This window comes from Salinicoccus jeotgali (assembly GCF_055379195.1).
On record NZ_AP043830.1, the window covers coordinates 629,745 to 860,430 of the forward strand.

The following is a 230,686-nucleotide window of genomic DNA, read 5'->3' on the forward strand; positions in this document are numbered from 1 at the left end:
ATCTTCGGAATGGATCTTTTTGACGCTGGTCGATAGCGTCTCCACTTGGGTTTGCAGCTTCTTGATCTCTTCCTTCTGCCGCACCTCTTCGGTTACGTCGACTTCCGACACTACAGCCCCTTCCACTTGTCCATTTATGATGAGCGGCACTGATTTGATATCGACGAATATTTCCGGGGTGGCCTGATGGCCCTTCTTTTCTATGATGCGCTTATTGCGCAGCGATTGGAGGATGACGAGTTTGTCTTTATGGAACACATCGGAAATTTTAAGACCTTTGATCTCTTTTGACTGCATATTGAATATTTCTTCTGCGCGCTTGCTGAAATAGATGATTTCCTCATTTTTGTTGATGATGGTAAAGGAATGATGATGGAAGTTGATCAATTCATCAATCAAGTGCTTTTCAAACATTTTATTCATCCTTTATCAGAAATTTTAATAAATTATATGTTTCTTTACAGTTTATATTAAATTACAAAAGAAATACAGTCATTTAAATGTGGCACGCTTTTTTCTTAGTAGTCAGTAGAGGGGAGGCAAGACTATGAATCGACCGCATTATGACGTCCTGATAATAGGCGGCGGCATCATCGGCGCAAGCATCGCCTACCATACTGCTGAAAAGGGATTCAAAGTGGCACTCCTGGAAAGCAGGGGGCTTGCGTCGGGCACATCTTCAAAATGTGATGGCAATGTGCTGCTCATCGATAAGGAACCAGGCTTCGACAGCCGCATGGCGATAAAAAGCCAGGCACTGATCCACGCGCTTCCCGACGCACTGGATATGCCTTTTGAATACAGGCAGCCAGGCAGCATATTCCTGTGCGAGAATGAAGCGGAGCTTGAGCAGGCTTACAGCTGGGTCGACCAGCACAATGGGGTAAACGATAAGGCAGTATTTTTCAGGAAGCTCGACCGTGAAGATCTTAAGAATGATTCCAAACATTTCTCGGATCATCTTGTGGGCGGGATAGAATGCACGAATGATGCGACACTAAACCCCTATATGCTGACATATGCATTTGCCCATCAGTCAAAAAAGAAAGATTGTGACATTTATGAATATACACCAGTGACGTCTGTCGAGAAGGATGGGGATGCCTTTACCGTCCGCTCGCATGAGAAGACATTCACAGCCAAGCGCGTCATCAATGCAGCCGGCATATACGCGCCGCATGTCGGGCGGATGCTTGGAATCGACATCCCGATCACACCAAGGAAAGGCCATATACTTGTATCAAGCCGGGCCGAGCTGATGGGCACGCGGAAAATCCAGGAGTTCGGCTACCTGATGACCAAGTTCGGTAAAGAACGGGTGGCGGATAAAGAAATGAATGATTACGGCATCGCGCTGGTCCATGAGGCCACAGACAGCCAGAACTTCCTGCTCGGCAGCAGCCGTGAATTCATCGGTTACGACCATACGGTGGACCACAATATCATCAAACTGATCGCCAAGCGGGCGATACATTTCTTTCCAAGTATGAAAGACATGTCCATGATCCGCAGTTATTCGGGGTTGAGGCCCTGGACGCCGGACCATCTTCCGATCGTATCGGAAACTGATGTGGATGGATTCTATGTGGCAGCAGGCCATGAAGGAGACGGCATCGGATTGTGTGCCGTGACGGGCCATTGGATGGCTGAGATGCTCGACGGCACTCTAGAGGAAGACTTGTCACCGCTTGACATCAACCGTTTCAAAGGGGGGATACATACATGAAGGGCAGCAAACAATTCGTCACCATCGATACGCATACCGGCGGCAACCCGACGCGGACAGTTGTGGCCGGGATGCCTGAATTGAAAGGACAGACCATCCAGGAAAAGATGCTCGATATGAAAGAAAACCATGACCATATCCGCAAATTCCTGGTCAACCCACCGAGGGGACATGACGTTATGAGCGGGACAATCCTGCTTCCGCCGCTGGATGATGCAGCAGATTTCAGCGTCATCTTCATCGAGACGGGCGGCTACCTGCCGATGTGTGGCCACGACACGATCGGCACATGCACAGCATTGGTCGAACTCGGATATGTAGAGTGGCAGGAACCCATCACCACCATCGTCCTTGATACGCCAGCAGGCACTGTGGAGGCGACGTGCGCCGTCAAGGATGGCAAAGTCGAATCCGTCAGTTTCGTCAGTACCGATTCATTCCACCTCAAAACAGTGCATGTCGATGCCGGCGGCTACACGGATATCCGCTGCGATGTGGCGTATGGCGGCAACTTCTACGGCATCATCAAGGCTTCAGATATCGGTGTGGCGCTTGACGTGGATCGTTCCGAGGAAATCGTGATGAAGGCCATGGCCATAAGAGATATCATCAATGATACGCACGAAGTCAGGCATCCGTCCTTCTCCTTCATCAACAAATTGACCCATATGGAGCTCTACGAGGAGGGTGATCCGGTCAGGAACGCCGTCGTCGTGCCGCCAGGCGGCATCGACCGCTCGCCGTGCGGCACCGGCACCTGCGCCAAGGCGGCGACGCTGCACGAGGCAGGGCGCATGGAGGTCGGGGAGGCGTTCATCCATGAAAGCATAACGGGGTCGAAGTTTTCAGCCCAGATACTGTCTGAGGCAGAGCAGGACGGGGTGGGTTATCTGAAGGTCAGGATAACGGGTTCGGCATGGCTGATGGCTAGGCATGATTTCTATATGGATCCGGATGACCCGCTCAGCCAAGGGTACCTGCTTATTCCGGAAATATAAGGAGGCTTAGATTGATGAATAAAGTGATAGACAGTTATGACGTACATGTCCATGGCCAACTGATGCGCATCGTGCAGACTGATCAGCTCGATTATGGTCCGGAAGGGTTCGATGTCAGGCAGCTGATGGCCCGGGAACCCCGTGGCAGCAAATATGTCAATTTGATGGGCTATCATATGGAAGGTGGGGCGCTCCACACTTACATCGACAGTTTCGCTGGCGTTCATAACCAGCAAGTTTTATTGAAGACGCTGGTCAGCACTCTGGTCGACCGCGGACGGCTGCCTGAGCGGGAAACGTACAGCGTCATCTGCGATGGACGCACATTCAATTTGAAATCCCGGGAACTTGCATCCACCCCTCTTGCCGAGGTCGCTGAAGCGGGCAAATCCTTCCGGTCGGGTGATAAAACAATCGCGCTGCTTGAAACGGATGTCGCATTGGAGATAGACCATCTCGCTGAAATCAAAGAAACACTCGGCAGTGAAGGCCAGCATGACTATACCGTGTACATCAATCGAGGGCGTCATCTGGTCTTTGATGCAGGTGGTGATATCGTGGCGCATCCGGTCCATGAAGTGATCTCCCTGCTCCACAGCGTCCGTCCTGACACGGTAGTCACAGCTTTTAACGGCGCAGTGGTGGAAGTGGATGAAGGCATGTATCATCATCCATACTTTTTCATAGCGAATTCACAATTCTATATTGATGAAACGGATATATACACGCGCGGCTTCATCATCAAATAATTCAAAGGGGTTTTAATATGACAAAGGGGACAAGGGAAAGGAAACTTCCAAGCGGCAAAATATTGGCTTTTATACTTGTGATGTTCGTCATCATCATGTTTTCGTTCATCCTCGTACTGGAACTGCCGATACAGCTTGCCCTGCTCACCATCTGGTTCATGATCATGGGTGTCGGCATCTATCTCGGAAATTCCTACCTGCATATGGAGCGTGGGCTGCTCCAGGGCATACATGAAGGGATGGGGGCCATACTGATCCTTATCGCAGTCGGTGCACTGATCGGCTCATGGATTGCCGGGGGCGTCGTGCCGACATTGATCTACTACGGCCTGAACATCATCAGTCCGAGTATTTTCCTGATGGCGGCGATGATCATCTGTACGATTACAGCCTTATCGACCGGCACGTCTTTTGGTGCCGCGGGCACGGCCGGCATCGCGATGATGGGCATCGGCGAGAGCTTCGGATTGCCCCTCTACCTGGTGGCAGGCGCTGTCATCTCAGGGTGCTACGTCGGCGACAAGATGTCACCACTATCCGACACTACAGTTATGACCGCATCCTTATCGAAGGTTGATCTGTTCCGCCACATCAAATCGATGCTGTACGTGTCGGTGCCGGCATTTATCATCTCAGCATTGCTGTACTGGGTGGTCGGGGCGATATTGTCCCGTGGCAGTGGTGACCTGACGGTCGCCAAAGAGACAATGGCGGGACTGTCACAGACTTTCAATATCTCATGGGTGATGCTGATCCCTGCATTCGTCGTCATCGCGCTATTGATATTGAAGATGCCTTCGGTGCCGGTCATCATGTTCGGCGCACTGCTCGGCAGCTTGTGGGCGACATGGTTCCAGGGGTATGAATTCATCGAGGCTATACAGACGCTCTACAGCGGCAGTTCGCTGGAGACAGGCATCCCGTTCATCGACAACCTGCTTAACCGTGGCGGCGTCACTTTCATGCTGGAAGTGATTCTACTGATCATACTGGCACTCGGGGTCGGTGGACTGTTGCAGTCGATCGGCGCGCTTGAAGTGATCGGCAACATTCTGGCCAATTGGGCGACCAACACGGGTAATGTCACTTTAACGACGATGATGGCCGCGTTCTTCGGCGTCTTCTTCGGCGGTGCGGCATACGTGTCGCTCCTGACCGGCACGAAGATAACGGAGGAGAACTACGACCGGCTCAACCTTGACCGCTCGCTGCTGTCCAGGAATACGGAGGCCGGGGGCACCATAACGACGCCGATGGTCCCATGGTCCGATGGCGGTGTGTTCATGGCGACGACGCTCGGCGTCTCGACTCTCGTATACTTGCCGTTCTTCTGGTACGGATTCCTCGTCATGATCATTACACTGATCTACGGCTATACAGGGAAATTCATATTGAAAAAAGAAGATACTAAAATAATGGAGGAGAATAACAATGAACAAACAACTTAAAGGCGTTTTCCCAGTACTCATCACACCGATGCACGAAGATTATTCAGTGAACTACGAAGGATTGAAGGAGAACGTTTCCTATTATCTGGAACAGAAAGTATCCGGATTGGTCATTGTCGGCAGCACCGGGGAGTTCGTCTCGCTGGATGATGATGAAAAGGCGAAGATTGTTGAATTGGTCAGCGAAATGGTTAAAGATACAGATACCCAGCTGCTTGTAGGCGTCTCCGATGAACGTACGGATAAGATGCTGAAATACGCAGAACATGCAGAGAAGCATGGTGCGGACGGGCTGCTTGTGATCAACTCATACTATGGTGGTCCGACATCAAATGAAATCTACCACCAGTTCAAGGATGTCAACGACCACGTATCGACTCCAGTCATGCTGTACAACAATCCATTCACATCAGGCATAGATATCGATCTTGAAACAATCTATAAGATCGATCAGACACTCGACAACGTGACGCACATCAAGGAATCGAGTGGAGATATAAGAAAGCTTAGAGATATCGCCAGAAATACGAATTTCAATATCTTCTGCGGCTCTGATGATCTGGCATTGGAATCATTCCTGCACGGCGCCACGGGATGGGTGTCTGTGGCCGGGAACATTGCACCAAACAGTGCGGCCAAGATGCTTGAACATGTCGAAGCGGGTGACTATGAGGCGGCGAAAGAGATAAACAAAGATCTGTTGCCGCTGTGCGAGTTCCTCGAGAATTCCGGGAAATTCGTCCAAATCGTCAAAAAAGCGATGGACTTGAAAGGTTTGAATGGTGGGCCTTCCAGGAAGCCACGGCTCGGACTGACTGACGATGAGACGGCGCAATTGAAGGCATATATGGAAAAATTGGATTAAAAAAGAGGCGTCCTACGCCTCTTTCAGACCAGATAGTATCTCATTTTTGTATTTATTGACGGTGCGTCGGGAAATATAGATATTGCGCTGCTCGAGAATTTTGGATATGCGGGCATCCGGCATTCCAGGGAAGCCCTCAATCTGCCGGATCATATTGATCACTTTGCTCCGGGAAGCACCGGACACGGCTTCTTTCGACAGCAGAGCCTTAAGCGGCATGACGCCAAGCGGGGTGGAGATGTACTTATTGACGAGGAGTCGGCTTACTGTAGCTGGACTCAGGCTAGTGTTATCCGAAATGATGGTCTGGTCAAGGGTCTCAAGATAACTGCTCCTGCCCGACAAATACTCTTTTTGCATAAAGACGATTACGCTCAAGACTTCATGCATATATCGGCTTCTGGCATTCATGATCGAGACGAGCTCTTCATATTCCCTCTGGAATCCATCCATCAATTTGTCGAATTCAGGATCCTCAGCAGACAATGTAAGCGGCTCGAATGTGATGCTGCCCACCAGATGATCAGGAATTTCGATATGGATGTCATCATCTGCTCCAAGGATGATGAAGGCATCCGGCTCGATTGCTGCGTCATCACGAGAGGACAACGGTGACAGGCCGAGTGTTTTAATGTGGTCTACGTAATCAAGGAATTTATCCTTTGAGACAGTGCTGTCCGCCAAAAAGCTGAAATCATCATGGGCAATCGATGTCAGATGACTCGAAAACAATTGGAACAGTGCTTCATCATAGCTCCCGTCATTTATAAGCTGAAAGCGTAGATAGTCCATCGCGTCACTGCAACCGACACCAAGCATGTCGTACGTCTTTAATCTTTCGAGATTTACATGCACCTGGCCCAGCGGAACACCTTCCATCTCTGCGATGTTGGGTGGATCCGCTTCCAAAAATCCATTTGAATCCAAGGAGTATATCAGTGTACGGATGATCCCGAAGTCGCCATGCGGGAGGGTGCACTTAAAATCGAGAAGCATCTCAGCGAGAATATCTGGGCCACTTACGTCGTGATGGTACGCCAAGGTCTCGAGCGGCATCTTCTCCTCGTCGATCAGGATAAGGGGATTGGCGGCGCATTTATCTTTTATGTAACGGTTCAATTCCTGCTGGTTGAATTTAAATAGCTGGATGCCATGGAACAGGTAATGGTTCAATGCCAGCGTCTGATCGTTTGAAACATGATTTTCAAGAGTCAGCATATTTATGCCTCCTAGTATGATATGTCTGGTTCAATTATACATCCCTTTAAAAGATATGTATAATCAATAATGTGAGTATTAAGAAATTTCTAATATGCTAAGGAGTGTCATAGATGATGGAATTGAAAGACAATGTCACACGATTCATTGACAATGCAAGCGGACAATACATCAATGGTGAATACAGGAAGTCAAACAGCGGCAATACATTCGATGTGACGAATCCAGCGACAGAAGAGAAGATAGTGTCACTTGACGCGGGGACGAAGGAAGATGTCGATCAGGCGGTTAAAGCGGCGCGTGATGCATTTGATAATGGGGAATGGACGCGCATGGAACCGGCCGATAGGGAGCGCCTGATCCATAAATTCGCAGATCTGCTGGAGGAGAACCGTGAAGAACTTGCCCAATTGGAAGCTTTGGACAACGGCAAGCCCTACAAGGTCGCCCTCGAAGATGATGTAGACGGCACCATCCAGCATTTCAGGTATTACGCGGGATGGGCGACCAAAATATCCGGCAAGACGACGAATGTCTCAACAGAACATATCACCTACACCCTCCACGAACCGGTAGGGGTCGCCGGCCAGATCATCCCGTGGAACTTCCCGCTCGCAATGGCGGGATGGAAGCTTGGTTCAGCTCTTGCGGCAGGTTGTACCGTAGTCATCAAACCCGCTTCCGAGACGCCTCTCTCACTGCTCTATACAGGCAGATTATTCAAGGAAGCCGGCTTCCCGGACGGTGTGGTCAACATCATCACCGGTTCCGGCCGGGAAGTGGGCGGCGCCTTGAACACGCATCCTGGTGTCGACAAGCTTGCCTTTACCGGCAGCACCGCAACGGGCCGGACGATAATGGAGAAGGCGGCGGAGAATATAACCGGCGTCACGCTCGAACTCGGTGGGAAATCGCCGAGCATCGTCCTTGCTGATGCGGACCTTGAGTCGTCACTGGACGGCATATTCGACGGCACGATGTATAACCATGGCCAGAACTGCAGCGCGACGACACGCGTATTCGTCCAAAGGCCGATCTATGAAGAAGTGATCGAAGAGATGAAGAAGCGGGCAGAAGCGGTGAAGCTTGGTGCGGGGCTCGATGCCGACACCGATATGGGCCCGCTTGTGTCCAAGAAGCAGCTCGAGACGGTGATGGGCTACATTGAAAAAGGAAAAGAAGAGGGTGCACGCCTGGTCACCGGCGGCAACAGTCCGGAAGGTAAGGGCTACTTCGTAGAACCGACGGTGTTCGCCGATGTGGAGGATGATATGACGATAGCGCGTGAAGAGATATTCGGCCCTGTCATGTCCATACTGCCTTTTGATACAGTGGACGAAGTGATAAAACGCGCAAACGACAGCGAATACGGTCTGGCCGCGAGCGTCTGGACGGAGAACATAAAAGCTGGCCACTATATTTCAAGTAAACTGGAATCCGGCACCGTGTGGATCAACGACTTCGGCCTGGAACTTGAAACAATGCCATTTGGTGGCTATAAGAAGTCAGGCATTGGGCGTGAAATGGGCGGAGATTACGGCATTTCAAACTATATAGAAGTTAAAAGCGTCTTCGTCAACATGAAGCAGTAGTAATATAAGCACGAAAACCCCACTCAGAATATTATTTTGAGTGGGGTTTCTTCTGTCCATCTTTACTGCGTTTTGGCCTATCGTCCAAAAACTTTGGTCTGCCTTTGGCACCGCGGTAGTGCCCTAAAGTGTGCTCGTACGTTGAGACGGGTGGATTATGGAGCTCGGAAGACAGATAGGGGATGGTCGGAAACTCCTGCAGTCTGGTCGAGTTCTTCATGCTACCACTCCTTTTAGGACGTGATTACGCCTTTAATGTAATTATACACTAAAGGCGCGGATGATGCTCTCTTGAAGTGCTCATTTTATTGTCATATATGAATATGCTGAACTATATCTGAAGCTAGGAATCTGATAGAGTAATGGATATACTACTCAGAAAGTGAGATTTCCATGACAGATCTACTCATCATCCTCTCGTTCATGCTGTTTGGCATCGGGGGCATCGCTTTTTCCGCAGCAACGATCACTACCGTACTCAGAAAGCTTGGCGTGACGGAATATCCAAGCCGTGAATACTGGCGCTTCACCATAATATTCGTCTCAAGCGCGATTGTGGTCTACATCATATCCGTACTGATTCGCAGCATAGGCTAAAAAATCCCCATCGGTGGCTTTTGTCCATCGATGGGGATATTTCTATTGTGCAGGTTGTTTGCTCGATACTTTGCTTGCGACCCACCTTACGGTTAAGGCAGCCCCGAGAAGCAATCCGACATAACCTAAGATTGGATAGAAGAAATTGACGAGGCCGACGAAGCCGACCAGGCTCAGGAAATATCCTAAGATCAGTCCGCCGCCGAGCAGCAGACGGTAGCGTTTCGTATAAGGCTCGGAAAATCTGGACAGGAACGGATAGAACATGCCGACTGCGGTATTATAGATGACCAGCAGCATGACGATCGATAACCCGAATCCAAGTATAGGATGGATTTCACGTGCTAGGACAAGCGATGGAATTTCAGAAGGGTTGGTGATGTCAATCCTTGCGAGCAGTCCGCCATTCATCAGCACGAGCAATAGAATCAGCATGATACCGCCGAATAACCCACCTTTACGGGCTGCTTTGATGCCAGACGCCTGTGCGCCCATGATGGACAACAGACTGAATGCCATCGCAAGGACGATACCGCTGTAGGTCAATGCATCCCACCACCAGGCGGCTGAAGGCGTCTTCGTCACGTCAGTATATTCCTCCACTTGTGCAAATGGCACGCTTGGATTGAAGAAGCTGTAGGCTGCGATGATCATGACGAAAGCGATCAGGAAAGGTGTGACAGCACCGAGCGCTACAAGAATCTTATTGAAGCTCATGTTCAATGTGATGAAAACACCGATGGCCAAGATGAGCGAACCGAGCCATGAAGGCACGCCGAAACTTTCATTGAAGGCCGAACCGGCACCTGCAAGCATTATGACCATGACGCCGTAGAGGAAGAAGACGAGTATGTAGTCGATGACCTTTCCGAGCTTTTCCCCAAACAGTTCGTTGATCGGTTCAAGATGCGAATCCGCATCCAGACGATTGCCGAGCTTTGATGCCTGGCGTCCGATGAACATCGTGACCATCCCTGAAAGCAGGACCGCCCAGTAACTCATCATACCGTAGTTGGTGAAGAACTGCAGGATCTCCTGACCTGTAGAAAACCCCGCACCGAGCACTACCCCTACATAGGCAAACCCGATTTTCAGCGGTTCTTGTTGATTACTCAAACAAATCTCTCCTTCTTGAAGTTGCGGGCCACTCCGGCGCTATACACCGGAATGACAGATTTTAAATTTTTATTATGAAATATATTTCAACAGTACTATATTAAACATAGAGCACACCAAAGTGTCAAACTGTTATGACGTAAGTTATCGTGAAATTTATTTTAATTATAGATGAAATAATATTTCTATAAAACAATTGAAAGCGCTATCACTATATACTTGTAATACTAGACCGTACAAGGGATAGGGTGTGATTTTTTTATCAATGAAACTATGTGGATGAATATGTTGTGAGACCAGAATAATGCAAGTGTAAAAATATATGATTTAATTTAGAAACCTTATGGCCATTTCATTGACTTATCATTGTCACTAAATGTTCAACAAATCACATTGAAAACGCAATCACAGTAGAAAAATGTGTGTTATATTAAACATGTATAAAAAATGAATGTTTAAAACAGGAGGGTTATCATGACAACTGTAAATCACGGAATGTGGGTACGGGACATCGTTAATGAAATTCCAAAAAGCGCAGATATATTCAGGAAAAATAGAATTGACTACTGTTGTGGCGGTAAGATTTCACTATCAGAAGCAGTGGCGGCCCGCGGCCTCGACTTAGAGGGCTTGATGGGAGAGATAAACGCAATAGAGACGCGCGACGAGTCCGGCATACAGCCAAAATATCTTGATGAAAAAGGCATCATCACCTTCATCCAGAACAGATACCACCAGGAACTGTTGGATGAATTCCAGGCGCTCAGTCCGTATGTCACAAAGCTTGCACGCAAGCATGGTCCGAACGAACCCCATCTTGTCCGTCTGCAGGAACTGTATAAGGAGCTGCGCAGTGAGATGATGACACATACAGAAGAGGAAGACCATGTCGTCTTCCCGATGATCATTCAATACATGGAAAATCCATCATCAGAAATAAGTGATAAACTTCAGCCGCACGTCAGTGAATTGGAAGGCGAACATGAAACGGTAGGCAATATACTAAAAGAACTGCGTCAGATCACTTCCGATTTCACACCGCACAGTGAGGCGTGTGGCACATACCGACTTGTCTATACACGACTTGAAAAAATTGAGAAGGATACATTCGATCACGTCCATCTTGAAAACCATGTCTTGTTTGAACGCGTCAGGAAAGCAATGTAGTTGAATGGAAATAACCCTCGGGACGTATATATGTATCCCGAGGGTTATTTCTGTTTTGGCCATCTATATGAAAATTTACAGCTGTCCGAGCAACCTTCTGTAATTCTCCACAGCGGTCTCCTTATGGAGCCTATCACTTATCTCGACTGATTCCAGGCCATTATCGGATATCTTCATCATCGATTCAGCGAATGCTTCGATGTTCTGGGGCTCGACCAGATAGCCCGTTTTGCCTTCATCAATGATTTCACGGGGGCCGTATCGGACGTCGTAGGATATGACCGGACACCCGGCATCTATACTTTCCATGACCGTCAACCCGAACCCTTCCAATTTGCTTGTGAGCAGAGAAGCTTTGGATTCAGCGAATACCTTTTTAGGGTTGTTGGTGAAGCCATGGATGTCCACATGGTCTGTCAACTCGAGTTCTGCGATAAGTTTCTTGAGTGAGGCGAGTTGATTTCCTTCATCCATGCCGTAAAGGACGAGTCTTTCTTCATATCCTGCATCCTTGAATATTTTGAAAGCCCGGACCAGATGGTCGAGCTGCTTTTGAGCGCTGAAACGGCCTATATAGACAAACTGTTCTTTAACCTTCCCCCTGACCGTTTTACTCGGGGTGAGGAAATGGGGGATGACGCTGAATTTCTCGTCCGATATGTCCATCACTTTCTGAATGTCTTCCTTTTGATGATGTGTCAATACGAGATAGCTTGCAACCTTGTCGCTGTTTCCCAAAGCGTATTTATAGGAGCCGCGTATCCCTTCCCCTGTGTCAGCCAGGTGGGAACTGTGGAAGACCAGAACATTTTTCGTCCCGCTATCATTGGAGAGGAGCGGGCGGTCGAGCAGACGGGCGTCATTGAAGACAATATCACCTTCACTGAATCTTTCTTCGAAATAATATTGGAATAGTTTTTTCTCATCGCAAAGAATTTATAGGGTCTGTCATCTTTCAGCAGTTCTATTAAGGAAAGACGGGGTTCATCGTCTTTGATGGTGTAATGGTTGATGCAGTAGACATCTCCATGGACGTCATAAAATTCTTCTGAAATTTTATGGAAGGTTTTTGGGTCGTACCGCGTGATCTGGTGGAGATCGCCATATTTGTTGTAGCTTCTCCTCTCGACTTTTTTCTTGGATATGGGACTCATGAAATCCTCAAATTTAAGCACGCGGGAATCTTCATGAAACTTGCGGTAGAGGGTATATTCGTCACCTTTGTAGTAGCGCACAGTATCGTCATCGACACGTTCTGCAGTCAACCCTTCAATGTCAACTTCACTTTCGGTTATCTTGGGTTTGTTTATGATCAACGTTTTCTTTATATCGAATAATTTATAGCCTGAGAGCCAATCGTATATGTTTTCAAATTGTGTGTTCTCATGCACAACGTCCCTTTTTCTGAACACCTCATATATATCAGGATAGTTGATATTGTAATTGGTCGTAAGGATCGTCGATTGGACACCGAGTTCATCCTGCAGCAGTTTGATTCTGCTCAACAATGATTTCGTTCTTCCGCCGTGCTGTTCGGGCAGCGTCGAAGTAACTGTATAGATCATCACATTTATCCTCCTGGGTTCTATTACCTGGTGGTGTTCCATTTATGTCTGTGGCATATCACCAGGATACATCAGCTGCGTGCATCCTCACCGGTTTATGGAGCGGGCCATGCGCACATAAGTATGGCGGCGGCCACGGATGGCAATCGAGTAGGCCATAATGTTTTCCGGCACTGCGATTCCGTAGAAGCCCGCATCTCCGATGTGATGAATGTCGGCACCGGCCATCTTGGCGTTCAAGGCAATCTGGCGGATAGTCGCGGCATCAGCACCTTCCTGGCTGGTACCAATCGTTGACATAACAAGTGCACCTTGTGAATGGATATGGGTGGTATATTGCTGGGCGTCTTCTACGGTGATCCCGGGCACCGTGCCGGGTGCCGGCATCAGAATGACATCGGCGCCTGCACGGATGAAAGTGTTGAGGGTTTCATTGGTGATGATTGTACTGCCTGTTTCATTTGCTACACCAGCTCCATGCATTTTGCCGGCGATGATCAATATATCTTCACCGAATATCTCCCGGGCACGCGCTATGGCTAGGGCGATCTCATCATTTGAGACACCCGTTTTTGGATTGCCGGTAAGGCAGATGAAGTCGAAACCAAGGGTCTTTACAGCCGTTAGTGCTTCCTTGGATGCGATGCGTCCGCGGTTGATGGTGTCGAGCGCTTCAATCTCCTCGGCATCGAGATCGACCGGCTCAAGGTTGAGTCCGATCGGCCGTCCTGTAAGCTGTTTAATTTCCTGCATCAACTCCAAGTCGGCAGAAGGCTCCAGTCCTTCTACTTTCGGTTCGAAGACATCCAGCAGGTTGAACAGCAGCATGTCCGCTCCGAATGAAGCGGCCAGTTCTGCATTGGTGATGTCCGGATAGAGTGGGGGCACTGTGGCCATCGTCTCTGCGAGCATCACCCGGCCTTCACTTGCCTGGATGGATTGTTTCAGATCCCGGCCGGACATGCCTTTGAAATCAGATGCATTACAGTCCAGTAATCGTTTCATAATGGATCGTCTCCCTTCTTTGCCCTCATTCTATATAAAAATATCCCCGCTGACCAGTTTGAAGCGGATGGCGGGGAGGGTGCGCTCAGAATATATTTTGCACCATATTCTGTCAGCACCAAATATATATGGTATATTTACAATGTAAAACTACATCTTCTATACTACCTTATCTGAAAAGGGGAATGGCCATGGACAGAATCAATCTGATTACACTTGGCGTCAAAGATATTTCAGCTGCTGTCGCCTTTTACCGGAAACTTGGGTTGGAGTCGATCATAATGGGTGATGAGGATGAGATAGAAATCATCTTCTTCAGGATGAAGGGATCGAAACTGGCATTATATCCGCTCGACACGCTTGCCAGGGAGACCGGGGCGGAGGCAATGGATGTGACACATGGCTTCAACGGCATCACCTTGGCATTTAATGCGAAATCTGAAGCGGAGGTCGATCATATACTGGAGAGGGCCAAAAAATCAGGTGGCATCGTCACCAAGGAAGCGAGTCCAACCTCATGGGGTGGCTACAGCGGATATTTCAAAGATCCGGACGGCTATTACTGGGAAGTCGCCTATGGTTCTGATTGGGATTTTGATGAGGACGATATGCTGATCATATAGAAATACGGCCCGCCTCAAAGAGGCGGGCCGTATTCAATCAGCGGTTGGAAGGACTGTTTGATGAGAGGGTGAAGGTCATGGCGGTATGTCCTGCCGCTTCCTGTACTTTCAAAAACGCCGATTCCAAGGCATTGAAGATATCGTGGACGTCCCCATCCAGTCTTGTGGCACCATGGCTGGCACTCACTTTCACACCTTCTTTCGCTGCTGCATTGATTCGGGATTGGATAATCTCCATATAGTCCTCAGTCCCCAGCGGATAGAGCGCGAATTTGCATCCGGCCTGTTGCGCCACACCTCTACGCGGCGCCGTCGAACCAGTCGGTGTTTCGAGATCATTCTCCTCGTGGGTTTCGGGACATCCAACCGAAAATGTACCGCTCATCGCCACGTGCTTGCCAGTCTGTGCGGCGTTTAAGTAGATCGACTCCACAACAGCAAAAACTTCGGATATAGGGCCATGCACCGACGATGATACGTCATCCGTCACCATCATGACTTCAGCAGTTTCAGTTTCCTCCAAAGCTGATAGGATGACATCCACAAAGTCGTCGCTCATCACACTCAAATTGAATTGACAGCCTACCGGCTGTTTTGAACCGTATTCATTTCCCATAATGCCATACCTCCTGAATATTGATATAAAAAACTGCAGTCCGATAGGAATGCAGCATGAAGGTATATCAGCTGCACTTCCCCACGCTGGTGTTATCCAGATCGGGTCGTAGGGGTCCGGTAATCCGTCTCAGCTTTATATAGCGCCCCCAGTGCATCGGTATGCAGTTTCATCTTTATCATACATGTGATCATCAATCGACTACAAGTGATAGCTTGAGATGATTAAAAATAAATTGCGTTATAAAGTTTGAAAATTGAGATAATTGGGTACCTGTATCGTGAACGGATACGGTCATTAAAAGGAGGATGCACTTTGGATCTTAAGGACAAAGTAGCAATCATTACAGGAGGCGGCTCCGGTATTGGACTCGCCACAGCACAAGCGTTCTTGGAAAAAGGGGTAAAAGTCGTAATTGCAGACTACGATGAGGAAGCGGGCAGGAAAGCAGAAGAAAAGTTGAAAAGCCATGGTGACGTTGTGTTTCAGATGACCGACGTATCAGTGGAAGAGGATATTAAAAAAGTCGTTGCTCTCGCCGTGGAAAAGTTTGGACATCTGGATATCATGTTCAACAACGCCGGAATCGGTGTCCAGGGCGAGACGCACAAGCTTTCCTACGAAGATTACCATAAAGTGATCAGAGTCAATCAAGATAGCGTATTCTACGGTTCGAAGCATGCCATTCCTGAAATGCAGAAGGCTGGAGGCGGCGCAATCATCAATACCGCATCCATTCTCGGCAGTGTAGGCGAACCGACAGCATTTGCATATAACGCTTCCAAGGGCGCAATAAACTTAATGACGAAATCCGTCGCATTACAATATGCCAAGGATAACATCCGCGTCAGTGCAGTAGCTCCGGGCTATGTTGATTCCAACATGGTGAATAAGGACGCATTGGGAGAGTTTTATGATGCTCTCGTCGATAAGCACCCAATCGGTAGGCTCGGCAAGCCTGAAGAGATTGCACATGCAGTGGTATTCCTGGCGGAGAATGACTTTACGACCGGCACAACCCTCCTTGTAGATGGCGGTTACACCGCCCAGTAGGTTTATAGGGGGCAAGGCACCTGTACTGACTGTCGACTTCGATGCTTCCGTGCTTGGAACCCCAGTCATAAATGACTACTCGGAAGTGACCTTGAAGCATGTGCAGGCAGAAACAGCAGCCCCTATCGATAAAAAAGTCCTCCGGGAAGGCTCAAGGACACGTGATGTCATAAAGAAATTGACTGAAGACACATGGGTGCTCGAAGAATATTCAGATGAAGGTCTCCGGACACTTACAAACCTGAATATCACCTACGGCACCGAAAATAGGAACGTCTATACGATAAAAGAAGGCGATCCGCTTTCTGCCAAGGTGGAGTGTGATTGGAAGGTCATCGTCAAGGATGATGATATCGACACTGAATTGACTACCAGAAGCGTCATGACTGCCGACCAGGACTATTATTATCTTTTGAATGAATTAACGGCATGGAATGATAGAAATGAAGTATTTTCAAAAGCTTGGAATAAAAAAATAAAGAGAAATTATACGTAGGATGTCAAAAATGCCATGACCACAAAAGTCATGGCATTTTGTTTTCATACATTAAAAATCAACTATCAGCAGAAAGCAGATATACCCATAGTTATTAATGCTGTACCAACTCTGATAAAATGGGTAGACAGAATACCACGTAAAAGGGGCGAATATTATGACTGAAAGCGGATGGCAATTGGAACACACTTATACAGAACTCCCGGGAGTCTTCTATAGAGAAACACAACCGGAGAGTGCAGAGTTTCCGGAAATGGTCCTCTTCAACTGGAAATTGGCGGGGGAATTGGGTCTGGATGCGGCAAACCTTCAGATGGAAGCAACTGATGTCCTCTCGGGGAATGAGGTGCCAGAAGGCAGTAAACCGATAGCACAGGCTTACGCGGGGCATCAGTTCGGCAGTTTTACGATGCTCGGGGATGGCCGTGCAGTACTGCTCGGTGAGCAGGTGACACCATCAGGCGCACGGATGGACATTCAGCTGAAAGGTTCCGGACGTACGCCGTTTTCCCGCATGGGGGATGGGCGTGCGCCACTCGGGCCGATGCTTCGGGAGTACATGATCAGCGAAGCGATGCATGGGCTTGGAATACCGTCGACCCGTGCCATGGCACTTATTACGACAGGGGAAGCGGTGAGCCGCGGCAAGATGTTCCCGGGTGCAGTATTGACCCGTGTGGCATCGAGTCATATCCGTGTTGGAACTTTCGAATATGCAGCCCGTGCTGAGGGAGACGATAATGTGCGGATGCTTGCAGATTACGCAATCGGCCGCCATTATCCAGAAATTGCATCGAAACCGGACAAGTACCGGGAATTTTTGGATGCCGTCATAGAGCGTCAAGCTGACTTGATCAGCAAATGGCAGCATGTGGGCTTCATCCACGGTGTAATGAACACAGACAACATGGCGATAAGCGGAGAAACAATCGATTACGGTCCGTGTGCCTTTATGGATGTCTATCACCCGGAGACATGCTTCAGTTCAATAGATGCGCAAAAACGCTATAGCTACCAGAACCAGCCGGGGATCGGCCAGTGGAATATTGCGCGGTTTGCTGAGACGCTGCTGCCGCTGCTCCATGAGGATAAGGAAGAAGCGGTGAAGGTCGCCCAACAATCGCTCAGCCGATTCGGCCAACTGTATAATGAAAAATGGCAAAAAGGCATGCGCGATAAACTCGGCCTCGACGGCAGTGGAAGTCAAGATGATGCGCTTGGAATGGAGCTGCTCGATCTCATGAGCCATCACCAGGCTGATTTTACGAAAACGTTCCGCACGCTGTCTCTTGACGGGTGGAATGATGATGCGCTTATGGCTAGTGAACGCTTTAAAGATTGGCGCAGGAGATGGGAAGAGAGGCTTGAGGTGCAGGATTTGACGGTCGAATCGGCATATGAACAGATGAGGCAGGTCAATCCCGCAGTCATCCCGCGCAACCATCTCGTGGAGGAGGCATTGGACCTTGCCGTCGAACAAGGGGACTACAGCAAAGCCACAAAAATGATAGAGGCGTTTGCGACGCCGTTTGACGACGGGCATGACAAGGAATATAAAGAGCCGCCGGAAGATGATGAAAAAATCACGATGACATTCTGCGGCACATGAATTCAAAAGGCATCCCTTCTGTGGGGATGCCTTTTTCTTCTACATATCTTTTTTTCTTCTGGCGTTGAAGAAGTCGCCGCCTTTCTTTTGATCCAAGGGGCCCGATCGCTTCTCCAAATGCGGTATATGCTTGGAACAGTGGATATAAGCTTCATCGACCTGGATGACTACAAATCGTTCGGCACGCCCGTCCTCTTCTTCCATAATGTCGGAGATGGTTTTCGCGTCACAGTAATCGTGAAGCTGATCAACCTCGATTATGTCAGCTCGTCCGTTGACGTGCAGGCCGATGTGGTGGGTGAAGAAGTCGATGAACAGCAAGCTGATATGGGGATTTTCGTAAATATTCCCAAGACTTGCCATAACACCATTCCCACGGTACTCCGGGTATATTAAAGTCGTCTCATCGAGTACCCGGACGAACCCACTATTGCCGGCGCGGAATGAATTGTCGCAGTTGCCGCTTGCATCGGCAGTGGCGATGAACATCATCTCCTGGGAGGCGATGAAGCGTTGCATTTCTCCATTTATACAGTCGAGCATCTGGTTGTCGTAGAAAGCGAGTGCACGTCTGGTGGTGCCATACATATCTTGAAGGGTGTATTCGCTGTGAGACATCTGTATCTTCCTTTCATGCGTACAAAAATAGCGGGCGCGGCTTCAAGCCTGGCCCACTATATGTTATAGCACATTTTCGATATCATCTTTCATTTTGAGTGGAGAGGTCGTCGGTGCGACGCGTGAGACAACATTGCCTTCGCGGTCGACTAGGAATTTTGTGAAATTCCACTTGATCTTATCACCCATCATGCCTTTTGACTCTTCTTTAAGATGTTTGAAGAGGGGATGGGCCGTATCGCCATTGACATCGATGATTTCATGGATGTCGAATGTGACGCCATGGTTGATGCGGCAGGCTTCTTCAGCATCTTCATCGGAACCTGGTTCCTGGTTATTGAACTGGTTGGAAGGAAAACCGAGGACAATCAGGCCCTGATCCTCATATTCCTTGTGTAGAGTCTCCAATTCATCGTACTGGCCGCGCAGTCCACATTTGCTGGCGGTATTTGCGATAAGCATTGGCTTTCCTTTGTAGTCCTCAAGTGAATAGCTTTCGCCATTCGCCTTCTTTACTTCTATATCATATATATTCATATGGATGCTCCTTTTCTGGAAGTTATCTATCATTATATGTAATACGGCACATGAGCGCATTCATTTGGCTCATAACCGTATTTACGTTAGCCCATTTGCTGATCTGTGTTGATCTGTGCGAAAAAAGCGGCGCGGTTCTTGTCGGCATAGCCGCAATTCATACATACATAGCGATGTGCCCGACCGTCTTCATAGCATTTGACGATATCGGAGTGCATGCATTGGGACGGCTGCTGCAACTCGCCGCTTACCTTCTTCTCTTCAATCAAAGATCTGATCTGTTGGCCTGAGAATTTATCCATATCCGGTTATCCTCCATTCCTATGAATCTGCTGTTTCAGAATGACCATCATATTTTGACTGTAGCCATTCGGCTGATACTTGTACATAACCGCATTTAGGGTGTTTTATTCATGATAAATTGAATTATTACAATTAAAGCGTTTTCGGTGTACAATAATTAGACACATTTTTTTAGCTCAGGTTATTCCGTTTAACATTTTATGGCTGTGAAATATGCTATCATATTGCTAATACCATATGGGGAAAGGGGGGAGCTGATGACTGCTGAGATGATCTTTGTTGCTGTGATGCTCATCATCATGCTGCTTGCATTGGTGTTCGAGTTGGCACGGGCGGACCTTGTAGTGTTCTTCTTCCTCGTAGTTTTCCTGCTTACAGGCGTCATCTCGACTGAGCAGGCTTTGGACGGCTTTTCGAACGAAGGGCTGCTGACTGTACTGTTGCTGTTCATAGTGGCAGGTGCCATTCAAAAGCACGGCATCGTCGAAGGGTATGTTGATCGTCTGCTTACCGGCAATAAAACGCCGAAACGGTCGATGCTGAAGCTGCTGGCTCCGGTGTCCATCATTTCCGGATTTTTAAACAATACACCAATCGTCGTGACATTGACACCGGTCTTGAAGGAATGGTGTCTTAAGAATGGGATTGCCCCTTCCAAATTCCTGATACCCTTATCCTACGTAACGATACTCGGCGGCACGATTACACTCATCGGCACCTCGACCAACTTGGTGGTCCATGGCCTCCTGATTGAAGCAGGTTATGGCGGCTTCTCCTTTTTTCAGATGACGATTGTCGGGCTGCCGATCGCTGCAGCAGGATTCGCCTATATCGTGACTATCGGCTACCGGTTGCTGCCTGATACGCTCGGCGCCGGCGAGCAGATCCGTGAAGAAGTGAAGGAATTTTTGGCCGAAGCCGAGATAGGGAAGACCTTCGAATATGTAGATCGCTCCATTGTGGATACGACGGAAGCTGTTTTGAAGGGTGTCTACATCATTGAAGTCATCCGCGGGGACCATCGCATATTTCCAGTGGACGCCAATACAATCATCAGAGAAGGTGACCATCTCGTGTTCTCTGGTACTTTAAATACGATTGCCGCTATCCAAAAGCAAAAAGGTGTCACGTTGAAGACAGGAACCGACAAGACACTCGATAGTCTTAAGGATGATCATTTCCATCTGGTCGAGGGTGTCATCTCCCATGAGTCGTCACTACTCGGCAAAACGATAAAATCAGCGCGCTTCCGCTCCAGATACAACGCGGGCGTCATTGCGGTGCACCGCAATAATGAGCGTATCAAAAGCCGGGTCGGGGACATCGTTTTGAAGCCGGGCGACACTATTCTGATTTTGGCGGACAGAACATTTTTACAGCGTCATGCGCACGCAAGAGACTTCTATGTTATGACCACCCTCACCCCGCCAGAAGTGCTCAAGCAGAGCAAGGCCAAGGGCCTTGGGGGACTCATCTTGCTGCTTGGCATGATCGCTGCAGTGACACTTGGCTTCCTATCGATGTTCGAAGCGATGCTGATCACGGTCGTACTGCTCATGATCTTCAAGCTGATCGAGCCTGACGAGATGCTGTCCTACATCCAGTTCAATGTCATACTGCTGATTGCGAGCGCGTTCGGTGTCGGTGCTGCAATGACTGAATCGGGGTTGGCACAGATGATTGCGGGAAATATGCTTGAGACCGCCCGTCCGTTTGGGGTGCTCGGCATCATCGTGATCCTCTATATCATGACGAACATATTCACGGAACTGATCACCAACACTGGGGCTGCGGTACTGATGTTCCCGATTGCGATGGAGATGGCCGGGCAGATGGCACTTGAGCCCATCGGACTCATGGTGACCATCGCAATTGCAGCTTCGGCGAGCTTCATCACACCGATCGGTTACCAGACCAACCTGATCGTCTACGGCCCTGGGGGCTATAAATTCACGGACTACATCAAAGTCGGGGCACCACTGTCGGCGATGACGATGGTGATTTCGACGCTTATAATCTACACGGTCTGGTTTTAGAGTACTGATAGAGAGGATAGGAATTGATGAAACTAGGAATACTGGAACAGATGGCAAAACCAGTCGGTGTCAGTGCAGAAGAGATGGCCGAGAATACCATTGGCATGGTGCAGCGTGCTGAAGCATTGGGTTATACCCGGTACTGGTTTGCAGAACATCATGGCACGCGTGGCATGGTATCAAGCGCACCCGAAATCATGATGGCCGCTGCCGCTTCACGGACCTCACATATAAAAGTGGGGAGCGGTGGCATCCTATTACCCCAATATAGTCCGTTCAAAGTCGCCTCACAGCTTGCCCAGCTCGAGGCGCTTTATCCGGGGCGCATCGAGGGCGGAATGGGGCGCTCACCAGGTGGGGGAGAGTTCATCCGCAAACGGCTCGCAGACGATAAACCCAACCAGCTCGCGGATTATCCCGATAAGCTGAACGCGCTCATCCATTATCTGGACGGCAGCGCCAAGGTCAAGGCGGCGCCGCGCACCATAAGCCGGCCGTCGCTCTATTCCTTAGGCCTCGGTACAGACAGCGCGGTGCTTGCGGGTGTACTTGGCATTGGCTACGTATTCGGACATTTCCTTAAGCCGGCGGGAGGCACTGCGGCAATCCGGGCCTACCGGGATGCGTTTCAGCCGGGCTTCATGGAACAGGATGATGTGAGGGCATGCGTATTCGTCATCTGTGGGGAAGATGATGCCCATGCAGAAGATCTGGCAAAGACGCAGGATATATGGCTGTTGAATACGGAAAAGGGTTTGGACAGCCAGGTGCCGACTCCAACACAGGCGGCTGAGAAATATAGTGCGCTCAATGAGAAGGAACAACAACAGATCGAGCAGAACAGGCAGCGCATGATCATCGGCGGCCCGCGCACGGTGAAGGATAAGCTTGATCAACTGCGGACAGACTATGAGTGTGAAGATTGGCTCATTTTATGCAATATACATGACTTAGACGAAAAACAGCGTTCATATGAGCGTGTGGCGGCCCTCTATCTATAGCTTATATTCATAAATCATGAAATTTATGATGAACCGCTTCCAATTTCAATTGGATTCATGATATATTACAGAAGCTGATTTTAGAAAGAGGTGTTGAAAAAATGGAATTTTCAGTATGGAATCTTGTGACCGATGTCGGTCTCATCGCCATGCTGCTATTGGTGGGCATGTTCCTCCGCGCACGCATCGGTTTGCTGCAGCGGTCCTTCATGCCGGCAAGCATCATAGCAGGTATCCTGGGATTGATACTCGGTCCCAATATGCTCGGATGGCTACCGTTTTCTGATTTCATCGGAGATTATCCGGGTGTACTGATTACAATCGTCTTTGCTTCAATCCCGTTGACGACGGGCCGCTTCAATATAAAAAAGACCATCAATAAAGTAGGCGGGCTATGGTCATATTCCCAGATTGCGATGCTCCTAATGTGGGGCCTCGGACTAATATTCGCTTTGCTGCTTCTTGGCCCGATGTTCGATCTACATAACGGGTTCGGACTGATACTCGCTGCCGGCTTCGTCGGTGGGCACGGCACTGCTGCAGCAATCGGCGGAGCATTCGAACAGCAGGGATGGGAAGAGGCGACATCACTTGCGATGACCTCTGCAACGCTTGGTGCGATACTCGCAATCAGCGTCGGCCTATTGCTCATAAAGAGAAGTGCCAACGCCGGCTATGCCAACTACATTTCGAAATTCGATGACCTTCCAGAAGAGTTGAGGACAGGTCTCGTCCCTGAAGATAAGCGCGAGTGGATGGGTAAGGACACGGTTTCGGCCATTTCGATCGACCCACTTCTTTTCCATATTGCACTCGTAATGTTCGTGAGCATGATCGGTTACTACTTGAGCAAGTTTGGCGAATCGTTATACGCTGGTTTGTCGATCCCCGCCTTTTCAATCGCCTTTTTGATTGGTCTGATACTGAGCCTGCTGATGCAATCGGCTGATATGGATAAGTATATCGATAAAGGTGTCGTATCCAAGATAAGCGGGAGTGCAACCGATGTCCTGGTGGCGTTCGGTATTGCCTCCATCAATCTGACCGTGGTGGCTCAAAACATCGTGCCGTTCAGTATTTTGATGGCGTTTGGCATACTGTTCACGTACGTATTCTACCGCTTCGTCTCCCAGTACTATTTCCAGGAAAACTGGTTCGAGAAGGGTATATTCACATTCGGTTGGATAACGGGTGCCGTCGCGATGGGTATCGCGTTGCTGCGCATCGTCGATCCTCGCCTTGAAAGTAATACACTCGAGGACTATGGGCTCGCCTATATTCCAATTGCGCCGGTTGAAATAGCCTTGATTACCTTTGCGCCTTTGTTCATTGCGAGCGGTCAGCATTGGTTGTTTGCCCTGATTACAATCGGTGCAAGTGCCGCCATCCTGATCTTCTCCTATACGAGAGGATGGCTGCATATGAAACGCCATGGCTAAGATAGATATATCCCCGCTTCCTTGAAGCGGGGATATATCTATTCCATCAAAAATTGAAGCATATGGATTAAAAGGAATACGACGACGGTATAGATATGGTGAAGAATTATTGGAATGGGGGGATAAGATGGAAGGTGGACATATATTTGCCTGGACACTGCAGTTTGAGACTGAAATTCCTGGGGATGCTGAAGAAATACTCGTTGACGGAGAACGTGCGATAACTGCTTTTAAGACGTTGCGCGACTCGGCCATATTCACTGACCGCAGAATCATCATGAGGGATGCTCAAGGATTGACGGGGAAGAAAGTTGAAATGTATTCCCTCCCGTATAGTGCAATCCATATGTGGTCGACGGAGAATGCCGGCGGCATGTTCGATGCGAACGCCGAGGTGGAACTTTGGACGAAAGTCGGCAACATCAAAATCAATCTGGGCCGTAAAGTCGACATCAGACGGTTCGATCGTCTGATTGCCCAAGCTGTACTATAAATGATAAATGCGCACCCTGATAGGGTGCGCATTTATCATTTATACATATATTCTACTTGCTTGAGCAGCTTCGCATGTTCAAGATATCTCTTTGGTGCCAATAAGGTGACGGTCACCACCCCAGGGTTGCGCCCGATATCGATGCTGCCTGTGATGGTGGCACGATTCATGATCTCAGGGACATCCGTCCGGAAAAGCTTCGCTGCGCGTTCCATGCCGTTCAATGTAGCGGCATTGAGATCGGCGCCTGTGCCGATGAAGGATACGGGATAGCTCTCTTCAAGTTCCGGCACGTGCCAAGCTTCGGCCATCCGGCGCACTTCTTTCTTTTCTTTATCAGTAAACGGTTTGGCCAATGCCGGCAGATCTTCTGTAAGCGGCAGTAGGATCGGGCCTTCAATGGCGAGGTTCTTGATGACGTCGACTTGAAGGTCGACGATACCGGCGACATCCGTCGTATGACCTGCGATTTCCCCATTGCCCTGCATGGCGTGCATATCTCCAAGGTAGACACCGCCTCCTGCCACTTTGACTGGACAGATGACAGTAGACCCTTCGCGGACCCGATTGACGTCCATATGACCGTCGGTCCGGTCGACTAGCTGAGCTTCAGTCAATCCGTAGTCGTGCGGGGCATCGATCAGGAACTGGCCAAAATCCCCTGCATTATGGGAGTCAGGCATCGGGCGGGCTGGGGTGGTGCCGAGCTGGCCAAGGAAAGGGATCACCCGTGCCATGACGCCTGGTATATCATGCGGGGCGAATGTTACAACCGGATGCTGGATGGAATCTTCAGGGGTGGCCATATAGTGTCTGCCTGCGTGGGCCACCTTTTCAGCACCTGACTTATCGAGTGTCAGGCCGACAGAGCGTTTTTCGTCGAATACCATCGTGTAGGCGTTGGTGAAGGTGAATGGCGTGACATCTTCACCGCATTCTGCACACCGGACGGCGCCTTGGCCGATGCCTTCTGTGACGGATTTGGGGTTTTTGGCACCACAGTTCGGACATACTCCTGCAATGAATGGGTCACCGTTGAACCGTCCTTCCATAGGCTTGTCATTGCCTGAAGCGGTCGCCATGGAAGTGACCCGTATCGAATTGATGCGGATGGCGACCGCATCCCCGACTTCAGCCCCTTCCACGAATACCGGCTTCGTCACTTCATGTCCACCCTTCAATTCAGGAGTGATCATCGGGCCCCAGCACCCCGGGGCTGTATTGGCGATGATATGGCCGCCATTTTTGACTTTGTAGTACATATCTTCCGTCGGATCCAGGATGCCATCTGTAAATTTGTCTACATAGACCGTCTGCTTAGCTGATTGCTTCGTCATCTTAGACACACCCTTTCATATTGTCACTTCCATGATACCATCAAAATGCCATGCATACGAACTATTAGTGTGTCAATTCAGAAAATTTAAGGTCATCATGATCTGCCACTAAAAGACATTCCTTCCAGGCGTGCTTTATGGAATAATATGAGTATGAACGATGTGAAAAGAGGGGAACCGATGAAAGACATTCTATTTGCACAGCTCGAATCACTGTATCCCGAGATGGTCGAAATACGTCGTCATCTACATATGCATCCGGAATTATCGTATCAGGAAAAGGATACACCGGAATATATCATTGCACACCTTGAAACGCTCGGCATCGAATATAGGCGTGATGTGGGGCTGAATGGGGTGGTTGGCTATCTGAAGGGGGCACATCCGGGGCCGACGGTGGCGCTGCGGGCTGATTTTGATGCTCTGCCAATCCATGATGAAAAAGATGTCCCGTACCGCTCGAAGTATGATGGCATCAGTCATGCGTGCGGTCATGATGCCCATACGGCCACTCTCATGGCTGTTGAAAAAGTCATGGCAGAGCACCGGAGCCAGTTGCATGGTGATATCGTATTCATCCATCAGTTTGGAGAAGAACTGCTGCCTGGTGGGGCATCATCGATGATCGACGACGGTTGCCTGGAAGGAGTCGATTACATATATGGGGCACATGTATGGACGGATGATCCGATCGGCACGCTCGGCTTCAGGTCAGGAGGGACGATGGCTGGAGATGATAACTTCGCCATCACAATCCAAGGCAAGGGCGGACACGGTGCATTACCGCATCTGGCGATCGATCCATTGGCTACAGCAAGCCAGCTCGTCATGAACCTGCAGCAGATCACCCATCGCCTTAGGGGGCCGAATGACCCGGGCGTCATTTCAATAGGAAGTTTCCATAGCGGTGACGCCCCGAATGTCATCCCGGATACTGCACAGATTACAGGTACGCTACGTGCGTTTGACATCCAGTCGAAATATGAACTTGCCGAAGAAGTGAAGCATGTTGCAGACCTTACTGCCAGGATGAGCGGCGCCTCTGTTAATGTCGACTTTACCTACGGCTGCATCCCGCTGATCAATCCAGCTGAAGAAACGGAAATGCTCAAGTCACTCTGCGTCAGGCATATGAGAGATGTGACAATCATCGAAAAGGGACGCATGATGACTGCAGAAGACTTCGCCTATTACCTTCAGCATGTACCTGGGACATTCTTCTTTGCAGGTGCACAAAATCCGGCAGTGGGTGCAGTCTATCCCCATCATCACCCGAAATTCGATATTGATGAGCGTGCGATGCTCGAAGTCGGCAAGGTCTTCATCTTGGCACTTTTGCATCATATCGGTCCTGAATCGTCACTGTAATTGGACCGGAATCGGATGATTTGACCCCCTCCAGGTTTACAGATGAAATAAAACATCTGTAAACCTGGAGGGGGTTCTTTTATGACTGACAAATATTATTCATTTGAAGAAAAGCTGAAAATGATTCAGGAATTGAGGGTAGGCATCAGTCCAAGCCATATATCCACAAAGCATCAGGTGTCTGTTGAGACACTTAGAAAGTGGCGGATAAAGTATGAGAAGCATGGTGCTGAGGGATTAAAGAAACGGGACAGGCATAGAACATATACCCGCGGCTTTAAAAAAATGGTCGCAAAAGAATATATGAATGGAATGATCTCCACTCACGAACTCGCACACAAATATGACATACCGTCGAAAACAACTGTTCGGAATTGGATTATACGTTACAATAATGGTGAAGAAATAAGAACGACGCGGGAGGGAGCTTCACCATTGACCAAGGGACGGAAAACAACGTACGCAGAACGGGTTGAGATTGCGCAGTATCATGCACAGGGGGATATCAGTTATCGTGAACTTGCCGAAAGATTTGAGGTGAGTTACCAGCAGGCCCGGAATATCATTGTGAAATACAAGGAATATGGTGAAATCGGCCTTGAGGACAGACGCGGAAAAGGAAAATCAGAAGACCAGCTCACTGAGACGGACCGCTTGAACAGAGAAATTTCCATGCTCAAAGCAGATAAACGAAAGCTTGAGGTGGAGAACGCCCTGCTAAAAAAGTTGGAGGAACTCGAGAGGGATTAAAATACAGCCGGGTTCCCAGTCACACGCTCCACACTGCCATCACTACGTTGCATAATGAAGGCTATGCCATCTCTGAATTATGCCATACGGCAGGCATCTCAAGACAAGCGTATTATCAATATCAGAAACGCCCCGTGCCACACGCTGAAGCAGAGAATGACACAGTGGCCAGTGCGATTGCCGAAATCTATGTTGAAACGGACGGCATCTATGGCTATCGTCAGATGTGCCATGCGGTCAACAAAGCCTTGAGGACGGGGTATAACAGGAAACGCATCTATCGGCTGATGACACGGATGGGCTTGAAATCGGTGACCCGGATCAAAAAGAAACAATACGTCCCCCACACACCGCAACAGGTCGCTGAGAACGTATTGAACAGAGATTTCCACGCAGCCCATGTGAATGAGAAATGGCTCACCGATGTGACTGAATTCAAAGCGCTGAACGGAGAGAAAGCCTACTTGAGCGCGATCATCGATCTGTACGACAACAGTATTGTGGCCTACAAATTCGGCCGTTCAAACAATAATCAGCTTGTTTTTGATACATTCACTTCTGCGATTCAAAAGCACCCGCAGGCAACGCCGCTTGTGCACAGTGACCGTGGCTTCCAGTACACCTCCTACGGCTTTAAAAAGATTCTGGATGCCCAGCAGATTCAACAAAGCATGTCCCGCGTCGGAAGATGCATCGATAATGGCCCGATTGAAGCATTCTGGGGAAAAATCAAATCGGAACGGTTCCACATCAGACGCAAGCAGAAGTACTATGCGGATTATCAAACAATTATAGAAGACATTACACGCTATATTGAGTTTTACAACCACCACAGACCGCAACACAAATTCAAGGGATTGAGTCCGCTGGAATTCAGGGCATTGGCGGCATAGAAAAACGCCTGAGAATCTCCATTCTCAGGCGGGAAACATTTATATTATTTCATCTGTCAACTTGGTAGGGTTCAGATCAGGAGATTCCGGTTTTTTTAGTTACAAAATTCATATCGCTATAGCGAGTATTCAGAGAATGTGTTATTTTCAATCAATACGGTTGAAACCGTTTTCCATTTAAAAGGGGAAGTAACGTGTCAAAATTAAAGCGTACATACCGCAATATGTGGCGGGAATCGAGGCGGACAAAGTCCTTGCTGAAGTTTTTCAGTGTCGATGAGGCGAAGAAGAATGCGGATAGGGGTGGCTCGTCGCACGGCTCGGAAGGACCGGAGAAATCCTACGGGGGCATGCAGCTTGTCGGACTCATATTGGGGCCTTTGCTGTTTATCCTGACACTACTGCTGCTCGATACGAAGGGGCTTGAAGAGGGTGGCGTCTTTGTCGTCGCTTCAACATTATGGATTGCTACATGGTGGATTACGGAAGCGATTCCGATTCCTGCAACATCACTCATGCCGCTGTTTCTTTTTCCGATGGGTGGAGTCATGGATAGTGGGGCCGTAACAAGTTCCTACGGCAACGACATCATCTTTCTGTTCCTCGGTGGCTTCCTGATTGCACTCGCAATGGAACGCTGGAATCTACATACTCGCATAGCATTGACGATTATCAATGCGATCGGCACACGCACATCGATGATACTGCTTGGCTTCATGATAGCAACCGCGGCCCTGTCGATGTTCGTCAGCAACACTGCTGCCGTCATGATCATGATACCGATCGGGATGGCCATTATAAATGAAGCCCAGTCCCTTTCTTCATCAGTCCTTGAAGATGATCTGATGCGATTTGAAAAATCTCTGGTACTGGGTATAGGATATGCCGGGACAATCGGCGGTTTGGGTACACTGATCGGCACGCCGCCGCTTATCATAATGGCTGGTCAGTTGAAGGAGATTTTCGGCTATGACATGAGTTTCGCCCAATGGATAATGTTTGGTGTGCCGATCGTCATCATCTTCCTGGCGCTCGCCTGGGCGTTCATGAACTTTTTCGCCTTCCGGCACAACATGATCCAACTGCCGGGTGGACGCAAGATCATTACGGATGAATTGAATAAACTCGGTAAGATCTCCCGGGAAGAAGTACTTGTACTCATCGTCTTCCTCTTTGCCGCATTCATGTGGATCACGCGCGGATTCATATGGAGTAAGATTGAATTCACAAGCATGCTGACTGATGGTTCCATCGCAATGCTTGCATCAGTCATACTATTCCTGCTGCCGACTGCCAAAAAATCGAAGCGCATACTCGACTGGTCAGTTTCACGCGAGCTGCCGTGGGGGGTTCTGCTGCTGTTCGGCGGCGGTCTGGCACTCGCTGCGGCGATTGTCGAGACAGGCGTCGACCAATGGCTCGGTGAGATGCTGAAGGGTGTCGAAGGCATTCACATCATCCTGGTGCTGGTCGTTGTTTCTGTGACGATTTTGTTCCTCACAGAAATCACCTCCAATACGGCGACGGCAACGATGATCCTGCCTGTACTGGCTGGACTGTCGATTGCACTTGAAGTCCATCCATTGACGCTCATGGTGCCAGCTGCCATGGCGGCGAACTGCGCGTTCATGCTGCCTGTAGGCACCCCGCCGAACGCGATTGTATTCGGGACCAATAAAATCAGCATCCAGGAGATGGCGAAGACCGGATTTGCCCTGAACATCATCGGGGTCATCCTGATAGTGGCGTTCGTCTATGTGATGATGCCACTCATATTCGGCATCAATCTGCTCGACTATAAGGGCTGATTTATGGAAATGAAAATGGCGTATCAGAAAAGGCGCAGACCAGCTGGTCTGCGCCTTTTTCATATCCTCTAATTATCGATGTCTTCAAAATCATCCAGCGGCACGACATAGATGTTGCCGTCCTGACTGCCGATAAAGAGCGTATCGTTTACAATGACCGGTCCGGCGGGCGCAAGCACACCTTCAAGCGCCATTCTTTTGACGGGTGTGCCGCGTGTGATGTCCAGGCCGACGACTTCACCTTCAACATTTGAGAAATAGACGATGCCATCTTTGGCGACCGGCGGTGCTTTCGCGGCCTCATCCTCGTACGCCCAGAGCTGTTCGCCGCTATTTAGATCGTAGGCGTAATAGGTTTTGGTTATGGGGCTTGCAACGAAGATCTTGCTTTCATGGATGATCGGGGCGCCTGATTTATTGTTTTTGACGAACTGGCCCGTCCCCCAGTTATCTTGCCAGGCCATTTCACCGGTAGAGATGTCTAATGCATAAATTTCATGCTCCAATTCCCCGTCCTTGTTGGAGACCAATCCCGTGGTGATGACCAGACCGTTGCTGACTGCCGGTGGCACATCATCGAGACCCATGTCGACATCGGGAAATTCAGTCTGCCATTTCATGTCATCTTTCTTCAGATCATATGCCGAGAAAGTATAGGGGAGGGGGCCGCTGCCGCCGACATAGAGCGTAGCCTCATGGATGTTCGGGGAGGACATGCTGACGGTGGATCCGATGTCTTCCTTATGGATGAGCGCCCCTTCATCGAGTGTCAGCTTATACAAAGTGCGGTCGCCGGTCGTAATGTAGAGGTGATCTTTGTATATGGCAGGAGTGGGCATGACCTCGCCCCTTGTCTCATAGCGCCACACCAGCTTCCCGGTATCTGCATCAAGTGCCATGACGCCACTCTCCCCAGTGCCTCGGATCGCCCTGTGCCGAAACAGATTATGGAGCCCGAAATTTTTGAAGAAGCTGTAGGCCCGGTTCTTCTGGAAGAACCTGTTGCCGTAGCCGACGTACACCAAACCTTCGTGATAGATGGCCTCAGAGTGTATCCAGTTTGGCGCCGTATTGTGCCACACCCGCTTACCGGTTTCTAGGTCGAATGCCATGACATCACCTGAGTTATGGTTGCCGATGAACACTTTGCCATCTGCCACCACCGGCGTCACCCGCACTTCGTCTTCCGTCTCCAATGTCATATACTCAAGCGGTTCATGGCCTGAATCTATGACGGCATTCTTGTCCGGTGAGAAGCGGTACTGCGTCCACTCCTGTGCCCCGAAGGCCGCAGCAGAAGCGTTTTCTGCACCAGTGTGAGAAATCACAAACAGCGTGCTGGCAGCGATTAAATATTTCAAGAATTTTTTCATTTTCATCATACCCTTCAATTTGTGTGCCAATTGTAAATTTTACGTTTAGCATGTACTCTGTTAGGATATAAAACATAAAAGGGAAAAGGGAGCTAAAATACATATGGAAATTGAAAATAAAATAACAGATATGGAGAGAACGGAACTCGACAGTACAATGTCAAAACGTTTCGTTTGGGCAGTGGCCTACGGTTCAAGCATCGGTTGGGGGGCATTTATCCTGCCTGGGGATTGGCTATTGTCCTCTGGGACGCTCGGTTCCACACTTGGCATCACCATTGGTGGTATCCTGATGCTCATCATCGCGGTGGCGTATGGAGGACTGACGACACGCTTTCCGGTGTCCGGCGGTGAATTCGCCTTCAGTTACGTCGGTTTCGGTAAGTATGTGAGCTTTATCGCTTCATGGTTCCTGGCACTCGGCTACATATCGGTGGTCGCTTTGAATGCCAGTGCCTTCAGCCTACTGTTTAAATTTATTTTACCCGATTTCCTGGAAATAGGCTATCTCTATACGATTGCCGGCTGGGACGTCTATATCATGGAGGTCATACTGTCATCACTCGTACTGATCCTGTTTGCCTTCATCTCGATCAAGAGTAGCGGATTATCCGGTAATCTCCAATTCATCTTTGCATTATTTATGGCGATCGTCGTTACAATCCTGTTCGCCTGGTCGTTCTTTTCTGGAGAGTTTCAACTGACGAATGCAAAGCCGCTGTTCAACAGTGACAATGGCATCTGGACTTCGATCATTCTGATTGTCGCCATTGCCCCGTGGATGTATGTTGGATTCGACAATATCCCGCAAGCTGCTGAAGAGTTCAACTTCAGTCCGGATAAGACGTTCAAGCTTATCGTCTTCGGTATCGTGGCTTCAATCGTCACGTACGTACTGATGATTCTGGTAACGTCATGGGTCTATCCTGATGAGCAGACGATGGGGGGCGCACTTTGGGTAACTGGCTCGGTCGTCCAGAGTTCAATGGGTGGCATCGGCATGACGATGCTTGCACTCGCCATCTCATTCGGTGTGTTCACTGGGCTTAACGGATTTTATATGTCATCATCACGCCTGCTGTTCGCGCTGGGGCGTGCGAAGTTCATCCCGTCCGTCTTCATGAAGGTCGGCAAGAGCAAGACGCCTTATGTGGCAATCCTTTTTGTAATGGCCGTCTGTCTGTTAGCCCCTTGGCTTGGACGTACTGCCTTGAGTTGGATTGTCGACATGTCATCTACGGGTGTATCGATTGCCTTCCTCATCACCAGCCTGGTCGCTGTGAGATTCTTTAGGGTTAAGGATAACTATAATCTCCTCTACGTCATATTTGGTGTGCTCGGTGCCATCATATCGCTGGCCTTCCTTGTACTTCTGTTGTATCCGGGCTCACCGGCGTCGCTCTCTGCCCCGTCCTACTGGGCTTTGGCGGCCTGGACGGTACTTGGACTGCTGTTCTTCCTGTTCCAATTCAAAAGGTTGAACGCGTTGACGAAAGAAGAATTAGACTATTTGATATTGAACGAAGAAGAATGACTTAAAAGGCTCCCTGATTCATCTGAACTGTACCCCATAATATGGACAGTTTATAAAAAGAGCTCTAGGCAGCTAGAAGATGATCTCGGTATTGTACTGGGGTCATCTTATTTAATTTCCACTGATATCTCTTGTTATTATATTTCTCTATATATTGATTCACTTCATCATTGAGTTGGCTTAAGTTCTCGCATAATTCATGGTCTACCATATCTTTAAAATGACCAAAAAATGATTCCATTGGAGCGTTATCCCAACAGTTTCCTCTTCGCGACATCGATTGAAGAAGGCCAGCTTCTTTCACTCTGGATTGAAATTTAGGGTGAGTGTAATGAAATCCCTGGTCAGAGTGAATCATTGCTTCGGGATGAAAACTTCCAACGGCTCCTTCCAGTTTTTCTAATGTTCGATAAACAATATCCATCTCTAAGGAAGTAGAGATATGATGAGCGACAATTTCCTTGGTCGCACTATCTTTAACACATGATAGGTAAGCCTTTTGGCCTTTCCCATAATAGGTATAAGTGATATCTGTTAAAAAGACTCTTCCAGGTTCCTGTTGATTGAATTCCCGGTTTAGATGGTTGGGGCACGTACGGTGTTCTTGGGTCGCTTTCATCATTTTTTTATAAGGTTTGGCTTGTCTAATCTTTGCCGTAAGTCCGAATTTCTTCATTAATCTTCGAATTTTCTTATGATTCATTAAGAGGCCATAGTCATTTTCAAGCTCCATCTTAATTTGTAGAGCACCTACTTTTTCTTGGTTCTGCGTAAAGATGAATCGAATCATCTCTATATCCTTTTCATCTTTTTGACCTCTCATCTGTCTTTGCGGCTTACTCTTTAACCACGCATAATATCCACTTCGGCTCACTCCCGTAAATGAACATAAGAATGAGACCATATGACTTAAAGAATATTTACGGATGGTCTGTTCAATCAGTTGATAAACTTCAGTTGGAGCTATTTTCACTTCTTTTTCATCGCCTGCCTTTCGAGTTCGTCTAGCTTTTTTAGAAATTCATTTTCAGCCTCTAAATACTTAATACGAGCTTCAGCTTTCTTTAGCTTTTCTTCCGCAGACAGTTCCTTGGAAGAAGGGCGGCCTGTGCCACCTTTCCCTCTACGTTCTCCTTCAAGACCTAGTTCTCCGTACTTTTCAAAAGTGTCTCGCCAACGCTTTAAGCAACGTTTAGGTCGATCCTTCCCAATTATATTTAAATTAAATCCGTGTTCCTCAAAGATCTGACTTGGGAACTTGCCAGTCTGGTATTCCTGAATCGCAACTTTCTTAAAAAATGGGTGATAGGTGATGGACCGTTCTGAAACCTTTACCACATTAGGATTGGCCTCCAATTGTTTCATTTCGACATTTGAATATATTTTTTTACTCATAGTCACTCTCCGTTCAAAAACTTATATTCATTATAAACGGCTTTACTTTCTAGAAACAGAAATAACCCGAATAACGGAACACTTTTTTATAAGTGTCCATTATTCGGGTTATAGTCCAATTCATCAGGGGGTCTTCTTCTTTATTTGAGGCAATGAAAATGCTTTTTGAGATATTACAGTTGTGTTACAATGGGTGGGATATGAAGATAAGTGACTCTTAAGCAGAGGAGACGACCCAAGTGAAACCGATATTAACCATTTTCGCCATACTGCTGTTAAGTGCATGTACATCTAGGGCGGAACAGAATATTGGCTTTGAGGATTTCAAAGCCGAAAGGCCGACACCCAGCATAATTAATCATGAAAACTTGCAGTTGGCCGAATCCTCCATCAATGATGTAGAGGCAGCCGAACTGAATACAGTAGCCGTCATAAATCAGACAGACGGTAAAAATATAGATGACTTTTATACGCAGGAGGAACAGGATAACTTGAGTGCAATGGTTGATCATCTGGAACAGATCCAGCAGGATGTGGTGGGAATCTGGACCGATGATTTCAGTCCACTGAAAAAAAAGTATCAATGGGCAGCTCTCGACCCGAATGAATTGGCCCCTGCTTTGGAATCACTGCATGAATCCTACAATACTCTCGAGATGGAGTTGGATGGCATGCAGATTCCTGAATATCTGAAACCGGTCCATGCCGAGTATTTTGAACAGCTGAAGTCGGATTTGGGATTGGCGATCTCAAACCGTACCTTGGCACTGATCGAGTTCAAGCTTATGAATCAGGAAGAAGAATACGATATGAACGAAACAATGTTCGATGTTCATATGCGCAATAGCAGAAAATACATGTCCAATGCTTCAGACACGATCAATCATTTGGAAAATCTGAAATCTGCCTTCCATGACGAAGATCGGTATATTGTGACGGAGAAATAGAAAAAAGGGTGGTTCCTATAGGAACCACCCTTTTTGTTATGAACGACAATTACTTTTCTTCATCGTTCTTGTTTTCTTCGTCACCGTCGATGCCGTACTTGTCGACGATGCTGTCGCCTTTTTCGCTGACTGTATCCCATTTGTCACCAGCGCCTACCTTATCAGCGTGCTGATCGCCGAATTCTTTGGCGTTGTCCCATTTTTCGGAGACATTCTCACGTGTATCTTTGTCTTTCGCTTTGTCGACCAAGTCTTTTGCTTTGTCGAATAATCCTTTTTTCTCTTCTGCCATGAATAATCCACTCCTTCTATAAGAATCTAAACTGTCTTTCAAGCTACATTAAACAGTACCTATATATACAGGTTATTAAACATAAAAATGAAAATAGGGAAAATCACTGCAATAAGCAGTGATTTTCTATAATTATTTTTTATCGTTATCGAAAGCGTCTGTTGCCTTATCTTTTACATCGTTCGCTGCGTCTTTCACTTTGCCTTCTGTTTCTTGGCGTTTACCTTCTTCTTTAGTCTTTTCATCATTCATAAAATCTCCGGCAGCCTTTTTGGCTTTACCCATCAATTGATCTTTTTTGCTTTCTTCAGCCATATTAACACCCCTTAAAATTTTTCGTTACACCATTACAATGCCCGAATCCATAAGAAAATAAACATTTCCTTGTTATATCCGCTGAAATTGTCTTTGCTATCATGTAGTATATGGTTTCAGAAGGTATAAATGACAGGGGTGGAGAAATGTTTGCGATAAATGGAAGGTTCAATCAGACCTTCAGGGAATTTGATACGTATAAGAAACTGGGGATCGTCAGCTTGACGACTTCACGGCATAAAGAGAGTGTAAAACATCTGAGACGAGGCGATGAATTCGCATTGTATAGCACTAGACAAGGTTTCCTTGGCATCGGTCGGGTGGTGGAACCCGCCGTCCCATTTGAAGCATTTGAAATGTACTCGGGCGGTAAACTGATCGAGTATGATGAATATCCCTTCAAGGAAATCCAGCGCATCAATCCGCATTTTGGAAAAGAGGAATATGTATTGCGTGTGGAGTGGTTGACTGTCGTCGATTCGGATGATGATGGCCTGATGATCGGCGAATATGAAGCGGCTGATCCGGTCACGCAAATGGACGCCGACATGACCCAACGTGTGCGTAGTGCATTTGATCTTAAGTGATAAAAAAACCCTCCAAGATGGAGGGTTTTGTCATGAAGCTCTTTTGGAGAGCAGCATTTCTCCTGCTTCCGTCAATTCTATATTGCTATAGTAGAAATCATAGTCGAATGGTGTCAGTATAAGCAGTCCTTTTTGGGCCATAAGCTGCATATGGAAGTCGACGGTCCTTATATCATATTCGGCCATGCTCGTATTCGGATAGTCAAACAGATCATTTTTGACATTATATAATATTTTATATTCAAGTTCAGTATCGTAAGAAAAATTCATATCATCACTCCTGATATAGTATTATAGGAACGTATGTTCTTAATGTCAAACAAATCATTGCTATATACGTTAAATGCATATTTTATGTTTAAGGCGTGATGACATGTGGAATACTATATAATGTAACGAAAGATATTTAAGGAGTGATTCAGTTTTGACTAAAAAAGTCGCTATACTGATGACGGATATGGTAGAAGATATCGAATATACGAATCCAGTAGAAGCCATCAAAGCAGATGGCCATACAGTGGAGGTCATTGCACCGGAAGCTGGTGAACTGGAAGGTAAACAAGGCGGTAAATTTAAAGCCGATAAAGGTATAAATGACGTACAACCAAGTGATTATGACGCAGTGTTCATTCCAGGTGGCTTCTCGCCGGACCTGTTGCGTTCAGATGAAGAGGGGCGTTTCGGCAAATTTGCCAAACACTTCCTCGAAGAGGATAAGCCGACTTTCGCAATCTGTCACGGTCCGCAAGTGCTGATCGACACGGATATGCTGAAAGACCGCAATATCACATCCTTCATTTCTGTACGGAAGGACTTGGAGAACGCAGGTGCGAAAGTGCACGACAAATCAGTCGTAGTATGTGGCAACCTCGTATCCAGTCGTCAACCGGACGATCTTGAAGACTTCAACCGTGAAGTAAAGGCACAGTTGGATAAATAAAACACCCCATTGAAAAAGGTGGATCCATTTAAGGATCCACCTTTTTTATATTGCATGACGCTGTTGGAAACTGAACCGCAACAAAAAGCAGTGGACGAAAGGAGGTTACTCCACGGTAATTGTCCGTGCTTTCGCATGCGGATCTCCGAAATGGTCGAATGTGGCATAGGCGATTGTATATTCGCCTGGAGTTTCCGTATCGACTTCGCCTGAAATATGGAGGCGGTAGGTGATGTCGCTGCCGTCGACGTCTATCACCTGGACACCTTCTTTCGGATCGAAATCACTCCCTTGTTCAATCGTCTGGTCATCCAGTCCAAAGAAAGTGATTGCGGAACCCGCTTCTGATTCTTCTGCCTCATCCTCATCCTTGCCTGCAAGCTGGGACTCTGTCGGCGGGACCAGTGGGACGCGGTCACCTGCTCCATTCACCACGTCCACCATCCTCGTATAAGTGGACCAGTAGTTGCGGCTGTTCTCTACACGATAGGTGACCGTGTAGCTGCCTGGGCGGCTGGTGTCGACATTATTTTTGGTTACCTCTATATTGCCGGTGATGTTGCCATCGTATTGATCGACGGCATAGACGCCTGCCCTGGGATTAAATCGGCTGCCCACCTGGACGTTGAAGTTGCCTTTGACCCCTTTAATGGCCGGTTGATTGCCATTATGGGCGGCAATTTCTTCTTCCATCATCGGTCCCTCATAATCGGCATATCTGGAATCGGTTTCGCTACTTTCTTCGTTGGAGTCCGCCTGCTGCACCTGGAGTTCCTCGTCGAGGAGTTCTCCGGTGATGGGGGCGACGGGGAGAAGACCTGCTAAAAATTTTACGATTGTACTTGAGTCCATCGTATTCACCTCAATATCGGTTTAGGGATGATATCCCGCAAAGTATGTTTATCAAGTTCTGCAAGATATGCCTTCAATGCATCATTTAAGACAAAGCGTAACCCGCAGATAGGCGTCAGAATGCATTCATTGCCTTCCGAAAAACATTCTGCCATGTGGAAGTTATCTTCTGTCCGTCTGACGACTTCGCCGACATTTATCTCTTCTGGTCTACAGTTTAGCATAATCCCGCCACCTCGGCCACGTACAGTCTTGATGTATTCAAGCTTTGCCAGATGGTGGACCACTTTCGTCAAATGGTTTCTCGAGATGTTATAAAACTCTGCAATATCATCAATCTGCATTTTTTTATCTTCATTCATGCCGAGGTACATGAGCACTCTTAGGGAATAGTCCGTATATAATGTCAATTTCATTGCGATCAACTCCTCGCAATGATTATACACGGATTCGCAGAATCAATAAATAGAAGGGTCTTGCAGTGGGAACTTCTGTGAACAATTTGTGAAAACTTCTACATATACCTTGTAAAGAAAAGGATTACCCTTTATTATAAAGATGCATAAGAAATATATCTTTAAAAATTAAAGGGGTTCTGTTAATGATTACTGAAACTAAAAAAGATATCATCAAAGCGACGATTCCAGTATTGGAAGAGCATGGCACTACAATCACGTCCGTATTCTATGGAAGAATGTTCGAGGCACACCCTGAACTTTTGAATATCTTCAATCAGACAAACCAGAAAATAGGAGATCAGCCTAAAGCACTTGCGATGACGGTTCTCGCTGCTGCTAAACATATTGATAACCTGGATGCGATCGTACCGCATGTAGTTGGCATTGCGCACAAGCACCGTGCTTTGCAGATCTTGCCAGAACACTATCCAATCGTAGGGAAATATCTACTCGAAGGCATCAAGGAAGTGCTTGGCGATCAGGCGACTCCTGAAATCATCGATGCTTGGGGCGAATACTACAACCAGATTGCCCAAGTCTTCATCGATGTCGAAAAAGACATGTATAAGGATGCTGCATGGGATGGCTTCAAGCCTTTCATGGTCAAAAAGAAAGAAGTCATGACACCTGAAATCGTCAGATTCACAGTAGATTCTGATGATGTCGATAAAACATTCACAGCAGGCCAGTACATCACAGTCAAAGTACAGCCTTCAGGATATCCGTATGACGCACTTCGCCACTACTCGATCTGCTCCAATTCAACTGAAGACGGTATCACTTTTGGTGTCAAACGTGAAATGGCAGGCGGCGAAAAAGGTGTCGTTTCGAACTACCTGCATGACGGTATCGAAGAAGGGGATGTCCTCTATCTTTCTGCCCCTGCCGGGGACTTCAAAGTCGAGGAAGACCACGACAAACTGCTCTTCATCGCAGGCGGCGTCGGTGCCACACCAGTGATGGCAATGGCAGAAGATGCGATTGAAAAAGGCAAAGATGTAAAATTCGTCTACAGTGCAATCAACAAGGATTTCCAGCCATTCAAAGACCAGTTTGCTTCACTAGAAGAGAATGGTGCCGACATTACAGTAAAATACAGTGAGCCGGACGGCTATCTGAACCGTTCCGACTTTGGAGAACTCGATGGCCGACAAGTGTACATCTGTGGTTCCATGCGCTTCATGGATACAATGATCGCAGAGTTGGATGCACTGGGTATCGATGAATCCCGCATCCACTTCGAGCCATTCGGCCCGAAAATGAGTCTCCAGACTGTCTAGGTTTCCAACCTGAATCATCCAACACATTTCATATAGACATATACACCCATCCGCCCCTAATCGGATGGGTGTATTTTTGTATGTGTTTTTGTTTATATTATGTTTATATCATTGTGATAAGATATTTACGGAAGGAGTGGGGAGACGTGCAGAAGGTGATGGTAGTGGAAGACGATCCGCATATCAGGCAACTTGTATCCATATATCTTAAGCAGGATGGCTACAAAGCCATATTGGCAGAATCGGCGGACGACGCGCTTGGCCAACTTGAGGATGATGAAGTGGATCTCGCTGTTGTGGATGTCATGATGCCAGGTATGGATGGCTTCAAGCTTACTGAGATACTAAGTGGTGACCTGGATATTCCGGTCATTCTGCTTACGGCCAAGGGTCAGCTGGAAGATAAAGGACGCGGGTTTACAGCAGGAGCTGAGGACTACATCCTCAAACCATTTGAACCGGAAGAGCTTATCTACAGGGTGCGGGCCGTGCTCAAGCGCACACAGCCGGACAGCCATTCAGTGTTGAGCTACAACGGGGTCGTCCTTGACCGCATCCATTACGAGGTCAGGGCCCATGATAAGACGTTCATGCTGCCGGTCAAGGAACTCGAGCTGTTTGCCTGTCTGATGGAGACTCCAGAGCGGGTGGTGACCCGTGATTATCTTGCAGAAGCGGTGTGGGGAGACATTGAATCGGGTGCCTACACGATCAATACACATATCAACCGGCTCAGGCAGAAGCTTGAGAAGCACCGTGTGCCTCTTGAGATCGTCACCGTCCGTGGCATTGGCTATAAATTGGAGGGGGAGGCATGAAACAGTCCCTGAACAGAAAATTCATAATCGGGCTGGTCATCGTCATCGCTTTAAGCGCATTGACTGCATTGCTTGCAGCAAATATCCTCTATATGCTCCACTCGAAGCCAAAGATGGATCAGGCACTTGTCGACACTGCGGAAACTTTCGTCGCAGGTCTGGAAAAGGCTGACATGACTGAAGCAGTGCTCGATGAGCATCTGCAACTCTTTACATCCCTCGGTTATCAAGGAGCTATAGTAAAGCGGGAAGATGTAGAGGGGAAAGATTCTGATGTGGTCGATTTTGACACTGCTGCCGTCACTTTAGCGGGTGAGCCATTCGACCGGACGGAACTCTCTTTGGCAAATGTCCGGGATGTCATGGATGGTGGTGTATACCAGGGCGAAGCGGCAACGCTTGCCAATTGGTTCATGATGGGCCATTTCATGAATGATGTAAGGAATACGGTTGGCGTCCCGCTTGAGGTTGAAGGGGGACAGTATGCCCTCTTCATCAAGCAGGACAGTGCCTTGATGTTCAGCGAATTCCATATCATTGGATTGGTTTTTTTCTTGACCGTCTTCATAGTCGGTCTCATATCGATCATCATAATGTCCCGGCGTATGGCGACGGTGCTCGGGAGGTTGTCTACGGCGGCGGATGAAATCAGAAGGGAGAACTTCGATTACGCTATCGAGCCGGAAAACTATGCACCGGATGAAATCGGTCAACTGGCCGTCAGTCTCGACGCCATGCAGGGACAGTTGAGTGAGAACCGCTATATGCGGCAGAAGTTCATCAGTGATGTCACCCATGATCTGCAGTCGCCGCTGCTCAATATCCAAGGCTATTCCAAGCTGATGATGGATCAGGACTTGCCTAAGGGACTCCGCCAGCCGGCGGAAGTGGTCCACCAGGAAGCGAGGCGCCTGTCTGCACTGGCCAGGCAATTGACGGTACTCAACCGCTTTGACGATCAAACGTATCAGGTGAAGCATGAAGAAATCAGGCTCGACCGACAAGTGCAGGAAGTCATCCGTGCATTTTCATGGCGTCTCGATCAGGAAGAGATAGATTTGTCCTATACCCTTGATGAGGTATCGGTCAAGTCCGATCCGCATCTGCTCTACAACGTCTGGGATAACCTTGTGTCGAACGCCATCAAGTACTCGGGGCCGGGTGATGAAATATTCATCAGGCTCACTGACGCAGGTGACCGGGTGAAAGTGATTTTCAGCGATACGGGAGTGGGTATCAGAAAAGAAGATATGGACCAGCTGTTCGAGCGTTTCTACCGCGTGGACCAGTCGCGTTCGACGAATGGTTCAGGCCTTGGGCTTGCGATCGTCAAGGAGACGCTTGATATGCTTGGAGGCGAAGTGGAAATCGAGAGTGAATTTGGTTCAGGCACGACATTTACAATTACATTGAAGAAATAACAGGAGGATTTATAATGGAAAGAAAATGGGGCATTAATTTTATCAGGGTGGCAGCGGCATTTGGGCTGCTCGGTGTATTCATCGGTTCGCAGATGGCGGGGGAGATGGATTACGCGATCCGGCCGATTCACACGCACGTACTTCTGGTGGGCTGGCTTTCCATGTTTGCATGGGGAATCTTCTACAGCGTCTACACGGTGCGGCATAAAGTGCTTGTGCATATCCATGGTGTAACGGGTATTTTGGGGGCGGTGCTGCTGACTGTCGGCATGTATTTCTATATGCTTGATCCATTCAATATGAATGAAACGTTCACAACAGTCCTGTTCATCGTCGGCGGCAGCGTACTGCTGCTTGCCTTCCTGATGTTCCTTGTCATCACCTTCTTCGTCGAACCGCGTACAGAAAAATAAAATAATCGCTCCCCTTTTAAGGCACAGGGGAGCGTTTTATGTTTTAATGCATATTAAGAATATATCAAATCCATGATACGGAAATGAGGTGGGACGCTTGGCCTACATATTGCTTATAATCGGTTTCGTCCTTCTGATCAAGGGCGCAGATTACTTTGTGCAGGGCGCTTCGAATATTGCAGTCAAACTTAATGTGTCGCCGCTGCTTGTCGGCTTGACAATCGTCGCGCTTGGGACGAGTTCCCCGGAGGCGACCGTCGCCATCCTCGCGGCTTTGGATGGCAGTGCAGGCGTTGTCCTCGGCAACGTCATCGGCAGTAACATCGTAAATATGACTGTTGTGGTCGGCTTGACGGCGGTCATCGCCCCGCTTACGGTACAGAGTGAAACAGTGCGCAAAGAGATTCCCTTCGCCCTGCTCGGGGCGGTTGTGATGATGGTCCTTATGATGGACACATTCCTCCAAGATAGCCCGAGCAATGCGATTACACGTGGAGACGGCATCATCATCCTGCTGTTTTTCCTGATATTTCTGTACTATGTATTTGAAATGGCACGCAAAAACCGGTCCGGTACAGTGGCTGAAGCACCAACCGACTACGGCGAGCCTTGGTGGAAGAATATCCTATTCACTTTAGGCGGCTTGGCCGCCATCATCATCGGAGGTGAAATGGTCGTGTCCAGCGCGACTGAAATCGCCTTGGCACTCGGCATGAGCGAGGCGCTGGTCGGCTTGACGATTGTGGCAGTCGGGACCTCCCTGCCGGAAATCATGACTTCTGTAACCGCCGCATTGAAGGGTAAGGGGGATATGGCAATCGGCAACGTGGTCGGCAGCAATATCTTTAACATATTCTTCGTCACCGGTACTGCTGCGACCGTAAGTTCGATAGCCGCAGAATCGAAACTGTTCCTGGACGGCTTTGTCATGGTTGGTTTGACCGTGCTGCTTCTGATATTTTCGCGGACGCACTTCTCCATCGGCAGAAGGGAAGGGGCGTTCATGCTGGTGGCATACACGGCTTATCTCACTTATATCATCATTCGAAATTGAATAGTGGACGGTGACGGACTAAACCCCGGCTGGATCTGATGACAATCAGATCCAGCCGGGGTTTTTGGCGTCATTTGGATTGGTTCTGCCTTTTGGCGGCGATCAGTGTGTTGTTTAGTACCATGGTGATTGTGAGCGGGCCGACGCCGCCCGGTACTGGGGTGATGTAGCTTGCAGTCTCACTGGCGGAATCGAAGTCGACATCACCGACGAGCTTGCCATCTACGACGCTGTTGCCGACATCTATGACGATGGCGCCTTCCTTCAGATGTTCACCTGTAATGAGGCCCGGCTGTCCGACGGCGCTTACTATGACGTCATAGTCTTTCAGCTTATCGGTCATATTACGGGTGCGGGAGTGCATGAGTGTGACCGTGGCGTTCTGATCGGTCAGCAGTTTTGCGACCGGCTGCCCGACGATATGTGAGCGTCCGATGACGGCGACATCCTTGCCTTCTAGTGGACCTGTATGCTTGAGGAGCTCCATTATGCCAAGTGGTGTACATGGTGCGAATGTCTCTTGTCCGGTGTAGAGGCGTCCAATGTTGATAGGGTGGAAGCCGTCGACATCTTTATCTGGGGCAATCGCCTCCAGCACCTTTTCTTCGCTGACCTGGCTAGGAAGCGGGACCTGGACAAGGATACCATTGACTGTATCATCATCATTCAGCCGTGCGATGATGTCCAGCACTTCCTGCTCAGTCACCGTTCCGTCGAGCTGCACAATTTCTGAAGTCATGCCAATCTTTTCGGCTGCCTTATTCTTTGACCGCACGTAGCTGAGAGATGCGCCATCGTCGCCTGCGATGACGACGGTCAAGTTGGGTGTCGTACCTGCTTCCTTCAACTTTTCGACTTCGGCGGCAAGATCAGCGCGGTAGTCCTTCGCTATTTCTCTGCCGTTCAATAGTTCTGCTGTCATATGAAAGCCCTCCTGGTTTCTATCTATTTCTCCTCCATTATCCAACAACTGAGCATAAATTTCCAGATTGAAGACCATAAAATTCTGAAATCAATAGAGTCCAATCAGAGTGTATTGCCGTATAATAAATCTGTAAGGCAAAAATAATTTAGTCTATATACAAACTATATTAATATAAAATAATTTATTGTTCGTTTTTGAGTTGATTATATAGAACTCTATTGTTAAACTGAATCTGAAGAAATAAACATCCGGATAAAAGAGAGGGTTTCGTTTATGACAGTAGGAGTGATTATGGGAAGTTCTTCAGACTGGTCGACGATGAAACATGCGTGCGACATGCTGGATCAGCTATCCGTCCCTTATGAAAAGAAAGTGGTCAGTGCCCACAGGACACCTGAAATGATGATGGACTACGCCAGGGATGCAAAGGATCGGGGCATCAAAGTGATCATCGCGGGTGCAGGGGGTGCCGCTCATCTGCCCGGCATGGTAGCGTCGATGACGCACATACCGGTCATAGGCGTCCCGATCGAATCGAAGGCGCTGAATGGCCTCGACTCACTGCTGTCCATCGTCCAGATGCCAGGCGGCATCCCTGTCGCGACAACGGCGATAGGTAAGGCGGGAAGCACGAATGCAGGCATACTCGCGGCAAAGATGTTGGCGATTGGCGATGATGCCCTCTACAGCCGACTGGAAGCCTATACGGAGACTTTAGAAGAGAAAGTGGAGGGAATGCAGAATGAGCTCGATTGAACTAGGCGGTACGATAGGCATAATAGGTGGCGGGCAACTCGGAAAGATGCTTGCGCAGAGCGCTTTAAGGATGGGGTATAGGGTCGCGGTGCTCGACCCTTCTGAAGATGCGCCGGCGAGAAGTACTTGTCATACATTCATCCATGCGGAATTCAGTGATTTTGAGTCACTTAAGGAACTATGCAGATTGTCGGACATCGTCACATATGAATTCGAGAATATCGATGCCCACATACTGCGCACCTTAGTGGATGATTACCATATCCCCCAAGGTGCTGAGACGGTTCTGACGCTGCAGAACAGGGATTACGAGAAGACGGCGATAGAAGAGGCGGGTGCGGCCATCGTTCCTTATGCGAAAGTATCGACACGAGACGCACTCGCGTCATTCGCCGACACCAATGGCTACCCTGTCATCGTCAAGACCGCAACGGGCGGCTATGACGGCAAGGGTCAGATGGTGATCGAATCACAGGCGCATATGGAAAGCATCGAGGTTCCATTCGATCAGGCAGAATGGGTTGCCGAAAAATACTTGCAGTTGGAACGCGAAGTATCATTGACTGTCGCCAGAAGTACGACAGGCCAAGTCGAATATTTCCCACTTCAGGAAAATCTGCACAAGGACCAGGTCCTCTACCGCACAATCGCACCGGCAGGTGTTGATGCGCAATATACAGCCAAAGCGCAGGAAGCGGCACGTAAAATCATGGATAAGCTGCATTTCACCGGCGTGTTCACGATAGAATTCTTCATCGGTCAGGACGGCGCGCTGTATGTGAACGAAATCGCCCCGAGGCCCCACAACTCAGCCCACCATACAATCGAATCATGCAACATCAGCCAGTTTGATGCACATATACTGGCGATCCTCGGCCATCCGATGCCTGCCGTTCATCAGCACCAGCATGCAGTCATGATGAATCTGCTCGGTGCCGATCTCGACCGCCTTGAACAGACGCTTTTCACAAATCCGGAGTGGCACGTCCACGTCTACGGCAAGACAGCGCGCAAGCCGGCAAGGAAAATGGGGCACGTGACGGTGCTCACTGACGATGTCTTAGAAACACTTGATCGGCTGGAAGAGAATTTCATCAAGGAGGAGTCATGATGCTCGTTTACGAAGGGAAGGCAAAACGTGTCTACAGGACGGAAGAAGAGGCATACCGGATTGAATATAAAGATGAAGTGACGGCCGGTAATGGGGAAAAGCACGACTACATGACAGGCAAAGGACGTCTCAATAACCTGATCTCTTCAGGCATATTCGCATATATGAAAAAGCATGGCATCGACTCCCACTATATAGAACGCATCAGTGAGACCGAGCAGCTGGTCAAGCCCCTTGATATCATCCCACTCGAAGTGGTCGTACGGAACTATGCCGCGGGCAGCATAGTCAAACGTCTTGGCCTCAAAACACATCAGCCGATGACCCCACCTTTAGTCGAGTTCTTCTATAAAGAAGACGCACTCGGCGATCCGCTTCTCACGGATGACCATATCGCCATGCTCAACCTCGCAAGTGTGGCGGAAGTCGCCCACCTTAAAGCGCAGGCCCTTAAGATCAATGAAGTGTTGACAGCGATGATGAAGGAAATGGGGCTGTCGCTGATCGACTTCAAGATCGAGTTCGGCAAAGATCGTGACGGTGTCATTATGCTCGCAGATGAAATCTCGCCGGATACATGCCGCATCGTGGATATGGAGAGCAAAGAGAATTTCGATAAAGACGTCTACCGCAACAGTACAGGATCACTGATTGACACCTACAGGGCATTTTATAAAAAGATGGAGGCACTCATATAATGAAAAAGATTGAACTGATCGTCACACTGCAGCCGCAAGTATTGGATACACAAGGTGAGGCCCTGAACCGGGCGGTCCACGAACTGGGGCATGAGGAAATCAACGACATCCGTGTCGGCAAGGTGCTCTACTTCGACATCGATGAAACAGACGAGACGAAAATCGATGAAAGCGTCCGTCGGCTGTCCGAGAAACTATTCGCCAATACAGTCATCGAAACATATTCCTATACTATCATCGACGAGGTGGCTGAATGATGAAATTCGCTGTGATACGCTTTCCAGGATCGAACTGTGACAGGGATATGCTGAACGCTATCCTGAAGTCCGGCGGGGAAGCGGACTACGTCGATTACCGGGAGACGTCGCTTGAAGGTTATGATGGTGTCCTGATTCCAGGTGGCTTCAGTTTTGGGGACTATTTGAGGAGCGGTGCGATGGCTGCTGTGGCACCGGTGACGAAAGCAATCGTCGAAGCGGCAGAAGCCGGCAAGCCGGTAGCTGGCATATGCAACGGCTTCCAGATACTGACTGAGATCGGCCTGTTGCCAGGTGCGCTCATATTCAATGACACCCACACATTCATCTCAAGGGATGAAAAGCTGAAAGTGTCCAACAACCGCACTGCATTCACAACGGGTTATCAGCCTGATGAAACGGTAACTTTTCCGATTGCGCATGGGGAAGGGCATTACTACTGTGATGATGAGACTTATGACACGCTCAAGCAGAATAATCAGATTGTCCTGGAATACATGGACAACCCGAACGGCTCGCGCGGCGACATTGCAGGCATCATCAATGAAGCGGGCAATGTCCTCGGCATGATGCCGCACCCGGAACGCGCACTTGAAGCGTTGCTCGGCAGTGATGATGGTAAGAGAATGTTTGAAAATATGGCAAACTGGGAGGCCACTCATAATGAAATTCAATGAACCGACAGAACAGATGATCAAAGACGACAAGCTCTATAAAGAGATGGGCTTGACGGATGCAGAATACAAGCATGTCGTGGAAATACTCGGCAGGGAACCGAACTATACGGAAACCGGCATATTCTCGGTCATGTGGAGTGAGCATTGTTCGTATAAGCATTCGAAACCGTTCCTCGGGCAGTTCCCGACATCAGGGGAACGCGTACTGATGGGACCGGGTGAAGGTGCAGGCGTCGTCGACATCGGCGACGACCAGGCCATCGTCTTCAAAGTCGAATCCCATAACCACCCTTCTGCAGTCGAACCCTACCAAGGGGCAGCGACGGGTGTCGGCGGCATCATCCGCGATATCGTATCGATGGGCGCGCGCCCGATCGGATTATTGAATTCCCTCCGTTTCGGCGAGCTATCTGAACCAAACAACCGTTGGCTGCTCAGAGGCGTCGTATCTGGTATCGGCGGCTACGGCAACTGCATCGGCATCCCGACTGTCTCAGGAGAAGTCGAATTCGATTCTTCATATGACGGCAACCCGCTTGTCAACGCCATGTGTGTCGGGGTCATCGACCACGACCAGATACAAAAAGGGACGGCCAAAGGTGTCGGCAACAAAGTCATCTATGTCGGCCTGAAGACAGGACGGGACGGCATCCACGGCGCAACTTTCGCGTCTGAAGAGTTATCTGAGGAATCAGAGTCGAAGCGTCCATCTGTGCAGATTGGAGACCCATTCACCGGCAAAAAACTGATGGAAGCGACTCTTGACGCCATCAACCAGCCTGAACTCGTCGGCATCCAGGATATGGGGGCGGCAGGTTTGACATCATCAAGTGCCGAAATGGCAGCCAAAGGTGAATCGGGCATGGCGCTCTACCTCGACCAGGTGCCTGTCAGGGAAGACGGCATCTCCCCATACGAAATGATGTTGTCGGAAACACAGGAACGCATGCTGCTTGTCGTACAGGACGGCACAGAGGATAAATTCCTCAAGATGTTCGACGGATATGAACTCGATTCCGCGGTCATCGGTGAAGTGACGGACTCCGACCGTCTGGAACTCTTCTATGAAGGCGAGAAGTACGCGGATATTCCCGTACAGCCACTGTCCGATGAGGCACCTGTCTATGTGCTGGAAGGCAAAAACCCAGGAGTCGACGACAAAACATATGACTACAGTAAAGAAGATCTGAACGCGGCATTCGATGCACTGCTCAGCCATCCGAACCATGGTTCAAAGCGCTATATATATGAACAATACGATAATCAGGTCGGTTCGAACACCATCCAGAAGTCAGGTTTCGGCTCAGGGATCGTCAGAGTGGAAGGGACGGATAAGGCCATCGCGATGACGGTCGACGGCAAGAGCCGCTATGTCTATGCCGATCCGTTCAATGGCGGTAAAGAAGTCGTCGCGCAGGCGTTCAGGGACATCATATCGACTGGTGCACTCCCGCTTGCCATGACTGACTGCCTGAATTACGGCAGTCCTGAAAACCCTGAAATCTACCATCAGCTCGATGCTTCGACGCGCGGTATGGCAGAAGCGTGCCGGACGCTGTCGACACCGGTCGTATCCGGCAACGTCAGCCTATACAATGAATCCAAAGGCACAATACTACCAACGCCGGTCATCGGCATGGTCGGTCTGATAGAAGATGTGCGCTTCATGGAAGACGTCCAGATACAGGCGGGGGATTCAATCTATCTGGTGGGTGAGACACACAAAAGCTTTGCCGGCAGTCAGCTTGAAAAGCTGATTGATGGAGATATTTCGAAGCAGGAACGCCACATCGACCTGGAAATCGAATACAGCCGCGGCATGGATCTCAGGGATCGTCTGAAGAACGGTGGCATCAAAAAGATCGCACCAATTGGCCGTGGCGGCATCGCCATCAAACTGGCGCAGCTCGCAGCCTTCCATCATCTCGGAGTGGATGCATCACTCGATATGGACGGGGAAGATCTCTTTGCAGAAAATGCCTCCCGCTACATCGTCATCGGAGCAGGTGGACAAGACATTGAAGGCGCTGTCGAAATCGGGGTCCTGACAGAAGATGCATTCAAAGTAGCATCGCGTGATATGACGATAGAACGTAGCCTGGACGCCATCTCAAACACATGGGAAGGGGCAATCCCGAAATGTATGACATCCGTGGACTAAATGAAGAGTGTGGCATATTCGGTGTGTACGGCCATCCGGATGCCGCCGAATTGACTTATATCGCACTGCACAGCCTCCAGCATCGGGGGCAGGAAGGGGCCGGCATCGTCTGTTCGAACGAAGAGTACCTTTTCGGCGCACGCGGCATGGGCCTTTTGACCGAAGCGCTCTCCAGGGAACAGCTGGCATCGCTGCATGGCTTTCCGCATGCCATCGGCCATGTAAGGTACGCAACAAGCGGTGGCAGCGAGCTGTCGAACGTCCAGCCATTCCTGTTCAAAAGCCATAAGGGGGACCTTGGCCTTGCGCATAACGGCAATCTTGTCAATGCCATGAGCGTCCGTGAGGCTTTAGAAGACGACGGGGCGATTTTCCAGACTTCATCGGACACCGAAACATTGGCACATCTGATCCGTAAAAATAAAAGCCCGGACAGGAAAACGCGCATCAAGACGGCGCTCAGGCAGATCAAGGGGGCTTTCGCCTTCGTCATCCTGGACGAAGAGGCGTTGACCATCGCCCTGGATGATCATGGTGTGCGTCCGCTCATGCTCGGCATGATAGACGGTGCCTATTGCGTTGCCAGCGAAACGTGTGCCTTCACCGCAATCGGTGCAGAGTACATACGTGATATCGAACCCGGCGAACTGATTACATTGAGTGAAGCAGGCATCGACTTCGACCGTTATACGGACGCGTCGCATCCGAATATGTGCTCGATGGAGTACATCTACTTTGCGCGTGCCGACTCGGAATTCCGCAATACATCCACATACACCATCAGAAAATCGCTCGGTCAGCAGTTGGCTAAGGAAATGGATGTGGATGCGGATATAGTGATCGGCGTGCCGGACTCGAGCCTTGCTGCTGCAAAAGGATTTTCTGAAGAATCCGGAATCCCACAGGAGCAGGGACTGTTGAAAAACCGCTATGTGGGACGGACATTCCTCTCCAAAGGGCAGGAAGCACGCGAGCGGGCAGTGCGCATGAAGCTCTCCCCGGTGCGTGATGTTGTTGAGGGCAAGCGCATCATCGTCATCGATGATTCGATCGTGCGTGGGACGACCAGCCGGTATATCGTCAAGGCATTGAAGAAGGCGGGCGCTAAAGAAGTCCATATGGGCGTCTCATCCCCGCCGCTTAAAAATCCATGCTTCTATGGCATCGATGTCTCAACCCATGCTGAAATCATCGCTTCATCGAAATCGACAGAGGAGATCCGCCGTGAGATCGGTGCTGACTCCTTGAGTTATCTGTCGGTCGACGCGATGCATGATGTGTACCATTCATATGGTTCGAAAGGCCAATGCGATGCCTGCTTTACAGGCAATTATCCAATAGAGATTATCGACCGGCTCCTGCCGCAGGAGAAGGATCAGAAGACGAAAGGGGTATGAGCATGTCAGAACAGTATAAGGATGCCGGAGTCGACATCACGGCCGGATATCAGGCAGTCGATAAGATCCAAGCACATGTAAAACGGACGATGCGTCCGGAGGTCATCGGAGGGATTGGGGGGTTCGGTGCCGCTTTCGACCTGTCACAGCTGAATATGAAAGCCCCTGTCCTTGTTTCCGGCACTGATGGTGTCGGTACGAAATTGAAGCTGGCGATCGATTCAAACCGTCACCGTACAATCGGTGTGGACGCCGTGGCGATGTGCGTCAACGACATCATCACAACCGGTGCAGAGCCACTGTACTTCCTTGATTACATCGCGGTCGATAAGGTCATTCCTGAGCACATCTCCGACATCGTCGAAGGCATTTCAAATGGCTGTACGGACGCAGAATGCGCCCTGATCGGCGGTGAGACCGCGGAGATGGGGGATATGTACGGTGCAGGCGAATATGATATCGCCGGTTTTGCTGTAGGCGCCGTCGAGAAGGATGCCTATATAGATGGGACAGCTGCAAAGCCTGGGGACACGATCATCGGACTGGCTTCAAGCGGCATCCATTCGAACGGCTACAGCCTGGTCAGGAAATGGCTTGCCGACTACTCGGTCGACGTCGAAGGGATGCTGGACGGCAGACCGATCATCGATCATCTGCTTGAGCCGACGCGCATCTATGTCAAGGCGATCAAAAAAGTCAGGGAAGAGATCAGCATCAAGGCGATGAGCCATATCACAGGTGGTGGCTTCATCGAAAACATACCGCGGGCGTTCCCCGGGCATCTGGGTGCAGATATCGATGTGGCGAATGTCGAAGTGCCGAAAATCATAGAATGGCTGATTGAACTCGGCGGCATGGATATGCGGGAGGCATACAATGTGTTCAATATGGGCATCGGCTTCATGATTGCAGTGAACGACAAAGATCAAGCACGCACCTTGGAGATACTGGAAGCCGCCGGAGAGCGTCCGGTAGTGCTTGGCCGCGTGACTGCGGACGGCGGGTTGCGTGTCCATGGCTACTAGAGTTGCAGTATTCGCCTCCGGTGGCGGCACGAATTTCAGCAATCTGGCCCGTCACGCACAAGAGATCGGCATCGAGATCGTCCTTTTGATCAGCGACAATCGTGAAGCCTACGCCTTACGGCGTGCAGAGGCACTCGGCATAGAAAGCCTCGTCTGCACCATCTCCGACTATGGATCGAAGGCGACGCAGGAAGCGGCGATGATAAGGGCGCTTCAACGCCTCGATGTTGAATATATACTGCTTGCAGGCTACATGCGCATACTTGGGGCGGCGTTCATCAGCACATATGAAGATAGGATCATCAATCTGCATCCCTCACTGCTGCCAGCCTTCAAAGGCCGCAATGGCATCGAGGATGCCTATGACTACGGGGTTAAAGTGACAGGAGTGACGATCCATCTTGTGGATGCCGGCATCGATACGGGCCGGATCATCGCCCAGGAGCCTGTACGCATCAATCCTGAAGATTCACTTGAAGATCTGGAGAGGAAGATTCATCAGCTCGAGTATAAGCTGTACCCACAGGCACTCAAAAAATTTTTGGAAGGGGAGAGAAGATGAAGAAAGCACTGATCAGCGTATCCGATAAGAGAGGGCTCGAGCCGTTTGTCCGGGGCCTCTCTCGCAATGGCTATGAACTCTATTCAACAGGCGGCACATTGAAGGCGATAGAATCCTTCGGGGTCCCTGTTGAGAATGTCAGCATGCTGACAGGATTTGAGGAAATATTGGATGGCCGCGTCAAAACGCTGCACCCGGCAGTCCACGCCGGCATACTCGCCAATCGGGATAATGCTGCCCATATGGCGGAACTCGATGAAAAGAATATCGCCCCGATCGATCTGGTGGCGGTCAACCTCTATCCGTTCAAGGAAACGGTCGCAACTGAAGGCGTCACAGAAGCCGAGGCGGTTGAGAACATCGATATCGGCGGACCGACGATGCTGCGGGCGGCAGCCAAGAACTTCAGGCATGTGACGACCATCGTCTCCCCAGAAGACTACGAAGAGGTCATCAGCCGTATCGAATCGGAGACGCTTGACGATACTTACCGGCGTGCACTCATGATAAAAGTGTTCCGCCATACGAATGATTATGACCAGGCGATCGTCAACCACTTCAGCCAGGCTGAGGAATCCCTGCGCTACGGTGAAAACCCGCATCAGACGGCACGTCTGGTCCGGACGACTGAAGCACGCAATACGATATTGAACGCCGATGTCCTAAACGGCAAGGCGCTGTCCTACAACAACTACCGCGATGCGGATGCAGCATTCCAGTTGGCCAAAAAGTTCTTTATGCCGGCAGCAGTCGCGGTAAAACATATGAATCCATGTGGTGTGGGTACGGGAGAAACGATTGCGGAAGCTTTCAAAAATGCCCATGAAGCAGATAGCCAGTCGATTTTCGGCGGTATTGTGGCGCTCAACAAGACGGTGGACCGGGAGACGGCCGAACAGCTGCACTCTATTTTCCTGGAAGTCGTCATCGCGCCGTCCTTCGACGAGGCGGCGCTTGAGGTGTTGACCCAGAAGAAGAACCTCAGATTGCTTGAAGCGGATTTCCATGAGGATGCCCATGCTGAAGAGATGGTCAGTGTCTCGGGTGGATACCTCGTGCAGAGCCAGGACACCGGCGCTCTCGACGAGAGGGACATCAAAGTCGTCACAGAAAAGCAGCCGACGAAAGAACAGTTGACGGCGATGGCGCTTGCATGGGAAGTATCGAAGCATGTCAAAAGCAACGCGATTGTCCTGTCCAATGAACGCCGGACAGTAGGCATCGGGGCCGGACAGATGAACCGAGTTGGAGCGCTTAAGATCGCCATCGATCGCGCTGTGGGGCTCGGGAGCGATGTGGTCATGGCGAGCGATGGTTTCTTCCCGATGCCGGACTCCGTTGAACTGGCCTATGAAAATGGCATACGTGCAGTCATCCAGCCGGGTGGTTCGAAAAGGGATCAGGAATCCATCGACTACTGCAATGCGCATGGCATGACGATGGTATTTACAGGCATGCGGCATTTCAAGCATTAGGACCGGAGCGATTCCGGATTTGATTACATGAACAGAGAGGGGCATTTCCATGAATGTAGCAGTGATCGGCGGAGGCGGACGTGAATATGCACTGGCAAAAAAATTGGCCCAATCGACACGGAGCGATATCGTCTACGCCATCCCCGGAAATGACGGCATGAAAGAATTTGCTGTTACGGTGCCGGAATTGAACGAGACGGATTGCCGGGGCATCGGGGAATTCTGCCTGGATAATGATATCCAGTGGGTGGTCATCGGACCAGAAGCATCTCTTGAAGCTGGGCTTGCGGATCATCTGGAAGAGTTGGGAGTGGATGTATTCGGTCCAAAGAAGAATGAAGCCAAGATTGAGTGCTCCAAAGCTTTCGCCAAAGACATCATGAAGCGGTACGATATTCCGACCGCTTCCCATCGCATGTTCACAGACCAGGACTCGGCACGGGACTATATAAATGAAACTGGTGCACCGGTAGTCTTGAAGAAAGATGGACTGGCGGCAGGCAAAGGCGTGATTGTGGCCATGGACATGGCAGAAGCATTAGCAGGTATAGAGATGTTGAAGCCGGAGCAGGACGCCCCTGTCGTTATCGAGGAATTCCTCGAAGGCGAAGAATTCTCCTTGATGGTGCTGGTCAATGGATCTTATACCCACTCCTTTGAAATAATGGCCCAGGACCACAAACGGGCGTATGACGGGGACACAGGACCCAACACAGGGGGGATGGGAGTCTATGCACCCGTCCATCATATTGATGAATCGCTGAGGCAAGAAGCTGTGGACAAGATTGTGGAGCCCATGGCCCAGGCGATGGTCGATGAGGGACTCGATTATTTCGGGGTACTTTATCTGGGAGCGATCGTCACCCGTGATGGCGTCAAAGTCATTGAATTCAATGCCCGCTTTGGAGACCCTGAAGCCCAAGTCCTTCTGGATCTCATGGAAGATGATTTCATTGATGTGCTGGAGAAGGTTAAGGCCAAGGAACCGTTCAGCCTGACCTTCAGAGACGGCTACAAGGCGGGTGTCATGCTGGCCTCAGGCGGTTATCCGGCTGCCTATGAAAAGGGATGTGAAGTCGATTTCAGCGCCGTCAGGGCAGACTGCGCTGTGAGCGGCCTCAAACAATCCGGCGATGCCTGGCGGACGGATGGTGGCCGGGTATTGCTCGTAACCGGTGAGGGGTGCACCATTGAAGAGGCGGTCGAAGCTGCATATTCAAACGTTGCCCAAGTCACGTTCACTGAAGGCGGCTTGTTCTACAGGCGGGATATCGGTGGGCGGGCACTCAAAGGCTGAGCAGCACCTTTAAAGGTTATATACATGCAAAAAGAGATTGTCGGCATTGTGCCGGCAATCTCTTTTATTCGAAAGCGTCTTGAATGTCATCTTTAGTCTTTTCAGTGCTTTTATCGTCCTCATTTTTTTCTCGGTCTTCGTTGGAGTCTTCTCCTCTATAAGCTTCTTCAGCTTCCTTTTTTGTTTCTTCTTGTCTGTCTTTATCGCTGAAATCCATGATAATCACTCCTGTTTTATAAGTATCGATATCATATATTATTATTTCTTATCTGCTGTTAGTTGGTTTATACCCGTGCATTTCAGAGCCTAAACATGACACTCCACAATTTATTGTGATTTATTTCATTCAGGCATGTGCCATTCGATGCATTTGATGGGCTTTTCCTCTATAATGGGAGAGGATACTGAGGTGAAATTAAAATGAAATGGTTGAAGCAACAGGGAGAAGTGATCATCAGCATCCTTCTCGGTACTTTTTTTGTTATTACAGGATTATTCATTCTTTTTAATGTTGGCAGGATAAGAGGCGAAGGTGATGCCCAGACGCCTCCAATAGATACAATCTTCGACCTGATGAATGCATTTTTCGTAGAAGTGGTCAACGTACTGGCCATGGTGATCGGTAGTTTTCCGATTATAGCCGGCATTCTGGTCATCTTGTTTGGTGGCGTGATGTTTTTGGTGGCGAAACTCATCCGCAGGACCACAGAGTTTGATACAGAGCTGTCGTTTTTCTTCCTGACACTCGCTTTTGTGCTCTTTTTAATGACGACCCTTCTGATGTTCCAGGTCTACGGCTGGCTGTCGCTTCTGTTCATGCTGGCTTTTATCGTCCACATGCTCTACAGCATATTCAACGAGCATCTGGATCCGGAGCATCGCAAGGAGCATTATATGGTCATTCTCTTTTTCTATGGGTTGGCCTACTTCTTCACCCAAAACGCAGTCTATTCGGATATCGACCGGACAAAGGCGCCTGAGGATGTTTTATCGATCAATATGTTTTTTGCCATCATATGGGTGTTGTCCCTGACGGCACTATGGGTTGGAGTGTTCCTCTCCAAATCCAAAAATCTGCTGAAGAAGCCGAAAAAAGGTGATGCAGCGACCCTTTCCCGCAGCACCGGACACAGGCTCAATCCGAACGATTATCTGAGGTTCTCACAGAAACTCTATAACTTGCGCAACGGCATGCTGAACCGGGTGAAGGATTTTATGGAATTCGACTTTCCGAAGTGGCTGCGTCCGAATTATATCGAGCTGTTGCTGGGCGCACTTGTCCTGATTTTTGTCCTGATTGAATTCAACAACAGGAACGGGGTCTTTACAGAAGGCCATTTCAGAGTGTCGGATATGCAATACATCTATGAGTGGGTCAACTTGTTCCTGGCGCTGTCACTAGTTGTCATCTACTTGTTTACAACATTTTTCAACATGACCCAGAACAAGTATTACCATACGCAGATGATCGTCATAATCGCTTTGTGGCTCAAGGTCACGGTAAGTTTGTATATTACGGTATTCCGCGACGTGGAGCTATCGTTGTTCATCTTGCCATTCAATGTGCTGCTTGTCCTACTGACTACGCCACTTGCCCTGATCAGCATATTCAAAGAATTCGACAAGGGGAGATAATATGAAGGAAATCGAAACACACCATTACACGGGACGTGTAGATGACCCGGATATAAAAGAACGTATCCATCAGCATATAAGCGGATGGACGGAGACTGTCAGAGGTGACGCCCCGGTCTTCGTCGGATTTCGTTCCGACGAAGGTGTCAGGCGTAACCAAGGACGGCCTGGTGCACAACTGGGGCCGGTCAAAGTGCGGGAAAAATTGGCTTCACTGCCATGGACAGCACCTATCTACGACTATGGCAGCATCGTTGGAGATACGGATCTTGAAGGCTCCCAAGCCGCGTTGGGACGGGCTGTGTATAAGGTGCTCCATAATAAGCAGTTCCCGCTGATAATCGGTGGCGGGCATGAAACACTCTACGGACACTACCTGGGCGTGCGGGCAGCCTACCCCGGCAAAAGAATTGCAGTGCTTAATTTCGATGCCCACTTCGACCTCAGGGACGAGCGGCCATCTTCTGGTACAATGTTCCATCAGATATTGTCTGCCGATCAGGCGATCGACTACTATGTGGTCGGCATCCAACCATCCGGCAATACAAAAAGCCTGTTTGATGCCGCCGATCGTTTTGGAGTGAAATATGCTGAGATGGAAACAGTCAGGAAAACGACCATTTTTGGCGAGATGCTGGCTGAACTTGCAGAATATGATGCTGTCTTTGCAACTTTATGCATGGACTCCGTGCAGCAGGGAGTGGCGCCAGGCACTAGCGCTCCTTCTGCTGACGGATATACGGCTGTGGAAATCCATGATATGGTTGGGAAAATGGCTGAGCTTAAGAATCTGGTGAGTTTTGATATAAGTGAAGTATCGCCACCGCTCGATGTCGACGACCGCACAAGCAGTCTCGCTGCGAGCCTGTTCCATAGCTTCATGACCAAGAAGGAGTCGTTCCAATGAATACAGTGCAATTGAAAAAAGGACATGAAAAACCGTATCTGAAAGGGCAGTTGAATCTTGACGGGGAGGATCTGAGTGATGACACTTTTCTTGGTGATGGTGAAATCGTCCGTGTCGAAGATACATACGGCCGACTAATCGGCATCGCCATGCTCAGCTTCGAGCAAAAGACAAAGGGCTGGATATTGACAAACGGTGAAGAAACGATTGATGATGCATTCATCGAGTCGCGCATCCTGAGTGCAATCGATAGAAGGGAACCACTCTACAACGAACCTGACACAACAGCATTCAGGCTGTTTAATGAAATCGGTGATGGCATCGGTGGTTTGGCAATCGATAACTATGATGGCCACCTGCTTGTGACCTTCTATTCGCGCGGCATCCATAAAATAAGAGATCTGATCATCAAGACGCTGATGATCAGGCTGAAGCCGGCCTCCATCACCGAACAGACCCGCTTCAGCGAACAGGGACGCATGAACATCGTCAACCGCAGGGTGACGGGCAATGTCGAATTCCCGGTTACAGTCAAGGAAGCAGGTTTGTCCTACAGTATTCATCTTGAAGACGGCCCCATGACCCGCCTGTTCCTCGATCAGAGGGAGACGCGCAAGGCTCTCGCCCAAAATATGGCGGGTGCGAAAACGTTCCTGAACTTGTTTGCGTACAGCGGCACATTCTCCATTGCAGCGGCAGAAAGCGGGATGGCGACGACAAGCGTTGACTTGGCGAAGCGGACCAACGAACTGATCACGGATAACTTCAATGCCAATAACCTTTCCACCGATGGGCATACGATCCACATCATGGAAACGTTCGAATACTTGAATTACGCAGCCCGCAACAACAAACGTTTCGACCAGATCCTGATAGACCCACCGAGCTTTTCCCGCTATAAGAAAAAGGTGTTCAAAGTCGAACGCGACTATCCAAAACTTATCGAACAGGCACTCATGGTACTGAAACCCAAAGGCCGTCTGGTGTTGAGCCAGAACCTTGAAACTTTCACATTGAACCAGTTCAAGCAGCAGATAGACCGCACCATCGAAAAGGCGGGGCGATCCTACTCATTGACAGACGTCAAGGGACTACCGAAGGATTTCCCAACTGTCAAAGGATACAAACGGGGCAAATACCTCAAAGTCGTCACTGTAGATCTCAATGACTAGTCTTGTTTTCATCATCCTTAAATAGGGTATATTTTGAAGTGACTTGCATATGAATAAAAGGAGTTTTGGATATGTCTGAGATGATGACGAACGACGTGGAAGAAAAGCGTAGGAAGGCACGTAAAATGGTCGACAGAAAAGCGATGTACTCTTCCGTTGCAGCCATTCTGCCCATTCCATTCCTTGATATCGGTACAGATGTCAAGTTGATGCGGGACATACGCAGTGGGGTCGAGGAGATTTTCGAGCTCAATCACCGGCAGGTCAATGAGATGTCGGATGATCTCATGAACCGCGCTGCAGTAATGGCGACCAGCATGGGAAGCGAATTCCTTGGAGGTAAGGCGAGAGGCATCCTATTTAAGACGTTCGGCAAGAAATCCGGGAAAACCCGCTTTTCATTCTTGACGATCTTGAGTAAAATCATCGGCGCGGCAATCAGCTATATGCTGATGAAGAAGCTCGGCTATGAATATATCGAACGCTGTGCCAAAGTTTCCTAAATTTGACTGGCGTATTATGATGCTCTTTTGGCAACGATGCCAAAAGGGCGTTTTTCACGGCATCGCGACCGCTCTGTGACCAACTTGTGAAAACTGGAAGATGGACAGGCAAAGTTTATTTTCCAATGCTTGTGGTATATTAGAATATCATTGCTGTACATGGTACAATAACAGCAAACATGTATGACAATCATGTAATTCCATCACGCAAATAAAAGGAGACTAACGCAATGGAACAAAAATCTTATCTCATTACAGACGAAACAGGTATACACGCAAGACCAGCAACAATTCTTGTGCAGACTGCATCCAAGTACGACTCTGACATCCAGCTTGAGTACAACAGCAAAAAAGTGAATCTGAAGTCCATCATGGGTGTCATGTCACTTGGTGTCGGCAAAGATTCCGAAGTGACTGTCTATGCTGAAGGCAACGATGAAACTGAGGCCATTGAAGCAATTACAGAAACACTCTCAAAAGAAGGATTGACTGACTGATGTCCGAGATATTAAAAGGGATTGGTGCAAGCGACGGCGTGGCCATCGCCCCCGTCTATTCATTGGAGGAGCCTGATCTGTCATTCGACGACAAGTCGATAGAAGCAGGGCAGGAAGACGCTGAAGTCGAAAAGTTCAAGGCTGCCTTCAACCAATCGAAAGTCGAAATCACGAAAATCAGGAATCATGCGGAGCAGACGGTGGGACCGGAGCACGCGGCGATATTCGACGCGCACCTGCTCGTACTCGACGACCCGGAATTCCTGGGTCCGATCGAAGCCCACATCCGCAACGACCAGAAGAGTGCGCCTCAGGCACTTCTGGAGACTCGTGATCAATTCGTGGCCATCTTTGATGGCATGGACGATGAGTATATGAAGGAACGTGCAGCAGACATCAAGGATGTGTCAAAGCGGGCACTCGCAAACATGCTTGGCCGGGAGCTGCCGAGTCCAAGCAAGATTGACACTCCTGTCGTGATAGTGGCAGAAGACTTGACGCCTTCTGATACTGCCCAATTGGATAAGAATTTTGTCAAGGGGTTCGTCACGAATGTCGGCGGCCGAACTTCCCACTCCGCAATAATGTCCCGTTCGCTGGAGATTCCTGCAGTGGTTGGCACGAAGAATATTACGGAGCGTGCCCAGGTCGGTGACGATATCATCGTAGATGGCAGTGCAGGAGAAGTCATCCTGAATCCATCCGAAGAAGAAGTCCTTGTTTATAAAGATAAAGAAGCCAGGGTAGCAGAGGAGAAGGTTGAACTTCAAAAACTTGTCGACGAGCCTTCCAAGACGATGGACGGTGTCACGGTTGAACTCGCTGCGAACATTGGTACGCCGGATGACCTTTCCGGTGTCAAGTCGAACGGCGCTGAAGCAATCGGACTGTACCGTACGGAATTCCTCTACATGGGCAGGAATGAACTGCCGACTGAAGAGGAGCAGTACGAAGCATATAGCGAAGTGTTGAAAGAGATGGATGGCAAGCCGGTTGTAGTCAGAACACTTGATATCGGCGGCGACAAAGAATTGCCTTACCTTGATCTGCCGAACGAAATGAATCCGTTCCTTGGTTTCAGGGCGATTCGTATGACACTTGATAATCAGGAGCTATTCAGAACACAGCTCCGCGCATTGCTCCGTGCAAGTCAACATGGTGATCTTAAGATCATGTTCCCTATGATTGCGACCATCGATGAGTTCAACCGTGCCAAGGCATTGCTTATCGAAGAGAAAGATAAGCTTGTCGAAGAAGGCGAGAAGGTCAAGGAAGATATCGAAGTGGGTATCATGATTGAAATACCTTCTGCAGCCATCATCGCCGACCAGTTTGCAGAAGTCGTCGATTTCTTCTCGATTGGTACAAACGATCTCATCCAGTATACAATGGCGGCAGACCGCATGAATGAATCTGTGAGCTATCTGTATCAACCGTATCATCCGGCACTCCTGCGCCTCATTAAAATGGTTATCGATGCTGCCCATAAAGAAGGTAAATGGGCAGGCATGTGCGGTGAAATGGCGGGGGATGCTCACGCCATCCCGCTTCTTCTCGGTCTTGGACTCGATGAATTTTCCATGAGTGCGTCTTCAGTGCTGAAAGCGCGCAAGCAGATATCGGGTCTCAAGAAGACAGATATGGAGCGTTTGGCAGCAAGGGCGGTTGAATGTAAGGATACAGACGAAGTGCTTGCCCTCGTTGAAGAATATGTAGGCAGAGTATAATGAATATGCGCATGGCCGTGGCCATGCGCATATTTTTATGGGTATAATGGCAGTAAATGATGAGAGGTGTGTCTCGATGAACGGACATACGCGCCGCCCGGTCGAACTGTATTTGTCTCTACCTATTTTCGCTTTTGCACTATTCGATTTTGCCAACACGATATTCAGCGCCAACATAGTGACTCTATTCTTTCCCCAATACATCACGGAAACGGTCGGGACCAATCCGAGGCTCGAGCAGATAGCATCGACTGTCATCGCCTATGCCAATGCGGTGGCGGCTTTGATGCTGATTGTCTTCGCCCCGCTCTATGGTGTGGTGATGGATCGGACCGGGAGGCGGAAGCGGTATGTCGTGGCTTTCACATTGATATGCGTCGCCGCTTCGATCGGTATGGGAATCTTCGGCGGGGAAGCGGATGAGCGATGGTTTGGCTTGCCGAATGGCTTCGTTTTGGCAGTAGTGCTCTTTGTCATCGCCAAATTCGCCTTCAATTCAGGGAATGTATTCTACGATGGCATGTTATCGAGTCTTGGCAATAAAAAGGAAATACCGCTCATTTCGGGGTACGGCGTGGCACTTGGATATTTAGGTACATTATTCGGTATATTTTCAGTCCTGCTACTGATTGGCGACCGTCCAGTCCATCATACATTCTGGCTATCCGGGGTGCTGTTCCTGATATTCAGTCTGCCGCTCTTTTTCATCCATAAGGATAAACCACAGGAAAAGAAGCCGAAACAGCATTTCCTGGCAGGCTATAAAGATATATATGCCACTTTCAGGGAAGCACGTTCATCTCCTTCCATATTTTATTTTATGATCGCCTATTTCTTCATCAATGACGCGTTGGCTACTGCAATCGCCATGATGCAGCCCTATGCGGTGACAGTCGTCGGATTTTCGCCGGGGGCTTTCCTGATCATCTTCATGACAGCCACAGTGTTCAGCATCATCGGCGCGATCGTCTTCAGCTTTTTAAGCCAGGGGCTTGGTTCAAAACGGACATTTACAATCATCGCATGCCTACTTCTCTTCGCAGTGGCAGTAGCGGCGATACCTTTACCGATGTGGACATTCTGGATTGCAGCGGCTTTATTCGGCATCGCCATGGGATCGACTTGGGTGGTTTCAAGGACACTGATCATTGAACTGTCACCGGAGGGGAAGGAAGGGCAGTTCTTCGGCCTATTCGCCTTCAGCGCCAAAATGAGTGCGGTTCTCGGCCCATTGGTGTATGGCTCAATCACCTGGCTGATGGCGGACTATGGTGTAATTGCATCGCGCGTCGCCATCTCAAGCCTGATGCTCATGATCATCATCGGCCTGCTGTTCCACAGCCGTATAAAACGTGCGGGTTCCTCGAACTAAATCTTTGAAATCAACGATGTAAAAGCGTACAATTATATCATGAGAATGATAGTTTATTCACAAATTTGTCATTGATCGTTGTCAAATCGATCAGGATAAATTGATTATAAACGTTATAATTAAGCATACGATTACAAAGAGGTGATTGAATGGAAGATGTGGTTTTGGGGCGTGTATTGACAGCGTCTACATTAGGGTTCCATATTATCTTTGCGACAATCGGAGTAGGTATACCGATTGTCTTCATGGTACTTGAGTTCCTGGGGGTGAAGAAGAAAGACGCTGCGTACTTGACGATGGCAAGAAGGATTGCCAAAGGCTACACGGTGACAGTCGCCGTTGGGGTCGTGACCGGTACGATCATCGGTCTGCAGCTTTCCTTGATATGGCCTGATTTCATGCGGCTCGGTGGGCAGATCATTGCGCTACCGCTATTTATGGAAACATTCGCCTTCTTCTTTGAAGCAATATTCCTTGGGATATTCCTATATACTTGGGACCGCTTCAAGAATCCTTGGCACCACTGGCTCTTGAACATTCCGATTGTCATCGGGTCTTCGCTCTCGGCAGTATTCATCACAACGGTGAATTCATTCATGAATACACCTGCTGGTTTCAATATGGTTGATGGAGAGCTCATCAACGTAGATCCGCTTGCGGCGATGTTCAACCCGTCGACTTGGGTCAGGGTATTCCACGTAGTGGTGACGGCGTATACGACGGCAGTATTCATCATCGCCGCCATCGGTGCGTTCAAACTCCTCCGTTCGAAATTCGAGGAAGATAGGGAGTATCACAAGAAAGGCCTTAAAGTCATGATGGTGCTTGGGCTTGTTACAGCATCACTGACCGTTCTGGCCGGAGACCTCTCAGCCAAATTCCTGCATGAGCACCAGCCTGAGAAATTGGCTGCGATGGAATGGCATTTTGAAACGGAGGACAACGCTGATCTGGTCCTTTTCGGTACAATTGATGAAGATACGAATGAGGTGAGCTATGCACTCAAGATTCCAAGTGCACTCAGCTTCCTGGCAGGCAACTCCTTCGATACCGAGGTGACCGGGCTCAATGATATACCGGACGACGAGCAGCCACCGCTCATCATCCACTACTTCTTCGACATCATGGTCTTCTTCGGGATGTACGCACTTATGGTATCGATCATATACTTCATAGCGAAGTTTTCGAAGTTCGACGAACACCATCCTGCACTGCTTTATGCCTATGTATTGACCGGCCCCCTGACCATGGCTTCAATAGAAGCAGGCTGGTTCCTGGCAGAGATGGGTCGCCAGCCATGGATCTTGCGCGGCTACATGCGGGTTTCTGAAGCCGTCACCCAGGCTGATGGACTGGGCATCACGCTGATTGCCTTCGTGTTGCTGTATGCGGTGCTCGGGGTCACCACAATCTATGTGCTGCTCCAGATGTTCAAAAATAAGAGTGCCACAGCAGAACGCATTGAAATCTATGGAGAGGACTATGAAGGAGGTCGGTTGCAATGAATTATGAAATCATCGGGGTAGCAGTCCTATGGACCTTCCTGTACGGCTACATCATAGTATCCGCAATCGATTTCGGTGCCGGCTTCTATAATTTCTATTCGAAGCTGACGGGGGACGACAGCATCATCAGTCCGATCATCAAGCGTTATCTGAACCCGGTTTGGGAAGTGACGAACGTCTTCTTCGTCTTCTTCTTCGTCGGCATCGTCGGATTCTATCCGGATACCGCCTATTACTATGGGACAGCGCTGCTGATTCCAGCGAGCATTGCGCTCATCCTATTGGCGATACGGGGGAGCTACTACGCCTTCAACTCCTACAATAGGGAGCCGAAGTTATCCTGGGCGTTCCTCTACGGTGCCACAGGGTTGCTGATCCCCGCTTCGCTGTCGATGGCGCTCGTCATTTCTGAAGGCGGCTACATCATCGAGAGTGCAGACGGTGTGCGCCTCCAGCTTGAAGAGCTCCTCTTCAGCACTTACGGCTGGTCCGTCGTCTTTTTGGCTGTGGTCATAGTACTCTATGTATCAAGCGGGTTCCTGACGTTCTACGCAGCGCGCGCCAAAGATTCACAGGCGCTCCACCTCGTACGCAGATGGTTCCTGATCTGGACGTTGCCGATGCTCTTCATCTCGCAGTTCGTCTTCTTGGGGCTCCGTGAACATAACAGGGAACACTTCCTGCGTGCGCAGGATTACTGGTATATGTTCGGGCTCAGCCTTGCAGCGATGGGGGTAGCGGTGTACCTGATCTGGAGGAAGCGCCGTTTCGGTCTGGCCTTCATAATGATCATGCTGCAGTTTGCCTTCGCCTTCTACGGCTATGGCATCAGTAAACTGCCGTATATACTGTATCCCTACATCGACATCAATACTTCGGTTGTAAACGAGAATATGGCCTTCAGTTTGACAGTGGCCTTCATATTAGGTTTACTATTATTGATACCGAGTCTCGGTATGCTGCTCAGACTCTTCCTGTTCGATAAGGATTATGTACAGGGGAAGGGCGACAACAAGTATTGATATCCTAAACGAATAGGTGATGAAGATGAAAAAGGACTATGCGGTGATCGGCCTCGGCCGTTTCGGTGCCAGCATTGTACGGGAACTGATTGAACTCGAAATGGATGTACTGGCGGTCGACATAGATGAAAACCGTGTCAATGAATATGCCGATATCGCAACCAAGTCGGCCATCGGCGACACTACTGATGAAAGAGTGCTTAAGAACCTCGGTCTCGGCAACTTCGATAATGTCATCGTCGCAATCGGTGACAATATCCAGTCGAGTATCCTGACGACGCTGCTCCTTAAAGATCTCGGGGTCAAGCATGTGAGCGTCAAGGCACAGAACAATTATCATGCCCGTGTCCTTGATAAGATCGGCGCTGATATGGTGATCCACCCTGAGCGCGATATGGGGAAACGCATCGCCCATAAGCTTGCATCCACTTCCGTACTCGATTACCTTGAACTCTCGGATGAGCATTCGATCGTTGAGATCAGAGCACAGGAGAACCTGGCGGATCAATCCTTGCTGGACTTGGATATCCGTGCAGAATACGGAGTCAGTGTAATAGCGATAAAACGGGATGAGGACATCATTGTCAGTCCAGACCCGACGGTCAACATCCAGAGGGATGATATCCTGATTGTAATAGGCGATGATCAGGATTTGACCCGGTTTGAAAAATTACTCATAGACTAGAAGAGCACCTGTGGAAACTTCCACAGGTGCTCTTATCTATTCATTACTTCTTCTTCTTTTCATTGACCCTCATGATGGTAGGCAGGATCATCGGTTTACGATGGGTCCGCTTGTAGAGGTGGTTGCTGAGTTCTTCTATGATGAGCTGCTTCACGTGGTACCATTCCACATGCTCTTTTGAGTTGAGCAGGTTGATGATATCCGCTTTTATCTTCTTCTCTGCACCACGGATCAAGCCGTAGGATTCCCGCATATAGACGAAACCACGTGAGATGATGTCCGGGCCGCTAAGAAGCGTCTTTGTATTGAAGTCTATCGAAACGACGACGATTGCGAGCCCCTCCTCAGATAGGTCCTTCCTGTCCCGGAGGACAATGTTGCCGATGTCGCCGATACCCGTACCGTCGACGAATACTGTGCCTGCCGGTACGCGGTGGCTATGTCTTGCACTATCCCGTTTCAATGCCAGAACATCACCGATTTCCATCAGGAAGACATCGTCCGGGTCCATACCTGTGTTGACTGCCAGCTGCTTGTGAAGATGCAGCATGCGGTATTCACCATGGATCGGCATGAAATATTTAGGGCGCATCAGACGGAGCATCAACTTCTGCTCTTCCTGTGAACCATGCCCTGAAGTATGGATGTTTGAGAGCTTTCCGTGGATGACATCTGCACCCGCTTTGTAGAGGGCGTTGATTGTCCGGTTGATGCTCAGCGTGTTGCCTGGAATCGGAGATGAGCTGAAGACGACCGTGTCATCAGGGATTATGCTGATTTGACGGTGCGTGCCGTTGGCTATCCTGGATAGGGCAGCCATCGGTTCACCTTGGGAGCCTGTACACAGCATCATCACTTTGTGCTTTTCGATGCTGTTGATCATTTTTGGCTCGATGAATGTTTCAGGCGGCGCTTTGATATAGCCCAGTTCCAGGCCGATTTTGATATTGTTTTCCATACTGCGGCCGAAAATGGCGATTTTACGGTCGAACTTGATCGCCGCGTCTATTGCCTGCTGTACGCGGTAGATGTTGGAGGCGAATGTAGCGAAGATGATTCGTCCTGTACACTTGCGGAAGATATCCTTTACATTCTGGCCGACTTCCTTTTCGCTTGTGGTGAAGTTCGGCACTGTAGCGTTTGTTGAATCGGAAAGGAGGCAAAGGACCCCTTCCTCCCCAAGCTGTGCCATTTTCGCAATGTTTGCAGGTTCGCCTACCGGTGTGAAGTCGAACTTGAAGTCACCTGTGTGGACGATTGTGCCTTCAGGTGTCCGCACGATGACGCCATATGCTTCAGGGATGGAGTGTGTGGTCAAATAGAATTCGACTGTCATGTGCTTGAACTTCAATACAGTGCTCTCTTCGACCGGCTTAAGCTCTGTCGATCGGAGGAGGCGGTGCTCCTCCAGCTTGTTGCGGATGAGTCCAAGGGCCAAAGGCCCGGAATAGATGGGCACATTGAATTCTTTCAGCAGGAAAGGAATGCCGCCGATATGGTCTTCGTGGCCATGGGTGACGATGAGCGCGCTGATTTTCTCCTGGTTCTCTTTAAGATATGTGTAGTCGGGAATGACATAGTCGATTCCCAGCTGTTCGTCGTCCGGAAATTTGATGCCTGCGTCGATCATGATGATTTCGTCTTTATATTCAATGCAATATGTGTTTTTGCCTATTTCCCCGAGTCCCCCGAGGGCAAAAACGCCTACTTCACCTTTTTCCAGTGTCATCAGATATCCTCAACCTTAAAGTCTGCATTGTTATTCTTTTCGTACTCCAGGTGTGCGGGACTTAATTCCTGGACGAATTCGATGTTGAGGCGGCTATCTTTCAGTGCTGTGCGCACTTCGCTCTCTGACTCTGCCTCAAAATACCGTGTTATTGTCTCTTCACGGATGATGCGGCTATCTAGTTGTTCTTGAAAAAAAACTTTAAATACTGCCATTATATGATTTCTCCTTTTGATTTGATTATATGGATGGCCATTAACAAAAAATTTGTGTTGCATAAAGCAACACAATATAACGGACTTAACGCCGTTTGAAATATTCGTTGTTCAGCAACCCTTTCCTACCGAGAATGCGTCCAAGCCTTTGCTTCAGCCTCTTCTTCCACCGTCTGAGCATTATGACCACATCCCTTATCAGCTTAACTTCATTTTACATTATAGACGGGGGACATGCAAAGACTTTATAATGGAAGGGAATGGAGGGGAACCGCATGAAAGAGAAGCGTATATTGGAAGCTGTACTGCTTGAGTGGACGCGTCAGGACCGCAACATGATCATGCTGGAATTCAATACACATCCTGACATGGTGGTGATGAACTACATCTATGACGATCATGAAGAGGCAGATGATGTCCACCGAAAGCGTCATGACCATGATCCTGAAGTCCTGGATCACGAAACATTTACGGCACTGAAGAAGGAGTTGTATGAGCAGAACATCCCATTTAGGGAGAGGCGCGATGACTTCATCTGATTGGATGGAATTCATGTGCAATGAAAAAGCGACCGCTTTGATACGGCCGCTTTTTCAATCTACAGGCTTGGCGCCTGGCTTTGGCTCCATGGGAGCGTCCGGGTCGATGTGATCATAGAACATGATGCCGTCGAGGTGGTCCAGTTCATGCTGCAATACGACGGCAAGCATGCCTTTTGCCTTCACTTCTACAGGCTTGCCTTCGGGATCGAGGGCTGTAACTTTGACCCGCTGGAAGCGATGCACAAGGCCTGGAACGTCTTCATCGACACTCAGACAGCCCTCGCCTCCCGGTAGGTACGTCTCAGTCACCGAGTGACTTTTGATTTTAGGGTTGATCAGCATATGATCATGGAGCACTTCGCCTTCGTCACCTTCTATATAGATGGCGAGCATGCGTTTATCAAGTCCGACTTGCGGCGCAGCAAGACCGACGCCCGGCCTAAGGCCTTGTTTTCCTGCAATATCGGGATTTTGGGAGCGTACGAGATAGTCCCGCATGGCGGCCAGTTCATTTATCGTTTCTTCATCGATTGTGTCGACTTCGGCCACTTTCTTGCGCAGAAACGGATCGGGATCCCGGATGATGTCTTTCATTGTTACCAAAATAAACCCTCCTGTTTATATATGTCGCGATTTATTATACTATAATACTCAGGAGAACCGGAATTCTCAACATATTATTTTTTAATTATACACTATCCAGTCAACAATCGGAGGGAATGGAAATGAAGAAACTATTAGGTGGCGCCATGGTTATGGCGATGGTGCTTGCCGGGTGTTCGTCTGCATCTGATGAACTGCTCGATTTTTATAATGCGTTTCAAGAGACCGTCGAGGTGGAAAAGGAGATAGAGGATGTCAACGCTAAATTCGAAGAGTTGGAGAGCGAGAAGGCGGAACTACAAGGCTCGCTTGAGAACGCCACTAAAGGGGAACTTGGTGAGATAAGCGATTCGCTGGTGGAAAATACGGAAGAACGCATCAAACAGTTGGATCAGGAAGTCTCGATCATGGGGGACAGCAGAAGCCGCATGGAAGCTTCGACCCAATATGTAGAAGAGATTTCCGACGAATCGAACCGTAAGCAGGCACAGTCGCTGATCGATGCGATGGACGAGAGATATATGAGCCATGGTGAAATGATCGGCAGCTACAAGTCTGTATTGAACAGCGAGAAGGATATCTTTGCATACCTTGGCGAAGAAGAAGTGTCACAAGATGAAGTGGATGAACGCCTCAACAGCTTGAGTAAAGAGTATGAGGAAGTACAGGAGAATGCAGAAGCTTTCAGCAAACGGACTGAAAAGGTCAATGCACTGAAAAAAGAGATAGAGACCATAATTGAAGGAGAATGATGTAAGCGCTGTATTATATAACAGATAAAACTGTATTAATACAGAAATCGTTGATTTAAAGCGCTTTGTGAGCAGCTGTTACAATGCTATTCATTTTACTGTTGTAACAGGATATGGTAAGATAATAGACGATAAATGAAAAATTTGAAAGGTATGGTGAACACTTTATGGCACCAAAGAATAAAAGTTTCGATCCAGTCAAGGCGCTTGAAGAGATCGAAAATAAATTTGAAATGTTCCAGATTCTCGATCAGGACGGGAAAGTTACCAATAAAGACGCAATGCCTGATCTATCCGACGATGATCTTGTAGAACTGATGAAGCGCATGGTCTGGACACGTGTGCTCGATCAGCGTTCAGTTTCATTGAACCGCCAAGGTAGACTGGGCTTCTATGCACCTACTGCCGGGCAGGAAGCATCACAGCTCGCCAGCCAGTTCGCCCTTGAAGGAGAGGACTACATCCTTCCTGGCTATCGTGATGTGCCGCAGCTCATCTGGCATGGCCTGCCGCTTACGAAGGCGTTCCTTTTCTCAAGGGGCCACTATGAAGGCAACCAGTTCCCTGAAGGCGTCAACGCACTCAGCCCGCAGATCATCATCGGCGCACAATATGTGCAGACCGCTGGTGTGGCACTCGGCATCAAGATGCGCGGAAAAGACACAGTAGCGATCACCTATACCGGTGATGGTGGTACATCCCAAGGGGACTTCTACGAAGGCATCAACTTTGCAAGTGCGTATAAGGCGCCTGCAATTTTCGTCATCCAGAATAACCACTATGCAATTTCGACGCCAAGAGACTTGCAGACTGCGGCGAAGACGCTCGCCCAAAAAGGTGTAGCTTCAGGTGTGCCAAGCATTCAGGTGGACGGCATGGACCCGCTTGCTGTATATAAAGTGACTAAAGATGCACGTGACCGTGCTGTTGCAGGAGAAGGACCGACCGTCATCGAAACGCTCTGCTACCGTTACGGTCCGCACACAATGGCAGGGGATGACCCGACACGCTACAGGACATCTGATGAAGATTCAGATTGGGAAAAGAAAGACCCGCTCGTCCGTTTCCGCACTTTCCTTGAAGAGAAGGGCCTATGGAGCGAAGATCAGGAAAACGAAGTGATGGAACAGGCTAAAGAAGACATCAAGAAAGCAATCAAAGAAGCAGACGGTGCAGAAAAACAGACTGTCACCAAACTCATGGAGCTCACTTATGATGACATGCCGAGCAACCTGAAGGAACAGTATGAAGTCTACAAAGAAAAGGAGTCGAAATAAGCAATGGCACAGATGACAATGATCCAAGCAATCACTGACGCGATGGCCACAGAACTCAGGAACGACGAGAACGTCCTGGTCTTCGGCGAAGACGTCGGCGTAAACGGCGGGGTGTTCCGCGCTACAGAAGGCCTGCAGAAAGAATTCGGTGAAGATCGCGTATTCGATACACCACTCGCAGAAAGTGGACTCGCTTCGATGGGTCTCGGCCTTACACTGGAAGGTTTCCGCCCTGTAGTGGAAATCCAGTTCTTCGGCTTCCTTTTTGAAGCAATGGACGGTGTAGCCGGCCAAATCGCCCGCAACAGACAGCGTTCAGGCGCTTCCAAGGAAACGCCTGTCGTAATCCGTGCGCCATTTGGCGGCGGTGTCCACACGCCTGAACTTCACGCGGATTCGCTGGAAGGTCTGATGGCACAGACACCAGGCCTTAAAGTGGTCATCCCGTCAAACCCAGTAGATGCAAAAGGGCTTCTGATTGAAGCAATCCGTTCGAATGACCCTGTCATCTTCCTTGAACACATGAAACTCTACCGTTCATTCCGTGAAGATGTACCGGAAGAAGAATATACTGTCGAAATCGGCAAGGCAAGCGTCAAACAAGAGGGCGACGACATTACACTGATCGCTTACGGCGCAATGGTTCAAGAAGCCATCAAAGCAGCTGATGCACTTAAAGAAGAGGGCGTCTCTGCAGAAGTGATCGACTTGAGGACCGTCTCCCCGATAGACTATGACACATTGGTCGAATCTGTCGAGAAGACAAACCGTGCAGTGGTCATCCAGGAAGCACAGCGTCAAGCAGGTGTTGCAGCGAACGTTGCAGCAGAACTGTCCGAACGTGCCATTCTTAGTCTGGAAGCACCAATCATGCGCGTCACAGCGCCTGATACGGTCTATCCATTCACACAAGCGGAAGGTGTATGGCTGCCTACCAAAGATGACATCATCGAACGTGCGAAACAGGTTATGGACTTTTAAACAGAAAGTATAAAGGAGGAAATACTGTGGCTTTTGAATTTAAACTGCCGGATATCGGTGAAGGTATCCACGAAGGTGAAATCGTCAAGTGGTTCATCAATGAAGGCGATGAAATCAAAGAAGATGATGTTCTAGCAGAAGTGCAGAATGATAAAGCAGTTGTTGAAATCCCGTCTCCAGTAGACGGGACGGTCAAACAACTCCATGTCGAAGAAGGAACCGTTACAACTGTTGGTGAAACGATTGTGACCATCGATGATGGTTCTGAAGACTCTGGCGGAGAAGAACCTGCTGAAAAAGAAGAAAAGCAAGAAGAGAAGCAAGAAGAAAAAGAAACGGAAGATTCCAAGAAAGAAGCACAGACTTCTGACGAAGGCGAAGATTCCGGTAAGGAAGACGAGTCAGAAAAAGGCGGCTCTTCCGACAAACGCATCATCGCTATGCCAAGTGTACGTAAATTTGCACGGGATAACGATGTTGACATCACAGAAGTATCGGGCACCGGCAAAAACGGCCGTGTAGTGAAGGCAGATGTGGAAGCATTCATGAATGGCGACCAGAGTTCTGCTGAGGCGACTCAAGAAACTGCCGATACCACTGATGAACAGCCAACATCCAAAGATGCCAAGCCAGCATCTTCTGAAGGCGAGTTCCCGGAAACACGCGAAAAGATGAGCGGCATGAGAAAAGCGATCGCAAAAGCGATGGTCAACTCCAAACAGACTTCCCCACATGTTACACATCTCGACGAAGTAGAAGTAAAAGCACTGTGGGACCACAGGAAGAAATTCAAATCAATCGCAGAAGAACAAGGCATCAAATTGACTTTCTTGCCGTATGTGGTAAAAGCGCTTGTGTCAATGCTCAAGAAATATCCTGAATTCAATGCATCAATCGATTCAGAAACATTTGAAGTCATACAGAAACATTATTATAATGTAGGCATTGCTGCCGATACAGAGCGTGGACTTGTTGTACCTGTAGTGAAACATGCAGACAAGAAATCCATGTTCGAAATATCCGACGAGATTAACCAGCTTGCCGGCAAAGCACGTGACGGCAAACTCTCAGGCGATGAAATGAGGGGCGGATCAATGACCATCTCAAACCTCGGTTCTGCAGGTGGACAATGGTTCACACCAGTCATCAACCAGCCTGAAGTGGCAATCCTCGGTATCGGGCGCATAGAAGAGAAGGCAATCGTCAGAGATGGGGAGATAGTGGCGGCCCCTATGCTTGCACTGTCACTCAGCTATGACCACAGACAGATTGACGGCATGACGGCACAGAACGCCCTGAACCATGTTAAGCGTCTGCTTAACAATCCAGAATTACTATTAATGGAGGGATAATTACACATGGTAGTTGGAGATTTTCCTATTGAAACTGATACTATTGTAGTCGGCGCAGGCCCAGGAGGCTACGTTGCAGCAATCCGCGCAGCACAGCTTGGACAGAAAGTGACAATCGTAGAAAAAGGTGACATCGGTGGCGTCTGCCTGAATGTCGGCTGTATCCCGTCCAAAGCAATGATTTCATCTTCCCACCGTTTCCAACAGGCACAAAGCTCTGAAGACATGGGTGTCATCACTGAAGGCGTAAAACTCGATTTCTCCAAAGTGCAGTCATTCAAAGACAGCGTAGTCAAAAAGCTTACTGGCGGTGTCGAAAGCCTGCTTAAAGGAAACAAAGTCGAGATCGTCAAAGGCGAAGCTTACTTCGTCGATGGCAATACGATGAAAGTCATGGACGAGAAGCAGTCACAGACTTATGAATTCAAAAATGCAATCGTGGCAACTGGCTCCCGTCCAATAGAAATCCCAGGTTTCAAATTCGGTAAACGTATCCTGGATTCCAGCGGTGCGCTTGCGTTGGAAGAGAAACCTGAGAAGATGGTCGTCATCGGAGGCGGCTACATCGGAACTGAGCTTGGCACTGCCTATGCGAATTTCGGTACAGAAGTGACGATTCTTGAAGGTGCCAAAGATATTCTTGGCGGGTTCGAAAAACAGATGACGCAAGTCGTCAAGAAGAACCTCAAGAAAAAAGGTGTAACCATCGAGATGGAAGCAATGGCCAAAGAAGCTGAAGAAACAGATGATGGCGTCAAAGTCACTTATGAAGTTAAAGGCGAGACTAAAGAAATCGAAGCAGACTATGTCCTTGTAACAGTAGGACGTCGTCCGAACACAGATGAGCTCGGTCTGGAAGAAGCCGGCATCAAAATGTCCGATAAAGGCCTCATCGAAGTCGATAAACAGTCCCGCACTTCAGTCGACAGCATCTTCGCCATAGGTGATATCGTGCCTGGACTTCCACTTGCCCACAAAGCAAGCTATGAAGGTAAAGTCGCTGCTGAAGCAATTGCAGGAGAAAAATCCGAAGTTGATTATCTCAGCATGCCAGCAGTCTGCTTCTCAGAACCTGAGTTGGCTACAGTCGGCTATAACGAAGCAGACGCTAAAGAAGCTGGATTTGAAGTGAAGACAGGTAAATTCCCATTCGCAGCAAATGGTCGTGCGCTTGGATTGAATGAGACTGATGGTTTCGTTAAACTTGTTTCACGTAAAGAAGACGGCTTGCTACTCGGCGCTCAAGTTGCAGGATCAGGAGCTTCTGATATAATTGCGGAACTTGGCCTTGCAGTCGAGACAGGAATGACAGCTGAGGATATCGCACTCACTATCCACGCCCACCCGACACTTGGAGAAATTCCAATGGAAGCAGCGGACGTGGTACTGGGTAGACCAATCCACACTATGTAACAGTATATTTTAAGGGCGTCCATAACGGGCGCCTTTTTTTATCTCTACCGAAAAGGAGACCTTTACTATGGAAAATTACAGTTATCCGCTTGATGAAGATTGGACCACAGATGAGATCATCAATGCCGTTCTCTTTTTTGAAGCTGTAGAAAAGGCGTATGATACCGGTGTGCCTAAAGAAGAATTGGAAATGAAGTATGATGCATTTAAATTAATTGTACCGGGGAAATCACAGGAAAAAACCAAATTTCGTGAATTCAAATCAAACAGCGGTCTTGAAGCCTATTCAGCAGTCAAAAAGCTTAAGGATGCAGAACCAGGCAGTCTAATCAAAATATAAATCATATGAAAGATGGGCCTTGCTTCCCAGTAGCCACACCTATAGGTTTGGCTGCACACTTACATAAAAGACGTAGGGAGCAGTAAATATAAATTTTGTCTGGTTAAAAAAGCGATGTGTGGGTAATATGAATTATGAAGACATAAATAACCCAGGAGGCTCTTATGGCTAAAAAAAATTATACCCAAACGGTAAAACCGGTCAGCCGGATCCCTGAAAAGATATTTGGATGGCTGGCTTGGATTGCATTGCTGGCGATTACAGTCCTACTTCTTTTCTTTGCGCTCGTCACAATGAATGATGCTCAGTTTACACAGAACATGACACAGCAACTTGAAACCCAATTCCAGGACCTTGCAGAGCAGGGACAGGATATCGGGGCTGCACCTGGAGATCTTGCTGATATGGTAGTCGGGTGGTTGAACAATGTATGGATGATTGCATTATATCTGATGATCCCACTCATTTTGGGATTGTTTGGACTTTTGACTATGCGCAGAAGAATTTTGGCAGGTTTCCTACTTCTGGTAGCGGCCATCTTCACTGCACCGCTCATTGCACCTGTAGTGACCGGCATCATACCATTATTCTTCATCATTGCGGCCATACTGCTCTTTGTCAGAAAGGATAGGGTCATTCGAAATGATGATGTCCAGCCTATTGATGAAGATCGTCGATATGATAGGGACCATGCCCGTAAATTTGAAGACGATAGAGTGACTGAAAACAGAGCGCCAAGCAGGGAAGCACGCCGTGGAGATGAATTATCAGCAGATCAGTCGTTCGACTACAATAGGCCTACGGCCCATCGTCAAGATGACGCTCCTCTTGATAGGGATGAAGTCAACGAGGATAAAGGCAATAGGGCGCCACGGAACCACCGTGACGATGACATTGAGTCGACACGCACCTTCAGCCTCGATGAATATGATGACGAAAACAGAACATCTTCCCGTGATACTATGAGGCGTTCAGATGAAACACCAGAAGACGACCGGTTTGTAGATCGCAATATCGACTCCAGTGAGCCCGTCACTCCGGTATCAGAAGAAGAGTATACAAGGCGCGGTGGCACTGCAGGTTCCGGTGGATCTGATGACCGCGCGGACGATATGCAATCGAACGATGCATCACAGCGCCGTACCGGCGACGATTACAGCTATGATGCAACGAAGGAACGCCGTGATAATGTAAACAGACGCAACAACGATTCACTATAGGTTTAGGAGACGCTCTCGCCAGAGCGTCTTTTTTTATGGAAAATTTAAATAAGCAGTGTAGATATTAAAGAAAGCGTTTTATTTTAAAGATTCTAAAAATTAAGTCAAAAAGCCTGTCCGGTTCATGTTTTATCTGTTAAGATAGCTTCTATAGTTTCAAGCATAATTGAATGGAAGGAAGGGAATTGGATTAAGAGAATCGTAAGAGTGAGTCAATTTGTAGGTAATACGTTCGGCATCTGGGTGATCCTATTTGCAGTTTTGGCCTTTATAATGCCTGGCGGCTTTACATGGATAACACCATACATAAAATTGCTGCTTGGGATCATCATGTTCGGTATGGGCATGACATTAAGCCTCTCAGATTTCAAAAGAGTATTGAAGGCACCTGGGAAAATTTTCATAATCGTATTGGCACAATACACTATAATGCCCCTTTTAGCTTTGGGGTTGGCTGTCTTGTTCCGTCTGCCTCCTGAAATTGCAGTCGGCGTCATCCTAGTGGGATGCACACCGGGAGGGACATCTTCAAATGTCATGACTTTTCTGGCAAAAGGCAATACAGCATTATCCGTAACTGCAACTGCGGTTTCGACGGTCCTTGCACCGATTCTGACGCCGGCGCTTACACTGCTGCTTGCAAGCGCATGGCTTCCGGTTTCTTTCATGGAACTTTTCATCTCGATCGTCCAGATCGTCCTGGTACCCATTGCCTTGGGGCTTGCGGTGAGGGTGATGTTGGGCGGACGCGTTGAGAGTTATATACCGGTCCTGCCGCTGGTGTCTGTAATCGGCATCGTTGGAGTGGTTGCAGCTGTTGTTGCGAATAATACAGAAGCCATTGTGCAGTCTGGCCTGTTGATATTCGGTGTGGTCATGTTGCACAATGTGCTCGGTTATATCATCGGTTTCGGATTGGCTAAAGCACTGCGTTTTGACCTCGCCGACCAGAAGGCGGCCTCAATCGAAGTGGGGATGCAGAATTCAGGTCTTGCGGCGGCGCTTGCAGCAGCACACTTCTCACTGCTTTCCGCCGTCCCGGCTGCACTCTTCAGTGTATGGCACAATATTTCCGGTTCTGTAGTTGCAACATGGATGAGTAAGTTTAACGAAAAAGATGAACAGACGACCCCAGCCGAAAATAAAACAGTACGAGCATGATCAGTAAAAATCTAAAAGGTGGTAATTGGATGTCAACAGAAGGAAAAAACAAAAAAGATCTACGCATCAAAAGCAATGTCTATACAGAAAGCGATGTCAAAGCACCCAACCGTGCGATGTTGAGAGCCGTCGGCTTCACTGATGAAAGTTTTACAAAACCTCAGATAGGCATCGCGAGCACATGGGCGGAGGTGACGCCATGCAATATTCATCTGAATGATCTGGCGGTGGAAGCCAAATCGGGAGCTGGAGCAGCCGGGGGAGTACCGCTCCAGTTCAATACAATTACAGTTTCAGATGGCATTTCAATGGGAACCCAAGGTATGCGGTATTCGCTCCCTTCACGTGACTTGATCGCTGATTCCATAGAAACCGTAGTCGGTGCTGAAAATCTAGATGCACTCGTTGCCATCGGGGCATGTGACAAAAACATTCCAGGTTGTGCGATTGCCATAGCTAATGCTGATGTACCCGCCATTTTTGTGTACGGCGGAACCATCGCTCCCGGTCAGCACCGCGGCAAGGATATCGATCTCGTCAGTGTCTTTGAAGGGGTGGGTAAGTTGAATGCTGGAGATATTGATGAGGCGGAGCTCAATCAAATCGAATGCAATGCGTGTCCAGGAGCGGGAGCATGCGGAGGGATGTATACTGCGAACACCATGGCGGCCGCAATGGAGGCACTCGGATTAAGTCTCCCGGGAAGCGCATCCAATCCTGCGGAATCGGAAGATAAGTATAAAGATGTAAAAGCTGCAGGGGAAGCCGTCTATAATCTCTTGGAAGCAGGCATCTATCCAAAAGATATCATGACAAAAGAAGCATTCGAGAATGCCATCACTGTTGTAATGGCGCTTGGAGGTTCCACGAATGCAACGATGCATCTGCTTGCCATCGCACATGCAGCAGAAGTCGATCTGACCATCGATGATTTCAACAGAATACAGGAAAAAGTACCGCACCTGGCAGATCTGAAGCCGAGTGGACGTTATGTCATGCAGGACCTTTATAAAGCTGGTGGCGTGCAAGGTGTGATGAAGATGCTGCATGAAGCAGGCTATCTAAACGGAGAATGCATGACAGTCACAGGGAAGACGATAGCTGAGAATCTGGCGCAGGTGGAAGGACTGAAAGCGGGACAGGATGTCATCATGCCGCTTGATGCACCGAAGCGTGCCGACGGACCTCTGATTGTCCTGAAGGGTAATTTGTCGCCATCGGGTGCCGTTGCGAAAGTATCCGGCGTCAAAGTGGCGCGTCACGAAGGACCAGCCCGTGTATTCAACAATGAAAAAGACGCCTCGGATGCTGTCCTGAACAATAAAATCAATGAAGGTGATGTGCTGGTCATCCGCTACGTAGGACCTAAAGGCGGACCGGGGATGCCTGAAATGTTATCCATTTCAAGTCTGCTTGTCGGTAAAGGACTCGGGGAGAAGGTCGCTTTATTGACGGATGGTAGATTTTCAGGCGGCACCCATGGGCTGGTCGTCGGCCATATCGCACCTGAAGCGCAGAGCGGTGGGCCGATCGCCCTGCTGCATGAAGGTGATCTGGTGACGATCGATTCTACCAAGAAAGAAATTTCCTGTGCGGTGTCAGAAGAGGAGATGTCAGAAAGGCGAAAAGGCTTTTCAGCGCCGCCCCTTTACAGAAAAGGTGTGCTCGGAAAATATGCACACAATGTGACATGTGCTTCGAAAGGAGCAGTGACAGACTATTTGAGCAGATGATGTGGAAGGTGCGCCTGAAAGATGGCGCATCTTTTTTTATGGCTGCATTATTGAAAAAAGATAAAAAATATTATGAAATCGTTAAACATGGGCACGGCAACATTGTAAACGGTTACATTATCAGAATAATTAGATATTTTAAAAAATAATTGAAAAAAGGTGTTGATTTATTTTATTGGGCGTTATAAGATTACGTTCAATATCACATATCAGAAAAGTTTGAATAATAAAAAAGCATTGATGGGAACGTAGTTTAAGCAGCTCGATGGACAGAGACCTGGTGGTGGCTGAGAACCGGGATCGACGCTTTATTCTATCTCAACCTTGAGCGCCGGACTGAAAGGTCGACGATTAGGCCCGGCCGGGTGAAGACCACCCGTTACCAAAACGGACTTTTAGATGAAGTCCATAAGGTGCCTTCTGTAAAGGAGGCGTAAAACTGGGTGGTACCGTGAAATGACTCTTTTCACCCCATGACAGGTCGCAGTTTCGACTGGCGGCCCATCGTGGGGAAAAAGGGTCATTTTTTATATTTTATGGCATCGGACCAACCATTAGGATTTAGGGGGAGGCAAATGATGATGAAAACACAGAGTGGAACATATACTCGAGAAACTGAACAGAAGCTGATGACCGGGGCTGATCTATTCATTCAAAGTTTGGTTGAAGCGGATGTTGAAACTGTATTTGGCTATCCGGGTGGTGCAGTGCTGCCGATCTATGATGCACTGCACAAGGCGCGGGATTCCTTCCAACATATCTTATGCAGACATGAACAGGGACTCATCCATGCTGCTGAAGGATATGCAAGGGTGACGGGGAAACCGGGAGTCGTCATTGCCACTTCCGGACCGGGGGCTACAAACCTGATTACCGGTATTACGGACGCGATGATGGATTCTTTGCCAGTAGTTGTTTTTACAGGACAAGTCTCCACTGCAGTCATCGGTTCTGACGCATTCCAGGAAGCGGATGTCATCGGACTGACTACTCCGATAACGAAACATAACTATCAGGTCAATGATATCAGGGACCTGCCGCGCATCGTCAAAGAAGCATTCCATATCGCAACGACAGGGCGTAAAGGCCCCGTCGTGGTCGATATACCAAAAAATATTGCACAGGAGATTACCCAGGAAGAATATGATACGGCATTCAAACTCTCCGGCTACCAACCTACCACGAAACCGAACCCGCTCCAGATCAAGCGTCTGGCAGAACAGATTGAAACAGCTGAGAAACCTCTTCTGCTGGCTGGAGCCGGCATTCATGCTGCAGATGCCGCGGATGAACTTAAAACTTTTGCCGAACGGCACCACCTGCCGGTAGCGAACACGCTGCTTGGCCTCGGCAGCTTCCCGGGGTCGCATGAACTATCGCTCGGCATGGCGGGCATGCACGGGTCATATTGCGCGAACATGGCAATCTACGAATGCGATCTGCTCATCAACATCGGAGCCCGCTTCGACGATCGTCTGACAGGTTCGCTACAGCATTTCGCCCCGCATGCCACCATCGCCCATATCGATATCGATCCTGCTGAAATCGGCAAGAACATTGAAACTAAAATACCGGTCGTCTCGGATGCCAAAGAAGCCCTGCTTGCACTTTTGGCCACGGAAACAAAAACGAAGGACCGGACGACGTGGCTCATTGAAACTTTGACCAATAAGAAAGAAAATCCTTTCTGGTTCGAACGTTCAGACGATCTGATTTCACCGCAGTGGCTGATCGAGTCGATCTATGAGAAGACAGGCGGCGAGGCGGTCATCACGACGGATGTCGGCCAGCATCAGATGTGGGCTGCCCAGTTCTATCAATTTGATCAGCCGCATAAATGGGTGACCTCAGGCGGCCTTGGCACGATGGGCTTCGGGTTGCCAGCAGCAATCGGTGCCCAGCTCGGCAAGCCCAAAGAGACGGTGATCGCCATCGTAGGGGACGGCGGTTTCCAGATGACCATGCAGGAGATGGCAGTACTGAAGCAATATAATCTTCCAATCAAAGTCGTCATCGTCAACAATGAAGCACTTGGCATGGTCAGGCAGTGGCAGGAGACCTTCTATGAAGAACGCTATTCCTCCTCCCTGATGACCGACAACCCCGACTTCATCAAACTGGCTGAAGGCTTCGGCGTAAAAGGCCTCAGAGTCGCCCGGGAAATTGAGGTGGCCAATGTCATGGAAGAGATGCTCGCCTATGACGGGCCAGTGCTCGTCGATGCCAGAGTGCAGAAGTTGGATAAGGTGTTTCCGATGGTCGCACCCGGCAAGGGCAATCATGAAATGGTGGGGGTGAGGAGATGCAGAGGATAATTACAGCCACCGTACAGAATACAAGCGGTGTCCTGAACAGGATTACAGGCATGCTGTCAAAAAGAGGATTCAATATAGAGAGCATTACGGTGGGCACTACCGAATCTCCAGGCATCTCGAAAATGACATTTGTCGTGGCGGTGCCCGATGAGAAGAAGGTTGAACAGCTGACTAAACAACTGAATAAGCAGATAGATGTCTTGAAGGTAAACGACATCACAGAGAAAGCAATCGTCCAAAGGGAGCTGGCCCTGATCAAAGTCGGAAACTCCAGTGCAGCACGTGCAGAGATCCAAAGCGTAATCGAGCCGTTCCGTGCCAGGGTACTGGATGTATCGAGGGACAGTCTGATCATCGAGGTGACTGGCAAACCCGATAAGATTGCAGCACTCGTGGATCTGCTACACCCTTACGGCATCAAAGAGATGACGCGGACAGGGGTCACCGCTTTCCCAAGGGGCAAGCAACCGGGGCAGGTACAGGAATTCAGCCTAAGCATCTGAACGAGGGATTAACGAACCATAACAATAAACACACATATGAGAGGGAGATCAATTATGACAAAAGTATTCTATGACAAAGATATCAATAAGGCGGCACTCGAGGGAATGAAGATCACAATCGTCGGTTACGGTTCGCAGGGTCACGCCCATGCACAGAACTTGCGGGATAGCGGATATGAGGTGACCATCGGCTTGAGGCCCGGTAAATCGGAGGATAAAGCGATGGAAGATAGCTTCGCGGTGAAATCCGTAGCAGAAGCTGTCAGTGAGGCCGATGTCACCATGGTGCTGCTTCCGGACGAGAATCAGCCCAAGGTCTATGAAGAAAGCATAAAAGAATATATGAAGCCGGGCAGCGCCCTTGCGTTCGCACACGGTTTCAATATCCATTTCAATCAGGTGGTTCCGCGCGAAGATGTGGATGTGTTCCTTGTCGCACCGAAGGGACCGGGTCATCTGGTGAGGCGCACCTACGAAGAGTCAGCAGGGGTCCCTGCACTATACGGTGTTTTCCAGAATGTTTCAGGTGAAGCGGGAGATCTGGCCATGGCCTATGCGGCAGGAATCGGGGCTGCACGGGCAGGTGTACTTGAAACCTCCTTCCAGGAAGAGACGGAAACGGACCTGTTCGGTGAACAGGCAGTGCTCTGCGGCGGCCTGACGAGCCTTGTAAAAGCAGGATTCGAAACATTGACGGATGCAGGATACCAGCCGGAAGTCGCATACTTCGAGTGCCTGCACGAAATGAAGCTCATCGTAGATCTCATGTATGAAGGCGGTATGGAAAACATGAGGCATTCGATCTCAGATACTGCGCAATGGGGGGATTTCGTATCAGGACCACGCGTAATCAATGATGAAACGAAATCGCGCATGAAGGATATCCTGGAAGAGATCCAAAATGGAAAATTCGCCCAAGGCTGGATCCTCGAAAACCAGGCGGGCAGACCAAGGTATAATGCCATCAATAATAATGAATACAATCATCCGATAACCAAAGTCGGCCAGGATCTGAGAGATTTGATGCCATTCGTTAAACAGCCTGCAGCCGATGGGAAGAAAGGCGGGAAGGTGCATGCCACGAATTAAAGTATTTGATACGACGCTTAGGGATGGCGAGCAGTCCCCAGGGGTCAATTTGAATAAGATGGAGAAGCTGGAGATAGCGAAGCAGTTGGAACGTTTGGGCGTCGATGTCATGGAGGCTGGCTTCCCAGCTGCATCAGAAGGCGATTTCCAGGCAGTGAAATTGATAGCGGACACCATCAAGGATGTTTCGGTCACGGCCCTTGCCCGGACAAGGAAAGCAGATATCGACCGCGCGTATGAAGCGTTGAAGAATACAGCGCATCCAAGGATACACGTGTTCCTCGCAACTTCTCCGATCCATATGCAATACAAGTTGAAGATGACGCCGGAACAAGTCGCAAGCCAATCTGTCGATATGGTCACTTATGCGAAAGAAAGATTCGAGGAAGTGGAATGGTCGGCAGAAGATGCCACCCGCTCCGACTGGGCATTTCTGGCCGAAGTCATCGAGCAAGTCATAGATGCCGGTGCAACAGTCATCAACCTCCCCGACACTGTAGGATTCACGATGCCGGATGAATATGGCCGCATGTTCAAATATATGAAGGAGAATGTACCGAACATCGACCGTGCAGATCTATCCTGCCACTGCCACAATGATCTCGGCATGGCGGCGGCGAATACCATGGCCGCTATAGAAAATGGGGCGACGCAGATAGAAGGCACGATTAACGGCATCGGGGAGCGCGCAGGGAATGTCGCTTTGGAGGAAGTTGCTGTTGCACTCAAAATCAGAAGCGACCATTACGGCTACGACACTGGACTGAAACTAGATGAAATTAAACGATCGAGCGATCTTGTGGCAAAATTGACTGGCATGTATGTCCAGGCGAATAAGGCAATCATCGGACGGAACGCATATGCACATGAATCGGGCATCCATCAGGACGGTGTGCTCAAAAACAGTGAGACATACGAGATAATCACTCCGGAGCTTGTTGGAGTCTCCTCGAACACATTGTTTATGGGCAAGCATTCTGGCCGTCATGCATTTAAGGATAAGGTGGGCGAATTCGGTATTGAAATGTCGGAAGAGGCCCTGACAGCAGCATTCAAGAGCTTCAAGGCCCTGACGGACCACAAAAAAGAAGTGACTGATGATGATATCTATACATTGATCATGGAAGTCAAGACCGATCAGTCGGAAATGAGCAGATACACTCTTGAGACCTTCCAGGTGAACTACGGGACCCGTAATATTACAACAGCTACGGTCTCCCTCCGTACCCCGGATGGTGAAAGTGTGCAGACTGCCGCTACCGGCAACGGCAGCATAGAAGCACTGTACAGCACAATCTCCGAGCTGATCGATCACGATATGAAGCTTCTGGATTATCAGATCAATTCTGTCGGCGGAGGCAAGGACGCTTTGGCTGAATCGCACGTCCAGCTCATGGTCGAAGGCCAGACGGTAAATGGGCGCGGGACAGCCCAGGATGTCATCGAGGCATCAGCAAATGCCTACATCAACGCAGTCAACCGTTATATCCTGAATGTCCAGGCAAATAAAGCGCAAGTCATGAACATCTGACAGTTAATCTACAGGATAGGGGCGATATTATGAAGAAACAAGTGATCCTATTGCCGGGCGACGGTGTAGGACCGGAAATCATGGCAGGTGCCAAAGCAGTACTTGATGCCGTTGCGATGGAATTCAACCATGAATTCACCTACCACGAACATGCCATAGGCGGTGATGCTATCGACCGCTTTGATACTCCGTTGCCTGAAGATACTATAAAAGCATGCCAAACAGCTGATGCTGTACTCCTTGGCGCTGTAGGCGGCCCGAAATGGAGCGGACGACCTGCCAGTGGAAGTCCTGAGAGTGGTTTGCTCGGCATCCGTAAGGCACTTGGTCTTTTTGCCAACCTCAGACCAGTGCAGAGCTTCACACCGCTTATGCATGCATCTCCGCTGAAGACTGAACTGGTGGCCGGCTGCGACATCATGATCGTACGCGAACTGACGTCCGGACTTTATTTCGGACGGCCGAGTGGCCGCAGTGCAGATGGCAGTGAAGTCGTGGATACATTGCACTATACCCGAGAAGAGATTGAACGCATTGTGGTAAGGGGATTTGAAGCAGCCAGGAAAAGAAAAGGCAGGCTGACATCCGTCGATAAGGCGAATGTTTTGGAATCGAGTCGCATGTGGCGTGAAATAGTCGAGGAAAAAGCACGGGATTATCCCGATGTGACGGTGGAACATCAACTGGTCGATGCGGCAGCGATGAAATTGATTACAAATCCCAGACATTTCGATGTCATTGTAACAGAGAACATGTTTGGAGATATTTTAAGCGATGAAGCATCAGTGTTGACCGGCTCGATAGGCATGCTGCCTTCAGCAAGCCTCAGGGCAGATGGACTGGGGCTTTATGAACCGGTCCATGGTTCGGCACCGGATATCGCCGGCGAAGGGATTGCAAATCCCCTCGGAATGATTCTTTCTGCCGCAATGATGCTCAAATACTCATTCGGAATGGAAGAGGAAGCAGAGGCAGTCGAAAAAGCAGTCATCGATTGTCTGGAGGCAGGTAATCATACGCACGATCTTGATGTGAAGAATGGAAATGTATTCGGTACGGATATGATGGTCAGGAAAGTGGTAGAAAACTTGTCGTCCAGAAGCATCACAGACGCCATATGCAGTTCTTATATGTAATGAAAAGGTGTGTCGGTCATGGAAAAAGGAAAAACGGTAATTGAGAAAGTTTGGGAATCACATGTTGTGCATCAGCAGGAAGATAAGCCGGATCTTATCTATATCGATCAGCATCTCATTCATGAAGTGACATCCCCCCAGGCGTTTGAAGGGCTCAGGCTCAACAACCGGAAGGTGCGGCGGCCGGATTTGACTTATGCAACCATGGACCATAACGTCCCCACCCAGAATAGGACGGTAATGACGGATGAAGTTGCCAAGGTACAGATGGAGACGCTGCAGCACAATTGCGAGGAGTTCGGCATCACTCTGGCAGATATGGACCATCCGGACCAGGGCATCGTCCATGTCATAGGGCCACAGCTCGGCTTGACCCAACCAGGACGCACAATCGTTTGTGGAGACAGCCATACATCGACCCATGGCGCATTCGGAGCACTCGCCTTCGGTATCGGCACAAGTGAAGTCGAACATGTCCTTGCCACCCAGACGCTGATGCAGGAACGGCCAAAAACCATGAATGTGAAAGTGGATGGTGAGCTGGCTAAAGGGGTCACTGCAAAAGACCTGATACTTGCGATCATCTCGAAATTCGGTGTCAAATTTGGTACAGGGCATGTCATAGAATATACAGGTGAAGCCATCCGCGGGCTTTCGATGGAGGGCAGGATGACGGTATGCAATATGTCAATCGAGGGCGGCGCCCGCGCCGGATTGATCAGCCCGGATGAGAAGACGGTCGAATTCTTGAGGGGGCGCCGTCATGTGCCGCAAGGAGAGGCGTTTGAAGAAAAAGCCGCCGAGTGGCTGGCGTTTGCGACGGATGCTGACGCCCAGTACGATGTCACCCTTGAGATTAATGCACAAGAAGTGGAGCCGCAGGTTTCATGGGGGACCAACCCTGGCATGACCGTACCGATCAGCGGAAGCACTCCATTGCTTGACGAAGTGGAGAACCGGGATGAAGTCAAAAGAGCGCTCCAGTATATGGGACTCCGGGAGGGACAGCCGGTCACAGCCATTGAAGTCGATCATGTGTTCATCGGTTCTTGTACCAATTCGAGGCTGTCCGACCTTGAAAGTGCAGCAGATATCATCAAGGGGCATAAAGTAAAAGACGGTGTACGTGCCATTGTCGTCCCCGGTTCATTCAAAGTGAAATTGCAGGCAGAGGAGCTCGGCCTTGACGAAGTCTTTAAGCAGGCAGGGTTCGAATGGCGTGAATCCGGCTGCAGCATGTGTCTGGCGATGAATGATGATATTGTCCCAGCCGGTGGCCGGTGTGCCTCTACATCAAACCGCAACTTTGAAGGACGGCAGGGCAACGGGGCAAGAACACACCTTGTCAGTCCCGAAATGGCGGCAGTCGCTGCAATTGAAGGTACATTTACGGATGTCAGGAAATTTCAGGAGAAAGTACTGAGTCAGGAGGGATCGTTTGGAAGCAGTTCGTAGACATCATGGCAAAGTATTTCCGCTTGATCGTGACAATGTCGATACTGACCAGATCATTCCAAAACAATTCTTGAAGCGGGTGGAACGTACGGGCTTCGGCCAATTCGTCTTCCACAATTGGCGGTTCGGGAACGATGATGGAGAAAGTTTTGGACTCGATGGTGAAGATTACAAGGATGCTTCGATTCTTGTAGCCGGAGAAAATTTCGGGTGTGGATCTTCGAGGGAACATGCACCCTGGGCACTGAAGGACTATGGTTTCAAAGCCATCATTGCACCAAGTTTTGCAGATATATTCTACAGTAACGCCTTGAAGAATGGCATCATCCTCATTACAGCAGATCGGGGTCAAATCAGGGAGTGGATGCGTTGCGCTGAAGGCGGAGGGCTCCATCTTGATATAGACCTGGAACAGCAGATTGTTACATGGGAAGCGGGCCGGATGGAGTTTGACCTGCCTCCGCACCACCGGGAAAGACTTTTGAATGGCTGGGATGATATTGCACTGACGCTGCTCCTTGAAGAGAAAATAGAAGCATACGAGACGAGGCATAAAGGATAAATATGACAAGAACAATAGAGGAGTGTGATTACATGGGGATTTCCTAACCGGCGGATTGGTTCACGATGCATGGAGACACCTGAGCCCTACCGTCCACCAGACACCACTGCGGACATCAGCCACTACGAATCAGCAGACCGGTAAAAATATATATTTCAAGATGGAGAACGAACAGAAGACAGGAGCCTTCAAATTCAGGGGGGCAAGCTATAAATTGATGCGCCTGTCTCCGGAGGAACTGTCAGCAGGCGTCATCACTGCTTCGGCCGGGAATCATGCGCAAGGATTGGCATTGGCGGCTTATAAGCTTGGAATCGAAGCGACCATATACATGTCAGAGTGTACACCGAAAGCGAAAATACAGGCGACGAAAGGGTACGGTGCCTCCGTTGTGCTTACGGGCGAGAGTTTCCAGGAAGCTTATGAAGCATCGCTTGAACACCAGAAAAAAAGTGGGGCGACATATGTGCATCCCTTTGATGATTACGACATAATGGCCGGACAAGGAACAATCGCCTTGGAAATGCTGAGGCAGGAGAATAGGATCGACACGCTGATCGTACCGATCGGCGGGGGTGGACTGATCAGCGGCATAGCAGTGGCAGCCAAATCCGTGAAGCCAGGAATCAGAGTGATAGGCGTCCAGGCTGAAGCAGCTGCAGCCACCCACGTTGCCTATCATCAGGGCATAGTGGACAAACTTTCGAATGTCTCTACGATCGCAGAAGGCATAGCAGTCAAACAGCCTGGTGAAAAGACGCTGCCTCTTATAAACCGCTATGTGGACGACATCATCACTGTGAGTGAGACGGAGATCGCTGCAGCCATAGTGGCCATGCTTCAACGCAGCAAGACACTGGTAGAGGGCTCGGGGGCTGCGGCACTTGCCGGACTGCTGTCCCATAATGATAGAATCGACTCTGAGCACTGTGGATTGGTAGTCAGTGGAGGGAATGTGGATATCGCTGACATCGCCCGTATACAGTCTTTGGCAGATCAGCTGAAAGTGCAGGTGACCTAATCTTCCTCCTATTGGAAAAGCCTCGATACATGCCGTGTATCGAGGCTTTTCCAATGCTCCATTTGAATCAATAGAGCTTTAACAGTTCAGTCATGACCGTCTCCAGCTCTTTTAGGAATATATCATCGGTTTCCAAAACGGGGTTCGAAGGCAGATACATTTTCCCGATCAGGAACTCACCCTTCTTCACATCCTTCAGGCGGGTGAGCGCAGATTCAAAGTCATCATAACTCATATCTTTGATGGCTGTCTTTTCGGGTTTCATATGATCCAGAGAGATTACGTAATTATTTGGCATGCTGCGCATCTCCTCGATCATATCCAGCCATTTGTCAGCAACCTGCTGTTTTTCAGGAGACTCATATATGACCCCGTACATGCAGAATGCATGATCTCCAAAAAGGCCGATCTGGAAATGGGGCATCATTTTATAGCCTCTTGGATTGGTGCTGAAGCTGACCCATGTATCGTCTGGGGGATTCACTTTCCGACGTGCGTGCTTGGCAACATGGGCGAAATGCTCATCTCCGGTCAAAGTGGTGAGATATTCACTGAAATATTCACCGAGGTTCTCAAGTTTAGGTCGTATGGTCTCTTTCAGGGCATCCATCCGCGGCTCCAGACCGTCGATGTCGAAAACCCGGAAGTCCTCCTTTGTAAAATGGTACTTAGGCATTTGGCTTCTCCTTTCAGATCATTATCTATATGATAGAATAAGTGGTAATGTCAATCAATCATTTGGGGTGGATGCAATGGAAATATATGAATTCGGACAGCGTATCATCAGGGAAGCGGGGGACTTCATCAAACTCCGTATGAAGGAGGATTTCAAGGTTGATGCCAAGCTTAATCCTCATGACCTGGTGACGGATGTCGATAAGGAAACAGAAACATATATATATGAACGGATACTTGAACGCTACCCGGACCACCGCATCATTGGTGAGGAAGGACACGGCACAGATATTGAAGATATGTCGGGTGTGCTGTGGATCGTTGATCCGATAGACGGTACCTTGAATTTTGTGCACCAGCTCCAGAACTTCGCTGTCTCCATCGGCGTCTATGTAGACGGAGAACCTTACTGTGGGTTGATTTTGGATGTCATGGGAGGCGTGCTGTACCATGCAAGGGTCGGTAGTGGTGCTTTCAAGGATGATATCCGCCTTGATGAAATGCGGGACACGACGCTTGACCGGTCGCTCATCGGCATGAATGCCAATTGGGTCATCAAAGATCAGATAGGACCTGCATTTAAGAAAATAGTGGAGCAAACAAGAAGTACACGATCATACGGTTCTGCTGCCCTTGAAATGGCATATGTCGCGACCGGCATCCTCAGCGCCTCTGTGTTCTTCAGACTGCACCCTTGGGATTATTCAGCAGGTATGATCATCATCGATGAAGCTGGCGGCAGGACAACCAACCTGCTTGGTGAAGAGATCGATATATTGAAGAAGGATAGCATCCTGACTGGCAATAAAGCGATCCACAAGGAACTTACAGATTACTTTACAAGTGATGCGGCATTTATAGCCGGCCACAGGCGTGTACACGGGGAGAAGCGATAGATGCGGGTATGTCCCTCCAATTTTATAAAGTGCTGTCGGATGATCTTCTGAAGCGTATATTCCGACAGCTCGAGCTTGAGATGGTCTATGATATCACGGCGTTTGTAGTGTGTATCAGGGCTGATCATGTGGAGGCGGCTGAAGTATTCAGCTGTTATCGCATGTATACCAACAACTTTGCCACATGCATCACATCGTCCGAAATTGCCGCCTATCGTCTGCCAATCAAAACTGTGGCAGAACGGACATTTGATGCCCCTTTTGAAGTTGAAGTGGACCATTCTGACCGTCACCCGGGCGCCTGTAATCAGTGCGAGGCCGGGTGACGGTTCTTTTTTCTGATCACAGCGGAATGTTCGATGGTCTTCAAATAATGGGGGAGATCACTTAATTTCAAAAACAGTTCAGAACGGGCCGGTTCAATTTTGAAGCTTGGATCCATCATCACATATTTGAGGATGATCGGACGCTGATAGCGCCCTTCATCTATGAGTTGCCCGCGGAACATTTCGAATATCGCGCGGCTGCGGTTGAGGTCGATTACAGCTTCATGTCCAGCAGTACATAGTATATTGAACTGATTAATGTAGTGTGGGCCACTAAGATCATGCAGCACGAAAAGATAATAGCAGTAGTCGGTGGCAATCAGGACATTGACGATTTCGAACGCGTTGCCGATGTGCATTTCGGCATGCCAGTGGATGGACATATTCTGTGTGTTAATGTTCATAAGATGGCGTTCGAATTCACTCTCAAGGTGTTCCATCTTCTGCATGGAATGATATTCTGCCGTTTCATCATCTGAAAAAGGCACCCTGTTGTACAAAAACTCATAAACTTTCAAGCGATCGTGTTTTTCCCTCATGGCACAACTCCTTAATGGTGGTGCCGTCATTATCTGTGAGTTCAAACGATGGGTCAAAATACAGAAAAAGAGGCAATCCATACAAAAAAGGACAAACGGGGAAGAAGTTCCAGTAAATCCCCATTTGTCCTTGGACAAGTTATGCAAAATATCAATTTCAGCAGCCTACAGCCAGCCGTTTTCACGATATTTCTTCTTCAGTGTAAAACCGATGCCGAATATCACGATGAACAGTACGACGGACAATATGGCCATGAGTGGCATCGCTTCGGCGACGAAGGCGGAGAAGGCAAGCATCATCAGGACAGCCAGCACAGCCAGCACCATGAATATGGCTTTTGATTTTTTTTGTTCCATTTTGACGGTCCTTTCGAAGTGTATTTGATGAATATTATAGCATAAGACAACATTTTATTACACCCAATGCTTGTCAAGGAGTGGAAAAGGACACCGATGTCGTGTTATAATAAATAAGTTATGAAATGAAAGCACCAAAACGATTTTAAAAACGAAGGGAAAGACTTGATGAATTTAAGAGAAGATATCCGTAATATCGCAATCATTGCACACGTTGACCACGGAAAAACGACACTAGTAGACGAACTGCTGAAGCAGTCCGGCATATTCCGGGAGAATGAGCATGTCGCCGAGCGCGCGATGGATTCCAATGATATTGAACGGGAACGTGGAATAACGATTCTCGCTAAAAATACAGCAATTGACTATAAAGATAAACGCATCAACATTCTTGATACTCCTGGCCACGCCGATTTCGGTGGCGAAGTTGAGAGGATCATGAAGATGGTTGATGGTGTAATCCTAGTTGTGGATGCCTATGAAGGTACTATGCCACAAACACGTTTCGTATTGAAGAAAGCATTGGATCAGGACCTTAAGCCACTTGTTGTTGTAAACAAGATTGATAAGGAAACGGCCCGCGCAGAAGCAGTCATCGATGAAGTGCTTGAGCTTTTCATTGAACTGGATGCAAACGACGAACAGCTCGAATTTCCAGTGGCGTATGCCTCCGCAATAAACGGTACGGCAAGTCTCGAGGTGGATAAGCAGGAAGAGAACATGCAGTCCATATTCGATATGATCTTGGAATATGTGCCAGCTCCTGTAGATAATAGCGACGAACCGCTACAGTTCCAGGTCGCACTCCTCGACTATAACGATTATGTCGGCAGAATCGGCATCGGACGGGTATTCCGAGGGAAAATCGAAGTTGGCCAGCAAGTGTCGCTCATGAAGAATGATGGCACGGTCAAAAATTTCCGCGTGACCAAATTGTTTGGTTTTTTTGGACTCCAGCGCCTCGAAATCGAGAGTGCCAAAGCAGGCGATCTGATAGCAGTCAGCGGCATGGAGGACATCAACGTCGGAGAGACTGTGACGCCGATTGACAATCAGGAGGCATTGCCTCTTCTGCATATCGACGAACCGACCTTGCAGATGACATTCTCAGTCAACAGCTCGCCATTCGCCGGCAAAGAAGGCAAGCATGTTACAGCGCGGAAGATAGAGGAAAGATTGGAGGAACAGCTCGAAACGGACGTCTCCCTGAAAGTTGAACCTACTGATCAACCGGATGCATGGACAGTTTCCGGCAGGGGCGAACTCCACTTATCCATCCTTATCGAAAACATGCGTCGTGAAGGGTTCGAACTTCAAGTCTCGAAACCGCAAGTCATCGTCAAAATGGTTGACGGTGTCAAATGTGAACCGTTTGAACGTGTCCAGATCGACGTGCCTGAAGAGTATACCGGAAGCATCATAGAATCACTCGGCCAACGGAAAGGTGAAATGGTGGACATGGTCAATACAGGCAATGGCCAAAGCCGTGTCACTTTCCTTGTACCAGCACGTGGTCTGATCGGATACCGTACGGAATTCATGTCCATGACACGTGGCTACGGCATCCTCAACCATACGTTCGAGGATTACCGTCCACTCATTAAAGGACGCATAGGCGGTAGACGTAATGGTGTTCTCGTATCCATCGATAAAGGAGCGGCTTCGACTTATTCCATCCTACAGCTGGAAAGCCGTGGCACCAACTTTATGGAACCAGGCACTGAAGTCTATGAAGGCATGATTGTCGGCGAAAACTCACGGGACAACGATTTGACTGTCAACATTACTAAAGTGAAAGCAGCGAACAATATACGTTCTGCTACAAAAGAGCAGACGACGACCATGAAAAAACCTAAAGTGATGACGCTGGAGGAAGCGCTCGAGTATATCAATGATGATGAGCTTGTGGAAGTGACCCCGGAATCCATCCGCCTCAGAAAAAGCATACTTGCCAAGAATGAGCGGGAAAAATCACAAAAACATGAAAAGATTAAACTTGAATCGGAGTGAATTTAATTGTATCTCCCTGATTTGATGAGTGTGAATGTTACAGAGCGCCTGACTTTCTTCGGCAGGTTATTCAGGTTGGATTCCAACCCTGAAAGTGGAATGTGGTACCTTTTCATCACCATCTTCATACTGTCGATCCTAGTGTATAATCTCGGTTTCGCACGTAAAGTCAAGGTGTGGCAAAATGCCATCATTTACGTCGTCATGTTTTTAGGATGCATCATATTGACCTTTTTCGGTGCATTCCTCCCCGTTGCAGAAAGTCTGATAGTCGCTACGGCCGTTTTGGCTTTATATCGCTTCAGATTGCACCAGGAACGGAAAGCTGGAAACATTAAAACTTCCGGCAAATAAAAATCAGCCTATCCATCTGGATAGGCTGATTTTTATTATTCAAAGGCGATGCCGGTAACATGCACGAGTTTTTCTTCCATATTACCATCCTTGATGACCAGCACATCGATCATGCCATCATCATAGATGCGCTTCCCATCTTGACTGAAATGGGCATAATATGTATCGCGCGCATTATAGGGAAGAGTAGTCGTCCCTTCGTCATGCGTGAACACAATCATTGCATCTTCGCCTTGATGGGGCTCGGTATATTCCAGGAAAGGCTTTAGGCAAATGATGAAAGTGCCTTCCAAGAGTTCTTTATTTTTGAACTTTTTCTCGGTTTTTAAAGTAGGCGGTTTAGTCGTGCCCTCAATAATCTGCCTGTTCCATTCTGTGTTGTCCGAAAAATTGATCTGCTCCTCTTCCGGTTCCTGAGCCAACACCTTTTCTAGTTCTTCCTTGCGGTCGTCGAATATCCAGGTGGATGGATCGAGTGTAATCTGGTAACGTACATTGCCCAATATTTGTATAATCATCTGCATTCTCTCCTTACTGCTTAATTATAGCAGAAATATATGTGTTGTTTAAGCCGTTTCAATCGTATCATACTCTTGTATTTACTTGCTTTTTTGGTGTTCCTGATATAAAATTTTATAGAGAGTTTATAGAAAGGGGTAATTTCGTGTCCACTAAAGATGAATTGAGCAGACAGGCTTATGAACAGCTGGAAAAAGATGCCGAAAAGATTGTCCAGCTGATCGAAGTGCAGATGGACAACTTGACAATGCCCCAATGCCCGGTCTATGAAGAAGTTCTGGACACACAGATGTTTGGATTATCAAAAGAAGTCCATTTCGCTGCAAGACTCGGCCTGATCGATCCCGAAGACGGACATGCTGTATTGGAGAAACTGGAAAAGGAAGTATCCAAAGTGCATGAAGCATATATGGAAAAGGAAAAATTCGAGTCTAAAGAAATATAATCTTTAGACTTTTTTAAATGAGGCGATAAATTGTCATACATAAAAGACTTCTTCGACTATGTAAAAGTATACTCCAAACACGTTGATTTCGTCATCGTGATCAGCTATATCCTGCTTAGCCTCATCGGTCTCACCATGGTCTACAGTGCGAGTATGGTGATTGCATCGAAAAGCGATATTACAGGCGGGAATCCTGAACATTATTATATCAGGCAACTGTTCTCCATAATTCTCGGTTTCATCGTGGTATTCATCATGACCTACTTCATGTCCGGGGAGTTTCTGCGCAATAAATACTTCCAGATTGCAGCAACGGGTGGTATTTTTGTCCTTCTGTTGTTTACGGCTTTCTTCGGTACAGAAGTTAACGGGGAAAGGAACTGGATCCGCTTAGCGGGCTTCAACTTCCAGACTTCGGAGTTTTTCAAGATAGTGACCATTTTATATCTGGCGTACATATACGATAGAAAGAAAGACCGCCTCAAGCAACTTGAAGCAGGTCATCTGGTACCTTTGTTGTTCATAGGTTTCTGTACCATGATGGTCATCTCGAACGATTTCGGCACTGGGCTCGTCATCACTGGCATCATCGCAGGGATATTCCTGTACTCCGGCATCTCGATCCGATTTCTCGCTAAAGCAGGTGGAGTGATCGCCATGGCGGCAGTAGCGATAGGCATCATCATCTTCATGATCAAGGGGAGTATCCTCTCACCACACCAGCAAGCCCGCATAGACACGTTCCTCCATCCATTTAATGATCCGACCGGGACGGGGTACCAATTGACGAATGCATTGGTATCCATATCCCATGGTGGTATTTTCGGCAATGGGCTGGGCAATGGTGTAATGAAGCTCGGCTATCTTCCAGAACCGCATACTGACTTCATATTTGCTGTTGTTGCAGAAGAATTGGGGCTGATCGGAGTGATATTCATCCTACTTCTGTACTTGGTCCTTGTATTGAAGGCATTATGGTATGCAGCAGTCTCAGAGGATATGTTCTATCGCCTCATCTGTGTAGGCGTCGCCATATACATCACTTTCCAGTTATTCGTCAACCTCGGCGGCATCTCAAAACTCATTCCTCTTACCGGTGTGCCTTTGCCGCTGCTCAGTTACGGGGGCTCGTCATTCCTCAGTATATCCATCGCAATCGGCCTGCTCATCATATCGGCTAAACATGTAAAAAAACAAAAGACGTTGACTAACCTTTAGACCAGAATTCATTTTCTGGTCTTTTTTGTCATTTATCAATTTTAGGGCAATAATGAATTAGATTGTATATTTTTTGAATATTTATTATAATTGAAATGATAACAGAGGAGGAATGTCATGAATAAAATCAACAAACTGATGGTTGCCAACAGGGGAGAAATCGCCATCCGTATCTTCCGTGCATGTACGGAGCTCGATATTACGACAGTAGCGATATACAGTAATGAGGATAAAGGGGCATTACATAGATACAAGGCCGACGAAGCATATCTTGTCGGCGAAGAGCTGTCGCCTACAGAGAGTTATCTGGATATTGAAGCCATCATAAAAGTGGCGAAAAAAGCAGAAGTGGATGCCATACATCCAGGCTATGGCTTCTTGAGTGAGAACATGACGTTCGCGAAGCGCTGTGAAGAAGAGGGCATCATATTTGTCGGACCAAAGCAGCGTCATTTGGATATGTTCGGCGATAAAGTCAAGGCACGCGCAACAGCAGTAGCTGCCGGACTCCCGATCATCCCCGGTTCAGACGGTGCAGTCCAGTCATTCGAAGAAGTCGAGCAGTTCATTGAAAAGCATGGGTTGCCTATCATCATCAAGGCCATTTCAGGTGGTGGCGGGAAAGGGATGCGTATTGTCGATGAAGGCGATGACGTCAGGGACAGTTACGACCGGGCCAAGAGTGAAGCATCCAAGTCCTTCGGCAATAGTGAAGTCTATCTTGAAAAGTATATCGCCACTCCGAAGCATATCGAAGTCCAAATCATTGGGGATGATGAGGGCAACGTCCTCCACCTCTATGAACGCGATTGTTCAGTCCAGCGCCGCCATCAGAAGGTTGTGGAAGTAGCACCGTCAGTCGGCCTGAGTGAAGAGATGCGTGCCAGAATCTGCGGGGCGGCAAAGGACATGGCTGAAAAAGTCGGTTACGTCAACGCCGGAACCATTGAATTCCTGGTGGCTGAAGACGATTTCCATTTCATTGAAGTGAACCCGCGTGTACAGGTTGAGCATACAATCACAGAAATGGTTACCGGCATCGACATTGTCAAAACACAAATCCAAATAGCCGACGGCAATACGCTGTTTGGGGAAACAATCAACCTGCCGCAGCAGGAAGATATTCCATTGATGGGATATGCTGTCCAGTGCCGGATTACCACTGAAGATCCATTGAATGATTTTATGCCTGACACAGGCCAGATCATGGCGTATCGTTCAAGCGGCGGGTTCGGCGTACGGCTGGATGCCGGAGATGGCTTCCAAGGGGCGGTCATCTCGCCTTACTACGATTCGCTTTTGGTCAAACTATCTACACATGGACTCACATATAAGGATGCCAACGAAAAGATGCTGCGCAGCTTAAAAGAAATGCGTATAAGGGGAATTAAGACCAATCTCCAGTTTCTGGCCAATGTCATCAGCAATGAGGATTTCCGGAAAGGAGATTATTCGACCAAATTCATCGATAACACACCTTCACTTTTCGAGTTCGAGAAGCCAAAGGATAGAGGAACCAAGACGCTTGAGTACATTTCGACAATCACGGTCAATGGATTCCCAGGGGTCGAACAACGCCAAAAGCCACATTTCGACCCCCCACGCATGCCAGGCTATGAACCGAAAATAGTAGAGGGAACAAAGCAGATACTGGATAATGAAGGGCCGGAAGGATTGGTGAAATGGTTGAAGGCACAAGAGGATGTGCTTTTGACGGACACCACAATGAGGGATGCGCATCAGTCATTGCTTACAACACGGATCCGCACTTATGACATGAAGAAGATTGCGCCCTATACGGCACATGATCTGAAAGATGCATTTTCCCTTGAAATGTGGGGAGGGGCCACCTTTGATGTTGCATATAACTTCCTTAAGGAAGATCCGTGGAGACGGCTTGAAACATTGCGTAGTGAAATACCGAATGTCCTATTCCAGATGCTCCTTCGCGCTTCCAATGCAGTGGGCTATAAAAACTATCCGGACAATGTCGTAGAGAAATTTATACAGGAAAGTGCAGAAGCAGGCATAGATGTTTTCCGCATATTCGATTCTCTGAACTGGATGGAAGCAATGAAGCATCCAATCGAATCCGTGCTCAAAAGCGGTAAGGTGGTGGAAGCGGCCATCTGCTATACAGGGGATATCCTAGATCCACAGCGTTCAGCCGTCTATACTCTGGACTACTACAAGAAGATGGCGCAAGAACTTGAGGCAGAAGGTGCGCATATACTTGCGATTAAAGATATGGCAGGACTTCTCAAGCCGCAAGCAGCCTACGAGCTTATTGGGGAATTGAAGGCGACGGTGGATCTTCCAATCCATCTGCATACCCACGATACGAGTGGGAATGGCATCCTTATGTATCACAAGGCGATTGAAGCGGGTGTGGATGTGGTCGATACGGCGCTTGGCTCATTAAGCGGCCTGACATCCCAGCCAAGTGCAAACAGCCTATATTATGCACAAAGCAATCAAAACAGGAAAGTCCGTGCAGATATAGAAGGTCTTGAACGCTTAAGCGAATACTGGGAGGATGTCAGGAAGTATTATGCCGATTTTGAAAGTGACATCAAAAGTCCAAATACTGAAATCTACAGACACGAAATGCCGGGAGGGCAATACTCAAACCTCTACAGCCAGGCGAAGTCGCTTGGACTTGGTGACCGCTATGGTGATGTCAAGAAGATGTACCAGAAGGTCAATATGCTGTTCGGCGACATCATCAAAGTGACCCCATCATCCAAAGTAGTGGGGGATATGGCGTTGTTCATGGTACAAAACGAACTCGATGAGGAAAGTGTCATCGAGCGTGGTCAGCATCTTGACTTCCCCGACTCAGTCGTCAGTTTCTTCAAAGGGGAAATCGGCAGACCTGAAACAGGGTTCAATGAAGCCTTGCAGAAAGTTGTGCTAAAAGGCACTGAACCATTGAGTGTACGGGCAGGTGAGGTGATGGAGCCCGTGGACTTCGATCAGCTACGTGAAGAAGTGGCTGAATTCTGCGACTACAAGATCACCGAGAAAGATGTATTGTCCTATGCACTCTATCCGAAAGTCTTCAAAGACTTCATTATGACCAACAACAAGTGGGGCAATGTTGAAGTGTTGGATACGCCAACCTTCCTGTTCGGAATGCGTAAGAATGAACAGCTTGAGATTGAAATAGATAAGGGCAAGACGCTGATTGTAAACTTATTATCGATCGGGCATGTGCACGAAGATGGTTACCGTTGGATGTATTTTGAATTGAACGGTTTCCCCCGCAAGGTCTATATAAATGATGAAAGTGTCGAATCGAAAGAAGCGAGACTCAAAAAAGCCGACCCTGCAAGCATAGGCGATATCGGAGCGCAGATGCCCGGTACCGTGAGTACGGTGAAGTATAGAGCAGGGGAAACATTCAAAAAAGGGGAGGTCATCATAATCACAGAAGCAATGAAGATGGAAAGCTCTGTAAAGGCCCCCTTCGACGGTAAAGTAACGGATGTATTCGTCGAAGCGGGTGATAAAGTAGCCTCGATGGATCTTATGATGACCGTGGAAAAAGCGTAAGGTGAAATTCTGGAACATATAAAAGGCGTGCCCTTCATCTCTTGATTTGTAGATGAAGGGCACGCCTTTTGTTTTACAATTTCTGTTTGCAACCACTATATTACCTGGAGCGGTACAGTAGAAGTATGAAGTAGCAGAGCAGTCCGAACAGCAGAGTGATGAATAGGGCATGCAATAGGGCGATGAAGATGTTCACCAGCGTGAATACGCTGAGCATGCCGGTGGTCGCCTGCAGTAGTACAAGGACGAATGCAATGATCCAGCCATACTTCAGGACTCTATAATTACTATAGTGATTAAGGACATGAAGCATGATGATGAAGATCCAGATGATGATGACCCCGGCCAAAACCCGGTGCCCCATCTGCACCCATTCGTAGAATGTATCAGCCCATAGCTTGCCGGGACTACAGTGCGGCCAGCTCAGGCAGGCAAGTGATGAGTCGGTATGCCTGACCAGGGCGCCGCTGTATACAACAAGGTAGATATAGATTGTCAGAAATATGGTGTGATATCTGAGATAAGGTCCAATGACCAGCGTTTGCGCCTCAAACTTCTGATCGACTTCGAACACGAGGAGCGTCAAGAGGAAGACCGAGGCAAAACTGATCAGTGAAATCCCGAAATGGGCTGCAAGTACGAAGTCATTCTGGCCCCACATCACAGCTGCAGCACCAAGGAGCGCTTGGATGATGATGAAGGCGATACTTAGGCCCACAAGGAATTTGGTTTCTTTTTTATGGGCCATCAGCTTAAGGGCCATAAAGCTCAGTACACCAACCAGTATGATCGCAATACCAGACACACCGCGGTGGGCCAGCTCTATAATCGTCTCGATCGGCCACTCGCTCGGGATGATGCGCCCGTGGCAAAGGGGCCAAGACTGGCCACAACCATCCGCGGAGCCTGTTTTGGTTACCAGAGCGCCGCCTATCTGAACGAACACCATCGCAAGCGTGGTGATGACAGCAAGTATTTTTAAGTTTTTATACAATGGTAACACCTCTATAGCTCTTATGCTGTTAGTAGTCACAAATATTCAATATATATGAAAGAACTTGTCTTCGCAATCATTAATATTTTTAATTGCTCTTAACAATTCTAGAATATATGGTAAAATCGATTATGTACAACAAACAACTATTCCCAGTATAAAACATATTCGGAATAAGAATGTGGCACATTGATGAACAATTTTTGAACAATATAAAATGTAACAATTTTATTTCAAAAATATATAGTAAATGTGTCATGTTTAATTTATCATTATTTATAATGTATCTGTGGTGAAAGGAGGCGTATGAATGCAAAATGATGTATATGGTAATGATGTGCATCATGGTAATAGGACGATGACCTATAAGGCGGTCAAAACTCTGGTCAAAGATGGTATAATCAAAGCGAATTTGATTCCGGCTTTTGCCGCAGGTTTTCTGGCTGTCATGTACTACAACCAGTCTTTCTTCTCGAATGTCCCGCTTCTGCTGCTGATGGTCGTAGCGACTGCTCTTGTAATAGGCGGTGTAGCTGCACTGAACAACTATTATGACAGGGACATAGACATGATCATGGAATCGAAGCAGTCCCGTCCGAGTGTAGATGGCACTTTCTCGGGTCGAGACATACTGTACATAGGATTTGGATCTTTCATCATTGGAGAGATACTTCTTTTCATGATCAACGCGACTGCTGGAACACTTGGATTGATCGCTGCTTTTGGATATGTAGTCGTCTATTCCATTTATGCGAAAAGGCATCTGGTGTCGAACACTGTCATCGGGTCGATACCCGGGGCGATGCCCCCACTCATCGGTTGGGCAGTAGTAGACCCTGGTCTGCACGTGCTCGCCTGGGCGATGTTCGTTGTCATGTTCCTCTGGCAACCTCCGCACTTCTATGCATTGGCTATCCGAAGAAGCGAGGAATACAGTAAAGCTAGTATACCGATGCTTCCTTCTGTGAAAGGAAACCGCCGGGCTAAGGCGTCAATCATCTTCTGGGTGGCACTGTTACTGTTCACGCCGCTCATGATGACGGAACTTGGGCTATGGTTCGTGATCCTTGCGACAGCACTGAACATCACCTGGTTAGTCATAACATTGAACAAGTTCCGCCCGGCCAAAGATGATTACCGCCATGCCGGCAGGGTCTTCATCTTCTCGCTGAATTACATCATCATTTTTTTCGTAATGATCATTGTTGCCGGCCTATTAGGGAATTTTTAAAAGCTCAAGTATGAAAGAGAGGTCTATTTAAATGAAAAATCGTTGGATGAGTGCCAAATGGATTGGTCTTATCGTTTTCCTGGCCGCCTTTGCTTCCGGGTGCGGGAAGAATAATCTCAGTACGCTGAGGCCAGCCGGTGAAGTTGGACAAGAACAATTCTATTTGATGGTGTTGTCTATAGCCATCATGCTACTCGTTGTAGTATCAGTCATAATTCTATTTACTTTCGCAGTGATGAAAAGTCGCAGAAGTAAATTAGGTGAAGACCACAAACCAAAAGATGTGGCTGGTAACCACGTATATGAAGTGATCTGGACTTCCATCCCGATCCTGCTCATCATCATCCTTGCAGTACCAACAGTCTACCTGGTCTTCAAACAAGGTGATGTCCGCGGCATGGAAAATGAAGATGGAGGAATCAATACAGAAGAGACAATCGTCAATGTCACCGCCAATCAGTACTGGTGGGAATTTGAATATCCCAACGAGGAAGTCGTAACAAGCCAAGAGCTTGTGGTACCTACCGACAGGAGAGTTTACTTCAACCTTAAGGGAGGCGACGTTAAACACTCATTCTGGGTACCGGCTGCCGGTGGTAAGCTGGATACGAACGTAGATGGAATCAACAGCTTCTATCTGGTGTTCGATGATGACAGTGCCGAAGAGTCCAACCGTCTCTTCTACGGAAAATGTGCGGAACTTTGCGGACCATCCCACGCGTTGATGGACTTTAAGGTAAAGGCATTGCCGGAAGAAGAATATGATCAATGGCTCGCTGACATGAAGGCTGTTGAGGAACCGGCCCAAGCATCGACGGACGATGCGGCTGAAGGCCAGGAAATCTTCAACAACTCATGTATCGGCTGTCACGCAGTAACACCGCAGGGCGCGGGTGCTGTAGGGCCTAACTTGGCGAACTTCGGAGACCGCGATCTCATCGCAGGCTTCCTTGAACATAACGAAGAGAACCTTGTCGACTGGATCAAAGATCCGGAATCCTTCAAACCAGGAAACAAGATGACGGATCAGTATGATCTGTCAGATGAAGAAATCGATAAGGTAGCGTCTTATCTGATGGAACTGAAAGTTGAAGAAGGTTCCGGAGATGTTGAATCTCTGAGGGAAAAACCTGAAGAAGATTCAGAAGAGGGAGGTAACTAGTAATGGCAACTACTGCTAAAAAGAAAGGCTTCGGTTCCGTAATCTGGGAATATATGACTACGGTCGACCATAAGAAAATCGCAATACTTTATTTGATTGCTGGTGGCTTCTTCTTCGTACTTGGCGGTATTGAAGCAATGCTGATACGTATTCAGCTCGCAGTACCGAACAACGACTTCCTATCTGGAGGATTGTTCAACGAAGTCATCACAATGCATGGTACCACCATGATATTCCTGGCTGCCATGCCACTTTTATTCGCATTTATGAACGCTACTGTACCTTTGCAGATAGGAGCGCGCGACGTCGCGTTCCCATTCCTTAACTCGCTCGGTGTATGGCTGTTCATATTGGGTGGTATATTCATCAACCTATCATGGTTCCTTGGTGGTGCGCCGGATGCTGGTTGGACAAGCTACGCATCCCTATCCATCGACTCGCCGGGACACGGTATCGATTTCTACGCCGTTGGACTGCAGATTACAGGTGCCGGAACGCTGATATCCGGTATCAACTTCGTAACGACAATCATCAATATGAGGGCACCGGGTATGACATATATGAGGATGCCGTTGATGACATGGACGACATTAGTTGCATCAGTCCTGATCGTCTTTGCATTCCCACCGCTCACAATCGGTTTGTTCCTGCTCATATTTGACCGTATGTTCGGCTCCAGCTTCTTCCTGGTGGAGACGGGTGGTAATACGATAATCTGGGAGCATCTATTCTGGATCTTCGGACACCCTGAAGTTTATATCCTGATTCTTCCTGCGTTCGGGATATTCTCAGAAGTGTTTTCCACATTCTCCCGGAAAAGGCTGTTTGGGTACTCAGCAATGGTGTTCTCTACGGTACTTATCGGATTCTTCGGATTCATGGTATGGGCGCACCACATGTTTACAGTAGGTCTCGGACCGACTGCAAACGCCATATTTGCTCTTGCTACGATGGCGATCGCTGTCCCTACCGGTGTCAAGATATTCAACTGGATATTGACTGTGTGGGGCGGTAGCATTGAATTTACGACACCAATGCTCTACGCACTTGCATTCATTCCATCCTTCGTCATGGGCGGTGTCACAGGTGTTATGCAGGGTGCTGCACCAGCAGACTATCAGTACCACGATTCATACTTCATCGTTGCGCACTTCCACTACGTTATCGTCGGTGGTGTGGTATTCGGACTGCTTGCAGGGCTCCATTATTACTGGCCTCTGATGTTCAGTACGATGCTCAGTGAGAAACTTGGGAAAATCACCTTCGTACTTTTCGTTGCTGGTTTCCACGTAACATTCCTGATCCAGCACTTCCTCGGTCTTTGGGGAATGCCAAGACGTGTATTCACCTACCTTGACGGGCAAGGATATAACACGGCGAACATGATTTCCACGATAGGTGCTTTCATGATGGCATTAGCAGTTATCATACTTGTCATCAATATCATCATCACAGTAGCGAAAAACAAACAAGTCGGACGCGATCCGTGGGGCGACGGCCGTTCACTCGAATGGTCACTTCCAATACCTGTGCCTTACTACAACTTTGCACAGATCCCACTTGTCCGTGGAATGGATGCTTTCTGGATCGAAAAAGAAGCGAACGATGGCAAGATGATGCCGGCAGAGTCACTGGATGACTTCCATATGCCTAACAATTCAATCCTGCCATTCATCATATCGCTTGGACTCTTCATAGCTGGTTTCGGAGCGCTTTACTTCGCTTCCGGTAAAGAATGGGCAGTCTCTGCAGTATCCGATCTACCGCAGCATCCTTGGGCAGTTTGGGTACTCATCATCGGACTTGCGATCACTGCTGGCGCTATGATTACACGTTCACTTAAGGATGATCTTGGTTATTATGTCACTAAGGAAGAAGTATTAAGAGATCTTGAAGAAGAAGAAAGGGGTGCGAAATAATGGCTCACATGGAATATAATGTACCCAGTGAAAGATGGCCTGTCCATCCGGAAACTGCGACGCTTGAAGGCAAGAACAAGTTTGTCGGATTCTGGATTTTCCTAGCAGGTGAGACTGCGCTGTTCGCATCTCTCTTTGCAACCTACCTTGCATTGAAAGATTCAGTTCCAGGAGATGACCATCTTCTGGCTGCTGAACTCTTCGCTTTGCCGCTTGCTTTCGTCATGACAATGTTCCTCCTGACTTCATCGCTTACAAGCGTGTATGCGGTCTACCATATGCGGAACAATAACTTTAAGCAGATGCAGTTGTGGCTTGTTGTTACTGTATTGCTCGGACTTGGTTTCCTATCTTTGGAAATCTACGAGTTCGTAGAGTATGTACATCTTGGACATACATTCAGAACTAGTGCGTTCGGTAGCGCCTTCTACTTCCTGCTTGGCACGCATGGTTTCCACGTAGCGATCGGATTGGTCTGGATTACTGGCCTCATCCTCCGCAACGCCAAGCGTGGCCTATCAGTCTATACGGCGGCTAAAGTCAATACAGCTGCACTTTACTGGCACTTTATCGACGTTGTGTGGGTATTCATCTTCACAATAGTTTACTTGCTGGGAGTGATGTAATATGGCAGAAATCAAACAGGAACCTATGTCCAAGTCGAAGCTTGAGTATTTGCGCACTCAACGTACAAAAGAGATGCGTCAGCAGATGGTCTCTTTCGGCATGATGATCTTCCTGACCTTTGTTGCATTCGGAATGGTGGCAATGGATCTTGATTCGAGATTTGTCATCCCGGTCGTGTTGTTCATGGCTGTAGTACAAGTCATTCTTCAATTCTACTACTTCATGCACATGAAAGATAAAGGTCACGAGTTCGCTAAACTATTCATCATGACAGGTATGTACTTCGGCATTGCATTCGTTGTAACATTCCTATATATCACTTGGATTGGAAGCCCAATCTAAATAATGAAGGCCGGCATATATGCCGGCCTTTATTTTGTCATTATATTGTCATGCACCCACCTTGCCTTAAGTCAAAGCGGAACTTATAATTAACAGTAAGTGATTTTAAAAAAAGGGATGATCCTAAATGGACAATTTATCATCTATATCTATATTCGGTTTCGTTGCCAACTGGAGTCCGTACTATTTTAGTTTCGTGGTATTTATGACTGTCGTCTATTTTCTGTTGACAAGAAAGTGGTACAGTAATTTTGAAGGCGGACGCCCATCCACCAACAGGGAGGCAGCGACGTTCGGCATCGCCATGGTGCTGCTCTACACGATGTATGGCTCACCAGTCGATATTCTAAGCCATATACTATTCAGTTTCCATATGCTGCAGATGGCGTTCGTATTCCTACTTATAGCTCCGCTCCTATATTTCGGTGTGCCTGCTTATCTTTGGGCATATTTCGTCAGCCTGCCGGGCTTCAGGCAGTTTTTTGCAATTGCCAGGAAGCCCCTTATACCGCTGATCTTATTCACTGGGGTTTTCTCAGTATACCATTTGCCGGTCGTCCTTGATTTCCTGAAGCAGGAAGTAATCCTGCATGCCGCATTCAACGTGCTACTGTTCATGTTGGCTCTGCTGATGTTCTATCCGGTGTTCAACAAGGTGGAACCTGAGGAGAAGCATATGGGCGGTTTGTTTAAACTTCTTTATATATTCGGCATCGGGGCGTTGTTGACTCCTGCGTGTGGGCTGATCATATTTGCTGAGAATGCAGTGTATTCAACATATACCGATGGTGACGCATGGCTCTCTGCCATGGAATTATGTGTACCTTCAGGTGTGTTGGATGGATTGAAGGGGCAAGGACTCATTTCTGGACCCGAGTACTTCACAGATGCTTCACCGCGGATGGATCAGCAGACAGGTGGAGTGATAATGAAAGTGCTCCAGGAAGTCTTCTTCGGTTTCATGCTAGGTCACCTATTCTTCAATTGGTATAGGAATGAGCGTAAAGACGAAGACGAAGTAACGCGTCGTTCGATGGAAGAGGCCCGTCTGCAAAAAGAACTTTTCAATCAATACAGATAATAGAGTTAGGAGCGTCTTATTGTGCACATATTACCTACACTAAGCACATTCTTCATCATCTTAAGCGCCATCTTCATGGCTGTGGGGATAAGTAGAGTCAAAAAGGGTGAAGTGGAGGCCCACCAGAAAATGATGACTTTGGCAGCAACGAGTGCATTGCTGTTTTTCATCATCTACGCTTCAAGGACAGCCTTTATAGGGAATACAGCTTTTGGCGGTCCTGATGCGCTGGTGCCTTATTATACGGCTTTCCTCATCTTCCATATTACTTTGGCCACAGGTGGTGGTCTGCTAGGTGGCATACAAGTCTACTTAGGTTACAAAAACAAATTGTCGAAGCATAGGAAGCTTGCTCCGTGGGCATCTACCATCTGGTTTGCAACAGCCATCACGGGAACTATGGTATACATTCTGCTATATATCCTGTATCCGGGTGGAGAAACGACTTCACTGATCAAGGCAATTCTGCAGGGATAATAAAAAAGACTGGAAGCATTATTTTGATTTGACCCCCTCCAGGTTTACAGATGAAATAAAACATCTGTAAACCTGGAGGGGGTTCTTTTATGACTGACAAATATTATTCATTTGAAGAAAAGCTGAAAATGATTCAGGAATTGAGGGTAGGCATCAGTCCAAGCCATATATCCACAAAGCATCAGGTGTCTGTTGAGACACTTAGAAAGTGGCGGATAAAGTATGAGAAGCATGGTGCTGAGGGATTAAAGAAACGGGACAGGCATAGAACATATACCCGCGGCTTTAAAAAAATGGTCGCAAAAGAATATATGAATGGAATGATCTCCACTCACGAACTCGCACACAAATATGACATACCGTCGAAAACAACTGTTCGGAATTGGATTATACGTTACAATAATGGTGAAGAAATAAGAACGACGCGGGAGGGAGCTTCACCATTGACCAAGGGACGGAAAACAACGTACGCAGAACGGGTTGAGATTGCGCAGTATCATGCACAGGGGGATATCAGTTATCGTGAACTTGCCGAAAGATTTGAGGTGAGTTACCAGCAGGCCCGGAATATCATTGTGAAATACAAGGAATATGGTGAAATCGGCCTTGAGGACAGACGCGGAAAAGGAAAATCAGAAGACCAGCTCACTGAGACGGACCGCTTGAACAGAGAAATTTCCATGCTCAAAGCAGATAAACGAAAGCTTGAGGTGGAGAACGCCCTGCTAAAAAAGTTGGAGGAACTCGAGAGGGATTAAAATACAGCCGGGTTCCCAGTCACACGCTCCACACTGCCATCACTACGTTGCATAATGAAGGCTATGCCATCTCTGAATTATGCCATACGGCAGGCATCTCAAGACAAGCGTATTATCAATATCAGAAACGCCCCGTGCCACACGCTGAAGCAGAGAATGACACAGTGGCCAGTGCGATTGCCGAAATCTATGTTGAAACGGACGGCATCTATGGCTATCGTCAGATGTGCCATGTGTTCAACAAAGCCTTGAGGACGGGGTATAACAGGAAACGCATCTATCGGCTGATGACACGGATGGGCTTGAAATCGGTGACCCGGATCAAAAAGAAACAATACGTCCCCCACACACCGCAACAGGTCGCTGAGAACGTATTGAACAGAGATTTCCACGCAGCCCATGTGAATGAGAAATGGCTCACCGATGTGACTGAATTCAAAGCGCTGAACGGAGAGAAAGCCTACTTGAGCGCGATCATCGATCTGTACGACAACAGTATTGTGGCCTACAAATTCGGCCGTTCAAACAATAATCAGCTTGTTTTTGATACATTCACTTCTGCGATTCAAAAGCACCCGCAGGCAACGCCGCTTGTGCACAGTGACCGTGGCTTCCAGTACACCTCCTACGGCTTTAAAAAGATTCTGGATGCCCAGCAGATTCAACAAAGCATGTCCCGCGTCGGAAGATGCATCGATAATGGCCCGATTGAAGCATTCTGGGGAAAAATCAAATCGGAACGGTTCCACATCAGACGCAAGCAGAAGTACTATGCGGATTATCAAACAATTATAGAAGACATTACACGCTATATTGAGTTTTACAACCACCACAGACCGCAACACAAATTCAAGGGATTGAGTCCGCTGGAATTCAGGGCATTGGCGGCATAGAAAAACGCCTGAGAATCTCCATTCTCAGGCGGGAAACATTTATATTATTTCATCTGTCAACTTGGTAGGGTTCAGATCATTTAATGCTTCCAGTCTTTTTACTTTTTATTAGATGAGACTTTTCAGTTCATCAGCAATTGTACGGATCTTTTTGACAGCGTGGTCGACCAGTCGTTCAGGGAAGTGTTCGTCGCTTCCGTACTCAACACCCGTAGGATAGTAGTGTTTACCCATATATGGATCCATAAGCTGGAGGACAGCGTTTCTTGCTCCAACATCACCTTCCACAGCATATCCGGGTATGCGGAGATAGTAGATGCCTTCAGGCACTTCATACTTATAGTCAAAAGTCATGCGTTCATAATCCCATGAACCTCCGAGCACTAGACCGTTCTTGTTCATTACATTCTGTAAGATATCCTGAGACACGATCATCGTCTCAAGAGTAGAATTTTCAAAAACCATGAATTTTCCTCCCTAAACATTTTTACCATTAATCTAATTTTAATCTATTCCAAGTAGAGTTGCAAATGGTATTTATACAGACCCTGAAAATTGGTAGCGGCCGATAGGACCATTATGATACTATGGACGGGAGGTGTTCAATATATGACGACAGATATAGAAATGGAAGTAATGGATCGTATAGACCATTTGAATGCAATGGTCCGCGAGACCGATATATATAAATATTATTGCCGATACAGTAGACTGCTCGAAGAAGATACCGAGGTCGCCGGGCTCATTTCCAAATTCAACAGAATGAAAGTGGATTTCGAGGAAGTCAGCCGCTTCGGCAAATATCATCCTGATTTCAGTGCAAAGCGACGGGAACTTAATAATTTCAAGAAAACACTTGATATGCACCCGGTAGTGATGGAATACAGACGGGCAGAGTTCCAACTGCAGGAAATGCTGGATGAAGTACTTTTCCACATCAGTTCCAGCATCAGCGATCATGTTAACGTGGTCAGCAGCAACCCGTTCTTTTCAATGTCCAATGAATCTGGATGTGCAACAGGCGGCAGCTGTGGCTGCCAGACAGCAGGCTAGAAATAAAATAAGGGTTCCCCCGTTTTGGACTATAACCCGAATAATGGACACTTATAAAAAAGTGTTCCGTTATTCGGGTTATTTCTGTTTCTAGAAAGTAAAGCCGTTTATAATGAATATAAGTTTTTGAACGGAGAGTGACTATGAGTAAAAAAATATATTCAAATGTCGAAATGAAACAATTGGAGGCCAATCCTAATGTGGTAAAGGTTTCAGAACGGTCCATCACCTATCACCCATTTTTTAAGAAAGTTGCGATTCAGGAATACCAGACTGGCAAGTTCCCAAGTCAGATCTTTGAGGAACACGGATTTAATTTAAATATAATTGGGAAGGATCGACCTAAACGTTGCTTAAAGCGTTGGCGAGACACTTTTGAAAAGTACGGAGAACTAGGTCTTGAAGGAGAACGTAGAGGGAAAGGTGGCACAGGCCGCCCTTCTTCCAAGGAACTGTCTGCGGAAGAAAAGCTAAAGAAAGCTGAAGCTCGTATTAAGTATTTAGAGGCTGAAAATGAATTTCTAAAAAAGCTAGACGAACTCGAAAGGCAGGCGATGAAAAAGAAGTGAAAATAGCTCCAACTGAAGTTTATCAACTGATTGAACAGACCATCCGTAAATATTCTTTAAGTCATATGGTCTCATTCTTATGTTCATTTACGGGAGTGAGCCGAAGTGGATATTATGCGTGGTTAAAGAGTAAGCCGCAAAGACAGATGAGAGGTCAAAAAGATGAAAAGGATATAGAGATGATTCGATTCATCTTTACGCAGAACCAAGAAAAAGTAGGTGCTCTACAAATTAAGATGGAGCTTGAAAATGACTATGGCCTCTTAATGAATCATAAGAAAATTCGAAGATTAATGAAGAAATTCGGACTTACGGCAAAGATTAGACAAGCCAAACCTTATAAAAAAATGATGAAAGCGACCCAAGAACACCGTACGTGCCCCAACCATCTAAACCGGGAATTCAATCAACAGGAACCTGGAAGAGTCTTTTTAACAGATATCACTTATACCTATTATGGGAAAGGCCAAAAGGCTTACCTATCATGTGTTAAAGATAGTGCGACCAAGGAAATTGTCGCTCATCATATCTCTACTTCCTTAGAGATGGATATTGTTTATCGAACATTAGAAAAACTGGAAGGAGCCGTTGGAAGTTTTCATCCCGAAGCAATGATTCACTCTGACCAGGGATTTCATTACACTCACCCTAAATTTCAATCCAGAGTGAAAGAAGCTGGCCTTCTTCAATCGATGTCGCGAAGAGGAAACTGTTGGGATAACGCTCCAATGGAATCATTTTTTGGTCATTTTAAAGATATGGTAGACCATGAATTATGCGAGAACTTAAGCCAACTCAATGATGAAGTGAATCAATATATAGAGAAATATAATAACAAGAGATATCAGTGGAAATTAAATAAGATGACCCCAGTACAATACCGAGATCATCTTCTAGCTGCCTAGAGCTCTTTTTATAAACTGTCCATATTATGGGGTACAGTTCATTTCGGGGGAACCCTTATTTAATCAGTAACGCTGTTTCAGCAGATGGCTGCTGATGTCCGGATAATCGGTGACGATTGTATGGGCACCTTTTTGAATCAGTTCATCCATCTGATCCATTTCGTTTATGACCCAGTAGCCGACTGCGACATTCAAGCTTTGGAGATACTCGATGAACCCTTCTTTATCAAGCGGGATATTGTTGTGCTTTGCCGGCATCTGCAGTGTGTCGGCTTTCGGGTTGAATAAGTGGCCGAAGCCGCTCGCATAGGCCAGGTAGGCATTGCGTACTTGATCTTCGCCGGCGCCAAGTGCAATGTCTTCGCCTGAATAGAGCCTGAAACGATCGATCTGGTCGTCATAGAAGCTCGTGATGAGTACTCTGTTGCTGACGTCTGTTTCATCAATCAGACGGTAGAGCAGGCTTGGTATCAGACTGCCCTCATAAGTGTTCGGATCATCTTTGATGTCTATGTTGATGAGCATATCGGGATATTTCTTGATGAGCTCCCTAAGTGTCATGATTTTGGCCTCATTGCTGCCCCTGTATGGATGGCTGCCTTCAGCGTCTCTGAAATGGTAGCCGAAATCGAGTTCCTTCAGTTCGTCCAGAGTGAGCTCACTGATACGGCCTGCACCATTCGAAGTACGGTCTACATAGGCATCGTGGAAGACCACAATTTCTTCATCCTTGGTCATGCGGATGTCGATTTCAAATCCGTCCACACCAAACTCAGCAGATTTGTTGAATGCTGCAGCTGTGTGTTCCGGTGCAAGTCCCATACCGCCGCGGTGCGCGAGGATATAAGGTGAGCGATGCCTGAAGTATGGCTTGATGTCGCGGATATCCTGCTCAGATGTCAATTTTGTACCGATCCACAGGCCACCGACTGCTCCGCCGGCTAATCCAATTGTTGTCAAAAGGCTTTTTGTACATTTCTTCATGATTACTGCCTCCAGTTATAGTTTCATTTAAAACTTCTCATTTACATGGTATCATAACTTTATAAAATTTTATAAGGTGGGGTAATATGCTTGAGAAACGCATCGGCATATATATTTATTTTAAACAAAATAAGTTCATCCGACAATTGAAACGGCACGGCCACCTGATATATGTAAATAAAGATAAGAAGTATCTACTTCTCTATATATACGAATCAGAGCTTGACCAAACCGCTCAGACATTGAATGGCCTGAAATACGTCGAAGATGTCCTTGTGTCGGAATATCCGCACATCCAAAGGGAGTACAACGCTGAAAACTATGAACCCAAGGATTACCGCGTCATCTAATATATCAGGTAAGCGGCGGTATCAGGTTGTTCAACCTCAAGACGCCAGTGATATATTGGAAAAACTGCTCTTTATCGTGGAAGTCCTCCGGATCGCGCGTTTTGAATTCGACAATAGGTAGGTCATGTGCCGTACACCATTCGGATATCATTTGATACTTCTTGCCGGAACCGTCTTTATATGGAACGCCCTGATAGATGGTGTATAGGGTTTGGAAATTTCCACGGACAGGCTTCATCACTAGGACGAATGTAGCAGGCCGTTCATCTGCATGAAGGAATATGCCTTTATCAATCCGGTGGTGGTTATGTTCTATGATGGCTTCGAGTTCAAATACATCTCCGTAGCCTTCTCCAAGTACAATGAATTTTTGCATCATTAATCAGCTCCCGATTCCATTTTAAATGAAGGGACAAGGGAAAGAAAGGAATCGCCCATGAGAATAATCAGCGGCAAATATAAATCAAAGACAATTTCGACTTTGAAATCGCAGGATACAAGACCTACATCAGACAAGGTGAGGGAAAACATCTTCAATATCCTCGGTCCGGTAGAGGGGAGGGTGCTCGATCTGTTTGCAGGAAGCGGAGCGCTCGGCATCGAAGCGTTGAGTCGTGGTGCTTCCTCTGCCATGTTTATAGACGGAGCGGGCGACGCAGTCAGGATGGTGAAACAAAATACGAATGAACTGGATGAAGATGTGGAAATCTACCGGAATGATTACCGGCGCGCCCTGAAGGCGATGGCGAAACGCGACCGGCAGTTCGATCTCATTTTTCTCGACCCACCTTATCATAAGGGAATGGCTGAGGAGTCGCTCAAATACATAAAAGATCTTAAAATATTGGATGCAGGAGGGAGTATAGTCGTCGAGACACATAAGGATGAGAGATATGCAGAAGAAGGCTATACGAGCATCAGGGAAGCAGTATATGGTACGATCCGAATCAATATCCTGAAGAAAGAAGGAGAACAATCATGAAAAGAATTGCAGTATGCCCAGGAAGTTTTGATCCAATCACATATGGCCATATCGATATCATCGAAAGGGCGAGTCGAATATTTGATGTAGTCTATGTCTCCGTCCTGAAGAACTCTTCCAAGGAAGGACTATTTACGCCTCAGGAGCGTGTGGAGCTTATCAACGAGGTGACGAAGGGGCTGCCGAATGTTGAAGTGCGCATCTTCGATGGACTGCTGATCGATTTCTGTGAGGAAGTGGGGGCACAGGCAATCGTGCGGGGCTTGCGTGCCGTAAGTGATTTTGAATATGAAATGCAGCTGACTTCCATGAACAGGAAATTGAACAGTACGATTGAGACGATCTATATGATGACCAACAACAACTATTCATTCATTTCATCTTCAATGGTCAAGGAGGTCGCAAAGTACGGCGGCAAAATAGAAGATGTAGTGCCACCCCATGTGGAGTCGGCACTGCGGGGGAAATTCAATCCGCAATGATGACGGGTGTGTTGTAGTCATTGCGCTTTGAGCCACTGAAAATATTATGGACATCAGTCGCCGTTATTTCATCTTGGATGTGATGACGGTTGGTGCTGTTTACATTGGTGATGATCTCGAGATCTTGAGATAGCGTCTTCAGATAGGCTTGTCCATGCCTGTTCATGGCGAGGACCCTTACAGCCTGCGGCAAGGAATAATCATCCACCTTTGTACTGGTCAGGTTGAAGAGGATGTAGAGCATCAGCCGGTTGAGGCGTGTGCGCGTATATCGTTTCGTTTTGACGTCATCAAGGAATGATGCGTAAGTCGAATGCCTCCTTATTCTGGAAATCAGCCTATGTTCAAGACCTTCGGTCATCGTGTAGATTTTGCGCAGTTCTTCCGGTGTGCTCCTGTGGATCAGGAGTTTCAGTGAAGGAAACAGGACTTCATTGGTGAGGGGGCCATCTTTATGGATCTCCTGTGCAAGTGGGGCGGGCATGAAACGTGATGCACCTTCTAGATCACCTTCCCAAAGAGCATTCCTCAGGCTGGTCGCGCTGGAGAAGCGCCGCTCGGACAGGGCAGGGTCATTATAGTCATTGCCGATCCTTTGTATTGTATGAGGGGTTATATTCGATTGCAGTTTTTCCAGAGCTTTCAAGTAGGACAAGCCGAGAATATCATTGGCTCCTTTAAACACATCTGTCTGCAAGGCTGCAGCAAGGGCTCTTGGATAACTGTAACCTTTCTTCTGCAACGTCTGCATGGACGAGTGGATGTCTGCGTCTCCCATAAGGGATTGTAGCCTCGACAGTTCTGCAATATCACCGGATTCACTACCAAAGACGATGTTGTCGCTTTTAAGCAGATTCGCAATATGGACGCCACCCACCGCAAAATCATCTGCAAAGCTGACAGCGTTGACGAACGGCAGTTCGACCACAAGATCGACGTGCCTGATGGCAGCTTTCGCCCTTTTGAATTTATCCGTCACTGCAATTTCACCACGTTGCGTGAAATTCCCCGACATGATGGCGATGGTGACATCGGCCCCGGTCAGGCGCTTCGATGCTTCAATATGATGGATATGTCCATTATGAAAGGGATTGTACTCTGTAATCAAAGATGTGATAATCATAATAGTGCTCCTTTCCATTCGATTCCATTGTATCAGAAATGGGGCAGAATCATTAGTGATGTTAAGAAAAAAACTTGACAGAGTACTGTTAGAAAGGTACAATATTTTTTGTGCTCATAAGAGGTGAAAACTATATGAGATGGTCATTGACGCAACTGAAAAAGTTCAATCAGGATTCAATCGCTGTAAACGAAAAGGTCCAGTTTAAAGAGATGACGGATCGTAAAGATGTCACTTCAGTGGACGAAGTGTCCGTCGAAGGCGTCCTTCATGTCCGTAATCGCCAGATCATGGCTGATTTAACCATAGAGACGGTGGTCAATATGCTGGACAGCCGCACAAGCGAAGATATCCAAGTGCCGCTTCATATTGAAGCGGAGGAGATTTTCGATGAGGATGCGGAAGAAGCGGATGATCTCGCTGAAAATGTTCATCCAGTGACCCACACTTTAGATCTGGAACCGGTCATCAAGGAACTCATCATCGTCAACATACCTTTTGTCATCACTAAAAGCGATGAACCGCTTAGTGGTGGCAAGGAATGGTCCGTGACCGATGAGGAATCGTTGGAAAATGAGCGGACGAGCGTGGATCCAAGACTATCAAAGCTAAAATCACTGTTGGACGACAGTGATAACAAGGAGGAATAGAAATGGCGGTACCAAAGAGAAGAACCTCGATTACGCGTAAAAGAAAACGTCGTACCCACCTGAAGCTTTCTGTACCAGGTATGGTAGAATGCCCAAACTGTGGAGAAATGAAACTTTCCCACCGTGTATGTAAAGAATGCGGCAGCTATAAAGGTGAAGAAGTTACATCTAAATAATTTATGTAGAAAAAGACGCTGGCAATTTTGCCAGCGTCTTTTTCATGAGGCCTATGGAGTTTGCCGCTATTGGAGGTGGAAGCCTTCCGGATACCAGATCAAGGGGTCTTCCGCCATATCCCTTTCGATATCATACTTCAGCGTTTCGAAGCCATGCGCTTCGAAGAAGCCGCGTGAGTTTTGACGGCTGATGGCTTTAATTGGCATGCCATAGTCTTTGGCGAAGTCGATGAGCTTGCTGCCGTAGCCACGGCCTCTATATTTCTCATGTACTTCCAGTTTCCATATCACCATATAATCATGCGGCGGATCGAATATGGGTTGATGATCATCTTCTTTTCGGTAAAGGCACATGCGCGCAGCCAGCGTGTCGCCTACGTAGATGCCAAAGAATGGCGAGTCTGTATTGGCATCCATGATATTGCCTTCCAGCTCTTTTTTCATCTGCAGTTCCTGCGCACCATACTCGCGGAATTTCTTGAATTCTTCTACTGTCTTATAATTGATTGCCAGATGCTTCACTTCTGTCATTTTGCATTCTCTCCTTTTCTTTAGTATAGTACATATCTTTGAAACCGTTCAATTGTTTTATATCTTCATAATATTTATAATCAAGTTAGCATTAGAGTGAGAAGGGGTCGAATTATGGAAATTGAATGTTTGAATTACACACAGGACGATTTTACACACCGGTTCGCCGGTGGGGATGGACAAACGCTGTCCTTCTATCAAAACTTGACTTATGATGAAAAAAGTATAAAAAAAGTGATGGATAGACCAAGTCATCCGCATACAGGTAAGCTTGCTGATATCATGGCCGAGGGGATGGCGCCCTATGGTCTGAGTGACAAGCAGGAAGATAACCTTAGACGTCTCCGGGAAGGCGCCAGGGTCATCGTCGGTGGACAACAGGCAGGCCTCTTCATGGGTCCCAGCATGATCATGCATAAAATGCTCACTTTGCTTGTACTGGTTGAAGAAGTGAAGAAAAACTACAACTACCAGGCAGTGCCCGTCTTCTGGATAGCAGGCGAAGACCATGATTTTGAAGAAGTGAACCATACCCATATCTATGATCGCACCCATAGACGCCGGCGCAAAATTTCCTATAAACCGAATCTGACGGTGCCGATGAGCCTGGGGTTCTACAGGTATGACCAAAGTGCAATGAAAGACACTCTGGATCGTATAGTGGAGGAGTGCGGAGATTCAGGTTACCTGAAGGAGAAAAAGTCAGAAATAGAAACGATGATTGAACAAAACGAGTATTGGACTGAACTGTTCCATGCGCTCGTCCATGATGTTTTCGCGGATGCGGGATTGTTGATTTTCAACTCTCATGATGAAGCGGTGAGGAAGCTTGAAGCACCGATGTTCAAAAAGATGATCGAAAATCATGAAGCCATCGATGCAGCGTTCAGGCAGGGGCAGCGGGAATTCATTGAAGCGCATGACCTATCCCCAACGATCGATACTGAAACGAATGTGCATCTATTCACCGGTTCACGGACGACGCGTACTCTATTAGACCAGCAGGACGGCAGCTACCTGGCCGATAAGGGTACGTTATCCAAAGATGCGTTACTTGAATATCTTGAGCAAGACCCTGCTTCATTCAGCAATAATGTCGTAACAAGACCACTTATGCAGGAGATGCTATTCAACACCCTCATATTTACGGGTGGCGGCGCAGAAGTGAAGTATTGGGGCGAGCTTCATAAAGTGTTTGAAGTGATGGATATCGACATGCCGATTGTACTAAAGAGAATGGAGATCATCCATGAGGATATGAGGCTCAACAAACTTCTCGATAAATATGGAATCAAAGTTTCTGAGAATCTCGCAACAGATTCCGAAACTAAAAAGCAGAACCTGATCGAGTCGGCAACAGATACCACTTTCTTCGACGAAGTCGACAGCATAGCGGATCATCTCGATACCGATTACAGCCGTTTGAAGGATAAGGAGGGCCGTGAAGCCCATCGTGATCTGATTGAAGCCAATCTGAAGGTGCACAAGAAACAATTGAGTTACCTGAAACGGCGATACCAACTTGAAGTGAAACGTACTTTGCGCAAAGAATTGAATGATTTGGAAGAGATATCAGAAAGGCTGATGCCGGGCGGATCGCTGCAGGAACGCATCTACCACCCGTGGATGTTTCCAATCTATCTCGAAGTGGGGCGCCTCGCCTATACGACGCAGCTTACAATCATCAAAGGAATCTAGAATATTGGACGGTCTTCATTTTTATGAGGGCCGTCTTTTTTATTGTGTCAAATTAATTGGAGGAGAAAGCACATTATTTGTGGTACATAGTGGGGAGATGTGGTAAATTATTTGTATAGGCGAGGTGATCAGATGTTCATGGGAGAGTTCAAGCATCAGCTTGATGCTAAAGGACGCTTGATAGTGCCAAGTAAATTCAGGGACGGACTCGCAGGACATTTCATCATCACCCGAGGCCTTGATCAGTGTCTATTTGGCTACCCTCTCGAAGAGTGGGCCCAAATGGAACAAAAAATGAGTACTTTACCGCTTACTAGGAAAGATGCCAGAAAATTCATGAGGATGTTTTTTTCGGGCGCTGCCGAAGTGGAAGTGGATAAGCAGGGGAGGATCAACATCCCCGCTAATTTGAGGGAATATGCTGGATTAAAAAAAGAATGCACCGTCATCGGTGTTGCCCATAGGATTGAAATTTGGGATACGGATAAATGGACATCATTTTATGATGATTCAGAAGCCCATTATGAGGATATCGCAGAAGAATTGATTGATTTTGACTTATAGGATGTGAGGGTATGTTCAAACATGACACCGTTCTATTGAAAGAGACAGTGGATGGGTTGAATATACGCCCTGACGGCACATATATCGACGCCACTTTGGGTGGCGGAGGCCATAGTGCCTATCTCTTGGAACAATTGACCACGGGTCATCTATATGCTTTTGACCAGGACTCCTGGGCAATAGAGAACGCACAGGAAAGATTTAAAGGAAACGACAATATTACACTTGTCCATTCCAATTTTGAGAATTTGAAGGCGGAACTGGCGAAATTCAACGTCAGTGGAGTCGATGGCATAATGTATGACCTCGGCGTTTCAAGTCCGCAGCTTGATGTAACTGAACGGGGATTCAGCCACTCTAGGGAAGCGCGACTCGATATGCGCATGAACCAGGACCAGTCGCTTGATGCCTATGAAATTGTAAATACATATTCCTACAGCCAGTTGGTAAGCCTCTTCTTCCGCTACGGAGAAGAAAAATTTTCGAAAAAGATAGCTAGGGAGATTGAACGCACCAGGGCCGAGGCGCCTATTGAGACCACTACGCAATTGACTGAAATCATCAAATCCCAGATTCCCCACAAATTCAGACGAACAGGGGGGCATCCAGCCAAGCGGATATTCCAGGCGCTCAGAATAGCGGTCAATGATGAGCTCGGGGTTTTCGAAAGGTCGCTCGAAGCGGCAATCGACCTTCTTAATAAGGACGGAAGGGTATCCGTCATCACATTCCATTCCCTGGAAGACAGAATATGCAAACAGATGTTCATGGAATATGAAGCAGGGCCCGAACTGCCGCGCAATATGCCTGTCATCCCGGAAGCCTACGAACCTGTATTGAAACGGGTGAACAAGAAGCCAATCACTGCAGACGATGAAGCGGTGCTCGATAACCCGCGTGCGCGCAGTGCAAAATTGAGAATTGCTGAGAAGCAGAAATAGGGAGTGATAACATGGCAGTAGAACATTATCAGCAACCCCTGTCCCAGCCCGGCAGCCATAGGGAGCAACAGCCTGCTACTAGAAGAAGACGCCGCGTCGTCGGCCTCGGAAAAATCGAGACGCTTACTTATCTCGTCCTTTTTGTTCTGATCGCAACTGTTGCGATATACGTATTATCACTAAAGATGGAGGCCCATACTGTCCAGACGCAGATTAGCCAAATCGAAAGTGAAACCGCAATCAAGGAAGGCGAAATAAGTGAGTTGAAGACGGAGGTTACGGATCTCTCGTCCTACGATAGAATTTATGAAAAAGCAAATGAACTTGGACTTGACCTGGATAATGGAAATGTAAAGGTTGCTGAGAAGTATGGCAAGAATTAGAATCAAGCTACGAAATACAACAAAAACACTATCTGTTGGCGCGCTCCTAATCTACCTGGGTATAGGAGTGCTTTTTGTTTGTATATTTTGGCAGTTCAGCTATTTGATGATAGGTAAATCCCTGGATGATGAAGATCTGGTTGCCCACGGCGAAGAAAAATTCTCACGTACCTCACAAATAGAAGCAGCACGCGGGCGCATACTGGATCGTGACGGCAACGTTCTGGCGAGCGATATGGAGGCGTATCGCATTGCTCTGATTACGGACCCCAGCTATTCGAACCACGTCAGCGATCCTGAAGCTGCCGCAGAGAAAATCGCAGAAGTCGTCGATATGGATAAAGATGAAATCGAAAAACGCATCAAAGAAGGTATAGAGGAAGAACGCTTCCAGATTGAGCTTGGCAAAGAAGGACGCGAATTATCCTATAACGATAAAAAGACCCTCGAGGAGGCTGAAATCCCTGGCATAGTCTTCATCGCCGAAACGAAGCGGTTCTATCCGAATGGCAATTTCGCTTCGCACCTTATCGGCTATGCCGAAAAGAATCAGGATACTGGGGAGTTCGAAGGATCGCTTGGGATTGAACAGGCGTACGACGAGAAGCTGAAAGGTCAGGACGGTGGACTCGACTACCTCAAGGACTTATGGGGGTATATCGTACCGGGGACCGACAGCGTTGCCGAAGCGAAGAATGGTTCGGATATCCAACTGACAATCGATTCGAACATTCAGATGTATCTTGAGGATTCCCTCGACACGATGGAAGAACATTTTGAGCCTGAGGAGACTTTTGCGGTCGTGGCGGATGCCAAGACTGGAGAAATTCTCGCAAGCGGCCAAAGACCGTCATTCAATCCCAGAACTCGAGAAGGGTTTGGAGAGAGCTGGCTCAACATGCTTTACCAACATTCATTTGAACCCGGTTCGACCTTTAAGGTGTTCGGTCTGGCGGCAGCGATTGATGCTGGAGTATATGACCCGAATGCAGTATATGAATCCGGATCATATGATGTCGACGGCCATACAATCTACGATTGGGAGCCTGAGGGCTGGGGCGATATCACTTATAATGAAGGGATGCAGTACTCCTCAAACGCCTTGATGATGATCCTCCAGGAAAAAGTGGGGGAAGAGAAGATGCTTGAATATTACAAGGACTTTGGCTTTGGCCAAGTGACAGGCTCAGAATTCCCGAATGAACAATCAGGAACCTTGGCATGGGATGCTGAACTGCAGAGGAAAACTACCTCTTTCGGTCAGACTTCTACTGTTACCCCGATACAGATGATCCAAGGTATGACGGCGATACTAAATGGTGGCAAAATGAAGAAGCCATACATCGTCGAATCCATCACTGATAGTGAGAGCGGTGAAGTGATCAAAGAGAATGACGAAACTGTCGTGCGTCAAGTGATATCGGAAGAAGCGGCAGATAGGACACAGGATGAAATCAATACATTCGTCGGAGGATCGATGGAACGTAATCCGCAATACCTTCTCGAGGATTATGAAGTCGCAGGGAAGTCAGGTACCGCCCAGGTGATCAATCCGGATGGAGGTGGTTATCTGAAGGGCGATTATCAATTCCTGACGTCCTTCATCGGGTATGCACCAGAAGACGACCCTGAGGTTATCGTCTACTATGGCGTCAAGCTTGCCAGCAAAAATAAATCGGATACATGGGATATTGGTGTGATGCCCGGCTTCAATCCGCTTATGGAGCGGACCTTGAAATATCTGACGGTCGGCGAAGAAGATGGGGAATCACCTGAGCCAGTGAAGATAGAAGATTATACGGGCAAGATGATTTCCGATGTGCCCGCAGCGGCAAATGATTCTATACAGACAATCATATTGGGAGATGGCGAAGAAGTAGTGGACCACTACCCGAAAAATGATAAACTGTTACCGTATGAAACATTTTTTGTCAAAACTGATGGACAGCTGAAGATGCCTGATTTGACGGGACTTTCAAAGAGGGAAGTTATTATGTTTGGAGACTTTGCCGGAATGGATGTAACTGTAGAAGGTGAAGGGTACGTCAACGGACAATCAATCGACCCGGGCGTCGTTTTAGAGGATGGACAGGAATTAAAAGTCACTCTGTCGTCCAACGACCCTGAAGACTAGAGGAGGATATCATGGACTATTTATTTTTAATATCCGCATTTATATTGACGGCGGTACTCGTTCCTGTAACGATACCGTTGCTCAAGCGGATGAAATTCGGACAGTCGATACGTAAGGAAGGGCCAGAGAGCCATCAGGTTAAAACGGGCACCCCGACCATGGGTGGCCTTACATATCTAATTCCCGTAATCATATTATCGTTGATTGCGCTTCTATTTGTGGATGATACCTACAAGATGCTGGTCATGATCATCGTGACTATCGGATTTGGGCTCATCGGATTCATAGATGACTACATCATTGTGGTCAAAAAGGACAACAGGGGGTTATCTTCAAAACAGAAGTTCCTTGCACAGATTGTGCTATCGGTGATTGTCTATTTCATTATGACCCAGGCTATTCCGGATATAGAAACGGCCCTACGCATTCCAGGAACGGATTGGACACTGCCCCTTGGCGTGCTGTTCGTCGTATGGATTGTGTTTTGGCAGGTTGGATTTTCAAATGCGGTTAACCTTACAGATGGCCTCGACGGATTGGCGACAGGACTCTCAATCATTGCATTTTCAAGTTTCCTGGCTATAGCGTGGGTACGGGAGGAGACGACGCTTGTCATCTTCCTGATGATACTGATCGGCGGATTGCTTGGCTTCCTCCTATACAATAAATATCCGGCAAGGCTGTTCATGGGGGACACCGGTTCGCTCGCCCTCGGGGGCATCATTGCGACAGTATCCATCGTACTTAATGAAAGTCTCCTGCTGCTGCTCATTGGAATCATGTTCGTCATAGAAACTGCTTCTGTGATGATGCAGGTGGCATCTTTTAAATTGACCGGAAAAAGGATCTTTAAAATGACGCCTATCCATCACCATTTCGAACTCAGTGGCTGGAATGAATGGAAGATTGTCATTGTATTCTGGACGGTTGGTGCTGTTGCAGGCATCATTGGTGTCCTACTGGGGGTGGCCTAGATTGGAGAAGCTGGATTATCAGAATAGGAAAGTACTTGTACTTGGTTATGGCAGAAGTGGCAGAAGTGCCATCTCTGCATTGCTCACGTTAGGCGCCAATGTGACGCTTACAACGAATGAAGTGATTTCTGATGAGGGGATCCGCCAGCAGCTGAAGGGATGGGGAGTCGAGATAGTCGATGGCCACCATCCTGTGAGTCTGCTGAACGATATTGAACTGATTGTGAAAAATCCAGGCATTCCCTATACCATCGACTTTTTGAAAGAAGCGGCAGCAAGAGATGTGCCGATAATTACCGATGTGGAACTCGCGTATCATATTTCGCCAGTGCCGATCATCGGCATCACGGGCACCAACGGTAAAACCACCGTTACGCACCTTATTGGAGAAATGCTGGAACGTTCAGGTTTCGAACCGATACTGTGCGGCAACATAGGCTACCCCGCTTCCCAGGCTGCCAGAGAAGCTGTGCCTGGTAATATATTGGTTATGGAACTCTCGTCCTTCCAGTTGATGGGTGTAAGGGATTTCCGTCCGGATACCGCAGTATTCACAAATATCTATGAAGCGCATCTTGATTATCACGGGTCGAAGGAAGCATATGTGAAAGCGAAGTTGAATCTGCTCAGGAATATGGGGCGGGAAGAAAAAGTCGTCTTCAACAGCCGTCAACGGAATATAGTCGAAGAAATGACGACGCTCTCGATCGAATACTTTGCGACTGAGGGGGACGCAGAAGCCATGATCAGAGATAATATGATCATCTACCGGAATCGTCCACTGATAGACGTTGATGAGGTGCTGCTAGAAGGCGAACACAACCATGAGAATATATTGGCGGCACTGTTGGCCGCTAAAAACCATGGTGCTTCCGACACAGCAGTCATCGAAACCCTGAAGCACTTCGGGAGTATACCTCACCGCATGGAGTATTTGGGGCTTAACCAAGGTGTAGGCTATTATAATGATTCCAAGGCGACAAATAATCTGGCGACTTCTTTTGCACTGAAAAGTTTCCATTCCCCTGTCATCTGGATTGCTGGAGGACTTGATCGCGGACAGTCTCTTGCATCACTCGTGCCAGACCTTGAACATGTGCGTCTGATCATCGCATTTGGTGAGATGAAAGAAAAGTTCGTTTCGTTGGCGGATGAACTCGGCATTGACTCGGTAGTGGTGGAAAACCCGCATGATGGTGTCATAAGGGCAGCAGATCATGCACATCCGGGGGATGTTGTGCTTTTCTCTCCAGCATGTGCCAGTTGGGACCAGTACAAAGATTTTGAGGCCCGCGGTGATCATTTCAAAGAAGGTTTTACAGCACTCGACAACTGATGGGTAGGGGGGATTCCATGGACAATCATAATGATATAGATGAGCTGAAGCAGAAGTTGAAGCAAAGAGAACGCGACAAGAAAGCATGCAAGCTAGAAGAACGGCTGCAGCAGGATACTCCCCCGCCGGTGGAAAAACCAAAAAAGAGTGTGGATAAAAGGACATCTAATGTCGACGGTGAGAATCGTAAAGAGGTACCTAGAAGCAGAACGGGGAAAGAGGCGGTTATTCCAGACGAGGAAATAGAGACCTTCCACCAAGGTAAAACCATCTCCTTTAGAATGGGCGAAAAGCCTACAAAAAATGATGGGTCTAAAAAGGACAAGGATATACCTGAAAGAAAAAAGGCAAAGCTAAAAATGCCGGTGCTCACCCGCACCCATCTCTTCCTGGGCATCATCATCACGCTGCTCCTCGCGGTCTGTGGCCTGATTTATTATGCAGTAAGCAGTGCAAGTGATGTAAAGGAAATCGCCTTAGAAGGCAATGAAATGATCAGTGATCAGGAAGTGATGGAACGGCTCCAATTTGAAGAGGGTGACAAGATGTTCAGTGCGAACCTTTCCAGGGCTGAGGAAAACATTGCGATGCTTCCGGCAATTGACGAAGTGACGATTGAACGTCAGTGGTTAAACACGATAAATGTTTCCATCTCAGAGCGCGAGTCCGTGGCCTATGTAGCATCGGGTGATCTGTTCTACCCTGTGCTTGAGAATGCCCAAGTGTTGAGGGGCCACCCGGCTCTGCCCGAAACTGCCCCTATCCTCCACTTTTTTGAAGGCCAGGAATTCGATGCGCTAATCGATAATCTGAACAAAATGGAGAGGGAGGTTCTTGAGGGGATTTCGGAAATCTATTACCGTCCCTCAGAAAACACCGACACCCGCATCCATATCTTCATGAACAATGGCCAGGAAATCGTTGCTGATTACCGTACAATCGATGAGAAGATGGATTACTACTTGAGCATGCAAGAAGAAATCGGGGAGCCTGGTGGTGGCATAATCGACATCGAAATCGGCAGCAGTTTCCTCCCTTATGGCAGCGAAGAGGCGGATGATGTAAAAAAAGGAATCTATGAGAACCCCGTAAAGCCTCGTTACATCGAAGATATCGAGAAGACTCTAGGTGACTTGAAGTCGCAACTGACGTCAATCGGCGAAGAAAATGAATGATTGCCGATCCGCATTTATACTGGACTATTACGTTTAAATAGTTCACAATGTAAAAAGTATACTGTAAACTATATAAGAGAGTGAAATGGCTTACTAGGAGGCAGAAGAGTTGAAGGAACATTATTATGTCGCCCTGGATATCGGCTCAAACAGTGTCAAAGCCGTAGTCGGCGAGAAATTCCATGACGGTGTCAACATCATCGGTACTGGACAGACGTATACTGATGGCGTATCCAAAGGGACGATAAGAGATTTTGACCTGACGAGAAGTGCAATTATAGATACTGTGAAAAAAGCAAAGATTTCATCTGGCGTCGATATTGATGAGGTCTTTTTGAAAATGCCGCTTGCCGGCACGGAATTGAAGTTTGCAGAGGAAGAAATCCGTTTTGGAGGCAATTCAACCGAAATAAACGGCACCCATATCGAAGATATGCTTGAAACGATCCGGGAACGGGTTGTGCAAAGTGATAAGGAAGTAGTGACCGTCTACCCGGTGTACTTCAAAGTGGACGACCTCCACGAAGTCTCCGATCCGAAAGAGATGATGGCTACCCAGTCACTCTTTGTCAGTGCGGGGATACTGCTTTCCAGCCGGACTGTTTTAATGAACGCGGTGAAGTGTGTGGAAGAAGCTGGATTGACTGTGCTTGATGTCTATTCCGATGCTGTGAACTATGCGCATATACTAAGCGAATCAGAGGTCGAGCTCGGTGGTGTGGTCATCGATATCGGTCATGAACTGACGCAGTTCGGATATTATGAGCGCGGTACGCTAAAAACCTCAGGCAGCCTTCCAGTAGGCGGTAAGCATATAACGAAGGATTTGTCTGAAGCGTTCAATACTACCCTCGAGGCTGCAGAAAAAGCGAAACATCACTACGGGCATGCCTTCTATGATCTGGCCTCAGCTGAGGACATCGTGCGTCTGCCTCAGCGCGATGGCGAAGCTGATATCGAGATTACGCCTCAGGATATGTCAGACATCATAGAGATGAGGATGGAAGAAGTCTTTATGGATGTTTTTGGGGTCCTACAGGAAAATCAGATCACCAAAGTAAGTGGTGGCTTTGTCGTTACAGGAGGCACAGCGAACCTTCTTGGCATCAAAGAACTGATGCAGGATCTCGTATCAGAAAAAGTCCGCGTTCATATACCGAATCAAATGGGTGCCAGGAAACCAGAGTTTTCAAGCGCCATCGCTACAGTTTCAAGCGGAATAATGTTTGATGAACTCCTTGAATATGTTACAATTGATAATTATGATACAGAGTCGGATACTGTCCGGCATGCCGCTGATGAGGAGTCATCAGGAAACTTCTTCACCGGACTCTTCAACAAGCGCAGAGAGCAGGAATCACACGACGCGGACAGCGGGTCTGTTGATCAATCAAAAAACGCTTCCGAAGAATACGCCGATTATTCATATGATGATAGATCGGAAGACATGGACAACCGGGATAGTGCAGACAAACGTCAGGGTGAAGACAAAAACTACCGTGGCTATATGAAAAAACTCTTTAAAAATCTATTCGAGTAGAATCAGTAAGATGAATGACTGGGAGGAAATAAAATAATGTTAGAATTCGAGCAAGGCTTCAACCATATGGCAACACTTAAAGTGATCGGTGTCGGTGGCGGCGGTAACAACGCAGTCAACCGCATGATAGACGACGGTATGCAGAATGTTGAATTCATCGCCATCAACACAGATGGTCAGGCACTCAATCTGTCGAAGGCAGAATCGAAAATCCAGATTGGTGAAAAATTGACACGTGGACTGGGCGCAGGCGCTAATCCTGATATCGGGAAGAAAGCAGCTGAAGAATCCAGGGAACAGATCGAAGATGCGATACAAGGTGCTGATATGGTCTTTGTAACAGCAGGCATGGGCGGTGGCACGGGCACAGGTGCTGCCCCAGTTGTCGCCAAAATAGCAAAGGAGATGGGGGCGCTGACAGTCGGCGTCGTCACGCGTCCTTTCTCTTTCGAAGGCAGGAAGCGTCAAACTCAGGCATCAGCTGGAGTTGATGCGATGAAGGCGGCTGTCGATACGCTGATAGTGATTCCGAATGACCGCCTACTTGATATCGTCGACAAATCCACTCCTATGATGGAAGCATTCAAAGAAGCGGATAATGTACTCCGTCAAGGTGTTCAGGGTATTTCCGACCTGATCGCGGTTTCAGGGGAAGTGAACCTGGACTTTGCGGACGTTAAGACAATCATGTACAACCAAGGTTCCGCGTTGATGGGTATAGGTGTTTCAAGCGGTGAGAACCGCGCAATAGAAGCGTCGAAGAAAGCAATTTCCAGTCCGCTGTTGGAAACTTCCATCGTCGGAGCGCAAGGTGTGCTCATGAATATCACCGGTGGGGAATCCCTTTCCCTGTTTGAAGCCCAGGAAGCGGCAGACGTTGTACAGGACGCTGCAGATGAGGATGTCAATATGATCTTCGGTACGGTGATCAACCCAGAACTTGAGGATGAAATCATCGTAACTGTCATCGCTACAGGTTTTAATGAGAAATCCGTCAACCGTTCTCCTGAGAGGGAAGAGAAGAAGGATCCAATCATCCAACCGAACCCTTCCAGAAACGAAGAACCTAGAGAGCGTGACTTCCAGGCGAGAGACAACACACCACAGGACGATGATTACGAAGTGCCTACGTTCTTAAGGAACCGTTCGAGACGCAGAAGATAGAAAAGTTTTCAAGTCAGAAAGGTGTCCCTTTCTGACTTGTTTTGTGAGGTGGACCATGAAGTTCAATAACTATCGCCATCATGTTGGCAATAGTCTCGGCAATATCGCTTTCGGCTATACGAAGCGCACCGGTGGGACCAGTCCCTACCCATCAGAAGCTTTCAATATGGCTCTATACATCGATGATGATGTTAAAAACATTCATCATCATCAGGATGTGCTGGCTAGCCATATCGGTTTTCCTCCAGAAAGTTGGGTAGCCCCAATCCAACAGCATGGCAGTACCGTCAAAGAAGTCCATGCTGAAGATGGGGGTTCCAATATTCGTAGGCGCACAGATATGCTTACAGGTGTGGACGCCTTATATACATATGATGCGGATACCTTGTTGACCATGAATTATGCAGATTGTGTGCCTGTCTATGCTTTCAGCGAGACGGATGGTTTCATCGGACTGGCCCATGCAGGCTGGCGGGGCACTGCATCAGAAATAACAAGAAAACTGATCGGATCCTATCGTGGTGATCCGGCTGACTTGAATATTGTTATAGGCGTGGCAATCAATGGAAGTTGCTATGAGGTGGACGAAAATGTCATCAATGCACTGGGGATGACAAGTGTGCCTGATGATGCCATCACCCGGACAGCCGAAGGTTTTAAGCTCGATCTGAAAAAGGTGAATGGACATCAGGCCCGGCTTGCTGGTGTACTGAATGAAAGAATTCATCTAACACCTCTTGGCACTGAAGATACCAGCACCTTCTTTTCATATAGGACTGAACAAGGCAATACGGGACGGGCCCTTGCCTTTATTGGGAGGAAGAACAATGATCAAAAAGAATTATGAAGATATTAAAAATGAAATCGGTGATGCCGTCAACTTGATTGCAGTGACCAAATACCACACTGTGGATGAAGCGTTGGAGGCTTATGAGGCTGGCATCCGTCACTTTGGTGAAAACCGTGTGGAAGGCTTCCTTGAAAAGCGCAGGGCACTTCCGGAAGATGCTGAAATACACTTCATAGGTACACTCCAATCCCGTAAGGTCAAGGAAGTCATTACGCATCTCAACTATCTCCATTCTTTGGATAGGGAGAGCATCGCGAAAAAAATTGAACAATACAGCTCTCATGCTGTAAAATGCTTCTTACAGGTGAATGTATCCGGAGAAGCATCCAAACATGGTTTGGCGCCGGAAGATGTCCCCGATTTCCTGGAGAGAATGAAATCTTATGAAAAGGTGGAAGTCATCGGTCTGATGACCATGGCTCCGGACACGGACGATGCGACCCGTGTGGAAGGTGTCTTCCAGCGCCTGGCGGAGTTGCGTGATTCCCTTGCTGAAGTCAATGGGGATAACGTCCAGATCGACGAACTCAGCATGGGGATGAGCAACGATTACACTCTTGCAGTAAAGCACGGGGCGACTTATGTACGCATTGGCAGCAAACTAATGGGAAGCAGGTGAATGCCATGGCCATAAAAAAGTTTTTCAAGGACATCTTCATTGTGGAGTATGATGAAGAAGAGTCCGTTGAAGAAAACAAGCCAAAACAGCAGAACAGCAAAGTGACGCAACTTGACCAGTCAAAAAAGAAAAAAGTCAATGAAGGGTCTGGCGAACCTCGACAGATGGAGCAGGGCAGTGCCCCGGTCTCTCCATCATTCAGGAAGAAAGACCGCCGCTCCGGAGAACCAAGACACCAGAAGAAGCAATCCAATACAAGGGACAAGGAGACTACTTTGATGAGTGCTGAAGCAAGCAATACAAAAGTATGCCTATTTGAACCGAGAGTGTTCTCGGAAACGCAGGACATTGCAGATGAGCTTAAGAATGAACGGGCGGCTCTCGTCAACCTCTCCAAAGTCGATCACAGCCAGAAAAAGCGCATCGTTGACTTCCTGAGCGGCACGGTCTATGCTTTGGACGGAGATATCCAAAAAGTCGGCGCTGATATTTTCCTATGTACGCCAAATAGTGTCGGCGTTAAAGGGGAAATCAGCCAGGAAAAGAATCAGACTGAAGAAATGTAAGGAGAATGAGTTTGGATAACCAACTGTTAATAGATATAGTATTTTTCGTTCAAAGGTTCATAAACACCGTCTTTCCAATATTTTTCTGGGGATTGATCATCTATATTCTGAGTTCTTGGCTGCCGGGCCTCCGGGAGTCTGCTTTCGGAAGAATCCTCGGAAAAGTATATGAGCCGATACTTGAGCCGTTCAGAAAACTCATCCCACCAATTGGAGGAGTGTTGGACTTGTCGCCGATCATTGCGATTTTGACCATGAACCTTTTCTTGAGCGGCCTGAATGCGATATTCAGGGTTATCGTACAGGCATTGGTCTGAAGAACCTGAATTACTAATGATGCCGGACGCCCTTATGATCTAATCGTTTCCCGATGATTATCATGAGGGCGTTTCCGATATTTTACAGGAGGGCTCTGGATTGAGGGAAGTCTATCAGCATTTCAGAAAAGAAGAATATGAGAAAATAACGTATTTCAATGGCAAGTTCGAGATTGCTGCGAGGGATTATTATCCGGTACTCCTCGATTTTTTGGATCCGAGAGAGAGGTTGATCGTCGAGAGTCTGTCTGGGCGCCACCCCGATCTGTACGTCGAGTTTTATGGTGGACCCGGTGAACGCGAGCGTCAAAGGGCGATGATTATTCCGGAATTTCTGGAAGTTACTCCTGAAGAATTTGAAATCGGGATCTTCGAAGTCGATTATCCCAAAAAGTTCGTCAGCCTTACACACCGCAACATCCTCGGTGCCATTATGAATGTTGGAGTCGACCGTTCACTGATTGGTGATATAGTCGTTTCAGCCCACATTCAATTCGCTTATGCAGCACCGTATCGTCAAGTCTTCGAACAAGGCCTTGAGAGGATCAAAAATGCACCAGTCACACTTAATGATGTGCCGCACGCCGCGTTCATGGAAGCAGTTGATGAAGGAAAAGATAAACACATGCTCGTCTCATCCTTCAGATTGGACGCAATTATTTCAGAAGCCGTCGGTGAAGGGCGTTCAAAATCCAAGGAACGCGTGGAAAAGGGCAGGGTGAAGGTGAATCACACCCTGACTTCGAATCCGGCGTTCCTGGTTGAATCCGGTGACATCATTTCTGTCCGGCATTTTGGCCGTTTTAAGATTACATCAATAATTGCTGAAACAAAAAAGGGTAAATATCGCCTTATGGCCCGGATATATAGGGACGGGTAGGGTATTAGTCAATTGAGGTGAAGAAAATGGATAGAGAAGAAGCTCTGAATCGTAAATTTCCAACAGTTTACCGTGGTTTGGATGAAAGGGAAGTAAGAGAGCATCTACAGGCGATGCAGTCTGAAATCGACAGTCGCGATGAGAAGATAAAGCAGTTGGAAGGCATGCTCGATGAGAAGGAAGAGAATCTGAACAGCTTCAGGACCGTCGAAACAAGCATCAACGAGGCCATCCTGACGGCGCAGCGGGCAGGGGATGAAGCGAAACGAACGGCACAGGCGCGTTCAGAAGAAATCATCCGAGCTGCAGATGCTGAACGCGAACGCATCATTGATGATGCGCTTGCCAGAGCCCGGCATATCTCGAGCCAGACGGAAGATATGAAAAGGCAATCCAAAATTTTCCGTGCACGGTTCAAGATGCTCGTGGAGGCACAGCTCGACCTGCTGCAATCGGATGACTGGGATTACCTGCTCGACTTCGAAAAGAATCAGGAACACCGCGTCGATGATCTGGAGGATAAAGAGCGCAACCAGGAATAATGATGTGTTGACGTATTGAAGGATATTTAGCATAATAATAGTATTGTTAGACAGGGAAGCATGCATTATGGATGCAGCGACCGGGGGAAGGTGGGAGCCCCGGCACATAAGGTGCTTCTGAAATCACTAATGATGTATTTTAATGACTGTAACGAGTGGACTCTGGACCAGAGTCAATCAGGGTGGTACCGCGGAGAATTTCGCCCCTATTGACACTGGCCAGAGTTTTTTTAAATCATCTACCAAATAAAAAAGGAGTTTGGAAAATGGACTATAAAGATACACTGCTCATGCCGAAAACCAAGTTCAAAATGCGTGGCGGCCTTGTAAACAAAGAGCCGGAGATGCAGAAGAAATGGGAAGAAATAAACCTTTATGAGAAAAAATTGAAACTCAATGAAGGAAACACCCCTTATGTGCTCCACGATGGCCCGCCTTATGCCAATGGTGCCCTGCACATGGGACACGCCTTGAATAAGATCATCAAGGACATCATCATCCGTAATAAGCAGATGCGCGGCTACTACTCACCATATGTACCCGGCTGGGACACGCATGGACTGCCGATAGAACAGGCACTCACCAATAAAGGTGTCGACCGTAAAAGTATGTCGATCGAGGAATTCAGAAACAAATGCATCGAATTTGCCGACACGCAGATCGACCAGCAGCGCGAAGGCTTCAAACGCATGGGCATCGATGGCGAGTGGGACAACCCCTATGTCACTTATAAACCTGAATTCGAAGCCGCACAGATTCGTGTGTTGAAGGATATGGTCGAAAAGGGTCTTATCTATAAAGGGAAAAAACCGATCTACTGGTCCCCGGTCAGTGAGTCATCATTGGCTGAAGCGGAGCTCGAATATAAGGATAAGCGCTCTCCTTCAATCTATGTTGGCTTTAAAGTGGCTGATGGCAAAGGCGTACTTGATGAAGGCGTGCAGATGGTCATCTGGACGACGACGCCATGGACGATTCCATCCAATTCAGGCATTGCAGTACATCCTGAGTTGAACTATGTCCAAATCAATTACGAAGGTCAGGAATATGTAGTGGCTGAAGCGCTTCTGGACCATTTCTGCGAAGAAGTCGAATTCGATAAGGATAAAGTGACGCGTACAAAAGAAATCAAAGGCTCAGAAATGGAGTACGTCACGACCAAACACCCACTATATGACCGCACAAGCCTTGTCGTGCTGGGTGAACATGTCACAACGGAAGCAGGTACAGGGTGTGTCCATACTGCTCCTGGACATGGTGACGATGACTTCATCATCGGCCAGAAATATGAACTCGATGTAATCAGTCCTGTAGACGATAAAGGCGTCTTCACGGATGAAGCGGGCAAGTATTCAGGGCTTTTCTATGATGACGCCAATAAAGTGATCACGGAAGACCTTGAAGCAGCAGGTGCTCTGGTTAAGCTCGGCTTCTATACGCATTCTTATCCTCATGACTGGCGCACTAAAACACCGGTTATATTCCGGGCAACGCCACAGTGGTTCGCATCAATCAAAAATGTTCGTGAAGATATCCTCCAGGCGGTCATGGACACTGAATTCCAAGTGGAATGGAACCAGAAACGCATGTACAACATGATCAAAAACCGTGGTGATTGGGTAATTTCACGTCAGCGTGTATGGGGTGTACCATTGCCTTTCTTCTATGCAGAAGATGGACAGGAGATAGTTGATGCTGCAGTCATCGAGCATGTCGCATCATTGTTTGAAGTACATGGATCGAACATTTGGTTCGAGTGGGATGCAAAAGACCTCATGCCTGAAGGTTTCACACATGAAGGTTCGCCAAACGGTGAATTCACAAAAGAAAAAGATATAATGGATGTCTGGTTCGATTCTGGCTCGACCCACCGTGGTGTACTGACAGTACGCGATAACCTGACATACCCAGCGGACCTTTATTTCGAGGGGTCCGACCAGTACCGTGGGTGGTTCAACTCCTCAATCATCACCAGTGTTGCAACTAAAGGCATCGCACCTTATAAAGAACTCCTGAGCCATGGATTCGTCATGGATGGTCAAGGCAAGAAGATGTCGAAATCCCTCGGCAATGTCATCCTGCCGGAGAAGATCATGAAACAGATGGGGGCAGATATCATCAGGCTATGGGTGATGTCTTCTGACTTTGAGGAAGACGTCAGGATTTCAGATGATATCCTGAAGCAGGTGTCTGAAGTCTACCGCAAAGTAAGGAATACTTTCCGCTTCCTGCTCGGGAATGTGTCTGATTTCAATCCTTCAACGGATGCAATCGCTTATGATGAATTGAAGGAAGTCGACCAGTTCATGATGCAACGCTTCAACGAAATGGTGAATCTGATGCGTGACTGTTATGACCGCTATGATTACGTCACCATGTACCAGTCACTTCAGAACTTCATCAATGTCGACTTGTCGAACTTCTATCTCGACTACGGTAAAGACATCCTTTACATTGAGAAACAGGATGCTCATATACGCCGCAGCATGCAGACAGTGCTGTATTCCATATTGACTGGATTGAACCGTCTGCTTGCACCTGTTCTGGTACACACGGCTGAAGAGATCTACCAGCATACGCCGTATACCGAAATGGAAAGTGTCCATCTCGAGTACCTGCCTGAGGCGAAAGAAGTCGATACGGCACTCACTGCAAAATGGAAACATTTCATGGATGTCAGGGATGATGTGCTGAAGGCGCTTGAAGAAGCCCGTAATGACAAGGTCATCGGCAAGTCACTTGAAGCGAAAGTATATGTGACACAGCCAGACGACATGAATTATTCTGACATCAATGGTCGTCTCGAACAGCTCTTTATCGTCTCTCAAGTGGAAGTTGTAGAGTCACTTGAAGATGGTAGACAATATGATAATATCAAAGTCAAAGTCGTACATGCTGAAGGCACACGCTGCGAGCGTTGCTGGAACTATTCCACAGCGCCATCCATCGATGGTGGCGAAGACGACATCTGTCCACGTTGCCGCGAAGTGGTGGATCAGCTCTAGGGGGCTATTATGAAATCATATAGAATCATTCCAATGAGTTTGATCGGTCTAGCTGTACTGGCAATCGATCAGCTGACGAAATACTTTGTTGTGACCGGCATGCAGGAAGGGGAATCCGTGCCGGTCCTCGGCAAGTACTTCATGCTGACTTCCCACCGCAACAGTGGGGCGGCATGGGGCATGTTCCAGGGTCAGATGCTGTTCTTCTATTTGGTGACGTTGCTGGTCCTTGGTATATTGATCTACGTTTATGTCAAGGAGGCGAAAGGGAATACACTGCTGCAGCTTGCGCTCACCCTGCTGTTGGCCGGTGCCCTCGGAAACTTCATCGATCGCATATTATTCCAGGAAGTAGTGGACTTCATCGATGTGCTGATCGTGTTCTACGATTTCCCGATATTCAACATTGCTGATAGCGCACTCACAATTGGTGTGATATTGATGATTTTGGAATTCTTTATAATAGGAAAAGGTGACACGGATGCAGGAAATTAAAGCAAATGAAATGGACAGTGGCCAAAGAATCGACAGGCTGCTGGCAGAGAAATTGGACGATACTTCACGCAGTGATATGCAGGGCAGGATCAGGGATGGACTTGTTGAAGTGAATGGTGAGGCCGTCAAGCCGAACTATAAGGTCAAAATTGATGATGTCATCATAGTCCATCAACGTGAACTGGTGGAGGCTGACATCACCCCCCAGGACCTGAACCTTGAAATCCTCTATGAGGATGATGATGTAGCCGTTGTGAATAAGCCTAAAGGCATGGTGGTCCATCCTGCTGCCGGCCACCATTCGGAAACGCTTGTCAATGGCCTGATGTTTCAGCTTGATGACCTCTCAGGTATAAATGGAGAACTGAGGCCAGGCATCGTGCACCGCATCGATAAGGATACGAGTGGGTTGCTGATGGTCGCAAAGAATGATGTGGCCCATCGTGCACTGGTCGATCAGCTCGTCGATAAAAGTGTCACCAGGAAGTATACAGCACTTGTACACGGTACCATCCCACACGATAAGGGAACCATTGAAGCGCCGATCGGCAGAAATCCAAAGGAACGCCAGGAAATGGCAGTCATCGATTCTGGACGGGATGCTACAACGCATTTCAATGTGCTAGAAAGATATGAAGGGTATACGTTGATAGAATGCATCCTTGAGACGGGCCGGACCCACCAGATCCGCGTCCATATGAAATATATCGGCTATCCGCTTGTCGGGGATCCGAAATATGGTCCAAGGAAGACGTTGAATACAGATGGCCAGATGTTGCATGCGGGGACGCTCGGCTTCATCCATCCAACAAATGGTGAGTACATGGAATTCAGCGATTCATTGCCTGAACCATTCGAAGATGTATTAGAAACATTGACACCTTTATCGGAATAATGCTTGACTTCACTCTGTATTAAGGCTAGACTATTGAAGAAAAGTGAATATGAATGTCTTTAAAAGGAGTCCCGTGAGGCTTCAAAGACGTGATATAACCGGGTACACTTAGGGATAAGTGTATATTTATCAGGATACGTGTATACTCATGTCTTTGGACATGAGTATTTTTTTATACATTTTTAGAGGAGAGGATTTAGGTGGACAAACGAACGATACTGGATGAATCACAAATTACACGCTCGCTTACCCGCATGTCGCATGAAATACTGGAACATAATAAAGGGACTAAAGGACTGGTGTTCCTTGGAGTCAAAACACGCGGTGAGTATCTTGCGGAACGTCTTCAAAAGAAGATTACTGAGATAGACGGCGTGGAGATACCGACAGGCACAATCGATATAACAGGCTATCGTGATGACAGGAAGAAAGAACGCGCCGGCAGTGCCATAGACATCGGAGTGTCACTTGATGACAAGCATGTAGTCATCGTCGATGATGTACTCTTTACGGGCAGGACGATCCGCGCCGCGATGGATGCGATATTGAATGAAGTCAGACCTTCAAAGATTTCCTTGGCTGTACTAATCGACCGAGGGCATCGGGAACTGCCGATCCGCGCCGATTTTGTCGGTAAGAATATCCCGACTGCCAAAGAAGAGAAGATAGATGTCCATCTAGAGGAGCACGACGCAGTCAACGAAGTTCTATTAAGCAGATAACAGGAGGACGGCTGAAATGCAGACCAAAGAATCACCAGAAGAAATCTACTCAAAAAGTGTCTCCCCCATACTCGATGTGCAGGATAAGCCAAAGCCTGCCCAATGGTTGATGCTCAGTTCACAGCATCTATTTGCAATGTTCGGTGCTACGGTGCTTGTGCCGTACTTGACGGGGTTGCCGGTATCCGCGGCTCTGATTGCAAGCGGCATCGGCACCCTGCTCTACATACTCATTACGAAAGGGCAGATACCAGCATACCTTGGCTCAAGCTTCGCATTCATACTGCCCATTACAATTGCGCTTGGAGCAAATAGTCTAGGCGAAGTGCTGACAGCGTTATTCTTCAGCGGAGTACTATATATCATCATCGGTATCGCGATAAGGGGCTTCGGCATAGATTGGCTGATGAACCTGCTGCCTCCAGTAGTCGTCGGACCGGTCATCATGGTCATCGGGCTCGGCCTTGCACCGGTTGCGGTCGATATGGCGATGTATACGGATTCGGGCAATCAGGAAGGCTACAGTATGCTCTACATATTTGTAGCGGCGGTGACGCTCATCATCACGATCTGCGCTTCGATATTCCTGCGCGGGGTACTATCCCTGATCCCCATCCTGATCGGTATCATCGGAGGATACATCACAGCTGTACTAGTGGGCATCGTCGACTTCACACAGATTATCGAAACGAGCTGGTTCATGCTCCCGGACGTCCATCTCCCGTTCGTCTCATACAATCCGACCTGGAACCTCGGACTTATGGTCGTGATGCTGCCGATCGTGTTCGTCACAGTGAGTGAGCATATCGGCCACCAGATGGTCATCAATAAGATCGTCGGACGCAATTTCTTCAAAAAGCCGGGCCTGCACCGTTCCCTAGTCGGGGACGGAGTCTCGACAATGTTTTCAAGCCTGATTGGAGGACCACCGACTACGACCTACGGGGAAAACATCGGAGTACTGGCGATCACGCGCGTATTCAGCGTCTGGGTCATCGGAGGGGCCGGCGTCCTTGCAGTCATACTAGGCTTCATAGGAAAGTTCACAGCCATTGTCCAGAGCATACCGACCCCTGTCATGGGTGGGGTGTCGATCCTACTTTTTGGCATCATCGCCTCAAGCGGCTTGAGGATGCTTATAGATGAGCAGGTGAACTTGGATTCAAAACGCAATCTGGTCATATCTTCTGTAATCTTGGTCGTAGGAATCGGAAAAGCGCACCTTGATTTCACGATCGGCAACATACCTTTCAACCTTGAAGGGATGGCGCTTGCGGCTGTTGCAGGGATACTGCTAAATGCGATCCTGCCTAAGGAGGTGCCGGTTAGTGATGGACAACCTGTTGTCGATGACACAACTACAGACTGACGATATCATGAGGCTCATCAAACGCGCCCAGGCGATAAAAGCCGGGAAATTTGAGCCATTTAAGGAAAAGAAGTATATATCAAATCTATTTTTTGAACCTTCCACACGGACCAAGGCCAGTTTTGAAATGGCTGAAAGCCGGCTCGGCATCCACTCGATCCCCTTCAATGCGGACCACAGTTCGGTGCTTAAAGGAGAATCATTGTACGACACGTGCCGCACCATGGAAGCCATAGGATGTGATGCACTTGTTGTACGCCACGCTATGACCGCCTACTATGACGATCTGGATGGCCTATCGATCCCAGTCATCAATGGCGGGGATGGCAGCGGATCACATCCAACCCAGTCGCTTCTCGACTTAATGACGATATACGATAGATTCGGTACTTTTGAAGGGTTGAAAGTGGTTATGGCGGGTGATATATCACACAGCAGAGTCGCCCGCAGCAACCAACAGGCACTAAAGAAGCTCGGTGCGACGGTCGTTTTCAGCGGACCGGAAGCGTGGCGCGACAAGGAAATGGATGGGGAGTACGTGGACTTCGACGATGCGGTGGAGTCGTGCGATGTCATCATGCTGCTGCGTGTCCAGCACGAACGCCATGGTGATCAGGCGGATTTTACGAAGCGCAGTTACCATAATCAATACGGGCTGACCCTGAAGCGGTACCAAAGGATGAAGCAGGGCGCCATCATCATGCATCCTGCACCAGTCAACCGCGGCGTTGAAATAGATGGGCGTTTGATAGAGAGCCCGCGATCAGTCATTTTCGAGCAGATGAATAATGGTGTGTTCATGCGCATGAGTGTAATACAAGACATACTTAGGAGTGAAGGATAATGACAGTACTTTTGAAGAATGGCACAGTGGCGACAGAAAATGGTGAGGTCAGGATGGACATCCTTATTGACGGCGGAGAAATAGTGGACATGGCCCCTCAAATCGAGCAGGGGGATGAGATCATCGATTGTAGGGGCAAGCTCATCACGCCAGGTTTCGTCGACGTCCACGTTCATTTGAGGGAACCCGGCGGTGAGCATAAGGAGACGATTGAAACTGGCACAAGAGCGGCAGCTCGCGGAGGGTTCACCGCAGTATGTCCAATGCCAAACACACGACCTGTGCCAGACAATGAGAAGACGATGGCCGATATCAAAAGGCGCATCGAAGAAAGCGCCAGTGTAAAGGTACTGCCTTATGCATCCATCACGACGCGTCAACTTGGCAATGAACTGGTCGATTTTGACGCACTTAAAGCCGCTGGTGCATTTGCCTTCACAGATGATGGTGTAGGCGTCCAAAGTGCCGATATGATGCTTCGTGCAATGAAGGAAGCAGCCCGTATAGACATGGCGATAGTCGCCCATACTGAAGAGAACACACTGATTCACGGCGGCGCAGTCCATGAAGGCGGGGTCAGCGAGCGGTTGGGATTAAAGGGGATCCCGTCAGTGACTGAATCCGTACAGATTGCACGCGATGTACTGCTGGCGGAAGCAGCGGGGTGCCATTATCACGTCTGTCATGTAAGCACCAAAGAAAGTGTGCGGGTCATACGGGACGCCAAACGAGCGGGCATCCGTGTGACGGCGGAAGTGACGCCACATCACCTGGTGCTTGACGAAGGAGACATCAGGGAGGACGACCCGAACTTCAAGATGAACCCACCACTCAGAGCATCAGACGATCGTCACGCCCTGATTGAAGGCCTGAAGGATGGGACCATAGACTTCATTGCAACAGATCACGCTCCGCATGCAGAGGAAGAGAAGTCGGTCGGCATGGACACGGCACCGTTTGGCATCACCGGCAGTGAGAATGCATTCCAGCTCCTATATACGAAGCTTGTCAAGTCGGGGGTGTTCACACTGCAGCAGCTAATCGATTGGTTGACAGTCAGGCCAGCGGAAGTGTTTGGACTTGAGATGGGCGTGCTCAAGGTCGGCAGAGCCGCCGATATCACGATTGTTGATCTCGAAAAGAGATATGTCCTCGACAAATCAAAATTTTTATCAAAGGCACGCAACACGCCCTTCCACGGAATTGAACTGACTTCGGACATCTACATGACCATCGTCGACGGAAATATCACTTATAAGGGGGAAGCATGATGATTAAAGAGAGAAGATATCTTGTTTTGGAAGATGGCACCGTATATGAGGGGTATCCTTTCGGCGCCCAGAAGGCAGCGGAAGGCGAGCTCGTCTTCAACACTGCCATGACTGGGGCTCAGGAAATCATCACCGACCTCTCCTATACCGATCAGATCATCACCTTCAGCTATCCGCTGATCGGTAACACTGGCGTCAATATAGAGGACAACGAATCTCTGAAGGCGACGGCTAGGGGGGTTGTTGTAAGGGAAGCTTGTACAGACCCATCGAACTTCCGCACGACGGAAACGCTGGATACATTCCTGAAGCGACATGATATACCGGGAATCAGCGGCATCGACACGCGCAGCATCACAAGAAAACTGAGGAACGGCGGGGTCATGAAGGCAGTGATTACAGATGAGGCCTATCACGAAGACCTGATCGAGCTTCTGCAGCATTCCTCCTTCAGGACCGACCAGGTAAAGCGTGCATCCACCAAGAATCCGTATATCTCTACAGGCACCGGCCCGCGGGTGGTGCTGATAGATTACGGAAAGAAGGAAAATATCGTCAGACAGCTGAATGCACTCGACTGTGATGTGACGGTCGTGCCACACGACACGACAGCGGATGAGATCATCCAGATGAGACCTGATGGCATAATGCTTTCGAATGGTCCTGGGGACCCGGCCGATATACCAGGCCAGGTCAAGACCGTCAAGGCACTCCTTGGCATCCCGCTCTTTGGAATCTGCCTAGGCCATCAGATACTTGGAATCGCTTGCGGTGCTTCGACATATAAGATGAAGTTCGGTCACCGGGGCAGCAACCATCCGGTTAAGAATCTCGCCACCGGAAAGATTGAAATCACTTCACAGAACCACGGCTTTTCGATAGATGGTGCCTCACTGGTCGGTACAGGCCTCGAGGTCACCCACCTGGCACTTAACGACAGGACGATAGAAGGACTACGCCATACTGAGTACCCGGCATTCTCGGTGCAGTTCCACCCGGAAGCGGGTGCAGGGCCCCATGACTCTGAATACTTGTTCGACGAATTTGTGAAATTGATGAAACAAAAGGAGGCCAACCATGCCTAAACGTCAAGATATAAAAACAATTCTAGTCATCGGCAGCGGTCCGATCATCATCGGCCAAGCTGCAGAGTTCGATTACGCAGGCACCCAAGCATGCCTGGCATTGAAGGAAGAGGGGTACCGCGTCATTCTCGTCAACTCCAACCCAGCGACCATCATGACGGATAAGGAAATAGCTGATGTTGTATATATCGAACCACTGACGCCGGACTTCATTGCCAGGATCATCCGCAAGGAGCAGCCGGATGCACTATTGCCGACGCTCGGTGGGCAGGTTGGCCTGAATATGGCGGTTGAGCTCGACCGTCTGGGCATCCTTGAGGAAAACGGTGTTGAACTGCTCGGGACAAGGCTCGAATCCATCAAACAGGCAGAAGACCGGGATCTTTTCAGGCAGCTGATGAACCAGATGGCGGTACCGGTACCGGATTCGGACATCATTACCACGCTCGATGAAGCGAAAACATTCCAGGAGCGCGTGGGATATCCATTCATCGTGCGCCCGGCATTCACGATGGGCGGTACAGGTGGAGGCATCTGCTATAACGATGCCGACTTGAATGAGATTGTCGCAAATGGGCTGAAGTACTCCCCTGTCGGCCAGTGCCTTGTGGAGAAATCAATCGCAGGATTCAAGGAAATAGAATATGAAGTCATGCGCGACTCGAACGATAATGCCATTGTGGTCTGTAATATGGAGAACATCGACCCCGTCGGCATCCACACCGGAGATTCCATCGTCGTCGCACCCACCCAGACATTAACCGATAAAGAGCATCAGATGCTCCGTGATGTGTCGCTCAACGTCATACGCGAGCTGGGCATAGAAGGGGGATGCAACGTCCAGCTTGCACTTGATCCCCATTCCTTCGACTACTACATCATCGAAGTGAACCCACGGGTATCACGCTCATCCGCCCTTGCTTCCAAGGCAACCGGATATCCGATCGCAAAACTTGCAGCAAAAATCGCCATCGGCATGACACTTGATGAAATGATCAATCCGGTGACGGGTACAAGCTATGCCGCCTTTGAACCGACCCTCGACTACGTAGTGTCAAAAATTCCGCGCTTCCCGTTCGATAAGTTCGAAAAGGGAGAACGGAAACTCGGCACACAGATGAAGGCTACCGGTGAAGTCATGGCTATCGGACGGACATATGAAGAATCCCTGCTGAAGGCAATCCGCTCACTGGAATACGGTGTCCATCACCTCGGGTTACCTAATGGAGACCAATTCGAACTGGACTACATCAACGACATGATAAAGAAGCAGAGTGATGAACGACTGTTCTATATTGGTGAGGCATTAAGGCGGGGCGTAGATAAGAAGACCATCCATGAGTGGACGAAAATAGATCTATTCTTCCTGAGGAAATTTGAACACATCATCGAAATAGAGCATGAGCTGAAGGAAAACCCGGGGTCGCTCGATCATCTCAAATGGGCTAAAACCTACGGCTTCAGCGATAAGGTCATCGGACACCGCTGGAATATGGAAGAAGAGGAAATCTTCGGCATGCGCAGGGAGAAGGGCATCATGCCAGTCTACAAGATGGTCGATACATGTGCGGCTGAATTCGAGTCGAATACTCCATATTTCTATGGTACTTACGAACTTGAAAATGAATCAGTGGTCAGCACGAGGGAAAAGATAATCGTACTTGGAAGCGGTCCGATCCGGATCGGTCAGGGTGTGGAGTTCGACTACGCCACCGTCCATGCAGTATGGGCAATCCAGGAAGCCGGTTATGAAGCTATAATCATCAACAATAACCCCGAGACCGTCTCCACGGATTTCTCAATATCCGATAAACTGTACTTTGAACCGCTGACCCATGAAGATGTCATGAACATCATCGAGTTGGAGCAGCCAAAAGGCGTAGTCGTCCAGTTCGGCGGCCAGACGGCCATCAATCTGGCCGACGGCTTGGAAGAAGCGGGGGTCCAGATCCTCGGCACATCCCTTGATGATCTGGACCGCGCCGAAGACAGGAAACGCTTTGAGGCACTGCTGCGCGATATAGATGTACCGCAGCCTCTCGGCAAGACTGCCACCAACGAACAGGAGGCATTGGAGAACGCTGAACTGATCGGCTACCCGGTTCTAGTCCGTCCAAGCTATGTCTTGGGAGGCCGTGCGATGGAGATCGTCCATAGCAGTGGGGAATTGAAGAATTACATGCGTGATGCCGTAAAGGCCTCACCGCAGCACCCGGTTCTGATAGACCGATATCTGACTGGCAAGGAGATAGAGGTGGATGCGATCAGTGACGGCGAAAATGTCATCATTCCTGGAATCATGGAACATATCGAACGGGCCGGTGTGCACTCCGGAGATTCTATCGCGGTCTACCCGCCTGTCACACTAAGCGAAGCAGAAATCGATAGGCTTAAGGACTATACGGTGAAATTGGCGCTTGGATTGAAGACAGTAGGACTCATCAATATTCAGTTCGTCATAGCCGACGGCGAAGTGTATGTCCTCGAAGTGAACCCGCGCGCCAGCCGTACAGTGCCGTTCATGAGCAAGATCACTGAAGTGCCTATGGCCGCCCTTGCCATGAAAGCAATACTGGGAGTGAACTTGAAGGATACTGGACATCCGATGGGATTGGTGCCATTCCAGGATGGTTATCACGTTAAAGCACCGGTCTTCAGCTTCAGCAAACTGAAGAATGTGGATATTACACTTGGACCAGAGATGAAATCGACCGGTGAAGTGATGGGCAAGGATATGAGCTTGAACAAAGCGTTGTATAAGGCATTGGCAGCAAGCGGATTGGAAGTTAAAGACCACGGAACCGTCCTGTTCACAGTGGCAGATAAGGATAAGGAAGAAGCAGTGGCACTCGCCCATAGACTGTCACAATGCGGATTCAGGATAATGGCTACGGAAGGTACCGGAAAGGCATTGGAGTCACGCGGCATTTCCTGCCTCACCGTCGATAAGGTGCGGGAAAAGGAGAACAGTCTGCTTAAGGATATCCAAAACGGCAGCGTGCAGATCGTGATCAACACAATGACAAAAGGGAAACAGGTCGAAAGAGACGGATTCAGGATCAGAAGAGAGTCTGTCGAGAACGGTATTCCATGCCTGACATCACTTGATACGGCACGTACCTTGGTTGAAGTGATTGAAAGCATGACATTCAATATGGAAAAGATGTAGGTGATCATATGAAGACACTCATGACCATAATTGCCAATGACGAGATTGCCGACCGGGTATTCGAGATGGAGCTTGAAGGGGCGCTCACTTCAGATATGAAGACACCGGGACAGTTCGTCCACGTGCGCATCGACGAGTCGACCGAGCATGTACTGAGGCGGCCCATCTCAATCGCCAGCATCGATCAGGAAGCTTCGCGCTTTACCATCATATATAGGGCGGATGGCGCAGGGACTTCCAAATTAGCGGACAGACGTGCCGGGGAGAACTTGGATATATTATCCCCCCTCGGCAACGGCTATCCATTGGAACGTGACAGACATGTACTCATAATAGGCGGGGGCATCGGTGTTCCACCTCTTTATGAATTATCCAAACAGTTGAACGCGCGAGGCGTGAAAACTACCCATGTACTGGGATTCAATTCACAGAAAGATGTTTTCTATGAAGATAAATTCAGTGCACTCGGTGAAACATTTGTCTCCACGGCTGATGGTTCATACGGCACGAAAGGATTCGTTACAGATGTCATCGAAGCACTTGATGGACCTTTCGACCGCTTTTACGCTTGTGGTCCGAAAGTAATGCTGAGGGCACTTTCCGAGACGATGGAGATTGATGGTTATATTTCGCTTGAGGAACGGATGGGATGCGGCTTTGGTGTGTGCTACGCATGTGTATGCGAAACAACGGAGGGTGAATATGTCAAGCTTTGCACTGATGGCCCGGTCTTCAGGAAAGGGGAGATAGTGTTATGAACAAAGAGGCGATGCATATCTCCCTGCCGGGGTTAAACCTTAAGAATCCGGTAATGCCGGCATCAGGCTGCTTCAGTTTTGGTGAGGAATTCTCCCGACTCTATGATCTTTCACAGCTTGGTGCAATAATGATCAAAGCTGCAACGCATGAGGCAAGAAAAGGCAATCCCACCCCGCGCGTGGCAGAGACTTCAAGTGGCATGCTGAACGCCATCGGGTTGCAGAACCCTGGGGTTGATCACATCATCGAGCATGAACTCAAATTCCTTGAACAGTACGATGTGCCCATCATAGCGAATGTTGCAGGCACTGAGATAGATGATTACGTGATGGTCGCAGATAAAATATCCAAGGCAGGTAACGTCAATGCGCTGGAATTGAACATTTCATGCCCGAACGTCAAAGCCGGAGGCATCCAATTCGGCACTGATCCAGAAACAGCGCGGCGCTTGACCGCTGCAGTCAAAGAAGCTTCTGACGTACCAGTCTATGTAAAACTTTCACCGAACGTCACAAACATCGTCGAAATGGCAAAGAGCGTCGGAGATATAGCGGACGGATTGACAATGATCAACACACTTGTAGGCATGAGGCTCGACACGACAGGGCGACCGATCCTATCTAACATCACTGGCGGATTGAGCGGTCCGGCCATCAAACCGGTCAGCCTGAACATGATCTACCAAGTCCGGCAGCACATGCCCGACATACCGATAATCGGGATGGGCGGCATTTCGACAGTGGATGATATACTCGACTATATTTCAGTAGGTGCTGATGCTGTGGCAATAGGTACGATGAACTTTACTGATCCCATGATCTGTCCAACTCTCATCAGAGGGTTGGAAGAACGCTTGAAAGATATGGGTGTCGCCCACATCCATGACTTGAAGGGGCGCGCCTACAAACGGGAGGAAGACTAATGGACAGACCGATAATTGCACTTGATTTCAGTACGATGGAGCATGTACGCGAATTTCTAAAACGCTTCGATGAAGCGCTGTTCGTCAAAGTAGGCATGGAGCTTTATCTGCAGAATGGGCCGGAGGTCATAAAAGAACTGCGCAGCATGGGGCATGATGTCTTCCTTGATCTGAAGCTCCACGATATTCCGAATACAGTAGGCAAGGCGATGGAAGGGCTCGCGGCACTCGATGTCCAGATGACGAATGTCCATGCACAGGGGGGAGTGGCGATGATGAAGCGCGCTGCGGAATCCTTCAAAAACTACAACCCTGACGGGCTGCTCATCGCTGTCACCCAGCTCACATCGATGAGCGAAGAGCTGGTCCATGAAGAACTGGGTTCCAGATTGAGCCTCGATGAGAGCGTCGTTCATTTTGCGAAACTTGCGCAATCTGCAGGCCTTGATGGTGTAGTGTGTTCCCCACTTGAAGCAGAGCTTGTCCATGAAGCTTGTGGCAAGGAATTTAAAACCGTCACACCAGGCATCCGCATGCAGTCGGACACACAGGATGACCAGGTGCGTATCATTACACCTGAAGGAGCTAAAAGTGCCGGGTGCGACTATATTGTGGTAGGGCGCTCCATCACCAGAGACCCGAATCCATCAGAAAAATATTATAAGATCAAAAAAGAATTTGAAAGCGGGGAACAATAGATGGAATTACGCACTGCAGAAATACTTCTTGATGTAGGAGCCGTAGAGCTCAGTCCTGAAGCACCTTTCACTTGGGCGAGTGGCATAGAATCTCCCATATACTGTGACAACCGCAAAATAATAGGGGATATACAGGCAAGAAACGAAATTGCGGATGCATTCGCCTCAGTAATCAAAGAGCAGATGCCTGAAGCAGAAGTCATTGCCGGAACCTCCACCGCTGGAATTCCACACGCTGCGTTCGTCAGCGAGCGTCTGCAATTGCCGATGTGTTATGTCCGGGGAAGCAAGAAAAAGCATGGTAAGGGGAATCAGATTGAAGGCGCGGATATCTCCGGTAAAAAAGTAGTGCTCATCGAAGATCTGATTTCCACCGGTGGTTCGAGTATTGAAGCGGCTGAAGCCTTGAAGGAAGGTGGAGCTGAGGTGCTTAAGGTGATCGGAATCTTCACTTATGGCCTGCCCCAGGCGGCTGAAGCATTCAGCCAGTCAGGTTTTACTCTCTTTACATTGAGTAATCTCGATGCATTGGTCGAGGTAAGTGCCAATCGCGGGACTCTTTCTGATGGTCAACAGAAGACGGTCATGGATTTCAAGACATCACTATCAAAATAAAAGCTCAAACTGGAACTTCAGTTCCAGTTTGAGCTTTTTTCATCATACACCAAATATCATATCGTTTATGAATTTGGCTTCCTGTTCAATGTGTTCACTATCTAAGGAGGCATAAAGTTTTATTTTTGGTTCTGTACCTGACGGCCTTAGAGCAATCCAGCCATCCTGGAAATGAATTTTGATGACATCGGCTTGTGGGAGTTCAATCTTTTCTGTCCGGCCATCTTGATACGTCCGAGTCTGAGTCTTAAAATCTTCAGACATGACCACTTCCCTCCGGTCGAGCTTTTTAGGGGTGTTGGTGCGGAACTGCCTCATGATTTCATTGATTTCCTCCTTGCCGCTCGTCCCTTCGAAGGTATGACTGAAAAGAACTTCCATACGCCTGCCGTACGTTTCGTAGATTGATTCCAAGACATCCACAAGCGTCCGGCCTTCATTCTTCAGTGCGCTTGCCATCGAGACAAGGTACGGCACAATCTGTATGGCGTCTTTGTCACGCACGAATGGTTCAAGGAGAAAACCGTAGCTTTCTTCGTAGCCGAATATGAACTGTTTTTCGGGATTGTCTTCAAGCATCTTGATCTGCTCACCGATATACTTGAAACCAGTCAGAACTTCTATCATCTCTGCACCTTTATCTTCTGCAATCTTACGGCCTAAGTCGCTTGTCACAATTGATTTGATGACGACCGGACTTGGGCCGTCGTGGTTATCCAAGCGATGGTTGAGAAGCAGTATACCGAGCTGGTTGCCGTTCAAATGGACATACTCACCATTATGCAGGACCTGCACTCCAATTCTGTCGGCGTCGGGATCTGTGGCAATGAGCAGATCGGCTTCATCCTTTTTGCCAAGTGTCCGTGCCTCTTCAAATGCAGACTCGTTCTCCGGGTTTGGAGATTCGACCGAAGGAAAATCACCGTCGGGGCGACATTGTTCCTCGACCAGTTGATAACCGTTGAATCCAAGTGTATCGAGCAGCTCGGGCACAATCGGCACACTCGTTCCATGCAGGCTTGTGAATACGACTTTAAGGTCGGATTTTGGAATTTCTGGAATGAACGCAGTAATTCTCTGCTTATAGAGCTCTTCCATTTCAGTAGAAATGTATCCAGCGTCGCCGTTTTCCAACGCTTCTTCAAAAGGAATGGCAGCAATGTTGAATATATCTTCTATCGCGTTGATCTTCTCACTCAGTAGTGAAGCCGGCCGATCGATCAGCTGGGCACCATCCGCACCGTACACTTTAATGCCATTATACTCCGGTGGATTATGGCTTGCCGTTATCATGACCCCGAGGTCTGCATTGTGTTCCCTGACATGGAACGAGAGCTCCGGCGTTGAAATATATTGTTTTGAGAGCTTGACTGATACATTGTTGGTAACAAGGACACTCGTCATGGCTTGGGCAAATTCTGGTGAAAAGTGGCGGGTATCATAACCTATGACGACGAGTGAATCATCATCATCTTTTAAGCTATGTGCAATGCCAAGCGCCACTTTCTCGACTGTATATCGGTTCAGACGGTTCGGCCCGAGTCCGATTTTCCCCCTTATGCCTGCTGTCCCGAATGCAAGAGTACCGGTAAATGCGTCATTCTTCTCTTCTTCTGGTAGACGATCATATTGCTCCTGTGTGATGAAACTTCCCTCAATATTATTTTCCCATTGTGTTCTTTCCACTTCAATCACCTTCCTGGTCTGTTGTGTATTAGGCGGCATCGGCCATCTTCCTCAGTATAACGACTTCATACCCTTTAATATAGAGACTATTGGCATATACGGCCTTATCATGCCAACGCTGGTTTGAGAGTATGATCCTATAGGAATCATCCGAGCCATATCCAAGTTCGACGGATTTTTCCGTCGGATTGATGATGATCATAAACTCGCTCTCCTCGTGGCTGATCTGCACCCCGAAGGCTTGCGGCAAGTTGTTGAACGTCATGAATGTAAGCGCCTTTTTAATTTCGTCAGGATTTTTCAGGCGGAAGACATCTTCTTCTAGCCTGAAACGTATTACTGCTTTGATGAATTCAATATTATCCTGATACTTGGCTCTGCGGTTCCAGTCCATGCGGTTCAACAGGTCGCTTAGATTATACGTATTTCCATGACCATATTTGGTCCTGAAGAATTCCTGTCCGGCGTGCAGAAATGGTGTGCCGAACGATAGCAGGGTCAACGCAGTTGCAAGCTGATGTTGACTCTCAAGCACATACTGCCGCTTGTCCGAGGAATACTTGAGGCGGTCATATAACGTATGGTTGTCATGAACTTCCACATAATTGATGCTCATACCCGGATTGAATGCTTTGAAACTCCCAGTGAACATTTCCCTGATAGCTTGGGCGCCTTGTCCATCTCCATTTACATACCCCTTTTCGCTCAGTTCAAAATTGCTGCCTTTGATCACATCGCGGAAATGGTCGTTAAAGAAATGGACACTCGGAATGCGATCTGAAAATTCAGGGAGTGTCTTTTTATGATACTCCAAGGCTGTCGGCAAGTCCCAACCTTCTCCCAGGAGGAAAATTTCCCGGTCCTGTTCTTTTGAAATATGTTCTATACCTTGCATTGTTTCGATATCGAGCGCCCCCATAAGATCAAACCGGTAACCGTCGACCCGGTAGAAATCGAGCCAGAATTCCATCGTTTCAAGAATGAAGCGGCGGGCCATCATTTTTTCTGAGGCGAAATCATTGCCGACTCCCGTGCCGTTCGACAAGGATAGATCAGCATTATGTCTGAAGTAATAGCCGGGTACCAATTTCTCGAAACTCGAGTGTTCCACCCTATATACATGATTCAAGACTACATCCAAAACGACTTTCATGCCATTCTCATGTAATGTAAGTATAAGGTTTTGGAGTTCGACGATGCGGCTGATCGGGTCTGAAGGATTTGTTGCATAACTGCCTTCAGGCACCATAAAGAAATGAGGGTCATATCCCCAGTTATAACTTTTATCCCGATTCAATTCATCAACGGTCGAAAAGTCATTGACCGGCATCAATTCTATGTGGGTGACACCTAGCTCCTTCAGATAATTGAGTCCGCTGCTCAGCCGGTGGCCGGTCTCCGTATCTTCCGTCATCCCGAGGAAGAGGCCTCTCCATGCTTCACTGACACCACTGTTCGGATGACTGGTGATGTCCCTTACATGGGTTTCGTAGATGATTGCTGAATCATTCGGTATATCTGGTACATGATGTTTCCGGTAGTTGGGGTTGATGCGTTCGAAATCGACAACCATAGCCTCTTTTGCGTTGGCTGACACTGCCTTGACATACGGATCGATGACGAAATGCGTCACATGATTGTGGCTCGCTTCGAAATGATAATTTTTGCCATGACAGTCGTGGGAAATGACTTTTTCAAAGTAGCCGCCAATTTTATCCATATTATAAGGTTGACCATCAAGGAGCAGTCTGCACTGGAAGACTGTCGGAGCAAATACTCTGAAGATGGTCTGTTCTTTTGTATAGATGGCACCCATCTGCTGATCGGTTGCATACTTCAAGTCGAATTCTGTAGAAAAGGTATAGCGGCCCATCTCAAGTGGGATATGCCGCCCGCCTATAATCAGAAAAGTGAAATGATCGAGGTTCAGGGGATGTGCTAACGAAATGGTGGTGCACTTATCGCTGATATGGGCCGGGTGGATTTCAAGCGCTTCGCCATTCTGCATGACGGAAATGGACGCTGTATTTTCCGAACTGGCATTTTTTTTGACTATAGTAATCTGATCTGATGCATCTAGATATGCGTCATACATAAAGTTCCTCCATCTAGTTGTAGTAAATGATTGTTGCATGTATAATTATCATTTAAATAAATATTCTGAAATTGCTGTAAATGTATCATTCCAAATTTATAAGTTGTAACACCATAAAAATGGGTATGGACATAGTATAACGTAAAGGGGGAGATATTTTGAGTGCAGAGCGGTTGGAAATGGATAAATATCTGTTTCACCAGGGCACCCACTACAATGCCTACCAATTCATGGGGGCTCACGTTTTGGGTGATGAGGTGCGATTCATCACCTGGGCGCCGAATGCTACGCATGTGCAGCTCGCGTGTGAGCACAATGACTACAGTGGTGAAGGCATGGATTTTGAGCCTTTGGGCGATCAAGGTCTATGGATTTTCAAAACCCCCAACATGAAAAAAGGGGACGCCTATAAGTATAAGATTTATTTTCAGGGCACATCCCATCTGAAATCAGATCCCTATGGATTCTACCATGAACGGCGACCGGCAACAGCCAGCATCGTCCACCACGATGATTTCACCTTTACGGATGATGAATGGATGGCGAAAAGAAGCAGAAGCAATGTCTATCAAGCCCCGATCAGCATTTATGAAGTCCATCTGGGGACTTGGATGAGACATGCCGTGGACAGTGCAGATTATAACACCGTCGATGAGCTGACTGATGCTGCCCATTTCAGCTATGATGAAATTGCTGAAGCATTGGTGCCATATGTGGAGAAGATGGGATACACACATGTTGAGTTCATGCCTTTGACTGAACATCCCTTTGACTTGTCCTGGGGTTACCAGGTGACAGGCTACTTCTCTCCGACCAGCCGTTTTGGGGAGCCGGCTGGATTGAAGCGCCTGATCAACCGTCTGCATGAAGCGGGAATCGGTGTCGTCATGGACTTTGTACCCGCCCATTTCTGTAAAGACGCGCATGGATTAAGGATGTTCGACGGCATGCCTGTCTATGAACATCCTGATCCGAGAATTGCTGAAAAACGCCAGTGGGGAACGTTGACGTTCGATTACGGACGGCCTGAAGTACAATCTTTCCTCATCTCTTCGGCGATGTATTGGTTGCGTGAATTCCACATCGATGGTCTTAGGATCGATGCTGTGCACAGCATGATTGACCTGAACTTCGAAAACCATGAAGCCCGGGATAAAATCTATAACGAAGACGGCAGTGAGACGAACATTGCCGGGGTGGAGTTCCTGAAGAAATTGAATAAAGCTGCCTTCATGTATGATGAAACGCTCCTTATGATGGCGGAAGATTCTTCCGATGAGGCGAAAATCACCCACCCGGTCCACACCGGCGGACTCGGCTTCAATTTCAAATGGGATCTCGGCTGGATGCATGATCGGCTTGATTATATGGAACAGGATTTCTACGCGCGGGCAAACATCCACAATAAACTCACGTTTTCGATGGCATATAAGTACAATGAGAATTATCTATTGCCTCTGTCCCACGATGAGGTTGTCCATGGTAAGAAATCCATAGTCGATAAGATGGCTGGAGACCAATGGCAAAAATTTGCCCAGACCCGGCTGTTATATGGCAATCAGACCACAGAACCAGGAAAACAGCTACTGTTCATGGGGCAGGAAATAGGGATGTTCCATGAATGGAAGGATAAGGGGCAGGTCGACTGGCATCTTCTCGAATATCCGTACCATCACTCCCTGCAGAAATATACCGCTGACCTGAACGCGTTCTATAGGACGCATCCTGAGTTCCATAAATGGGATTACATGCCTGAAGGGTTCAAATGGCTGCTCGTCGACGATAATACGCATTCCGTCCTCAGCTATGTACGCAGATACAAGGAGACTTTTAAAGTATGCATATTCAACTACCGTCCGGAAGTATATCATGATTTTAAAATCCCAGTGCCTGAACCCGGCGTCTATCGGGAAATCTTCAATAGTGATGAAGACAAATATTCAGGTTCCGACGTCATGAATGACGGCAGGCATTTTTCAACGGATGAACATTATATCCGCGAAGACCAATATATAAAAGTATCCATCGCACCACTTGCTTTTCAAGTATTCGATCTTGAAGATGACACAGACAGGAGGAAGTAATATGACATCTAATACTGTAGCCATGCTGCTGGCAGGGGGAAAGGGCACGCGGCTTGGCGAACTGACGAAGGATATCGCCAAGCCAGCTGTACCGTTTGGAGGGAAGTATAGAATCATCGATTTTACAATGAGCAACCTGGCCAACTCGGGTATTTCGACAGTCGGGGTGCTCGTACAATACTCACCCTTAATGCTCAATAAGCACATCGGCATCGGCAAACCTTGGGGCCTTGACAGGCAATATGGGGGCGTCAGTGTACTCTCGCCGCATTCCAACCGTGAGGGCAGTGCCTGGTTCAGTGGTACGGCAGATGCAATCGTCAAGAATCTGCATTTTATCGATCAATACGAGCCTGATAATCTGATTGTCCTGAGTGGCGATCATATCTATCAGATGGATTATACTAAAATGCTCGAATTCCACCGGGCCAATGATGCCGATACCACCATCTCGGCAATTGAGGTACCATGGGAAGATGCCAGCCGATTCGGCATTCTGAACACGAATGAAGATATGAGCATATATGAATTTGATGAGAAGCCCGAGGAGCCAAAAAACAATATGGCTTCAATGGGAGTCTACATCTTCAAATGGGAAACGATTAGACCATACCTGCTCGAAGATGAAAAGAAGGAAGACAGCGAACATGATTTCGGGAAGGACATCATCCCAATGATGCTGTCGGATGAGAAGAGATTGTTCGCCTACAATTTTGAAGGCTACTGGAAAGATGTAGGCACAATCAAAAGTTATTGGGAAGCAAATATGGATCTGCTGAAAGACGATTTCCAGACTTTGCTGATGTCCAAAGAATGGCCTACTTATCCGAACGAAGAAAACCGTCCACCGGAGTACATCGGAGAAACAGCGGAGATAAAGGATTCACTCATTTCTCCAGGTTCTTTCATTGAAGGAAAAATCGATAATTCGATACTCTTCATCGGTGTGGAGACGGGGGCAGGCTCAAGCATCAAAGACTCCATCATACTACCTGATGCAGTAATCGGCGAAGGTGTCCGACTTGAGCGTGTAATCGTCACTTCAGGTGTTGAGGTGCCGGATGGTGCTGAAATACTCGCCGAGGACGAAGAGCCTATCGTCATCAGTCATGATACTTTAGACGACTATCTGCCAAAAGGGGGGCAATCATAATGGATAACGAAATACTTGGACTGATCAATCTACAGCCTGAACAGGATTACCTGGATGAATTGACTTATTTTAGGAGCAGTGGGTCGGTGCCATTCATGGGGCGCTATAGACTGATTGATTTCGCAATCACCAGCATGAATAATTCAGGCGTCAATGTCATAGGAGTATTTGCTGGCAATAAATTCAGATCATTACTCGATCATCTGAACCGCAAAGAAGATTTCGGCATTGAAGGAAGACAATCTAAAATATTCGTCCTTCCCCCTGACTGGAATGATCCGACTGACGTATCACAGGGAGATCTTAAGCATTTCCATAACCACTCCGATCTGTTCAGCCGTTTTAAAGGAAATCATGTGCTCGTCTCCGGCTCCCAGTTCATATCGAATACCGATTACTCTGAAGCGGTTGAACAGCATATCAAGAATGATAGGGACGTGACATTCGTTTCAGAAAAAGTTGAAACCCCTCCAGAAGGCCCGATCCTTCGCCTCATTACAGAAGGGGATCAGGTTACTGGATTTACACACGATCAAGAAAACTCGCACCTTTATACAGGCGTATACATCATTAAAAAATCTGTCCTTATGAACATCGTCACGTTCTGCATCAACAATTACAAGCCGAGTTTCTTCCATAATGGCATAAGAGAGAAGCTTGAAGAGTATAATACAGGTTTTTTTGATATAACGGCAAAAACACATTACTTCCATTCGATTGAAACATATTTCAACAACAGCATGGCATTGCTGGAAAAAGACCGCTACCGCAAATTCTTCTTCGGCAAGAATAGAGTGAAGACGAAAGTGAGCACCAGCCCACCGACGCTCTATAAGAAGACCAGCAACGTCAAAAAATCAATCTTGGCAAATGGCGTCACGGTCGAAGGAACTGTCGAACGCTCGATAATCGGCCGCAATGTCAAGATCGGCAAAGGAGCAGTCATTAAAAACTCCATCATTTTTGCAAATTGCAGAATCGAACCCGATGTCCACCTTGAGAATGTGATATTGGATAAAGATGTCAGGATTACAGAAGGACGCCAGCTGATGGGTTCTGAAGAAAAACCTTATGTTCTGGCCAAGCGTACCGAGATCTAATTTGATATGGGAAGAAGTGACAGCATGAAACATGTACTTTTTGCTGCAAGTGAATGCACACCGTTCATCAAGTCAGGTGGGTTGGCCGATGTCATCGGCAGCCTGCCGCAGGCACTTGTCAAGGAAGGGGCAGAGGTGTCGGTCATTTTGCCTCTATATAAGGGAATCATCCATTCAGATTACCGCCGGGATATGGAGGAAGTGATGATCTACAATACCCCGGTAGGATGGCGCAACCAGTATACCCGCATCTTGAAATATACAGATAGGAGAGTCACCTACTATTTTGTAGATAATGAGTACTACTTCAACCGTGACGGCCTCTACGGATATATCGATGATGGGGAGCGCTTTGCCTACTTTTCGAATGCGATCATTGAATTCATGTACCGTACAGATGAAAATTATGATGTGCTCCATTGTCATGATTGGCAGACTGGGGCTGCCGTTGCAATCGGCAGCATCAAACGGCCACACCCCGGCATGAAGATTGTCTACACGATCCATAATATCCAGTATCAGGGATGGATGGATCACTCGGCCTTCGGGGATATGTTCAACTTCGGCATGGAGCATTTCGCGGGATTCGAGTGGCAGGGCATGCTTAACATGATGAAAACCGCCATCCATCATGCGGATGTCATTACGACCGTGTCCGAAACATATGCCGAAGAGATTCTGACGCCATTTTTCGGTGAAGGTCTGGAGACGGTGCTCGAATACAGGAGGCATGATCTGCATGGCATCATCAATGGTCTGGATGTGACAGAATATAATCCCCTGAAAGATGATGCACTTGACTATAGATACCGATCATCATGCAAGACCAAACTGAAAAATAAGACGGCGCTTCAGAGTGCTCTCGGATTGGAAGTGGATGAGGCAATCCCCATGTACGGCATTGTGACTCGTCTCGTTTCACAAAAAGGTCTGGATCTCATCACACATGTCATGCATGAATTCCTGATGGAGGATGTCCAACTCGTCGTACTCGGATCAGGAGAGCAGCAGTATGAGGATTATTTCAAATCACTTGTCCATAATTTCCCCGGGAAGGTGCATGCGACAATCGGATTCAGTGAATCCTATGCCAGGAAAATCTATGCTTCCAGTGATTTCTTCATCATGCCGAGCCTGTTTGAACCGTGCGGTCTGGGCCAGCTGATCGCCATCAGATATCTAACGGTTCCAATCGTCAGGGAAACTGGTGGATTGAAGGATACGGTCGTGCCATATAACGAGTTCAATCATGTAGGGAACGGATTTTCATTCGAAAGCTACAATGCCCATGAACTGCTCGATGCCATGAGGTACAGCCGATCCATCTACCATGACAAGGCGCATATGGATGCCTTGTTCAATAACATGATGCAATCGGACTACAGTTGGGCAAAATCTGCCGAACGCTATATGAGCCTCTATTAAAGAAAAGCCACCTCCACAATATATTGTGGAGGTGGCTTTTCTTATTATGCTTCCGGCTGTGCCATTTTCATCACTTTTCCGCGGTCTGGAGTGACATTTACGGTCTGCTGGTCAGTATAGGTCACAAAACCAGGTTTTGCACCGCTGACTTTATGCACATGCCGGACTTTTGTAAAATCGACAGGCACCGACTCCGAGTCTCGGGCCTTGGAGTGATAGGCTGCTATCATCGCAGCTTCCAGAATATCCTGTTCTTCTATTTCGCCTTCAGTATGCAAGATGACGACGTGGGAACCTGGGATGTCTTTTGTGTGGAACCACAGATGGTTGTTCTGTGCTTTTTTACTCGTCAGATAGTCGTTCTGCTTGTTGTTTTTACCGACCAGTACATCCAGTCCATTCGTTGTCCGGTAAGGATGAAGCTGAATTTTATGCTTTTTCTTCTTCGGTTGTCTACGATTGTTCTTGATGATGCCCTGCTCGCCCAATTCCTCCCTTATCTCTTCAACTTCTTCTTCAGTGCTGATGCTTTCCATCTGATGCAGCAGTGAAGCGAGGTATTTAATGTCCTGGTATGAGCGCTCCAGCTGTGTAGCGGCGCTGCTTTCGCGCGTCTTCAGTTTATTGTACATCTTATAGTAGCGTTGGGCATTTTCACTCGCTGTACGATTCTTATCGAGGGGGATGCTCAGAGGTTCATCGGTATAATAATCGATGACTTCGATGCTTTCATCGTATGGTTTGACCTGGTGCATATATGCAGTGAGCAGTTCCCCGTACTTTTGGTATTCATCCATCTTCTCCGCTTCAGCGAGGTCCGCCTTGAGCTTTTCTATCTTACGTTCTGTACGGTCATATTCACGTTCGATCAAATGGACATAATCTTGTGCCTTCTGTCTGATCAGCGACTTCCTGTATCTGTCATGGTAATAGTCGTCCATCAATCCAGAGAGCGAATCATATGTTGCATCCGGTGCACCAAGGTGGCTGAGTGGAGTGAAATAGAATATTTCAGCGTCACCGGACGTATAGAGCACAGGCTTTATCTCTTCCGCCTGATGCATGGCTTCTTTTATTGCCGGTACGATGGTTTCAGTGGTGAAGTAACCCGCGAGATATTCGACTTCCTTGACGAAGAGTGGACTGAATCCTTCTACATTGTGGAGGATCTGCCGGCCTACCTTCCCCCTGTTGAAGTCGATGCGTGCTGTAAGTGACTCTATATCCGCCGTCCTCGGATTCAGTTTCGGCTCAGTGGGTGGGGCTGTATATGGGAAGCCTGGCATGATGGTCCTGCTGTTGTTGTTCGGCGTGAGGTGCTTGATGCCATCCTGGATGATATAGTCGGCATCCGTTATGATGATGTTCGAATGCCGTCCCATGATTTCCAGGATGAGTATGCGTTTGATTGGGTCTCCTAGTTCATTCCGCGATTGAATGTGCATTTCAACCCGGCGGTCGTTGCCGATTTGTCTGATGGTCTCAATGATGCCGCCCTCAAGATGTTTTCTGGCAACACGCACAAACATCGGCGGATCGAATGGAAATTCGTATTTATGGTCTGTCAGATGGAAGCGTGCATACATGGGATGCGCACTTATCAGAAGGTTATGGTTTGCACCTTGTGCCCTGACCTTGAATATCATGCTTGTGTCATCCATCTGTTGTATCTTATTTATCTTCCCGCTATGGAGACTATTCAATTCTCCCAATAGGGCGTGGACAAAATTACCGTCGAATGCCATGGTTTCATCCTCCTGTTTTAGACTAATGAACATTTTAACACGAATTGTGCCATGTTTGTCGCAAGCCGTCATTTGATGATGAATTTTTCTCCCGGTTATGGTACATTAGGAGATAATCACAAATAGAAAGGTTACGTGTTATGACTTCAGAAAAGGGATTGCTGATTGTACTCTCCGGCCCATCGGGTGTTGGGAAAGGCACGGTCAGAAAGGCGATTTTCGATCATCCTGATACTGACTTCAAGTACTCGATCTCCATGACGACAAGGGAGAGGCGAGAAGGGGAGACGGATGGCGTCGATTATTTCTTCAAAAGCAAAGCAGAATTCGAAGCATTGATTGAAGCAGATAAATTCATTGAGTATGCCGAGTATGTGGGCAACTACTACGGCACTCCGGTGGATTATGTGGAGGAGACCATGTCAAAAGGGCATGATGTATTCCTGGAGATAGAAGTCGAAGGGGCAAAACAGGTAAGGGAAAAGTTTCCTGAAGCCTTGTTCATCTTCCTGGCCCCACCGGACCTTAGCCAATTGGAGCAGCGTCTTGTGAACAGAGGAACAGACTCCCCTGAGATCATCAAACACCGCATTGATGAAGCAAAAAGAGAACTTAAAATGATGAACCTTTACGATTATGTCGTAATCAACGACGATGTGGACACTGCACGCGGACGGGTCCAATGCATTGTCGAAGCGTCCCATATGAAACGGGCACGTGTAGAATCCAAATTGAGAAAAATGCTACTGGAGGTCAATCAATAATGTTATATCCATCCATACACGATCTGAAGAAGAATGTCGATTCGAAATATCTGGTAGTGACAATGGCTGCCAAACGGGCACGTCATCTACAAGATGAACCGGATGATCTTATCTTGGAAGAGTACAAAACTTTGAAGACGGTCAGCCGGTCACTTGAAGAAATTGCTGCAAATAAAGTTAAGGCAAAAAACTAGCTGACAAATTTTGTCAGCTTTTTTTAACAGCCCATCGCGATAGAAGGGCTATATTCAAAGAGGTGAGAGCATGTCAAATATCGTTATCGGTGTAACAGGCGGCATCGCCGCCTATAAGGCAGTCGACTTAACAAGTAAACTGATTCAAGGTGGACACCAGGTCCGTGTCGTCCTGACGGAAAATGCACTTGAATTCATCACACCGCTCGCATTTCAGGCAATAAGCCGCAATCATGTATACACCGATACCTTCAAAGAGGAAGACCCGTCGGTGATTTCCCACATCAACATCGGGGAGTGGGCGGATATCATAGCAGTAGTGCCAGTGACTGCAAATACTATCAGCAAGCTGGCCAACGGCATCTATGACAATATGCTGCTCAATATGCTGGCGGCAAATCCAAAACCGGTGGTGCTTGCGCCGGCAATGAATGTCCACATGTATAACCAGCCTGCAGTACAGAGGAATATGGAAGTGCTTACTAAAGATGGATACCAATTCATCGATGCAGAATCCGGGTTCTTGGCATGCGGTTATAATGCCAAAGGACGCATGGCAAATGTACCGGAAATAAAAGCCTATATAGAAGCCCAGCTTGAACAAGATGACCGGATGTCTGGCAAGAAAGTGCTGATAACAGCAGGACCGACACAGGAACCTCTGGATCCGGTGCGCTACATCACCAACCATTCAAGCGGCAGGATGGGATACGCTTTGGCCGAGGCTGCGGCTGAGAGAGGTGCAGAAGTTGTACTGGTCAGTGGCCCAGTCAATATCGATGCACCACGGGGTGTTGAAGTCGTCGATGTCGTAACGGCAGAACAGATGCGGCGTGCAGCAGATGACCATATGGATGCTGATCTTGGCTTGTTCACTGCTGCAGTCAGTGACTTTGCACCTGTCTCCATGCAGGACCAGAAGATGAAGAAAGAGCAGGGGACAGAGCGTATGACCATTGAGATGAAAAAGACACCGGATATATTGAAGCATGCCGGACTCCATGCCAGAGATATGTATGTCGTGGGATTTGCAGCAGAAACCGAAAATGTTGAAGCGTATGCGTTGGATAAACTGAAGCGGAAGAATGCTGACTGCATCATCATGAATGATGTATCCAACCCTGATATCGGCATGAACAGCCCGGATAACGAGGTGGTCATGCTGTTTAAAGAGGGGGAGCCGGTACCATTCGAAAAGATGGATAAGCAATTGCTCGCTTCTGTCATCATGGATACGCTGCTCGACAGGTGGCTGGACTGATGTATGCTTCTGTAATAGTGGATATCCCGAGTAAAAGCGTAAACCAAGTCTTTGACTATCGTGTCCCGGAAGGCATGCTGGATATACTCAAGGTCGGCCACCGCGTACTCGTACCTTTCGGGCGACGTACCATCCAAGGGTATGTGATGAAGCTCAGCGAAAAGACCGACTTCGATCCGGAGCGGATCAAGGAAATCGCACGCACTCTCGACATTGAGCCAGTGCTGACAGAAGAGATGGTGGTCATCGCCAAACATCTTGCAGACTACTACATCGATCAGTATATAAGCGTTATAGAAACCATTTTGCCGGCAGCGCTGAAGGCAAACTACAAAAAGGTGCTGCGCTTGGCTGAAGGGCATGGAGCGACAGCAAAAAGACTTCTTGAATCCCATCAGCAGGGTGGGGAGGTGGAGACGAGACATCTGCCTGCCCCAGTGCTGGAGGAACTTGCACCCTACCTCGCGTCTGGGGAAATAAAGGAAGAGACAGTAATCACGCAGCATACGAAAAAGAAGACGGCCCTTGCAGTCTATTCCCTACGTCATCCTGCAGTCGAACTGTCACGCGCCAAAAAGCAGCAGGAGCTGCTCGACGTAATCGAATCCAGTTCGGAGCCGATATTTATCAGAGACCTTGCCGCTGAAGGGTTCTCCAACCATCTGGTCAATGAACTTGTCCGGAAAGGATATGTAGAGAAGGTCGAACGGCAGATGGAACGGGATCCGTATGCTGATAGGGTATTTACACTGGACCCGCCGAAAGTGTTGAATGAAGAACAGCAGCATGCCTATGACCGCATCGCTGAAACGATGGATGCCAGGGAGCCCCACACCTTCCTGCTCCACGGGATTACAGGCAGCGGCAAGACTGAAGTATATCTTCAGGTCATTCAAAAGGTGATGGATGAAGGACAAAATGCCATCATGCTGGTGCCGGAGATCGCTTTGACCCCGCAGATGGTCAACCGCTTCAAAAGCCGATTCGGTGATGATGTGGCGGTGCTCCATTCCGGGCTTTCCCACGGGGAGAAATACGATGAATGGCGCAAAATAAAAGAAGGCCGTGCACGTGTATCGGTCGGGGCCAGAAGCAGTGTCTTTGCTCCCTTCGAGAATATCGGTGCCATCATAGTGGATGAGGAGCATGAAACGACATATAAGCAAGGAGATCGGCCGATGTACCATGCTACTGAAGTGGCGAAGTTCAGGAGCCGATACCATAATTGTCCCCTGATACTGGGAACGGCGACACCGAGCCTCGAAACATATGCCCGTAGTGAGCGGGGCGTCTATGAGCGGCTTGAACTGACGCAGCGGGCCGGGACGAAAGTGCTGCCCGAGATCCATGTTGTGGATATGGCAGAAGAGCATCGCGGGGGCAATACCTCGATAATTTCACAGACGCTCAAAGAAGCCATCGACCAGCGCATCGAGCGGGGTGAACAGACTGTGCTGCTGCTTAATAGGCGGGGATATTCGAACTTTCAGATATGCCAAAACTGCGGCTATGTGCCAATCTGTCCAAACTGTGACATCTCCCTCACCTACCATAAATCAAACAGCAGCCTCCTGTGCCATTACTGCGGTTATGAATCGGCAGTCCGACGTACATGCGAAAACTGCCAAAGTGACGATGTCACCTTCAGGGGCACGGGTACCGAGAAAGTGGAAGAAATACTGCGCGATATGTTCGATGCTGAAATCGTCAGGATGGACAACGATACAACAAGGCGAAAAGGCATGCATGAAAAGCTGCTTGATCGCTTTGAAGAAGAAGAAATACCCATTCTGCTCGGCACTCAGATGATTGCAAAAGGGCTCGACTATCCCAAGGTGACGCTTGTGGGTGTGCTGAACGCAGACACGATGCTCAATCTTCCTGATTTCAGAGCCAATGAAAAAACATACCAGCTGCTCACTCAAGTATCGGGCCGCGCAGGACGGCATGCTTTGTCTGGAGAAGTGATCTTCCAGACCTACAATCCGAGCCATTATGCAATCCAGCTGGCAAAAGGGAACGACTACAGGCAGTTCTATGAAAAGGAGATGGCATTCAGACGTCTGGCTCGCTACTCACCATTTTATTTTCATGTATTATTTACCGTTTCGAGCGAGGATATTTCAAAATGCCTCAAAGCAACAAGTCATATCCATGATGCCCTGGTGGACGCCGTTACGGACAAGTCCATCATAGTGGGGCCATCCCCAAGTCCTCTTGAGAGGATCAACCGGCAGTATCGTTTCCAGATAATGTTGAAATATAAGAGGGAGCCGGCACTGCTCGAAGTTTTGGGTGAATTGGATGAATACTATCATGAAGCATATCGTACGGAAGGTGTCTCACTCCGGATAGATGTGGATCCGCAAGTCATCATGTAGGAGGAATTTATAATGACGGAAACAATCATTTTTATGGGGACCCCCGATTTCTCAGTACCCATATTAAAGAAGCTCCACGAAAAGCATAACGTCGCGCTGGTCATCAGCCAGCCGGATAAGCCGGTCGGCAGAAAAAGGGTGCTGACCTCTCCGCCGGTCGCAGAAGCAGCAAAAACCCTCGATATTCCACTTTTACAACCTCAAGATATCAGACAGGAGGAAGCGGTGGAGAAGATCAGGGAAATGGCTCCGGATCTGATCGTCACAGCAGCCTACGGACAGATACTCCCAAAGGCACTGCTTGACATTCCGCGTCTCGGAGCGGTCAATGTGCATGCCTCCCTGCTGCCGAAACATAGAGGCGGCGCCCCGATCCACAGGGCGATCATGGAAGGTGATGCAGAAACCGGTGTGACGCTCATGTATATGGCTGAAGGGCTCGACAGTGGAGATATCATCACAAGCGTAAAGACCAACATCACGCCTGAAGATGATACAGGAACTTTACATGACCGCCTCTCACACCTTGGTGCAGAGCTTCTCAATGAGACACTTCCTGCCTTACTGGCAGGGACGAATACCCGTGTTCCACAAGATGAAGGGCAGGTCACAATCAGTCCGAACATTTCCAAAGAGGATGAACAGTTGGACTGGGGGGACGATGCAAAGCATCTGTTCAATCATATACGGGGATTGTCCCCATGGCCCGGTGCCTATACTGAAATGGATGGCAAACGCCTGAAGATCTACGGTGCGCGACTTCTTGAAAAGCACTCAAAGCGTCAACCCGGCACCATCGATTCGGTGACGGAAGATGGCTTCACCGTAGTCTCCGGAGATCGTCGGTTGATTGAGGTCACACAAGTCCAGCTGGCTGGGAAAAAGCGGACTGATGCATCGGAATTCACAGCAGGCAGACAAAATCTAGAAGGCACAATACTTGGGGGTATCAGATAATGTCATTACGTAAACTGGCCCTCGATGCATACAGCCGGGTGATGGATGAGGGGGGTTATTCCAACATCGTCTTGAACGATATAATCAAGAGCCATCCATTGGAAGCGAATGATAAAGGACTGCTGACTGAAATCGTCTACGGCACGATCGCAAAGCGGCTGCACATCCAATATCAGATCAGGCCCTTTATACGCACAAGGCTCAAGCGGTGGCAGCGCAATCTGATAGAGATTACAGTCTATCAGATCATGTGGCTGGACCGTGTGCCGAACTACGCCGCAATCAATGAAGCGGTGGAGATCGCCAAGGCATCAGGCGGCCCAAAAGACGCCAATGCCATCAATGGCATACTGAGGAATTTCGAAAGGTCGCCGAGGCAAGATGCCGATACCATCAAAAGCGCAACAAAGCGGTTGTCTGTTGAAACGAGCATCCCCGAATGGATCATTTCCCATTGGAAGACCCACCACGGCATCGATGGGGCCCGTCGGATAGCGGAAGCATTGGACAGCCGTCCCCAGATGTATATACGCACCAATACATCACGCATTACACGGGAGTCGCTCATCTCGAAATTGACAGCGGAAGGCTTGAAGGCGATCCCTTCAGATATTCATCAAGACGCCATTGAAGTGGATGGTGATATCCTGAAGTCGGAGGGCTATGAAGCAGGATTATTCAGCATCCAGGATGTCAGTTCGATGCTTGTCAATGAAGCCCTTGAACCGGCAGTGGATGATATCATCCTTGATGCCTGCAGTGCGCCAGGCGGTAAAGGGCTGCACGCGCTAGAGAAAGCCACCAGCGGGCATGTCGATCTGAGTGATGTACACGCGCATAAATTGCCGCTTGTGACCCAACATGCCAAACGCCTGGGGTTGTCGAACCTCGAAGTTTTTCTGGCAGACGCAGCCCAGGATGAATATCCGAGACTGTATGATAAAATCATAGTCGACGCCCCGTGCTCAGGGCTCGGGGTGATGCGCAGGAAGCCGGAAATCAGGTACGAGCGCACTGCGGAAGATGTAGAAGCGCTTGTTGGTCTCCAGCTTGAAATTTTATCCAACGTAAAGCAATACTTGAAAAAAGGCGGCGTGCTCATATATTCGACATGCACCATCCATCAGATGGAAAATGAAAATGTGGCCTATACGTTCAAAAAGGAAAATGACGATATCGAGTTTGATCCGTTCAGATTGGAAGCATTCGATTTTGAAGGGCCATATCGCCAGATTCTGCCCCAGGAAGCAGATACAGATGGCTTCTTTATAGCCAGATTCAGGAAGAAGGAATAGAAATGATAAAAAGACCAGAAAAGAAACCGATTAAAGATTTTCAGCTGCCGAACTTCGATCGACCGTCGATCTACACGTTAAACCTCGATGAATTGGAGGCATTGGCAGTCGAATGGGGAGAAGAGCGGTATCGCGGTGCGCAAATATTCGAATGGCTCTATATTCATCGTGTAGACCAGTTTGAAGAAATGTTGAACCTGCCTAAGGATATGCGCCAAAGACTGTCCGAGATGTACAGCATAGCGCCGCTGGAGACGGTGGTCAGGCAGGAAAGTAAGGATGGCACCATGAAGTTCCTGTTCCGCCTACGGGATGGCTATACCATCGAAACTGTATTGATGCGCCATGATTACGGCAACTCCGTGTGTGTAACGACCCAAGTTGGCTGTCGTATAGGCTGCAGTTTCTGCGCGTCGACGCTCGGGGGATTGAAGCGTAATCTCGAAGCGGGCGAAATTGTCTCGCAGATCGTCCAGATTCAGAAAGCGCTGGACGAAACGGGCGAACGTGTGAGCAGCATCGTCATCATGGGCATCGGTGAACCGTTTGAAAACTACAACCAGATGATGAAGTTCCTGCGTATCGTCAATCATGACGATGGATTGAATATCGGCGCTCGTCATATCACGGTGTCCACTAGTGGCATAGTGCCCCGCATCTATGATTTTGCGGAAGAAGATATACAGATCAACTTTGCCGTGAGCCTGCATGCAGCGGATAATGATATAAGGACACGCCTGATGCCGATCAATAAAGCTTATGATATAGAGAAATTGATGGATGCCTTGAAGTATTACCAACAGGAGACCGGCCGTAGGATCACTTTTGAATATGGCCTTTTCGGTGGCGTCAATGACCAGCCTGAACATGCACGAGAGCTTAGTGAATTGATCAGCGGCTTGAAATGCCATGTCAATCTCATACCTGTCAACCATGTGCCGGAGCGGAACTATGTACGCACTACAAGGGATGATATCTTCACATTTTTGGAGACACTCAATGAGTGCGGGGTGAACGCGACGCTCAGAAGAGAGCAAGGAACCGATATAGATGCCGCATGCGGCCAGCTCCGTGCCAAGGAATCCAAGGAAGAAACGGGGGAATAGCAATGAAGGCAGTAGAAGACAGCATCAAGGGAGACTACCGCAGCTTGAATGAAGATGCCACCGGCATCTTCTATAATGGAACAGATCAGATGCTGCTGCTCGTTTCGGACGGGATGGGCGGCCATGAGCATGGTGATGTCGCCAGCAGGTTTGCACATGATGAAGTGAAGGCAGCATGGGAAGAGCAGAATCTGTTCGACGTCGAGCAGGCGGTCGAATTTTTGAGGCATCTTGTGATGGATGTCAACCGCAGGATGCATGAATACCAGGAAGAATATGCAGAGTATCGCGGAATGGGCACGACCCTTGTCCTCGCGGCAGTGATTGACGAAACCCTGCTTATTTTGAATGTGGGGGATTCCAGGGCATATGTGATGAACGCCCGCTCCATCGAACAGGTGACGAAAGATCACTCATTCGTCAACATGCTGGTCGATGCCGGAGAAATTACCGAAGCAGATGCAAAAGTGCACCCTAAAAGGAATATAATCACAAAAGCACTCGGCACCGACCGTCTCATCCAAGCAGATGTCTTCAGGTTACGGAACAAACAGTATAATCATCTCCTGCTGGCTTCTGACGGCCTGACGGATGAAATGGATAGTGGAGAAATTCATACAATCGTGTCAAAGCCGGACATCCCGTTTGAGGATAAGCCGGGGTATCTTATAGAACGTGCACTCAAAAATGGCTCTACGGATAATATCAGCCTTGTATTGGCTGAACTGAAGGCAGGCAATCAGGTGTGATTGGGGAAATCGTTTCAGAGCGCTACAAGGTGATTGAATACCTCGGCGGTGGCATGAGCTCCGTTTACTTGGCTGAGGATATCATCTTGAACCGGGAAGTGGTCGTAAAGCTGATCAAAGTGGATCATCATAACCGCGAGAAATCCGTGGCGCGGTTCCAACGTGAGGTCGAAAGTACGATCCAACTCTCCCATCCAAACATCGTCAGCGTTCTGGACGTCGATGAGACGGATATGTATCATCTGCTTGTAACCGAAGTGATCCATGGTCCGACGTTGAAACAGTTCATCGAAGATAATCATCCTGTGCCGGTAGCTGAAGTGCTGAGGATATGTGGGATGGTGCTGCGTGGCATCAGGCATGCCCACGGTGCAGGCATCATCCATAGGGATATCAAACCCCAAAACATTCTGATGGATGGTAAAGGACAAGTGAAGATTACAGACTTCGGCATTGCTAAGGCCCTGAGTGATACACGCATGACTGAAACTAACCAGGTCATGGGTTCTGTGCAGTACATATCCCCGGAACAGGCAAAAGGCAACCAGACGGATGAACGGACAGATATCTATTCATTCGGGATTGTATTGTTCGAATTACTTGCCGGCCGGCTGCCGTTTGAAGGGGAAACCCCGGTTTCAGTGGCATTGAAGCATATATCAGAGCCCTTTCCGGACATACTGGAATTCAGGGAAGTGCCGGAAGCGCTTGTCCGCATAATCGGTAAGTGCACTGAAAAAGATCCCCATAACCGCTATCGTCAAGTAGATGAAATACTCAATGATATCGCTGCATTCAATTCCGGTACAGTGTCTCAGACCCACCTTGGGCCAAGCCCCCTGAGCAGCCATCAAGAAGATAGGAAGAAGAATCGAAAGCTATGGCTCATTCCATTGTTGGCAATGTTGCTTCTGCTGCCGACATTATTCTTTTTCTTTGTTATGGACCAATCGACCATCCTCCCGGACATGAACGGTATGCCGATTGAAGATGCCGGAGAGATACTTGAAGAAAATGGTTTGGAGATGGGTGAGACAATCGAGGAATATGACCCTGAAATGAGTACTGGCTCGATCATCAGCACCGTACCAGGGGCTGGTGGGAAAGTAGATAAAGGCACTCCGATTGATATTATCGTCAGCCGAGGAGAAGCACCCTATAAAATGGAGGATTTTGTCGGGGGCTACTATGAAGATATCAAAGGTGATCTGGATGCACTTGGATTCAGCAGCGTCGAAGTGGAAAAGATACCCGATGCTTCAAAACCTGACACGGTACTTTCGCAGTCCATTGGAGCTGGAATGGAAGTCACTCCTGAAGAACATGAGCTGGTCCTTGAGGTGTCTTCAGGAATGGAAATGCCTTTGTTGACGGGACTTTATCTTGAAGATATGCAGGCTGATATTGAAGCGATGGAATTCAGCTCATTCGAAGTTGAAGAAGTATATGATCCATCTGAACCCGGGACTATAGTAGAACAGTCAATAGAACCAGATACCCTTGTCGATCCGTCTTCAGACAATTTGAAGCTGACAGTGTCAAAAGGCTTGGAAATGATAGAAGTGGAAGATTATAGGGGACAGCAGCTGGAGGAAGCAGAGGCAGCACTGATTGAGTCAGGATTTGAAGTGGATATCATCCAGGAAGCCCACAGCGCAGACTTTGAAGAGGGCCAGGTCATGGGCCAGTCCCCACATTATGGGGAATTCACAAAGGGTTCCACAATCGATATAATCAAATCTTTAGGGCCCGAACCAAAAAATGAGAAGCAATTTGCCAAGGAAGTCTTGATTCCATACGACGATAAAGATACAGACTCCAAGGAAGAACGTCCAACCCGTACTGTGGAAATATACATTGATGACAAAGATAACGATATAGATGATGTATTCGATACACTGGAAATCGATTCGGATCACGAGTATACGATCAATATGATTATCGAAGAAGATGAAACCGGCCACTACCGCATCGATGTCGATGGTGAGACCGTCAAAGAGGATAAGGTGCCCTACAAGTGATTGAAATAGTGGCATAAGCACGATCATTTATATATAATGGATTAGGAATAATGAAATTGGAGGAGAACTTATGAGCACAATAAAAAGAGACAAAGGTCTCGACAACACGCTTAAGGTAATGAAAGAAGGTTACCTATACACCACGAATCAAAGAAAGCGCCTTGGTGCAGAAAACATATTTGAAACAAGGGGTCTTGGCGGTAAGCGCATCCTCGTCCTCAGTGGTAAAACAGCTGCTGAGACTTTCTATGATAACGATAGGATCGAACGGTCCGGCACTCTGCCAAAACGCGTCGTCAATACTCTGTTCGGTAAAGGTGCCATCCATACGACGACCGGTAAAAAACATATAGACAGAAAAGCACTCTTCATGTCACTTATGACAGAAGGCAACCTGAAATACTTACGTGAACTTACACGCAATCACTGGTATATGAACACCCACCGCATGGAGCAGATGGGCCGTGTAAACATCTATCGCGAATCCATCGTCCTCCTTACTAAAGTAGGTACCAAGTGGGCTGGTGTACAGGCTCCAGAATCTAAGATTGAAGAAATCGCAACGGATATGGACATCATGATCGATTCCTTCAAAGGCTTGGGCTCCAAGTTCAAAGGCTACAGGGAGTCCGTCAAAGCACGTCACCGTGTCGAGGACTGGCTTGAAGATCAGATCATCCAGACCCGTAAAGGCAAGATCCACCCGCCAGAGGGAACGGCTCTCTATGAGTTTGCACATTGGGAAGACTACAAGGGGAACCCTATGGACTCAAGACTCTGTGCCATCGACCTGATGAACACGTTCCGTCCTCTCATCGCGATCAACCGATTTGTATCATTCGGTCTGCATGCGATGAATGAATATCCAATTTCAAGGGAAAAAATCAACAATGAAGAAGATTACGCGTACATGTTCTCCCAAGAAGTGCGTCGTTTCTACCCATTCGTCCCATTCCTACCGGGCAAAGCGAAGACGGACTTCAACTTCGATGGACATGATATAGACAAGGACACTTTCCTTCTGCTCGATGTCTACGGCACAATGCATCGCGATGATGTATTCGAAAATGCGAATGAATTCCGCCCTGAACGCTTCATAGACTGGGATGGCAGTCCGTTCGACCTCATTCCACAAGGCGGCGGCGACTACTATACGAACCACCGTTGTGCGGGTGAGTGGATGACAGTCATCATCATGGAAGAGACGATGAAATACTTTGCCGGCAAAATTTCATATGATGTGCCTGAGCAAGATCTCACCGTTGATCTGAACAGCATCCCAGGCTACGTTAAAAGTGGCTTCATCATTGAAAATGTCAGAGAAAACGTCGACCGTAAATAAATTCAAATGCCCCCTTCCGCCATATGGCGGAAGGGGGCATTCATTTATGGGCAAATTGTCATTTGGCCCTGCCTACCAAGAAATGGTGGCGCAATGAAAAAGGAGTCTCTCCCGCCTTGGGATAGACTCCTTCGTGCATATGGCTAGAATGTATCGAGTGGGCCGTCATAAGCCAGTATGCCGCCTTCGACATTCAACGCTTTGTAGCCGTTATCAATTAAATGGTGCTGTACTTTCTCACTTCTCTTGCCGGATCTGCACATTACATAATACGTCTTGTCCTTATCGAGGGAGGAAATGGCATTCTCGAAGTCCGACATCGGATAATGTTCAGCACCAGGCACGAAGCCTGTCTCTTCCAGTTCATTCTTTTCCCTGACATCAATCAGGACTTTATCCTCATCTTGGATTACATCTTGCAGTTCGTTCGCTTCAATTGACTCTGACATAGTAGTACCTCCTTTTATGATGCTAGTGATATTTTATCATAAAGAGGGTAACTGTTATAATAAAGTAAAATCAATCAGGGGTGACGTATGCTTAAAGGAAGAATAATCAAAGCATTGAGCGGATTCTACTATGTAGAGTCCGAAGGGAGTATATACGCAGCGAGGGCGAGGGGCCTGTTTAGAAAAACCAAGGAATCCCCGCTTGTCGGCGATATTGTAACATTTCAGGTGGAGAACGATATGGAAGGGTATATAACAGCGATAGATCCGCGCAAAAATTCACTTGTGCGGCCACCAGTCGCCAATATCGATCAGCTATTGATTACAATGAGCATGAAATCCCCTGAATTCAACTATTATCTTCTGGACCGATTCCTTGCCTACGCAGAAGCGCATGATATGGAGCCAGTAGTCATCATCACCAAGATGGACCTCGCTGATGACGATTTCGATGCCGAAGCGCTGAAATCGGTCTATAGTGATATCTACCCTGTCCATTTCACCGACCGAGGTTCCATCGCCCGGGATTTGGAAATGATCTTCAGGGATAGGATCAGTGTCTTGGCTGGTCAGTCCGGGGTGGGTAAATCGACTCTACTGAATACATTCCTGCCGGCACTCGATCTTGAGACTGCAGAAATCTCCAACGCTTTAAATCGTGGAAAACATACGACGCGGCATGTGGAGCTGATGGATATTGCCGGAGGCAAGATTGCAGACACCCCAGGATTCAGCACGATAGAATTCACAAGTCTCGATAAATACAACCTCAAGTTCTGTTTTCCGGATTTCAATGTGCACAGTGAGAAATGCAAATTCAGGGAGTGTCAACATATTAAAGAACCTAAGTGCGGCGTCAAGGAAGCCGTGGCGAACGAAGTGCTGGCCAAGACGCGCTATGACAGCTATGTAACGATCTATCATGAAATTGAAAACAGAAAGGTAAGATATTGAATGGATAAAATTTTACCATCCCTGCTTGCCGGGGATTTTGCGAATCTGGAACGCGATATTGATAGGATGGAGGCAGCTGGTGCCGATATGTTCCACCTTGATGTCATGGATGGCCAGTTTGTGCCGAACATATCATATGGACTGCCTGTGATCGAAGCCATCAGCAAGGTCTCCAACATACCGCTTGATGTGCATCTGATGACCCTTCAGCCCGACCAGTTCATCGAAGAACTGAAGCGGATGGGCGTTGCTATGGTGTCCTTTCACGTTGAAGCGACGCATCACCCGCACCGACTGATCCAAAAAATCCAGCAGAATGGCATGAAGGCGGGTATCGCGCTAAATCCACATAGTTCCATATCTGAGCTTGAATATCTGCTGCCAGACCTTGATTTCGTCCTCATCATGACAGTCAATCCAGGCTTTGGCGGACAGCAATTCATCAGCCAATGTGTGGATAAGATCACCGAACTTGAGGGGATGAGGAGAGCGCATAACTATCAATTTGACATCGAAGTCGATGGCGGCATAAATGATGAAACGGCGGCTATATGCAGGCGTGAGGGGGCAAACCTGTTTGTCAGCGGCTCCCATCTGTTCAAGGCCGAGGACCCTGCCGCAGCAATCAGCCGGTTGAGGGGATGATGGCATGCATATCAACGTGTTAGTCCGTGAATCTAAAAAGGGCATAGTGGAAGCCATCAGGCCCGGCGAATGGGCTGGGGTGGATCGCGGTGCATATCTTCTGCTCAAGGAAGGCATCCACCCAAAGTATACTTATGGGGATTTCGATTCTGTAGACGATGGAGAATGGGCGTTCATCACCAGACATATGGCGGTGACACCTGTTCCGACACGGAAAGATGATACGGATTTGGAGATATGCCTGAAAGATCTTGTGGCAAAAGGCTACTTGAGCATAGATGTATACGGGGCGACGGGTGGTCGGCTCGACCATACTCTTGCGAACATCTTTCTGTTGACGCGCAGCAGCTTCAGCAAGGCCAACATCAGGCTCATCGATCACCAGAACATCATGCAGCTGCTCCCGGCAGGCCAGCATACAGTAGCAAAAGCTGAAGGCATGCGCTATGTCTCCTTTTTGCCGTTGGCTGCAGGTGGGAACTTGAGCTTGGGGGGATTTGAATATGATTTGGATAATGTCGAACTCGAGGTTGGCCGAACATTGACGATAAGCAACGAATTTAAAGAGGAATATGCTTCGGTGCATACGGATGCTACAATAATTATGATACAATCCAGAGATGACCGTTAAAGGAGGGGCAGAATGATTTTAGCAGGTGCATTCACAAATGGTATGGCAATCATAGTCGGTGGATTGCTGGGTTTGATATTTACATTCATTCCGGCTCCGATAAAGGATTCCATAATGAAAATACAGGCATTGATCATTCTGACTCTGGGGATTCAGATGGTCGTCCAGGCCGATGATATCATCATAACATTACTCAGCCTGATCGTTGGGGTGGTCATCGGGGAAGTCATCCGTCTTGAAGAGATGCTGAACCGCTTCGGCCACTGGATGGAGATCAAGCTCGGCGACAAGCATGCCGGTAACCTGTCACAAGGGTTTGTCTCCGGTACTCTGGTCTTCATTGTAGGTGCCATGGCAATTGTCGGAGGATTGGATGCAGGCCTTAGAGGCTCGAATGAAGTACTGATCACAAAATCGATCATGGATTTCTTCATCGCAATAGTCATGACGACCACCTATGGCCTCGGCGTCATCATCTCAGGCGTGCCGACATTCTTTTATGAATCAGGCATCATACTTTCTGCCCAGCAGATAGCCAAGTTCATACCGGAGTTCATCCTCGATCAGATGATCCAGCAGGTGACGAGTACTGGTGGCGTAATACTTCTTGCGATTGCCTTAAATATGCTCAACATCACTAAAATGAGGGTGGGCAATATGATACCCGCAATCTTCACAGCGATGCTGATGGTTTATCTCATCAACATATTCTAAATAAAATAAAAAAATCCATCCGATCTGATCGGATGGATTCAATATTGCCAAGATTATACGCGTTGGACTTTGCCGGATTTGAGTGCGCGGGCTGATGCCCAGACTCTTTTAGGCTTGCCGTCGACGAGTACCCTTACTTTTTGCAGGTTGGCGCCGAAAGTCCTTTTGTTGGCGTTCATTGCGTGTGAACGGTTGTTGCCTGTGCTTGCTTTACGGCCAGTGAAATAGCATTCTTTAGACATATTGTCATCTCCCTTTATAAAGATTACCATAAATATTGATTATAGCTTTATTTGCATACTATAATATAATACATGATAAGAAAAGATTTTACAAGCGATATTCCGAGGGTACGCTAGGCGGCCGGCACTATGGTGTTATAGGCATACTTGTATTTATATGCGGTTTCCGCTTATAATTAAATGATGTATGAGGAGGAAAGACAATGACTCTTGAAATAAAAAATGAAATGGGCAGTATTGATATCGCCATGGACGTAATTGCGAATATTGCAGGCGGTGCAGTGGTGGAAAGCTACGGTGTCGTCGGTATGGCTTCTAAGCACCAGGTGCGTGACGGCTTTGCCGAACTCCTCGGCAAAGAGAATTATTCGCGCGGCGTCATCGTGGAAAACAACGAAGGCGAAGTGGATATCGATCTATATATAATCGTCAGCTACGGCGTCAAGATTTCAGAGGTGGCGACGAATCTGCAATCGACCGTCAAATATAAGCTCGAAAAGACACTTGGGTTGAACATAAAGTCAGTTAACATTCATGTTCAAGGTGTCAGAATCATCAATACTGAGGACTGATCAGGGAGGATTTACTAAGCAATGGATAAGATAGATGGTGTAATGTTTAAAAATATGATTTTAAGTGGTGCCGAGAACTTGCGGCAGCGCGCCGAGTATGTGGATTCATTGAACGTCTTCCCGGTTCCAGACGGTGACACGGGCACCAATATGAATTTATCGATGACTTCAGGAGCCAATGAAGTGGAAGATAAAAGTGAAAGCCATATCGGAGATATCGGCAAATACTTTTCCAAAGGTCTGCTGATGGGTGCGCGGGGGAACTCTGGCGTGATACTCTCCCAGCTCTTCCGTGGTTTTTCCAAGTCCATAGAGGACGAGGAGGAAATAGATGCAGCAACTTTTACAGCTGCGCTCAGTGCCGGTGTACGCACTGCCTATAAAGCAGTCATGAAGCCTGTCGAAGGCACTATCCTGACAGTCGCTAAAGATTCTGCCACAAAGGCTGAGGAACTGGCTGAAACAGAAACGTCACTCACCTCCTTGATGGAAGGCATCATCAAGGAAGCGAAAGCATCCTTGGACAGGACACCAGACCTGTTGCCGGTACTTAAAGAAGTGGGCGTCGTAGATTCCGGTGGACAGGGATTATTATATGTCTATGAAGGCTTCCTTTCTGCATTGAAGGGCGAAAAGATTGAAGTCAAGGATGAGCAGAAGAACATGAAGGACTTCGTTGATGATCATCACGAGTTCGATCAGTTCATGACGGCAGACGACATCGAGTATGGTTTCTGCACCGAATTCATGGTGCGCTTCGATGATAAGGGCCGTGAGTTCAACGAAGATGCGTTCCGCGAAGAGATGAGTGAATTCGGCGACTCGCTGCTTGTCATATCAGACGATGAGATCGTCAAGGTCCACGTCCATACTGAAACACCAGGAGAAGCTATGACTTATGGCGCCGAGTATGGTGAACTGATCAAGATGAAGATTGAAAACATGCGTGAACAGTTCAGGGAGATACAGGACAAGAAAGGTCCGGCCAAAACCGAGACAAAGGACAAGCAATCCTATGAAACGGCAATTATAACCGTTTCATCCGGAGAAGGCATCAATGAATTGTTCAGGAGCATCGGTGCAACGCATATCATAAACGGCGGCCAAACGATGAATCCCGCTACGGAAGATATCCTGAAGACGATAGAAGGGGATGATGTCAAAAATGTCATCATCCTGCCCAACAATAAAAACATCATCATGGCCGCTGAGCAGGCATGTGATCTACTTGATATCCCGGCTGCCGTAATACCGAGCGCATCGATACCTGAAGGATTGGCGAGCCTGCTGATGTATTCTCCAGATGCTGGGCTGGAAGACAACAGTACTGCAATGAAGGAAGCACTTGAACACGTCAAGACAGGACAGGTAACATATGCAGTACGCGACACCAAGATAGACGGAGTCGACATCAAAAAAAATCAGCACATGGGCATCAACAATGGCAAGATAACCGGCGCAGACGATTCCAGGGAAGCGGCATTGAAACAGCTGCTTGAATCGATGATTGATGATGAATCTGAAATCGTCACTGTACTTATCGGCGACGAAGGAGATCGGGATGAAGTAAACCGCATCATTGAAGCAGTTGAAGCAGAACATGACGAAGTGGAATTTGAAGTCCATGAAGGACATCAACCGGTGTACAGTTATCTACTTTCTGTAGAATAGTCATGAGACCCCATCGGTTCGCCTGGATCGATGGATTTTTTTATGGAGGGGATCGAATGAAGTATAAAAGTGTTTTTGACATCATCGGACCGGTAATGGTCGGACCATCTTCTTCACATACTGCAGGAGCAGCACGGATTGGCCTGCTCGCGCGCAGTCTTTTTGGGGAACAGCCGGACCATGCGGATATCTATCTGTATGGATCCTTTAAAGATACGTACAGAGGACATGGTACGGATGTTGCATTGATTGGTGGACTGCTCGGTTTCGACACCGATGATGACCGCATAATCACCGCTAAAGATCATGCAGATGAAGCGGGTATGCATATACAGTTCATCGAAATGGGAGAGGAACGTTCCCATCCGAATACTGCATTGCTGCACTTGGTCAAAGGGTCAGACAGACTGACGGTTGAAGGGATATCAATAGGTGGCGGCAAGATTGAAGTGGTCAGCATCAACGACTATCCGATCAGCCTATCCGGCAATTATCCAGCCCTTCTGGTTTTCCATAAGGATACCTTCGGGACCATCGCCAGAGTCACGACAATTCTCGGAGGCCATCAGATCAACGTCAGCCAGATGAATGTCGCGCGCAAGGAAAAAGGGGATATTGCACTGATGACGATCGAGCTTGATGAAAAGATCAGCCAGGAGGTCATCGACGAAGTCGCCGCGGCAGAAGGTGTCGATCGAGTAATTGAAATGAAAGAAAGCTAGGGGGGACAGATATGTTTAGGACGATAGAAGAACTGATAGATAAAGCAACTGCCGAAAACAAAGCCATCGCCGACATTATGATCGAGCAGGAAATGGAAGTGACGGGACGTTCGTATCTTGACGTCTATAAAGATATGGAGCGCAATCTTGAAGTTATGGAGAATGCCGTTGAAGAAGGGTTTGACGGCGTAACCAGTACTACAGGCCTGACCGGCATGGATGCTGTAAAGATGAAGAAATACATCGACAGCGGCAAAGGCTTGAGCGGAGACCTTACTCTGTACGCCATCGCCCATGCCGTGAGCACAAATGAAGTGAATGCTGCGATGGGTAAGATATGCGCCACACCGACCGCCGGCTCTGCTGGTGTCGTACCAGGCGTCCTGTTTGCGATGAAGGAAAAGCATGATGTTTCCCGCGAAGAGATGGTCAGATTCCTGTTCACATCAGGTGCCTTCGGATTTGTTGTAGCGAATAACGCAAGCATCTCCGGAGCTGCGGGAGGTTGCCAGGCAGAAGTGGGCAGTGCAAGTGCCATGGCAGCGGCTGCCCTTGTTGAAATGGCAGGGGGGACGCCTGAGATGAGCGGTCACGGTTTTGCGATTGCCTTGAAGAATATGCTTGGCCTCGTATGCGATCCGGTGGCAGGGCTGGTGGAAGTGCCTTGCGTCAAGAGGAACGCAGCCGGTGCCAGCAATGCTCTGACGGCGGCGGATATGTCGCTTGCCGGCATCGAATCCAGAATACCTGCTGATGAAGTGGTGGAAGCAATGTACAAGATAGGACTCACCATGCCTTCCGCACTTCGTGAAACGGGTCGTGGCGGACTTGCCGGTACACCGACTGGAGAACGGCTAAAAGCTGAGATTTTCGGTGGTCAGTAATGATGCAGCTCTACCGGGTGTCAAAGTCTTCGCGGCCGGTTGAAAAGCTGAAAGGTGTTGGACCGAAGTTACATGAGAAGCTCAATGAACTGGAACTGACTGATTCAGACACCATCCTGTTCCATCTGCCGAGCGGCTATGAGAATCTCGCAGTGATGAATCTCAATGATGCCAAGCATAATGATAAAGTGACCGTTTCAGGGAGGGTCAGGACTGAACCCACCGTCTCTTTTTTTCGTAGGGGGAAAAGCCGTCTGACTGTCTTTGTCGAAATTGATGGCTTGAATATAAAAGTGATCTTTTTCAATCAACCTTATTTGAAGGATAAACTGATTGTTGGGGAAACCGTCAATTTCACCGGTAAATTCGATAGGAACAGGCTTGAAATAAACGGTCAGAGGATGATATTCGATCCTTCCGGCGGCTATCGCATAAAGTATCCCCTCGGCGGGGTCATGCATTCAAAAACATTCAGCAAAATCGTTGCCAGGGTATTTGAAGATGCTAGGTTCATCTACGATCTGCCGGAGGAATATAAGCGGAAATATCGATTGTTGTCTATCAAGGAAGCTTTGTGGCACCTCCATTTTCCCGAAAATCCGCATGACATCAACGAAGCGAGGCGGACCATAAAATTTTATGAACTTTTCATATTCCAGCTGCAGCTTATGGAAAAGCGCCGCCGGGAGAGGGTACGCAACGAACAATACATCATCGATTATGACATCAATGCCCTGAAGGCGTTCATCGCCACTTTGCCTTTTGAACTGACGGGCGATCAAAAGCGCAGTGTGAATGAGATTTGCAGGGACCTTAAGCAGAACATCTCGATGCACCGGCTTCTCCAAGGTGATGTTGGCAGCGGCAAGACGATTGTGGCGGGCTTGGCGAGCTACGCCGTCAAAACCATCGGAGAACAGACCGCGTTGATGGTGCCTACTGAGGTACTGGCTAATCAGCATTATCAGTCTTTCCTTGAAATATTCGCCGGAGAACTCAATATCGAAAAACTGACAGGCAATACACCACGCAAGGAAAAAGACCGGATACTCATGGAATTGGCACGAGGCGGGATAGACTTGATCATCGGTACCCACGCACTGATAGAAGACGATGTCGTATTCAAAAGCCTGTCGCTGATCATCACCGACGAACAGCACCGCTTCGGGGTCAATCAGAGGAGACGCCTGAATGATAAGGCACTCAGGAAAAATGTCCTGTACATGACGGCAACACCCATACCAAGGACGCTGTCCATAACCGCTTTTGGTGATATGGATATTTCAGTCATCAGACAGATGCCCAAGGGCCGGAAACCGGTACAGACATACTGGCGTCGCTTTGAAGAGACCGATGAAGTACTTCAGCAACTTTCAGAGGAAATCAAAAAAGGACACAGTGCCTATATCGTGGCACCGCTGATAGAAGAATCTGAAACGCTTGATCTGAAGAATGTGCAGGAAATCCACGAACTGTTCAAGAACCGATTTGGTGAAGAGGATGTCGAGCTTGTGCACGGCCGTATGAAAGCGGATGAAAAAGCAGAGGGCATGGAGCGATTTGAATCGGGTGAAAAACCCATACTCGTTTCAACGACAGTGATAGAGGTCGGCATCAACGTCCCGAGTGCCACATTCATGGTGATCTTCAATGCGGAACGATTCGGACTCTCGACGCTCCACCAACTGAGGGGCCGTGTCGGCCGGAGCGACAAGCAGAGTTACTGTGTACTCATCAGTGATCCGAAGACAGAGAATGCAAAACTCAGGATGGATATCATGACCAGTACGACAGATGGTTTCGAACTGAGTGAGCGTGACCTTGATATGCGTGGACCCGGTGATTACTTCGGTGTACGCCAAAGCGGTCTGCCCCAATTCAAGGTTGCAGATTTGGCAGAAGACTACAGAGTGCTTGAGCATGCACGCCAAAGTGCAATAGAGTACGCAGAAAATCTGAATTCGTAGAGCATCATTCCGTATGGAATTCAAAGGTGGCGGCGGTCAGTGCTACGCGCTGATCGGCTGTGAAACTCAAGCTCCAGACATTTCACACTATGGAACCATATGGCCAATAAGATTGTGATAATAGATTGAAGCATGCACTGTATAAACCATACAGTGCTTTTTTTTGAAAGGCCCACAAAGTGTTTGAAATCCACAAGGCACTTATATATACTGATTCTAGTACCAACTACTAAACGAGGTTGAATATGGTTAAATACAAAAAGACGGAACGGCAGGAACTGTTACTTGAGAGGGTATCTTCAGACCCGTTTTTGACTGATGAGCGTCTGGCTGAAATATTTAAAGTCAGCATTCAGACCATAAGGCTCGACCGCCTGGAACTCGATATCCCGGAAGTGCGGGAGCGCATCAAGCACGTTGCACGGGAAGAGACCGATAAGATACGGAGCCTGTCATTGCAGGAAGTCATCGGTGAAATCATAGACATTGAATTGAATGATCATGCCCTATCCCTGTTTATAGCAGAGGAAGGCCATGTCTTTAAAAAGAACAAGATTGCCCGCGGCCACTATCTATTTGCACAGGCAAACTCTTTATGTGTGGCTGTCATAGATCAGCCGCTGGCGTTGACGAAAACTGCCCATATCGACTTTGTACGCCCCGTCAAACTGGGTGATAAGGTGATATCAAAGGCAGTGGTTGAAAATATGGATGGTCGGATCGCCACCATTCAAGTAGTATCCAAAGTGGAACAACGCCTCGTTTTTAAAGGGCGTTTTGAAATGTATTATACAGGTGAAGGTGAATATGATGGTTAGAATTGCGGTGGATCTCATGGGCGGAGACAATGCCCCAAAAGAGATAGAGAAAGGCGTACTACAAGCTGTTGAAGCGGATGACAGCCTTGAAATTCTCCTGTATGGGCTCGAAGGATCCTATTCGGGAAACCATCCCAGGGTGACATTCATAACAGTCACACAGAAGATTGAATCGGATGATGACCCAGTTCGCTCGGTACGCCGTAAGAAGGACAGTTCCCTTGTGCGTGCGTGTAAAGCAGTGAAGGATAAAGAAGCGGATGCATGTGTTTCAGCAGGGAACACGGGTGCATTGATGAGTGCCGGACTGTTCGTGGTGGGACGCATCAAGGGGATTGAACGGCCCGCCATCGGCACCTTGCTGCCGACGACCGGTGGTGAAAGAAATGGCATGATGCTATTGGACATGGGGGCGAACGTCGACAATAAACCCCAGCATCTGCATCAATTTGCAGTGATGGCTGATCTGTATATGCGTGAGAATGAAAAGCGCAGCAATCCAAGGATCGGCCTCGTCAATAACGGCAGTGAAGATAACAAAGGAAGCGAGCTTACGAAGGAGACTTTCAAGCTTCTAAAGGAAAGCGACCTGAACTTCACAGGGAATTTTGAGACACGCGACATCCTCTCAGGTGACGTCGATATCGCTGTTACCGACGGATTTACGGGCAACATAATTCTTAAGACGATTGAAGGTACTGCCAAGGCATTGATGGGGGAAGTCAAGCATGCATTCCTCAAGAATGCCAAGAACAAGTTGGCGGCCCTTATCCTAAAAAGGGATGTGCAGTCCGTCAGGGAACTTCTGGATTACAGGCAATATGGCGGGGCACCGCTGCTCGGTCTTGATGGAAACGTACTGAAGGCCCATGGTTCAAGTGATGCAGAAGCAATAGTCTCGGCAATCCGTCAAGCCAAAAAAATGGCTGAATCCGATGCAATCGTCAAAATTAAAGAGAAGGTGGGAAACGAATGAAGAAGATGATTTTATTCCCAGGGCAAGGCTCCCAATACGCAGGTATGGGGAAAGATATATACGAGCAGTCACCGGAAGGCCGGACATTGCTGGATGAAGTCTTTTTGAACGTTGATTTTGATCTGAAGTCGATAATGTTCGAAGAGGACGAGCGCCTCAACATGACACAGTATACTCAGCCGGCACTATTTGCCCACAGTCTTGCGGTACTTGCGGCTACAGGCCTGAAAGGCGATGTTGTACTCGGCCACAGCCTCGGGGAGCTACCTGCTCTTGTACATGCTGGCGTCATCACGGTTAAGGACGGAATTTCGATAGTGGCAAAGCGTGGTGAGCTTATGGCGCAGAGCGAAGGGGGCGGCATGGCTGCAGTGATCGGTATGGAATATGATCCTTTAAAAAAGTTATGCGATTCATTGTCGGATGATGAAAGAAAGATACAGCCGGCAAATATCAATGCGCCTGATCAGATAGTGATTTCGGGTGATGAAAGCCTGATCGATGATTTTGTCGAACAGGGCAAATCACATGGGGCAAGACGCGTGATGAAATTGAATGTATCGGGTGCATTCCACTCGTATCTTATGGAAGATGCACGGGAAGCGTTCGCTTCATTCATCAAAGATATCCCATTTGCTTCACCAACCATCCCGGTCATCCAAAATGTATCGGCAGCATCAGAGATGAATCCGGACACGATCCGTGCCCAACTGATCGATCAGCTCACCCATCCTGTCCGCTTCACCGAATCGATTCAGACAGCATCTGAATTGGGGGTCGGTGAGGCAGTGGAAGTCGGTCCGAAAAAAGTTTTGAGTGGTCTGGTTAGAAAAATCGACCGCTCGATCAGCGTTTCACATATTGATACAATGGCACATGTAAAGGAGTTAGAAAATGGCTAAAACAGCACTTGTAACAGGAGCGTCAAGAGGCATCGGAAAAAGCATCGCACTTAAGCTCGGGCAGGCCGGCTACAATGTAATCGTGAATTATTCAGGATCGAAGGATAAGGCCGAAGCAGTTGTAGAAGCCATCAAAACAGGAGGCGGTCAAGCTGAGGCGATTCAATGTCAGGTCCAGGACCATGAAGAAGTCAAAGCGATGATCAAAGACATCACCGACCGGTACAAGGCAATCGACCTTGTCGTCAACAATGCCGGTGTGACCCAGGACAATCTGCTCATGCGCATGAAAGAGGACGAATGGGATAAAGTCGTTGATGTAAACCTAAAAGGCACGTTCAACGTCATCCAAAGTGTCTCACGTCCGATGATTCGCCAAAAAGGTGGAAGAATCATCAATATCTCCAGCATCGTCGGATCGATTGGAAACGCGGGCCAGACGAATTATGTCGCCTCCAAGGCTGGGATAGACGGCATCACAAAATCCGTCGCACGGGAACTCGCTCCAAAAGGCATCACAGTGAATTCTGTTTCCCCGGGCTTCATCGAAAGTGATATGACTGATGTATTGTCCGATGAAGTTAAAGGAAAGATGCTTGAACAGATACCGCTTAAATTCTTTGGTGATGCCGATGATATTTCAGAAACAGTCATGTTCTTGGCATCGGATAAGGCACGTTACATTACCGGACAGACAATCCATGTAAATGGCGGTATGTACATGGGGTAAACCCTGTGATAATATTGGAGGGAGGTGAATTATAATGGCAAACTTCGACAAAGTAAAAGACATAATCGTCGACAAATTGGGAATTGATGAAGAGAAAGTGACTAAGGATGCATCATTCAAAGATGACCTCGGTGCTGACTCTCTGGATATCGCTGAGCTTGTGATGGAGCTCGAGGACGAGTTCGAGATGGAAATCCCGGACGAGGAAGCTGAGAAAATCAATACAGTAGGCGACGCCCTCAACTACATCGACAAACTAGAAGCGAAATAATGTTAAAATCCACTTTCAAAGTGGATTTTATTTTTGTTATAAAATCTTTTATTAAATATCTCATTCCTTTAGAATGAATTAAATGGAGGTAAACAGATGGATTTCAATGAAATAGAAAGACGGATCAATAAAGATCCGCATGCCAGGCAGAGGCTTCAAGATTTCAGAAGGAAGTTTACGGATTTTATCGATCGGACAGGCATTTCCGTCGATGATGAAAGCCTATATATCCAGGCATTTATGCACAGTTCCTATATAAACGATCTTCAACTGGACAAGATCCATAATAACGAACGGCTCGAATTTTTAGGGGATGCCGTACTAGAATTGATGGTTTCAGATTATATCTATAACCGGTTTGAAAAATTGCCGGAAGGTGATTTGACAAAACTGAGGGCCAATATCGTATGTGAACCATCACTTGTAGTATTTGCATCGAAACTGGATATGGCTCCACTCATCCTGCTTGGCAGAGGTGAAGAGAAGACGGGTGGCAGGGAACGGCCGTCAATCGTCTCTGATACATTCGAGGCCTTCCTTGGAGCGTTATATCTGGATCAGGGCACAGCTTCAGTAGTCAGCTTCCTAAAAGCCCATGTATACCCTGAAATAGGCGATGATAATTATAATGCTGTAATGGACTATAAGACAGCGCTCCAGGAACAGATGCATCAAAAAAGTCAGCAAAGCGTCGAGTATCGCCTTATTGAAGCGACCGGACCGAGCCATGATAAGAGATTCGTCACTGCGGTCTTTGCAGATGGCATCATGATAGGCAAAGGGAGCGGACGTTCAAAAAAGGACTCCGAGCAGAAGGCTGCTGAATATGCATTTAAGAATTTTGATGATGGAGAGAAGGATTAATGGTTTATTTGAAAAAGATGGAAGCGCACGGATTCAAATCATTCGCCGATAAGGCGGACATCAATTTTGATGCCGGGGTTACGGCTGTGGTCGGTCCGAATGGCAGTGGCAAAAGCAATATCACCGATGCCATACGCTGGGTGCTTGGAGAACAATCGGCACGTTCCATCAGAGGTGTCAAAATGGAAGATGTTATCTTCAATGGCACCGCAGACCGCAAGGCGATGAATTATGCATATGTCCGGCTTGTATTGGATAATGCATCACGAACTTTGCAGATGGATGCTGATGAAGTCCACATTACACGCAAGCTATACAGAAATGGCGACAGTGAATATTACATCAATAAGGAACGCACCAGGCTCAAGAAAATAAATGAGCTTTTCCTCGATTCCGGTTTGGGGCGAAATGCATATAATATCATTTCCCAAGGGGAAGTGGATGAAGTTTTGAAGGCGAAACCGGAGCAGAGAAGAGGCCTCATTGAAGAAGCGGCAGGCGTGATGAAATACAAATTACGCAAAAAGGAATCCGAAAAAAGACTTGAAGAAACTGCAGATAACCTCGACCGGGTGCACGACATCATCCATGAACTCGAAGGCCGGGTGCATAGGCTTGAGAAGGAGAGTGCAACTGCCGAGGAGTATCTGGCGCTGAAAGAGGAGATGCGCAACAGTGACATAGAAGTGACGGTATATGATGTGGAGACGCTTATGGCCATGCTTAATGAAGAGACTGAGGGTCTCCAATCGTCAGAAGCTAAAATCAAAGAAATGCACAGCCGATTGGAGCATAAGGAAAAAAGGATGGCCGAGATTGCCCGGCAACGTGATAGGCATGATGAGGAGAACGCTGGGCTAAACAGGCGTCTGGTCGAATTGACAAAGAAATTGGAGCAGGCTAGTGGTCGGATTGAATTGTATAAAGAACGGAAGGATACTAAAGGACAGACGAGTGAAGAGCTGTCAAAACGCCTTGCTGCCCATCAGGCACGCGCTGCCTCCATAGATTCAAAGCATCGTGAATCCTTAAAGAAAGCTGCTGAACTTTCCACTGCGGTCAACGAATTGACTGGGGCTCAAGAAGAAATCGCCGCACATAAAAAAGAACTTCTGCAGGATCAGTCGGGTGAAATCGAAACGCTTAAGGACGAATACTATGATCTGATGGTGGAAAAGACGACGCTTGAGAATGAATGCAGACGGGCGGAATCCGAAAAGAGCAGGCTTGATGATAATATACGCCAGAAAAAGGAGCGGGTCGTAGAACTCGAGCATCTCCAGAAGACGGACAACGCCCAGCATGCTGAGGAAAAAACCCGCCATGAAAAAATACTGAAGAAGATGGATGATAACCATAAAGCGTTGCAGTCGGCATCAGCGGCACTGAAAGCACTCGAAGCAGATTACGACAACGAGAAGAATAGGCTTGATACAGCCAGACATTATATCGAGCAGCAGAAGTCGAAGGTTGATATGTTGTCTGCCATGCATAATGAGTACCGTGGATATTATCCGGGTGCACGTTTCACATTGAAGAATAGGGCACAGTTGGACGGCATCATAGGCGCTGTAGGGGAGATGGTTTCCGCTGACAAACGATATGTCAAGGCATTGGATACGGCACTTGGGGCACAAGCCCAAAACATCATCACCCAAGATGAGCAGAGCGCCAAAGCGGCAATCAGTAAACTGAAGTCCGCCAAAGCCGGATTTGCTACATTCTTGCCAAGGACCACCATACGTCAAAGGCATCTCCATAAGGATATTCGTGGCATACTGGAGCGCACAAGCATCAAGGTGCACACCATGTCGGAAATCGCCATTCATGACGACTCAATAGCGGACGTCGTGGGCCACCTCCTCGGGACGACACTTGTCGTGGAGACAATTGATGATGCCACAGCATTGGCTTCTGAAATCAACCATAGGCTGCGGATCGTTACATTGGGTGGCGATACCATCATGCCGGGCGGAGCGATGTCCGGTGGCTCCAAAAGTACTAAAGGCTCAATCATCGAGAACCAGCAGGAACTGCAGGAAACAAAGGAGAGCCTGGAAGCCTACCGTATGAAAACCCGGAAGATCGAGGCGACGGTGAAACAGCTTGGTGACGACTTGGCAAGTCAGATGGAGAAGAAAAACAAATTGGACCAGACCAGCCAGCAGCTGGCTGCAGAAAAAGACAAATATCATGGCAACATCCTGAGGCTCGGTTATCAGCTTGAGGCGAGGGCGGACAATATCAAGATTCTGAGGGAAGAACTTTCAGGGCTGGGCGCCCCAGAAGATACTGCAGAGAAGAAAGAGAGAATCGTCCAGATCGAGGTCTCACTAGACCATCTCAATCGTCGCATCACACAGATGAATGCATCCGATAAAGATAAGAAGGAAACGCTCCAGCATCTGACTGACGAAGGTCACGCCACCAGCCGGGAGTTAGCAGCAGTAAAGGAACGGCTCAGGCATGCACAAGATGAAACTTCCCGCCTTGAAGAAGAGCAGGAAGAAATCACTGCGCTGATCAATGAAGCCAAGGAACAGCAGAAAATGATCAGTGAAGATCTGAATGAGATGGATATTGAGCGTTTGGAGAAAGAACGTGCTTACCTATCACAGGAAGTTGAAGCGCTCAACCACTCTGCAGAAGAGAAGTCATCAGTCCTATATGCGCTCAGAAAGGAATATGAGGAACTGGAGTCAGACAGGCGCGAACTCCTGCCGGTGCGCGATGAACTGCAGGAAACTTTCCACGCCCATAAAACAAAAAGAGAGAAGCTTGATATCCAGGTGGAACAAAAGATTGAATATCTGTCAGAAACGTATAAAATAACGTATGATAGAGCTAAAGAAACACACCAGGATTTGACGGATATCGATCAGAAACGAATGAAAATTTCTTTGAACAGGAAAAGCATCGATGAGCTCGGACCAGTTAATCTGGCATCGATAGAAGAATATGCGCGTGTGGGTGAACGCTATCAATTCCTGAAGACACAGGAAGAAGATCTGCTCGAGGCAAGAGATACACTACTTGAAGTGATCCGTGAAATGGATGGCGAAGTGGCAATGCGCTTTAAAGAAACCTTCAAGCAGATCAATATACGCTTCGGTGAAGTGTTCCAGAAGATGTTTGGGGGCGGACAGGCGGAGTTGAGGTTGACTATAGAAGACGATTACCTCGAATCCGGAGTGGAAATTTACGCCCAGCCTCCCGGCAAAAGATTGTCGACATTATCATTGCTGTCAGGGGGAGAGCGGGCATTGACTGCAATTAGCCTGCTGTTCAGCATTCTGCAGGTCCGGGTCAGTCCGTTCATCATATTGGATGAAGTGGAAGCTGCCCTCGATGAGTCGAATGTGCTGCGCTACGCACAGTATCTGAAATCCTTGTCAAAAGAGACGCAATTCATTGTAATCACCCACCGTAAAGGAACGATGGAAGAGAGCGACCGGCTGTTCGGGGTGACGATGCAAGAACGAGGCGTCAGTCAACTGATCAGCGTAGATCTTAAGGATTATGAAGAAAACATAAGAGAGGAAGAGACGGTGTGAGCTTATTTAAACGACTGAAAGACAAGTTCCAACCGAAGTCCAATGAGGTAAAAGATCTTTCGGATGAATCGCTTGAATCACAGACCGAGGCACTTGATGACGGTCTGATAAGCATAGATGAATTCGAGGAATGGGAACAGGAGCAGATAGGCTATAAATTTAAAGCGGGCCTCGAAAAGAGCAGGGAAAGGTTCCAGAGTGAAATCAATGAACTCATGGCCCGCTATCGTACCGTCGATGAGGATTTCTTTGAAGCGTTGGAGGAAGTCCTGATTTCGGCTGATGTCGGGTTCAATACCGTGATGGAACTGACGGATGAACTGCGTCATGTTGCAAAGGTGAATAACATTACAGATACTTCGGAGCTGCGTGAGACGATCGTCGAAAAAATGGTGGAGATCTATGAGCGTAATGACAATCTTCCCGAAACGGTCAATATCCAGGAAGAGGGCTTGACTGTCATCCTCGTCGTCGGGGTGAATGGTGTCGGCAAAACGACGAGCATAGGCAAGTTGGCACACAAATACAAGCAAGAAGGCAAAAATGTAATGCTTGCGGCCGGTGATACTTTCCGGGCCGGTGCGATCAACCAGCTTAAAGTCTGGGGAGAACGAGTGGATGTCGATGTAGTCAGCCAGGCTGAGGGCAGCGACCCAGCCGCAGTCATGTTCGACGCAATCAACGCGGCGAAGAAGCGAGGGGCTGATGTCCTCATCTGTGATACGGCGGGGCGTCTCCAAAATAAAGGGAATCTGATGAATGAGCTTTCCAAAATGAAGAAAGTCATACAGAAAGTTGTTCCCGAAGCACCCCATGAGTCTTTACTTGTGCTTGATGCCACGACTGGTCAGAATGCATTAAGCCAGGCCAAGTCCTTCAAGGATGTAACCGATGTCTCCGGCATTGTGCTGACCAAACTGGATGGTACGGCTAAAGGCGGTATCGTGCTGGCCATCAAAAATGAGCTCGGCATTCCGGTGAAGTTCGTCGGTCTTGGTGAACAGCTTGATGATCTGCAGGAATTCAATGCAGAGAACTATGTTTACGGCTTGTTTGCAGATATGGTGTCGAATGCCGAAGGGGATGATGAAGAACGTGCTTGAAGAACTTGAACGCACCATGCGCATGAACTATCTCTATGATTTCTACCATACGCTGTTGACCAGCAGACAAAGGAAATATATAGAGCTTTATTACTTGGAAGATTTCACATTCAGTGAAATTGCAGAGGAACTTGATGTGACAAGACAGGCAGTCTATGATAATTTGAAACGGTCGAAAGACTTGCTTGAACATTATGAAAAGAACTTGGGGATGTACAGGAATTTCATCTCCAGGCAGTCACTGATAAAAGAACTTGGTGAGATATTGGGTGAGGACCGCTCCCACGATGTAGAAAGAATTCTCGAGACGCTTGAGGCGCTCGACTAGGAGGAGATATTATGGCTTTTGAAGGTTTAGGGGAAAGGCTTCAAGCAACTATGGACCGCATCAAGAGCAAAGGGAAGGTATCGGAATCAGACATCAAACTGATGATGCGTGAAGTCCGCCTTGCCCTTTTAGAAGCTGACGTCAACTTTAAAGTTGTCAAACAATTCATCAATCAAGTGAAGGAGCGCGCGCTCGGCACGGACGTCATGCAGTCGTTGACCCCAGGTCAGCAGGTCATCAAGATCGTCAGGGAAGAGTTGACCGACTTGATGGGTGGCGAGAACCAGAAGATCATCTTCAGCCAGAAGCCGCCGACTGTCATCATGATGGTCGGCCTCCAAGGTGCGGGTAAAACCACAACAGCCGGTAAATTGGCCCTTCACCTGCGTAAACAGTTCAATAAGAAACCGCTTCTGGTAGCTGGCGACATCTACCGCCCGGCGGCGATCGATCAGTTGGAGACGGTCGGTAAACAGATTGATGTACCTGTGTTCTCATTGGGTGATCAGGTTAAACCGCAGCAGATCGTCACCGAGGCGATGGCACATGCGAAGGATGAGCATCTGGACACCGTAATCATCGATACTGCAGGACGCCTCCATATCGATGAAAAGCTGATGAATGAATTGAAGGATATCAAAGGCATTGTAGAACCTGATGAAATCATGCTTGTCGTGGATGCCATGACGGGCCAGGACGCAGTCAATGTTGCGGAGTCGTTCAATGATCTCCTCGACATCACAGGCGTCACGCTGACTAAACTGGATGGCGACACCCGGGGTGGTGCAGCCCTATCAATCCGTTCGGTCACCGAAAAGCCGATCAAGTTCGTCGGTATGTCGGAAAAGCTGGATGGTCTGGAAGCATTCCACCCAGATCGCATGGCACAGCGCATATTGGGCATGGGGGATGTATTATCCATCATTGAAAAAGCGCAGGCCAACGTCGATGAAGGAGATCAGAAGGCGCTTGAGAAAAAGATAAAGGATCAAAGCTTCACGTTGGATGACTTCCTGGATCAGATGGATCAGGTGAAGAATCTCGGACCTCTCGATGAACTCCTTAAAATGATGCCTGGCGCCAAGAAGATAAAAGGCCTCGACAGCATGCAGATGAGCGGCAAGGAAATCGATCACGTCCAGGCCATCATCCGGTCTATGACCATGCAGGAGCGTGAAAACCCTGCAATCATCAATGCGAGCCGCAAGAAGAGGATCGCCAAGGGTTCAGGACGCAGCCTGCAGGAAGTAAACCGCCTCCTCAAACAATTTGGTGAGATGAAGAAGATGATGAAGCAGATGACAAGTCAGAAAGGAAAGAAGAAAAATCCTTTCGGCAACATGGGACTGCCATTCTAGATTGAAATTCGTAAAGTAAAAAGTCTTTACAGGATTTTAACCATCTGTTATAGTAGTAAAAGTGAAAACGAATAATACAGGAATCGAAAGGAGTTAATATAAGATGGCAGTTAAACTTAGACTGACACGCATGGGTTCTAAAAAGAAACCTTACTACCGCATTGTAGTTGCGGATTCCCGCAGCCCGAGGGACGGACGCATCATCGAGCAGATCGGTGCATACAATCCTATCTCAAAAGGGGACAACATTGTTGACCTCGATGAGGAAAAAGCCCTTGAATGGCTTCAGAATGGTGCTAAACCAAGTGATACGGTACGTGACATCCTGAGCAAAAAAGGTGTTATGGAACGTTATCATAATGCAAAACATGGGAAATAGTCCCGATGCAGAAACTACTTCAAACAATTCTTGAGCCGGTGCTTGAACATCCTGAGATGCTCACAATCGCTGAGGAAGAGACCGATCACGCAATCTCCTACAGCATTACCGTCCATAAAGACGATATCGGCCGTGTCATAGGCAAGCGCGGACGTATGATCAGGGCAGTGCGCACGATCATGGCCAATGCCAATCATGGCGGTTCAAAGAAAGTGTTTGTTGATGTTGACTAGGCACACCTCGCGGTGTGCCTTTTTTAATACAAGATATATGAGGAAATGGGGGATATGATGAGAATAAGTATAGGCCGGCTGGTGAATTTCCATGGTGTGAAAGGAGAAGTCAAAGTGCTCAGTGACTCTGACTTCTCAAAAGAAAGATTCAGTCCAGGCAATATCGTGGAAATAGATGGGAAAAACTTTGAAATTGCACAGTATCGTACTCATAAAAATTTCCATCTGCTGCAATTTGAAGGGGTATCGAGCCTCAATGATGTAGAGGAGTTGAAGGGAAAGGAAGTGATGCAGGAAACTGATGCAGTCCAATTGCCGCTTGCGGAAAATGAATTTCATTACAAAGATATCATCGGTTTGGAAGCTAAGCTCGAAGACTCCATGAAGCCGATCGGAACTGTTACGGATATATTCGAAACAGGGGCCAACGATGTCTGGGTCGTCAAAGGAGAGCGGGAATATATGATTCCCTATATCGAAGACGTAGTAAAAAAGGTGGATCTTGAGGCAGGACATATCATCATCCATCCCATGGAGGGACTGTTGGATTGAATATTCACTACTTGACGCTTTTCCCAGAAATGTATGATGGCATCTTGAACACCTCGATACTCGGCCGTGCCAAAGAAAAAGGCATCGTCGACTATCACACGATCAACTTCCGTGATTTTTCCGGCAATAAGCACAATAAGGTCGATGACTATCCATATGGCGGCGGTGCGGGTATGGTGCTCAAACCCGAACCTGTCTTCAATGCCATGGAATCCCTTGAACTCGATGACCCGCGGGTCATATTGTTGTGTCCGCAAGGACGGCCCTTCGATCAGAAGATGGCTGAGGAATTGAGCACAGAAAATGATATCGTCTTCATCTGTGGCCATTACGAAGGCTACGACGAGCGGATTAGAAGCCTTGTGACCGATGAGGTCTCCATCGGGGACTACGTGCTGACGGGTGGGGAACTCGCCAGCATGACGATGACGGACGCAGTAGTCAGACTGATCCCCGGCGTGCTGAATCGCGAAGAGAGTCATCAGGAGGACTCCTTCAGCACGGGGCTTCTCGAGCATCCGCACTACACCAGACCTCGCGAATACAGGGGTATGAAAGTACCTGAAGTGTTGCTTAACGGCAATCATAAGCTGATTGAAGAATGGCGCCATGAAGAAAGCCTAAAGCGTACCAGGGAGAGGCGTCCGGATCTGCTCGAGTGATCAGGGCCGTCCGATAATTTGCATTTAAGCCGTTGAAACACGATGGCTATTGTGGTAATATTATACGAGTGTGAAACACACATATACACAATCATCCGCTGCTATGATCGGCAAGATAATTGGAAGAAGGAGAAGATAACATGTCACAGCAATTAATCAATGAACTGACGCAGGACCAGCTTAAGACTGACCTGCCTGATTTCAGGGCCGGAGACAACGTCCGTGTCCACGTACGTATCGTAGAGGGTTCCCGTGAGCGTATCCAGGTTTTCGAAGGTGTCGTAATCAAACGTCGCGGCGGTGGAATTTCCGAAACATTCACAGTCCGCAAAATTTCTTACGGCGTAGGTGTTGAACGTACATTCCCTGTACACTCCCCTAAACTCGAAAGAATCGAATTGACACGCCGTGGCCGTGTACGTCGTGCGAAGCTCTACTACTTGCGTAACCTGCGTGGTAAAGCTGCCCGTATCAGAGAGCGCAGATAGAAAACGTAAAAAGCCTGACATTCAATGTCAGGCTTTTTTATTTGCCTTTTTTGCGAAACTCCTTTGCCATAATCCAAAAAATGGAGAGGATCAGTGAGATTATACTGACCAGCAAAGTGGTCCAGTAATACGGCGGGGTATAGGAAATGGTGATGACACTGTCGTTCCCCGTTTCAAAGCCCGTCATCAAGTAGTTCGCCCTGAATGTATCCAACCTACCGGAAGCATCTCCAGTAGCAGTCATGCCTTCCCTGAAGATCATGGGGACAGTAATTAAACCAGGCTCAAGATCGTCGAGTTCTATGACGTAGGAGTTTTCCTTTTCGGTTACGGTATAATTTGGAGACTCTTTTCTGCTCTGTTGCTCAAGTACATCATAATCTTCGATGTACACGCCTTCAATGTCCACCGCATATCGGCCTTCTGGAAATGAAATAGGGATCTTATCTTCCAGTTTGACCCGGTAGAGCAGGTCATCTGCATACGTCCGGTATTTGCTGGTGGCAAACAACCTTTCATTCGGATAGCCATCAACATCGATGGTGAACCGTTTGACTGGCTCCATGAGTTCGATGGATATTTCAATATATACATCACTTTCTTCAGCAATTTCAATATTGGAGAAGTCGAACATGAAGCCGCCGTCGTCTGAAGGGACATCCAGAATGCCGTTAGTGTAGGAGGCATTTTGTGGTGCAATTTCTATCTCATCGATTATATTTTCAGGGGATGGTTCAGAAGCATTCGGAGGCCTTGCATCGGTCACTATTCCTTTTAGCATGGCACGTTCACGCTCTAGAGGGCCCTCCAGTTCATCCGGGTCATAGATGCGGGAGACTCGCCTGACGAAGGGAAGTGGCAGGGTATTCTCATATACCGTATAAGTGCCATCCTCCTTGATGGGTGAGAATTTCAGCGGAATGCCGTAATGGTCCTTGCTGCGCATCATATAATCGACGTTGAAGAGGGAGAACAGGTTGCTCCGCGATTGAAATGTCGAGTAGCGGCTAATGGATTCATAGCGGATATTGACCTTCAAATCATTATAATAGAAGTCGATGATTTCGCCGTCTATGATGCTCGAATAGAGGCTGGTGCCGTTGAAGCCCATATATAGGGGCGTATTATCTTGTTCTTTGACCTTGTAGTCTATCTTCTGTTCAGGCTGTTTCCTCTGTTGTATCCAGTCGATGTTATATTCCTGGAGATCACTCGCGTAGTGGTTACTGTTGATATAGAACAGATGATTTCGGTCGGTGATGCCATCATGGTAGATCTGTGACTCGGTGTGTGAAGCGGCGACCATCATGACAAAGGTGATGATGGCAAAGATATGCGCCACCTGAACCAGGGGCTTCCTTCCCCATCTGAAGTACAATAGGAGACCCAGGAGCTGGATCAGCGGAATCATCCACACCCAAATCACAATGTCACCTTTAATCCAGGCGGACAGCGCAATTATGATATAGACCGGAATGAGGCTTGTGAGATACTGTTTGAGCGGGATGGTCCTGAATTTTGATAGATACAGTGCGATCAGTGCAGCTTGGAAGAAGACTAGCATATAATGCCATCTTTTCTGGGGCTGTTGGAAACCGTTGAAGAAAGTGTCGACGTACGGCGACAACGTAAATAGCATGAAGACGATCGTCAGCACTGCAAATAGCCGAAAGAAATAGTGACGGTAGAGTTTCATGGTGAATAAAGCCTGGATGGCGAGGAACAGGATGATTATCAAATAGTTTTCATAAAATATGTTATCCTGCCATCCTAGCTCCGAGACAAGCGGTACGGTGACTTCATATTCCCTGTCATCGTTGTTGAAGAATCCCCGCACAGCATGGAAGAAGGCAACGCAGGAAATACCTGCGCCGAGTAGTCCCGACGGAATGGCCCGCTTCAATGTATCAATCCGGGAAGCATCACCTCTCTGTTTGAATAACAGACGCACGCCCAAGTAGACAAGGGCGATGATGAATTGATAATAGGCAAAATAGAAATTGTTTATCATCGTGGCTGCAACGGCAAATATAAATAACCCGGGCCGACCTTTTCTGATGAGTACCTCGATTGCCCAAAGAGTCAAGGGCAGCCAGATGAAGACGTCACTAAAAAAGGACCAGAAGATGGTGAACCTGAAATAGGTGGGGGATGCAGCGAAAATAAATCCACCGACCAGTGCAGGGAGAGGGGCGCTTCCGATCGATTTCAAAAAGCGGTATGTAAAATAAATGATCAGGAATGTTTTCAGCATGGAAATGAAAAATGCATTATAAGCCCAAAAATCGATGCTTGCGACATCTAAGCCAATGAAGAACTCCGCCACACGTACCATAACCATGTTGATGTGATGGATGATGTTTGTCGAATAGTAGTAGGCGAGATCCGTATAGAAATCCCCACCCAGACCAAAATCGGTGTCATAGAACCATGTACCCTCCTTGAATTTTTCATAGAGGTAGAGCTGCATGGGGAGCATCTGTTCCAGGCCATCATTGGCGCCCGTCATGAACACCTTCAATTTATCGTCAGTCGGTGACAGGAAGCGCCACAGGAGGTAGGAATGGGATAGCACCGATAGTACACTGATGAGGACGATGAGACGTATAGCTGAAAAAGGCGCCTTCATTTTCTTCAATTTACTCCTCCTAATCTTTCAGGATCCATCGGGTGATGATGTATGTGAGCGGTACAGTGATGATCAGTACGGGCAGCGGTGCGAAAGGCTCGGGCCAGCCGAAAGATTCAACGAACAGGTAAAGTAGAGCAGTCTGGAGCCCTATATTGAAAACCTGGCTCAAGGGGAATTTCAAGAATTTTGCCAATGTCGGCCGTACTTTATATACATACCTGCAATTCAGGAAGTAGGAAATGATGAAGGCTACAGCGAAGCCTATGAGATGCGCCGCCAGATAAGGTGCCCCCATCGTTATCAACAGAATGTAGAACACATAGTAATTGATGGTGTTGATAAAGCCGACGAAAATGAAACGGAGAACTTCATTGACATCACTATTCAGTTCCATGATGACCTCCTTGTGCGAGATCGCTGTCTGAAGATGTCTCGATGATATATTTTGGACGATCTTTGGTCTCTATATAGATACGACCGACATATTCGCCGATGATGCCGAGCGAGAACAGCTGGATACTGCCTAAAAGCAACAGGCTGGCAATGATTGTAAAGTAACCCGGGACATCGATGCCATTAAACATAATATTAACAAACATGTACAATATATAGATGAGTGAGATAACCAGCACAACCAACCCTAAATAAAAACAGCTTCTCAGTGGCCGATGATTGAACGCACTGATGCCATCGATTGCGTAATCCAAAAGTTTGAGTGGATTGAATGTACTGATTCCTGAACCCCGCTTGATATGATCGAATTCGACGACGGTCTTATTGAAGCCCACCCATTCGAATATTCCCTTTGAAAACCGGTTATTTTCGCTAAGCAACAGTATCGCATCAGCTACTTTCCTTGAGATGAGGCGGAAATCACCCTCTCCATCGACAAGCTTCACTGTACTCGTAACATTCATCAGGCGATAGAATAGCTTTGATGGCAGGCGTCTGGAAAGCGGTTCCTCCACCTTGTTGCGCTTGGCGACCACCTGATCGAATCCTGCCTCGTAGGGCCTGATCAGATCTGGAATGAGGGAAGGTGGATGTTGCATATCGCCATCCATGATGACGATTGCATCCCCCCGCGCCATTTTGAGGCCAGCCAGAAGAGCCGCCTCTTTACCAAAATTACGAGAAAACGAAACGAATCTGACGTTTGGGTTGGAGAGCCCCCTGATTTTTGGCAAGGTGGCGTCTTGTGAGCCGTCATCGATGAAGATGATTTCGTAGGTATGTTCGATTGCATGCATGACTGATGAGATTTCTGCATCAAGCACCGGAATATTTTCTGCTTCATTGAAAACTGGAATTACAACCGAAATCATCGACCCTCACCTCCCGTCGTTTATTAAATGGTGATTGTATTATATAATACAGGGATGAATTAATGAAATAAAATAGAAGATTTATAGATAGGAGTGCTTTTATATGAGCATAAACTGGTTCCCGGGTCATATGGCCAAAGCGAGAAGGGAAGTGGAAGAGAATTTGAAGAAGGTGGATGTGGTGATTGAAATACTGGATGCCCGCATCCCAAATTCAAGCCATAACCCCATGATGGATGAAATCACAAAGCATAAACCTCGTGTCGTAGTGTTGAATAAAGTGGATATGGCCGATCCGAAAGCTACGGATCGCTGGTTATCTAAATTCAAGAGTGAAGGGAAATATCCAGTCGCCCTGGATGGCCGCCATAACCAGATAATCAAAAAAATCGAGCCGTTGGCGGTAAAGGCTACTGCCGAGGACTTCAATAGAATGGAAGAAAAAGGCATCAGGCGCCGTGCCATAAGAGCTATGATCATAGGTATACCCAATGTCGGCAAATCCACAGTCATCAACAATATCGCCAGAAAGAAAGGAGCGAAGACCGGGAACACCCCAGGTGTCACTAAACAGCAGCAATGGATCAAAGCCGGACAGCAGATGGAGCTGCTGGATACACCAGGTATCCTCTGGCCGAAATTCGAGGATGAGGCGACAGGAAAGAAGCTTGCCTTGACCGGTGCAATTAAGGATACGGTTGTGCCACTTGATGAAGTTGCAATCTTTGGCATGCAGCACCTGCTTGAATGGGACCCCGAGCGCTTTAATGCATTCTACAACATTTCTGCGAGCCAAGATGATGACATCGTCACAGTATTCGATGCCATAGGCAAGTCTAGAGGTATGAAGTCAAGCGGAAATGAAATCAACTATGAAGCTGTGACCAATCGGGTCATCCACGATATCAGAAATGGCAAGATTGGCCGCTATACATTCGATAAGGTGGATGCACAGTGAAGATATCAGAGATCGAAACAGAACTCGGAGACTATACAACACTTGATGAATTGAACAGGTCCCCATGGCGTGATGATCCGAGGAAAGGGGTAGCCAAATCATTAGAACGCCATAGGAAGAGGCTGGAAAATGAAGCCCTGATGAGAGAAAAATATGAATATATGAGCCGATACGAACGTAATCTAAAAGGCAAGGCTGAGTATATTGCGGGTGTCGACGAAGCGGGGCGCGGACCCATTGCGGGGGAAGTGGTGGCAGCTGCGGTCGTTCTGCCGGAAGGCTTCATGCTGCCCGGTCTGGATGATTCAAAGAAGCTTTCCCTGAAGAAAAGGATGGCCTTCCGTGAGATAATCATCGCGGAGGCGGACTACGGTATAGGCACCGCAAGCGTCTATGAGATAGATCGGCTCAATATCTACCAGGCAAGCCGTCTGGCGATGAAGCGTGCCGTTGATGAGTTGGCCGCTGCTCCCGACCATCTTCTTGTGGATGCGATGACCATCGGCATGGGAATTGAAGAGACCTCAATCATAAAAGGAGATGCAAATTCCGTCTCGATTGCTGCTGCCAGTGTGCTCGCCAAAACAGAAAGGGATCTGTATATGGAGCATTACGACACAGTTTATCCAGATTATGGATTCTCCGCCCATAAGGGATACGGCACAACGGAGCATTTGGCCGCACTTGACTCACTTGGCCCCTGCGAAATACACCGCCATACATTTGAACCGGTGAAATCCATGCGACTAAAATATTAATTTTTGGAATGCAGTTTACTTTAATGAGCACCTTTTCTATAATTGGGGGGTAAGGTTAAAAAAGTCTTAGGAGGATGAACATGAATATCCATGAGTATCAAGGGAAAGAAATCTTTCGCTCCATGGGCGTGGCCGTGCCTAACGGCAGTGTAGCCTATACACCGGAGGAAGCAGTGAAAGCAGCTAAAACACTGGACTCTGATGTATACGTCGTAAAAGCACAGATCCACGCGGGCGGACGCGGTAAAGCAGGCGGTGTCAAAATCGCCAAGACACTGGATGAAGTTAAGGAGTACGCCAAGGAACTGCTCGGCAAAGTGCTCGTTACCCACCAGACCGGTCCTGAAGGAAAAGAAGTTAAACGTCTCCTGATCGAAGAAGGATGCGACATCCAGAATGAATACTATATCGGTCTAGTCGTAGACCGTGCAACAGACCGCGTCGTATTGATGGGTTCTGAAGAAGGCGGTACCGAGATTGAGGAAGTTGCTGAAGCGACTCCTGAAAAAATCTTCAAGGAAGTCATCGACCCTGTAGTCGGACTCATGCCTTATCAGGCCAGAAGACTTGCCTTCAACATCAACATTCCAAAGGAATCTGTCGGCAAGGCGACTAAATTGATGCTCTCCCTATACAAAGTATTTACTGAAAAAGACTGTTCCATCATGGAAATCAACCCGCTCGTCACAACGGGCGAAGGTGAAGTGCTCGCATTGGATGCGAAAGTGAACTTTGATGAGAATGCGCTCTTTAGGAATAAAGATATAGTAGAACTCCGCGACTTGGATGAAGAAGATCCAAAAGAGATTGAAGCATCCAAATATGATCTGTCCTATGTTGCGCTGGATGGTAATATCGGTTGTATGGTAAACGGTGCCGGTCTTGCTATGGCAACAATGGATACCATCAATCACTTCGGCGGCGAGCCTGCCAACTTCCTAGACGTAGGGGGCGGCGCTACAACTGAGAAAGTAACTGAAGCATTCAAGATCATCCTCGGGGATGAAGGTGTTGAAGGTATTTTCGTCAACATTTTCGGCGGCATCATGAAATGTGACGTCATCGCTGAAGGTGTCGTGGAAGCGGTCAAGAATGTCGGGCTTGATATCCCGTTGGTTGTGCGTCTGGAAGGTACCAACGTTGAAAAAGGTAAGGAAATCCTTGCACAGTCCGATTTTGATATAATTTCTGCACAGACGATGGCTGAAGGTGCCAAGAAAATCATCGAAGCGGTCAATAATAAATAAAAACGGAGGAATCTACTGTGGGCGTATTTATCGATAAAAATACTAAAGTACTAGTTCAGGGCATCACCGGAGCAACTGCATTGTTCCATACAAAGCAGATGCTTGAGTATGGAACCCAGATTGTTGCAGGGGTGACACCAGGTAAAGGTGGCCAGGAAGTAGAAGGCGTGCCAGTATTTAATACTGTTGAAGAAGCGAAGAAAGAAACAGGTGCATCAGTATCTGTCATCTATGTGCCGGCACCTTTTGCGGCTGATGCGATAGTCGAATGTGCCGATGCAGAACTGGATATGGCGATCTGTATCACTGAGCACATTCCTGTACTTGATATGGTTAAAGTCAAGCGTTATATGGAAGGCAAGAAGACGCGCCTTGTCGGACCGAACTGTCCGGGCGTAATCACTGCCGACGAATGCAAAATCGGCATCATGCCAGGATATATACACAAAAAAGGTCATGTCGGCGTAGTAAGCCGCTCCGGCACGTTGACATATGAAGCGGTGCACCAATTGACTGAAGCCGGAATCGGGCAGACTACTGCTGTCGGTATCGGCGGTGACCCGGTCAATGGTACAAACTTCATCGACACGCTGAAAGCGTTCAATGAAGACCCTGAGACAGAAGCGGTGGTCATGATCGGAGAAATCGGCGGTACTGCAGAAGAAGAAGCTGCAGAGTGGGTCAAAGAAAACATGAACAAGCCTGTCGTAGGATTCATCGGTGGGGTGACAGCTCCTCCAGGCAAACGTATGGGTCACGCAGGTGCAATCATTTCCGGTGGTAAAGGTACAGCTGATGAAAAAATCAAAACGATGAACGCGTGTGGCATCGAAACGGCTGATACGCCTTCTGAAATCGGTGAAACTCTAATCAACCGAATCAAGAAAGAAGATGGTCTTTACGAAAAATGCCTCACTGTAAAATAAACGTCATATAAATCATATGAACTTCTACAAAAAAAGCAGAACCCTATATGGGGTTCTGCTTTTTTTGGCAGTTAATTCCATAAGATTTAACATAAATGTCATGGCGTGTCGGGTTAATTCTCCTATAATTCAAAAAGAGATGGGAGGAATATATTTGAATCATTTAAAATTAAGCTTTGCAGGAGTTACTGTACAGGAGTATAGGAAATATATTGTAGGAAGTGCATTCCCTCCAAAAGGGCTGTCGGAAAAGATTTCCCGTGCACAGAAAATGGATGGGGAAGCGTTGCTTAAAATCTTAGAGGAACAGCGCATAGGATATATTACGATTGATGATGCGGATTATCCAGCACTCCTAAAGGAAATATATGATCCCCCCTACATACTTTATTATCGCGGTGACCCGACGCTTTTTGCACATTGCAAGCTAGCTGTAGTGGGGAGCCGTAAGGCAGGATTTTATACACGCCGGGCATTGGATGGTATCATACCAGGACTTGCACAGGAGATAACGATTGTTTCCGGCCTCGCCTATGGCGCGGATGCCATTGCGCATGAAGCGGCCTTGAAAGATGGCAGGACTACAATCGGTGTGCTGGCGTTCGGGCATGACGTGCATTATCCTAAAAGCACCCAACATGTCCGCACCCTCATGGAAGCCGATCATCTGGTCGTAAGCGAGTACCCGCCCGGCACTTCGATAGAGAAGTGGCGCTTCGTTGCGCGTAATAGGATCATAGCGGGAATGTCGGTTGGCGTGCTGGTCACTGAAGCTGAAGTCGGCGGTGGCAGCATGATCACACTGGAGATGGCTTTGGATGAGAACCGCATTGGATTCTGCATACCTGGGAATATTCATTCACCGCTCTCAAAAGGCACAAATATAAGAATACAGGATGGTGCCAAAATGGTGCTTGGTCCGAGTGATATAATGGAAGAAATTTTCATCGGCCGATAAAGCAAATGAAAATATTAAAAATAATTATAGTTGACAAACAATTTTAATTCACTGTATTATTTGGATTTGAAAACACAAATAAGGAGGCGGACGGCTTATGGCAGATAATCTGGTAATAGTGGAATCGCCTGCTAAAGCAAAAACAATAGAGAAGTATCTCGGAAAAAGGTATAAAGTCGTTGCGTCCATGGGGCATGTCCGCGACCTGCCCCGTAGTCAGACAGGAATCGATACTGAAAACAATTACGAACCTAAATATATAACGATTAGAGGCAAAGGTCCTCTTCTCAAAGAATTGAAGAAAGAAGCGAAAAAAGCGAAAAGAATATACTTGGCGAGTGACCCGGACCGTGAAGGCGAAGCCATAGCATGGCACCTCAGTCATGCTTTAGGTGACGATAAGGAATATTACAGGGTAGTGTTCAATGAAATAACTAAAGAAGCCGTCAAAGAAAGCTTCAAGCAGCCTGGAGAAATCAATCAGAAATTGGTGGATGCCCAACAGGCCAGGCGTATACTTGACCGCCTTGTGGGCTACAACATCTCTCCAGTCTTATGGAAGAAAGTCAAAAAAGGGTTGTCTGCAGGCCGTGTCCAGTCCGTTGCTCTAAAACTGATCATAGACCGGGAAAACGAAATAAGGAATTTCAAGCCGGAAGAATATTGGACGATTACAGGACTCTTCAATTATTCAAAAAGTGATTTTGAAGGAAAGTACAACCGCCTTGAAGACGCCAAAATGAAACTGAAGACGAAAGATGACGTCGAACACGTGATGAAACAGCTGAAAGGGAACGATTTCACTGTAGACTCTGTACAGAAGAAGGAGAAGAAGAGAAATCCTTCCAAGCCCTTCACAACATCTTCCCTGCAGCAGGAAGCTGCCCGTAAGCTGAACTTTAAGGCGCGTAAGACGATGATGGTCGCCCAACAGCTCTATGAGGGAATCGATATTAAAAAAGGAGGCACTGTCGGGCTCATCACCTATATGAGGACAGACTCCACCCGCATCTCGCCAGTCGCCCAGAAGGAAGCCGTCGAGTATATCGAAGCGGAGTACGGCAAGGAGTTCATCGGCAAAAAGCCTTCAAAGGCGCAGGCGGAAGGAAGCCAGGATGCCCACGAAGCTGTAAGGCCGACCAGTGCCAACCGATCTCCAGCCAATATGAAACAGTACTTATCCAGAGATCAGTATAGGCTCTATAAGCTTATATGGGAACGTTTCATCGCCAGCATGATGGCGCCGGCGATATTGGACACTGTACGCATGGAGATGTCCAATAATGGAGTCATCTTCCGCAGTAACGGTCAAACGATCAAATTCAAAGGATTCATGCAGATCTATGTCGAAGGAAAAGACGATGAAGAGGAAGAGTTGGAGAACAAGCTGCCGGATATCAAGGAAGGCGAAACGGTTGTTTCAAAAGATATCAAGCCCAATCAGCACTTCACCCAGCCACCCCCAAGGTATACGGAGGCGCGCCTTGTGAAGACGTTGGAAGAGCAAGGTATAGGACGTCCTTCAACTTATGCTCCGACCCTCGATACGATCCAGAAGCGGAATTATGTCAAAATCGATCAGAAGCGTTTCTTCCCGACTGAACTTGGTGAGATCGTTAATGAATCGGTGACACAATATTTCCCTGATATAATTGAAGCCGAGTTTACGCGGACTATGGAAAAAAGTCTCGACGATATCGCGGAAGGTGATGCATCATGGGTAGCAGTCATCGACGAATTCTATAAAAACTTCGAGCCCCAGGTGGCACGTGCCGATGAAGAAATGGAAAAAATAGAAATAAAAGATGAGCCGGCCGGTGAAGATTGTGAGAAGTGCGGTTCTCCGATGGTCTACAAGATGGGACGCTATGGTAAGTTCATGGCATGCTCAAATTTCCCGGATTGCCGCAATACAAAAGCAATCGTCAAAGAAATAGGTGTTACTTGTCCTAAATGTGAAAAAGGCCAGGTCGTTGAGCGGAAGTCCAAGAAAAATCGGATATTCTATGGTTGCGACAGATATCCTGAATGTGACTTCATCTCTTGGGACCGTCCGATTGGACGGAATTGTCCAAGGTGCGACCACTATCTGGTAGAGACGAAAAAAGGTAAGACGGCAAAAGTTAAATGTACAAATTGTGACTATGAAGAGAAAGCGGAGTAGATGAATACCCATCTTTGTATGGGTATTTTTCTATGACCTTCATAAAATATTGGCAATATTCATATTTCTTTGTGCATTTCAGTGCAAAATAGGTTATTATATACTATTGGAGCTACAAGCATTGATTGAGCGGTGGAATCAGCATACCGCTATCAATTGATGCCAGCGGCTTAATTGTGATAAGATTCTGATAAAAGGCGGTGTGTTCATGTCCCATCTTGAAAATTTCCTTGAACAGCTTCTATATCAGCGTAATTTATCACCACATACTGTAGATGCATATAGGATAGATATCACAGAATTCTTCAAGTTCCTTGATCAGGAAGGGCTCGAATATGCTTCTTTCAAGTACATGGATGCAAGAAACTACTTGAATATGCTATATAAAAAAGGGTTGAGCAAATCCACCGTATCCCGTAAAATCTCTTCCTTGAGAAGTTTCTATAATTATCTTATGGACAGGGGAGAGGTATCCGGCAATCCGTTTACGAATCTGCCAAATCCAAAAAAAGAGAAGCGTCTTCCAGGATTCATGTATGAAAACGAGCTCGAGAAGCTATTCGATTCATTGGACAAAGATGCAAAGATGTATGAACGTGACTTGGCGATACTTGAATTGCTCTACGCGACTGGTATGCGCGCATCCGAACTGCTCGGGTTAAAGATCAGCGATATAGATTTCAATCATGGACTTTTGAAGGTGCGGGGTAAAGGGAATAAGGAACGTGTCCTTCCCTTTGGTGAACATGCTGGTGAGGCATTGAAGAATTACGTGGATAAACACAAGGCTGTGATAGAAGCTAATGGAAGGCTTTGGGTCAACTACAGGGATGGCCCACTTACCGATCGCGGACTGCGGTACGCAATTGATATGATGGTGAAGAAGAGCGCGAGTGATTTTCACCTTCACCCCCATAAGATCAGACATAGTTTTGCGACCCACATGTTGAACAACGGTGCTGATCTAAGGGCGGTCCAGGAACTTCTGGGACATGAATCATTATCCACGACACAACAATATACTCATGTCTCCAAAGAGCAATTGAGGAGAACTTACTTGAAGCACCATCCAGCGAATCAGAAGAGGTGACAACATGGCAATAAAAGGAACGACGATATTCGGCATCAGTCATAAAGGAAAAATGGCAATGGCCGGCGATGGCCAAGTGACTCTTGGCAACCAAGTCGTCATGAAGCACTCGGCAAGGAAAGTGAGACGGCTTTTCGATGATAAGGTAATCGCAGGATTTGCGGGGAGTGTGGCTGATGCATTCACATTATTTGAAAAATTCGAAGCGAATCTCTACGCTTACAATGGCAACCTCACAAGAGCGGCAGTTGAGCTAGCCAAGGAATGGCGCGGCGACAAAATCCTGAGGCAGCTTGAGGCGATGCTTATAGTGATGGATAAGGAAACCATGCTGTTGGTCAGTGGTACAGGCGAAGTCATAGAGCCTGATGACGGCATACTGGCCATAGGCAGTGGTGGTAACTTTGCACTGAGTGCCGGACGCGCGATGAAGAAGCACGGCGACAATCTTGATGCAGAAACAATCGCCCGCGATAGCCTGCTGATCGCCAGTGAAATCTGCGTGTTCACGAATGACCATATAATTGTAGAAACGATAGACTAAAGGAGCGTTTTGAAGTGAAAGATAATCTGACGCCAAGAGAAATAACAAAGCGGCTCGATGAGGATATCATCGGTCAGCATGAAGCAAAGCGCAAAGTGGCAATCGCCATGAGGAACAGACATCGCCGCATGCAGCTGGACGATTCCCTGAAAGCTGAAGTGGTACCAAAGAACATCTTGATGATCGGCCCTACCGGTGTCGGCAAGACAGAAATAGCAAGAAGGATGGCAAAGCTTACTGGAGCGCCATTCTCTAAAGTGGAAGCGACAAAATTCACGGAAGTCGGCTATGTTGGCCGCGATGTGGAAAGCATGGTGCGTGATCTGGTCGAAGCCAGCGTAAAAATCGTTAAGGAAGAAAAGATGAGGCTCGTGGAGGAAGATGCGGAGAAGCTTGCCGAAGAACGTCTGATCACTTTACTTGCCCCCGGCGAAAAAAAGAACCAGCAGAGCTCCAACCCTTTCGAAATGTTCATGAACCAGCAATCTGATGAAACAGTTGAAGAGGTGACCCCTGAAGTCAGGACGAAGCGCATGAACCTGAGGGAGAAGCTTGCAGCAGGCCATCTGGAAGATACGAATGTAACTATAGAAGTGGAGCAGGACCAGAATCCGATGGGAATGATGATGCCTGGTATGGACAACAGTGGCATGCAGGATATGCTGAAGCAGTTCATGCCGAAGAATAAGCACAAAAGAACCATGCCTGTCAGCAAAGCCCGAGGATACCTGAAGCGACAAGAAGCAGAAAAGATAATCGACACCGACAGTGTAAACGATGAGGCAATCTCCTTGGCGGAAACCATGGGCATCATATTCATCGACGAAATGGATAAGATCGCAAAAGGTGGCCAGAACTCAGGCGATGTTTCACGTGAGGGTGTACAAAGGGATATCCTCCCTATCGTAGAGGGTAGCACGGTTCAGACCAAGTATGGCCCAGTAGCTACCGAACATATCCTCTTCATAGGAGCAGGAGCCTTCCATGTGGCAAAGCCAAGCGACCTCATACCTGAATTGCAGGGGCGTTTTCCGATCCGGGTGGAATTGGATAAACTTAAAACTGAAGATTTCGAGAAGATCTTGAAGGAACCGAAAAGTTCCTTGGTCAAGCAATATGAAGCATTGCTTGCTACAGAGGGCGTCACGATATCCTTCACTGAAGCAGCCATCCATACGCTTGCCGAGATTGCTTTTGAAGTCAACAGCGGTACCGATGACATCGGGGCGAGAAGGCTGCACACCATATTGGAAACACTACTGGAAGAACTGCTGTTTGAAGCAAGTGGCATGCAGGGTGCCCATGTAGAAATTACAGAGCAATATGTTTCATCGAGACTCAACAACATAAAATCGGATAAGAATTTGAGCGCATTCATACTATAAATCTAAAGGAGAATCATCAATGGAGAATTTATTGCAGAAAACACGGGAAATTAACAAACTTATTCAAAGTCAAGAAGGTGTCAAAGTAGATTTCAAGGAAGTGTCCGAAAAGTTAAGCGGTGTCATTGAATGTAATGTCTTCATCGTCTCGCGTAAAGGTAAACTTCTTGGGTATGGCATCAACCAGAAAATCGAAAACCCTAGAATATACGATATGCTTGAGCAAAGAAGGTTCCCGCAGGAATATGTAGACATGATCATGAAGATCAGCGAAACGAAAGAAAACATCAGTTTCGATGATGCGATGACAGTCTTCCCGACTGAAGATTCCTTCCAGGACTCTGAAACATGCATCGTACCGGTATTCGGTGGTGGAGAGCGTCTGGGCACGCTCGTCCTCGGACGCGTAACTGAGAAGTTTGAAACGAGCGACCTTGTATTGGCAGAGTATGCGGGTACAGTGGTCGGTATGGAGATACTCCGTGAAAAGCAGGAAGAAGTTGAACAAAAAGCAAGGGATAAAGCGAGCATATCCATGGCGATCCGCTCCTTGTCCTATTCTGAACGCGAAGCTATCGAGCACATTTTTGATGAACTCGGCTCCGATGAAGGTCTGCTCGTTGCGTCAAAAGTGGCTGATCGCGTTGGGATCACTCGCTCCGTGATTGTAAATGCGCTGCGCAAACTTGAAAGTGCAGGCGTCATAGAGTCAAGATCTCTCGGGATGAAAGGGACATTCATCAAAGTTAAAAAAGAGGATTTCCTACCAGAACTCAGAAAAGATAGCTAAATCAAAGTTTGATTTATCGGCTAAAGTATGGTATATTATTTAACGGCTGAAAAAGCCCATTACGCACAGTCCGGTGAAGTGGAAACAGGTGCCTTACGGTCGTTTCCATAGCTGTACTGGAGGAAAAACCAGAGGAGGAAATCAATTATGGCAGTAATTACTATGAAGCAATTGCTCGAAGCTGGTGTACATTTCGGTCACCAGACGCGCCGTTGGAACCCTAAGATGAAGAGATACATCTTCACGGAAAGAAACGGCATCTATATCATCGACCTGCAAAAGACGGTTAAAAAAGTAGGGGAAGCTTATGAGTTCGTAAAAAGCGTCTCTGAAGAAGGTGGCAAAGTACTATTCGTAGGTACTAAAAAGCAAGCACAGGATTCAATCAAAGAAGAAGCTGAGCGTGCTGGTCAACTTTACGTCAACCAAAGATGGCTCGGTGGTATCCTGACAAACTACAAAACAATATCCAAGCGTATCCGCCGCATCTCTGAAATCGAAAAGATGGAAGAGAACGGTACATTCGATGTACTGCCTAAAAAGGAAGTAGTCGAGTTGCGTAAGGAATATGCACGTCTCATCAAATTCCTTGGTGGTATACGTGAAATGAAAGAGATGCCAAAAGCACTCTTCATCGTTGACCCGAGAAAAGAACGCAATGCGATTGCTGAAGCGAAAAAACTTGGTATCCCTATTGTCGCAATGGTTGATACAAACTGTGATCCGGACGAAATCGACTATGTCATCCCGGCTAACGATGACGCTATCCGTGCAGTAAGACTCATGACCAGTAAAATGGCTGATGCAGTACTTGAAGGACAACGCGGCGTTTCAGACGATGAGATTGCTGAAGAGCAGAATATCGACATGACAGAAGAAGACTCTGAAGAAACCACTGAAACGGTTGAAGCTGGCGAAAGCAAATAGAGACATGTTCAAACGGTGATAAGTTATTTATTCTTATCACCTTTTTTAAAAGGTGGGACCCTTTGCCCTAAGGCATAATCTCCCGAATTTAAAGACCAGGAGGATTCTAAATGGCTATTACTGCAAAAATGGTTAAAGAACTACGTGAAAGAACAGGTGCAGGCATGATGGACTGCAAAAAAGCACTCCAGGAGACTGATGGTGACATCGATAAAGCAGTAGATTATCTACGCGAAAAAGGTATGTCAAAAGCAGCCAAGAAAGCTGATCGTATTGCGGCTGAAGGCCTTGTACACGTTGCTTCCAAAGGCAACGATGGCGTAATCGTTGAAATCAACTCAGAAACAGACTTCGTTGCACGCAACGAAGAGTTCCAGAAGTTGGTTCAAGACATCGCTGAGCATATTCTGACGACAAAACCACATGATCTCGATGAATTGAACGCTTCAGAGATGAATGGTAAAAAAGTTGACGACGCGATGAAGGAAGCTGTCGCGAAAATTGGTGAAAAACTCACTTTGAGAAGGTTTGCACTGGCTGAGAAGACAGATGAAGATTCATTCGGCGAATACCTTCACATGGGTGGACGCATCGGCGTACTCACGTTGGTTGAAGGCTCTACAGATGTAGAAGCAGCCAAAGATGTAGCGATGCATGCAGCGGCACTGAATCCAAAGTATGTTTCTAAGGATGATGTTTCACAAGAAGAGCTGGACCACGAAAGAGAAGTCCTCAAACAGCAAGCTCTTAATGAAGGGAAACCTGAAAACATCGTAGATAAGATGGTTGAAGGCAGAATGCGTAAATACCTCGAAGAAATCTGCATCGTGGATCAGCCTTTCGTCAAAGATTCCGATCAGACTGTTGAAGAGTTCCTCAAATCCAAAGGCGGTACACTTAAAAACTTCATCCGTTTTGAAGTCGGCGAAGGTCTCGAAAAGAGAGAAGAAAACTTTGCTGATGAAGTAATGGATCAAGTGAATAAGTAAGGAAAAGACACTTCGGTGTCTTTTTTTCTAAATTGATTTCATATAAAAATTAAGTAAGGATGGGACTTATGCCTGAAACTTCCAAATTTAAACGAATCGTATTGAAATTAAGCGGCGAAGCATTGGCTGGAGAAGATGGGTTCGGAATAAATCCGGTAGTCATCAAGAATATTGCGAAGCAAGTTTTCGAAGCAAAGGAACTTGGCGTGGAGATCGCCGTAATCGTCGGCGGCGGCAATATATGGAGAGGTAAAGTTGGAAGTGATCTGGGCATGGACCGCGGCACGGCAGACTATATGGGAATGCTCGCTACAGTGATGAATTCCCTGGCGCTCCAAGACAGTCTTGAGCAACTTGAATGTGAAACACGTGTGCTTACATCAATCGAGATGAAGCAAGTTGCTGAACCATATATCAGAAGGCGGGCAATCAGGCACCTGGAAAAAGGACGTATCGTCATTTTTGCAGCTGGAATCGGCAACCCATATTTCTCAACAGACACAACAGCGGCACTCAGGGCAGCTGAAGTCGAAGCCGATGTCATATTGATGGGCAAAAATAACGTCGACGGTGTCTACTCTGCAGATCCAAAGACGGATTCAAACGCCTACAAATACGAAAAATTGACCTATATGGAAATGCTGCAGGAAAATCTGCAGGTCATGGATGCGACAGCTTCATCCTTCTGTATGGACAATGACATACCGCTTATGGTATTTTCGATTACAGAACAAGGCAACATTAAACGCGCAGTATCAGGTGAGACCATCGGTACAGAAATTACAAAATAACAGGAGAGAAAACAAATGAGTGAATCAGTTCTTAAGGACGCTAAACAAAAGATGAGTAAATCATTGGATAACCTGAACAGGGAACTCGCCACCATCCGTACAGGCCGTGCGAGCTCAAACATGCTCGACCGTGTAATGGTGAATTACTATGGTGCTCCGACTCCAGTGAATCAGCTTGCAGGAATCGCTGTGCCGGAAGCGAGGATGCTTACTGTCACGCCTTATGACAAAAGCTCCGTAGATGATGTTCTAAAAGCGATACAGCAGGCAGACTTGGGTGTAAATCCGACAAGTGATGGTACAATGATCCGCATCACGGTGCCTCAACTTACGGAAGAGCGCCGTAAAGAATTCGTCAAAGATGCACGCAAGGAAGGCGAGAATGCTAAAGTCGCAATCCGGAATGTCAGGCGCGAAGCAAATGACGAATTGAAGCGTCTTGAAAAAGATGGTGAACTGACTGAGGATGACCTCAGAAGCTACAGTGACGATGTGCAGCAGCTTACAGATAAGCACATTAATGAAATTGATGCCATTTGTGACGAAAAAGAAAAGGATATTATGTCAGTCTAAACCAAATGACATTTTAAGGCAGGAGATTCCTGCCTATTTTTTTTATGCCTCCGATATATGGTAGAATAAATTGATTGAGGACTCTTTATTATAAATGTATACTAATAATTATAATGCTTCAGGAGGATTGTTATGTTTCGTAGGAAGAAGCAAGAAATAAAGACAGAAAAGGGGCTGCCTGAACATATCGCCATCATCATGGATGGAAACGGCAGATATGCCAAACGGAAAAACAAACCAAGAGTGAGCGGCCACTACGAAGGCATGCAGAACGTCAAACGTATAACACGTCATGCTTCCGATTTGGGTATAAAGTATCTCACCCTATATGCTTTTTCCACAGAAAACTGGTCCCGGCCAATCAGTGAGGTCAATTACCTGATGAAGCTACCAGGTGATTTTCTCGGCACTTTCCATCCTGAATTAGATGAGAAGAACGTCAGGGTGACGACAATCGGACGTCTTGAATCCCTGCCGGAGCATACGCAGAGAGCCGTTCAGCATGCTGTTGAAAAGACACGTGGCAATACAGGGCTGAATCTGGTTTTTGCGCTGAACTACGGCGGACGCGACGAGCTCCTTGAAGCCTTCAAGTGCATAGGCGCCAAAATAGAAAAAGGGGATGTGTCACCTCAGGATATCACCGCAGAAATGGTAGATGATCATCTAATGACCACTGACATACCCGACCCGGAGATGCTGATTCGCACAAGTGGCGAATATAGGCTGAGCAACTTTTTATTATGGCAGTCATCATACAGCGAATTATTTTTTACAGAAACACTTTGGCCAGAATATTCAGTTGATGAACTAGATCAGATGATTTCACAGTATTGTAGACGTGAGAGAAGATTTGGGGGACTTGGCCAAGAGGAGGAGTAACATGAAGACAAGAACCATCACCGCAATCATCGCGTTGCTTATATTTGTGCCAATCGTCGTATGGGGGGCTTGGCCACTTCTGATTGCCGTTTTTCTACTTGCCTATACAGCACTTTATGAAATTTTGAAGATGAACCGCATCCACATATTTTCCATACCTGGAATCTTGTCCATGGTGGCACTCTTCATCATCATGATGCCCCAGGAATCCTACATGCCACACATATCAGTTTTTCAGGTTGACCTGATCATCGTGATGGCGCTGTTGATGTTGAGTTTTACTGTCATCAGCAAAAACAGATTTTCGTTTGTGGACATGGGTTTTTGCGTGCTCGCTGTAGCTTATGTCGGCATCGGATTCATGTACTTCTATGAAACACGGGAAGCAGGCCTCATCTACATACTCTATGCACTGCTCATTGTCTGGGTGACGGATACTGGTGCATACTTATTCGGCAGAGCATTCGGCAGGCGTAAATTATGGCCGCAGATTAGTCCCAATAAGACGATAGAAGGATTTTTGGGAGGTATATTCTGCAGTGTCCTGCTCGGTCTATTGTTTTACTTCATGGGATGGATCGAAGGCGTACAAATTCTGCTCTTCCTATTGCTGACGATGATACTCAGTATGTTCGGCCAACTTGGAGATCTGGTTGAATCGGCCCTTAAGAGGCATTTTGACGTTAAAGACTCAGGTAGACTGCTTCCGGGACACGGTGGCGTCCTTGATCGCTTCGACAGCTTTATTTTTGTACTGCCCCTTATGAACATACTGCCTCTTATAACTTAAGATAGAACTGGGTGAAATTAAATGAAGACTATTTCAATATTAGGCGCTACAGGTTCAATAGGCACTCAAGCTTTGGACGTCATCGCCCAAAACCGCGAGCAATTCAAAATCGGCAGCATTTCTGTAGGCAGTAACATAAAAAAACTTGAAGAAATACTCGAGCAGTTTGAACCAAAGCTTGTGAGCGTCAAAGATGATTCCGACAGGCTGGTACTGGCACAGAAATATCCACATATAGAGTTCACTTCAGGGGCTCGGGGCCTCATTGAAGTTGTTTCGGATGATTCTGATATGGTTCTGACTGCAATCATGGGAAGCATCGGTCTGGAACCGACATTGCATGCGATAGAGCAGGGTAAAGACATTGCCTTGGCAAACAAGGAAACGCTTGTTGCAGCCGGCGAAATCGTCATGTCGAAAGCGAAAGCCAAAGGTGTGGCGATTATCCCTGTCGATTCTGAGCACTCAGCAGTTTTCCAGTGTCTGCGTGGTGAAAACCTACGTGAAGTGAAGAAGATCATCCTCACTGCAAGTGGCGGTTCATTCCGGGATCTGTCCCGAAGCGAATTGTCGGATGTCTCGCTTGAAGATGCACTGAATCATCCCAACTGGTCCATGGGCCAGAAAATCACCATCGATTCAGCGACGATGATGAATAAAGGGCTTGAAGTGATAGAGGCTAAATGGCTTTTTGATGTCGACATCAATCAGATTTCTACAATTCTCCATAAGGAGAGTACCATACACTCTATGGTTGAATTTATCGATAACAGCATCATGGCGCAAATAGGCACACCCGATATGCGGACAGCCATCCAATTCGCATTCAGTCATCCTCGAAGGATGCCGATGAACAACCCGATGGATTTTTCAGCCCTCAGCCAACTGAATTTCAAACCAATGGATCTGGACCGTTTCCGGATGCTTGCCTATGCGTATGAAGCAATGGAAGCTGGCGGCACGATGCCGGCAGTAATGAATGCTGCAAATGAATATGCTGTCGGACGCTTTTTGGATGGTGAAATTTCATTCACCGGAATAGAGGAAATCGTCAAATCCCGCATGGATGGCCATGCGGTCGTCGAAAATCCCGACCTGGAAACGATCCTGTACTATGATAAATTGTATAAAACAGATATGAGGTGATTGTATGACCGGCATTTTAGCTTTTATAGTAGTTTTTGGTGTGCTGGTTACAGTTCACGAACTTGGGCACCTCATTTTCGCCAAACGGGCAGGCATCATGTGTCCGGAGTTCGCCATAGGCATGGGACCTAAAATATTTTCCCACAAGTACAATGACACACTTTATACGGTGCGCCTTCTGCCGATCGGTGGATATGTCAGAATGGCCTCCGATGAGATGGAAATCAATCCACTCAACGCCGGTATGCGTGTCCAATTAAAGACTGATGAAGTAGACCGCATCAGCCATATAATACTTGATGATAAGCATAACTTCACGCAAGTCGAGGAAGTAGAAGTCATCCAGTCGGACATCACCAAAGAAATGTTCATCAAAGCTATACGCCTACATGACGGGGAAGAGGTCACCTATACATTTTCAGATGAAGCATATTTTGTTCAGAATTCCGAACTGGAGCGCATTGCCCCGAGAGCTGCGAGGTTTGAGTCCAAATCGGTGGGGCATCGCCTGATGACTTTGGCGGCGGGACCTTTGATGAACTTCGTATTGGCTTTTGCGTTGTTCACAGTGCTGTTCTACATCAATGGCAAGCCAGTGGAGGAGGCTGTTGTAGGCTTTGTAGCAGAAGATACACCGGCTGAAGAAGCGGGCCTGAAATCAGGTGATCATCTAAAAACGATCAACGGTCAGGAAGTGGACAGTTGGGAGCACATGTCGACCATCATCCAGCAAGAAGGCGAAACCGAACTCGACATAACGGTTGTGAATGATGGGGAATCACGTACTGTTGAAATGACACCGATAGTTGAAAAGACGGAACTTCCAGACGGTGAAACCAATGAAAGGCTGGTCATCGGAATAGGGGCCGAGATGGAGCGCGGCGTGATATCTCCAATATTATGGGGCGCCGAGCAGACATACGAAATGGGGACGCTCATATTCACGCTTGTAGTGCAGATGTTCATCAGCATTGCTGACGGGACCTTCTCCTTCGATATGTTGAACGGACCGGTCGGTATATATAAAGTGACTGAAGATGTAGCAGCCCAGGGCCTGATGACGCTTATGCGCTTTACTGCGATATTGAGTGTCAACCTGGGCATAATGAACCTGCTGCCGATACCCGCATTGGATGGGGGTCGGATATTATTCGTACTATACGAAGGGATATTCAAAAAACCTCTGAACAGGAGAGTTGAACTGAACATTCAGCTGATTGGTGTACTATTCTTGTTGATCGTAATGGTATTAGTAACTTGGAATGACATAAAAACATTTTTCCTTTAGGAGTGAACTGAATGAGACAATCTAGAATGTTTATACCAACAATGCGTGAAACCCCGCAAGATGCAGATAGCCTGAGCCATCGCCTGATGCTCAAGGCTGGCATGATCAAACAGATGGCCAGCGGTGTATACACATATCTGCCTATAACGAAACTGGTCTTGAACAATATCGAGCAGATCGTCAGAGAAGAGATGAACGCCATCGAAGGCGTAGAGATACACATGCCTGTACTGCATCCGAAGGAGCTTTGGCAGGAATCAGGCCGATGGGAAGCATACGGCAGTGAACTTATGCGGCTCGAAGACCGCCATGGTCGTGAATTTGCCCTTGGGCCTACGCACGAAGAGATTGTAACCGCTCTGTTGCGTGATGAACTCAAAAGCTATAAAAAACTGCCTCTTACAGTCTTTCAGATCCAGACGAAATTCAGGGATGAACTGCGTCCAAGATACGGCCTGTTGCGCGGACGTGAATTCATTATGAAGGACGCCTATTCATTCCATAGTAATGAGGATTCCCTAGACGAGAAATATCAGGACATGTATATGGCCTATTCCAAGATCTTTTCCCGGGTAGGACTTAATTACCGTGCTGTAGAGGCAGACTCAGGTGCGATAGGGGGCAGCCATACCCATGAATTCATGGCGCTCGCAGACATCGGGGAGGACACGATTGCCTATACTGAGGAAAGCAACTATGCGGCCAATATAGAAAAAGCAGGATGCCCGATACCAGAGGCAAAAACAGTGGAAAGTACTAATGAAATCGAAAAGGTAGCGACGCCTGACGTCAAGACATGCAGCGCTTTAGCTGATTTCCTTGATATCAAGCTTGAGGAGACCACCAAAACAATGATCATGAAGGTCGATGAGCGGTACGTCATGATACTGCTCAGGGGAGATCACGAGTTGAATGATGTCAAAGTCAAGACTCATTTTGCCACAGATGATATACGCTTTGCGACGGACGAAGAAATTAGGAGCCTGATGCAGGCCGACCCCGGCAGTCTGGGTCCTGTGGACGCAGGGATTGAAGTCTACCTTGACCATCAGGTGAAAAACATGCAGGATTACCCGACTGGTGCAAATGAGAGTGGATACCATTTCCTCAACGTCAACCATAAGCGCGACTTCGAGATTGGTGGTTATGGTGATTTCCGCTTGATCGTCGAAGGGGAAATGGCTCAGGACGGCAGTGGACCAGTGAAGTTCATGAAAGGCATAGAAGTGGGCCAAGTATTCAAATTGGGCACAAAATATTCTGAAGCGATGAACTTGAATGTGTTGGATGAGAATGGACGCAGTACACCTGTGCTCATGGGATGTTATGGCGTTGGGATCTCCAGGACCTTGTCGGCGATTGTTGAGAGCCACCATGATGAGCGCGGCATCATCTGGCCTAAGTCGGTGACGCCGTTCGATGTGCACATTGTCACTCCAAACCCTAAAGACAAAGAGGCTGAAGCGGTTGCAGAAGAATTGTATGCAACACTTGGTGCTGACTACCGGGTGCTGTACGATGACCGTAAGGAACGTGCCGGCGTCAAGTTTGCAGATTCCGATCTGATCGGTCTGCCGTTTAGGGTAGTAGTGGGACGCGATGCGAAAGAAGGCGTTGTAGAAATCAAACCGAGAAGCAGTGATGCATCCATCAATCTGCCGGTGGGCGAACTGAAACAATATCTTGAAGATAATTATTAACAGGGGGAGCGCGTAAATCATCGATTTACGCGCTCTTTACAGGAGTGTTGTAAGTGAAGGGAAAAGATCAGTTTAACATTCTGCTGAAGCAGGCAGGAATCAGTGGAAATAATAATTATTTAGCTACAGGAACCCTAAAGAAAGTAGTGTCAAATGATGCTGAGAGAGTCTGGGAGTTCCATGTCCATTTTGAAGAAATGATACCTGTCGCGCTCAGGAACATGATGGAAAAGAGCATAGAAACAGCTTTTTCCAATATAGCACGCACCCAATTGATCATCACGGCAGATCATTATACAGACAAAGATATAATCGATTACCTTGAATATGCGCTTGATTCCATCGGCATCAATCAAAACATCAAGTTTCAGCTGCTTAATTGTGACAAACAACTCAACGATGGGACGTTGATTTTTTCTGTCCAGAATGACATTGAAGTGGCCCATTTCAATAAAAATATAAATGGTAATCTGAAGAACGCCTATGTTGCCTGCGGCATGCCGATAGAAGGGATTGAATTCCGTAAGGATGCAGAGCTCGATTCGAGTCGGCGGACACAGCTTGAAGAACGCCTCAGAGAAGAGAAGACTGAATTGGTGCAGGGCTTCATAGAGCAGCAGAAGCATTTTGAAACGGATATGAAGAAGAAGCAGGAAGAGACCATCAAGCAGATCGGCAAAGCAATCACCATGAAAGACATCAGGCCACTTGAAACAGTTGTCGAAGAAGAGTTCAATGTAAAAGTTGAAGGCGTCATATTCGATAAGGAGGTACGTGAACTCCGGACAGGCCGTAAAATTCTTCAGTTGAAGCTAACCGATTATACGGACTCCATCGCCGCCAAAATGTTCTCGAGGCACGGCAAGGAAGATGAAGCAGTTTTTGAGGCGTTGGATAAAAATGATTGGGTGCTCATTGAAGGCAATGTCGAATATGACGAGTTCTCCAAAGATATGGTGCTTATGATCCGTAGCTTGAACGTCTTCAACAAGCCGGAGAAAAAGGACAACAGCACTGATAAGAGGGTAGAACTCCACCTCCATTCTGAAATGAGCCAGATGGATGGTTTGAGGAATATCGGAGAATATGTAAAACGGGCAAAAGATTATGGACATACAGCCATTGCCGTTACTGACCACAATAATGTGCAGGCTTTCCCCGACGCATATTATGCCGCAAAAGCCAACGGTTTGAAGATGATCTATGGGATGGAAGGGCTTCTTGTCGACGATGGGGCAGCGATTGCGTATAAACCGCAGGACATAGTACTCGATCAACATGAATATGTCGTATTCGACGTTGAGACGACCGGCCTGTCCTCCAAGTATGACCGTATCATCGAACTTGCAGGGGTTAAAGTTAAAAATGGCGAAATCATAGACCGTTTCGAAAGATTCAGCAACCCCAATGAACCGCTCACTGAGACCATCAAGGAAATCACCGGCATTACTGATGATATGCTGCAGGATGCGCCACCAATTTCAGAAGTGATCACCGATTTCAAGGAATGGGTGGGGGATGCGATATTCGTCGCCCATAACGCGAGCTTCGACATGGGCTTTATAGAGGCTGCATACAGTGAAGAAGGGCTTGCTCCATATACGAATGGCGTCATCGATACGCTTGAACTATCCCGTTCCATAAACAAGGACTTCAAGAAGCATGGTCTGAATATACTCGCCAAACGGTATAATGTCGAACTGACACAACACCACCGCGCAATATATGATGCCGAAGCGACCGCCTATATATTCATTAAGATGTTATCGCAGCTTAAAAAGGCAGGTATAGAGAACCATAACCATATCAATGAAAAGTTGGCTGATCAGGATTCCTATAAACGTGCGATGCCGACCCATGTAACAATCCTTGTAAAAAACCAGGAAGGCCTCAAAAATCTGTTCAAGATAGTATCACAGTCTTTGACAGATAACTTCTACAAGACGCCGCGCATCAGGAAACAGCTATTGGATAAATATCGGAGCGGTCTGCTCATCGGCAGTGCATGTGATTCAGGTGAAGTGTTCACTGCCATGATGCAGAAGTCATACGAGGCGGCAAAGAAGACAGCAGGTTTCTATGATTACCTCGAGATATTTCCAAAAGCACTCTACAGCAGACTGTTGGAGCGCGAAATTGTCCGCAGTGAGGCGACCTTGGAAGAAATCATCGAAAACATCATCAGATTGGGTAATGAACTTGATAAACCTGTTGTAGCCACCGGCAATACCCACTACCTGGATGAGTCGGATAAGCTGTGCCGGGATATCTTGGTGAAGAGCAATCCTGGGAACCCATTATCGAGAGGCAACTTGCCTGATGCACATTTCAGGACTACAGACGAGATGCTGGACGCTTTCTCATTCCTTGAAGAGACGGTGAAGCGGGAGGTCGTCATTGACGCACCAAACCGGATTGCCGATAGTATAGAAGAAGTTGTGCCCATCAAAGATAAACTCTACACACCGAATATAGAAGGGGCCAACGACCAAATTCGAGAACTCAGCTACAGCAATGCCCGTGCCCTATACGGTGAGGAGTTGCCGGAAATTGTTACAGACCGCCTTGAGAAAGAACTGGACAGCATCATCGGAAACGGTTTTGCCGTCATCTACCTCATCAGCCAGAAACTCGTCAAGAAGTCACTTGAAGACGGTTATCTGGTCGGTTCCCGCGGTTCAGTCGGTTCCAGTTTTGTCGCCACGATGACGGAAATCACTGAAGTGAACCCACTGCCACCGCACTATGTCTGCCCTAAATGCCGGACGAGTGAATTCTTTATGGATGGTAGTGTAAGCTCTGGTTATGATCTGCCTGACAAATCATGTGAAACTTGCAGTTCTCCTTTGATAAAGGAAGGACAGGATATTCCATTTGAAACCTTCCTTGGATTCAAGGGGGATAAGGTTCCGGATATCGACTTGAACTTCAGTGGGGATTATCAGCCTGTTGCCCACAACTATACAAAAGAACTATTTGGTGAAGACAAAGTGTTCAGGGCAGGTACCATCGGTACAGTTGCAGAGAAGACAGCATTCGGTTATGTAAAAGGCTATATGAATGATAATGGCCTCCATCGGAGGGGGGCTGAAATCGATCGCCTTGTACTGGGTTGCAGCGGTGTGAAGCGGACAACCGGACAGCACCCGGGCGGCATCATAGTCGTTCCGGATTATATGGATATATATGATTTTACGCCGATACAGTACCCGGCTGACGATGTGGAATCGGAATGGAAAACGACACACTTCGACTTCCATTCGATCCACGATAACCTCCTTAAGCTGGATATTCTGGGCCACGATGATCCGACCATGATACGCATGCTGCAGGATCTATCCGGCATCGATCCGAAGACGGTACCCGTTGACGATGAAGAGACGATGTCACTATTCAATTCACCGAAGGCACTCGGTATTTCTGAGGAAGATATACTCTGCCGTACAGGGACTCTTGGTGTACCGGAATTCGGTACTGGTTTCGTACGCCAGATGCTTGAGGATACGAGACCTTCGACATTCAGTGAACTCGTCCAGATATCCGGGCTATCCCACGGTACAGACGTTTGGCTCGGCAATGCGCAAGAGCTGATCAGAAACGGTACATGTGACTTGAAAAACGTCATCGGATGCCGTGATGACATCATGGTCTATTTGATGTATCAGGGGCTTGAGCCTTCGCTCGCCTTCAATATCATGGAGAAAGTCCGTAAAGGTAAAGGCTTGACCGAGGAACATGAAGCAGCGATGAAAGAACAGGGCGTGCCCGATTGGTACATCAGCTCCTGCAAGAAGATCAAATACATGTTCCCGAAAGCACACGCCTCCGCCTATGTTCTGATGGCGGTCAGGATCGCCTACTTTAAAGTGCACCATCCCCTTTATTATTATGCGAGCTACTTTACAGTCCGTGCTTCGGATTTCGATTTGCTGACGATGGTCAAGGATGGTACGACAATCAGACATAACGTCAAGGAAATGAACCAGAGGTTCCAGGAGCTCAGCAAAAAGGAAAAAGATACACTGGTAGTTCTTGAAATCACCAATGAGATGGTGCAGCGTGGCTACAAGATAAAACCGGTAAGTGTTGAGAAGTCGGACAGCTTTGAGTTCAAGATCGAAGACAACGCACTGATTCCGCCATTCATAGCTGTACCAGGGCTTGGTGCCGGAGTGGCGAAACGCATTGTGGAAGCGCGCGAGGACGAACCGTTCATCTCGAAAGAAGATTTGAATAAACGGGCCGGCGTGTCTCAGAAAGTAGTCGATTACCTGACTGAATTGGGCAGTCTCGATCATCTGCCAGACAAGGCACAGCTGTCGATTTTTGATATGTAGACTCAAGTTGCAGGCTAAAATGCACTGTGGTATAATAACTATGATATTAAATACCACGTTACGCGGAGAAGAACGGGCTAGCCCGTTCTTCTCTTAGTTTTGAAGGAGGGGAATGGGCAGTGAATCGCACTGAAAAGAATGTCTTGGAACATGCTCGACCAGTGGTTGTGGAGATGGGGTACAAACTCATTGAAGTGGAGTATGTCAAAGAAGGGAAAGACTACTTTCTGAGACTCTATCTTGATAAGAAAGGCGGCATCACCCTTGAGGATTGCGCCCAGGTGAGTGAAGTTTTGAGCGAGAAACTTGATGAATGGGAAATCATCCAAGGGGGATATTTCCTTGATGTCTCGTCACCAGGTGCAGAGCGCCCGATCGAGGATGACGAAGATCTGGAAATGACGCTGGAGCAGGGCATCTATGTAAAGACCTACCAGCAGATTGATGGGGAGAAGGAATGGACTGGAATATTGAAGGCCTATGATCCTACTTCCGTAACGATAGAATATAAAGTTAAAACACGTAAGAAAACAGTGACGATAGATCGAAGCAAAATCGCAACAATTCGAAAAGCGGTAATATTATGATTGGAGGCGCTTATTAGTGAACCAGGAGTTATTGAATGCGATAGACTACCTCGAGAAGGAAAAAAGCATTCCAAGGGAAGTGCTTGTAGAAACCATCGAGGCAGCTCTTTTGACAGCATATAAAAAGAATTACTCCCAGCATAAGAATGTTAAAGTCGACCTGAATATGGATAACGGTACATATATAGTGGTATCCAGAAAAGATGTAGTGGAGGAGGTTGAAGACCCGACTGGGGAAATCGACCTTGAAACAGCCCGCACCGTTAATCCGGCATATGAAGTCGGTGATCCGTATGATGAGGACGTCACGCCGAAGGATTTCAATAGAGTGGGCGCCCAAGCCGCCAAGCAGGCGGTCATGCAACGCCTGCGGGATGCTGAACGCGGCATCCTCTATAATGAATTCATCGATAAGGAAGATGAAGTCTTAACGGGTCTGATCGACCGTGTGGATCATCGTTTCGTCCACATCCAGTTGGGCAGGACTGATGCAGTTTTAAGTGAATCCGAAAGGATGCCGAATGAGACCTATCGTCCAAACGACAGGATTAAAGTCTACGTGAATAAAGTCGAACAGACTACTAAGGGTCCACAGATCTTCGTTTCACGGACACACCCGAACCTCCTTAAACGGCTGTTTGAAAAAGAAGTGCCAGAAATTTACGATGGCACAGTCGAGATTACCAGTGTAGCCAGGGAAGCTGGCGAACGGTCCAAAATAAGCGTTTATGCGAAGAATCCGGATGTCGATGCTGTAGGTTCATGTGTAGGCGCCCGGGGTGCACGTGTCGAAGCGATCGTCAATGAACTTTCAGGCGAAAAAATCGATATCGTCCTATGGGATGAAGACCCGAAAGTCTTCGTCAAAAATGCGCTCAGCCCTTCGCAGGTGATTGATGTAGTGGTTGATGAAGCGAACCAATCCACGATGGTCATCGTACCGGACAATCAACTTTCCCTGGCAATAGGCAAGCGTGGACAAAACGCACGTCTTGCAGCTAAACTGACAGGATGGAAGATCGATATCAAAAGTGAATCAGATGCCAGTGAAGAGGGCATCCTAGAATAGATGACGGGTGATTGTTATGAAAAGGAAAATACCTCTTAGAAAATGTATCCTGACCAATGAAATGCATCCTAAAAAAGAGTTGCTACGGATTGTTTCCACTAAAGAAGGCGAAGTGTTCGTCGATCCGGGTGGTAAAAAGAATGGCCGTGGCAGTTATGTAGTGAAAAACCTTGAGGCTGTCGAAAAGGCCAGGGAAAAAGAAGTGCTGGAAAACAGACTGGGCTTTGACAAGGAAACGCTTGCCCCAATCTATGATGAAATCATCCGGCTCATCTATAGGGAGGATATCCCTAAACGATGACGGACAGGTTATTGAATATGCTGGGTTTGGCAAAACGAGCCGGGAAACTGACGGCAGGCGAGGAAAAGACGCTGGAAAACATCCGTTCCAAAAAAGCGGAAGTGGTCTTTCTGGCTGCCGATGCCGGCGCAAACACAAGGAAAAAGATCCACGATAAGTGCAGGACATATGATATACCGCTGATCGATCATTACACCAATGAGTCCTTGAGCAACGCAACAGGTGCAGCCAACAGAGTTGTACTTTCAGTGACAGATCCAGGCTTCGGCAGAAAGATGTTGGAGCTTAAAGAGAAAGGAAAGTGATTCAATGAGTAAAATCAGAATTTACGAATACGCGAAGGCGCATGGAGTCGCAAGTAAAGTAATAATCGAATTCCTCCAAGCAAGAGGAATTGAAGTGAATAGCCATATGAAATCTCTTGAAGATAATGAAGTGGAAGTGCTCGATAAAGAATTTGGCAAAGCAAAAGGTACAGAAACCAAAAAAGCCGAAGAGCCTAAAAAGGATGCAAAAGCATCTACACAGAAAAAAGAGCAGGGCAACAGAAATAAGCCACGTGAAAACAAACCGAATCAAAGGCAACAGAGGAATAGGGCACCCGGTATACATGGGGGTAAAAGGCGTAAACAGAATAAGCCAACAGCTAAGCAACCTGAGCCTAAGAAAGAGCTGCCTAAAGAATTCAAGTACCAAGAAGGCATCACTGTCGGTGAACTTGCGGAGAAAATCGGTGTAGACGCATCTAAAATTGTAAAAGACCTCTTCATGGTCGGTGTTGTGACAAACATCAATCAGGCCTTGGATAATGAATCCGTTGAGCTGATAGCAAGTGAACATGGATTCACTGCCGAATTGGAAGTAGTCGTAGACAATACAGATCTTGAAAATTATTTCGATCTTGAAGGCGAAGAGTTGAATGAGGAGCGCCCAAGTGTCGTTACGATAATGGGCCACGTCGACCACGGTAAAACGACACTGCTCGACTCCATCCGCCACACTAAAGTGACAGCCGGAGAAGCTGGAGGCATCACTCAGCATATCGGTGCATACCAGATTGAGTCAGGCGGTAAGAAAATAACGTTCCTCGACACTCCTGGCCACGCAGCATTTACAACCATGCGTGCACGTGGTGCTCAAGTCACAGACATCACAATTCTTGTCGTAGCAGCTGATGATGGCGTCATGCCCCAGACAATTGAAGCCATCAACCATGCTAAAGCAGCTGAAGTGCCGATCATCGTGGCAGTCAATAAAGTCGATAAGCCAACGGCCAACCCGGACCGTGTCATGACAGAACTTGGTGAATATGGCCTCTATCCGGAAGATTGGGGCGGTGACACAATTTTCGTACCACTATCCGCCCTAAGCGGTGATGGCATCGAAGATCTTCTTGAAATGATTACTCTAGTCGGAGAAGTATCCGAGCTTAAGACAACAAGTGACCGTCCAGCCATCGGCACTGTAATCGAAGCTGAACTGGACAAGTCAAGAGGCCCTGCGGCTTCCCTATTGGTCCAGCACGGGACACTCAAAGTCGGTGATTCACTTGTCGTCGGCAGCACTTTCGGTAAAGTCAGAGCCATGGTTGATGACCTCGGCCGGCGCATCCAGGAAGCGGGTCCTTCGACACCTGTTGAAATCACTGGACTCAACGACGTGCCGGAGGCTGGCGACCGCTTTGTAGTCTTCAAAGACGACAAGACGGCGCGCAGCATCGGAGAGGCGCGCAGTGAAGAGAAGGTCATGAATGATCGCGAACAGACTTCAAAAGTAAGCCTTGAAAACCTGTTCGAACAGATGAAAGAAGGGGAGATGAAAGATCTCAACCTCATCATTAAAGGAGATGTGCAAGGTTCCGTTGAAGCACTGAGCGCTTCATTGATGAAAATTGATGTCGAAGGTGTCAATGTCCGTATCATCCATACAGGGGTTGGGGCAATCAATGAATCTGATGTCACCTTGGCTTCAGCTTCAAACGCCATCATCATCGGCTTCAATGTGCGCCCTGATGTCAATGCCAAGAAAGCGGCAGACCAGGAAAAAGTAGACCTCAGATTGCACCGTGTCATATACAGTGTCATTGAAGAAATCGAAACTGCGATGAAAGGTCTGCTCGACCCGATCTTTGAAGAAAAAGTAATCGGCAACGTCGAAGTCCGTCAAACCTTCAAAGTGTCCAAAGTGGGTACGATCGCAGGATCATACGTCACTGACGGTAAAATCACCCGCGATTCAGGTGTAAGAGTCATCAGAGAGGGTATAGTGGTCCATGAAGGCGAATTGGATACCCTCAAGCGTTATAAAGATGATGCCAAGGAAGTGACTGCAGGTTACGAATGCGGCATTACGATCAAGAATTTCAACGACCTTAAAGAGGGAGACCAGATCGAACCTTATATCATGGTTGAAATTGAAAGGTGATAACTTATGTCTAACAGACAAGAGCGAGTGGCTGAAGAAGTCAAGAAAGTCGTGAGCGAAGCGCTCCGGACGAAGGTTGCTGACCCGGATATAGGGATGGTGACGGTGACAGATGTTGAACTGACCAAAGAGATGGAAGTTGCGACTGTATACTTCACCTCACTCAACGATGACCGGGAAGCAGTACAGGCTGCACTCGGCCGAGCCAAAGGCCTGATCCGTTCGGAAGTGGCTAAGGAAATACCCATACGGAAGGCTCCTGAACTGGAGTTCAAGTATGATACTTCCATCGAGTATGGCAGCAAGATAGATGCACTGCTTAATGAAATAAAAGACAAATAAAACCTGGGGCCCCCCAGGTTTTTATTTATATACGGAGGTCTATACAACAATGCATGGTGTAATCCCGGTAAATAAGGACAAAGGACTGACCAGCCATGATGTGGTGATGCGTATGCGCAGAATCCTCGGCATGAAGAAAGTAGGACATACAGGGACGCTCGACCCTGAAGTGACTGGAGTGTTGCCCATCGTCGTCGGTGAGGGCACAAAACTGACTGAATACTTGCAGACAAAGAAAAAAAGCTACCGTGCGCGTGTGACTTTGGGCTATTCGACAGATACTGAAGATCAGACGGGACAGGTGGAGAACCGCAACGTGACTGACGGCATTACTGATGCAATGATCGATGAAGCGATAGTGACTTTCCAAGGAGATTATACGCAACGGGTGCCCAGGTATGCATCTGTCAAAATAAACGGAAAGAAACTGTATGAGTATGCACGTCAAGGCATAGAAGTGGAAAGGCCGTTAAGGACCGTCAGCATCTTTCAGATTTCACGTATAGGAACTATCGAGAGGGATAGTGGTCTCATCCACTTCGATATTGATGTAACGTGTTCGAAGGGGACCTATATACGTACATTGGCAGTAGACATTGGGAGAAGTCTCGAAACAGCGGCCCATATGTCTGCTCTGATCAGAACGGAATCATGCGGTATCACTTTGAATCAATCTGCAACCCTAGAGGAATTGAAGTCAGGGGATGCCGCAGCACATCTCATTCCAATCCGGAAGTTGATAGAAGAATTGCCGACTGTAGATATAGAAGATGAAAATTTCCTGAAAAAAATCCTGAATGGGCAAAAGGTGTATAAATCTGCTATTATGGAAATGGTAGAAGACAGGACTGACAAGGTTGTCTTCAGAAATGAAGGCAAAGTTATCGGCATCTACCATGACCATCCTGAAAAACAGGAAATGATGAAACCCTACAAAATGTTCAATTTATAAGAGGCGATGTAATGGAAACTATAAGATTGCACCATCCACAGGAAAAAGAAAATATGAATTTGCCGGCA

The 230,686-nt window shown here is 47.8% G+C and carries 226 protein-coding genes, 1 pseudogene and 1 riboswitch (2 of these 228 only partly in view); of the genes and pseudogenes, 186 read left to right on the forward strand and 41 right to left on the reverse strand.

Annotation, left to right across the window (positions count from 1 at the left end; all coding sequences use genetic code 11):
- Positions 1–414 carry the beginning of a sigma-54 interaction domain-containing protein gene (locus ACZ43I_RS03215; protein WP_344703908.1) on the reverse strand. The gene continues 951 nt to the left of window position 1, outside the view, so only the first 414 of its 1,365 coding nucleotides appear in the window; it begins with the start codon at positions 412–414; its stop codon lies off the left edge, out of view.
- Positions 415–547: 133 nt separating this feature from the next.
- Here ACZ43I_RS03215 and ACZ43I_RS03220 point away from each other — a divergent pair, with 133 nt between their 5' ends.
- The 5 genes from ACZ43I_RS03220 to dapA are packed head-to-tail and all read left to right on the forward strand — an operon-like array spanning position 548 to position 5,786.
- Entirely contained in the window at positions 548–1,726 is a 1,179-nt protein-coding gene (locus tag ACZ43I_RS03220) for an NAD(P)/FAD-dependent oxidoreductase (protein ID WP_344703906.1), read from the forward strand.
- Positions 1,723–2,724, forward strand: a complete 1,002-nt coding sequence (locus ACZ43I_RS03225) for a proline racemase family protein (protein WP_344703904.1) — start codon at positions 1,723–1,725, stop codon at positions 2,722–2,724. Before ACZ43I_RS03220 ends, ACZ43I_RS03225 begins: the two co-directional genes overlap by 4 nt.
- Positions 2,725–2,738: 14 nt before the next feature.
- A complete protein-coding gene (locus tag ACZ43I_RS03230; RefSeq protein ID WP_344703902.1) occupies positions 2,739–3,473 on the forward strand; it encodes a hypothetical protein in 735 nt (244 codons plus the stop codon).
- A gap of 17 nt (positions 3,474–3,490) precedes the next feature.
- Positions 3,491–4,921, forward strand: a complete 1,431-nt coding sequence (gene nhaC / locus ACZ43I_RS03235; RefSeq protein ID WP_344703900.1) for a Na+/H+ antiporter NhaC — start codon at positions 3,491–3,493, stop codon at positions 4,919–4,921.
- Complete coding sequence (gene dapA / locus ACZ43I_RS03240) at positions 4,905–5,786, forward strand: 4-hydroxy-tetrahydrodipicolinate synthase (RefSeq protein WP_344703898.1); 882 nt, start codon at positions 4,905–4,907, stop codon at positions 5,784–5,786. Before nhaC ends, dapA begins: the two co-directional genes overlap by 17 nt.
- Positions 5,787–5,798: 12 nt before the next feature.
- Here dapA and ACZ43I_RS03245 read toward each other — a convergent pair whose 3' ends face one another.
- On the reverse strand, positions 5,799–7,004 hold the full coding sequence (locus ACZ43I_RS03245) for an RNA polymerase factor sigma-54 (protein ID WP_344703896.1): 1,206 nt from the start codon (positions 7,002–7,004) through the stop codon (positions 5,799–5,801).
- Between the two features lie 113 nt (positions 7,005–7,117).
- Between ACZ43I_RS03245 and ACZ43I_RS03250 the strand changes: the two genes are divergently transcribed.
- Positions 7,118–8,596: an aldehyde dehydrogenase family protein gene (locus ACZ43I_RS03250; RefSeq protein WP_344703894.1), complete on the forward strand. Its 1,479-nt coding sequence runs from the start codon at positions 7,118–7,120 to the stop codon at positions 8,594–8,596.
- 31 nt (positions 8,597–8,627) lie between these two features.
- On the opposite strand, the gene ACZ43I_RS03255 is transcribed toward ACZ43I_RS03250, so the two are convergent.
- Positions 8,628–8,816, reverse strand: coding sequence for a hypothetical protein (locus tag ACZ43I_RS03255; protein WP_344703892.1), 189 nt, complete (start codon positions 8,814–8,816; stop codon positions 8,628–8,630).
- 173 nt (positions 8,817–8,989) lie between these two features.
- On the opposite strand from ACZ43I_RS03255, the gene ACZ43I_RS03260 reads away from it, so the two are divergent.
- The gene (locus ACZ43I_RS03260) at positions 8,990–9,193 is read left to right on the forward strand and encodes a hypothetical protein (protein ID WP_344703890.1); all 204 of its coding nucleotides are present in this window, start codon (positions 8,990–8,992) and stop codon (positions 9,191–9,193) included.
- A 42-nt stretch (positions 9,194–9,235) separates the two neighbouring features.
- Here the strand turns inward: ACZ43I_RS03260 and ACZ43I_RS03265 are convergent, their stop codons facing one another.
- Positions 9,236–10,309: a YkvI family membrane protein gene (locus ACZ43I_RS03265; protein ID WP_344703888.1), complete on the reverse strand. Its 1,074-nt coding sequence runs from the start codon at positions 10,307–10,309 to the stop codon at positions 9,236–9,238.
- Between the two features lie 474 nt (positions 10,310–10,783).
- Here ACZ43I_RS03265 and ric point away from each other — a divergent pair, with 474 nt between their 5' ends.
- A complete protein-coding gene (ric, locus tag ACZ43I_RS03270; protein WP_344703886.1) occupies positions 10,784–11,476 on the forward strand; it encodes an iron-sulfur cluster repair di-iron protein in 693 nt (230 codons plus the stop codon).
- 75 nt (positions 11,477–11,551) lie between these two features.
- On the opposite strand, the pseudogene ACZ43I_RS03275 reads toward ric, so the two are convergent.
- Together ACZ43I_RS03275 and ACZ43I_RS03280 are read right to left on the reverse strand one after the other, a co-directional pair.
- A pseudogene (locus ACZ43I_RS03275) lies at positions 11,552–13,041 on the reverse strand (glycosyltransferase).
- Positions 13,042–13,128: 87 nt separating this feature from the next.
- Complete coding sequence (locus ACZ43I_RS03280; RefSeq protein ID WP_344703884.1) at positions 13,129–14,046, reverse strand: DUF7916 family protein; 918 nt, start codon at positions 14,044–14,046, stop codon at positions 13,129–13,131.
- Between the two features lie 191 nt (positions 14,047–14,237).
- Between ACZ43I_RS03280 and ACZ43I_RS03285 the strand changes: the two genes are divergently transcribed.
- Positions 14,238–14,669, forward strand: a complete 432-nt coding sequence (locus ACZ43I_RS03285) for a VOC family protein (RefSeq protein WP_344703882.1) — start codon at positions 14,238–14,240, stop codon at positions 14,667–14,669.
- A gap of 37 nt (positions 14,670–14,706) precedes the next feature.
- On the opposite strand, the gene ACZ43I_RS03290 is transcribed toward ACZ43I_RS03285, so the two are convergent.
- On the reverse strand, positions 14,707–15,285 hold the full coding sequence (locus ACZ43I_RS03290; protein ID WP_344703880.1) for a YkoF family thiamine/hydroxymethylpyrimidine-binding protein: 579 nt from the start codon (positions 15,283–15,285) through the stop codon (positions 14,707–14,709).
- A 61-nt stretch (positions 15,286–15,346) separates the two neighbouring features.
- Positions 15,347–15,445: riboswitch (TPP riboswitch) on the reverse strand.
- A gap of 155 nt (positions 15,446–15,600) precedes the next feature.
- Here ACZ43I_RS03290 and ACZ43I_RS03295 point away from each other — a divergent pair.
- The 3 genes from ACZ43I_RS03295 (at position 15,601) to ACZ43I_RS03305 (ending at position 18,443) form a co-directional block, all read left to right on the forward strand.
- Positions 15,601–16,338, forward strand: a complete 738-nt coding sequence (locus tag ACZ43I_RS03295) for an SDR family NAD(P)-dependent oxidoreductase (protein ID WP_344703878.1) — start codon at positions 15,601–15,603, stop codon at positions 16,336–16,338.
- Positions 16,339–16,387: 49 nt separating this feature from the next.
- On the forward strand, positions 16,388–16,834 hold the full coding sequence (locus ACZ43I_RS03300) for a hypothetical protein (protein WP_464761745.1): 447 nt from the start codon (positions 16,388–16,390) through the stop codon (positions 16,832–16,834).
- A 157-nt stretch (positions 16,835–16,991) separates the two neighbouring features.
- Positions 16,992–18,443, forward strand: coding sequence for a protein adenylyltransferase SelO (locus ACZ43I_RS03305; protein WP_344703874.1), 1,452 nt, complete (start codon positions 16,992–16,994; stop codon positions 18,441–18,443).
- Between the two features lie 39 nt (positions 18,444–18,482).
- On the opposite strand, the gene ACZ43I_RS03310 is transcribed toward ACZ43I_RS03305, so the two are convergent.
- From ACZ43I_RS03310 to ACZ43I_RS03320, 3 genes are all read right to left on the reverse strand, one after another.
- Entirely contained in the window at positions 18,483–19,061 is a 579-nt protein-coding gene (locus ACZ43I_RS03310) for a pyridoxamine 5'-phosphate oxidase family protein (protein ID WP_344703872.1), read from the reverse strand.
- Between the two features lie 63 nt (positions 19,062–19,124).
- Complete coding sequence (locus ACZ43I_RS03315; protein WP_344703870.1) at positions 19,125–19,598, reverse strand: glutathione peroxidase; 474 nt, start codon at positions 19,596–19,598, stop codon at positions 19,125–19,127.
- 86 nt (positions 19,599–19,684) lie between these two features.
- Positions 19,685–19,900: a hypothetical protein gene (locus ACZ43I_RS03320; RefSeq protein WP_344703868.1), complete on the reverse strand. Its 216-nt coding sequence runs from the start codon at positions 19,898–19,900 to the stop codon at positions 19,685–19,687.
- A 258-nt stretch (positions 19,901–20,158) separates the two neighbouring features.
- On the opposite strand from ACZ43I_RS03320, the gene ACZ43I_RS03325 reads away from it, so the two are divergent.
- The 4 genes from ACZ43I_RS03325 (at position 20,159) to ACZ43I_RS03340 (ending at position 24,870) form a co-directional block, all read left to right on the forward strand.
- Positions 20,159–21,937 (forward strand): SLC13 family permease, encoded by a 1,779-nt coding sequence (locus ACZ43I_RS03325; protein WP_344703866.1) that lies wholly within the window; start codon positions 20,159–20,161, stop codon positions 21,935–21,937.
- A gap of 26 nt (positions 21,938–21,963) precedes the next feature.
- Entirely contained in the window at positions 21,964–22,938 is a 975-nt protein-coding gene (locus tag ACZ43I_RS03330; RefSeq protein WP_344703864.1) for an MsnO8 family LLM class oxidoreductase, read from the forward strand.
- 101 nt (positions 22,939–23,039) lie between these two features.
- The gene (locus tag ACZ43I_RS03335; protein ID WP_344703862.1) at positions 23,040–24,377 is read left to right on the forward strand and encodes a sodium/glutamate symporter; all 1,338 of its coding nucleotides are present in this window, start codon (positions 23,040–23,042) and stop codon (positions 24,375–24,377) included.
- 127 nt (positions 24,378–24,504) lie between these two features.
- The gene (locus tag ACZ43I_RS03340) at positions 24,505–24,870 is read left to right on the forward strand and encodes a PH domain-containing protein (protein WP_344703860.1); all 366 of its coding nucleotides are present in this window, start codon (positions 24,505–24,507) and stop codon (positions 24,868–24,870) included.
- A gap of 35 nt (positions 24,871–24,905) precedes the next feature.
- On the opposite strand, the gene ACZ43I_RS03345 is transcribed toward ACZ43I_RS03340, so the two are convergent.
- Complete coding sequence (locus ACZ43I_RS03345) at positions 24,906–26,207, reverse strand: acetamidase/formamidase family protein (RefSeq protein ID WP_344703858.1); 1,302 nt, start codon at positions 26,205–26,207, stop codon at positions 24,906–24,908.
- A gap of 180 nt (positions 26,208–26,387) precedes the next feature.
- Here ACZ43I_RS03345 and ACZ43I_RS03350 point away from each other — a divergent pair, with 180 nt between their 5' ends.
- From ACZ43I_RS03350 to ACZ43I_RS03365, 4 genes are all read left to right on the forward strand, one after another.
- Positions 26,388–27,575: an amidohydrolase gene (locus tag ACZ43I_RS03350; RefSeq protein ID WP_344703856.1), complete on the forward strand. Its 1,188-nt coding sequence runs from the start codon at positions 26,388–26,390 to the stop codon at positions 27,573–27,575.
- Positions 27,576–27,656: 81 nt separating this feature from the next.
- Positions 27,657–28,325 carry a transposase gene (locus ACZ43I_RS03355; protein ID WP_344703107.1) on the forward strand — a complete coding sequence of 223 codons (669 nt, stop codon included), beginning with the start codon at positions 27,657–27,659 and terminating at the stop codon, positions 28,323–28,325.
- Between the two features lie 38 nt (positions 28,326–28,363).
- Positions 28,364–29,218, forward strand: a complete 855-nt coding sequence (locus tag ACZ43I_RS03360; protein ID WP_464761752.1) for an IS3 family transposase — start codon at positions 28,364–28,366, stop codon at positions 29,216–29,218.
- A gap of 224 nt (positions 29,219–29,442) precedes the next feature.
- Positions 29,443–31,026: an SLC13 family permease gene (locus ACZ43I_RS03365; protein ID WP_344701503.1), complete on the forward strand. Its 1,584-nt coding sequence runs from the start codon at positions 29,443–29,445 to the stop codon at positions 31,024–31,026.
- Positions 31,027–31,094: 68 nt separating this feature from the next.
- On the opposite strand, the gene ACZ43I_RS03370 is transcribed toward ACZ43I_RS03365, so the two are convergent.
- Positions 31,095–32,399 (reverse strand): outer membrane protein assembly factor BamB family protein, encoded by a 1,305-nt coding sequence (locus ACZ43I_RS03370; protein WP_344701212.1) that lies wholly within the window; start codon positions 32,397–32,399, stop codon positions 31,095–31,097.
- 109 nt (positions 32,400–32,508) lie between these two features.
- On the opposite strand from ACZ43I_RS03370, the gene ACZ43I_RS03375 reads away from it, so the two are divergent.
- Entirely contained in the window at positions 32,509–33,933 is a 1,425-nt protein-coding gene (locus ACZ43I_RS03375; protein WP_425568286.1) for an APC family permease, read from the forward strand.
- Positions 33,934–33,997: 64 nt separating this feature from the next.
- Here the strand turns inward: ACZ43I_RS03375 and ACZ43I_RS03380 are convergent.
- Positions 33,998–35,328, reverse strand: a protein-coding gene (locus ACZ43I_RS03380) for an IS3 family transposase (RefSeq protein ID WP_344701208.1) whose coding sequence is annotated in 2 segments (ribosomal slippage) — positions 33,998–34,956 and positions 34,956–35,328 — 1,332 coding nt in all. Because the reading frame shifts where the segments join, the coding sequence is not laid out codon by codon here.
- 239 nt (positions 35,329–35,567) lie between these two features.
- Between ACZ43I_RS03380 and ACZ43I_RS03385 the strand changes: the two genes are divergently transcribed.
- Positions 35,568–36,275 (forward strand): hypothetical protein, encoded by a 708-nt coding sequence (locus tag ACZ43I_RS03385; RefSeq protein ID WP_344701202.1) that lies wholly within the window; start codon positions 35,568–35,570, stop codon positions 36,273–36,275.
- A gap of 49 nt (positions 36,276–36,324) precedes the next feature.
- On the opposite strand, the gene ACZ43I_RS03390 is transcribed toward ACZ43I_RS03385, so the two are convergent.
- Both ACZ43I_RS03390 and ACZ43I_RS03395 read right to left on the reverse strand, forming a co-directional pair.
- The gene (locus tag ACZ43I_RS03390) at positions 36,325–36,567 is read right to left on the reverse strand and encodes a hypothetical protein (RefSeq protein WP_344701200.1); all 243 of its coding nucleotides are present in this window, start codon (positions 36,565–36,567) and stop codon (positions 36,325–36,327) included.
- 132 nt (positions 36,568–36,699) lie between these two features.
- On the reverse strand, positions 36,700–36,882 hold the full coding sequence (locus tag ACZ43I_RS03395; protein ID WP_344701198.1) for a CsbD family protein: 183 nt from the start codon (positions 36,880–36,882) through the stop codon (positions 36,700–36,702).
- A gap of 146 nt (positions 36,883–37,028) precedes the next feature.
- Between ACZ43I_RS03395 and ACZ43I_RS03400 the strand changes: the two genes are divergently transcribed.
- The gene (locus ACZ43I_RS03400; protein WP_344701196.1) at positions 37,029–37,469 is read left to right on the forward strand and encodes a hypothetical protein; all 441 of its coding nucleotides are present in this window, start codon (positions 37,029–37,031) and stop codon (positions 37,467–37,469) included.
- Between the two features lie 30 nt (positions 37,470–37,499).
- Here the strand turns inward: ACZ43I_RS03400 and ACZ43I_RS03405 are convergent, their stop codons facing one another.
- The gene (locus tag ACZ43I_RS03405; protein WP_344701194.1) at positions 37,500–37,739 is read right to left on the reverse strand and encodes a hypothetical protein; all 240 of its coding nucleotides are present in this window, start codon (positions 37,737–37,739) and stop codon (positions 37,500–37,502) included.
- A gap of 154 nt (positions 37,740–37,893) precedes the next feature.
- On the opposite strand from ACZ43I_RS03405, the gene ACZ43I_RS03410 reads away from it, so the two are divergent.
- Complete coding sequence (locus ACZ43I_RS03410; protein WP_344701192.1) at positions 37,894–38,409, forward strand: type 1 glutamine amidotransferase domain-containing protein; 516 nt, start codon at positions 37,894–37,896, stop codon at positions 38,407–38,409.
- A 105-nt stretch (positions 38,410–38,514) separates the two neighbouring features.
- Here ACZ43I_RS03410 and ACZ43I_RS03415 read toward each other — a convergent pair whose 3' ends face one another.
- A complete protein-coding gene (locus ACZ43I_RS03415; RefSeq protein ID WP_344701190.1) occupies positions 38,515–39,261 on the reverse strand; it encodes an immunoglobulin-like domain-containing protein in 747 nt (248 codons plus the stop codon).
- A 5-nt stretch (positions 39,262–39,266) separates the two neighbouring features.
- Complete coding sequence (locus ACZ43I_RS03420; RefSeq protein ID WP_344701188.1) at positions 39,267–39,677, reverse strand: RrF2 family transcriptional regulator; 411 nt, start codon at positions 39,675–39,677, stop codon at positions 39,267–39,269.
- A 185-nt stretch (positions 39,678–39,862) separates the two neighbouring features.
- Here ACZ43I_RS03420 and ACZ43I_RS03425 point away from each other — a divergent pair, with 185 nt between their 5' ends.
- From ACZ43I_RS03425 to ACZ43I_RS03445, 5 genes are all read left to right on the forward strand, one after another.
- A complete protein-coding gene (locus tag ACZ43I_RS03425; RefSeq protein WP_344701186.1) occupies positions 39,863–40,999 on the forward strand; it encodes a globin domain-containing protein in 1,137 nt (378 codons plus the stop codon).
- Between the two features lie 146 nt (positions 41,000–41,145).
- Positions 41,146–41,817, forward strand: a complete 672-nt coding sequence (locus ACZ43I_RS03430) for a response regulator transcription factor (protein WP_344701184.1) — start codon at positions 41,146–41,148, stop codon at positions 41,815–41,817.
- Positions 41,814–43,238 (forward strand): sensor histidine kinase, encoded by a 1,425-nt coding sequence (locus tag ACZ43I_RS03435; protein WP_344701182.1) that lies wholly within the window; start codon positions 41,814–41,816, stop codon positions 43,236–43,238. The genes ACZ43I_RS03430 and ACZ43I_RS03435 overlap by 4 nt, the downstream gene beginning before the upstream one ends.
- 14 nt (positions 43,239–43,252) lie before the next feature.
- The gene (locus ACZ43I_RS03440; protein WP_344701180.1) at positions 43,253–43,651 is read left to right on the forward strand and encodes a hypothetical protein; all 399 of its coding nucleotides are present in this window, start codon (positions 43,253–43,255) and stop codon (positions 43,649–43,651) included.
- A 97-nt stretch (positions 43,652–43,748) separates the two neighbouring features.
- The gene (locus tag ACZ43I_RS03445; protein WP_344701178.1) at positions 43,749–44,705 is read left to right on the forward strand and encodes a calcium/sodium antiporter; all 957 of its coding nucleotides are present in this window, start codon (positions 43,749–43,751) and stop codon (positions 44,703–44,705) included.
- A 70-nt stretch (positions 44,706–44,775) separates the two neighbouring features.
- Here the strand turns inward: ACZ43I_RS03445 and ACZ43I_RS03450 are convergent, their stop codons facing one another.
- Positions 44,776–45,627, reverse strand: coding sequence for a bifunctional 5,10-methylenetetrahydrofolate dehydrogenase/5,10-methenyltetrahydrofolate cyclohydrolase (locus tag ACZ43I_RS03450; protein WP_344701176.1), 852 nt, complete (start codon positions 45,625–45,627; stop codon positions 44,776–44,778).
- A gap of 276 nt (positions 45,628–45,903) precedes the next feature.
- Between ACZ43I_RS03450 and purE the strand changes: the two genes are divergently transcribed.
- Genes purE through purD form a run of 11 tightly spaced genes read left to right on the forward strand, consistent with a single transcriptional unit; the run spans position 45,904 to position 57,046 of the window.
- Entirely contained in the window at positions 45,904–46,386 is a 483-nt protein-coding gene (gene purE, locus ACZ43I_RS03455; RefSeq protein WP_344701174.1) for a 5-(carboxyamino)imidazole ribonucleotide mutase, read from the forward strand.
- Positions 46,373–47,497, forward strand: a complete 1,125-nt coding sequence (gene purK, locus ACZ43I_RS03460) for a 5-(carboxyamino)imidazole ribonucleotide synthase (protein WP_344701172.1) — start codon at positions 46,373–46,375, stop codon at positions 47,495–47,497. Before purE ends, purK begins: the two co-directional genes overlap by 14 nt.
- Complete coding sequence (gene purC, locus ACZ43I_RS03465) at positions 47,494–48,195, forward strand: phosphoribosylaminoimidazolesuccinocarboxamide synthase (RefSeq protein ID WP_344701170.1); 702 nt, start codon at positions 47,494–47,496, stop codon at positions 48,193–48,195. Before purK ends, purC begins: the two co-directional genes overlap by 4 nt.
- Positions 48,195–48,452, forward strand: coding sequence for a phosphoribosylformylglycinamidine synthase subunit PurS (purS, locus tag ACZ43I_RS03470; protein ID WP_344701168.1), 258 nt, complete (start codon positions 48,195–48,197; stop codon positions 48,450–48,452). Before purC ends, purS begins: the two co-directional genes overlap by 1 nt.
- On the forward strand, positions 48,452–49,129 hold the full coding sequence (purQ, locus tag ACZ43I_RS03475; protein ID WP_344701501.1) for a phosphoribosylformylglycinamidine synthase subunit PurQ: 678 nt from the start codon (positions 48,452–48,454) through the stop codon (positions 49,127–49,129). Before purS ends, purQ begins: the two co-directional genes overlap by 1 nt.
- Complete coding sequence (gene purL, locus ACZ43I_RS03480) at positions 49,113–51,290, forward strand: phosphoribosylformylglycinamidine synthase subunit PurL (RefSeq protein WP_344701499.1); 2,178 nt, start codon at positions 49,113–49,115, stop codon at positions 51,288–51,290. The genes purQ and purL overlap by 17 nt, the downstream gene beginning before the upstream one ends.
- Complete coding sequence (purF, locus tag ACZ43I_RS03485; RefSeq protein ID WP_344701166.1) at positions 51,269–52,687, forward strand: amidophosphoribosyltransferase; 1,419 nt, start codon at positions 51,269–51,271, stop codon at positions 52,685–52,687. The genes purL and purF overlap by 22 nt, the downstream gene beginning before the upstream one ends.
- Before the next feature lie 2 nt (positions 52,688–52,689).
- Positions 52,690–53,712 (forward strand): phosphoribosylformylglycinamidine cyclo-ligase, encoded by a 1,023-nt coding sequence (gene purM, locus ACZ43I_RS03490; RefSeq protein ID WP_344701164.1) that lies wholly within the window; start codon positions 52,690–52,692, stop codon positions 53,710–53,712.
- Positions 53,702–54,274, forward strand: a complete 573-nt coding sequence (gene purN / locus ACZ43I_RS03495; RefSeq protein WP_344701162.1) for a phosphoribosylglycinamide formyltransferase — start codon at positions 53,702–53,704, stop codon at positions 54,272–54,274. Before purM ends, purN begins: the two co-directional genes overlap by 11 nt.
- The gene (gene purH / locus ACZ43I_RS03500) at positions 54,271–55,749 is read left to right on the forward strand and encodes a bifunctional phosphoribosylaminoimidazolecarboxamide formyltransferase/IMP cyclohydrolase (protein WP_344701160.1); all 1,479 of its coding nucleotides are present in this window, start codon (positions 54,271–54,273) and stop codon (positions 55,747–55,749) included. Before purN ends, purH begins: the two co-directional genes overlap by 4 nt.
- A gap of 49 nt (positions 55,750–55,798) precedes the next feature.
- Complete coding sequence (gene purD, locus ACZ43I_RS03505; RefSeq protein ID WP_344701158.1) at positions 55,799–57,046, forward strand: phosphoribosylamine--glycine ligase; 1,248 nt, start codon at positions 55,799–55,801, stop codon at positions 57,044–57,046.
- Positions 57,047–57,110: 64 nt separating this feature from the next.
- On the opposite strand, the gene ACZ43I_RS03510 is transcribed toward purD, so the two are convergent.
- Positions 57,111–57,263 carry a hypothetical protein gene (locus ACZ43I_RS03510; protein WP_344701156.1) on the reverse strand — a complete coding sequence of 51 codons (153 nt, stop codon included), beginning with the start codon at positions 57,261–57,263 and terminating at the stop codon, positions 57,111–57,113.
- Positions 57,264–57,466: 203 nt separating this feature from the next.
- Between ACZ43I_RS03510 and auxA the strand changes: the two genes are divergently transcribed.
- From auxA to ACZ43I_RS03560, 10 genes are all read left to right on the forward strand, one after another.
- Positions 57,467–58,681 (forward strand): lipoteichoic acid stability factor AuxA, encoded by a 1,215-nt coding sequence (gene auxA / locus ACZ43I_RS03515; protein ID WP_344701155.1) that lies wholly within the window; start codon positions 57,467–57,469, stop codon positions 58,679–58,681.
- 1 nt (position 58,682) lies between these two features.
- Positions 58,683–59,588, forward strand: coding sequence for a formimidoylglutamase (locus ACZ43I_RS03520; RefSeq protein ID WP_344701153.1), 906 nt, complete (start codon positions 58,683–58,685; stop codon positions 59,586–59,588).
- Positions 59,585–60,760: a class I SAM-dependent rRNA methyltransferase gene (locus ACZ43I_RS03525; RefSeq protein WP_344701151.1), complete on the forward strand. Its 1,176-nt coding sequence runs from the start codon at positions 59,585–59,587 to the stop codon at positions 60,758–60,760. The genes ACZ43I_RS03520 and ACZ43I_RS03525 overlap by 4 nt, the downstream gene beginning before the upstream one ends.
- 71 nt (positions 60,761–60,831) lie before the next feature.
- Entirely contained in the window at positions 60,832–61,263 is a 432-nt protein-coding gene (locus tag ACZ43I_RS03530) for a hypothetical protein (protein ID WP_344701149.1), read from the forward strand.
- Between the two features lie 230 nt (positions 61,264–61,493).
- Positions 61,494–61,760 carry a phosphocarrier protein HPr gene (locus ACZ43I_RS03535; protein ID WP_344701147.1) on the forward strand — a complete coding sequence of 89 codons (267 nt, stop codon included), beginning with the start codon at positions 61,494–61,496 and terminating at the stop codon, positions 61,758–61,760.
- Positions 61,760–63,487, forward strand: a complete 1,728-nt coding sequence (ptsP, locus tag ACZ43I_RS03540) for a phosphoenolpyruvate--protein phosphotransferase (protein ID WP_344701145.1) — start codon at positions 61,760–61,762, stop codon at positions 63,485–63,487. Before ACZ43I_RS03535 ends, ptsP begins: the two co-directional genes overlap by 1 nt.
- Before the next feature lie 76 nt (positions 63,488–63,563).
- Positions 63,564–64,859 (forward strand): MFS transporter, encoded by a 1,296-nt coding sequence (locus tag ACZ43I_RS03545; protein WP_344701143.1) that lies wholly within the window; start codon positions 63,564–63,566, stop codon positions 64,857–64,859.
- Between the two features lie 149 nt (positions 64,860–65,008).
- Positions 65,009–66,364, forward strand: coding sequence for a cytochrome ubiquinol oxidase subunit I (locus tag ACZ43I_RS03550; RefSeq protein ID WP_344701141.1), 1,356 nt, complete (start codon positions 65,009–65,011; stop codon positions 66,362–66,364).
- Positions 66,361–67,386, forward strand: a complete 1,026-nt coding sequence (locus ACZ43I_RS03555) for a cytochrome d ubiquinol oxidase subunit II (RefSeq protein WP_344701139.1) — start codon at positions 66,361–66,363, stop codon at positions 67,384–67,386. The genes ACZ43I_RS03550 and ACZ43I_RS03555 overlap by 4 nt, the downstream gene beginning before the upstream one ends.
- 25 nt (positions 67,387–67,411) lie before the next feature.
- The gene (locus ACZ43I_RS03560; RefSeq protein ID WP_344701137.1) at positions 67,412–68,071 is read left to right on the forward strand and encodes a potassium channel family protein; all 660 of its coding nucleotides are present in this window, start codon (positions 67,412–67,414) and stop codon (positions 68,069–68,071) included.
- A 43-nt stretch (positions 68,072–68,114) separates the two neighbouring features.
- Here the strand turns inward: ACZ43I_RS03560 and rnjA are convergent, their stop codons facing one another.
- Both rnjA and ACZ43I_RS03570 read right to left on the reverse strand, forming a co-directional pair.
- Positions 68,115–69,800 carry a ribonuclease J1 gene (rnjA, locus tag ACZ43I_RS03565; RefSeq protein WP_344701136.1) on the reverse strand — a complete coding sequence of 562 codons (1,686 nt, stop codon included), beginning with the start codon at positions 69,798–69,800 and terminating at the stop codon, positions 68,115–68,117.
- On the reverse strand, positions 69,800–70,015 hold the full coding sequence (locus ACZ43I_RS03570; protein ID WP_344701134.1) for an RNA polymerase epsilon subunit: 216 nt from the start codon (positions 70,013–70,015) through the stop codon (positions 69,800–69,802). Before ACZ43I_RS03570 ends, rnjA begins: the two co-directional genes overlap by 1 nt.
- 275 nt (positions 70,016–70,290) lie before the next feature.
- Between ACZ43I_RS03570 and ACZ43I_RS03575 the strand changes: the two genes are divergently transcribed.
- On the forward strand, positions 70,291–70,554 hold the full coding sequence (locus ACZ43I_RS03575; RefSeq protein WP_344701132.1) for a hypothetical protein: 264 nt from the start codon (positions 70,291–70,293) through the stop codon (positions 70,552–70,554).
- Between the two features lie 54 nt (positions 70,555–70,608).
- Here ACZ43I_RS03575 and def read toward each other — a convergent pair whose 3' ends face one another.
- On the reverse strand, positions 70,609–71,160 hold the full coding sequence (def, locus tag ACZ43I_RS03580; protein ID WP_344701130.1) for a peptide deformylase: 552 nt from the start codon (positions 71,158–71,160) through the stop codon (positions 70,609–70,611).
- Between the two features lie 122 nt (positions 71,161–71,282).
- Here def and ACZ43I_RS03585 point away from each other — a divergent pair, with 122 nt between their 5' ends.
- The 17 genes from ACZ43I_RS03585 to ACZ43I_RS03665 all read left to right on the forward strand — a co-directional run bounded on the left by ACZ43I_RS03585 (position 71,283) and on the right by ACZ43I_RS03665 (position 91,001).
- Positions 71,283–71,912 carry a YkyA family protein gene (locus ACZ43I_RS03585; protein WP_344701128.1) on the forward strand — a complete coding sequence of 210 codons (630 nt, stop codon included), beginning with the start codon at positions 71,283–71,285 and terminating at the stop codon, positions 71,910–71,912.
- 167 nt (positions 71,913–72,079) lie between these two features.
- Positions 72,080–73,189, forward strand: coding sequence for a pyruvate dehydrogenase (acetyl-transferring) E1 component subunit alpha (gene pdhA, locus ACZ43I_RS03590; RefSeq protein WP_344701126.1), 1,110 nt, complete (start codon positions 72,080–72,082; stop codon positions 73,187–73,189).
- A 3-nt stretch (positions 73,190–73,192) separates the two neighbouring features.
- Entirely contained in the window at positions 73,193–74,170 is a 978-nt protein-coding gene (locus ACZ43I_RS03595) for an alpha-ketoacid dehydrogenase subunit beta (RefSeq protein WP_344701124.1), read from the forward strand.
- A gap of 26 nt (positions 74,171–74,196) precedes the next feature.
- Positions 74,197–75,522 carry a dihydrolipoamide acetyltransferase family protein gene (locus tag ACZ43I_RS03600; protein WP_344701122.1) on the forward strand — a complete coding sequence of 442 codons (1,326 nt, stop codon included), beginning with the start codon at positions 74,197–74,199 and terminating at the stop codon, positions 75,520–75,522.
- A gap of 6 nt (positions 75,523–75,528) precedes the next feature.
- The gene (gene lpdA / locus ACZ43I_RS03605) at positions 75,529–76,935 is read left to right on the forward strand and encodes a dihydrolipoyl dehydrogenase (RefSeq protein WP_344701120.1); all 1,407 of its coding nucleotides are present in this window, start codon (positions 75,529–75,531) and stop codon (positions 76,933–76,935) included.
- 67 nt (positions 76,936–77,002) lie between these two features.
- On the forward strand, positions 77,003–77,275 hold the full coding sequence (locus tag ACZ43I_RS03610) for a UPF0223 family protein (RefSeq protein WP_344701118.1): 273 nt from the start codon (positions 77,003–77,005) through the stop codon (positions 77,273–77,275).
- Between the two features lie 164 nt (positions 77,276–77,439).
- Complete coding sequence (locus ACZ43I_RS03615; protein WP_344701116.1) at positions 77,440–78,495, forward strand: DUF4064 domain-containing protein; 1,056 nt, start codon at positions 77,440–77,442, stop codon at positions 78,493–78,495.
- A gap of 189 nt (positions 78,496–78,684) precedes the next feature.
- A complete protein-coding gene (locus ACZ43I_RS03620) occupies positions 78,685–79,656 on the forward strand; it encodes a bile acid:sodium symporter family protein (RefSeq protein ID WP_344701497.1) in 972 nt (323 codons plus the stop codon).
- Between the two features lie 29 nt (positions 79,657–79,685).
- Positions 79,686–81,389, forward strand: a complete 1,704-nt coding sequence (gene ilvD, locus ACZ43I_RS03625; RefSeq protein ID WP_344701114.1) for a dihydroxy-acid dehydratase — start codon at positions 79,686–79,688, stop codon at positions 81,387–81,389.
- 581 nt (positions 81,390–81,970) lie between these two features.
- Positions 81,971–83,704, forward strand: a complete 1,734-nt coding sequence (gene ilvB, locus ACZ43I_RS03630) for a biosynthetic-type acetolactate synthase large subunit (protein ID WP_344701495.1) — start codon at positions 81,971–81,973, stop codon at positions 83,702–83,704.
- Entirely contained in the window at positions 83,692–84,207 is a 516-nt protein-coding gene (gene ilvN, locus ACZ43I_RS03635; protein WP_344701112.1) for an acetolactate synthase small subunit, read from the forward strand. The genes ilvB and ilvN overlap by 13 nt, the downstream gene beginning before the upstream one ends.
- A gap of 54 nt (positions 84,208–84,261) precedes the next feature.
- Positions 84,262–85,296, forward strand: coding sequence for a ketol-acid reductoisomerase (ilvC, locus tag ACZ43I_RS03640; protein ID WP_344701110.1), 1,035 nt, complete (start codon positions 84,262–84,264; stop codon positions 85,294–85,296).
- Positions 85,283–86,827, forward strand: a complete 1,545-nt coding sequence (locus tag ACZ43I_RS03645) for a 2-isopropylmalate synthase (protein WP_344701108.1) — start codon at positions 85,283–85,285, stop codon at positions 86,825–86,827. The genes ilvC and ACZ43I_RS03645 overlap by 14 nt, the downstream gene beginning before the upstream one ends.
- 29 nt (positions 86,828–86,856) lie before the next feature.
- Positions 86,857–87,963 (forward strand): 3-isopropylmalate dehydrogenase, encoded by a 1,107-nt coding sequence (gene leuB, locus ACZ43I_RS03650; RefSeq protein WP_344701107.1) that lies wholly within the window; start codon positions 86,857–86,859, stop codon positions 87,961–87,963.
- Positions 87,964–87,981: 18 nt separating this feature from the next.
- Entirely contained in the window at positions 87,982–89,418 is a 1,437-nt protein-coding gene (gene leuC / locus ACZ43I_RS03655) for a 3-isopropylmalate dehydratase large subunit (protein WP_344701105.1), read from the forward strand.
- Positions 89,402–89,980, forward strand: coding sequence for a 3-isopropylmalate dehydratase small subunit (gene leuD / locus ACZ43I_RS03660; protein ID WP_344701103.1), 579 nt, complete (start codon positions 89,402–89,404; stop codon positions 89,978–89,980). Before leuC ends, leuD begins: the two co-directional genes overlap by 17 nt.
- Before the next feature lie 55 nt (positions 89,981–90,035).
- Complete coding sequence (locus tag ACZ43I_RS03665) at positions 90,036–91,001, forward strand: threonine/serine dehydratase (protein ID WP_344701101.1); 966 nt, start codon at positions 90,036–90,038, stop codon at positions 90,999–91,001.
- A 67-nt stretch (positions 91,002–91,068) separates the two neighbouring features.
- Here the strand turns inward: ACZ43I_RS03665 and ACZ43I_RS03670 are convergent, their stop codons facing one another.
- Positions 91,069–91,677, reverse strand: coding sequence for a YktB family protein (locus tag ACZ43I_RS03670; RefSeq protein WP_344701099.1), 609 nt, complete (start codon positions 91,675–91,677; stop codon positions 91,069–91,071).
- Positions 91,678–91,753: 76 nt separating this feature from the next.
- Between ACZ43I_RS03670 and ACZ43I_RS03675 the strand changes: the two genes are divergently transcribed.
- Together ACZ43I_RS03675 and ACZ43I_RS03680 are read left to right on the forward strand one after the other, a co-directional pair.
- Positions 91,754–92,572 carry an inositol monophosphatase family protein gene (locus ACZ43I_RS03675; RefSeq protein ID WP_344701097.1) on the forward strand — a complete coding sequence of 273 codons (819 nt, stop codon included), beginning with the start codon at positions 91,754–91,756 and terminating at the stop codon, positions 92,570–92,572.
- 8 nt (positions 92,573–92,580) lie between these two features.
- Entirely contained in the window at positions 92,581–92,898 is a 318-nt protein-coding gene (locus ACZ43I_RS03680; protein ID WP_344701096.1) for a hypothetical protein, read from the forward strand.
- Here the strand turns inward: ACZ43I_RS03680 and ACZ43I_RS03685 are convergent.
- Both ACZ43I_RS03685 and ACZ43I_RS03690 read right to left on the reverse strand, forming a co-directional pair.
- Positions 92,880–93,437 carry a hypothetical protein gene (locus ACZ43I_RS03685; protein WP_344701094.1) on the reverse strand — a complete coding sequence of 186 codons (558 nt, stop codon included), beginning with the start codon at positions 93,435–93,437 and terminating at the stop codon, positions 92,880–92,882. The genes ACZ43I_RS03680 and ACZ43I_RS03685 overlap by 19 nt on opposite strands.
- A gap of 165 nt (positions 93,438–93,602) precedes the next feature.
- Positions 93,603–93,794 carry a DUF5325 family protein gene (locus ACZ43I_RS03690; RefSeq protein WP_344701092.1) on the reverse strand — a complete coding sequence of 64 codons (192 nt, stop codon included), beginning with the start codon at positions 93,792–93,794 and terminating at the stop codon, positions 93,603–93,605.
- Between the two features lie 165 nt (positions 93,795–93,959).
- Between ACZ43I_RS03690 and typA the strand changes: the two genes are divergently transcribed.
- Positions 93,960–95,804, forward strand: a complete 1,845-nt coding sequence (gene typA / locus ACZ43I_RS03695) for a translational GTPase TypA (protein ID WP_344701090.1) — start codon at positions 93,960–93,962, stop codon at positions 95,802–95,804.
- 24 nt (positions 95,805–95,828) lie between these two features.
- On the forward strand, positions 95,829–96,158 hold the full coding sequence (locus ACZ43I_RS03700) for a YlaH-like family protein (RefSeq protein ID WP_344701493.1): 330 nt from the start codon (positions 95,829–95,831) through the stop codon (positions 96,156–96,158).
- A 35-nt stretch (positions 96,159–96,193) separates the two neighbouring features.
- Here the strand turns inward: ACZ43I_RS03700 and ACZ43I_RS03705 are convergent, their stop codons facing one another.
- Positions 96,194–96,676: a hypothetical protein gene (locus tag ACZ43I_RS03705; RefSeq protein WP_344701088.1), complete on the reverse strand. Its 483-nt coding sequence runs from the start codon at positions 96,674–96,676 to the stop codon at positions 96,194–96,196.
- 146 nt (positions 96,677–96,822) lie between these two features.
- On the opposite strand from ACZ43I_RS03705, the gene ACZ43I_RS03710 reads away from it, so the two are divergent.
- The 3 genes from ACZ43I_RS03710 (at position 96,823) to ACZ43I_RS03720 (ending at position 101,895) form a co-directional block, all read left to right on the forward strand.
- Entirely contained in the window at positions 96,823–97,122 is a 300-nt protein-coding gene (locus ACZ43I_RS03710; protein WP_344701086.1) for an Fpa/YlaN family protein, read from the forward strand.
- A 30-nt stretch (positions 97,123–97,152) separates the two neighbouring features.
- The gene (locus ACZ43I_RS03715) at positions 97,153–98,340 is read left to right on the forward strand and encodes an FtsW/RodA/SpoVE family cell cycle protein (protein WP_344701085.1); all 1,188 of its coding nucleotides are present in this window, start codon (positions 97,153–97,155) and stop codon (positions 98,338–98,340) included.
- A gap of 117 nt (positions 98,341–98,457) precedes the next feature.
- Positions 98,458–101,895, forward strand: a complete 3,438-nt coding sequence (locus ACZ43I_RS03720) for a pyruvate carboxylase (protein ID WP_344701083.1) — start codon at positions 98,458–98,460, stop codon at positions 101,893–101,895.
- A gap of 100 nt (positions 101,896–101,995) precedes the next feature.
- On the opposite strand, the gene ACZ43I_RS03725 is transcribed toward ACZ43I_RS03720, so the two are convergent.
- Positions 101,996–102,889 carry a COX15/CtaA family protein gene (locus ACZ43I_RS03725; protein WP_344701081.1) on the reverse strand — a complete coding sequence of 298 codons (894 nt, stop codon included), beginning with the start codon at positions 102,887–102,889 and terminating at the stop codon, positions 101,996–101,998.
- Between the two features lie 310 nt (positions 102,890–103,199).
- Here ACZ43I_RS03725 and cyoE point away from each other — a divergent pair, with 310 nt between their 5' ends.
- From cyoE to ACZ43I_RS03770, 9 genes are all read left to right on the forward strand, one after another.
- Complete coding sequence (gene cyoE / locus ACZ43I_RS03730) at positions 103,200–104,120, forward strand: heme o synthase (protein ID WP_344701079.1); 921 nt, start codon at positions 103,200–103,202, stop codon at positions 104,118–104,120.
- A 31-nt stretch (positions 104,121–104,151) separates the two neighbouring features.
- Entirely contained in the window at positions 104,152–105,282 is a 1,131-nt protein-coding gene (gene coxB, locus ACZ43I_RS03735; protein ID WP_344701077.1) for a cytochrome c oxidase subunit II, read from the forward strand.
- Positions 105,283–105,284: 2 nt separating this feature from the next.
- The gene (locus ACZ43I_RS03740) at positions 105,285–107,201 is read left to right on the forward strand and encodes a cytochrome c oxidase subunit I (RefSeq protein ID WP_344701075.1); all 1,917 of its coding nucleotides are present in this window, start codon (positions 105,285–105,287) and stop codon (positions 107,199–107,201) included.
- Positions 107,201–107,827, forward strand: a complete 627-nt coding sequence (locus ACZ43I_RS03745) for a cytochrome (ubi)quinol oxidase subunit III (protein ID WP_344701073.1) — start codon at positions 107,201–107,203, stop codon at positions 107,825–107,827. Before ACZ43I_RS03740 ends, ACZ43I_RS03745 begins: the two co-directional genes overlap by 1 nt.
- A 1-nt stretch (position 107,828) precedes the next feature.
- Positions 107,829–108,170, forward strand: a complete 342-nt coding sequence (locus ACZ43I_RS03750) for a cytochrome C oxidase subunit IV family protein (protein WP_344701071.1) — start codon at positions 107,829–107,831, stop codon at positions 108,168–108,170.
- A 127-nt stretch (positions 108,171–108,297) separates the two neighbouring features.
- Positions 108,298–109,251 (forward strand): cytochrome c oxidase assembly factor CtaG, encoded by a 954-nt coding sequence (gene ctaG, locus ACZ43I_RS03755; RefSeq protein WP_344701069.1) that lies wholly within the window; start codon positions 108,298–108,300, stop codon positions 109,249–109,251.
- Between the two features lie 75 nt (positions 109,252–109,326).
- The gene (locus ACZ43I_RS03760) at positions 109,327–109,728 is read left to right on the forward strand and encodes a DUF420 domain-containing protein (RefSeq protein WP_464761753.1); all 402 of its coding nucleotides are present in this window, start codon (positions 109,327–109,329) and stop codon (positions 109,726–109,728) included.
- A gap of 89 nt (positions 109,729–109,817) precedes the next feature.
- A complete protein-coding gene (locus ACZ43I_RS03765) occupies positions 109,818–110,486 on the forward strand; it encodes a transposase (protein ID WP_344703107.1) in 669 nt (222 codons plus the stop codon).
- 38 nt (positions 110,487–110,524) lie between these two features.
- Entirely contained in the window at positions 110,525–111,379 is an 855-nt protein-coding gene (locus ACZ43I_RS03770) for an IS3 family transposase (protein WP_464761754.1), read from the forward strand.
- A gap of 108 nt (positions 111,380–111,487) precedes the next feature.
- On the opposite strand, the gene ACZ43I_RS03775 is transcribed toward ACZ43I_RS03770, so the two are convergent.
- Complete coding sequence (locus tag ACZ43I_RS03775) at positions 111,488–111,844, reverse strand: YugN family protein (protein ID WP_344701204.1); 357 nt, start codon at positions 111,842–111,844, stop codon at positions 111,488–111,490.
- 144 nt (positions 111,845–111,988) lie between these two features.
- On the opposite strand from ACZ43I_RS03775, the gene ACZ43I_RS03780 reads away from it, so the two are divergent.
- Both ACZ43I_RS03780 and ACZ43I_RS03785 read left to right on the forward strand, forming a co-directional pair.
- Positions 111,989–112,432, forward strand: coding sequence for a YlbF/YmcA family competence regulator (locus tag ACZ43I_RS03780; RefSeq protein WP_344701206.1), 444 nt, complete (start codon positions 111,989–111,991; stop codon positions 112,430–112,432).
- 143 nt (positions 112,433–112,575) lie between these two features.
- A protein-coding gene (locus ACZ43I_RS03785; RefSeq protein WP_344701208.1) for an IS3 family transposase occupies positions 112,576–113,906 on the forward strand; the annotation gives its coding sequence in 2 pieces (ribosomal slippage) (positions 112,576–112,948 and positions 112,948–113,906; 1,332 coding nt in all).
- 63 nt (positions 113,907–113,969) lie between these two features.
- Here the strand turns inward: ACZ43I_RS03785 and ACZ43I_RS03790 are convergent.
- Positions 113,970–114,890 (reverse strand): glycerophosphodiester phosphodiesterase, encoded by a 921-nt coding sequence (locus ACZ43I_RS03790; RefSeq protein WP_344701214.1) that lies wholly within the window; start codon positions 114,888–114,890, stop codon positions 113,970–113,972.
- Between the two features lie 86 nt (positions 114,891–114,976).
- Here ACZ43I_RS03790 and ACZ43I_RS03795 point away from each other — a divergent pair, with 86 nt between their 5' ends.
- Positions 114,977–115,240, forward strand: coding sequence for a DUF2129 domain-containing protein (locus tag ACZ43I_RS03795; protein WP_344701216.1), 264 nt, complete (start codon positions 114,977–114,979; stop codon positions 115,238–115,240).
- A 4-nt stretch (positions 115,241–115,244) separates the two neighbouring features.
- On the opposite strand, the gene ACZ43I_RS03800 is transcribed toward ACZ43I_RS03795, so the two are convergent.
- Entirely contained in the window at positions 115,245–115,619 is a 375-nt protein-coding gene (locus ACZ43I_RS03800; RefSeq protein ID WP_344701218.1) for a DUF7147 family protein, read from the reverse strand.
- Between the two features lie 57 nt (positions 115,620–115,676).
- Between ACZ43I_RS03800 and rsmD the strand changes: the two genes are divergently transcribed.
- Both rsmD and coaD read left to right on the forward strand, forming a co-directional pair.
- Positions 115,677–116,222, forward strand: a complete 546-nt coding sequence (gene rsmD, locus ACZ43I_RS03805; RefSeq protein ID WP_344701220.1) for a 16S rRNA (guanine(966)-N(2))-methyltransferase RsmD — start codon at positions 115,677–115,679, stop codon at positions 116,220–116,222.
- Positions 116,219–116,704 carry a pantetheine-phosphate adenylyltransferase gene (gene coaD, locus ACZ43I_RS03810; RefSeq protein ID WP_344701222.1) on the forward strand — a complete coding sequence of 162 codons (486 nt, stop codon included), beginning with the start codon at positions 116,219–116,221 and terminating at the stop codon, positions 116,702–116,704. The genes rsmD and coaD overlap by 4 nt, the downstream gene beginning before the upstream one ends.
- Here the strand turns inward: coaD and ACZ43I_RS03815 are convergent.
- Positions 116,691–117,827, reverse strand: coding sequence for a nucleotidyltransferase (locus ACZ43I_RS03815; protein ID WP_344701223.1), 1,137 nt, complete (start codon positions 117,825–117,827; stop codon positions 116,691–116,693). The genes coaD and ACZ43I_RS03815 overlap by 14 nt on opposite strands.
- A 134-nt stretch (positions 117,828–117,961) precedes the next feature.
- On the opposite strand from ACZ43I_RS03815, the gene ACZ43I_RS03820 reads away from it, so the two are divergent.
- Both ACZ43I_RS03820 and rpmF read left to right on the forward strand, forming a co-directional pair.
- Positions 117,962–118,477 carry a YceD family protein gene (locus ACZ43I_RS03820; protein ID WP_344701225.1) on the forward strand — a complete coding sequence of 172 codons (516 nt, stop codon included), beginning with the start codon at positions 117,962–117,964 and terminating at the stop codon, positions 118,475–118,477.
- A 2-nt stretch (positions 118,478–118,479) separates the two neighbouring features.
- Positions 118,480–118,653, forward strand: a complete 174-nt coding sequence (gene rpmF, locus ACZ43I_RS03825) for a 50S ribosomal protein L32 (protein WP_344701227.1) — start codon at positions 118,480–118,482, stop codon at positions 118,651–118,653.
- A 66-nt stretch (positions 118,654–118,719) separates the two neighbouring features.
- Here the strand turns inward: rpmF and ACZ43I_RS03830 are convergent, their stop codons facing one another.
- Complete coding sequence (locus tag ACZ43I_RS03830; protein ID WP_344701229.1) at positions 118,720–119,184, reverse strand: N-acetyltransferase; 465 nt, start codon at positions 119,182–119,184, stop codon at positions 118,720–118,722.
- Between the two features lie 114 nt (positions 119,185–119,298).
- Here ACZ43I_RS03830 and bshC point away from each other — a divergent pair, with 114 nt between their 5' ends.
- The 29 genes from bshC to pyrE all read left to right on the forward strand — a co-directional run bounded on the left by bshC (position 119,299) and on the right by pyrE (position 150,716).
- Complete coding sequence (gene bshC / locus ACZ43I_RS03835) at positions 119,299–120,882, forward strand: bacillithiol biosynthesis cysteine-adding enzyme BshC (protein WP_344701231.1); 1,584 nt, start codon at positions 119,299–119,301, stop codon at positions 120,880–120,882.
- A 132-nt stretch (positions 120,883–121,014) separates the two neighbouring features.
- Positions 121,015–121,446 (forward strand): division/cell wall cluster transcriptional repressor MraZ, encoded by a 432-nt coding sequence (mraZ, locus tag ACZ43I_RS03840; protein ID WP_344701233.1) that lies wholly within the window; start codon positions 121,015–121,017, stop codon positions 121,444–121,446.
- Positions 121,447–121,457: 11 nt separating this feature from the next.
- A complete protein-coding gene (gene rsmH / locus ACZ43I_RS03845) occupies positions 121,458–122,387 on the forward strand; it encodes a 16S rRNA (cytosine(1402)-N(4))-methyltransferase RsmH (RefSeq protein ID WP_344701235.1) in 930 nt (309 codons plus the stop codon).
- Positions 122,388–122,398: 11 nt separating this feature from the next.
- On the forward strand, positions 122,399–122,770 hold the full coding sequence (gene ftsL, locus ACZ43I_RS03850; protein WP_344701237.1) for a cell division protein FtsL: 372 nt from the start codon (positions 122,399–122,401) through the stop codon (positions 122,768–122,770).
- A 106-nt stretch (positions 122,771–122,876) separates the two neighbouring features.
- The gene (locus ACZ43I_RS03855; RefSeq protein ID WP_464761755.1) at positions 122,877–124,904 is read left to right on the forward strand and encodes a penicillin-binding transpeptidase domain-containing protein; all 2,028 of its coding nucleotides are present in this window, start codon (positions 122,877–122,879) and stop codon (positions 124,902–124,904) included.
- Positions 124,905–124,915: 11 nt separating this feature from the next.
- The gene (gene mraY / locus ACZ43I_RS03860; protein ID WP_344701241.1) at positions 124,916–125,878 is read left to right on the forward strand and encodes a phospho-N-acetylmuramoyl-pentapeptide-transferase; all 963 of its coding nucleotides are present in this window, start codon (positions 124,916–124,918) and stop codon (positions 125,876–125,878) included.
- A gap of 1 nt (position 125,879) precedes the next feature.
- Positions 125,880–127,214 carry a UDP-N-acetylmuramoyl-L-alanine--D-glutamate ligase gene (gene murD / locus ACZ43I_RS03865; RefSeq protein WP_344701243.1) on the forward strand — a complete coding sequence of 445 codons (1,335 nt, stop codon included), beginning with the start codon at positions 125,880–125,882 and terminating at the stop codon, positions 127,212–127,214.
- Positions 127,215–127,231: 17 nt separating this feature from the next.
- Positions 127,232–128,389: a cell division protein FtsQ/DivIB gene (locus tag ACZ43I_RS03870; protein WP_344701245.1), complete on the forward strand. Its 1,158-nt coding sequence runs from the start codon at positions 127,232–127,234 to the stop codon at positions 128,387–128,389.
- Between the two features lie 109 nt (positions 128,390–128,498).
- Positions 128,499–129,929: a cell division protein FtsA gene (gene ftsA / locus ACZ43I_RS03875; protein WP_344701246.1), complete on the forward strand. Its 1,431-nt coding sequence runs from the start codon at positions 128,499–128,501 to the stop codon at positions 129,927–129,929.
- A 36-nt stretch (positions 129,930–129,965) separates the two neighbouring features.
- Positions 129,966–131,093, forward strand: coding sequence for a cell division protein FtsZ (ftsZ, locus tag ACZ43I_RS03880; RefSeq protein WP_344701248.1), 1,128 nt, complete (start codon positions 129,966–129,968; stop codon positions 131,091–131,093).
- Between the two features lie 55 nt (positions 131,094–131,148).
- Complete coding sequence (locus ACZ43I_RS03885) at positions 131,149–131,940, forward strand: purine nucleoside phosphorylase YfiH/LACC1 family protein (RefSeq protein ID WP_344701250.1); 792 nt, start codon at positions 131,149–131,151, stop codon at positions 131,938–131,940.
- Positions 131,921–132,562, forward strand: a complete 642-nt coding sequence (locus ACZ43I_RS03890) for a YggS family pyridoxal phosphate-dependent enzyme (protein ID WP_344701252.1) — start codon at positions 131,921–131,923, stop codon at positions 132,560–132,562. The genes ACZ43I_RS03885 and ACZ43I_RS03890 overlap by 20 nt, the downstream gene beginning before the upstream one ends.
- 5 nt (positions 132,563–132,567) lie before the next feature.
- Positions 132,568–133,128 carry a cell division protein SepF gene (locus ACZ43I_RS03895; RefSeq protein WP_344701254.1) on the forward strand — a complete coding sequence of 187 codons (561 nt, stop codon included), beginning with the start codon at positions 132,568–132,570 and terminating at the stop codon, positions 133,126–133,128.
- Positions 133,129–133,139: 11 nt separating this feature from the next.
- Positions 133,140–133,445: a YggT family protein gene (locus ACZ43I_RS03900; protein WP_344701256.1), complete on the forward strand. Its 306-nt coding sequence runs from the start codon at positions 133,140–133,142 to the stop codon at positions 133,443–133,445.
- Between the two features lie 100 nt (positions 133,446–133,545).
- Positions 133,546–134,325, forward strand: coding sequence for a YlmH family RNA-binding protein (locus ACZ43I_RS03905; protein WP_344701258.1), 780 nt, complete (start codon positions 133,546–133,548; stop codon positions 134,323–134,325).
- A gap of 26 nt (positions 134,326–134,351) precedes the next feature.
- Entirely contained in the window at positions 134,352–134,867 is a 516-nt protein-coding gene (locus tag ACZ43I_RS03910) for a DivIVA domain-containing protein (RefSeq protein ID WP_344701260.1), read from the forward strand.
- A 266-nt stretch (positions 134,868–135,133) separates the two neighbouring features.
- The gene (ileS, locus tag ACZ43I_RS03915; RefSeq protein ID WP_344701262.1) at positions 135,134–137,872 is read left to right on the forward strand and encodes an isoleucine--tRNA ligase; all 2,739 of its coding nucleotides are present in this window, start codon (positions 135,134–135,136) and stop codon (positions 137,870–137,872) included.
- Positions 137,873–137,881: 9 nt separating this feature from the next.
- Entirely contained in the window at positions 137,882–138,367 is a 486-nt protein-coding gene (gene lspA / locus ACZ43I_RS03920; protein ID WP_344701264.1) for a signal peptidase II, read from the forward strand.
- Complete coding sequence (locus ACZ43I_RS03925; RefSeq protein ID WP_344701266.1) at positions 138,354–139,262, forward strand: RluA family pseudouridine synthase; 909 nt, start codon at positions 138,354–138,356, stop codon at positions 139,260–139,262. The genes lspA and ACZ43I_RS03925 overlap by 14 nt, the downstream gene beginning before the upstream one ends.
- Positions 139,263–139,462: 200 nt before the next feature.
- Positions 139,463–139,984, forward strand: coding sequence for a bifunctional pyr operon transcriptional regulator/uracil phosphoribosyltransferase PyrR (gene pyrR, locus ACZ43I_RS03930; RefSeq protein WP_344701268.1), 522 nt, complete (start codon positions 139,463–139,465; stop codon positions 139,982–139,984).
- Between the two features lie 16 nt (positions 139,985–140,000).
- Positions 140,001–141,353: a uracil-xanthine permease family protein gene (locus ACZ43I_RS03935; protein WP_344701270.1), complete on the forward strand. Its 1,353-nt coding sequence runs from the start codon at positions 140,001–140,003 to the stop codon at positions 141,351–141,353.
- On the forward strand, positions 141,316–142,197 hold the full coding sequence (locus ACZ43I_RS03940) for an aspartate carbamoyltransferase catalytic subunit (RefSeq protein ID WP_344701505.1): 882 nt from the start codon (positions 141,316–141,318) through the stop codon (positions 142,195–142,197). Before ACZ43I_RS03935 ends, ACZ43I_RS03940 begins: the two co-directional genes overlap by 38 nt.
- The gene (locus tag ACZ43I_RS03945; RefSeq protein ID WP_344701272.1) at positions 142,197–143,468 is read left to right on the forward strand and encodes a dihydroorotase; all 1,272 of its coding nucleotides are present in this window, start codon (positions 142,197–142,199) and stop codon (positions 143,466–143,468) included. Before ACZ43I_RS03940 ends, ACZ43I_RS03945 begins: the two co-directional genes overlap by 1 nt.
- Positions 143,468–144,553, forward strand: coding sequence for a glutamine-hydrolyzing carbamoyl-phosphate synthase small subunit (gene carA / locus ACZ43I_RS03950; RefSeq protein ID WP_425568288.1), 1,086 nt, complete (start codon positions 143,468–143,470; stop codon positions 144,551–144,553). The genes ACZ43I_RS03945 and carA overlap by 1 nt, the downstream gene beginning before the upstream one ends.
- Positions 144,546–147,722 carry a carbamoyl-phosphate synthase large subunit gene (gene carB / locus ACZ43I_RS03955; protein ID WP_344701274.1) on the forward strand — a complete coding sequence of 1,059 codons (3,177 nt, stop codon included), beginning with the start codon at positions 144,546–144,548 and terminating at the stop codon, positions 147,720–147,722. Before carA ends, carB begins: the two co-directional genes overlap by 8 nt.
- Before the next feature lie 8 nt (positions 147,723–147,730).
- Positions 147,731–148,480 carry a dihydroorotate dehydrogenase electron transfer subunit gene (locus ACZ43I_RS03960; protein ID WP_344701276.1) on the forward strand — a complete coding sequence of 250 codons (750 nt, stop codon included), beginning with the start codon at positions 147,731–147,733 and terminating at the stop codon, positions 148,478–148,480.
- The gene (locus tag ACZ43I_RS03965; RefSeq protein ID WP_344701278.1) at positions 148,477–149,403 is read left to right on the forward strand and encodes a dihydroorotate dehydrogenase; all 927 of its coding nucleotides are present in this window, start codon (positions 148,477–148,479) and stop codon (positions 149,401–149,403) included. The genes ACZ43I_RS03960 and ACZ43I_RS03965 overlap by 4 nt, the downstream gene beginning before the upstream one ends.
- On the forward strand, positions 149,403–150,101 hold the full coding sequence (gene pyrF, locus ACZ43I_RS03970) for an orotidine-5'-phosphate decarboxylase (RefSeq protein ID WP_344701280.1): 699 nt from the start codon (positions 149,403–149,405) through the stop codon (positions 150,099–150,101). The genes ACZ43I_RS03965 and pyrF overlap by 1 nt, the downstream gene beginning before the upstream one ends.
- On the forward strand, positions 150,102–150,716 hold the full coding sequence (gene pyrE / locus ACZ43I_RS03975) for an orotate phosphoribosyltransferase (RefSeq protein ID WP_344701282.1): 615 nt from the start codon (positions 150,102–150,104) through the stop codon (positions 150,714–150,716).
- Between the two features lie 42 nt (positions 150,717–150,758).
- Here pyrE and ACZ43I_RS03980 read toward each other — a convergent pair whose 3' ends face one another.
- A complete protein-coding gene (locus tag ACZ43I_RS03980) occupies positions 150,759–152,441 on the reverse strand; it encodes a phospho-sugar mutase (protein ID WP_344701284.1) in 1,683 nt (560 codons plus the stop codon).
- Complete coding sequence (pulA, locus tag ACZ43I_RS03985) at positions 152,431–154,497, reverse strand: type I pullulanase (protein WP_344701286.1); 2,067 nt, start codon at positions 154,495–154,497, stop codon at positions 152,431–152,433. Before pulA ends, ACZ43I_RS03980 begins: the two co-directional genes overlap by 11 nt.
- Before the next feature lie 158 nt (positions 154,498–154,655).
- On the opposite strand from pulA, the gene glgB reads away from it, so the two are divergent.
- The 4 genes from glgB to glgA are packed head-to-tail and all read left to right on the forward strand — an operon-like array spanning position 154,656 to position 160,259.
- Positions 154,656–156,581, forward strand: coding sequence for a 1,4-alpha-glucan branching protein GlgB (gene glgB, locus ACZ43I_RS03990; RefSeq protein ID WP_344701288.1), 1,926 nt, complete (start codon positions 154,656–154,658; stop codon positions 156,579–156,581).
- A gap of 1 nt (position 156,582) precedes the next feature.
- Positions 156,583–157,734: a glucose-1-phosphate adenylyltransferase gene (locus tag ACZ43I_RS03995; protein ID WP_344701290.1), complete on the forward strand. Its 1,152-nt coding sequence runs from the start codon at positions 156,583–156,585 to the stop codon at positions 157,732–157,734.
- On the forward strand, positions 157,734–158,834 hold the full coding sequence (gene glgD, locus ACZ43I_RS04000) for a glucose-1-phosphate adenylyltransferase subunit GlgD (protein ID WP_344701292.1): 1,101 nt from the start codon (positions 157,734–157,736) through the stop codon (positions 158,832–158,834). The genes ACZ43I_RS03995 and glgD overlap by 1 nt, the downstream gene beginning before the upstream one ends.
- Before the next feature lie 24 nt (positions 158,835–158,858).
- Positions 158,859–160,259: a glycogen synthase GlgA gene (gene glgA / locus ACZ43I_RS04005; protein WP_344701294.1), complete on the forward strand. Its 1,401-nt coding sequence runs from the start codon at positions 158,859–158,861 to the stop codon at positions 160,257–160,259.
- Positions 160,260–160,303: 44 nt separating this feature from the next.
- Here glgA and ACZ43I_RS04010 read toward each other — a convergent pair whose 3' ends face one another.
- Positions 160,304–162,004, reverse strand: a complete 1,701-nt coding sequence (locus ACZ43I_RS04010) for an Rqc2 family fibronectin-binding protein (protein WP_344701296.1) — start codon at positions 162,002–162,004, stop codon at positions 160,304–160,306.
- Positions 162,005–162,144: 140 nt separating this feature from the next.
- Here ACZ43I_RS04010 and gmk point away from each other — a divergent pair, with 140 nt between their 5' ends.
- From gmk to ACZ43I_RS04060, 10 genes are all read left to right on the forward strand, one after another.
- Positions 162,145–162,768 (forward strand): guanylate kinase, encoded by a 624-nt coding sequence (gene gmk, locus ACZ43I_RS04015; RefSeq protein ID WP_344701298.1) that lies wholly within the window; start codon positions 162,145–162,147, stop codon positions 162,766–162,768.
- Positions 162,768–162,962, forward strand: a complete 195-nt coding sequence (gene rpoZ / locus ACZ43I_RS04020) for a DNA-directed RNA polymerase subunit omega (protein WP_344701300.1) — start codon at positions 162,768–162,770, stop codon at positions 162,960–162,962. The genes gmk and rpoZ overlap by 1 nt, the downstream gene beginning before the upstream one ends.
- 70 nt (positions 162,963–163,032) lie before the next feature.
- On the forward strand, positions 163,033–164,223 hold the full coding sequence (gene coaBC, locus ACZ43I_RS04025; RefSeq protein WP_344701302.1) for a bifunctional phosphopantothenoylcysteine decarboxylase/phosphopantothenate--cysteine ligase CoaBC: 1,191 nt from the start codon (positions 163,033–163,035) through the stop codon (positions 164,221–164,223).
- Positions 164,223–166,604, forward strand: a complete 2,382-nt coding sequence (gene priA / locus ACZ43I_RS04030; protein ID WP_344701304.1) for a primosomal protein N' — start codon at positions 164,223–164,225, stop codon at positions 166,602–166,604. The genes coaBC and priA overlap by 1 nt, the downstream gene beginning before the upstream one ends.
- Positions 166,605–166,616: 12 nt before the next feature.
- Positions 166,617–167,561: a methionyl-tRNA formyltransferase gene (gene fmt / locus ACZ43I_RS04035; RefSeq protein ID WP_344701305.1), complete on the forward strand. Its 945-nt coding sequence runs from the start codon at positions 166,617–166,619 to the stop codon at positions 167,559–167,561.
- A complete protein-coding gene (gene rsmB / locus ACZ43I_RS04040; protein ID WP_344701307.1) occupies positions 167,561–168,856 on the forward strand; it encodes a 16S rRNA (cytosine(967)-C(5))-methyltransferase RsmB in 1,296 nt (431 codons plus the stop codon). Before fmt ends, rsmB begins: the two co-directional genes overlap by 1 nt.
- A gap of 2 nt (positions 168,857–168,858) precedes the next feature.
- Positions 168,859–169,962, forward strand: a complete 1,104-nt coding sequence (rlmN, locus tag ACZ43I_RS04045) for a dual-specificity RNA methyltransferase RlmN (RefSeq protein WP_344701309.1) — start codon at positions 168,859–168,861, stop codon at positions 169,960–169,962.
- A gap of 2 nt (positions 169,963–169,964) precedes the next feature.
- Positions 169,965–170,711: a Stp1/IreP family PP2C-type Ser/Thr phosphatase gene (locus ACZ43I_RS04050; protein ID WP_344701311.1), complete on the forward strand. Its 747-nt coding sequence runs from the start codon at positions 169,965–169,967 to the stop codon at positions 170,709–170,711.
- Positions 170,708–172,732: a Stk1 family PASTA domain-containing Ser/Thr kinase gene (locus ACZ43I_RS04055; protein ID WP_344701313.1), complete on the forward strand. Its 2,025-nt coding sequence runs from the start codon at positions 170,708–170,710 to the stop codon at positions 172,730–172,732. The genes ACZ43I_RS04050 and ACZ43I_RS04055 overlap by 4 nt, the downstream gene beginning before the upstream one ends.
- 70 nt (positions 172,733–172,802) lie before the next feature.
- A complete protein-coding gene (locus ACZ43I_RS04060; RefSeq protein WP_344701315.1) occupies positions 172,803–174,074 on the forward strand; it encodes a cytochrome P450 in 1,272 nt (423 codons plus the stop codon).
- A 143-nt stretch (positions 174,075–174,217) separates the two neighbouring features.
- On the opposite strand, the gene ACZ43I_RS04065 is transcribed toward ACZ43I_RS04060, so the two are convergent.
- Positions 174,218–174,523 (reverse strand): rhodanese-like domain-containing protein, encoded by a 306-nt coding sequence (locus tag ACZ43I_RS04065; protein WP_344701316.1) that lies wholly within the window; start codon positions 174,521–174,523, stop codon positions 174,218–174,220.
- 87 nt (positions 174,524–174,610) lie between these two features.
- Here ACZ43I_RS04065 and rsgA point away from each other — a divergent pair, with 87 nt between their 5' ends.
- The 4 genes from rsgA to ACZ43I_RS04085 are packed head-to-tail and all read left to right on the forward strand — an operon-like array spanning position 174,611 to position 177,467.
- The gene (rsgA, locus tag ACZ43I_RS04070) at positions 174,611–175,477 is read left to right on the forward strand and encodes a ribosome small subunit-dependent GTPase A (protein ID WP_344701318.1); all 867 of its coding nucleotides are present in this window, start codon (positions 174,611–174,613) and stop codon (positions 175,475–175,477) included.
- Positions 175,478–176,122, forward strand: a complete 645-nt coding sequence (gene rpe / locus ACZ43I_RS04075) for a ribulose-phosphate 3-epimerase (protein ID WP_344701320.1) — start codon at positions 175,478–175,480, stop codon at positions 176,120–176,122.
- A 4-nt stretch (positions 176,123–176,126) separates the two neighbouring features.
- Positions 176,127–176,753, forward strand: coding sequence for a thiamine diphosphokinase (locus ACZ43I_RS04080; RefSeq protein WP_344701322.1), 627 nt, complete (start codon positions 176,127–176,129; stop codon positions 176,751–176,753).
- Between the two features lie 12 nt (positions 176,754–176,765).
- Entirely contained in the window at positions 176,766–177,467 is a 702-nt protein-coding gene (locus tag ACZ43I_RS04085; RefSeq protein WP_344701324.1) for a DUF554 domain-containing protein, read from the forward strand.
- Between the two features lie 53 nt (positions 177,468–177,520).
- Here ACZ43I_RS04085 and rpmB read toward each other — a convergent pair whose 3' ends face one another.
- Positions 177,521–177,709, reverse strand: a complete 189-nt coding sequence (rpmB, locus tag ACZ43I_RS04090; protein WP_344701326.1) for a 50S ribosomal protein L28 — start codon at positions 177,707–177,709, stop codon at positions 177,521–177,523.
- Between the two features lie 203 nt (positions 177,710–177,912).
- Here rpmB and ACZ43I_RS04095 point away from each other — a divergent pair, with 203 nt between their 5' ends.
- From ACZ43I_RS04095 to rplS, 20 genes are all read left to right on the forward strand, one after another.
- Positions 177,913–178,281, forward strand: coding sequence for an Asp23/Gls24 family envelope stress response protein (locus ACZ43I_RS04095; RefSeq protein WP_344701328.1), 369 nt, complete (start codon positions 177,913–177,915; stop codon positions 178,279–178,281).
- A gap of 21 nt (positions 178,282–178,302) precedes the next feature.
- Positions 178,303–179,952, forward strand: coding sequence for a DAK2 domain-containing protein (locus tag ACZ43I_RS04100; RefSeq protein ID WP_344701330.1), 1,650 nt, complete (start codon positions 178,303–178,305; stop codon positions 179,950–179,952).
- Positions 179,953–180,008: 56 nt separating this feature from the next.
- On the forward strand, positions 180,009–180,674 hold the full coding sequence (sdaAB, locus tag ACZ43I_RS04105) for an L-serine ammonia-lyase, iron-sulfur-dependent subunit beta (RefSeq protein WP_344701332.1): 666 nt from the start codon (positions 180,009–180,011) through the stop codon (positions 180,672–180,674).
- An 11-nt stretch (positions 180,675–180,685) separates the two neighbouring features.
- Positions 180,686–181,558: an L-serine ammonia-lyase, iron-sulfur-dependent, subunit alpha gene (gene sdaAA / locus ACZ43I_RS04110; RefSeq protein WP_344701334.1), complete on the forward strand. Its 873-nt coding sequence runs from the start codon at positions 180,686–180,688 to the stop codon at positions 181,556–181,558.
- Entirely contained in the window at positions 181,558–183,525 is a 1,968-nt protein-coding gene (gene recG / locus ACZ43I_RS04115) for an ATP-dependent DNA helicase RecG (RefSeq protein ID WP_344701336.1), read from the forward strand. The genes sdaAA and recG overlap by 1 nt, the downstream gene beginning before the upstream one ends.
- A gap of 245 nt (positions 183,526–183,770) precedes the next feature.
- Complete coding sequence (gene fapR / locus ACZ43I_RS04120) at positions 183,771–184,343, forward strand: transcription factor FapR (RefSeq protein WP_344701338.1); 573 nt, start codon at positions 183,771–183,773, stop codon at positions 184,341–184,343.
- The gene (gene plsX, locus ACZ43I_RS04125) at positions 184,336–185,319 is read left to right on the forward strand and encodes a phosphate acyltransferase PlsX (protein WP_344701509.1); all 984 of its coding nucleotides are present in this window, start codon (positions 184,336–184,338) and stop codon (positions 185,317–185,319) included. Before fapR ends, plsX begins: the two co-directional genes overlap by 8 nt.
- Entirely contained in the window at positions 185,316–186,221 is a 906-nt protein-coding gene (gene fabD, locus ACZ43I_RS04130; protein ID WP_344701340.1) for an ACP S-malonyltransferase, read from the forward strand. Before plsX ends, fabD begins: the two co-directional genes overlap by 4 nt.
- Positions 186,214–186,951 carry a 3-oxoacyl-[acyl-carrier-protein] reductase gene (fabG, locus tag ACZ43I_RS04135; protein WP_344701342.1) on the forward strand — a complete coding sequence of 246 codons (738 nt, stop codon included), beginning with the start codon at positions 186,214–186,216 and terminating at the stop codon, positions 186,949–186,951. Before fabD ends, fabG begins: the two co-directional genes overlap by 8 nt.
- A gap of 34 nt (positions 186,952–186,985) precedes the next feature.
- Positions 186,986–187,222, forward strand: a complete 237-nt coding sequence (locus tag ACZ43I_RS04140; protein ID WP_344701344.1) for an acyl carrier protein — start codon at positions 186,986–186,988, stop codon at positions 187,220–187,222.
- A 96-nt stretch (positions 187,223–187,318) separates the two neighbouring features.
- Positions 187,319–188,086: a ribonuclease III gene (rnc, locus tag ACZ43I_RS04145; protein ID WP_344701346.1), complete on the forward strand. Its 768-nt coding sequence runs from the start codon at positions 187,319–187,321 to the stop codon at positions 188,084–188,086.
- Positions 188,086–191,640, forward strand: coding sequence for a chromosome segregation protein SMC (smc, locus tag ACZ43I_RS04150; protein WP_344701348.1), 3,555 nt, complete (start codon positions 188,086–188,088; stop codon positions 191,638–191,640). The genes rnc and smc overlap by 1 nt, the downstream gene beginning before the upstream one ends.
- On the forward strand, positions 191,637–192,743 hold the full coding sequence (gene ftsY / locus ACZ43I_RS04155; protein WP_344701350.1) for a signal recognition particle-docking protein FtsY: 1,107 nt from the start codon (positions 191,637–191,639) through the stop codon (positions 192,741–192,743). The genes smc and ftsY overlap by 4 nt, the downstream gene beginning before the upstream one ends.
- Positions 192,724–193,071, forward strand: coding sequence for a putative DNA-binding protein (locus tag ACZ43I_RS04160; RefSeq protein ID WP_344701352.1), 348 nt, complete (start codon positions 192,724–192,726; stop codon positions 193,069–193,071). Before ftsY ends, ACZ43I_RS04160 begins: the two co-directional genes overlap by 20 nt.
- A gap of 11 nt (positions 193,072–193,082) precedes the next feature.
- Positions 193,083–194,429 carry a signal recognition particle protein gene (gene ffh, locus ACZ43I_RS04165; protein ID WP_344701354.1) on the forward strand — a complete coding sequence of 449 codons (1,347 nt, stop codon included), beginning with the start codon at positions 193,083–193,085 and terminating at the stop codon, positions 194,427–194,429.
- Positions 194,430–194,532: 103 nt separating this feature from the next.
- Complete coding sequence (gene rpsP, locus ACZ43I_RS04170; RefSeq protein WP_344701356.1) at positions 194,533–194,808, forward strand: 30S ribosomal protein S16; 276 nt, start codon at positions 194,533–194,535, stop codon at positions 194,806–194,808.
- Between the two features lie 5 nt (positions 194,809–194,813).
- Positions 194,814–195,041, forward strand: a complete 228-nt coding sequence (locus tag ACZ43I_RS04175) for a KH domain-containing protein (protein WP_344701358.1) — start codon at positions 194,814–194,816, stop codon at positions 195,039–195,041.
- A 57-nt stretch (positions 195,042–195,098) separates the two neighbouring features.
- On the forward strand, positions 195,099–195,593 hold the full coding sequence (gene rimM, locus ACZ43I_RS04180) for a ribosome maturation factor RimM (protein WP_344701511.1): 495 nt from the start codon (positions 195,099–195,101) through the stop codon (positions 195,591–195,593).
- Complete coding sequence (gene trmD / locus ACZ43I_RS04185; protein WP_344701360.1) at positions 195,590–196,255, forward strand: tRNA (guanosine(37)-N1)-methyltransferase TrmD; 666 nt, start codon at positions 195,590–195,592, stop codon at positions 196,253–196,255. Before rimM ends, trmD begins: the two co-directional genes overlap by 4 nt.
- A gap of 140 nt (positions 196,256–196,395) precedes the next feature.
- Positions 196,396–196,743 (forward strand): 50S ribosomal protein L19, encoded by a 348-nt coding sequence (rplS, locus tag ACZ43I_RS04190; RefSeq protein ID WP_344701362.1) that lies wholly within the window; start codon positions 196,396–196,398, stop codon positions 196,741–196,743.
- 37 nt (positions 196,744–196,780) lie between these two features.
- Here the strand turns inward: rplS and ACZ43I_RS04195 are convergent, their stop codons facing one another.
- The 3 genes from ACZ43I_RS04195 to ACZ43I_RS04205 are packed head-to-tail and all read right to left on the reverse strand — an operon-like array spanning position 196,781 to position 200,700.
- Positions 196,781–199,372 (reverse strand): YfhO family protein, encoded by a 2,592-nt coding sequence (locus ACZ43I_RS04195; protein ID WP_344701513.1) that lies wholly within the window; start codon positions 199,370–199,372, stop codon positions 196,781–196,783.
- A 19-nt stretch (positions 199,373–199,391) separates the two neighbouring features.
- A complete protein-coding gene (locus tag ACZ43I_RS04200) occupies positions 199,392–199,769 on the reverse strand; it encodes a GtrA family protein (RefSeq protein WP_344701364.1) in 378 nt (125 codons plus the stop codon).
- Positions 199,756–200,700, reverse strand: a complete 945-nt coding sequence (locus ACZ43I_RS04205) for a glycosyltransferase family 2 protein (protein ID WP_344701366.1) — start codon at positions 200,698–200,700, stop codon at positions 199,756–199,758. Before ACZ43I_RS04205 ends, ACZ43I_RS04200 begins: the two co-directional genes overlap by 14 nt.
- Before the next feature lie 103 nt (positions 200,701–200,803).
- Between ACZ43I_RS04205 and ylqF the strand changes: the two genes are divergently transcribed.
- The 28 genes from ylqF to ACZ43I_RS04345 all read left to right on the forward strand — a co-directional run.
- Positions 200,804–201,658, forward strand: coding sequence for a ribosome biogenesis GTPase YlqF (gene ylqF, locus ACZ43I_RS04210; RefSeq protein WP_344701368.1), 855 nt, complete (start codon positions 200,804–200,806; stop codon positions 201,656–201,658).
- Positions 201,655–202,416 (forward strand): ribonuclease HII, encoded by a 762-nt coding sequence (locus ACZ43I_RS04215; protein ID WP_344701370.1) that lies wholly within the window; start codon positions 201,655–201,657, stop codon positions 202,414–202,416. Before ylqF ends, ACZ43I_RS04215 begins: the two co-directional genes overlap by 4 nt.
- 80 nt (positions 202,417–202,496) lie before the next feature.
- Entirely contained in the window at positions 202,497–203,663 is a 1,167-nt protein-coding gene (sucC, locus tag ACZ43I_RS04220) for an ADP-forming succinate--CoA ligase subunit beta (protein ID WP_344701372.1), read from the forward strand.
- A 17-nt stretch (positions 203,664–203,680) separates the two neighbouring features.
- Positions 203,681–204,589, forward strand: coding sequence for a succinate--CoA ligase subunit alpha (gene sucD, locus ACZ43I_RS04225; protein WP_344701374.1), 909 nt, complete (start codon positions 203,681–203,683; stop codon positions 204,587–204,589).
- Positions 204,590–204,743: 154 nt separating this feature from the next.
- Positions 204,744–205,547, forward strand: coding sequence for a DNA-processing protein DprA (gene dprA, locus ACZ43I_RS04230; protein ID WP_344701376.1), 804 nt, complete (start codon positions 204,744–204,746; stop codon positions 205,545–205,547).
- A 97-nt stretch (positions 205,548–205,644) separates the two neighbouring features.
- Positions 205,645–207,711 (forward strand): type I DNA topoisomerase, encoded by a 2,067-nt coding sequence (gene topA, locus ACZ43I_RS04235; protein ID WP_344701378.1) that lies wholly within the window; start codon positions 205,645–205,647, stop codon positions 207,709–207,711.
- A gap of 208 nt (positions 207,712–207,919) precedes the next feature.
- A complete protein-coding gene (gene xerC, locus ACZ43I_RS04240) occupies positions 207,920–208,801 on the forward strand; it encodes a tyrosine recombinase XerC (RefSeq protein WP_344701380.1) in 882 nt (293 codons plus the stop codon).
- Between the two features lie 4 nt (positions 208,802–208,805).
- Positions 208,806–209,345 (forward strand): ATP-dependent protease subunit HslV, encoded by a 540-nt coding sequence (hslV, locus tag ACZ43I_RS04245; RefSeq protein WP_344701382.1) that lies wholly within the window; start codon positions 208,806–208,808, stop codon positions 209,343–209,345.
- Between the two features lie 14 nt (positions 209,346–209,359).
- Complete coding sequence (gene hslU, locus ACZ43I_RS04250) at positions 209,360–210,730, forward strand: ATP-dependent protease ATPase subunit HslU (protein WP_344701384.1); 1,371 nt, start codon at positions 209,360–209,362, stop codon at positions 210,728–210,730.
- A gap of 19 nt (positions 210,731–210,749) precedes the next feature.
- Positions 210,750–211,520 (forward strand): GTP-sensing pleiotropic transcriptional regulator CodY, encoded by a 771-nt coding sequence (gene codY / locus ACZ43I_RS04255; RefSeq protein WP_344701386.1) that lies wholly within the window; start codon positions 210,750–210,752, stop codon positions 211,518–211,520.
- A 147-nt stretch (positions 211,521–211,667) separates the two neighbouring features.
- Positions 211,668–212,447 (forward strand): 30S ribosomal protein S2, encoded by a 780-nt coding sequence (gene rpsB, locus ACZ43I_RS04260; protein WP_344701388.1) that lies wholly within the window; start codon positions 211,668–211,670, stop codon positions 212,445–212,447.
- A gap of 110 nt (positions 212,448–212,557) precedes the next feature.
- Positions 212,558–213,436 (forward strand): translation elongation factor Ts, encoded by an 879-nt coding sequence (gene tsf / locus ACZ43I_RS04265; protein ID WP_344701390.1) that lies wholly within the window; start codon positions 212,558–212,560, stop codon positions 213,434–213,436.
- A gap of 68 nt (positions 213,437–213,504) precedes the next feature.
- Complete coding sequence (gene pyrH, locus ACZ43I_RS04270) at positions 213,505–214,227, forward strand: UMP kinase (RefSeq protein WP_344701392.1); 723 nt, start codon at positions 213,505–213,507, stop codon at positions 214,225–214,227.
- Between the two features lie 15 nt (positions 214,228–214,242).
- A complete protein-coding gene (gene frr, locus ACZ43I_RS04275; protein ID WP_344701394.1) occupies positions 214,243–214,800 on the forward strand; it encodes a ribosome recycling factor in 558 nt (185 codons plus the stop codon).
- Between the two features lie 132 nt (positions 214,801–214,932).
- Positions 214,933–215,682, forward strand: a complete 750-nt coding sequence (locus ACZ43I_RS04280; RefSeq protein ID WP_344701396.1) for an isoprenyl transferase — start codon at positions 214,933–214,935, stop codon at positions 215,680–215,682.
- A gap of 1 nt (position 215,683) precedes the next feature.
- Entirely contained in the window at positions 215,684–216,472 is a 789-nt protein-coding gene (locus ACZ43I_RS04285; protein WP_344701398.1) for a phosphatidate cytidylyltransferase, read from the forward strand.
- A gap of 21 nt (positions 216,473–216,493) precedes the next feature.
- A complete protein-coding gene (locus ACZ43I_RS04290) occupies positions 216,494–217,618 on the forward strand; it encodes a 1-deoxy-D-xylulose-5-phosphate reductoisomerase (protein WP_344701400.1) in 1,125 nt (374 codons plus the stop codon).
- Between the two features lie 4 nt (positions 217,619–217,622).
- Positions 217,623–218,906, forward strand: coding sequence for an RIP metalloprotease RseP (gene rseP, locus ACZ43I_RS04295; protein WP_344701402.1), 1,284 nt, complete (start codon positions 217,623–217,625; stop codon positions 218,904–218,906).
- Positions 218,907–218,917: 11 nt separating this feature from the next.
- Positions 218,918–220,606: a proline--tRNA ligase gene (locus tag ACZ43I_RS04300; protein ID WP_344701404.1), complete on the forward strand. Its 1,689-nt coding sequence runs from the start codon at positions 218,918–218,920 to the stop codon at positions 220,604–220,606.
- Between the two features lie 53 nt (positions 220,607–220,659).
- Entirely contained in the window at positions 220,660–224,943 is a 4,284-nt protein-coding gene (locus ACZ43I_RS04305) for a PolC-type DNA polymerase III (RefSeq protein WP_344701406.1), read from the forward strand.
- 119 nt (positions 224,944–225,062) lie between these two features.
- Entirely contained in the window at positions 225,063–225,530 is a 468-nt protein-coding gene (gene rimP / locus ACZ43I_RS04310) for a ribosome maturation factor RimP (protein ID WP_344701408.1), read from the forward strand.
- Positions 225,531–225,546: 16 nt separating this feature from the next.
- Positions 225,547–226,599 (forward strand): transcription termination factor NusA, encoded by a 1,053-nt coding sequence (gene nusA / locus ACZ43I_RS04315; RefSeq protein WP_344701410.1) that lies wholly within the window; start codon positions 225,547–225,549, stop codon positions 226,597–226,599.
- Positions 226,600–226,615: 16 nt separating this feature from the next.
- On the forward strand, positions 226,616–226,900 hold the full coding sequence (gene rnpM, locus ACZ43I_RS04320; RefSeq protein ID WP_344701411.1) for an RNase P modulator RnpM: 285 nt from the start codon (positions 226,616–226,618) through the stop codon (positions 226,898–226,900).
- On the forward strand, positions 226,897–227,205 hold the full coding sequence (locus tag ACZ43I_RS04325; protein ID WP_344701413.1) for a L7Ae/L30e/S12e/Gadd45 family ribosomal protein: 309 nt from the start codon (positions 226,897–226,899) through the stop codon (positions 227,203–227,205). The genes rnpM and ACZ43I_RS04325 overlap by 4 nt, the downstream gene beginning before the upstream one ends.
- 4 nt (positions 227,206–227,209) lie before the next feature.
- Positions 227,210–229,324, forward strand: coding sequence for a translation initiation factor IF-2 (gene infB, locus ACZ43I_RS04330; protein ID WP_344701415.1), 2,115 nt, complete (start codon positions 227,210–227,212; stop codon positions 229,322–229,324).
- 6 nt (positions 229,325–229,330) lie between these two features.
- Complete coding sequence (rbfA, locus tag ACZ43I_RS04335) at positions 229,331–229,666, forward strand: 30S ribosome-binding factor RbfA (RefSeq protein ID WP_344701417.1); 336 nt, start codon at positions 229,331–229,333, stop codon at positions 229,664–229,666.
- 49 nt (positions 229,667–229,715) lie between these two features.
- Positions 229,716–230,618 (forward strand): tRNA pseudouridine(55) synthase TruB, encoded by a 903-nt coding sequence (truB, locus tag ACZ43I_RS04340; protein WP_344701419.1) that lies wholly within the window; start codon positions 229,716–229,718, stop codon positions 230,616–230,618.
- An 11-nt stretch (positions 230,619–230,629) separates the two neighbouring features.
- Positions 230,630–230,686 carry the 5' portion of a bifunctional riboflavin kinase/FAD synthetase gene (locus tag ACZ43I_RS04345; protein WP_344701421.1) on the forward strand. The gene runs 885 nt beyond the window's last position, so the window shows 57 of its 942 coding nt (coding positions 1–57); its start codon is at positions 230,630–230,632; its stop codon lies off the right edge, out of view.

Coding starts and splice junctions, on each gene's coding strand:
- ACZ43I_RS03220 (WP_344703906.1), top strand. CDS start 548: ATGAATCGACCGCATTATGACGTCCTGATAATAGGCGGCGGCATCATC.
- ACZ43I_RS03225 (WP_344703904.1), top strand. CDS start 1,723: ATGAAGGGCAGCAAACAATTCGTCACCATCGATACGCATACCGGCGGC.
- ACZ43I_RS03230 (WP_344703902.1), top strand. CDS start 2,739: ATGAATAAAGTGATAGACAGTTATGACGTACATGTCCATGGCCAACTG.
- nhaC (WP_344703900.1), top strand. CDS start 3,491: ATGACAAAGGGGACAAGGGAAAGGAAACTTCCAAGCGGCAAAATATTG.
- dapA (WP_344703898.1), top strand. CDS start 4,905: ATGAACAAACAACTTAAAGGCGTTTTCCCAGTACTCATCACACCGATG.
- ACZ43I_RS03245 (WP_344703896.1), bottom strand. CDS start 7,004: ATGCTGACTCTTGAAAATCATGTTTCAAACGATCAGACGCTGGCATTG.
- ACZ43I_RS03250 (WP_344703894.1), top strand. CDS start 7,118: ATGATGGAATTGAAAGACAATGTCACACGATTCATTGACAATGCAAGC.
- ACZ43I_RS03255 (WP_344703892.1), bottom strand. CDS start 8,816: ATGAAGAACTCGACCAGACTGCAGGAGTTTCCGACCATCCCCTATCTG.
- ACZ43I_RS03260 (WP_344703890.1), top strand. CDS start 8,990: ATGACAGATCTACTCATCATCCTCTCGTTCATGCTGTTTGGCATCGGG.
- ric (WP_344703886.1), top strand. CDS start 10,784: ATGACAACTGTAAATCACGGAATGTGGGTACGGGACATCGTTAATGAA.
- ACZ43I_RS03280 (WP_344703884.1), bottom strand. CDS start 14,046: ATGAAACGATTACTGGACTGTAATGCATCTGATTTCAAAGGCATGTCC.
- ACZ43I_RS03285 (WP_344703882.1), top strand. CDS start 14,238: ATGGACAGAATCAATCTGATTACACTTGGCGTCAAAGATATTTCAGCT.
- ACZ43I_RS03290 (WP_344703880.1), bottom strand. CDS start 15,285: ATGGGAAATGAATACGGTTCAAAACAGCCGGTAGGCTGTCAATTCAAT.
- ACZ43I_RS03305 (WP_344703874.1), top strand. CDS start 16,992: ATGACTGAAAGCGGATGGCAATTGGAACACACTTATACAGAACTCCCG.
- ACZ43I_RS03310 (WP_344703872.1), bottom strand. CDS start 19,061: ATGTCTCACAGCGAATACACCCTTCAAGATATGTATGGCACCACCAGA.
- ACZ43I_RS03315 (WP_344703870.1), bottom strand. CDS start 19,598: ATGAATATATATGATATAGAAGTAAAGAAGGCGAATGGCGAAAGCTAT.
- ACZ43I_RS03320 (WP_344703868.1), bottom strand. CDS start 19,900: ATGGATAAATTCTCAGGCCAACAGATCAGATCTTTGATTGAAGAGAAG.
- ACZ43I_RS03325 (WP_344703866.1), top strand. CDS start 20,159: ATGACTGCTGAGATGATCTTTGTTGCTGTGATGCTCATCATCATGCTG.
- ACZ43I_RS03330 (WP_344703864.1), top strand. CDS start 21,964: ATGAAACTAGGAATACTGGAACAGATGGCAAAACCAGTCGGTGTCAGT.
- ACZ43I_RS03335 (WP_344703862.1), top strand. CDS start 23,040: ATGGAATTTTCAGTATGGAATCTTGTGACCGATGTCGGTCTCATCGCC.
- ACZ43I_RS03340 (WP_344703860.1), top strand. CDS start 24,505: ATGGAAGGTGGACATATATTTGCCTGGACACTGCAGTTTGAGACTGAA.
- ACZ43I_RS03345 (WP_344703858.1), bottom strand. CDS start 26,207: ATGACGAAGCAATCAGCTAAGCAGACGGTCTATGTAGACAAATTTACA.
- ACZ43I_RS03350 (WP_344703856.1), top strand. CDS start 26,388: ATGAAAGACATTCTATTTGCACAGCTCGAATCACTGTATCCCGAGATG.
- ACZ43I_RS03355 (WP_344703107.1), top strand. CDS start 27,657: ATGACTGACAAATATTATTCATTTGAAGAAAAGCTGAAAATGATTCAG.
- ACZ43I_RS03365 (WP_344701503.1), top strand. CDS start 29,443: ATGTGGCGGGAATCGAGGCGGACAAAGTCCTTGCTGAAGTTTTTCAGT.
- ACZ43I_RS03370 (WP_344701212.1), bottom strand. CDS start 32,399: ATGAAAAAATTCTTGAAATATTTAATCGCTGCCAGCACGCTGTTTGTG.
- ACZ43I_RS03390 (WP_344701200.1), bottom strand. CDS start 36,567: ATGGCAGAAGAGAAAAAAGGATTATTCGACAAAGCAAAAGACTTGGTC.
- ACZ43I_RS03395 (WP_344701198.1), bottom strand. CDS start 36,882: ATGGCTGAAGAAAGCAAAAAAGATCAATTGATGGGTAAAGCCAAAAAG.
- ACZ43I_RS03400 (WP_344701196.1), top strand. CDS start 37,029: ATGTTTGCGATAAATGGAAGGTTCAATCAGACCTTCAGGGAATTTGAT.
- ACZ43I_RS03405 (WP_344701194.1), bottom strand. CDS start 37,739: ATGAATTTTTCTTACGATACTGAACTTGAATATAAAATATTATATAAT.
- ACZ43I_RS03415 (WP_344701190.1), bottom strand. CDS start 39,261: ATGGACTCAAGTACAATCGTAAAATTTTTAGCAGGTCTTCTCCCCGTC.
- ACZ43I_RS03420 (WP_344701188.1), bottom strand. CDS start 39,677: ATGAAATTGACATTATATACGGACTATTCCCTAAGAGTGCTCATGTAC.
- ACZ43I_RS03425 (WP_344701186.1), top strand. CDS start 39,863: ATGATTACTGAAACTAAAAAAGATATCATCAAAGCGACGATTCCAGTA.
- ACZ43I_RS03435 (WP_344701182.1), top strand. CDS start 41,814: ATGAAACAGTCCCTGAACAGAAAATTCATAATCGGGCTGGTCATCGTC.
- ACZ43I_RS03440 (WP_344701180.1), top strand. CDS start 43,253: ATGGAAAGAAAATGGGGCATTAATTTTATCAGGGTGGCAGCGGCATTT.
- ACZ43I_RS03450 (WP_344701176.1), bottom strand. CDS start 45,627: ATGACAGCAGAACTATTGAACGGCAGAGAAATAGCGAAGGACTACCGC.
- purE (WP_344701174.1), top strand. CDS start 45,904: ATGACAGTAGGAGTGATTATGGGAAGTTCTTCAGACTGGTCGACGATG.
- purK (WP_344701172.1), top strand. CDS start 46,373: ATGAGCTCGATTGAACTAGGCGGTACGATAGGCATAATAGGTGGCGGG.
- purC (WP_344701170.1), top strand. CDS start 47,494: ATGATGCTCGTTTACGAAGGGAAGGCAAAACGTGTCTACAGGACGGAA.
- purS (WP_344701168.1), top strand. CDS start 48,195: ATGAAAAAGATTGAACTGATCGTCACACTGCAGCCGCAAGTATTGGAT.
- purQ (WP_344701501.1), top strand. CDS start 48,452: ATGAAATTCGCTGTGATACGCTTTCCAGGATCGAACTGTGACAGGGAT.
- purF (WP_344701166.1), top strand. CDS start 51,269: ATGTATGACATCCGTGGACTAAATGAAGAGTGTGGCATATTCGGTGTG.
- purM (WP_344701164.1), top strand. CDS start 52,690: ATGTCAGAACAGTATAAGGATGCCGGAGTCGACATCACGGCCGGATAT.
- purN (WP_344701162.1), top strand. CDS start 53,702: ATGGCTACTAGAGTTGCAGTATTCGCCTCCGGTGGCGGCACGAATTTC.
- purH (WP_344701160.1), top strand. CDS start 54,271: ATGAAGAAAGCACTGATCAGCGTATCCGATAAGAGAGGGCTCGAGCCG.
- purD (WP_344701158.1), top strand. CDS start 55,799: ATGAATGTAGCAGTGATCGGCGGAGGCGGACGTGAATATGCACTGGCA.
- ACZ43I_RS03510 (WP_344701156.1), bottom strand. CDS start 57,263: ATGGATTTCAGCGATAAAGACAGACAAGAAGAAACAAAAAAGGAAGCT.
- auxA (WP_344701155.1), top strand. CDS start 57,467: ATGAAATGGTTGAAGCAACAGGGAGAAGTGATCATCAGCATCCTTCTC.
- ACZ43I_RS03520 (WP_344701153.1), top strand. CDS start 58,683: ATGAAGGAAATCGAAACACACCATTACACGGGACGTGTAGATGACCCG.
- ACZ43I_RS03525 (WP_344701151.1), top strand. CDS start 59,585: ATGAATACAGTGCAATTGAAAAAAGGACATGAAAAACCGTATCTGAAA.
- ACZ43I_RS03530 (WP_344701149.1), top strand. CDS start 60,832: ATGTCTGAGATGATGACGAACGACGTGGAAGAAAAGCGTAGGAAGGCA.
- ACZ43I_RS03535 (WP_344701147.1), top strand. CDS start 61,494: ATGGAACAAAAATCTTATCTCATTACAGACGAAACAGGTATACACGCA.
- ptsP (WP_344701145.1), top strand. CDS start 61,760: ATGTCCGAGATATTAAAAGGGATTGGTGCAAGCGACGGCGTGGCCATC.
- ACZ43I_RS03545 (WP_344701143.1), top strand. CDS start 63,564: ATGAACGGACATACGCGCCGCCCGGTCGAACTGTATTTGTCTCTACCT.
- ACZ43I_RS03550 (WP_344701141.1), top strand. CDS start 65,009: ATGGAAGATGTGGTTTTGGGGCGTGTATTGACAGCGTCTACATTAGGG.
- ACZ43I_RS03555 (WP_344701139.1), top strand. CDS start 66,361: ATGAATTATGAAATCATCGGGGTAGCAGTCCTATGGACCTTCCTGTAC.
- ACZ43I_RS03560 (WP_344701137.1), top strand. CDS start 67,412: ATGAAAAAGGACTATGCGGTGATCGGCCTCGGCCGTTTCGGTGCCAGC.
- rnjA (WP_344701136.1), bottom strand. CDS start 69,800: ATGACACTGGAAAAAGGTGAAGTAGGCGTTTTTGCCCTCGGGGGACTC.
- ACZ43I_RS03570 (WP_344701134.1), bottom strand. CDS start 70,015: ATGGCAGTATTTAAAGTTTTTTTTCAAGAACAACTAGATAGCCGCATC.
- ACZ43I_RS03575 (WP_344701132.1), top strand. CDS start 70,291: ATGAAAGAGAAGCGTATATTGGAAGCTGTACTGCTTGAGTGGACGCGT.
- ACZ43I_RS03585 (WP_344701128.1), top strand. CDS start 71,283: ATGAAGAAACTATTAGGTGGCGCCATGGTTATGGCGATGGTGCTTGCC.
- pdhA (WP_344701126.1), top strand. CDS start 72,080: ATGGCACCAAAGAATAAAAGTTTCGATCCAGTCAAGGCGCTTGAAGAG.
- ACZ43I_RS03595 (WP_344701124.1), top strand. CDS start 73,193: ATGGCACAGATGACAATGATCCAAGCAATCACTGACGCGATGGCCACA.
- lpdA (WP_344701120.1), top strand. CDS start 75,529: ATGGTAGTTGGAGATTTTCCTATTGAAACTGATACTATTGTAGTCGGC.
- ACZ43I_RS03610 (WP_344701118.1), top strand. CDS start 77,003: ATGGAAAATTACAGTTATCCGCTTGATGAAGATTGGACCACAGATGAG.
- ACZ43I_RS03615 (WP_344701116.1), top strand. CDS start 77,440: ATGGCTAAAAAAAATTATACCCAAACGGTAAAACCGGTCAGCCGGATC.
- ilvD (WP_344701114.1), top strand. CDS start 79,686: ATGTCAACAGAAGGAAAAAACAAAAAAGATCTACGCATCAAAAGCAAT.
- ilvB (WP_344701495.1), top strand. CDS start 81,971: ATGAAAACACAGAGTGGAACATATACTCGAGAAACTGAACAGAAGCTG.
- ilvN (WP_344701112.1), top strand. CDS start 83,692: ATGCAGAGGATAATTACAGCCACCGTACAGAATACAAGCGGTGTCCTG.
- ilvC (WP_344701110.1), top strand. CDS start 84,262: ATGACAAAAGTATTCTATGACAAAGATATCAATAAGGCGGCACTCGAG.
- ACZ43I_RS03645 (WP_344701108.1), top strand. CDS start 85,283: ATGCCACGAATTAAAGTATTTGATACGACGCTTAGGGATGGCGAGCAG.
- leuB (WP_344701107.1), top strand. CDS start 86,857: ATGAAGAAACAAGTGATCCTATTGCCGGGCGACGGTGTAGGACCGGAA.
- leuC (WP_344701105.1), top strand. CDS start 87,982: ATGGAAAAAGGAAAAACGGTAATTGAGAAAGTTTGGGAATCACATGTT.
- ACZ43I_RS03670 (WP_344701099.1), bottom strand. CDS start 91,677: ATGCCTAAGTACCATTTTACAAAGGAGGACTTCCGGGTTTTCGACATC.
- ACZ43I_RS03675 (WP_344701097.1), top strand. CDS start 91,754: ATGGAAATATATGAATTCGGACAGCGTATCATCAGGGAAGCGGGGGAC.
- ACZ43I_RS03680 (WP_344701096.1), top strand. CDS start 92,581: ATGTCCCTCCAATTTTATAAAGTGCTGTCGGATGATCTTCTGAAGCGT.
- ACZ43I_RS03685 (WP_344701094.1), bottom strand. CDS start 93,437: ATGAGGGAAAAACACGATCGCTTGAAAGTTTATGAGTTTTTGTACAAC.
- ACZ43I_RS03690 (WP_344701092.1), bottom strand. CDS start 93,794: ATGGAACAAAAAAAATCAAAAGCCATATTCATGGTGCTGGCTGTGCTG.
- ACZ43I_RS03700 (WP_344701493.1), top strand. CDS start 95,829: ATGAGTGTGAATGTTACAGAGCGCCTGACTTTCTTCGGCAGGTTATTC.
- ACZ43I_RS03705 (WP_344701088.1), bottom strand. CDS start 96,676: ATGATTATACAAATATTGGGCAATGTACGTTACCAGATTACACTCGAT.
- ACZ43I_RS03720 (WP_344701083.1), top strand. CDS start 98,458: ATGAATAAAATCAACAAACTGATGGTTGCCAACAGGGGAGAAATCGCC.
- cyoE (WP_344701079.1), top strand. CDS start 103,200: ATGCAAAATGATGTATATGGTAATGATGTGCATCATGGTAATAGGACG.
- coxB (WP_344701077.1), top strand. CDS start 104,152: ATGAAAAATCGTTGGATGAGTGCCAAATGGATTGGTCTTATCGTTTTC.
- ACZ43I_RS03740 (WP_344701075.1), top strand. CDS start 105,285: ATGGCAACTACTGCTAAAAAGAAAGGCTTCGGTTCCGTAATCTGGGAA.
- ACZ43I_RS03745 (WP_344701073.1), top strand. CDS start 107,201: ATGGCTCACATGGAATATAATGTACCCAGTGAAAGATGGCCTGTCCAT.
- ACZ43I_RS03750 (WP_344701071.1), top strand. CDS start 107,829: ATGGCAGAAATCAAACAGGAACCTATGTCCAAGTCGAAGCTTGAGTAT.
- ctaG (WP_344701069.1), top strand. CDS start 108,298: ATGGACAATTTATCATCTATATCTATATTCGGTTTCGTTGCCAACTGG.
- ACZ43I_RS03760 (WP_464761753.1), top strand. CDS start 109,327: ATGGCTGTGGGGATAAGTAGAGTCAAAAAGGGTGAAGTGGAGGCCCAC.
- ACZ43I_RS03765 (WP_344703107.1), top strand. CDS start 109,818: ATGACTGACAAATATTATTCATTTGAAGAAAAGCTGAAAATGATTCAG.
- ACZ43I_RS03775 (WP_344701204.1), bottom strand. CDS start 111,844: ATGGTTTTTGAAAATTCTACTCTTGAGACGATGATCGTGTCTCAGGAT.
- ACZ43I_RS03780 (WP_344701206.1), top strand. CDS start 111,989: ATGACGACAGATATAGAAATGGAAGTAATGGATCGTATAGACCATTTG.
- ACZ43I_RS03790 (WP_344701214.1), bottom strand. CDS start 114,890: ATGAAGAAATGTACAAAAAGCCTTTTGACAACAATTGGATTAGCCGGC.
- ACZ43I_RS03795 (WP_344701216.1), top strand. CDS start 114,977: ATGCTTGAGAAACGCATCGGCATATATATTTATTTTAAACAAAATAAG.
- ACZ43I_RS03800 (WP_344701218.1), bottom strand. CDS start 115,619: ATGATGCAAAAATTCATTGTACTTGGAGAAGGCTACGGAGATGTATTT.
- rsmD (WP_344701220.1), top strand. CDS start 115,677: ATGAGAATAATCAGCGGCAAATATAAATCAAAGACAATTTCGACTTTG.
- coaD (WP_344701222.1), top strand. CDS start 116,219: ATGAAAAGAATTGCAGTATGCCCAGGAAGTTTTGATCCAATCACATAT.
- ACZ43I_RS03815 (WP_344701223.1), bottom strand. CDS start 117,827: ATGATTATCACATCTTTGATTACAGAGTACAATCCCTTTCATAATGGA.
- ACZ43I_RS03820 (WP_344701225.1), top strand. CDS start 117,962: ATGAGATGGTCATTGACGCAACTGAAAAAGTTCAATCAGGATTCAATC.
- rpmF (WP_344701227.1), top strand. CDS start 118,480: ATGGCGGTACCAAAGAGAAGAACCTCGATTACGCGTAAAAGAAAACGT.
- ACZ43I_RS03830 (WP_344701229.1), bottom strand. CDS start 119,184: ATGACAGAAGTGAAGCATCTGGCAATCAATTATAAGACAGTAGAAGAA.
- bshC (WP_344701231.1), top strand. CDS start 119,299: ATGGAAATTGAATGTTTGAATTACACACAGGACGATTTTACACACCGG.
- mraZ (WP_344701233.1), top strand. CDS start 121,015: ATGTTCATGGGAGAGTTCAAGCATCAGCTTGATGCTAAAGGACGCTTG.
- rsmH (WP_344701235.1), top strand. CDS start 121,458: ATGTTCAAACATGACACCGTTCTATTGAAAGAGACAGTGGATGGGTTG.
- ftsL (WP_344701237.1), top strand. CDS start 122,399: ATGGCAGTAGAACATTATCAGCAACCCCTGTCCCAGCCCGGCAGCCAT.
- ACZ43I_RS03855 (WP_464761755.1), top strand. CDS start 122,877: ATGATAGGTAAATCCCTGGATGATGAAGATCTGGTTGCCCACGGCGAA.
- mraY (WP_344701241.1), top strand. CDS start 124,916: ATGGACTATTTATTTTTAATATCCGCATTTATATTGACGGCGGTACTC.
- ACZ43I_RS03870 (WP_344701245.1), top strand. CDS start 127,232: ATGGACAATCATAATGATATAGATGAGCTGAAGCAGAAGTTGAAGCAA.
- ftsZ (WP_344701248.1), top strand. CDS start 129,966: ATGTTAGAATTCGAGCAAGGCTTCAACCATATGGCAACACTTAAAGTG.
- ACZ43I_RS03885 (WP_344701250.1), top strand. CDS start 131,149: ATGAAGTTCAATAACTATCGCCATCATGTTGGCAATAGTCTCGGCAAT.
- ACZ43I_RS03890 (WP_344701252.1), top strand. CDS start 131,921: ATGATCAAAAAGAATTATGAAGATATTAAAAATGAAATCGGTGATGCC.
- ACZ43I_RS03895 (WP_344701254.1), top strand. CDS start 132,568: ATGGCCATAAAAAAGTTTTTCAAGGACATCTTCATTGTGGAGTATGAT.
- ACZ43I_RS03910 (WP_344701260.1), top strand. CDS start 134,352: ATGGATAGAGAAGAAGCTCTGAATCGTAAATTTCCAACAGTTTACCGT.
- ileS (WP_344701262.1), top strand. CDS start 135,134: ATGGACTATAAAGATACACTGCTCATGCCGAAAACCAAGTTCAAAATG.
- lspA (WP_344701264.1), top strand. CDS start 137,882: ATGAAATCATATAGAATCATTCCAATGAGTTTGATCGGTCTAGCTGTA.
- ACZ43I_RS03925 (WP_344701266.1), top strand. CDS start 138,354: ATGCAGGAAATTAAAGCAAATGAAATGGACAGTGGCCAAAGAATCGAC.
- ACZ43I_RS03935 (WP_344701270.1), top strand. CDS start 140,001: ATGCAGACCAAAGAATCACCAGAAGAAATCTACTCAAAAAGTGTCTCC.
- ACZ43I_RS03940 (WP_344701505.1), top strand. CDS start 141,316: ATGGACAACCTGTTGTCGATGACACAACTACAGACTGACGATATCATG.
- ACZ43I_RS03945 (WP_344701272.1), top strand. CDS start 142,197: ATGACAGTACTTTTGAAGAATGGCACAGTGGCGACAGAAAATGGTGAG.
- carA (WP_425568288.1), top strand. CDS start 143,468: ATGATTAAAGAGAGAAGATATCTTGTTTTGGAAGATGGCACCGTATAT.
- carB (WP_344701274.1), top strand. CDS start 144,546: ATGCCTAAACGTCAAGATATAAAAACAATTCTAGTCATCGGCAGCGGT.
- ACZ43I_RS03960 (WP_344701276.1), top strand. CDS start 147,731: ATGAAGACACTCATGACCATAATTGCCAATGACGAGATTGCCGACCGG.
- ACZ43I_RS03965 (WP_344701278.1), top strand. CDS start 148,477: ATGAACAAAGAGGCGATGCATATCTCCCTGCCGGGGTTAAACCTTAAG.
- pyrF (WP_344701280.1), top strand. CDS start 149,403: ATGGACAGACCGATAATTGCACTTGATTTCAGTACGATGGAGCATGTA.
- pyrE (WP_344701282.1), top strand. CDS start 150,102: ATGGAATTACGCACTGCAGAAATACTTCTTGATGTAGGAGCCGTAGAG.
- ACZ43I_RS03980 (WP_344701284.1), bottom strand. CDS start 152,441: ATGCCGCCTAATACACAACAGACCAGGAAGGTGATTGAAGTGGAAAGA.
- pulA (WP_344701286.1), bottom strand. CDS start 154,497: ATGTATGACGCATATCTAGATGCATCAGATCAGATTACTATAGTCAAA.
- ACZ43I_RS03995 (WP_344701290.1), top strand. CDS start 156,583: ATGACATCTAATACTGTAGCCATGCTGCTGGCAGGGGGAAAGGGCACG.
- glgD (WP_344701292.1), top strand. CDS start 157,734: ATGGATAACGAAATACTTGGACTGATCAATCTACAGCCTGAACAGGAT.
- glgA (WP_344701294.1), top strand. CDS start 158,859: ATGAAACATGTACTTTTTGCTGCAAGTGAATGCACACCGTTCATCAAG.
- ACZ43I_RS04010 (WP_344701296.1), bottom strand. CDS start 162,004: ATGGCATTCGACGGTAATTTTGTCCACGCCCTATTGGGAGAATTGAAT.
- gmk (WP_344701298.1), top strand. CDS start 162,145: ATGACTTCAGAAAAGGGATTGCTGATTGTACTCTCCGGCCCATCGGGT.
- rpoZ (WP_344701300.1), top strand. CDS start 162,768: ATGTTATATCCATCCATACACGATCTGAAGAAGAATGTCGATTCGAAA.
- coaBC (WP_344701302.1), top strand. CDS start 163,033: ATGTCAAATATCGTTATCGGTGTAACAGGCGGCATCGCCGCCTATAAG.
- priA (WP_344701304.1), top strand. CDS start 164,223: ATGTATGCTTCTGTAATAGTGGATATCCCGAGTAAAAGCGTAAACCAA.
- fmt (WP_344701305.1), top strand. CDS start 166,617: ATGACGGAAACAATCATTTTTATGGGGACCCCCGATTTCTCAGTACCC.
- rsmB (WP_344701307.1), top strand. CDS start 167,561: ATGTCATTACGTAAACTGGCCCTCGATGCATACAGCCGGGTGATGGAT.
- rlmN (WP_344701309.1), top strand. CDS start 168,859: ATGATAAAAAGACCAGAAAAGAAACCGATTAAAGATTTTCAGCTGCCG.
- ACZ43I_RS04050 (WP_344701311.1), top strand. CDS start 169,965: ATGAAGGCAGTAGAAGACAGCATCAAGGGAGACTACCGCAGCTTGAAT.
- ACZ43I_RS04060 (WP_344701315.1), top strand. CDS start 172,803: ATGAGCACAATAAAAAGAGACAAAGGTCTCGACAACACGCTTAAGGTA.
- ACZ43I_RS04065 (WP_344701316.1), bottom strand. CDS start 174,523: ATGTCAGAGTCAATTGAAGCGAACGAACTGCAAGATGTAATCCAAGAT.
- rsgA (WP_344701318.1), top strand. CDS start 174,611: ATGCTTAAAGGAAGAATAATCAAAGCATTGAGCGGATTCTACTATGTA.
- rpe (WP_344701320.1), top strand. CDS start 175,478: ATGGATAAAATTTTACCATCCCTGCTTGCCGGGGATTTTGCGAATCTG.
- ACZ43I_RS04080 (WP_344701322.1), top strand. CDS start 176,127: ATGCATATCAACGTGTTAGTCCGTGAATCTAAAAAGGGCATAGTGGAA.
- ACZ43I_RS04085 (WP_344701324.1), top strand. CDS start 176,766: ATGATTTTAGCAGGTGCATTCACAAATGGTATGGCAATCATAGTCGGT.
- rpmB (WP_344701326.1), bottom strand. CDS start 177,709: ATGTCTAAAGAATGCTATTTCACTGGCCGTAAAGCAAGCACAGGCAAC.
- ACZ43I_RS04095 (WP_344701328.1), top strand. CDS start 177,913: ATGACTCTTGAAATAAAAAATGAAATGGGCAGTATTGATATCGCCATG.
- ACZ43I_RS04100 (WP_344701330.1), top strand. CDS start 178,303: ATGGATAAGATAGATGGTGTAATGTTTAAAAATATGATTTTAAGTGGT.
- sdaAB (WP_344701332.1), top strand. CDS start 180,009: ATGAAGTATAAAAGTGTTTTTGACATCATCGGACCGGTAATGGTCGGA.
- sdaAA (WP_344701334.1), top strand. CDS start 180,686: ATGTTTAGGACGATAGAAGAACTGATAGATAAAGCAACTGCCGAAAAC.
- recG (WP_344701336.1), top strand. CDS start 181,558: ATGATGCAGCTCTACCGGGTGTCAAAGTCTTCGCGGCCGGTTGAAAAG.
- fapR (WP_344701338.1), top strand. CDS start 183,771: ATGGTTAAATACAAAAAGACGGAACGGCAGGAACTGTTACTTGAGAGG.
- plsX (WP_344701509.1), top strand. CDS start 184,336: ATGGTTAGAATTGCGGTGGATCTCATGGGCGGAGACAATGCCCCAAAA.
- fabD (WP_344701340.1), top strand. CDS start 185,316: ATGAAGAAGATGATTTTATTCCCAGGGCAAGGCTCCCAATACGCAGGT.
- fabG (WP_344701342.1), top strand. CDS start 186,214: ATGGCTAAAACAGCACTTGTAACAGGAGCGTCAAGAGGCATCGGAAAA.
- ACZ43I_RS04140 (WP_344701344.1), top strand. CDS start 186,986: ATGGCAAACTTCGACAAAGTAAAAGACATAATCGTCGACAAATTGGGA.
- rnc (WP_344701346.1), top strand. CDS start 187,319: ATGGATTTCAATGAAATAGAAAGACGGATCAATAAAGATCCGCATGCC.
- smc (WP_344701348.1), top strand. CDS start 188,086: ATGGTTTATTTGAAAAAGATGGAAGCGCACGGATTCAAATCATTCGCC.
- ACZ43I_RS04160 (WP_344701352.1), top strand. CDS start 192,724: ATGATGAAGAACGTGCTTGAAGAACTTGAACGCACCATGCGCATGAAC.
- ffh (WP_344701354.1), top strand. CDS start 193,083: ATGGCTTTTGAAGGTTTAGGGGAAAGGCTTCAAGCAACTATGGACCGC.
- rpsP (WP_344701356.1), top strand. CDS start 194,533: ATGGCAGTTAAACTTAGACTGACACGCATGGGTTCTAAAAAGAAACCT.
- ACZ43I_RS04175 (WP_344701358.1), top strand. CDS start 194,814: ATGCAGAAACTACTTCAAACAATTCTTGAGCCGGTGCTTGAACATCCT.
- rimM (WP_344701511.1), top strand. CDS start 195,099: ATGAGAATAAGTATAGGCCGGCTGGTGAATTTCCATGGTGTGAAAGGA.
- rplS (WP_344701362.1), top strand. CDS start 196,396: ATGTCACAGCAATTAATCAATGAACTGACGCAGGACCAGCTTAAGACT.
- ACZ43I_RS04195 (WP_344701513.1), bottom strand. CDS start 199,372: ATGAAGGCGCCTTTTTCAGCTATACGTCTCATCGTCCTCATCAGTGTA.
- ACZ43I_RS04200 (WP_344701364.1), bottom strand. CDS start 199,769: ATGGAACTGAATAGTGATGTCAATGAAGTTCTCCGTTTCATTTTCGTC.
- ACZ43I_RS04205 (WP_344701366.1), bottom strand. CDS start 200,700: ATGATTTCGGTTGTAATTCCAGTTTTCAATGAAGCAGAAAATATTCCG.
- ylqF (WP_344701368.1), top strand. CDS start 200,804: ATGAGCATAAACTGGTTCCCGGGTCATATGGCCAAAGCGAGAAGGGAA.
- sucC (WP_344701372.1), top strand. CDS start 202,497: ATGAATATCCATGAGTATCAAGGGAAAGAAATCTTTCGCTCCATGGGC.
- topA (WP_344701378.1), top strand. CDS start 205,645: ATGGCAGATAATCTGGTAATAGTGGAATCGCCTGCTAAAGCAAAAACA.
- xerC (WP_344701380.1), top strand. CDS start 207,920: ATGTCCCATCTTGAAAATTTCCTTGAACAGCTTCTATATCAGCGTAAT.
- hslV (WP_344701382.1), top strand. CDS start 208,806: ATGGCAATAAAAGGAACGACGATATTCGGCATCAGTCATAAAGGAAAA.
- codY (WP_344701386.1), top strand. CDS start 210,750: ATGGAGAATTTATTGCAGAAAACACGGGAAATTAACAAACTTATTCAA.
- rpsB (WP_344701388.1), top strand. CDS start 211,668: ATGGCAGTAATTACTATGAAGCAATTGCTCGAAGCTGGTGTACATTTC.
- tsf (WP_344701390.1), top strand. CDS start 212,558: ATGGCTATTACTGCAAAAATGGTTAAAGAACTACGTGAAAGAACAGGT.
- pyrH (WP_344701392.1), top strand. CDS start 213,505: ATGCCTGAAACTTCCAAATTTAAACGAATCGTATTGAAATTAAGCGGC.
- frr (WP_344701394.1), top strand. CDS start 214,243: ATGAGTGAATCAGTTCTTAAGGACGCTAAACAAAAGATGAGTAAATCA.
- ACZ43I_RS04280 (WP_344701396.1), top strand. CDS start 214,933: ATGTTTCGTAGGAAGAAGCAAGAAATAAAGACAGAAAAGGGGCTGCCT.
- ACZ43I_RS04285 (WP_344701398.1), top strand. CDS start 215,684: ATGAAGACAAGAACCATCACCGCAATCATCGCGTTGCTTATATTTGTG.
- ACZ43I_RS04290 (WP_344701400.1), top strand. CDS start 216,494: ATGAAGACTATTTCAATATTAGGCGCTACAGGTTCAATAGGCACTCAA.
- rseP (WP_344701402.1), top strand. CDS start 217,623: ATGACCGGCATTTTAGCTTTTATAGTAGTTTTTGGTGTGCTGGTTACA.
- ACZ43I_RS04300 (WP_344701404.1), top strand. CDS start 218,918: ATGAGACAATCTAGAATGTTTATACCAACAATGCGTGAAACCCCGCAA.
- rnpM (WP_344701411.1), top strand. CDS start 226,616: ATGAAAAGGAAAATACCTCTTAGAAAATGTATCCTGACCAATGAAATG.
- ACZ43I_RS04325 (WP_344701413.1), top strand. CDS start 226,897: ATGACGGACAGGTTATTGAATATGCTGGGTTTGGCAAAACGAGCCGGG.
- infB (WP_344701415.1), top strand. CDS start 227,210: ATGAGTAAAATCAGAATTTACGAATACGCGAAGGCGCATGGAGTCGCA.
- rbfA (WP_344701417.1), top strand. CDS start 229,331: ATGTCTAACAGACAAGAGCGAGTGGCTGAAGAAGTCAAGAAAGTCGTG.
- truB (WP_344701419.1), top strand. CDS start 229,716: ATGCATGGTGTAATCCCGGTAAATAAGGACAAAGGACTGACCAGCCAT.